Below are 187,310 nucleotides of genomic sequence, written 5' to 3' on the forward strand. Positions count from 1 at the left end.
GTTCCAGGCAGCCCAGGAGGTCCTGTTCAAGGACCTGCCCGCCATCCCGCTCTGGTACCAGAACGTGAGCGGTGGCTTCGGCGAGGGCGTCAAGAACGTCCAGTTCGGTTGGAACTCCGTGCCCCTCTACTACGAGATCACCAAGTAATCTTGTAGACGGCACAACTGGGTGGGTCCGGTTCTTCCGGGCCCACCCAGTTTTCACGAGTTCAGGAGTCCCGCTTTGGGCAATTACATCCTTCGACGCGTGCTGCAGGCGATCCCCGTCCTGCTCGGCACGACGTTCCTCATCTACTTCATGGTGTTCGCGCTCCCCGGCGACCCCATCCTCGCCCTGTTCGGCGACAAGACGCCGAGTCCGGCCGTCCTCGAACAGCTGCGCGCGGAGTACAACCTCGACAAGCCGTTCATCGTGCAGTACTTCCTGTACCTCGGCGGTATCTTCACAGGCGACCTCGGCACCTCGTTCTCCGGGCAGCCGGTCTCCGAGATCCTCGCGCAGACCTTCCCGGTCACGCTCCGACTCGCGGTCCTCGCGGTCTTCTTCGAGATGGTCGCCGGCATCACGATCGGCCTCGTCTCGGGCCTCCGCAAGGGCGGCATCTTCGACGCGTCCTTCCTCGTCGTGAGCCTCATCCTCATCTCGCTCCCCGTGTTCGTGGTGGCGTTCATCGCGCAGTTCGTCTTCGGCATCCAGCTCGGTTGGTTCAGGGTGACCGTCGGTCCAGGGGCGCCGATACAAGATCTGCTCCTTCCGGCGCTCGTCCTGGCGACCATCAGCTTCGCCCAGATCACGAGGCTCACCCGGAGTGCCGTCATCGAGACGCAGTCGCTCGACTTCGTGCGCACCGCGGCCTCGAAGGGCCTCAGCCGACGCCGCATCATCCCGGTGCACATCCTCCGAAACTCGCTCATCCCGGTGGTCACCTACCTGGCGGTCGACTTCGGTGTGCTCATCGTCGGTGCAACGGTCACGGAGGGCATCTTCAACGTGCCCGGCGTCGGCCGCACCCTCTACCAGGCGATCATCCGAGGTGAAGGCCCCACAGTCGTGTCCTTCGTCACCGTGATGGTGCTCGTCTACCTGCTCGTCAACCTGCTCGTCGACTTGCTGTACGCCGTGCTCGACCCGAGGATCCGCTATGTCAAGTCATGATGAAGAACCCACGATGAAGCGTTCGTCGAACCACTTCGTCGCACCACTGGAGGAGACACCGCTCGCGGTGATCGACGCCGTCAAGGTGGACGAGAAGCCCAGCAACCTCTGGACCGACGCCTGGGCGTACATGCGCCGTCAGCCGATGTTCTGGATCTCCGCGGTGCTGATTGTCCTCGTGGTCGCAGTGTCGCTGCTGCCCGGTCTGTTCTCGCACGTCGACCCGCGCAGCTGCAACCTCGACAACAGCCTCGGCGACCCGTCGCTCGCACACCCGCTCGGCTTCACGAAGCAGGGTTGCGACATCTACGCGCGCATCATCTTCGGCGCGCCGACGTCGCTCGCGGTCGGCCTCATCGTGACGGCCATCGTCTGCGTGCTCGGCATCAGCTTCGGTGCGCTGTCGGGCTTCTACGGTGGATGGGTCGACTCCGTGCTCTCGCGCGTCGGCGACATCTTCTTCTCGATCCCCTACATCCTCGCCGCCGTGGTCGTCATGTCGGCTCTGGCTGCGTACCGCAGCGTATGGACCATCTCGCTCGCGGTCGGACTCTTCGTCTGGCCGAGCGTCGCGAGGATCCTGCGGGCGGAGATCCTGCGCGTGAAGAACGCGGACTATGTCCAGGCGTCCATCGCGCTCGGGGTCTCACGGTTCCGGATCCTGCTGCGTCACGTCCTGCCGAACTCGATCGCCCCGGTGATCGTCGTCATCACGCTGTCGCTGGCCTCGGCCATCGTCGCGGAGGCGACGCTGTCCTTCCTCGGCGTCGGACTCGGTTCCGAGTCGATCTCGTGGGGTGCCGACATCTCGCAGGCGCAGCGCGACCTGCGGACCGCTCCGCAGGTGCTCATCTACCCGTCCATCGCGCTCTCGCTCACCGTGCTCAGCTTCATCATGCTCGGCGAGGTCCTGCGCGACGCACTCGACCCGAAGGCGAGGGCCCTCCGTTGAGCAACCTCTCATCCCCGTCAGCCGCACGCGCCGGGCAGCCGCTGCTCGAGATCAAGGATCTCGAGGTCGGTTTCCGCACGCAGAGCGGAACGGTCCAGGCCATCCGCAAGACGAGCTTCACCATGATGCCTGGGGAGACCGTGGCGATCGTCGGTGAGTCGGGTTCCGGCAAGTCGACGACCGCGCACGCGATCATCAACCTGCTCCCGGGTACCGGCAAGATCACGGGCGGCGAGATCCTCTTCGAGGGTCGCGACCTCTCGAAGCTCCCGACCAAGGAGATCGAGGACGTCCGTGGGCGCCTCATCGGTTTCGTGCCGCAGGACCCGATGTCGAACCTCAACCCGGTCTGGAACATCGGTTTCCAGGTCGAGGAGGCGATCCGTGCGAACGGCATCGCCGAGGGGAAGAAGGCCGTCCGTGCGAAGGCGATCGAGGTCCTCCAGCAGGCCGGTCTCTCCGACGCCGACCGTCGTCTGAAGCAGTTCCCGCACCAGTTCTCGGGCGGCATGCGTCAGCGGGTGCTCATCGGCATCGGTCTCTCGTCGAGCCCGAAGCTGCTGATCGCCGACGAGCCGACGTCCGCGCTCGACGTCACCGTCCAGCGGAAGATCCTCGACCACCTCGAGACCCTCACCCGCGACAGCGGCACGGCGCTGCTCTTCATCACGCACGACCTCGGCCTCGCCGCGGAGCGCGCTGAGAAGCTCATCGTCATGTACAAGGGGCAGATCGTCGAGGCGGGTCCGTCGGTCGAGATCCTGCAGAACCCGGTGCACCCGTACACGCAGCGCCTCGTCGCGGCGGCGCCGAGCCTGGCGTCGCGTCGGATCCAATCGGCCACCGGCCCCCTCGAGACGCTCGAGCACGAGGCGCCCGCTGGTGCTGAGGGCCTCGACCTGATCGTCGCCGCCGAGCAGCGGGCAGCGGCTCACGCCGAGCTCGCGACGGAGGAGTCGGCCATCGTCGTGGAAGACCTCAACAAGGTCTACAAGATCCGCGGCCAGAAGGGGGAGGCCTCGGAGCTCAAGGCCGTCGACGGCGTGTCCTTCCAGATCCCGAAGGGCACCACCATGGCGCTCGTCGGCGAGTCCGGTTCGGGCAAGTCCACGGTCGCGAAGCTGCTCCTGCAGCTCGAGACGCCCACCTCCGGCACGATCCGCATCGGCGGGAAGACGATGGAGGGCCTCGATCGCAAGGGTCTGCTCGCCCTCCGTCGGAAGATGCAGCCCGTCTTCCAGGACCCGTACGGTTCGCTCGATCCGCTGCGGAACATCGGCAACACCATCGCTGAGCCGCTCCTCACGCACAAGGTGGGCGACAAAGCCAGCCGCCGTGCGCGGGTGCTCGAACTCCTCGACCAGGTCTCGTTGCCGCAGTCCGTGGCGACGCGCTACCCGAACGAGCTCTCCGGCGGGCAGCGGCAGCGCATCGCGATCGCCCGTGCGCTCGCCCTGAAGCCCGAGATCGTCGTCCTCGACGAGGCGGTGTCGGCCCTCGACGTGCTCGTCCAGGCGCAGATCCTGCAGCTGCTCGCCGACCTCCAGTCGGAGCTGCAGCTCACGTACCTCTTCATCACGCACGACCTCGCGGTCGTCCGGGTGATCGCCGACAACGTCGCGGTCATGCAGAAGGGGAAGATCGTCGAGGCGTCGACGACCGACTCGGTCTTCGAGAACCCGCAGCAGCAGTACACGCGTGAGCTCCTCGACGCCATCCCCGGCGCCGGGATCGAGCTCGCGCTGTAGTCACCGCTCGCCAGAACGCCGAAGGGCGGTGCCACGGAGTGATCCGCGGCACCGCCCTTCGGCGTTGGACGTTCAGCCGAGCAGCGCGGAGGCGAGGCCCCAGACGACGAGACCGCCGGTGACCGCGACCGCCACGACGTCCCACCGGGAGACGGCGAGGCGGGTGTCGTTCGAGTCCATCCGGCCCCAGCGCTCGTGGGACCTCTCGATGAGCTGGACCGCCGTCGGACCCTCGTTCCCGGCGCGTCCGGGTCGCCGCACGCCGGCAGCGCGTTCCTGGTGGTCGGCACCCTGGCGCCCGGCACGACCACCGAGCATCGAGGGACGGTCGAGGCCTGCCGTCGGAGCGCCCCAACTGGTGATCCTGCGGCCGTCTCGCAGCAGCACGGTGAGTTGGTAGCGACTCGTCGCCTCCTCCATCCGTGGCCAGGGGATGTCGTGCACCCGAGCGACGTTCACGATCGTCAGTTGTTCGGGTTCGACGATGATGCAGGGGCGTACGAGGATCAGGTAGACCACCCACACGACGAGCAGCTCCCAGGGGAGCGCCTGCAGGGCGAAGGTCCACGCGCCGCGGCTGATCGCGTCCACCACGAAGAAGATCATGAGCGCCGCCGTCACCCCGAGGATCCAGTAGCCGCTCGTGCTGCGGAGGGTCGTTCGGTTGGGCGTCTTCGCGTCGTTCACCCCTCCATGATCTCAGGCCGAGGCATGGATGGCGTCCGCCGCCCGGATCACGCGGGGACGAGCCGGTCGCTCTCCGCGTGGTGGCAGGCGACGAGGCGCCCGTCGAGGGGACGCTCGCGCGGGTCCTCCTGCTCGCAGACGGCCTGCCGGTCGGCCGGCAGCAGCTGGAACAGCGGGCACCGACTGCGGAAGCTGCAGCCGACGCGCTCGTCGCTCGGAGACGGCAGGTCCCCGTCGAGGAGGATGCGGCGTCGGTTCCGTTCGATCTCGGGGTCGGGGACGGGGACGGCCGACAGCAGCGCCTGCGTGTACGGGTGCTTCGGGTGGGCGAAGATCTCCGCACTCGGACCGTACTCGACGATCCGCCCGAGGTACATGACGGCGACGTCGTCGGCGATGTGTCGGACGACCGCGAGGTCGTGGGCGACGAACAGGTAGGAGAGGCCGAGCCTGCGCTTGAGGTCTTCGAGCAGGTTGATCACGCCGGCCTGCACCGAGACGTCGAGGGCCGACACCGGCTCGTCGAGGACGAGGATCTTCGGTTCGACGACGAGCGCGCGGGCGATGCCGATGCGTTGGCGTTGGCCGCCGGAGAACTCGTGCGGGTAGCGTCCGGCGAACGAGGGTTCGAGTCCGACGAGTTCGAGCATCTCGGCGACGCGTTCACGGATCTCCGCGGGGGAGACGTGGTGCACGGTGAGCGGCTCGCCGATGATGTCCTCGATCGTCATACGAGGGTCGAGCGAGGCCATCGGGTCCTGGAAGACGACCTGGATGTCGCTCCTCAGGCGCCGTCGATCGGACTTCGAGAGGGAGGCCGTGTCCACGCCGTTCACATGGATGCTGCCGGCCTGGGTCTTCGCGAGTTCGAGGATCTCCATGATCGTCGTCGTCTTCCCGCAACCGGACTCCCCGACGAGACCGAGGGTGCGCCCTCGCTGCACGCTGAACGACACGCCGTCGACCGCGCGCACCGTGCCGATGGTCCGGCGGAACACGACGCCCTTGGTGAGCGGGAACGCCCGCTTGAGGTCCTGGACGTCGAGCACCGTGTCGGTGTCGACCTCGGCCACGAGTTCGTCCGGAAGCTCCTCGGGACGGGGGAAGATGTCCGGGCGCCGGAGCGAGCCGTCGGCGATCTCCTCAGCACGGAGGCAGGCTGCCGTGTGCTGCACGGAGTCGCCGTCGAGCACCGGCAGCAGAGCCGGTTCCCCGTCGAGGCAGGCGTCGACGGCGATGGGGCAGCGGGCGGCGAACGGGCATCCGGTCGGTACCTGGGTGAGCAGCGGTGGTCGTCCCTCCAACGGGACGAGACGTTCCTGCTGCTCGGCGGCCATGTTCGGCATCGAGCGCAGCAGGCCGATCGTGTACGGCATGAGCGGCTGGCGGAAGAGGGGGAGGACCGGCGCGGTCTCGACGATGCGTCCGGCGTACATGACGGCGACGCGGTCGGCATTGCCGGCGACGACGCCGAGGTCGTGCGTGATGAGGACGACGGCGGCTCCCGTGATGTCCTTCGCCTTCTGGAGCACCTCGAGGATCTGTGCCTGGATGGTGACGTCGAGGGCGGTGGTGGGCTCGTCCGCGATGATGAGCTGCGGGTCGTTGGCGATCGCGATCGCGATCATGGCCCGCTGGCGCATCCCGCCGGAGAACTCGTGGGGGAAGGACTTGGCTCGCCGCTCGGCGTTCGGGATGCCGACGATCTTGAGCAGCTCCACGGCCCTCGCCTCCGCCGCCCGCTGCGTCAGTGCGCTGTCGTGCAGGCGCAGTCCCTCGGCGATCTGCTGTCCGATCGTGTAGACCGGCGTGAGGGCCGACAGTGGGTCCTGGAAGATCATCGCGATGTCGCGGCCTCGGATCTTCGAGAGGTCGCGGTCGGACTGACCGAGGAGCTCGGTGCCGTCGTAGCGGATGCTCCCCGTCACCTGCGCGTTCGTCGGCAAGAGGCCCATGACGGCCATCGACGAGACGCTCTTGCCGGAGCCGGATTCGCCGACGATGCCGAGGAACTCGCCTCGGCGAACCTCGTAGGAGACGCCCCGGACCGCGTGGACGGGCGTTCCGGCGTTCGGGAAGGTCACGCTCAGATCCTGCACCTGGAGGATCGGTGCGGCCGTGGAGTGATCAGTCACGGTTGGCTCCTGAGGTCGGGTCGATGGCGTCGCGCAGGGCGTCGCCGAGAAGGCTGGAGGCGAGCACCGTGATCACGAGGATGCCGGCCGGGAAGACGAACAACCAGGGCCTCGTCACGGCGGCGCTCGCACCTGCGGCGAGCAGGGTGCCGAGTGAGACGTCTGGTGCCTGGACGCCGAAACCGAAGAAGCTCAGTGTCGTCTCCGAGAGGATCGCCGCCCCGATCCCGAGGGTGGCGTCGATGATGAGCAGGGAGGCGACGTTCGGGATGATGTGGCGCCGGACGATCGTGAACCCGGGCACCCCCATGAACCTGGCGGCCTTCACATACTCGCGTTCCCGCAGCGACATCGTCTGACCGCGGATCACGCGCGCCAGGACCATCCAGCCGAACAGGGCGAGGAACACGACGAGCGCGAGCCACGAGAGCGACTTGAAGACGGGGCTGAGGAGCACGAGGAGGAAGAACCCGGGGATGACGAGGAGCAGGTCGATGACCCAGACGATCGCCTTGTCCCAGACCCCGCCGACATATCCGGCGACTGCTCCGACGACACCGGCGATGATCGCTGCGGCCGGTCCGACGATGAGGCCGATGACGAGGGACTTCTGCAGGCCGACGAGCGTCTGCACGTAGAGGTCCTGGCCGATGTTGTTGGTGCCGAACCAGTGCGACGGCGACGGCGGCTGGCTGAAGGCGAGGCCGTCCTGGTCGGTGAACGACCACGGGTACAGCAGCGGGCCGACGAACGCCCAGAGGATGATCACGGCGAGCACGCCGCCGCCGATCCTCGCGCGCTTCGTGGCGAGCACCTTGCGGAGGATCGTGCGTCCGCGGGACTGCGGGCGCTTCGGGGCGTCGCGCATCGTCTCGGGTTCGCCGACGGTGAGGGTGGTGGGATCGGTCAGTGCCATGGCGGTTACACCCGGACTCTCGGGTCGAGGGCTGCGTAGATCACGTCGGACAGGGTGCCGGCGATAAGCACGAGGATCGCGGTGAACAGGATGGTGCCGCTCGCCGCGTTGATGTCGGAGTTGGAGACACTCGTGAGCAGGTATTCACCCATCCCGTGCCAGCTGAACACGTTCTCGGTGACGCTCGCTCCGGTCAGGATCAGTCCGAAGGAGTAGGCGAAGAACGTCGACATCGGGATGAGCGCGACACGGACGCCGTGACGGATGATCGCCGAGCCGCGCGTGCGCCCCTTCGACCGGGCGGTACGGATGTAGTCCGCGCTCATGACGTCGAGCATGGCGCTGCGCTGGTAGCGGGAGTACGACGCGACGGCTCCGACGGTGAGGGTGATGGTCGGGAGCAGCAGATGCATCGCGCGGTCGCCGAACTGTGTCCAGAACCCGCCCTGGAGGCCTGCGGTGTACTCGCCGGTGAAGTTGATGACGTTCGTGCCCATCGCCTGGTTGAACGAGGTGGCGAGGATCATCAGGACGACGCCGATGACGAACACGGGCATGGCCAGGATGGTGAACGAGGCGTAGGTGATGATCTGGTCACTCGCCCGGTACTGACGGACCGCACCCCACACGCCGAGGGCGACGCCGATCACGGCTCCGAGGATCGTGCCGATGATGAGGAGGCGGAGACTCGTGCCGGAGCGTTCGATGATGTCGGCGGTGACCTGGGTGCCGCGGGTGCTGACGCCGAGCGATCCGGTGGTCACGAGCTGCGTCACCCAGTCCCAGAGTCGCTCGAGGAGCGGGACGTTCGGGTTCACGCCCATCTTGTCGAGCGCCGCGTCGATCGACGCCTGGGGGACCGGTGGGTTCTTGCCGAGGAACCGTGCCGCGGGTTGGAGCGTCATGCTGACGAGCACGTAGCCCAGCATCGTGGCGATGGCGGAGAGGAACAGATAGTTGACCAACCGCCGTGCAATGAACCCGATCATGTACCAGCCTTGCGATGTCGTGTGCGAGGACGTCGTCGTCCGTGCAGCTGCCACCCCTCGTGGGGGTGGAGACACTGTAACCCCCAAGAGTCGGGAAACGGAAAACGACGCGTGTCAACAGGTAACGCAACGTATGTTTCGGGCACGTGCCCAAGACAAATCGAAACGGTAACAATTCGTGCCCTGTTGGAGGGGATCGTGGTGCCGGGTGCAAGATGGTGCACATTGGCCTGCGCGGTTTCCGCTCCGGATCGGAGCGGGCTGCGGCAGGAACACGTCACGAAAGGTGGATCTCGATGAGTTCCAGAACACAGGGACCGAAGCGCCGAAGCGGGTTGATCCTCGCCGGCGTCTCGATCGTCGCCCTCGCATTGACCGCGTGCACCGGCGGGACCTCGGGGGGTGGCACGACATCGTCGCCGGCCACCCTGTCGGGTACGGGCTGGGAGCGTGCGGACGGCGACGCGATCGCCCAGGGCGGCACGCTCAACCTCGCGGTCGACGCGATCCCGGCGAACTGGAACCTCTACAACCTCGACGGCGGCACCGTCGACGACCAGTTCCTGACGAACCTCTACACGGCCGCCTACGTGAACATCAAGGAGGACGGCACCTGGGAGGCCAACCCGGACTTCGCCACCTCGGTCGAGCTGAAGAGCGAGGACCCCCAGGTCGTCGAGATCAAGATCAACCCGGACGCCGTGTGGTCCGACGGCACGGCCATGAGCGTCGAGGACTTCGCCGCCACGTGGAAGTCGCTGAACGGCGTCGACCCGGCCTACGCACCGACCGCGACGAACGTCTGGAAGGACATCGAGTCCGTCACGGCCGGCGACAGCCCGCAGGACGTCCTCATCACCTTCGCCAACAAGAACGCCGACTGGCCGTCGATCCTCGGCAACATCTGGCCGAAGTGGCTCGGCGCGACACCCGAGTCGTTCAACACGCTCTGGGCGACCGGTCCGTACGCGGCCGACGGCACCACCTACGTCTCGGGTGGCCCGTACATCGTCAGCAAGATCGACCAGACCGGAGCGGTCGTCACCTTCGAGCCGAACCCGAAGTGGTGGGGCGACAAGCCGAAGCTCGACAACATCATCTTCAAGCAGGTCTCGCGCGCCGGGTTGGCGCAGGCCTTCTCGAACAGCGAGATCGACGTCTTCAGCATCGGCTCGAACGCCGACAACTACGAGACGGCGAAGAAGCGCAGCGACGCTGAGATCCAGCGATCGCGCGGCACGACGTACAACCACATCACGCTGAACGGCACGTCCGAGGTCCTGAGCGACCCCGAGGTCCGCCAGGCCTTCGCGAAGTCGATCAACCGCCAGACCATCGCCGAGGCCCGCCTCGCCGCGATCGACGCGCCGACCGACCTGCTGAACAACCTCATCTTCCTCCCCGGCCAGGACGGCTACGAGGACGACGCGTCGAAGGTGCTCGGCTACGACATCGACGCCGCCAAGCAGCAGCTCGAGGACGCCGGTTGGACCGAGGGCAGCGACGGCATCCGCGAGAAGGACGGCGAGAAGCTGACCGTGCGCTACGTGATCGACTCCGACAACCCGGTCTCGGCCGAGACCTCGCAGCAGGTGCAGGCCATGGTCAAGGAGTCCGGCTTCGACCTCAAGATCGACACCGTCCCGTCCGACGACTTCTTCACGAAGTACGTCACCACCGAGACCCGCGACTTCGACGCCGTGAGCTTCGCCTGGCAGGGCACCGCGTTCCCGATCTCGAGCACCGAGTCGATCTTCTACCCGGCGGACTCCGGGCAGAACTTCCCGGGCGTGACGGACGACTCGCTGGGCGAGCTGTGGGCGAGCGCGAACGCCGAGCTCGACCCGGAGAAGCGCCTCGAGATCGCGAAGGAGATCGACAAGAAGATCGTCGCCCTCGCGACCACGCTGCCCCTGTTCCCGGTGCCGTACACCTACGGCGTCAAGACGGGCCTCGTGAACTACGGTCCGACCCAGTTCGAGACCATCGACTGGAAGAACGTGGGCTGGAAGAAGTAAGCACCGGTAGGCGTTCGAGCTGAACGCTGCTCCGACGGGCATCGGCGGAATTCCGCCGATGCCCGTCGTCGTTCCATCCCCGTTCAGCGGGGAACGAGGTCGCCTGCGGTATGATGGTCCGTCGGCACCATCGTGCCCGAATCCCATCCACTTGAAGGAAGCCACCCTTTTATGGCGCTCGCCACTCGTTCCGATCTGCGCAATGTCGCGATCGTGGCCCACGTTGACCACGGCAAGACGACCCTCGTCGACGCCATGCTGCGACAGACCAACTCTTTCGCCGAACACGCCCACCTCGAAGAACGCGCCATGGACTCGAATGAGCTCGAGCGCGAAAAGGGCATCACGATCCTCGCCAAGAACACGGCGATCTCTTACAAGGGCGAGCACGCCACCGACGGTCCGATCACGATCAACGTGATCGACACCCCGGGCCACGCCGACTTCGGTGGTGAGGTCGAGCGCGGCCTCTCCATGGTCGACGGCGTCGTGCTCCTCGTCGACGCCTCCGAGGGTCCCCTCCCGCAGACCCGCTTCGTGCTCCGCAAGGCACTCGAGGCGCAGCTGCCCGTCATCCTGTTGGTCAACAAGACCGACCGTCCCGACGCACGCATCGACGAGGTCGTTGTCGAGAGCCAGGACCTCCTCATCGGTCTCGCCAGCGACATGGCGGACGACTTCCCCGACATCGACCTCGACGCCGTCCTCGACGTGCCCGTCGTCTACGCGTCCGGCAAGGCCGGCCGTGCCTCGTCGAACAAGCCCGCCAACGGTGAGCTGCCCGACAGCGAGAACCTCGAGCCGCTGTTCGCTGCGATCCTCGAGCACATCCCCGCTCCGAAGTACGACGACGAGCACCCTCTCCAGGCGCACGTCACGAACCTCGACGCGTCGCCGTTCCTCGGTCGTCTCGCGCTGCTGCGCATCTTCAACGGCACGCTGAAGAAGGGCCAGACGGTCGCTTGGGTCCGCCACGACGGCGACGTCCACAACGTCCGTGTGACCGAGCTCATGATCACGAAGGCCCTCGACCGCTACCCGGCCGAGAGCGCCGGCCCCGGTGACATCGTCGCCGTCGCCGGTTTCGCCGACATCATGATCGGTGACACGCTCGCCGACCCCGAGGACATCCGTCCCCTCCCGGCGATCTCCGTCGACGACCCGGCCATCTCCATGACGATCGGCACGAACACCTCGCCGCTCATGGGCAAGGTCAAGGGTCACAAGCTCACCGCACGTATGGTCAAGGACCGCCTCGACCGCGAGCTGATCGGTAACGTCTCCCTCAAGGTCCTCGACATCGGTCGCCCCGATGCGTGGGAGGTTCAGGGTCGTGGAGAGCTCGCGCTCGCCATCCTCGTCGAGCAGATGCGTCGCGAGGGCTACGAGCTCACCGTCGGCAAGCCGCAGGTGGTCACGAAGCGCATCGACGGCAAGGTCCACGAGCCGTACGAGCACCTCACCATCGACGCCCCTGAAGAGCACCTCGGCGCGATCACGCAGCTCCTCGCCGCTCGCAAGGGCCGCATGGAGAACATGTCGAACCACGGCACCGGCTGGGTCCGCATGGAGTTCATCGTCCCGTCGCGCGGCCTCATCGGCTTCCGCTCCGAGTTCCTCACCGCCACGCGCGGTACGGGTATCGCCAATGCGCTCGCGCACGGCTACGGCGAGTGGGCCGGTTCGATCGTGACCCGCAACAACGGCTCGATCGTCGCGGACCGCTCCGGTGTGGTCACCCCGTTCGCCATCATCGCCCTCCAGGAGCGCATGTCCTTCTTCGTGCAGCCCACGGAAGAGGTATACGAGGGCATGGTCATCGGCGAGAACTCGCGCGCCGACGACATGGACGTCAACATCACCAAGGAGAAGAAGCTGACCAACATGCGTCAGTCCTCCGCCGACAACTTCGAGTCGATGACGCCGCCCCGCGTCCTCACGCTCGAGGAGAGCCTCGAGTTCGCCCGCGAGGACGAGTGTGTCGAGGTCACGCCGGACAACGTGCGCATCCGCAAGGTCGAGCTCGACGCTCAGGCCCGCCAGCGCAACTACTCGCGTCTCAAGAAGCAGTCCGAGTAGTCACCGCTCCACACGACGATGCCCGATCTTCCCAGGAAGGTCGGGCATCGTCGCGTTAAGCTGGGCATCATGCGCCGACCTGCCACCCTCGCCCTGCTGGCCGCCCTCATCCTCGCCCCCACCCTCGCCGGGTGCAGCGCGATCGAATCCACGGTCAAGGACTCGATCGAACAGGGGATCCGCGACGCGACCGGCGGAGAGTTCGACGTCAACCTCGACGAGGGCCTCCCGGACGGCTACCCGGTCGACGAGGTGCCCGTGGTCGACGGTACGGTCAACGGTGGACGTGGCACGGTCGACGGCAAGGACACCTTCGTCGTCACGGTGCAGGCGGTCGACGCGGCCACCGCAGCCAAGGATGCGCTCGTCGCGGCAGGCTTCACGATCGACGGGGAGATCGCGAACGGCGACGGTTCGATCGTCACGCTGTCGACGACGGCCTACGACGTGAAGCTCGTCGCCTCGGCGGACAGCATCCTCTACACGGTGACGGTCAAGTAGCACGTCAACAGGCTCAGGGACCGGACGGGTCCTACGCGAAGAGCGTCTCGCCGACCCAACCGCCTGAGGAGGCTCCCGGCGGCACAGCGAAGATCGCGGAGCCCACGTGCTTGATGTACTCGTTCAGCGCGTCGGTCGCCAGGGCCCGCTGCACGTCGATGAACTGCTGCGGCGAACGCTGGTAGGACATGAAGAACAGTCCGGCGTTCAACCGACCGAGGTCGTCGTTGCCGTCGACGAAGTTGTAGCCGCGACGGAGCAGCTTCGTGCCCTTGAGCTGGGTCGGGTGTGCCAAGCGCACGTGTGCATTCGTGTCGATCAGCGGCTGGTCTGCAGCCCCGACGGCGTCGAAAACGGGTTCGGTGAACTCCTTGCCGCCCGAGAGCGGGGCACCCTCGCCCTTGCTGCGCCCGATGACGCGCTCCTGCTCCTCGAGGCGGGTGCGGTCCCATGTCTCGATGATCATGCGGATCTTGCGCACGACGAGGTAGGAGCCGCCGGCGAGCCAATCGGCCGTATCGCCGGACTGCACCCACACCTGCTCGTCGACGTCCTTCGTCTCCTCGGACTTGATGTTCGCGGTGCCGTCCTTGAAACCGAAGAGGTTTCGCGGGGTCACCTGGCTCGTCGAGGTCGAGGAGGTGCGCCCGAAGCCGAGCTGCGACCAGCGGATCGACGCGCGACCGAATGCGATACGGCTGAGGTTGCGGATGGCATGGACCGCCACCTGCGGGTCGTCAGCGCAGGCCTGGATGCACAGGTCGCCTCCGGTGAGGCCGGCCTGCAGGTTGTCGCCCGAGAACCGGGGCAGTTTCTCGAGCTCGGCCGGCTTGCGGTCGGCGATGCCGAAGCGGTCGGTGCCGTCCTCACTGGTGAAGAGCGTCGGGCCGAAGCCGAAGGTGATGGTGAGGCCACTGGCAGGTAGCCCGAGGGCCTCTCCCGTGTCGGACGGGGGAGCGAGCGGTGAACCGTCGATGGCTCCGCCCTCGGTGACCTCGAGGCCCTGCGTCATCCGGTCGGCGGCCACGCTCCAGTCCTTCAGGAGTTCGATGAGGTCCGCTCGATCGGCGCGGGCGGAGAGGTCGTACGCGGCGAAGTGCAACCGGTCCTGCGCGGGGGTCGTGATCCCCGCCTGGTGCTCACCCGCGAACGGGTACACCGTGCTCACGCCCGTCGGGTTCGCCGACGATGCTGCGGCGGCGATCGCGGCGGTCGCGCCGGCGCCCACTGCGAGCCCGGCGGCACCGGCGCCGGCCAGCCCGAACAGCGCGCGCCTGGAGAGGCGGCGAGGTGGGGTCAGCTCGTCGTCAGACTCGGGGGAGGGGTGCGCGGACGGCTCGGGGGTGGCGTCTGGCGTGTGCTCGGTCATCGGCTCTCATGCTAGTCAGTGCGTCTGGATGGCAGCAGGGCCGACACCTGGCGGAGCGATCCGCGCGGTGCCGGCCCTGGACGGTGCCGGGAGGTGCGTGATGTGGCGTGCGGTTACTCGGCGACGCCGAGGACCGTGTGCGTGAGCTGCGAGAGCGGCTCGGACAGGGCGTTGACCTGGTCGGAGAGTTCCTTGCGCTGCTCCTCGGTGACGGTGTCGTAGCCGACGAACCCGCTGTCGAGGCTGCCGTACTTCGCGAGGAGATCCTGCAGTGCCGTGAACTCGGTCTCGATCTCGCCGACGAGCTTCGTACCGGCGTCGCCCTTGCTGGCGGCGATGTCCTTGACGTTGCCGAAGGCGACCTCGGCGCCCTGCACGTTCGCGGCGAAGTCGTAGAGGTCGGTGTGGGACCACCAGTCCTCCTCACCGGAGATCTTGCCGACCGCGACCTCGTCGAGGAGGCCGATCGCGCCGTTCGAGATGTCGCCGAGGCTGACGGTGAAGTCCTTCTTCGACACGAGGTCGAACAGGGTCTGCACGTCGTCGACGAGGCCCGTCGCGAACTGCTGGCGCTGCTCCGGCGTTGACGCGGTCCAGTCGAGCAGGGCGCTCGTGCCGTCGGAGTTCAGCGCGTCGGCTGCCGGCGGCCAGAGGTCCTTCTCGATGCGGTGGAAGCCGGTCCAATCAAGGCCCTCGGCCACCGCGTCGACCTCGCGGTAGTCGATCTTCGGGTCGAGGTCGCCGAACGCCTCCGCCGTCGGCTCGATGCGCTCGTAGGAGACGCGCGTGGTCGCGTACAGCTCGCGCGCGGTCGCGTCGTCACCGGCCGCGTACGCCGAGGTGAACGCGGCCACCTGGGGGACGAGTTCCGCGACCTGCGACTTGATGTACGCGACGTAGTTCGTGACGGCGAGGTCCGTGAGCGCCTGCTCGTCGTCAGACACCGCCGCGTTCTCCCCGGTGACGGTGAACTCGGCCAGGCCGATCGGCGCACCGACGAGCTGGAACTTGCACGCCGTGTAGTACGTGCCCGGGTTCAGCTGCGCGACGTAGGACACGGTCTGCCCGGGCGTCACGTTCTCCTTCTCGCCGACGATGCGGAGCTTGTCGTCCGCGAGGATCTCGAACTCGTTCACGTCGGTGCCGTTGTTCGTGATCGAGAACGTCACGGCGCCCGCGGTCGTCGTCGAGGCGGAGACGGTGCAGGAATCGTCCGCGACGTCGACGGTGAGCGCCTCTGCGCCGGTGTTGTTGGGGACGCAGCCGGTCAGCGCGAGGGCGAGGACGCCTGCGCCGGCGAGGCCGGTGATGATGCGGTGCTGCATGGATGCTCCTGTCGGAATGTGCTGGTGCGTGAGATACGGGTTCGTCACCGGATCAGGCGTCGGCCGTGACCCGGGGCGGGACTGCCGCAGGACGGCGTCGGAGGCCGGCCACGCGGATGAAGCAGACGAGCGTGACGACGAGGTACGCGAGCCACGCGATGAACTGCGCCCAGGTGGGTGCAGGGGTGAAGTTGAACAGCCCGCCGAGGACCGAGCCGTACCAACTCGTCGGTGAGACGATCGCGCTCAGGTCGAAGGCCGCGTGGCCCCAGCCGGGGATGACGCCGGCCTCCTGGAGGTCGCCGATGCCGTAGGCGAGGACGCCGGCCGCGACGAGGATGAGGAAGAGTCCCGTCCATGTGAAGAAGGTGCCGAGGTTGATGCGCACGAAGCCGCGGTAGATCAGGTAGGAGACGACGACCGAGGTGAGGATGCCGAGCAGGGCGCCGATCGACCCGATGACGGCGTTCTCGCCCGAGTTGACGCTCGCCCAGATGAACAGGGCGGTCTCGATGCCCTCACGGCCGACACTGATGAAGCCGAGGATGACGATGCCGATCGCCGACCCGGCCACCGCGGCGTCGAGACGCGACTGCAGGTCGTGCTTCAGCTCGCGGGCGTTGCGGCCCATCCAGAGGATCATCCAGGTCACGAGTCCGACGGCGAGGATCGAGAGACCGCCCCCGAGGATCTCCTGCGCCTGGAAGCTCAGGCCGTACGGCCCCCAGGTGAGGATCGCGCCGACGCCGAGCGATACCACGATGGCGAGGCCGACGCCGATCCAGAGGCGCAGGAGCACGTCACGTCGACCGAGCTTGTTCAGGTATGCGACGAGGATGCCGACGATGAGGCCGGCTTCGAGACCTTCGCGGAGGCCGATGAGGTAGTTCGCGAGCACGTGACCGGACTTTCAGGCGTCGAGCTGGCGGTCGCCGTGAGGTGGCCGTCGTCTGCTGGGGGTGGGAAGCATCCGAGGGCGCGCCGGCGGGGACCGTGGTCCGGGCGGGGCGCTGCGACATCGGAACGCGGTTGGTAAGGCTAACCTTATCGTGTCCGACGATAGCGGCTGGTGCTGAGCCTGTCCAGTTACAATCGGCGGATGACCGATCCGGCCCAGAGCAGCAGCCCCGCCGCCAGCATCCCCGCGCGGGACGAGGGCTGGCTGCCACCGTCCCTGCCGCACGACGAAGCGCCCCAGGAGCAGACGCTCGCTTCGCGAATCGTCGGACTCGTGCTCGCGTTCCTCGTCGGCCTCGCCTACGGGGCGATCGGGACGGTCGCCCACGCCTGGGCGCCGTCGATCCTGGGTGTCGCGATCCCCGTCGGCCTCCTGCTGTCGATCCTGGGCATCGCGATGCTGCTCCTCGGCCTCCGGATCGTGCTCGGTTCGCGCCTGGCCGCGACCGCTGCAGCGGTCGGCATCATGCTCATGCTCGTCCTCCTCCTCACCGAGAGCGCGGGTGGCTCGGTGCTGATCCCGCAGAGTGTGGCGGGGCTCGTGTGGACATTCTCCCCGGGCCTCATCGCCGTGCTCGTCATCGCGTGGCCGAAGCTGCCCGAGCCGCGTCGCGCCGTGTCGGCCACCAGCGTCGCCACTCCGGCGCCCGCGGAAGTCGACCCGACCTCGCAGGCGTAGACTGGAGGATCAGTGCTCGTGAAGGGAGCCACCCGCCCGTGACCTACGTGATCGCCCTGCCGTGCGTCGATGTGAAGGACCGTGCCTGCATCGACGAATGCCCCGTCGACTGCATCTACGAGGGTGAACGCTCGCTCTACATCCACCCGGACGAATGCGTCGACTGCGGTGCCTGTGAGCCCGTCTGTCCGGTCGAGGCGATCTACTACGAAGACGACCTCCCGGAGGAGTGGGCCGACTACTACAAGGCGAACGTCGAGTTCTTCGACGAGGTCGGCTCGCCTGGTGGCGCCGCGAAGGTCGGCGTGATCCCGAGCGACCACCCACTCATCGCCGCGCTGCCTCCGCAGACGCACGAGTAGTCCGGTGGCGCTGCAGCAGCTCCCCGACTACCCGTGGGACCTCATGGCCCCCTATGCAGAGCAGGCCAGTCGTCACGCTGGCGGCATCGTCGACCTCTCCATCGGTTCGCCGGTGGACGCGACGCCGGAGCTCATCCGTGACGCCCTGCGCGACGCCACGGACGCGCATGCGTACCCGACCACCGTCGGGACCCCTGCGCTGCGCCAGGCGATCGTCGACTGGTTCGCACGGCGACGCGGTGTCGACGGGCTGACGCTCGATGCCGTCCTCCCCACGATCGGTTCCAAAGAACTCGTGGCGCTGCTCGCGTTCCTCCTCGGCCTCGGCGAAGGGGATGCGGTGGTCCATCCGGTCGCCGCCTACCCGACGTACGCCGTCGGTGCGGCGATCGCCGGCGCGACGGCGGTCGCGTCCGACGACCCCGCGGAGTGGCCCGCGAACACGAAGCTCGTGTGGCTCAACTCTCCCGGCAACCCCGACGGCCGGGTGCTCTCGGTCGACGAGATCCGTGCGGCGCTCGCACGGGCGCGCGAGCTCGGAGCCGTCCTCGTCGGCGACGAGTGCTACGCCGAGCTCGGCTGGGAGGGCGAGTGGTCCGACACCCCCACGCCGTCGGTCCTCGACCCTCGAGTGACTGACGGCGACACCGCCGGCGTCCTCGCGATCTACTCGCTCAGCAAGCAGTCGAACCTCGCCGGATACCGGGCCGCCTTCCTGGCCGGCGACGCGTCTCTCGTCGGTCGGCTCGTCACCGTGCGCAAGCACGCCGGGCTGATGCTGCCGGCACCGTTGCAGGCTGCGATGATCGCTGCGCTCGGCGACGATGCGCATGTCGCCGCACAGAAGGAGCGGTACCGGGCCAGGCGTGAGGTGCTGCTGCCGGCGATACGGGCCGCGGGATTCCGGGTCGACCACAGCGAGGCCGGCCTCTACCTCTGGATCACCGAGGGTCGGGATGCCTGGACGACGATCGAGCGGCTCGCCTCGGTCGGGATCCTCGCCGGCCCGGGGGTCTTCTACGGTGACGGCGCTCCCCAGCACGTCCGGTTGTCGCTGACGGCCACGGACGAGCGTGTCGCCGCCGCAGCCGAGCGTCTGAGCGCGCTCCCAGAGCTTCAGGGTTAGCTCCAAGCAAGTCGTCGTATTGCTGTGGGAAACGTCAGTAGGGGCGGAAGCCGATTAGGCTGTATGTGACACGCCGTCGTATCGGAGGGTGCTGTCCAGTCCCTATCGCACAAAGATATGAGGAGGCGCCGTGGGCGACGTCGAGAAACAGGCTTCCACCGATCCGCAACAGGTCACCCTGAACTACCCCGGCGGGACAGCCGCTTTCCCGATCCACCAGTCGGCCCAGGGCGCGTCGAGCATCGACATCTCGTCACTCACGCGCCAGACCGGTCTCACCACCCTCGACTACGGGTTCGTCAACACGGCGGCCACGAAGTCCGCGATCACCTACATCGACGGCGATCAGGGCATCCTGCGCTACCGCGGCTTCCCGATCGAGCAGCTCGCGAAGCAGTCGACCTTCCTCGAGGTCGCCTGGCTCTTGATCCACGGTGAGCTGCCGACGGCCGATGAACTCGGAGGCTTCGACGAGAAGATCCGTCGTCACACGCTCCTCCACGAGGACCTCAAGCGCTTCTTCTCGGCACTTCCGCACACGGCGCACCCGATGGCCGTGCTGTCCAGCGCGTTGCAGGCCATGTCGACCTACTACGAGTCGGACACCGACCCACACGACCCCGACCACGTCGAGCTCACCACGGTGCGCATGCTCGCGAAGCTCCCGGTGATCGCCGCCTATGCGCACAAGAAGTCGGTCGGCCAGGCCTTCCTGTACCCCGACAACTCGCTGAGCTTCGTCGACAACTTCCTGAAGCTCAACTTCGGCAACCTCGCCGAGCCGTACGAGATCAACCCGGTGCTGTCGAAGGCCCTCGACCTCCTGCTCATCCTCCACGAGGACCACGAGCAGAACGCGTCGACCTCCACCGTCCGTCTCGTCGGATCGACGGGCGCGAACCTGTACGCGTCGGTGTCCGCCGGCATCAACGCGCTCTCGGGTCCGCTGCACGGCGGCGCCAACGAGGCCGTGCTGCAGATGCTCGGCCGTATCCAGGAGTCCGGCGAGGGCGTGCAGCGCTTCGTCGACCGCGTGAAGAACAAGGAAGACGGTGTGAAGCTCATGGGCTTCGGGCACCGCGTCTACAAGAACTACGATCCGCGCGCGAAGCTCGTCAAGGAGAGCGCGGGCGAGGTCCTCGCCGCGCTCGGCATCAACGACCCGCTGCTCGACCTCGCGCAGGAACTCGAGCAGATCGCGCTCGAGGACGACTACTTCAAGGAGCGGAAGCTCTACCCGAACGTCGACTTCTACACGGGCGTCATCTACAAGGCGATGGGCTTCCCCACGCGCATGTTCACGGTGCTGTTCGCGATCGGTCGTCTGCCGGGCTGGATCGCGCACTGGCGTGAGATGAACCTCGACCCGCAGACCAAGATCGGTCGGCCGCAGCAGTTGTACACGGGTTCGCCCGAACGCGACTTCCCGATCCGCTAGTCGGTTCCCGGGTCACGAGAACGGCCCCGCATCCTCTCGGATGCGGGGCCGTTCCGGTTCAGGCGCGAGGCCGCCGGTCAGGCGTGCAGTGCTGCGTTCAGCTCGACACCGGAGCCGCTGCGGGGGAGGACCTCCACCGCGCCGGTGAGCGAGTTGCGTCGGAACAGGAGGTTCGGGACGCCGGAGAGCTCGACGGCTTTCACAGTGCGCGGTGCGCCCTCGGCGGTGGCCGCCGCGCCAGCCAGCACGACCTTCGTGCCGGCCGTCACGTAGAGTCCAGCCTCGACGACGGTGTCGTCGCCGATGGAGATGCCGATACCGGAGTTCGCGCCGAGGAGGGCGCGCTGGCCGATGGCGACGCGCTGCGTCCCGCCGCCGGAGAGCGTGCCCATGATCGAAGCGCCACCGCCGATGTCGCTCCCGTCGCCGACCACGACGCCCTGCGAGATACGGCCTTCGACCATCGACGCGCCGAGTGTTCCGGCGTTGAAGTTGACGAAGCCCTCGTGCATGACGGTGGTGCCGGGAGCGAGATGGGCGCCGAGCCGGACGCGCGAGGCGTCGGCGATGCGCACCTTGTCAGGGGTGACGTAGTCGAGGAGGCGCGGGAACTTGTCGATTCCCGTCGCGTGGATCCCAGCGCGCAGCAGTGCAGGGCGGAGGCGCTCGAAGTCGGCGGGGTGCACGGGGCCGGCGTTCGTCCAGACCACGATCGGCAGGTGGCCGAAGACGCCGTCGAGGGAGATGGAGTTCGGTGCGACGAGCAGGTGGCTGAGGAGGTGGAGTCGCAGGTAGGCGTCGGGCGTGCTGGCGGGGGCGGCCTGCAGCTCGATCTCGACGGTGACGATGTCGATGCGCACCGCACGACGCGGATCGTCGGTTGCGAGTGCTTCGAGTTCGGCGGGGGCGATCCAGCGGTCGCGACCCTCGGGGATGCGTCCGAGAGCGGGTTCCGGGTACCAGGTGTCCAGCACCGTGCCGTCGGCGGCGATCGTTGCGAGGCCGTAGCCCCAGGCGTGGGTCGGGAGGGAGGTCGAGGCAGGCGCAGCGGTCATGGCTCCAGGGTAGCGGCGAATACACTGGAGCCATGCAAGCCGATGTCCCCGTGCTCGACCTGTCCGTCTCGTCCGTGGAGCTCACGCAGCGCCTGTGCGACATCGCTTCGGTGTCGGGGGACGAGGCCCCGCTCGCGGACGCCATCGAGGCCGCCCTCGCCGATTTCCCGCACCTCTCCGTCGTGCGCGACGGCGACACGATCGTCGCATCCACGCGACTCGGACGGGCGCAGCGGGTGATCATCGCCGGCCACATCGACACCGTGCCGATCAACGGCAACGTGCCGAGTCGGTTCGAGGAGCACGACGGCGTCGCGACCCTGTGGGGCCGCGGCACGGTCGACATGAAGGGCGGGGTCGCCGTGCAGCTGAAGCTCGCCGCCGAACTCACCGAGCCCATCGTCGACCTCACCTGGATGTGGTACGACAACGAGGAGGTGGCGTCCGATCTCAACGGGCTCGGTCGACTGGCCCGCAACCGTCCCGAGCTGTTCGTCGGGGACTTCGCGATCCTGGGCGAGCCGAGCAACGCCGGCATCGAGGGCGGGTGCAACGGTACGCTCCGCGTCGAGGTCAGCACGACCGGCAAGCGGGCGCACTCGGCTCGGAGTTGGGTCGGCGAGAACGCCATCCACGGCATCGCACCGGTCCTCCAGACGCTCGCCGCGTACACGCCGCGCGAGGTCGAAGTCGACGGGCTCGTCTACCGTGAGGGCGTGAACGCGGTGGGGATCACCGGCGGCGTCGCCGGCAACGTCATCCCCGACCTCGCGACCGTGACGGTCAACTACCGCTTCGCCCCGAGTCGCAGCGGCGCCGAGGCGTTGGCTCATCTCGAGGAACTGTTCGCGGGCTTCACCGTCGTGCAGACCGATCTCGCCGAGGGCGCGCGCCCCGGCCTCGACGCGCCGGTCGCGCACGACTTCCTGCGTGCCGTCGGTGGCGACCCGAAGCCGAAATACGGCTGGACCGACGTTGCTCGCTTCTCAGCGCTCGGGGTCCCGGCGGTCAACTACGGCCCCGGTGACCCGCTCCTCGCGCATGCCGACGACGAGCGGGTTCCGCTCGCCCAGATCGAAGAATGCGAGCGCGGACTGCGTGCCTGGCTGAGTGGCGCGGGTGAGCACTGACGCCGCGCCGACGACGGAGGTCGGAGGAGCCCACTCGGCCCTGCGCCGCTGGGTGAGGCTGCCCTGGTGGGGCCGCGTCGCGATCGTCTACGGCCTCTCGCGGGTCATCACGACGCTCATGTACCTCATCGTGAGTGGGCTGCAGGCCAGCAACTCGCGCTTCGGCGCGTTCCCGTCGCTCGGCACGCTGTTCGCAGGCTGGGACGGGCAGTGGTACTGGTGGATCGCGAGCTACGGCTACCCGGCCGAGCTGCCGGTGGACACCGCCGGACGGGTCGCGGAGAACGCGTGGGCGTTCATGCCGGTCTACCCGGGCGTCGTGAAGGTCGTCTCGATCATCACCTTCCTGCCGTGGCCGGTCGCCGCGGTCGTCGTGTCGCTGCTCTGCGGGCTCGGGGCGGCGCTGCTGTTCTTCCGGCTCATGAGCCTGCGGCTGCCATCGGGGACCGCGATGTTCGCCGTCGTCCTGTTCTGCATCGCTCCGCTGAGCGCGCTGTTCCAGTTGGCGTACGCCGAGTCGATGTTCCTGATGCTCCTGGCGCTCGCCCTCCTGCTGCTCGTCACGCGGCGCTACGGGTGGCTCCTCGCCGTCATCCCCGTCATGGCGTTCACGCGCCCGGGGGTCCTCGCGTTCGCGCTGCTCCTCGGCCTGCACCTCATCGTGCGCATCGTCACGAGACGCACCGACCCGCTCGCGCGACGCGAGGTCTGGTTGATCCTCGCCGGTGGCGCGCTTGCGACCGCCGCCGGCTTCGCCTGGATGGTCATCGCCGGGATCGCGACCGGCGTGCCGGACGCGTACCTCGAGACGGAGCTCGCCTGGCGGGCCGCGTTCATCGGCGACGGCCCGCTCGTGCCGTTCTCCGCGTGGGTGCAGGGCGGTGTCTTCTGGTTCGGCCAGCCCCTCGGGATCGTCGTCGTCGCGTTGGTGTTCGCGGGTTCGGCGGCGATGCTCTTCCTTCCGGCCGTCCGACGTCTCGGTGTCGACCTGCGGCTGTGGGTCGGGTCCTACCTGCTGTACCTCTTCGCGGTGTTCTTCCCGCAGACGAGCGTCTTCCGGCTGCTCGTGCCGGTGTTCCCGATGCTCGGCGCCGTGGCCACCCCGCGGAACCGGTGGTATCGCGGCGGGGTCGTCATCGTCTCCCTGGCGCTCCAATGGTGCTGGATCTACCTCATGTACGGGCTTGCGAACGCCTATTGGACCATTCCCTGAGACGGTATGGCGGCGTCATCCCGCGCCTCGCCGCGCTGAGGATTATCACGACCCCGCCGGATACGCGATAATAGGGGTCAGTCGAACAACGAGAGGGGACTCGCATGGCCGCAATGAAGCCACGCACCGGAGACGGGCCAATGGAGGCCGTGAAGGAGGGTCGCCTCATCATCGTGCGAGTGCCTCTTGAAGGTGGAGGGCGTCTCGTCGTGTCGGTCAACGACGCGGAAGCTCAAGAACTTCACGATGCACTCGCTGGTGTGGTGAGCGCGGGCTGAGCCCCGCTGCCGACGCAGCATGAGCTGAAGAACCGACCGTCGTCCCTGCTTTCGCAGTCGGACGGCGGTCGGTTCGTCGTTGGGCGCTCGCACCGGCTCCTCCCGGAGCTCGGATGGTCTCAGACGCCGAGCTTGGTGATCTGCAGGAGGCCGTCGCCCACGGGCGAGAGAGCGCTGACCACCGCGTCGGACGCGGAGATCTCCTGGACGAGTGACCGGAACAGGCCGGTCGTCTCGTCGCGCTGCGCTGGATCGGCGACGCGACCGCGCCACAGGGCGTGCGGCACGAGCACGGTGCCGCCCGGCCGGACGAGTCGGAGGCCGTGCTCGACGTACTCGATGACGGAACCGGGGTCGCCGTCGACGAGCACGATGTCGTACGAGTTCTCGTTCATGCGGGGGAGGACGTCGAGCGCGCTGCCCGTGATGAGGCGGATGCGGTTCTGCGCGATGCCGGCCTCGCTGAACACGGCGCGTGCCTGCTGTTGGTGGACGATCTCGGTGTCGATCGACGTGAGTACCGCGTTCGTCGCTCCACGGAGGAGCCAGAGGCCCGAGACGCCCGTGCCGGTGCCGACCTCGACGATCGACTCGGCCCGGGTCGCTGCTGCGATCACCGCGAGTTGCGCCCCGACCGCCGGGGCGACCGCCTCGACGCCCAGTTCGTGGGCGTGCGCGCGAGCGCTGAGCACCGCCGAGCTCTCGACGACGACATCACCGGCGTACTTCCAGTTGAGATTGTGTTCTGACACCTTGCCTCCGGATCACAGCGTATGGCCTGTGAGTGCTCCGTCAGCCGAGGCTCGCGCGGTAGTCTGATCTCGTGTTCGGTCTGACCTTCGACAAACTCCTCATCATCGGGGTCATCGCCGTCTTCCTGCTCGGGCCCGAACGGTTGCCGTACTACGCCTCGCAGCTCGCCAGGCTCGTCCGCACCCTGCGCGACCTCGCCTCCGGGGCGAAGGACCGCATGCGCGAGGAGATGGGCCCCGAGTTCGACGAGGTCGACTGGAAGAAGCTCGATCCGCGCCAGTACGACCCTCGTCGCATCATCCGTGAAGCGCTGCTCGACGATGAGCCCCCAGCCGCCGCGACCAAGACGGTCACCCCGACGGCGCCGCTTGCAGCCGGCTCGCCGATCGCCGCGATCGCCGCCGCCGGTGCTGCGGCCGCAGGCACCACCCCGTCGGCCGCAGATGAGCGGCACCGGAAGCTGGCGGCCGGCGAGACCGCGCCACCTCCCTACGACCTCGAAGCGACCTGACGTCCGCCGCAGCTCAAGTGGTCGTGACGCCGAGTCGCCGCCCCGCGAGCCCTCGTGGGCGTGACGCGAGACGATCCGCGAGCTGCAGGATGGCCGCTGCTGCCGGGTCCTCGGGGTGGGTGAGGACGACCGGCGCGCCGTCGTCGCCTCCCTCGCGGAGCGCGACACTGAGCGGCACGGAGGCGAGCAGCGGCACCGGTTCGACGTCGCCGGCGGACAGACTCTCGGCGAGCGCCGCTCCGCCACCCTCGCCGAAGAGTGCGAGGATGCTTCCGTCGGCCTGGGTGAGCCCGGCCATGTTCTCGATCACGCCGTAAACCCGCTGGCCCGTCTGCCGGGCGACGACACCGCTTCGCTCGGCGACCTCGGCGGCAGCCGGCTGCGGTGTCGTGACGACGAGCACTTCGGCGTGGGGGAGCAGCTGGCCGATCGAGATGGCGACGTCGCCCGTGCCGGGCGGGAGGTCGAGGAGGAGCACGTCGAGGTCGCCGAAGAAGACGTCGGTGAGGAACTGCTGGATCGTGCGGTGCAGCATGGGGCCGCGCCAGGCGACCGCGACGGCGCGGGATCCGTCGGTCGGCGACTCGATGAACATGCCGATCGAGACGACCTTCACGTCATGGGCGACCGGTGGGAGGATCATGTCGCCGACCTGCGTGGGCTTGACCGCCTGGCCGTCGTGCACGAGTCCCAGCAATCCGGGGATGGAGAAGCCGTGGACGTCGGCGTCCACGAGCCCGACGCGGAGCCCGCGCGCCGCCAGGGCGACGGCGAGGTTCGCGGTGATCGTCGACTTGCCGACACCGCCTTTCCCGCTCGTGACGGCGTACACCCGGGTCAGTGAATCGGCTCCGAAAGGGATCCCGCGGGCGGCCTTGCCACCGCGCAGTTTCTCCGTGAGGGCCTGGCGTTCCGCGGTCGACATGATCTGGACGTCGACGGTCACCGCCGTGACGCCGGGTGTGTCGGCCGTCGTCTCCCGCACGTCGCGTTCGATGCTCGTCGCTGCGGGGCAGCCGACGATGGTGAGCTTGATCGTGACCTCGGCGGCTCCGTCTTCGTCGACGAGGATGTCGCCCACCATGTCGAGCTCGGTGATCGGCTTCCGGATCTCGGGATCGATCACCCTCGAGAGCGCGGTCCTGATGCGGTCGGCGACCGTCGTCTCACCCACGCCGGCGCTCGGAGCCGTCGCCGTCGGGCTGTTCGGCGCGATCACGGTCGAGTTCCTCGAGCAGCGAACGCAGCTCCGCGCGGATGAAGTCCTTCGATGCCATGTCCTTCAACGCCAGGCGCAGGGCGACGACCTCACGCGCCAGGTACTCGGTGTCGGCGAGGTTCCGCTCGGACCGCTGACGGTCTTGCTCGATCTGCACGCGGTCGCGGTCGTCCTGGCGGTTCTGCGCGAGCAGGATGAGGGGAGCGGCGTACGAGGCCTGCAGCGACAGGACGAGCGTCAGCGCGATGAAGCCGATGTCGACGGAGTCGAACCGCAGGGAGATCGGCCCGTAGGTGTTCCAGAGCATCCAGAGGATGACGAAGAGCGTGAGGCCGAGCAGGAACCACGGTGTGCCCATGGCACGCGCGATCCACTCGGTGAATCGTCCGAAGCGATCTCGCGATGCTGCCGGGCGGACGGAACGGACGGACCCTCGAAGCCCCTTCGGGGCGTCGAGGCGGACTTCATTGCGGGGAGCTCGTGCCACGACCTGCCCTCCTTCCGTTCGTTCCCGCCCGCTGTTCAGCTGCCGGGAGTTCGTCGTTCTCGTCGATGCTGCGCCAGTCGTCCGGGAGGAGATAATCGAGCACGTCGTCAATCGTCACCACCCCGAGGAGCCGATGCTGCTCGTCGACGACCGGCACCTGCACCAGGTTGTAGCTCGCCAGGATGCGGGAGACCTCCGCTGCCGAGGTGCGCACGCCCACCGGGTCGAGGCTCTGGTCCAGGAGCGTGCCGAGCCGCTCGTGCGGCGGGTAGCGCAGCATGCGTTGGAAGTGCACCATGCCGAGGAAGCGTCCGGTGGGGGACTCGTAGGGCGGGAGGGTGATGCAGACGCCGGCCGCCAGCGCCGGGGCGAGCTCCGAACGCCGGATCGAGGCGAGGGCTTCGGCGACGGTGGCGTCGGCGGACAGGATGATCGGCTCCGTCGTCATGAGCCCACCCGCGGTCTCCGGGTCGAAGCGCAGCAGCATGCGGACGTCTTCCGCCTCCTCGGGCTCCATGAGCTCGAGGAGGTGCTCGCCGCGGTCCTCCGGTAGTTGGGCGATGAGGTCTGCCGCGTCGTCCGGCTGCATCTGGTCCAGGACGTCCGCCGCGCGGTCGTCGTCGAGCTGGGCGAGGATGTGGACCTGATCGCTCTCGGGCATCTCCTCGAGCACATCGGCGAGGCGGTCGTCGGAGAGTTCCTCGGCGACCTCGATCATGCGTTCCTGGGGAAGGTCGAGCAGGGTGTTCGCGAGGTCGGCCGGCTTGAGGTCTGCGTAGGTCGCGATGAGCTGCTCGGCGGACTGGGCCTCACCGACCTCCTGCTCCTCGCGGATCTCGTTCCAGGTGGCGAAGGTCGTCGGACCCTTGACGAACGGCGAGGCCGTCGTCTTGGGCTTGCGGACGAAGAGCTGGGAGATCTGCCACTCGCCAGGTCCCTGCTCCTCGATCGCGACGTCCTCGATCGTCGCCTCGTCGCCGCCGTTGCGGAAGACGACCCGGCGGCCGAAGAGTTCTGCGATCACCCGGACCTCGCCCCCGCGCTGCTCGAAGCGGCGGACGTTGATGAGGCCGGTGGTGATGATCTGGCCGGCACCGATACTCGTCACCCGGCCGATCGAGACGAAGACGCGGCGTTTGCCCGGGATCTCGACGATCAATCCGACGACGCGGGGCGGTTTCCCGGTGCGGTACACGACCAGCACGTCCCTGACCTTGCCGACGCGGTCGCCCGCAGGGTCGAAGACGGTGCACCCGGCGAGCCTGGCGACGAACACTCTGGTGGCACTCACGGGTACCAATCTACCCGCCGTGACCCCCGCGGAGCGCCCGCTCAGGGGCGGGATGAGAAGATGGAGGCATGAGCGATCCCCGACAGTTCAGCCGGAAGGGCGCTGCGGCGCTCGGTACCATCCCTCGAGGCGAGACCGTCGCGAGCTACGAGAGCTACGAGTCCGCCCAGGCGGCGATCTCGTCGCTCGCCCACACCGACTTCCCGGTCAAGGAGATCTCCATCGTCGGCAGTGACCTGCGGAGCGTCGAGCGGGTCACCGGGCGGCTCAGCTATGGACGTGCAGCGGGCGCCGGTGCGGTGAGCGGAGCCTGGCTCGGGCTCTTCCTCGGGCTGGTGCTCGTCATCTTCAACCCGGAGACCAACCTCGTCCTGCTGGGGGCGGCCGTGCTCATGGGAGCCGCATTCGGCATGCTCTTCGGCATCGTCTCGTACTCGATCACGCGTCGCCGCCAGGAGTACACCTCGGCGACGCTCGTCGTCGCGGGTCGCTACGACCTCATCGTCGACGGCGAGCTCGCGAACCGTGCGCGCAACCTGCTGGACCGCGCGGCGGAGCCGGGCACGGAGTAGTCGCTCGCGCGGCAGTCCGTGGCCCGGCCCCAGGGACCCGGCTCAGCGGGCCAGCCAGGCCTCGACCTCGTCGGCCGTGCGCGGGATCCCGGCGGAGAGGTTCTCAGCGCCGTCAGCGGTGACGAGGATGTCGTCCTCGATGCGGACGCCGATACCGCGGTACTCCTCGGGCACGGTGAGGTCGTCCAGCTGGAAGTAGAGTCCGGGTTCGATCGTGAACACCATGCCGGGTTCGATCACGGCGTCGGCGTACATCTCGCGACGAGCCTGCGCGCAGTCGTGCACGTCTGTGCCGAGATGGTGGCTCGTCCCGTGCACCATGTAGCGGCGGTGCTGCTCGTTCTCCTTCTGGAGGGCTTCCTCCGCGGTGACCGGCAGCAGACCCCATTCGGCCGTCTTCCGCGCGATGACCGCCATGGCGGCCGCATGGACCTCGCGGAAGCGGATGCCGGGTCGCACGATCGAGAACGCTTCGTCGGCGGCCTCGCGCACGGCCTCGTAGACGCGGCGCTGGACCTCGGTGAAGGTGCCGGACACGGGGATGGTCCGCGTGATGTCGGCTGTGTAATAGCTGTCGAGCTCGACGCCGGCGTCGATGAGGATCAGGTCGCCCGGGACGACCCGTCCGTCGTTGCGGGTCCAGTGGAGGATGCAGGCGTGCGGGCCGGCGGCGGCGATGGTCTCGTACCCGACACCGTTGCCGTCGGCGCGCGCCCGCCCGGCGAAGACACCTTCGACGACGCGTTCGCCGCGTGCATGCGCGACGACTCTGGGCAGTTCGGCGATGACGTCGTCGAAACCGCGTGCGGTCGCCTCGACAGCCAGGCGCATCTGCTCGATCTCGTATGCGTCCTTCACGAGCCGCATCTCCGAGACGACACGGGTCAGGTCTTCGTCGACGTCGACCGTGAGGTCTTCGGCTCCGACCTCGAAGGCGTCGAGCGCGGCGGTCGCGACGCCGAGGTCGGCGGAGACCTGAGCCAGCGACGGCCGCGCGCCGATCCAGAACTCACCGATCGCGGCGTTCGTGTAGAACTCGTCCGTGTCGCGGCCTGCGCGCTCACGGAAGTGCAGGGTGGCCTCGTGGCCGGTCGCCGTGGGCTCGAGGACGAGCACGCTGTCCGGTTCGGAGTCTGCAGCCCAGCCCGTGTAGTAGGAGAACGCCGAGTGCGCACGGAACAGGTAGTCGGTGTCGTTCGAGCGTTGCTTCATGCCGCCGGCAGGGAGGACCAGACGCTTGCCGGGGAACGCAGCGGACAGACGCTCGCGTCGCGCGGCTGCGAGAGCCGCGGTCTCGCGCGGCTCCGGCAACACCTCCGGGCGTTCGGCCCAGCCGGTGCCGATGAAGGCACGGAAGCCTTCGGACCAGGCCGCCGCCCGGTTGGACGTGGCCGTGGACTGGACGGGGTTCGAACTGGAGGTGTCTGCGGAGGTAGCCATGCCTCCATTGTCGCACCGTGAGCTGGACGACGGCTCGCCGCTCAGGGCGCCGTGCGCGGGAGGAGCGTCGCGACGACGGGACGGTGATCACTCCCGCTGTCGTCGAACTCGGTGAGCACCCTCGCCGCGATCGTGACCCATCCCGAACCCGCCATCACATGGTCGATCGGTGCGCCGAGCACTGGCGGGAGCTGGACCGGCCAGGTGCCGAGTCCGGCGACGGCACTGTTCGCGCCAGCGTCGTGACAGCTTCCGAGATCGCCGGCGCCGCGGAGTGGCGACAGGTGATCGAGGGTCGCGTTGAAGTCGCCGGCGAGGATCACGTCGGCCCCGGGCCCGCAGATCGCGGCCAGCTCGGCCAGTTGCGCACGCCAGTCGCCGAGCCGTGAGGGCAGCGGCGCCGTCGTGTGGACCGCGACGATCGTCGGTCCGTCACCGAGAACCGGTTCGGCGACCACGGTCTCCGAGCCGTCGAGGGCACCTCCGGCGCCGGTCTCACGGACCGCGTACTCGCCGAGGCCGGTGCTCACGAGCAGACTCGTCGCGCTGACGCCGGTCCCCCCGGTGTGCGCGACCATGGGGCGCCCCGCCGCGGTCATCGCCGCAGCTGCCGTCCTCGCGGTCGCTGCAGACGTCTCGGGGAGGGACACGACGTCGGCACCCTCGCGGATCGCGACGGCAGCGATCGTCCCGGGCTCCAGGCCGTCCCGCAGGGTGTTCCAGGTGAGAACGGTGACCTGGCCGGGCAGATCGGTCGACTCGCCAGCCGTCGGTCGGTCGTCGATCCCTCGACCGGCGATGACGACCGCCCCGGTGACCGAGACGCCCGCGAGCACGACCGCGAGGATGGCGGGGAGGACTCGGCGGGATCCTCGGCGGACGAGCGCCGCGACGACGCACAGGATCGTCGCCACGGCGGCGGCGGTCACGATGAGGCCCCGGAATGCGCTGATCTGCGTGAAGCCCTGCGCCTGCGAGAGTCCGAACAGTTGGGGGAGTACGGCGATACCGATCACGATCGTGCCCGCGGTCGCGAGCACGATCACGATGACACCGCCGATCGTCTTGAGCATTCGCGCCAGCGTAGGCGGGACGCCTGGGAGTCGGCGGCACAGCGCCTGCGACTAGGGTGGACGAGTGGTGAACACGATGCACGGCCCCGCCGACCTGCACACGCATTCGAGTGTCTCGGACGGCACGGAGACGCCGACGCAGCTCATGCGCGCGGCCGGAGCCGCGGGGCTCGGCGTCATCGCGCTCACCGATCACGACTCCACCGCCGGCTGGGCCGAGGCCGCCGTCGAATCGCGTCGGCAGGGCATCACCCTGCTGCCGGGCATGGAGCTCAGCACCCGCTACGAGTGGCGCAGCGTCCATTTGCTGGCGTACCTGATCGACCCGTTGAACGGCGACCTTCTGCAGGAGACGGCGCGGATCCGTGAGTCCAGGTTGCGCCGAGCCGAGGGCATCGTCGCCCGTATCGGGGGTGACTACCCGCTGTCCTGGGACGACGTCCTCGCACAGACGAGCGAAGGGGCCACCGTCGGACGTCCGCACATCGCCGACGCCCTCGTCGCGCTCGGGATCGTCGCGGACCGCGGTGAGGCTTTCGACGGGATCCTGCACCCGCGCACGGGATACTACGCTCCACATTATGCGCCGGACCCGCTGACCGCGGTTCGGCTCGTGCGGGCGGCCGGTGGGGTGCCCGTGATCGCCCACCCCGTGCCCGCCGGGCGCGATCGCATGCTTCCGGAGCACTACTTCCGTGAACTCGCAGACGCTGGACTGTTCGGTCTCGAGATCGACCACCGCGAGAACACCGAGGAGGGCAAGGTCATCGTGCGACGGATCGCCGCCGAACTCGGTCTCGTCGCGACCGGGTCGAGCGACTACCACGGCACCGGCAAGCCCAACCGGCTGGGGGAGAACACCACCGCGATGGAGGTCGTCGAGCGCATCGTCGGCGAGGCCACCGGCTCGTCACCGGTCTTCGCCGACTAGCTCGGCCCAGGTTCGGCCACGCAGAACGCCCGCCCCCGAGGGAGCGGGCGTTCCGATGCCGCGATGCTACGCGGTCGGCGCGGGCGGAGCCGTGCGACGGGTGCGGCTGCGGCGGCGCGGAGCGCTGTTGCCGTCGCGGTGCTGCTGACCGTGCCCGTCGTGGGTGCCGGCAGCCGGTTCTGAACGCTCGACGGTGTCGCCGGAGCCCTGTGCACCACCGCGGGTGCGGGTTCGCGAACGGCTCGTCCGCGTGGTGCTGCGGACCTCGTTCGAACCGCCACGGCTCGGACCGCTCGAGCCGCTGTCGCGACGCGGCGCGGACTCAGCAGCCCTCGCGGGCTTCAAGCGCCCCTTCGTGCCCTCGGCGATGCCGAGGTCGGTGTACAGGTGAGGGCTCGACGAATAGGTCTCGGTCGGCTCGGGCTGGCCGAACTCGAGGGCGCGGTTGATGAGCGCCCACTTGTGCAGGTCGTCCCAGTCGACGAAGGTGACGGCGATGCCGGTCTTGCCAGCGCGGCCGGTCCGGCCGACGCGGTGCAGGTAGGTCTTCTCGTCCTCGGGGATCGTGTGGTTGATCACGTGCGTGACGTCGTCGACGTCGATACCACGGGCGGCGACGTCGGTCGCGATGAGGACGTCCCGCTTGCCGGCCTTGAAGGACGCCATCGCGCGCTCACGCTGCTCCTGGTTCAGGTCGCCGTGCACTGCCGCCGCGTTGAACCCGCGGTCGGTGAGCTCCTCGACGAGCTTCGCCGCAGCGCGCTTCGTGCGGGTGAAGATGACGGTCTTGCCGCGACCCTCGGCCTGCAGGATGCGCGAGATGACCTCGTCCTTGTCGAGCGAGTGCGCCCGGTAGATGAGGTGCTTGATGTTCGCCTGCGTGAGGCCCTCGTCGGGGTCCGTCGCGCGGATGTGGATCGGCTTGCTCATGAAGCGACGCGCGAGGGCGACGATCGGGCCGGGCATCGTCGCCGAGAACAGCATCGTGTGGCGGGCTGCCGGGGTCTTCGAGAACAGCTTCTCGATGTCGGCCAGGAAGCCGAGGTCGAGCATCTTGTCGGCCTCGTCGAGCACCATCTCGCTGACGCTCGACAGGTCGAGGAGGCGCTGGTTGTTCAGGTCGATGAGACGGCCCGGCGTTCCCACGACGATCTGGGCGCCGGCCTTCAGCTGCTCGATCTGACCTTCGTACGCCTTGCCGCCGTAGATGGAGACGAGTGTGGTGGAGCGGTTCGAGATCAGGATCTCGAGGTCTTCGGAGACCTGCACCGCGAGCTCGCGGGTCGGAACGACGACGAGCGTCTTGACGCCGGGCTCCGGGTCGAGGCCGAGGCGCTGGACGATCGGGATGCCGAACCCGAAGGTCTTGCCCGTTCCCGTCTTGGCCTGACCGATGATGTCCTGGCCGGCGATGCCGAGCGGGATGGTCTGTTCCTGGATGGGGAAGGGCTCGATGATGCCCTTGGCTGAGAGGGCGTCGACGATGTCCTGGTCGACGCCGAGATCACGAAAAGTCACGGAGATACCTGTCAGTGCAGTCATGGTCTACACCTTCGATTGCACACAGGTGTAGGGCCCCGATCCGACGCCGGGGCGTTGTCAGTCTACCTGGGAGGTGCCGGGAGGCCGCTGGACGCGCGGAACGCGATGAACGGCGCGCGGCGGCTAGGGTGGTGCCGTGGCATTTTGGTTTGGACGCCGCCGGCGTCGTCCCGGCACTGAGGCTCCTCGACTGCGCTCGCGCGAGGACGCCGTGCAGGCGACGCGCGTCGACCTCCACGAGCTCGCGCCGAGCACCGCCGACTACCTCGGTCAGGTGGCCCAGCTCCAGCTCGGCTTCTTCATGACGCTGTCGCTCGCCGTCGAGCACGCGCCGAACGACGCCGACCGCGAGGTCCTCGCTGAGGCGGCCGCCACCGCGCTGCGGAAGCACCAGGCCCTGCTCGCCTGGATCCGCCGCACGAACGACGACCCGCGGGCGGTCCTCGAACCCTTCGCGGCCTCCCGCGACGAGTTCCAGGCGATCCTCCGGACCGGCACCTGGGAGGAGCTGCTGCTCGGCGTCTTCGTCACGCGCGGCTTCCTCGACGAGTTCTTCGCAGAGCTGGCCCGTGGTCTCGACGGCGGCGACGGGCGCGATCTCGCGGCCCTCGTGGCGCCCGGTCCGGAGACGGACCCGCTCGTCGGAATTCTGCAGCGCGTGATCGCCGCGGACCCGGAGCGCGCCTCGACCCTGGCGATGTGGGGTCGTCGACTCCTCGGCGACACGATGCTCGTCGCTCGATCGGCGCTCGTGACGGAGAGTAAGGCGTTGCCCGACGACGCTCGTGTCGAGCCGATCTACACCGAGCTCATCGCGAACCACACGCGCCGGATGGACATCCTCGGCCTCACGGCGTGACCGCGGGCGCGGCTCGTGAACGACGAAGCCGCCGCCCCGAAGGAGCGACGGCTTCGTGTGACCGGAGGTCGACGGTTCAGGCGGCGACGCCGTGCTGCAGTCGTGCGAGCATCGCATCGTCGGACGCGGTGCGCACGCGGACGAGCACGAGGTCGGCGACGACGGCGACGACGGCCGATGCCGCGAACGCCGCCACCCAGATCCAGCCGCCGTCCCAGGCCATCCCGGCCCAGGTGAGCGCGACCCAGACCACTGCCGCGACGAGTGTCGCGATGGCCGGGACGAGGGCGGCGCCGTGCTGGTCACGGCCGGGCAGGCTGTACCGGACGGCGAGACCGAGGATCGCGCCGCCGAGGACGACGAACAGGAGTTCCATGCTCAGCCGACGAATCCGATGCGGCGGGACTCCTCGGTGCCGAGTTCCACATAGCCGATGCCGGCGGTGGGGATGAGGTAGCTGTTGCCCTTGTTGTCCTTCAGCGACAGCAGCTTGGCGTCAGACTCGAGCGCGGACGTGACCGCCTGCTCGATCTCGGCTGCGGGCTGTGAGGTCTCGAAGCCGATCTCGCGAGGGCTGTTGAGGATTCCGATGCGAATTTCCACCTTGAGTGCCTTTCGGTTGCGTAGGGCAAGACTACGGGAGTCGAGGCGGTCGGACCGGCGCGTGCCGCCTGCTGTCAGCGAACACGGCCCGCACGGTCGGTCGCGCGGGTGATGTCGGTCGCCTCGGGTAACGTGCGGAGCATGACCGCTTCCGAGGCCCAGGACACCGCAGCGGGCGCGCTGCGGGCCGGGCGCCCTCCGGCAGGAGGCATCCCCGGAACGCCGCTCGACGACTCGCAGTCCGCGGTCCTGGCACTCGACGACGCTCGATCGGCGGCCGTGCTCGGGGCGGCGGGGACCGGCAAGACCACGACGCTGGTCGAAGCGGTCGCCGACCGCATCCTCGTCCGTGGCTACGCCACCGATGAGGTGCTCGTCATCGCCTCCTCCCGGTCGTCGGCGCAGGTCCTCCGCGACCGCCTCGAGGTCAGGGTGGCCCGCGCGACCCCCGGTTCACTCGCCCGGACAGCGGTGTCCGTGGCGCTCGAGGTCATCGCGGCCTCTGGCGCGTTCGCGGGCGCGGGTCGGCCACGACTGCTGACGGGTGGTGAGCAGGACCAGACGATCGCGGAGCGGCTCCTCGGCGACGAACAGGACGCCACGGGTCCGGTGTGGCCGCCGGAGCTGGGTCCAGACGTGCGGCGTCTGCAGGGCTTCCGCACCGAGCTCCGCAACCTCATGGAGCGCAGCGTCGAGCACTCGGTGTCTCCCGAAGACCTCCGCCGGCTCGGTGGCGAACAGGGACGCGCTGAGTGGATCGCCTCGGCAGCGTTCATCGAGGGCTTCCTCGCCGACGACTGGCGAGGACATCTCACTCCGGCCGCGGCGCTCGCACGCGCCGTCACGCTCCTCGACGCCGAGGAACCCGGCACCGGTGTGCTCGGGCGCCTCCGCGTGATCTTCGTCGACGATGCGCAGGAGTCGACGCACGGTGTCCTCGAACTCCTCGCGGCGCTCGCACGACACGGCATCACGATCGTGGCCTTCGGCGACCCCGACCTCACGACGGGCGCCTTCCACGGTGCCCGTGCCGACGCCCTCGGTCGCTTCTCGGAGGTGCTCGGCCGCCCGGTGGAGACACTCGTCCTGGCGGAGGTGCACCGCGGTACACCGGCCATCAGATCGATCGTGAGCGGCATCACCGAGCGCATCGGAACAGCCGGGGCAGGCCTCCACCGTGGCGCCTCCGCACCCGAACCCGACCCACGAACCCCCGGCCAGACCGTGGTCTCCGTCGCCGCGGGGTCGCCGGCCGAACAGATCGCGGTGATCGCGAGATTCCTGCGCGAGCGACACGTCCTCCACGGTGTGCCGTGGGCGGAGATGGCCGTGGTGGTCCGCAGTGGTGGGCTCATCCCGGCGGTCGAGCGAGGTCTGTCCTCGCTCGAGGTGCCGACGCGTGCGAGTACCGGCGGGGCGCCGCTCCGGGAGCAGCCGTTCGTCCGTGCAGTCCTCCTCGGGGTCTCGGTCGCACTCGGCCGGACCCCGCTCGACGCCGACGTCGTGACCGAACTCCTGCACAGCGCGCTCGGAGGGCTCGACTCGATCGGAGTCAGACGACTGCGGGCAGCGCTCCGCCATGCCGACCTCGAACACGGCCTGGACCGCAGCGCCGACCGCCTCCTGGAGGAGGCCTTCGCCGTCCCCGGCGCGCTCATCGGCCTCGAGACCCCCTCAGCCGCTCGAGCCAGGACGCTCGCCGACAGTCTGGCCGAAGCGCGCGCGCAGGCCGCTGCCGGCGCCTCGGCCGAGGAACTCGTCTACGGACTCTGGTCACGCAGCGGCCTCGAACGCGGGTGGGTCGCCCTGTCGAAGGGCAACGGACAGGCGGCCGAAGACGCCAACCGGGATCTCGACGCGATCACGCAGCTCGCGGACGCCGCCCGCACCTTCGTCGAAGCGGAGCCGGACACCCCGGCCTCGGTGTTCCTCGACCGCCTCCTCGAACAGGCGGTCGGCGACGACTCGCTCGCACCCACGGGGCACCGGCAGGCGGTGACCATCGCGACGCCGGCAGCCCTCGTCGGGACCGCGTTCGACTCCGTCGTGGTGGCAGGGATGCAGGACGGCGTCTGGCCGAACCTCCGGGTGCGCGACTCCCTCCTCGGTGCATCGACGCTCGTCGAGGTCCTGGAGGGCACGGCGACGCCCACGGCCGATGCGCGCCGAGCTGTCCTGCACGACGAACTGCGGTTGTTCGCGCAGGCGACCTCCCGCGCCGAACGCTCCCTCCTCATCGTCGCCGTGGTCGACGACGACCACCAGGCCAGCCCCTTCCTGACCCTCGTCCCCGAGCCCGACCCGCACCGGGCAGGCCTCGCGCCGCTGTCCTTGCGCGGTCTCGTCGGTACCTTGCGCCGATCGCTCACCCGTCGCACCCGGCCGGCCGACCCGGCGGAGCGACGAGCGTCGGCGTCGGCACTCGCGATCCTCGCTGAAGCCGGGGTCCCGGGAGCACCCACGGAGGAGTGGTACGGCATCGTCCCGCCGAGTTCGACCGCCCCGCTGCACGATCCGGCCCTCGAAGAGCTGCCGATCTCGCCCTCTCGCATGGAAGCCTTCGAGGCCTGCCCGCTGCATTGGGCCATAGCCCGGCTCGGCGGCGGTGCCTCAGGCTTCGCCTCGGGGCTCGGCACCATCGTCCACGCCGCGCTCGAGCACGCCGAGTCCTCCGATGAGGCGGCGCTCTGGGCCGCGGTCGAGGCCAGATGGGGCGAACTGCGGTTCGAGGCGGACTGGGAGGGCGCTTCGACGAAGCGTCGAGCCGCTGAGCTGGTCCATCGCCTCTCCGCCTACCTGCACGACTCCGAGCGTGCCGGGGTGTCGACGATCGGCAGCGAGAGCCGCTTCAGCCTGCGGATCCCCATCGGCGAGCTGGGCGGGGCGGCAGTGCTCGGCGGGTCGATCGACCGCGTCGAACTCGTTCCGGAGCCCGACGGCACGAAGCGCGTCGTCATCGCCGATCTCAAGACGGGCGCCTCCGCGCCCCGTCAGGACCGCGAGGTCGAGGACATGGCCCAGCTCGGGGCGTATCAGCTCGCGCTCGCCGCAGGTTCGGTTGCCGGCACTGAAGGGCTCCTGCGTGGCGGGGCGAAGCTCATCGTCGTCTCCGCGGGGACACAGCGCAAGGAGTACTACGACCCGTCGCAGGAGGCCTTCGACGACGACGCCCTCGAGCGGTTCCGTGAGCGCGTCCTGGCCGACGCGGTCGGCATGGCCGGGGCGGTCTTCGAGGCCAGAATCGGGACCCACTGCCACGACCCCTTCGCCTTCGGTGAGTGCTCCATCCACATCGTCCCGGCGGTGAGCTCGTGAGCGAGACGGTCGTGCCGGAGCAGAACTCCTACTCGGCGGAGACGTTGGCGGCCCTGCTCGGTCTCCCTCAGCCGACGGCTCAGCAGGTCGAGGTGATCGAGGCGCCCATGGCGCCCGTCCTCGTCGTTGCGGGAGCGGGGAGTGGCAAGACCGAGACCATGGCGTCGCGGGTCGTCTGGCTGCTCGCGAATCGCCGTGTCGCGGTGGGGGAGATCCTCGGGCTCACCTTCACCCGGAAGGCGGCGGGGGAACTCGCTGCGCGCATCGGGAAGCGCATCCGGGCGCTCCAGGACCTCGGGATCATCGACCCCGGTGAGGACGCCCTGTTCGACCGACCTGAGGTGTCGACCTACAACGCCTACGCGAACGCCCTCTTCCGCGACAACGCCCTGCTCGTCGGGCGGGAGCCGGAGTCGGTGCTGCTGTCCGAGGCGTCAGCGTGGCGACTCGCACGTCGCATCGTCGTCCGGCATGGCGACGACCGGCTTGCGGCACTCGGCAAGTCGGTCGATCAGGTCGCTGACCTCGTCCTCTCGCTCAGCCACGAGCTGGCGGAGATCGAGGGGACGACCGAGGAACTCCTCGCGTTCGTGGAGCGATTCTCCAGCCTCACCGAACTCCCGAACGGTGGCCGTGGGGCCTACGCGCAGGTGGACGAGGCCGTTGCCGTGGTGGGCGCCCTCCCGGTGCTGCTGGACCTCGCCGGACGGTACGCAGACGAGAAACGACGCCAGGGGCTCGTCGAGTTCTCCGACCAGGTCGCGCTCGCCCTCGCGGCCTGCGAGCGTTCGCCGAAGGTCGCCGAGACGGCGAGGGAGCGGGCGGGGGTGGTGCTCCTCGACGAGTACCAGGACACCTCGGTCGTGCAGACCAGACTGCTGTCGACCCTGTTCGCGGACCACGCGGTGATGGCGGTCGGCGACCCGCACCAGTCGATCTACGGGTGGCGGGGCGCGAGCGCGGCGAACCTCGCCCGGTTCTCCCGCGATTTCGGCCGCGTCGGTGGGGCGACCCAGTTCAACCTCTCGACGAGCTGGCGCAACGACAGCGGCATCCTGGAAGCTGCGAACGTCCTCGTCCGCCCGCTGCAGCAGCAGGCGAAGGCCGCCGCGCGACTCCGGGTACTCGACCTCGAGGCGAAGCCGGGCGCCGGCGAGGGTTCGCTCGACGTCCGGTTCGTCGAGACGAGCGCCGACGAGGTGCGCACGGTCGCGGAGTGGTGCGCCGACCGGCTCCTGTCCGACCGCGGGGGAGACCCGGCCGGTTCGGCCGCGATCCTCTTCCGTGCGAGACGCCCGATGCAGGACTTCGCCGAGGGGCTCGCCGCGCTCGGCGTACCGCATCACATCCTCGGACTCGGCGGGCTGCTGTCCTCGCCGGAGATCGTCGACGTCACGGCGGCACTCCGCGTCATCCACGATCCGGCAGCCGGCTCCTCGCTGATCCGCCTGTTGAGCGGACCACGGTGGCGCATCGGCGTTCGCGACCTCGGCCACCTCGTCGAGGTCGCGAGATACTTGCAGGCCATCGACTGGAAGACCAAGCGGTACGACGCGGAGTTGGCCGCACGGCTCCGCGAGTCCGTCGCCGACGACGACGGGCGTTCGATCATCGATGCGCTCGACTTCGTCGCAGCTGATCGCGTGCCTGCGGGACTCGCGGCCGGATTCACCGAGTCCGGCCGAGCCCGCCTCCGTGAGGCCGGGCTCGTCTTCGCCGCCCTGCGCCGTCGCGCGGGAAGCGGCCTCCCCGACCTCGTGCGAGCTGTCGAGCGTGAGCTCAGGCTCGACATCGAGGTCGTGGCCAACGAGTCGACCGGGTCGGCCGCCCGCGCCCCCGCGAAGCTGCAGGCCTTCCAGGACGAGATCATCTCCTTCATCGCGGCCGAGGAGCAGGTGAGTCTCGGCAGTCTGCTCGCGTGGATCGACCGCTCACTCGCCCGCGACGACATGGGCCCAGCGAGTGACGCACCCGACCAGGGTGCCGTGCAACTCCTCACGATCCACGGGTCGAAGGGGCTCGAGTGGGACCACGTCGTGATCCCGCGCCTCGTCGTCGACGAGCTACCGGCGAAACCCAAGGACGGCAAAGGCTGGGTCACGCTCGGCACCCTGCCGTACGACTTCCGCGGCGACGCAGGTGAGCTCCCGGAGTTCGCTTGGACTGCAGCGGACACGCGGAAGGAGGTCGTCGAGGCGCAGACGCGGTTCTCGGAGGAGCTCCGTGAGCGTGCTCTCGACGAGGAACGGCGGCTCGCGTACGTGGCGGTCACGCGAGCCAAGCACGACCTCCTGTTGACCGGGTCGTTCTGGTCGGGCGATCGAAAGCGGCCCCGCGCCGCGAGCACCTACCTGATCGAGCTCGCCGAGGCGGGTCTCGTCGCCGAGCTTCCCCCGGCCTCGGTGTTCGAGGACAACCCGATCGACAGCGGGGCTGCGGTCCTCAACTGGCCGCTCGATCCGCTGGGAGCCCGACGCTCGACCGTGGAGCACGCCGCGGCGGAGGTGGATGCGCGCCGAGAGATCCCGGAGGCCGAGCTCCTCGCCACACTCGGTCCGCTCGAGAACGAGCTGACGCTCCTCCTGGAGGAACGGCGCCGTGATGAGAGCTCAACGGTGCGCGGCGAGCTGCCGGTGCGCATCCCCGCCTCGCGATTCAAGGAGTTCGTGACGGATCCGGAAGCTGCTCTCGAACGGTTGCGCCGCCCCGTCCCCCAACGGCCCTACCGGCAGACGAGGCTCGGGACGAGGTTCCACTCCTGGGTGGAGGCGCACTACGGGCGTTTCGGACTCCGCGAGCTCGTCGACGCCCTCCCGGAGGACCTCGACGTCGAGTCCTCCGCCGAACCGCCCTCGGATGACCTCAGCCTCGACGACCTCACAGAACGGTTCCTCGCATCGGAGTGGGCCGGTGTGCTCCCGATCGAGGTCGAGACCGAGATCCACGTCCCGCTCGGTGACACCGGTCGCCTCGTGGTGTGCAAGCTCGACGCCGTCTTCGAACGGGGTGACCGCTTCGAGATCGTCGATTGGAAGACCGGCGCCGTCCCGGTGACGCCCGAGGACGTGCGCAACGCCTCGTTCCAGCTCGCGCTCTACCGTCTCGCGTACGCGCACCACCGCGGGATCGAACCGGAGCGCATCGACGCGGTGCTGTACTACGTGAGTCACGACGTCGCGTTGCGACCCGAGCGGCTCTACTCCGAGGCGGAGCTCCTGTCGGAGTGGGAGCGGTCCTTCGGCGGTTCGGAGCTCCAGAGGTCGAACGACGACGTGTCGATCTGATCCGTCGCGTTCTGATCGGCCGCCTCGTCTGACGGTGCTCGGTGTGTGTCGTCGGAGCCGTCCTCGTCCTCCGCGTCGACGTCGCGTCCGAGCGCCCGCTCGAGCTCGGACCGGTCGTACGTGTCGGTCTGCATCGCGATGCCGGGGGACGAGGACCCGATGGGCGTGCGGTCGAGCATCGTCTCGACCTCGTCGACGGCGAGGACCGGCCCGGTGGTTGCGCCGAGAGGGTCGGTGACGTCGCCGAGGACGCGGTCCACGAGGCCGTCGAGCATGGCGACGGCATCCTCGACGACGGTCTCATCGTGCCTGTCGCGGCCGTGCAGGAGCCAGCGGGCGATCTCGAGCTCTGCGTAGAGGCGCGCACGCAGGGGGACGAAGCGGTCTGGGCCGCGCGTGCAGGAGGCCGCGTAGGCGGACAGTGCCTGCTCGCCGGTCGGACCCAGCGTCGCGACCCAGTGGAGGTCGAGCGCCGGGTCGCCGACGCGCAGCGAGCCCCACTCGAGCACGCCGTTGACGAGGCCGTGACCGTCTTGACGGATGACGAGCACGCGGTCGGCGGCGAGCGCACCGTGGATGACGGTGGGCTGGAACTGCCACAGCGAGTGGTCGTCGACCGCGGCCTGCCACCGTTCACGGACAGCGGTGGGCAGGAGTCGCGTCTCGGTGGCACGGGCGACGATGCGACGCGCATCGGCGCGGATCTGCTCGGTCGAGAGGAGGGGGAGACCAGCTTCGGCGATGAAGGCCGTCGGCAGGGAGTGGATGGCGGCGATCGCGGCACCGAGGGAGTCCGAGAGGACCTCGTCGGTGCGGAGGGCGGTGGGATCGAGCGGCGTACCGGGTACGAACTGCAGGACGACGGCTCGCGTGCCGTCCACGGGCAGCTGACCGACGGCGGTGGGTGCGTCGAACGGAAGACGACTGCGGATACCGGGGGTGAGCGCGCGCAGGGCGATGAGGTCGGCGGACTGCTCCGTCTCGGCCTGCTGCGAAGTGGGGACGCGGACGATCAACTCGTCACCGTCGCCGGTCAACAACCTGGCCGAATCGAAGTTCCCCTCGCCGCCCGCGGTGTGTGCGCCCGAGCCGCGGACCTGGAGGTCGGCCACGGCCGAGGTGGCCAACGCGGCTAGAGTGAGATGGGATCTGGCCATGACATCTAGGGTACGGGGCCGTCCCGGCGAGCCGTGCTCGCCACGCCCTCAGGAGAGGTTGTCCATGACGATTCAGGTTCGCGCGCTCGCCGGCCTTCCGCTTGCGAGAGGCGGGCTCGACCGTCACGGGGAGGTCCGTTCGCGTCCCGGTGTGCTCGATGAGCTCCGCAGCGACCCGACGGTGCGAGCGGTCGTGCTGCGCGGCCGCCGCGCGCTCGTGACGGGCGATGCGCTCGAGCTGATGATGCCGTCCGTCCTGCCGGAACCCGAGCTCCTGGTCTATCTCGGACGGACGACCGAGGAGGATCGGAACACCCCGGTGGGCACCGGGATCCTGCTCTGGAAGCTGGCGGACGACGACGCTGCGTCGATCACCGACGACGAATCACGCTGGCTCGACCTGCGTCGCAGTGGTCACCTCCTGTCCGATCAGGACGTCGGGGTCCTTGCGACATCGCTCGCGATCGCGGGCTGGCACGAGGCAGAGCCGTTCTGCGCGCACTGCGGCTCGCCGACGACCGTGCGGAACGCCGGTTGGGCGCGGTACTGCCCGGTCGACGGCACCGAGTTGTTCCCACGGATGGACCCGGCCGTGATCGTCGCGGTCGTCGACCCCGCCGGTCGGATCCTGCTCGGCTCGAACGCCATGTGGGAGCACAACCGGTACTCCCTGCTGGCGGGCTACGTGGACGCGGGCGAATCGCTGGAGCAGGCGGTCGTCCGCGAGATCTTCGAGGAGTCGGGCATGCGCCTCGGCACGCCGGTCTACCTCGGTTCGCAGCCGTGGCCGTTCCCACGCTCGCTCATGCTCGGCTTCGTCGCTCCGCTCGCCGACGACCAGGATCCGGAGGCCCTCGTGCCAGACGGTCAGGAGATCCTCGACCTGCGCTGGTTCACCCGTGAGGAACTCGAAGACCCCTCGACCGACGTGATCCTGCCGGGACCGTCCTCGATCGCGCGGGCAGTGATCGACGACTGGATGAGCGGCTCCTGGTCCCGATGACCGTGCATCGATCCGGAGACGGCAGCCGATGAACGGCCCGGCAGAACTCCTCGCCGGGCTCGATCCGGATCAGGCCGTCGCAGCCGAGGCGCTGCGCGGACCGGTCTGCATGCTCGCCGGCGCCGGGACGGGGAAGACTCGGGCGATCACCCACCGGATCGCCTACGGGGTGGCGACCGGCACCTACACCGCGTCCCGCGTCATGGCGCTCACCTTCACGAGTCGTGCCGCAGCCGAGCTGCGCGGTCGTCTGCGCGCGCTCGGTGCAGAAGGCGTGTCGGCGCGGACCTTCCACGCGTCGGCACTGTCCCAGCTCAACTTCTTCTGGCCGCAGGTCGTCGGCGGACAGGTGCCCGGGCTCGTCGAGAGCAAAGGGCGCGTGCTCGGACACGTCGCCGAGCGCATGCGGCTCCGCGTCGACACCGCCACCCTGCGCGACGTCGCCGCGGAGATCGAGTGGCGCAAGGTCTCCGGTCTGACGCTCGAGCAGTATGCGACCGCGGACCGACCGCTCGTGCAGAAGCTCTCGCTCGAACAGGTCATCGCGTTGCAGGAGGGCTACGAGCAGCTGAAGGATGAGCGCAAGCGCATCGACTTCGAGGACGTGCTGCTCGCCTGCGCGGGCATGATCGAGTCGGAGCCCTCGGTGGCGATGCAGGTCCACGAGCAGTACCGGTTCTTCGTCGTCGACGAGTACCAGGACGTCTCGCCGTTGCAGCACCGTCTGCTGGAACTCTGGCTCGGTGGACGTCGTGACGTGTGCGTCGTCGGCGACGCGAGCCAGACCATCTACTCCTTCGCTGGGGCGCGAGCCGACTACCTGCTCGACTTCCCGGCCCGCTACAGCGATGCCACGGTGGTGCGGCTCGAGCGGAACTACCGCTCGTCGGTGCCGGTCGTCGCTGCGGCGAACACGCTCATGCGCGGCCGGCCGGGCGCACTGCAGCTGTCTGCAGTACGGTCGGGCGAGGAGTCGGCATCCGAGCAGACGTCGTCGCCGGCTGTGGGACTCCGCGCGTACCCCAATGAGCTCTCGGAGGCGCGCGGTGTCGCCTCGGAGATCCTCGTACAGCTGCAGGACGGCGTGCCGGCTTCGGAGATCGCCGTGCTCTACCGCATCAACGTGCAGGCCGCCGCGCTCGAGACCGCCCTCGGTGAGGCGGGGATCCCGTTCGTGATGCACGGGTCCAAGCGGTTCTTCGAACTGCCCGAGGTCCGTCAGGCGCTGCTGCAGCTCCGTGCCGCCTCGGTCTCGATCATGGGCGAACCGCTCTTCAAATCCGTCAGTGACGTCCTGCGCTCGCTCGGCTGGAGTCAGGACCCACCGGACGGGGGAGGCGCAGTGCGCGACCGCTGGGAGTCGCTCAACGCGATCATGGGTCTCGTGGACCAGGCTCCTGAGGGCACGACCTTCCGCGGGTTCACGGACGAGCTGCTGACGAGGCAGGCCGCCCAGCACGAGCCGACCGTCGAGGCTGTCACGCTCGCCACGCTGCACTCGGCGAAGGGACTCGAGTGGGAGGCTGTTCACCTCATCGGCCTGTCCGAGGGATATCTGCCGATCACCTACGCGAAGCAGTTCGAGCAGGCGGACGAGGAACGCCGGCTGCTCTACGTCGGCATCACCCGCGCGAAGCGCCTCCTCAACCTGTCGTGGGCCGAGGCGCAGCAGCGCGGCGGCCGGCGGGAACCGTCGCGCTTCCTGGCAGAGCTCGGCATGCGCACTTCGAGTGTTCCCGGACGACGCGGCGCTTGATCCCTCCCGTCACCGCGTCGGTGACGAGCTGTGTGGCACTGAGGAGTGGACGACGCTCGTCCACTCGTCGGAGGAGGAGTCGAGCTGCGCGGGCGGCGACCTCCGAGCACAGCAACCCGGCGTCGAGGGGGGACGCGCGACCGAGGAGCTGTGCGGCCACGGTCGGCCAGGTCTCGTCCTGGTCTGTCCGCTGCAGGTCCACGCAGTACAAGCACGGACCGGCGCCCGGTGTGACGAACGGGCCGATGATGACGGAGCGGTCGCTGGACACGATCGGCAGGTGCGGGACGTCGTCACGCAGCCACCTCGCATAGCGGCTTGGCGGCACGACGAAGTCGGCGCACAGCACCGCGAAGTCGACCGGTCGTCCGTCTGATCCGTCCGGATCGGTCGACACGAGGGAAACCGCCGGCTGATCGGAGAGCAGCTCGGCGAGGCGGGTCGCGACGGGCCCGCTCCCGTCGATCGCGATCCTGGGAATGGGAACGGTCGTGTTGCGCAGTGTCGGGCTGAACGATTCGATGACGGGTTCGAGCACGCGGAGGAGTCGCTCGAACTGGGCGTCCGCGATGCCGAACGTCGTTGCGAGACGTGACTCGACTGCCGCCGGGTATCCGTTCCGGAGTGCCGCTACGAGGTGCTCGGCACTGCTGTCGAGGCGATCGAGCACGACCGGGTCGTCGACGCCGATCTGCAGGCTGTGCGGTGTCCGCCACAGGACAGGTCTGCTCGGATCGAGGCGTTTCGTCATGCGACGATGATGCCGCGTGGGGGCCCGACGCCGTCGGATCTCTCCACAGGGGTGAACCGCCGCCGGGGGCGCGTCAACCACCCCTGGCGACTGGAACGACGGACTCAGACGGGAGGGCCGTCGCTGCCGTTCGGGTCTGGGCGTTCGGTGCCGGAGTCGTCTGCATCGGGGCCACGCTGGTCTTCACCGCGGAGGAGGTCCTCGAGCGCCAGATCCATCTCGTCCTGCTCCGGTCGCTCACCACGGGCCTCGGCCTCGAGTCGGGCGATCAGCGCGAGCGGGGCGTCGATGTCGTCCGCGGTCGGCACGAGGTCCGGGTGCGTCCACAGGGCGTCCCGCTGTGCCGTCCCGACGGCATCGGTGACCTGCTGCCACATCGCTGCCGCCTCACGGAGTCGTCGGGGCCGGAGCTCCAGGCCGACGAGTGCGCCGAGCGCCTGCTCTGCGGGTCCGCCGGCCGCGCGGCGGCGGCGGACGGTCTCCGCGATCGCCGCCGAGCGGGGGAGTCGGGTCGTGGCCGCCGCCGTGACGACGTCCACCCATCCTTCGATGAGTGCGAGCGTGGTCTCGAGTCGGGCGAGACTCGCTTCCTGAGCCTCGGTGCGTGCAGGGATCAGGGCACCGCTCGTCATCGCTTCGCGCAGTTCCTCGGGGTTCGAGGGGTCGAAGCTCTCGGCCAGTTGCTCGAGACGGTCGGTGTCGATGCGGATGCCGCGCGCGAAGTCGGTGATCGAGGAGATCAGCTGCAGTCGCAGCCACCGTGCGTGCCGGAAGAGGCGGGCGTGGGCGAGCTCACGCACAGCCAAGTAGATCTGGATCTGGTCGGCCGAGATGTCGAGGCCGTCGCCGAAGTCCGCGACGTTCTGCGGGACGAGGGCCGCCTCGTTGTCGTCGAGGAGCGGGATGCCGATGTCGCCACCGGACACGACCTCCTTGGACAGTTGGCCGACCACCTGGCCGAGCTGCATGGCGAACAGCGTGCCGCCGATCCCGCGGACGAGCTGGCCTGCGCCGGCGATCATCCCTGACAGCTCCTCAGGAGCTCGTTCGGTGAGCACGCCGGTCAGGGCGTTCGCGATGTTCGTCGCGACCGGCTCGGCGAGCTGCGTCCAGAACGGCATCGTCTTCGTGACCCAGCGGGTGCGGGTGTACAGCGCGGGTTCCGCCGACAGTTCGGCGACATCGGTGACGTCGGCCAGCCACAGGGAGGCGATGTGGAATGCCTGCTCCAGTTCGGTGCGCTGGCCGGGCGTGGTGTCCACGGACCCGTCGCCGGCGATGGTCTTCGCCTGCTGCAGGGAGGTGTCCCAGTTGATGCCGTCGCTGTTGGACTGCAGAGCACCTTGCAGCTGGGACATGAGCGCCGCCAGGCTGGCAGGGTCGTTCGGCAGGCCGGCCGCTCCAGCGAGCTGGCTCGCGTCGAACGAACCGTTGCCGGAGAGCAGCTCGCGCAACATGTCGCGGAACTCGTCCTCCGGACTCTTGTCGGAATCCTCTGGCACGTCAGCCGCCTCTCAGATAGCTCGCTGCTGGGCCTTCTACGCTAGTCGCACCTCGCTGAAGAATCGCCGGGGTATGGTTGGTCGGGTTTCCGCCCACCGCGAACAGTCCGGAAGGCTTGCATGTCGCTCTTCGCCGATGAGGCTCCAACTGCTTCGGCGACGACCAGTCCGGCACGCCGACGTCGCGCCCGTTTCGGCTGGATCGTCCTCGTGTCGTCCCTCGTGCTCCTCGGCGTGCTGTCAGCGGTGCCCGCCCCGTACGTGATCGAGCAGCCGGGCCCCGTCTTCAACGTCCTTGGCACGACCGAGGGAGACGACGGCGACGTTCCCCTCATCGAGGTGCACGACGCCCAGACCTACGACACCGCTGGCACGCTGGACATGCTCACGGTCCAGTTGGTCGGCAACCCGCAGCGCAGTCCCGGCTGGCTCGACATCGTCTCCGCCTGGTTCGATCCGAGCCGAGCCGTCGTGCCGATGGACCTGTACTTCCCGCCGGGAGTCACGACCGAGCAGCGCGACGAGCAGAACGCCGCGCTCATGGTCGACTCGCAGCAGGACTCGGTCGCTGCGGCGTTGCGCGAACTCGGGTACACGGTGCCCGAGCACATCGAGGTGGCGCAGATCGCCGAGAGCGGTCCCGCGCAGGGCGTCCTCCGACTCGACGACGAGATCGTCGCGGTGAACGGCACGGCGGTCGTCGGCCTCGAGGGGCTCCGCGCGGCGATCGCCGCGAACGGCACGGGCACGGCCGCGTCCATCGACATCGTCCGGGGAGGGGTTGCGAGCACGGTGCAGATCACGCCGACCACCGCGACGGCGACAGACGGTTCGACGTCGACGGTCATCGGCATCGGCACGAAGATCAGCTACGACCTGCCTGTCGACATCACCATCCAGCTCGACAACGTCGGCGGTCCCAGCGCGGGCATGATGTTCGCCCTCGGGATGATCGACCTGCTGACGCCCGGGGAACTCAACGGTGGCAAGGACGTCGCCGGAACCGGCACCATCGACGCGGACGGCAATGTGGGAGCGATCGGCGGCATCCGCCAGAAGCTGTACGGCGCGAAGGACGCCGGTGCCGACTGGTTCCTGGCACCTGCGAGCAACTGCGACGAGGTCAGCGGCCATGTTCCGGACGGGCTGACGGTGTTCGCGGTCAAGACGCTCGACGACTCCCTCGCTGCGCTCGAGGCGATCGCGGACGGCGGCGACACGAGCGCGCTCCCCACCTGCTCCACCGGGTGACCCGCGGGCTCTCCACTGCGCTTCTCTTCGGCGCTCTCCCAGGCCCGCCGCTTTAGGATGGTCGGGACGACCCCTAACTGAAGAGGCCATACGTGACATCCGCAGCAGCAGAGAAGCCCCTGTCCACTCAGCGCAGACGCGCCCCGATCGCGATCACGGTGGCGATCATCGCCGCGCTCCTGATCGGATTCTTCGTGTTCTCGGGGTTCTACGCCGACTTGCTGTGGTTCCAGCAGCTCGGCTTCACCGAAGTCCTCACCACCCAGTGGATCGCGACCATCGCGATGTTCCTCGTCGGCTTCGTCGGCATGGCCCTCCCCGTGTGGCTCGCGATCGAGATCGCGTACCGTACCCGTCCGGTGTACGCGAAGCTCAGCTCGCAGGTCGACCGCTATCAGCAGGTCGTGGAGCCCCTCCGCCGCCTCGCGACGTACGGCATCCCCGCGCTCTTCGGGCTCTTCGGTGGTGTCGCCGCCGCCTCCCGCTGGCAGCTCGTCCTCCTGTGGATGAACGGCACCCCCTCCGGCACGACCGACCCGCAGTTCGGCCTCGACGTGTCGTTCTACCTCTTCGACCTGCCGTTCTTCCAGGCCGTCGTCGCCTTCTCCTCCGCCGTCGTGCTGATCGCGCTCATCGCGACCGCCGTCGTCACCTACTTGTACGGCGGCATCCGCGTCGTCAGCCGCGAGGTCTGGATCTCCATGGCCGCCCGCGTGCAGATCTCGGTCCTGGCCGCGCTCTACCTGATCCTGCAGGCGGTCAGCCTGTGGCTCGACCAGTACACGACCCTGAACGACACCGGAACGCTCATCACGGGTGCGTCGTACACGGACGTCGCCGCGACCATCCCCGGCCGGGTCATCCTCGCCGGCATCGCACTCATGGTCGCCGTCCTGTTCGTCGTGACGGCGTTCACCGGCCGATGGCGTCTGCCGCTCGTCGGCACGGCACTGCTCATCGTCGCGTCGCTCATCGTCGGCAGCCTCTACCCGTGGATCGTCCAGCGCTTCCAGGTCGAGCCCAACGCGAAGAGCCTCGAGACGCCGTACATCAAGCGCAACATCGACATGACCCGTGACGCCTACGGCATCGCCGGTGTCGAGGAGGAGGAGTACGCGGCGACCACCGACGCGACCCCCGGAGCACTCCGTCAGGATGCTGAGACGACCGCGAACATCCGCATCATCGACCCGTCGCTCGTGAGCGCGTCGGTGGCGCAGCTCGAGCAGTTCAAGCAGTTCTACTCCTTCGACAAGCAGCTCGACGTCGACCGGTACAACATCGACGGCAAGACGCAGGACGCCGTCGTCGCCGTCCGTGAGCTCAATGTCGCGGGCCTCGACAACTCGCAGTCCTGGATCAACAACACGGTCGTCTACACGCACGGCTACGGCCTGGTGGCGGCGTACGGCAACCAGCGGTCCGCGTCTGGTGAGCCGGTGTTCCTCGAATCGGGTATCCCGACCACCGGCGCCCTCGGCAAGTTCGAGCCCCGGGTGTACTTCGGCGAGCAGTCGCCCGACTACTCCATCGTCGGAGCGCCGAAGGGATCCGACCCGGTCGAGCTCGACTACCCGTCGGGAACCCAGGGCGAGTCCCAGACGTACACGACCTTCGACGGCGACGGCGGGCCCAAGCTCGACAACGTCTTCAAGAAGCTCGTCTACGCCTTGAAGTTCCAGTCCGAGCAGATCTTCCTGTCCGACTCCGTGAACAACCAATCGCAGATCCTCTACGACCGCGACCCGAAGACGCGAGTGCAGAAGGTCGCCCCGTACCTGACGCTGGACTCGGATCCGTACCCCTCGGTCGTGGACGGCAAGATCGTCTGGATCGTCGACGGCTACACCACGAGCGACAGCTATCCCTACTCGAAGACGGTCAGCCTTTCGGACACCATCTCCGACTCGGTCACGCCGGCGCAGAGCTACGCGCTCGACGACGTCAACTACATCCGGAACTCGGTGAAGGCGACGGTCGACGCCTACGACGGCAAGGTCACGCTCTACAGCTGGGACGACCAGGACCCGGTCCTCAAGACCTGGCAGAAGGTGTTCCCCTCGACGGTCAAGCCGATGTCGGAGATGTCCGGTGACCTCATGAGCCACGTGCGCTACCCGGCAGACCTCTTCAAGGTGCAGCGATCGGTGCTCGGCCAGTACCACGTCACGAACGCCGGTTCGTTCTACTCGAGTGAGGACGCCTGGGTCACCCCGAACGACCCGCAGTCGACCGAGACGAACAAGACCTACCAGCCGCCGTACTACCTCACGATGCAGCTGCCGGGCCAGAAGGCCCCGTCCTTCTCGCTCTACTCGACGTTCATCCCCCGACAGGGTGGGGAGCAGTCGCGGAACGTGCTCACCGGGTATCTGGCGGTGGACGCCAACGCGGGGGCAGAAGACGGCGAACGCAGTGCGGACTACGGCAAGATCCGCCTGCTGACGCTGCCGAAGGACGACACGGTCCCGGGCCCGGGTCAGGTGCAGAACACCTTCGACTCCGACCCGAGTGTCTCGAGTCAGATCAACATCCTGAAGCAGGGTCAGACGGAGGTGCTCAACGGCAACCTGCTGACCGTGCCCGTGGGTGGTGGTCTCCTGTACGTCCAGCCGGTGTACGTGAAGTCGACCGGTGACACGAGCTTCCCGCTCCTGCAGAAGGTGCTCGTCGCGTTCGGCGACAAGATCGCCTTCGAGGACACGCTGGACGAGGCGCTCGACGTCCTCTTCGGTGGCGACTCTGGTGCAGACGCCGGCGACACGAACGTGCCGGGCGACAGCACCACGCCGCCGACCGATGGCGGTGACACCGGTGGTGGAACCGACACGGGAACGACGCCGAGCACCGGTGACCCCACGGTCGACGCGCAGATCAAGACGCTGCTCGACCAGGCGAAGGCCGCGATGGTCGAGAAGGATGCCGCCATGGCGAGCGGTGACTGGGCTGCGTACGGTGTCGCGGACAAGAAGGTCTCCGATGCCCTGGCGCAGGCGCTGGCGCTGCTGAACGGCTGATCCGGCTTCCGCCCCTGCACGGACGGCGTCGCCCCTCACGGGACGGCGCCGTCTCGTGTTTCGTGGACGGATTCCGGTCTGAAACGGGATGTCCGGGGTCCTCGATTTGCGGGGTCTCAGAATGCATGCTAGGTTTATCTCTTGTGCCGCAGGGTGGAGCAGTTCGGTAGCTCGCTGGGCTCATAACCCAGAGGTCGTAGGTTCAAATCCTGCCCCTGCAACAGAAAAGATGAAATCCCGGTCTCCATGAGACCGGGATTTCGTCGTTCCGGGTGAAGTTCGCCGGTGCGCGGTCCTGCGGAGCGCGGCATCATGGAGTCCATGAACGCAGCCGTCCTGCCTGAAGCTGAACCCGTCTTCTGCGCCGACCTCGCCGCCTGGGAGGCGTGGCTCGAAGAACACGGTTCGTCCGAGGACAGCGTGTGGCTCGCGATCGGCAAGAAGGCCTTCGACGGTCCCTCGGTCACATACCTGGAAGCGGTCGATGCCGCCCTGTGTTTCGGATGGATCGACGGCATCAAGCGCCGATGGGACGAGTTCTTCTGGATCCAACGGTTCACGCCGCGCAGAGCCCGGAGTATCTGGTCCGAACGGAACCGCGATCGGGTGGCCGAACTGACCGAAGCGGGGCGCATGCGGCCCGCCGGCCTCGCTGAGGTCGAGCGGGCGCGCGCAGATGGGCGCCTGGACGCCGCGTACGCCCGTCAGAGCGAGGCGGAACCGCAGGGTGACCTCCTGGCCGCCCTGGCCGAGAGCCCGGCCGCAGCTGAGGCGTTCGCGGCCCTCGATCGTGTCAACCGCTTCGCGATCATCTTCCGCGTGGGCAACGTGAAGCGGGCCGACACGCGGGCGCGCAAGATCGCCGAGTTCGTCGACATGCTGGCGCGGGGGGGGATCGGTTGTATCCGGCCCGGGTGCGCACAGAGCGATCGGCCGCCCCCGAGGCGGCGGCCGATCGCTCTGATGATTCACACGAGAGCTGAGAGCGGCAGGCCGAAGGCGGCGGCGACTCCGGCGTTCGTGACCGATCCGGCATGGATGTTCACGCCGAGGGCGAGCGCCGGGTCGCCGGCGACCGCCGCGGCGGTTCCGAGGTCGGCGAGTGCGAGTGCGTAGGGGAGGGTGGCGTTGGTGAGGGCGCGGGTGGAGGTCTCCGGCACGGCTCCCGGCATGTTCGCGACGCAGTAGTACAGGCTGTCGTGCACACGGAACGTCGGGTCGTCGTGCGTCGTGGGGCGTGAGCCCTCGAAGCAGCCTCCCTGGTCGATGGCGATGTCCACGAGGACCGACCCGGGTTTCATCGACGCGACCATGGCGTCGGTCACGAGCTTCGGCGCCTGGGCTCCTGGGATGAGGACGGAGCCGATGACGAGGTCGGCATCGCGCAGTTGCTCGGCGATCTCGTAGGCTGACGACGGCCTCGTCTGGATCTGTCCGCCGAAACGGTTCTCGAGCTCGCGGAGGCGGGGGATCGAGATGTCGATGATGGTGACGTCCGCCTGCATGCCGAGTGCGTTGGCCGCCGCATGCTCGCCGGCCACGCCACCGCCGATGACGACGACTTTCGCCTTCGGAGTGCCGGGCACGCCACCGAGGAGGATGCCGCGTCCGCCGGTGGCCCGCATCAGGTGGTAGGCCCCGACCTGGGTGGACAGTCGGCCGGCGACCTCGCTCATCGGCTGGAGCAGCGGGAGGGACCGGTTCTGCAGCTGGACCGTCTCATAGGCGATGGCCGTCGTGCCGGAAGCGAGGAGCGCCTCAGTGAGCGGGCGGTCGGCGGCGAGGTGAAGGTAGGTGAACAGCGTCTGGTCGGCACGCAGGTGCTCGTACTCGGCCGCGATGGGTTCCTTCACTTTGAGGAGGAGGTCGCCGGCTGCCCACACGGCTGCAGCGTCGTCGACGACCGTGGCCCCGGCCTCGCGGTAGGCGTCGTCGCCGTTGCCTGAGCCGACGCCGGCGCCCGACTGGATGACGACGTTGTGGCCGTGGCGGACGAGCTCGTGGACGCCGCCGGGTGTGGCTGCGACGCGGTTCTCGTTGTTCTTGATCTCCGTGGGGATGCCGATTCGCATGGCTGGTTCCTTTCGCGGACACGATGACCGCTCGTCAGTGGACGGTGTGCGACTATTCTGGAGTTCCTGCGTTTCGGTGAGATGAACAGCGAAGAATCCTGCGCATGATTCATGCAGATCGCAGATTCTGCGTTGAAGAGATGAATGGAACGTATGATGACGAACAATCTTCGCTCGGCGGCGGACCTGGATGAGGTCGACCACGAGCTGCTGCGCCTCCTCCAGGGCAATGCCCGCATGACCAACGCGCGGATGGCGGAGCTCGTCGGGATCGCGCCGTCGACCTGCGTCTCTCGGGTGCGTTCGCTCGTGGACCGTGGTGTGATCACCGGTTTCTCGGCGAACATCGATCCGGTCACGATCGGCCTGGGGCTTGAAGCGCTCATCAGTGTGAACATCCGGGCGGGCGCACGCGCTCGGATCGCGGAGTTCAGTGCGGGGATCCGCCGCCTGCCGGAGGTCGTGCAGGTGTTCTTCCTCGGTGGCTCGGAGGATTTCGTGATCCACCTCGCGGCACGTGACAGTGCCCATGTGCGCGACTTCGTCGTCGAGCACCTGTCGGCTGATCCGACGGTCGCCTCCACGCGGACGAGTCTGGTGTTCGAGCATGACTTCATCGGCGTCTCGGTGGGGGATGAGCGCTGATCCGTGTCGATGTCGATCGACCGGAGGTAACGAACCGGTAACGAAGCCGGTGCGCGGAAACGCCCGGCCAGGAGGGTATTCACGGGAGGATATCTGACACGTGTCCTCTTTTTGGGGGATTCTCGATTCGTCAGCAGGCGTGGGGTTCGTTACCGTTGACGACGGCCCGAAAGGGCTGATCACCGTGTCCGCGCCCCGCACCCTGTCGCTCCGCGACGGCGTGCTGGACGTACGGTCGAACGCAGCGTGGTGGCCGTTTCCGCCCCACGTGATCCGAGCCCGCGCTCTGCAGCCCAGAGCGCCGACGGGGCGGATCCAGAGCCGTTCGACCCGGCCTGATTATCGACAGGAAGAGCGCCGCGTGACACTGCGTGCGCTTCCGGGAGAAGAATGACCGAACCGATCGCCGTCTCCGCACAGGGACTCTACAAAGTCTTCGGCCGAAAGCCGAAGGAAGCCGTGAAGCGGCTGCAAGGTGGCGCCTCGCGTGACCAGCTGGCGTCCACCGGGACCGCCGCCGTCATCGACGCCTCGTTCGAGGTGAAGCGCGGCGAGATCTTCGTCGTGATGGGACTGTCGGGGTCCGGCAAGTCGACGCTCATCCGCATGCTCAACGGCCTGCTGGAGCCGACCGCCGGGACCGTGACGATCGCTGGGAAGCCGATCACGGGCGTCTCGTCCAAGCAGCTCCGCACCATCCGCCAGGACGACATCTCGATGGTGTTCCAACACTTCGCGCTCCTGCCGCACCGCACCGTCCTCGAGAACGCCGCATACGGCCTCGAGGTCAAGGGCGTACCGGCGGACGAGCGTCGCGAGCGGGCTCAGCTCGTGGTCGAGCGCGTCGGGCTGTCCGGCTGGGAGGAGAAGCTCCCGGGTGAACTCTCCGGTGGCATGCAGCAGCGCGTCGGCCTCGCCAGGGCGCTGGCCTCGGACACCGACATCCTGCTCATGGACGAGGCCTTCTCTGCGCTCGACCCGCTGATCCGTCGCGAGATGCAGGAGCAGCTCGTCGAGTTGCAGGCCGAACTCGGCAAGACGATCATCTTCATCACCCACGACCTCAACGAGGCCATGTTCCTCGGCGACCGGATCGCGGTCATGCGCGACGGACGGATCGTCCAGGTCGGCACACCGAACGACATCCTCACAGACCCGGCGAACGACTACGTCGCCCAGTTCGTCCAGGACGTCGACCGTGCGCGCGTCCTCACCGCCGGTGGCGTGATGGAACCGGCGCGTTCGGTCGTCTCGGCTTCCGCCGGTCCGCGTGCGGCCTTGCGCATCATGCGCGACCTGCAGACGTCCGCTGCGTTCGTCGTCGGGCCGGGGCGTCAGCTCCTCGGTGTCGTGCGTGACAAGGACGTGCTGCGCCTCGTCCGCGCCGGTGACCACGAGCTCGGCAGCGTCATCACGGCGGACCTCGCGACCGTCACGCAGGAGACGGCGCTGGTCGATCTCTTCGAGTCCGCCGTCGAGAGTGCACTGCCCGTGGCCGTCGTCGATGAGCGGACTCGTCTGCTCGGTGTCGTGCCGCGTGTGACGTTGCTCGCCGCGGTCGGAAACGTGACCGCGAACACCGACGAGATCGGGCTCGTCGGACCGCCCGCGACGGTCCCCGTCGAGCTCATCACGGCGACGCTTCGCTCGACCGTCGAAGACCCGCAGAACCCCGACACGGTCGCCGCCTCGATCGAGACGGCCACCGCAGAACCGGCAGCGAGCCTGCAGGAAGGGAGCGTCCGATGAACGGGTTCCGCCTCCAGTCGTCCGACATCCTCGACGCCATCACGCGCCCCGAGATCGGTGCGTGGGTCGAAGCCTTCGTCGACTTCATCACCGATGTCTTCCGTCCCGTCTTCGACGTCATCCGCACGGTGTTCCAGGGGCTGTACGACGGCGTCGACCTGGTGTTGAGCGGCCCGCCGTTCTGGGTCGTCATCATCGTCGCCGCGCTCCTCGCGCTCGTCGCGCGCGGGCCGGTGTTCGCCATCGGTTCCGCGATCGGCCTGCTCATCATCGTGGGCGTCGATCAATGGGACAACGCGATGGACTCCCTCGCGCTCGTCCTCGTGGCCGGCCTCATCGCCGTCGTGATCGGCATTCCGCTCGGCATCCTGGCCGCACGGTCGAAGACCGCTTCGACGATCATCAGGCCGCTCCTCGACTTCATGCAGACGACGCCGGCGTTCGTCTACCTGATCCCGGCGCTCATCCTGTTCCGGATCGGCGTCGTGCCGGGCATCGTCGCGACGATCGTCTTCGCGCTCGCTCCGGCGGTCCGTCTGACCGAACTCGGCATCCGCAACGTCGACCGGGAGGTCGTCGAGGCGGGCAACGCCTTCGGTGCATCCTCCTGGCGCATCCTGCGGCAGATCCAGCTGCCACTCGCGATGCCGAGCATCATGGCCGGCGTCAACCAGGTCATCATGCTGTCGCTCTCGATGGTCGTGATCGCCGGCATGGTCGGCGCAGGCGGGCTCGGAGGGGACGTCGTCAAGAGTCTCTCCCGCATCGACATCCAGCTTGGATCGGAGGCGGGCCTGTCCGTGGTGATCCTCGCGATCTTCCTCGACCGTCTCACGGCCTCATTGGGCTCCGGCAGGAAGAAGCGTGGGCATCGCAAGACGTCCGCGCCCGCTGCGCCCGGTGGGATCCGGCCTGCCCCGGCCTCGTCGACCACGACGACCGACTCGACGGCCGTCGCTGCTCCCACCGAGCAGCAGACCGAGGCGCCCGCCGGCGTGCGGTAGCCCGACAAGACCTCCACCCGACGACACCAATCCCCGCTTCGCGGGACGAAAGGAATCATCGAACATGCAGTACCGCACCAAGATCGCAGCAACCATCGCAGCAGGAGCGGCGGCAGCGCTCGCCATCTCCGGCTGCTCAGCAGGCGCCTCGGAGGAGACGCTGGAGAACGGCGACAAGCAGGCCGTCACGATCGCCGTGTTCAGCGGTTGGGACGAGGGCATCGCGGCCTCCGAACTGTGGAAGGCCGTGCTCGAGGAGCAGGGCTACGACGTCACGCTCGAGGAGGCGGACCCGGCTCCCGTCTTCTCCGGTCTGAGCACGGGGGACTACGACCTCACGCTCGATGTCTGGCTCCCGACCACGCACGCCACGCTCATCGAGAAGTTCGGTGACGACCTCGTCGACCTCGGCGCCTGGAACAACGACGCCAAGCTCACCATCGCGGTGAACGAGGATGCCCCGGTCGACTCGCTGGAGGATCTCGCGGCGAACGCGGAGCTGTTCGACAGTCGCCTCGTCGGGATCGACCCGGGAGCCGGACTGACCGAAGCGACGCAGGACAAGGTCATCCCCGAGTACGGCCTCGACGACTGGGAGCTCCTGACGTCGGGAACGCCCGCAATGCTCTCGGAGCTGAAGGCCGCCACCGACGCCGGTGAGAACATCGCCGTCACCCTGTGGCGACCGCACTGGGCCTACGACGCGTTCCCCATCAAGGACCTCGAAGACCCGAAGGGCGCGCTCGGCGACGCCGAGGGCATCCACAGCTTCGGAAAGGCCGACTTCGCCGACGAGTACCCGACGCTCGCCGGTTGGCTGAAGGACTTCGATTTCGACTCCGAGCGCCTGTTCTCCCTCGAGAACGCGATGTTCAACGAGGGCGACGCGAAGGACTACGCGCCGATCGTCAAGCAGTGGATCAGCGAGAACCAGGATTACGTGGATTCGCTCACCAAGTAGACGCGCACTGAACGAGGCGGGCATCGGGGGAACCCGGTGCCCGCCTCGTTCGCGGGCGGGTCAGCTGCGAAGTCGACCGAGTCCGTCGACCGCGCGTTCGAGCACCTCGGTCCGCTTGCAGAATGCGAATCGGACGAGCGAGGCGTACTCGGGGTCGTGGCGATCGGTGCAGAACGCCGAGAGCGGTACTGCGACGACGCCTGCGAGCTCCGGGAGAGCTCGGCAGAACGCCGCTGCGTCGTCCCAGCCGAGTCCTGCCGCATCGGCGACGATGAAGTACGTACCGGCTGGGCGGAACGTGCTGAACCCCGCTGCGGACAGCCCGGCACCGAGGAGGTCGCGTTTGGAGCGGAGCCCGTCGGCGATCGCCCTGAAGGACGGGTCCGGAAGACGGAGACCGACCGCAGTAGCGGGCTGGAACGGCGAGCCGTTGACGTAGGTGAGGAACTGCTTCACGGTGGAGATCGCCGTGACGAGCTCGCGAGGCGCCGTCAGCCAGCCGATCTTCCAACCGGTCGTGCTGAAGGTCTTCCCGCCGGACGAGATGGTGATGGTGCGCTCCGCGGCTCCGGGGAGCGTCGCGATCGGGACGTGCGGCACGTCGAACGTCAGGTGCTCGTACACCTCGTCGGTCACGATCAGGGCGTCGTGACGCTCGGCCAGCTCGACGACGAGCTCGAGGGTGGCGCGGTCGAGCACGGTGCCGGTGGGATTGTGCGGAGTGTTGACGAGGATGATCCTCGTGCGATCGCTCACCGCTGAGCGCAGCTCCTCCGGATCCGGCTGAAAATCGGGCGCGCGCAGCTTGACGGTGCGGTGACGCCCCCCGGCGAGCGCGATGAGCCCTCCGTACGCGTCGTAGAAGGGCTCGAAGGTGAGCACCTCGTCGCCGCGCTCGACGAGGGCCAGCAGGGTCGCGGCGAGTGCCTCGGTCGCCCCCGCAGTCACGAGCACCTCGCCCTGCGGGTCGGGGCTGAGTCCGTAGAACCTCGCCTGGTGCTCGCTGATGGCGTGACGGAGGTCGAGGGTGCCGGGGCCAGGCGGGTACTGGTTCTCCCCGCGCTCGATGGCGGCCACCGCCTCCGCGAGGACCTCGGCGGGGCCGTCCTCGTCGGGGAAGCCCTGGCCGAGGTTGACGGCGCCCGTGCGGACGGCGAGGGCACTCATCTCGGCGAAGATCGTCGAGGAGACCTGGCCGCCGTCGTCGACGAGGCCTGCTCCGGCCGCGGTGCGTCGCCAGGGTCCGTCTGTCATCACGTCGGTCTCCGATCACTCGTCAACGGCCCTGAACGGGCCGTTCCCAATCTAGGACACCGGTCCACAGCTCCCTGAGGCGAAGCCCAAGCCTGCGCACAGCCTGCACGAATGAAACACTCAGCTCCGCACGGAAGGCTGACAGCGCTTGGAAGGAGCAGAATCACCATGACCGACACCGCAGACGGACAGCAGCCCGCCGACCACTCCGAGTCCACCCCGACCGAGGAGACGAACCAGCAGGCCATCCCCGCCGAGCAGGCGAGCGCTTCCGAGCCGTCCGCTGCTCCGGCCCCGCACGACGGCGCACAGCCGCCCGCCGCTCCGGAGCACCCGACGACGGAGGTTCCCGGTGCCGACCGCACCACCGAGGTGCTGGGCCAGGCTCCCCTTGCGGAGCGTCCGATCCACGGCGCATACTTCCCGCCGCCGACCGTGATGCCGGCCCCGACCCCGCTGGCCGGTCAGCAGCCGCAGCAGCCGTACGGTGCCTCGCAGCAGGGCTCGCCCTACCAGCAGCACGGCCAGCAGCAGCCCGGAGCAGCGTTCGCCCGGCCCCAGACGCACAATCCGTACGGGGCGTACCAGCAGGCTCCGCAGCAGTCAGGGCAGGCACCGTACGGTGCGACTCCCTACGGCCAGCAGCACCCGGGACAGACCCACGCCGGCCAGGCGCCGCAGCAGCTCGGTGTGCCGGCCTCTCCCAAGCCGAAGAAGACCAACCGTCCACTGGCCGGCATGGTCGCGATGCTCGCGGTCGGTGCGCTCATCGGCGGTGCCTCGGGCGCCGGCGCCACCCTGTGGGTGACGAACGCGACGAAGTCGAGCGTCGCCAGCAGTGAGGCGGGCTCCAAGGCCTACACGATCAACGACGCCGACAACGTGAACCTCACGACGGCGATCGCCGCCACCGCGGGTCCGAGCGTCGTCACCCTGTCCGTCGCAGGCGGTACGAGCGGCGGTACCGGCTCGGGCATCGTCCTCAGCAAGGACGGCTACGTCTTGACCAACACCCACGTCGTCACCCTCGACGGTCAGGTCGCCGACCCGACCATCCGGGTGACCGACTCGAACGGCAAGCTCTACAACGCGAAGATCGTCGGCACCGACCCGGTCTACGACCTCGCCGTCGTCAAGCTCGAGGACGCGTCCGGACTCACCCCGATGGAGTTCGCGAACTCCGACAAGCTCAACGTGGGGGAGACCGCGGTCGCGATCGGTGCCCCGCTCGGACTCGCGGGCACCGTCACGGACGGCATCGTGAGTGCGCTCAACCGGAGCATCACCGTCGCCTCGTCGGCCGTCCCCGATTCCAGCTCGCAGGATGACAGCGACTCGAACGGCAACCAGAGCCCCTGGAACTTCGACGTGCCCGGTCAGACGACGCCCACCCAGGCGACGTCGTCCATCTCGATCGCGGTCATCCAGACGGATGCCGCGATCAACCCCGGGAACTCCGGTGGCGCCCTCGTGGACGACACCGGCAAGCTGATCGGCGTGAACGTCGCCATCGCGAGTGCGGGGAGCGCGGACTCCTCCTCGCAGAGCGGCAGCATCGGCGTCGGGTTCGCGATCCCGGCGAACATCGCCAAGCGCGTCTCCGACGAGATCATCAAGACCGGCAAGGCCACCCACGGTCTGCTGGGCGCGACGGTGAAGGACGCGTCGAGCGACGCCAAGAGCACGGTCGCAGGTGCGCTCATCGACCAGGTCACCGACAACGGCGCGGCTCAGGCAGCCGGGCTCAAGGCCGGCGACATCGTGACCGAGTTCAACGGCGTGCCGATCTCGGGTGCGAACGACCTCACCGCTCAGGTGAGGGCGCTCGCCGCCGGTGCGACCGCGAAGTTCACCTTCACACGCGGCAACGATTCGCAGTCGGCCGAGGTGACCCTCGGCGAACTCGCGCTGTAGCCCACGGGGCCTCGGCCCAGGATGACGCCCGCACGGCCTCCGTGCGGGCGTCATCCGCGTTCCGGGCCATGAAGGACCCGACTGCTAGGCTCGATCGAACGAAACACGGAGTGAACCCCCATGTCGAACGACACAGGCCAGGCCGACGCACCGTCGTTGCCCGGAGTCTCCTACGTGATGCCGGTGTTGAACGACGTGCGCCACGTCCAAGCTGCCGTCGACAGCCTGCTCGCCCAGGACTACGCGGGCGACATCGAGGTCACGATCGCCGTCGGACCGAGTATCGACGGCACGACGGAGCTCGTCGCACGGCTGCAGGACGCCGACCCTCGCATCCACGTGCTCGAGAACCGTGTCGGTTCAACGCCCGCGGGGCTGAACCTCGCCATCTCCGCCTCCACGCATCCGATCGTCATCCGGGTCGACGCGCACTCCGAGCTTCCGACCGACTACGCGCGGCTCGCGGTCGAGACCATGCTGCGCACGGGAGCGCAGAACGTCGGCGGCATCATGGACGCCCGCGGACAGACGAGCTTCGAGACCGCGGTCGCCCGGGCCTACGGCTCGCGGGTCGGGCTCGGCGGCACACCGCATCACGTCGGCGGACGCGAAGGCCCGGCCGACACCGTGTACCTCGGGGTCTTCGACCGCGACATGCTCGTCCGGGTCGGCATGTTCGACGAGCGCGTGAAGCGCGGGCAGGACTGGGAACTCAACCGACGCATCAAGCAGGCCGGCGGCCTCGTCTGGTTCACACCCGAGCTGCGCGTCGTGTACCGGCCGCGCGCGAGCATCGGCGCGCTCGCGCGCCAGTTCTTCTCGACCGGCCTCTGGCGCGGCGAACTCAGTCGGAGCTTCCCCACACGCGGCACGCTCCGGTACTTCGCTCCGCCCGTGCTCGTGCTCGGTGTCGCACTCGGGACGCTGCTGGGCTTGGGCGGCCTGGTGCAGCTCGCCGCAGGTGCCACGCCATGGCTCCTCCTCGGCTTCGCCGCGCCGGTCGCCTACGCGCTCATCGTGCTGCTCGCGAGCGTCGTCGTCACGGGACGTGACGGGCTGCGCACCAGCCTCTGGATGCTCGTCGTCCTGCCGTGCATCCACTTCTGCTGGGGCACGGGGTTCGTGCTCGGCTACTTCTCGCTCGCGAAGGGCATCTCCGCTCTGCGCAACCCACCGAAGGCAGGCTGACATGTCCGAGCAGCACGCCGAGCAGTCGGGCCCACGGCTCACCCGGCCGCGCACCATCGCGGAACTCCGTGCGGTGGCGCAGCCCCCAGAGGTCAGGGCGAGGCGCAATGCCGAACACTGGACGGCAGACCTCTACCTGCGCGACCTCTCGCCGTACGTGACCTGGGTGCTGCTCCGCACGAGCATCAGCGCCAACGGGGTCACCGGACTCATGATCCTCACCGGCTGGGCGACCGCGGCAGCGCTCCTGATCCCCGGTTTCGGCGGGGCGGCGCTCGCGCTCATCCTCGGTCAGGCGCAGATGCTGGTCGACTGCTGCGACGGTGAGGTGGCCCGGTGGCGCAAGACCTCCAGCCCGGCCGGAGCGTTCCTCGACTCGGTGGGTCACTACTCGACGGAATCGCTCATCGCGATCGCCCTCGGCATCCGTGCCGCCGGCTGGCCGGTCGACACCCCCGTGGACCTCGCATGGATCACACTCGGCTTCGCGCTCGCGCTGTTCGTCGTGCTGAACAAGGCGCTCAACGACATGGTCCGGGTCGCCCGCGCGGGCTTCGGCGCACCGAAACTCACCTATTCGACGGCCGAGTCGACACCTCGCGGTGGCGCCCTGGCGATGGCACGTCGCCTCGCCCGCTTCCTGCCGTTCCACCGGCTCTTCCACTCCGTCGAACTCACGATGGTGATCTTCGCCGCCTCGGTCGTCGGTCTGTTCGTCGGTGATCTCGAAGCGATGCGGTGGACCCTCGCCCTGCTCGTCCCGCTCGCCCTCCTGACCCTGGTGGGCCACTTCGTCGCGATCGTGTCCTCGAAGCGGTTGCAGGCGTGATGCCGGCGCGCGAGGAGACCCGCTCGGTCGGTGTCGTCGTCCTCACGCAGGGCACTCGCCCGGCGGAGCTGACGGCCGGCATCACCAGCGTGCTCGTCCAGCGTGGCGTCGAGCTCGACGTGGTCGTGGTCGGCAACGGGTGGGAGCCCACAGGGTTGCCGACGGGTGTCCGAGCACTCGGACTGTCCGAGAACGTCGGCATCCCAGCCGGTCGCAACCGTGGTGCAGAGGCGGTCCAGGGGGAGTTCCTCTTCTTCCTGGACGACGATGCGACCGTCCCCTCCGAGACCTTCCTGCAGGACGCCGTCGCGCTCCTCGACGCCGATCCGTCGCTCGGTTTGGTACAGCCCCGCCTCGCCGACCCGACGGGCATCCCGACGCCGGCCCGCTGGGTCCCGCGCACGCGCGACAAGGACCCGTTCCATTCGAGTGCGGTGTTCTCCTGCCTGGAAGCCGCGATCGTGATGCCGCGAACCGTGTTCGACGCCGTCGGCGGTTGGGCGGAACCGTTCTTCTACGCTCACGAGGGCATCGAGCTGGCATGGCGGGTCTGGGACCAGGACCGACGTGCCTGGTACGAATCCGGACTCGAGGCGAACCATCCCGTCACCGAGCCGACGCGGCACACCGAGTACTACCGATTGAACGCACGGAACCGGGTCTGGCTCGCCCGACGCAACCTGCCGCTTCCACTCGTCCCGCTGTACGTCGGGTCGTGGACCGGGATCCAGATCCTCCGCTGGTGGCGGAAGCCCGAAGCGCTGCGTCCCTGGTTCGGCGGTTGGCGGGAAGGCTGGCGGACCGACCCGGGCGAACGGCGCCCCCTGCGCTGGCGCACGGTGTGGCGCATGACGCGTGCCGGTCGACCGCCGGTCATCTGATCGTCTCCGCCGTCGTGATCCGACTGTGATGTGGCGTCGTTACGCTTGACGAGTGCTGGAGCTGACATGGGACTGATCAAGGACGGCCGTCGCGCCATCACGCTCGCGAGGGAACTGCTCGCGAACCGCCGCGCGCGTGCCGTGCTCGCCGGCCGGATGCAGGCGGCACCGGTGATCGAGCCCGGTCGCTACAAGATCGCCGTGTACTTCGCCGACGGCGCCGTGAACATGTACCAGATCCGTCAGTGGTACAAGCCGCTCGAGGAGCTCTCGAAGCGGTGGCCGGTGCTCATCCTCAGTCGCGGTGCGACTGCCGCGGCGAAGCTCTTCGAGGAGTCGCCCATCCCGACTGCGTACGTGCGGACGGTCGTGGCGCTCGAACGGACGCTCGCCGAGCAGGACATCCGCATCGTGCTGTACGTCAATCAGAACGCCAAGAACTTCCAGATGTTCCGGTACGGCTCCAGATGGCACGTCTTCGTCAACCATGGCGAGAGCGACAAGATGTACATGACGACGAATCAGTTCAAGGCCTACGACTACAGCCTCATCGCCGGCCAGGCCGCGCGGACGAGACTCGAGCGGGTGCTCTGGGACTACGACTTCGACAAGCGCGCGATCCCGATCGGGCGCCCGCAGGCGGACCACTACTCGGGCACGCTCCCGTACACACCCGACGACCGGACGGTCGTGCTGTACGCCCCGACCTGGGAGGGCGACCGCGCCGCAGCGGCCTACGGATCGATCGCGAGCCACGGCGTCGCCCTCGTGGGCGCCCTCATCGCGACAGGGCGCCATCGCGTCATCTACCGGCCGCACCCGCGGAGCGGCGTGATCGACTCCGTCTACGCGACCGCGAACCGCGAGATCATGGCAGCACTGCAGGCGGCGAACCGGACCGACCCGTCTGCACAGCACGTCATCGACACGGGCGCCGAGCTCGGCTGGCAGCTCGCGGCCGCCGACGCAGCCATCGTCGACATCTCGGCGATGGTCTACGACCGGCTCGCCAGCGGCAAGCCGCTCATGATCACCAGGCCGGTGAACCCCGCGGCGGAGATCGACACCGGAGGCTATCTGTCCGCCTGCGAGTGGCTCGACGCCGATCGAGCAGCTGACGTCGTCGGCGACATCGACCGCCTGCTCGAAGATCCGGAGACCGTGGCGCGTCTCCGGCACTGGGTCGAGTACTACTTCGGCGACACCACTCCCGGCGTCACGACGGAGCGCTTCCACGCTGCGATCGAGCATCTCCTGGCGGAGTGGGACCGGTTCGCCGCGCTGCACGCCGACGACAGGCCAGAGCTCGATGCGCATGAGGACGACGCGGACGAGGTGCGCGACTGAGCGCAAGATACCATCTCGCGCTCCATGGAGACGCCACTCAGCCCAGTGGCGTAGCGTCGTCAGGATGAGTCCGCCGTCCAGTCGGCTGCCCTCCCTCGACGGGGTGCGCGGCGTCGCCAGCATCGTCGTCGTGCTTTACCACGTCTCCCTGCTCGCACGGCCGTTCGCGACCGGCAGCGTCTCGGAACCCGTCTGGGACATCGCGACGGAGACTCCGCTCAAGCTGCTGTTCGCCGGGACCGAGGCGGTGCAGGTCTTCTTCGTCCTGAGCGGTCTGGTCGTCGCACTGCCCTTGCTTCGCGGCGGGACGGGCTGGCCGGGGTTCTTCGTCGCGCGTTTCGTGCGGCTGTACCTCCCGGTCTGGGGAGCGCTGCTCTTCGCCTCGGCGCTCATCCTCCTCATTCCGCGGGATCCGGCGTCGGTGTCCTCCGGTGAGTGGATCGCCGATGCCAACGCCACGCAGGTCGACCCTGCGCATCTGCTCGCTGAGGCGAGCCTCACGCCGGCGAGCTACGACCTCGTCAACACACTGTGGTCGCTGCGGTGGGAGCTCATCTTCACCCTGCTGCTGCCGATCGCCGTCCTGCTCGCCGTCCTGCTGCGTCGGTGGGCGGTGCCGCTCGCCGTCCTCATGTCGATCACGATGGTGCTCGGACGCGTCGCCGGACTCGATGCCGCGGTGTACCTTCCGGCGTTCTTCATCGGGACCCTGATCGCCGTCCGACTCGACGAGCTCCGCGACTGGGCGGCGGCGCGTCCGCGTCGACTCACCTGGGCGCTGCTCACGACGGGATCGGCGCTCCTCCTCGTCGCGAGTTGGCTGTCGCGACCGATCGTGGCGCCGGGTTCGACCCTCGGGCAGGCGTTGTGGGGTGTGTCAGGGGTCGGCGCGGCGGGGCTCATCGTCGTCGCGATCTGCAGCCCGCTCGCCCGTCGGCTCCTCGAAGTCCGTCCCATCCTGTGGCTGGGGCGCGTGTCGTTCAGCCTGTACCTCGTCCACGCCCCGATCCTCGCGTCGCTGGCCTTCGCCGTCGGCGACGAACGCTGGTGGTTGGTCGGCGTGATCGGTGTCCCGCTCAGTCTCGTCGTCGCTGCCCTGTTCTACCGGGCTGTCGAGCACCCCTCCCACCGTCTCGCCCGCACATCCGGCCGCGCAGCGCAGCGCGGTGTCGATGCCGTTCGCGCACGGTGGGCGTCGCGGCCCGGCCGAAGCGTGTCGCGGGGGAGTGCTACTCCTTCCGCTGCGCAGCCGCGCGCAGCTCAGTCGCCCAGCGACGGGTGACGGCGTCGTCGTCGTACTGCTCGGCCGTCTCCCGTGCGTGCTGTCGCATGACCGCGATGTCGTCATCGGAGAGCGCGAGGAGGCGCTCGATCGCCTGCGCGACCGAGCCTGCGTCGCCGGTCGACACGAGGAACCCGTTCCAGCCGTCGCGAACGAGGTCCGCCGGTCCGTAGGGGACGTCGATGACGATCGGGAGACATCCAGCGGCCATCGCTTCGATGAGGACGAGCGGGAAACCCTCTGAGGTCGACGTCATCACCAGGAACGAGCCGGAACCGAGTCGTTCCCGGGCCGAGCGGTCATAGCCGTGCAGGGTGATGCGCCCCTCCGCGTCGGCGTCGGCGATGACCTCCTCCAGCTCCGGTCGGAGTTCTCCCGTGCCGTACACGTCGAGTGTCGGACGGGCATCGTCGTCGGACGCGGCGGCGAGCACTGCGCGGATCGCCATCTCAGGCCGCTTCCGAGCGGTGAGCGACCCGAGGAAGAGACCGCGTTCCCGTGGTCGGTCCCCCTCGGCGACAGCCCGATCCACGAGGTCTCGGGAGTTGGGGATGACGCAGAGGGATGGGTGGTCCCCCAGGAGGGTGACGACATCCTCGCGCTGCCGTTCGCTCAGGACGGCGACGAGGTCGAAGTCGTCGAGGGCTTCGAAGACGGCGCGCCGAGACTCGCGGAGGCGGCCCATCGGCCGCTCCGTGCCCTGCAGATGCGAAGCGTGGACGAGGTGTGCGGTCACGACGTGCTTGCGGCGGTAGGTGAGCATGAACGGCGCGACCGTCTTGCTGTCGACGATGATCCAGGACTGGACCTTCGCGGTCAGCGCGTCGAACCACGCGCGGTACAGCGCCCAGATGCTGCCCCAGGAGCGGACCGGCAGCCCCTGCCCGTCGCAGAGCACGACCGAGCGGCCTCCTCGGACACCGTGTTCGTGGGCATCGCGGCGGTCGGACGCGAGGAGCGTGCCGTCGGAGCGATAGACGTCGACCTGCAGGACCGAACCATCGGAGCCGAGCCGGTCACGACTGATGACGGTTCCAGCACGACGGCGCTCGACGAAGGGCTCATCCGCAGCTGCGGCCACCTCTGGCAACGGAGTGAAGACGTGACGGTCGAGGTCGAGGGTGCCTCTGGGCAGCCCGTGCTCGCGGAGCCAGTCCCACAGGTTCACCACCCGCATGCCCTGGACGAGGTCGCCGCGATTCCGCAACCGGGTCTCCAGTTCGGGGTAGTCCGGCCGGTGGTCGAGCGTGACGACGTCCACGTCGACACCGCCGAGGCGCACGAAGGCGCGCGACCGGTGCAGCATCGCCTCGGTCATCCCGCCGAAGTCATCGGCGAGTCCCCAGGTCACGGCGAAGTGCCGTCCCTGGGGGAAGACTTCAGTGATCGGGGGGAGCGACTCCGGAAGAGACCGGCGACGGAAGAGAGCAGGAAGGCGCACCGATGAACGCTACCGCGCTTGTCTGGACGTCGGCCGGGCCACGGCGGAGGGCCCGGACATCACTCGGCTCCTGGCGTCCGGTCGTCGGGTGCCTCGATGGCGGCCCGGGGTCGGCGACGGAACACCTGGTCACGCAGGCCGGTGAGGCTCGGGCGGTCCTTCACCACCTTCATCCTGGGTTCCAGGTCGAGGGGAACCACGAACGGTGCAGGCCCGAACGCCTGTCGTGCGGCCCTGACGACCTGGCGTCCGAGCACGTGGTTCCCGATCCCGCCGACGGCTGCGCCGACGCCGAAGGGGAGCGCCTTTCCGATGAACCCCGCGCCACCACTGGCGGCGAAGTGCTTCACGAACCGGACACGCAGTTGATCGGCGACGGGGCCCACGATCATCGACGGCAGGCCCTGCGTGATCGTCTGGCCCCAGAACGCCTGTCGGGGGAGGCCACCCTGGCCCGTGGCCTGGGACCCGAAATTCCGCAAGAGGTCGGTGCCGGCCTTGCCGAGCATCATGGTCATGACGAGTGCGCGCGAGCGCACCGGGTCGGCCAGGGCGATGCCGTGGACTTCCGTCACGGACTGCGCGAACAGGGCGGTCGCTTCCAGGAAGCCGGCCGTCTCGACGCCGGAGAGCGCCAAGGTCGTCGCCGTCCCGATGGCGGGCACCACCGCGGTCGCGCCGACGGCTGCGCCGGTCGTCGTGACGGTCGCGAGATAGCGTCGTTCGAGCACCCGGATGAGTTGGTCGGCGGTCGCATTCGGGTGCGCCCGACGGATCGAGCGGATGTGGGCGACGACGACCGGCCGCTGCACCCACAGCACACGGTCGAGGGCTCTGACCCATCCGGGCTCGGGCAATCGCGGCTGTTGCGCAGCAGTGGTGGGCAACGATGCCGGACCCGGTACGGGTCCCTGCTGCGGTCCGGTCATGACGACCTCCTCGTGGGCGGGGCGGCCAGTCTACGTCGTGCGCTCGGGAGGTTCCGAGGCTTGCCGCGCATGCTCAGCTGTTGTAGTCGGCGTTGTAGCGGTCGAGCACCTCGTCGATCGGTGCGTCGAGCACGAGCGCACCCTTGTCGAGGTACAGGCCTCGGGTGCAGAACCGTCGCAGGTCCTTCTCGTTGTGGGAGACGAAGAACAGCGTCCGCCCGCCCTCGAGGAGTTCCTCGATGCGGCGGTAGCACTTCTCTCGGAACGCCCGGTCACCGACCGCGAGCACCTCGTCGACGAGGATGATGGGCTCCTCGAGCTGCGCGATGACGGCGAACGCGATGCGCACCTTCATGCCACTCGACAGGTGCTTGTACGGGGTGTCGACGAAGTCCGCGATCTCCGCGAACCCGATGATCTCGTCGAACCGGCCGTCGATCTGCTTGCGGGACATGCCGTGCAGTCCAGCCGTGAGGTAGACGTTGTCTCGGACCGTCAGGTCGTTGACGAACCCGCCGGTGATCTCGATGAGCGGGGCCACACCCTCGTGCACACCGATCGTGCCCTCGTCTGGGAGCACGACGCCCGCGACCAGCTTGAGCAGCGTCGACTTCCCCTGACCGTTGCGCCCGACGACGCCGATCGCCTCACCGGGTGCGACGTCAAACGACACATGACGCAGGGGCCAGAACTCGCCGGGCTTCGACCGCCGGTCACGGCCGGCGAAGAGGTCCTTGAAGCTCCGCCGACCACCGCGGTTCCGGCGGAACCTGATACCCGCGTCGGTGACGGAGATCGCCGGCCGGTTCGGAGTGGAGGCACCAGTCGGCATCAGATCTCCTTCAGCACGGAGCGCTCGCAGCGCTTGAAGACGAGCAGGCCGATCGCGAGGATGACTGCCGACATGCCGGCTGACACGCTCAACAGGTACCAGTCGAGTTCTTGCGGGAAGAACGCGGACCGGTAGAGCGCGAAGATGCCGCTCAGCGGATTGAAGGCCGCGAACGGCTCGATCTTGTCGGGGAGCGCTGTCGTGCTGTAGATGATCGGCGTCGCGTAGAACATGAACCGCAGCACGAGCTTCACCGCTCGTTCGAGATCTCGGAAGAACACGACGAGCGGGGCGACGATGAGACAGAGTCCGATGGTCAGGACGCCCTGGATGACGATGGCGAGCGGGAACAGCACGATGTCCACGTTGACCTTGGCGCCGCTGAAGATCGCGAACGCGGCCAGGACGGGGAGTGCTGCGAGGAACTCGATGCCCTTCGACAGGACGATCCGGTTCACCCAGATGGTCCGGGGGATCGTCGTCGAACGGACGAGCTTGGCCTCACGCAGGAACGCGCGCGTACTGTCGGACACGGACCCGGTGAACCACATCCACGGCAGCAGCGCCGCGAGCAGGAAGACGATGTACGGCTCTTCTCCCACGTCACGTTTGAAGACCTGGGTGAAGACGAACCAGTAGATCGCGCTCATGACCAGGGGGTCGAGGATGGACCACACGTAGCCGAGCGCGCTCGTCGAGTAACGGACCCGAAGGTCGCGCACGGTCAGGATCCAGAGCGCGTGGCGGTACCGAGCCGAACGCGACATCCTTGGCCGCGTCTCAGCAGAAGAACTCACGTCACCCAGCTTATCGAGATCACGCACGAACGCCGCCCGCGACGCTCAGCGTCGGGACGGCGTTCGGACGATCCACAGTGAGTGGCGACGTCGATCAGACGAACAGGTTCGCCCGCTCGAGGTCCTCGGCGAAGTCGACCTCGACCGCGTACAGGTCCGAGATGTCGACGGGCTCGACGAGCATGCCCTCGTGCTCGATCGCGAGTTCGATCCCGCGCTCGAAGTAGTCCTGGTCGCCGACCTTGGTGAGGAAGCGGTGGAGCATCATCTTGTCCTGCGACGAGATGTAGTTGATGCCGACGGCTTCACCGAGTCCACCGACGACCGTCTTGGAGAGCTCCTTGATGTAGCCCTCGGCGCTCGTGGTGTACTTCACCTCTTCGTCGGAGACCTTCGAGGTGTTGACGGTCACGAAGGACCGGTCCTTGGCGATCATCGCGGCAGCGCGGTCGAGGACGGCCGGGTCGAAGACGACGTCTCCGTTCATCCAGAGCACACCGCCGGCCTGCGATGCTGCGAGCGCGCGCATGAGGCTCTTCGAGGTGTTGGTCTGGTCGTACTGCTCGTTGTAGACGAAGGACGCGTCGGGGAAGGCCTCGATGATGTGCTCGAGCTTGTAGCCGACGACGATCGTCACCTTGGCGCTCGCGCCGAAGGCGTGGTGGATGTTGTCGAACTGCTGCTGCATGATGGTGCGGCCGTCGTTCAGTTCTGTCAGGGGCTTGGGCAGGGAGCGGCCGAGACGGCTGCCCATGCCTGCGGCAAGGATCACTACCTGGGTGGTCACGATGTTCTCCTCAGATGTGGGTATGGAAACACGCGGTGCCACCATGCTGTGGACGTTTCACCGGTTGTTCACCAAGACGTGCATTGAAAGACACTCCGTTATGCCAAAATATAGGCTAGCCGGGGTGAACTCCGCCTGTCATGAGTTCTCAGCGTCCGTTGTCGTTTTGTGATCGACCACCCGGCGTTTACACAGCTTGGGGGAGATGTGTCAACCGTTCAGCCTGTGACTCCGCTGTCCGCCGAACCGTCGGCTCTTGGTAGGTTTGCTTGGTGACTTCCACGACTCCGCCAGATCCCGCTGAGCAGCCCGTACCTGCCGACGGCACGACGACGAGTCCGCGCGCCCCGCGATCGACCGCCGCCTCGCGTGCCACCGCTGCTGAACCCTCCGAATCCTCCGACGGAACCGCTGCGGCGACGCCCAAGCGTGCCCCGCGGACGACCGGACGGACCACGACGTCCGCGAAAGCACCCGCGAAACGCCCCGCAGCATCGCGCACCCCCTCGGACTCCGCGGGGGACGAGGCGACCGACGGGTCGGCGTCGACTCCGGCGGCGAAGAAGCCGGCCGCGCGCGCCACGCGCTCCACGACGACCCGCACGGCCGCCGCGAAGACCCCCGCCACGCGCACGACCGCTGCGAAGCGCACACCGGCCAAGACCGCTGCGTCGACTGCCGCGACGGACGAGGCGAACGCCGGGGAGGGCGCGTCCGCCGATGCGACGCCGAAGGCCCCGCGCGCCAGCACGCCGCGGTCCACCGCCGCGAAGTCCGGAACCCGGACCCCCGCGACGAAGACCACCGCGGGGCGCACCACGGCAGCGAAGTCGACGACCGCTCAGACACCGGCGAAGCGCACGCCGGCACGACCGAGCACCGCTCGGACCACTGCCGCCAAGAAGGCCGAGCAGACGGCCGCGGCCAGCGCCGGCGTACTCGACGAGGTGCGCGCTCCCGAATCAGCCGTTGCTCCCGAGACAAAGGCACCGACGGCGTCTGGGGCATCTGAGGCGACCACGCCCGAGCAGAGCACCGTCGCCCAGGCCGCCGTCGCTCCCGTCGAGGAGACGATCACCCCTCCCGGTGCACTCGAGGCCGCGCCCGCAGAGACGGCACCTCCCGAGTCCGCACCGTCGACGCCGGCAGTCGATTCGCCGGCAGTGGAGACCGCCGACTCGGTGGCGACGCAGACCACAGCGCCTGAAACACCGCCCAAGCGCCCGGTCCGTCGTCCGACGGGCAAGGGCACGAAGGTGCCAGCCACGGCGACGCCCGTTCGGCCTGCCGAGCAGGCGGCACCCGAGGAACACCCGGTCGTGCTGTCGATCAGCGGGCTCGTCAAACAGTTCGGAGACACGATCGCTGTCGACGGCGTCGACCTCGAGGTCCGCCGTGGTTCGTTCTACGGCATCGTCGGCCCCAACGGCGCCGGCAAGACCACGACGCTCTCCATGGTCACCGGGCTCCTGCGTCCCGATGCCGGTGTCATCACGGTGCAGGGCGTCGACGTCTGGCACGACCCCGAACAGGCGAAGCGCGCGATCGGTGTACTGCCCGACCGCCTGCGGCTCTTCGACCGCCTCACGGGAAGTCAGCTGCTGTACTACTCAGGCGTCCTCCGTGGCCTCGACCCGGCGACAGTGAAGTCCCGCACGGCGGACCTCGCTCGCGCCTTCGGACTCGACGACGCGCTCGGTCGTCTCGTGTCCGACTACTCGGCCGGCATGACGAAGAAGATCGCGCTCGCTGCGGCCCTCATCCACTCGCCGCGCGTGCTCATCCTCGACGAGCCGTTCGAATCGGTCGACCCGGTGTCGGCTGCGAACGTCATCGAGATCCTGCAGCGGTACGTCGCCAACGGCGGAACCGTGGTGCTGTCGAGCCATGGCATGGACTTCATCCAACGCGTGTGCGATCACGTGGCCATCATCGTCCAGGGCAAGGTCCTCGCGGCCGGGTCCGTCGACGAGGTGCGCGGGTCCGGGACGCTCGAGGAGCGTTTCGTCGAACTCGCCGGGGGCCGCAAGTCGGCAGAGGGAATGGAATGGTTGCACAGCTTCTCCGACTGAAACTGCAGCTGACGCTCAACGCGTTCCGCCGCAGCCCTTGGCGACTCGTCGGTCTCGTCATCGCGATCGCGATCGGCGTGTGGATCGTGGTGCTCGCAGGCACCGGGCTCGTCGCACTCCGCCTCGTCGACGCCGAGCTCACACGCAACCTGCTGGTCCTCGTCGGGTCGGCGGTGGTCCTCGGCTTCATCATCCTGCCGCTCGTCTTCGGCGTCGACGACCAACTCGATCCGCGGGCGTTCGCGCTCGTCGGACTCCCGAACCGGACGCTCGCCGGCGGGCTGGTCGCAGCGGCCCTCGTGTCGGTGCCGTCGCTGGTGCTCGCGGTGCTCGCGGTCTCGGCCGTGGTCACCTGGTCGAGGTCTCCGGTCCCGGCGATCCTCGCGGTCGTCTCGGCCGTGCTCGGGGTGCTGCTCTGCGCACTGCTCGCCCGGATCGCGACCTCGATCTCAGCGAGCCTGCTGTCGAGTCGTCGCGCCAAAGAGGTCATGGGTGTGCTGGGGCTCGTCCTCATCATCGCGGTGAGCCCGGCGATCATCGCCCTGACGACAGTCGACTGGCAGCGTGACGGCTTCGCCGTGCTGGGACGGGTCGCCGACATCCTCAGCTGGACACCGTTCGGCGCCGTCTGGTCCTTCCCCGGCGACGCCGCGATCGGCGGCATCGTCCCGGCGATCGTCAAGCTGCTCCTGACCGCGGCGACCATCGCGCTGCTCTGGTTGGCATGGCAAGCCTTCGTCGCGAGGCTCATCGTCGCCCCGGAACGTCTCGGCACCGGTCGGGACTCGACCGGGCTCGGCTGGTTCGACCTCCTGCCCGGGCGCCCCGCCGGCGCGATCGCTGCTCGGAGCATCACCTACTGGCTGCGTGACCCTCGGTATCTCGTCTCGCTGATCATCATCCCGATCGCGCCGTTCATCTTCTTCGTGCCGCTGCTCGTGGCCGGCGTCCCGATGAACGTGCTCGCACTGGTGCCACTGCCCGTGATGTGCCTGTTCCTCGGGTGGCTCCTGCACAACGACCTCGCCTTCGACTCCACTGCGGTCTGGCTACACGTCGCCTCCGGTGTCCGAGGTCGCGCCGACCGTCTCGGTCGACTGTTCCCGATGCTGCTCATCGGTGTGCCGCTCATCGCGGTGGGGTCCACGCTCAGCATCCTCTTCTACGGTGACTGGGACGCACTGCCGTCGATGATCGGTGTGAGCACGTGCCTGCTACTGAGCGGTGCGGGCATCGCGAGCTACGTCTCCGCCCGTTTCCCCTACCCGACCTCGTTGCCGGGTGACAGCCCGTTCCAGCAGCCGCAGGTGCCGGGGAGCAGCGGTCTCTCGACGCAGTTCATGAGCCTGCTGGGAGCTCTGGTGTTGACCGTCCCCGCCGGTTGGCTCGCGGTGCTCGGGCTCGTCGGAGAGCCGAACTGGAACTTCGCCGCCCTCGCGGTCGGCGTCGGGACGGGTGCGCTCGTCCTCGCCATCGGCATTCTTGCGGGTGGCCGAGTGTTCGATCGCCGGAGCCCGGAGATCGTCGGTTTCGCGACCTCGCACTGAGCCACGGCCGGTGTGATCCGGCAGGAGCTCCACCCGCGCTCCGGAGGTACCATGGAGCCATGGCGCAGCATGACAGCACGAGGCAGCAGATGAGTACGGTCGAGCCCGGGGGCATCCCCGACGGCGGTGGGACCGCGATCATGGATCGCGAGCTCGAGGAGCTCCTCGAGAGCGAGAACATCGAGCCGGGTGACCACGAGCGCTTCTCCCACTACGTGAAGAAGGAGAAGATCCTCGAGTCCGCACTGAGCGGCAAGCCGGTGAAGGCGCTATGCGGCAAGAAGTGGACGCCGGGACGCGACCCCGAGAAGTTCCCGATCTGCCCCGCCTGCAAGGACATCTACGAAAAACTCCTTCGCGACTGATCAGCCTTCGAGGTAGACCGTCGGCAGGACCGGGTCGCCCCGGGTGAGGCTGACAGCGCGGGGCGGAAGCTCTGCGACCGAGCGAGCACGGTGCTCCCGGGCGAGACGAGTGCCCGCCGCGCCGAGGTACTGCTCCGCGACGAGCCCGCCCTCAACGAGCGGAACCATCAACGGTCGCTCGGATGTGGCATCCCGCGCACCCTCGGGCGTGCCACCGGGACCGTCGCCGAGGTAGATCCGTTCTTCGCGCGCGACGCCGGAGCGATCGTACGCACGTGCGGCGGTCTTCCGACCGCCGACGGTCGCCTTCTCCGCGGACTTCTTCGCGACGCTGACCCATTCACCGTCGTCGCCCCGGTGCGCGACGAGCTTGTAGACCATGCCCATCGCAGGTGAGCCGGAACCGGTGACGACCGAGGTGCCGACCCCGTACGAGTCGACCGGGGACGCCGCGAGCGCGGCGACCGCGTGTTCGTCCAGGTCGTTGGTGACGGTGATGGTCGTCTTCGTCGCCCCCAGGTCGTCGAGGAGACGTCGTACCTGACCGACGACGATCGGCAGGTCTCCGGAGTCGATGCGGACGGCACCGAGCTCAGGACCCGCGAGCCGGACGCCGAGGCGGACCGCCTCCTCGATGTCGTAGGTGTCGACGAGGAGGGTGGTGCCTGCGCCCATCGCATCGATCTGTGCTCGGAAGGCGTCTTCCTCGGTGTCGTGGAGGAGCGTGAAGGAGTGCGCGGCGGTGCCCATGGTCGGGATGCCCCAGCTGCGTCCGGCCTCGAGGTTGGACGTCGCGCTGAAGCCGGCGATGTATGCAGCCCGTGCAGCGGCGATCGCCGAGCGCTCCCCGGTGCGGCGTGAGCCCATCTCTGCCAGCGGGCGGGTGCCAGCGGCGGAACTCATCCGCGCGGCAGCGGTGGCGACGGCGCTGTCGTAGTTGAAGACGCTCAGTGCGAGCGTCTCGAGGATGACGGCCTCCGCGAAGGTACCTTCGACGACGAGGACGGGGGAGCCGGGGAAGAAAACCTCGCCCTCCCGATAGCCCCAGATCGACCCGGAGAAGCGGTAGTCGGCGAGCCAGTCGAGGGCGGCGGCACTGACGACCTGCTCGTCGCGCAGCCACTCGAGCTCTGCTTCACCGAACCGGAACCGCTGCAGGAGGTCGAGGAAGCGCCCGGTGCCGGCGACGACCCCGTAGCGCCGCCCTCCCGACAACCGTCTGGCGAACAGCTCGAACAGGCACTCACGATCTGCGGTGCCGCGCTTGAGCGCGGCGTCCAGCATCGTGAGTTCGTAGCGGTCGGTGAGAAGAGCTGAGGACTCGTGCACCCGATCAGCCTAGCCGCGACCCCCGCCGGAGGACAGCGACGCTGCGCGTCTCAGGGAACGCGGCTGTCGGGACGGTAGGCTGGCTCATCGTGAACGACGCACCAATCGGCATCTTCGACTCCGGCGTCGGCGGGCTCACCGTGGCCAGGGCCATCAGCGATCAGCTGCCCGCCGAGTCCGTGATCTACATCGGCGACACCGCGCACTCCCCGTACGGCCCGAAGCCCATCGCCGATGTCCGCCGGTACTCGCTGGAAGTGCTCGACTCACTGGTCGACCAGGGCGTGAAGATGCTCGTGATCGCGTGCAACACGGCATCGGCGGCTATGCTCCGCGACGCCCGCGAACGCTACTCCGTGCCCGTCGTCGAGGTCATCCAGCCCGCCGTGCGGACGGCCGTCCGGAGCACCCGGAACGGCAGGATCGGTGTCATCGGGACCGAGGGCACCATCAACTCCCGGGCCTACCAGGACCTCTTCGACGTCAACCCCGAGCTCACGGTCTTCGGCCAGGCGTGCCCACGATTCGTCGAGTTCGTCGAAGCGGGCGTGACGACCGGGCCAGCTCTCCTCGACGCCGCCGAGGAGTACCTCGCACCGCTGCGTCACGCCGGCGTCGACACGCTCGTGCTCGGCTGCACGCACTACCCGTTCCTCAAGGGCGCCATCAGCTACGTCATGGGTCCGCAGGTGTCGCTCGTCTCGAGCGACACCGAGACGGCCAACGACGTCTACCGGGTCCTCGTCACCCGTGAGCTGCTCCGCGAGGACACCACGCCGGCCACCCACAGCTACGAAGCGACGGGCAGCAGCGCCGACGACTTCATCGCCTTGGCGAACCGCCTGATGGGTCGTGAGATCTCCGCGGTCTCCCTCGTCCAGACCGGCGTCATCGACCTTCCGTCCCACCGATCCGAGGAGTACCCCCATGAGTGACACCCTGCGCGCCGACGGCCGCACCAACGACCAACTTCGTGAGATCACCATCGAACGCGGTTGGAGCGAGCAGGCGGAGGGGTCGGCGCTCATCAGCTTCGGCCGCACGAAGGTGCTGTGCACGGCGTCCTTCACGAACGGTGTCCCACGCTGGCTCAAAGGCAAGGGCACCGGCTGGGTCACCGCCGAGTACTCGATGCTCCCGCGCTCGACGAACGAACGGATGGACCGGGAAGCGGTCAAGGGCAGGATCGGCGGACGGACGCACGAGATCTCGCGTCTCATCGGGCGGAGCCTGCGTGCGGTCATCGACACGAAGGCGCTGGGCGAGAACACGATCGTCATCGACTGCGACGTCCTGCAGGCCGACGGCGGTACCCGGACCGCAGCGATCACGGGTGCCTACGTCGCCCTCGCGGACGCCGTGGAGTGGGCGAAGGGCAAGAAGTTCATCGCGCAGAAGGCCACCCCGCTGACCGACAGCGTGTCGGCGGTGTCCGTGGGCATCATCGACGGCGTGCCCATGCTCGATCTGGCATACGTGGAGGACGTCCGCGCTGAGACCGACATGAACGTCGTCGTGACGGGTGGGGGCGACTTCGTCGAGGTGCAGGGGACGGCCGAGGGGGCGCCGTTCAAGCGCAGCGAACTCGACTCACTGCTCGACCTCGCGGTGGGCGGGGCGGCGTCGCTCAAGACGGTGCAGTTCGCGGCACTCGGCCGCTGATGGCGATCGAGATCGTCCTTGCGACGCACAACCAGCACAAGGTCGAGGAGTTCCAACGCCTGCTCTCGCGGGACGTCCCGGGCATCACGGTCGTCGCCTACGACGGCCCCGAGCCGGTCGAGGACGGCACGAGTTTCAGCGAGAACGCGCTGATCAAGGCACGGGTCGCGGCTGAGCACACCGGATCGATCGCCCTGGCGGACGACTCCGGCATCGGCGTCGAGATCCTCGGCGGCGCACCCGGCATCTTCTCGGCGCGCTGGGCGGGTTCGCAGCACGACTCGGCGGCGAACCTCGCTCTGCTGCTGGATCAGCTCCGCGACGTCCGCGAGCAGCACCGCGCGGCCTGGTTCGCCTGCCATCTCGCCCTCGTCGTACCCGCAGGCGTCAGCGGCATCGAGCCGTTCGAGCATGTTTCAGTCGGAACCTGGCATGGGGCGTTGGCGACGGAGTCCCGAGGCGAGCACGGTTTCGGCTACGACCCCGCGTTCGTGCCCGACGGCGACACGCGCAGCGCGGCAGAGCTCTCGCCCGCGGAGAAGAACGAATCGAGCCACCGCGCGCTCGCGTTCCGCGACCTCGTCCCCGTCCTGCAGGGTCTGCTGGGCTGAGCGCCTCGAGCGCGGCGCCGGTCGATCAGCGTCGAGCATCCTCGATCAGGAGCGATCGCGGTACCGCGAGCAGCGGAGCGGGCAACTGCAGGGGTCCATCGCCCGGGGTGAAGGAGCCGAGGATCCTCCGCGCGCGTGCTCCGGTGCCCGCGACGGTGGTCGCTGGCAGCCCGTTCACTGAGCACCACCCGATGAGCGCGAACAGGATCGCCTCCTTGTCGTCGGCCGGTGCGCCGAGGGCGTCGGAGAGGTCCACATCGACGTCGGGGCATGCGGCGCGGATGCCGGAGACGAGGACCGGATTGCGGCAGCCGCCTCCCGACAGGACGAGCCGGGTGATCCCGGCTCGGCGCACCTCGTCGGCGATCACGCGCACGGTGAACTCGGTGAGGGTCGCGACGAGGTCGACGACCGAGGGAGCGGTCCCGGCCCGAGCGACGCTTCGACGGACGTAGTCTCCGTTGAAGTGTTCCTTGCCCGTGCTCTTCGGCGACGGAAGCGCGAAGTACGGGTCGGCGAGCAGGACGGCGAGCAGGGCATCGTCGATCGTGCCTGCGGCGGCGAGTCGACCGTCCTCGTCATAGCCGAGGTCGTTCGCTCCGGTCTCGGTGATGACGGCGTCGATGAGCGCGTTGGCTGGCCCGAGGTCGTAGGCGGTGAGCGGTGCGTCCTCGGGGACGACCGTGATGTTGGCGATCCCTCCGAGATTGAGCGCGGCGGGCGTGCCGGGAAGGCCGGCCAGGAGCAACTCGTCCATGAACGCGATGAGCGGCGCGCCGTGTCCGCCGGCCGTGATGTCGCGGATGCGCACGTCGGACAGGACGGGGACGCCGGTGCGTTCGGCGATCCAGGCGGGCTGTCCGATCTGCAGGGTGCCGAGTGCGTGGGCGCCGTCCACCCAGTGGAAGACGGTCTGGCCGTGGGTCACGATGAGATCGATCGGTCCCTCGACGGCGTGTACAGCGGCCTCGGCGCTGTCGGCGAACGACTGCCCGATCAGCGTGTCGAGTTCGCACATCTCGGAGAACGTCGTCGCTGCGGGTGGCAGCGCGGCGACGAGCCGCGCGCGGAGGGTTGCCGGATAGGGCGTGGTGTCCGCGTGCTGGAGGACGCCGGTGAGCCGGTCTCCCACGAGCGTGAAGTCCACCACCGCCGCATCGATGCCGTCGTGCGAGGTGCCGGAGAGCAGGCCGAGAACGCGCATGCGTCCCTCCATCCGTGAAGAGGTTTGTGAGTTCGGGTTACATACTCATCCTGCCCGATCGGACCCGGCGACGCGAACGACTCGAGATGACGGCGTCGCCGTGGTGCAGATGATCATGATGCTCAGCATCATTCCTATCTCGGCATAGACCCTTCCAGAGGCGTCCGGAAGCTCGTACGGTTGAGACATCATGGGTCACGATCACTCGCACGCCGGCACCGCAAACCGCTCCAGACTCGCCATCGCGATCGCCATCATCGCGACGGTGCTGGTGGTCGAGCTCGTCGGCGCGTGGATCAGCGGCTCGCTCTCCCTGCTCGCCGACGCCGGGCACATGCTGTCCGATCTGACGGGACTGATCATCGCCCTCGTCGCCACGATCGTCGCGGCACGCCCGGCGACCGATCGGCAGACCTTCGGCTACCAGCGGGCCGAAGTGTTCGGGGCGCTCATCAACGGCCTCATCCTCGTCGCTGTCGCCGTCTCGGTCCTCATCGAGGGCGTCTCGCGGCTCCTCGACCCGGCTGAGGCGGAGGTGCAGAGCCTGCCGATGCTCATCGTGGCGATCGTCGGACTCGTGGCGAACGTCTGCGCACTCCTCGTCCTCCGCGGCGGTAAGGAGTCGTCGATCAACATGCGGGGCGCCTACCTGGAGGTGCTCGGCGACATGCTCGGCTCGGTCGCCGTCATCGTGGCGGCCGTCGTGATCATGTCGACGGGATTCGCGCAGGCGGATGCGATCGCGTCGCTCGCCATCGCCGCGATGATCGTCCCGCGCGCGCTCTCGCTGCTGCGCGACGTCGTCCGGGTGCTCAGCGAGTCCGCGCCAGCGGACACCGATGTCCAGGAGATCCGTGACCACCTGCTCGGCACCGAGGGCGTGGTCGCCGTGCACGACGTCCACGTCTGGCAGATCACCTCAGGTCACCCGGTGTTCTCGGCTCACATCGTGGTCGCGCAGGAGGTGTTCGCGCACGGCGGGACGGGGGAGCTCCTCGACCGTCTGGGCTCCTGTCTGCACGACCACTTCGATGTGGAGCACTCGACGTTCCAGCTGGAACCCGAGGAGCACGCCTCCCATGAGGACTCGCACCACCGTTGATGTCCGGCGGTCGGCGGGAGACTACGGCTTCTCGGTACCGCGGTCGCGCTTGAAGACGTCCTCGTTGGCGAGTTTCGCCGCTGCAGCGCGACGCTCCTCGTCGGTGACGGTGCCCTCGAGGCGCTTGGCCTTCCGGGTCGACTGCACGTAGTGCCAGATGGTGGGGATGAGGGTGATGACGACGGCACCGATGAGGATGACGTCGATGTACTCCTGCACGAACCCGGCGACGGGCGGGATGTAACCGAGGACGAAGCCGAAGTAGGTGAGACCGGCGCCCCAGATGAGGGCTCCGATGAGGTTGTAGATCGAGTACTTGCGGTAGTTCATGTGTCCGATGCCGGCGGCGATCGGGGCGAAGGTGCGCACGATCGGCACGAAGCGGGCGAGGATGACCGCGAGGGCACCGAAACGCTCGAAGAACGCGTTCGTCCGCTCGACGTTCTTGATGCTGAACAGCCCGGACTCCTTGCGTTCGAACACCCTGGGGCCGAGTTTGTGACCGATGAGGTAGCCCACCTCACCGCCGAGGAAGGCCGCGAATCCGATCGCGAGGCACACCCACCAGATGTCGATCTGGATGACGCCGCTGAACGTCAGGATGCCCGTGATGACGAGCAGGGTGTCGCCCGGGAGGAGGAATCCGACGAGGAGACCGGTCTCGGCGAAGACGATCGCACACACGACGACGAGGGCCCAGGGGCCGACGGCGGTGATGATGCCTTCCGGGTCGAGCCAGGGGATGAGTGCGGTGTGGACCATGCGCGGAGCTCCTGCTGTCGTGGAGGTGAGGGGTGAGACGACGGTGAAACGTGCGGGAGAAGGGACTTGAACCCTCACGCTCGAAAGCACAGGATCCTAAATCCTGCGTGTCTGCCAATTCCACCACTCCCGCGGGTGCGTTCAGTCTAGAGGAGGGCAGTCGGGAACGGCCTGTGCCTTGCTGGGCGGCGACGCCTGCGCGGCGGCTGCCCGGCGTGTATGCTCGCACCATGCGAACGACGTGTGCAACGAGCTGGTGGCCCGCCTCCTAGGCGGACCGCGCACGTGCACACACGACGACTCGACCGCCTGACAGGGCGGTCGTTCTCGTTCGGCGGCCCTGTCTGATCGGTCCCAGCCTGAGGACACCACCATGACCACCCTGCTCCACCGCGTGCTGCATGCCGGCCCGGACTTCCCGTTCGCCGTGCTCCGTCGCCACGGCGGCGACACCGTCGACCTGTACACGGGCGACATCGTCGACGTCGATGCGCTCGCGGACATCCCACTCGGCACCCCGGGCTCCTCGGTGCAGCCTGAGGTCCTGACGCTCGTGCCGTATCGCCAGGTGCGCGAGCGCGGTTTCGCCGCGATGGACGACGGCGCACCGCTGCGCTGTCTCGTCGTGACGGAGCGTGAGACGGTGTCGCTCGACGAACTGCTCGAACGTCTTCCGCAAGACGCGGTGCCGCTCGTGGGCGGTGGCTTCGACGTCTCCGACGACGACTACGCGGACATCGTCCGTCGGGTCATCGAGGAGGAGATCGGCCGGGGCGAGGGCGCGAACTTCGTCATCCGCCGGGAGTTCACCGCGACCACCGAGGTCCCTGCCGAGCGCGCGGTGCTCGCCTGGCTGCATGCACTGCTCCTCGGCGAGACGGGCGCGTATTGGACGTTCGCCGTCCACACCCCCGGGATCTCGATGGCGGGTGCGACGCCAGAGCGGCATGTGGCCGTGAACCGCGACCCTGACTCAGGCGACCGCACCGTCACCATGAACCCGATCAGCGGCACGTTCCGTCACCCTCGCAGCGGGGCGACGGGCGAGGACTTCCGCGCGTTCCTCGGCGACGTGAAGGAGACCGAGGAACTCTTCATGGTGGTGGATGAGGAGATGAAGATGATGAGCCGGGTGTGCGCCTCCGGTGGACGCATCCTCGGCCCGTACGTGAAGCAGATGTCCCGGCTCACGCACACGGAGTACCTGCTCGCGGGGACCAGCGACCTCGACGTCCGCGAGGTCCTGCGGCTGACGATGTTCGCACCGACGGTGACCGGTTCGCCCATGCAGAATGCATGCTCGGTGATCGCCCGCCACGAACGGAACGCCCGCGGGTACTACTCGGGTGTCCTCGCCCTCTTCACCCCTCTCGGCGACGGCGAGTACGAGCTCGACGCACCGATCCTGATCCGCACGGCCTACATCGACGATGCGGGGCTGGTTCGGGTGCCGGCCGGCGCGACGCTCGTGCGTCACTCCGATCCGACCTCTGAGGTGGCGGAGACGGCGGCGAAGGCGGCCGGAGTCCTCACCGCTCTCGGGGTCATGGCGCCCGCCGAACTCGGGCCGACCGTCGATCTCGCGGCGGAGCCCGGTGTCGAGGCGGCGCTCCGTGCCCGGAACGAGCGCCTGGCACCCTTCTGGTTGCAGCCGCAGCATCCGGCACCGGTCGGATCGCTCTCGGGTCGCACAGCACTCATCGTCGACGCCGAGGACGAGTTCACCGCGATGCTCGCCCACCAGCTCCGCCACTTCGGCATGACCGTCGTGGTCGAGCACTGGTCGAACGTGCACGACCCCCGGGTCGACGTCGACCTCCTCGTCGCCGGGCCCGGCCCCGGGGACCCGCTCGACCTCACCGAACCGCGTGTCCGGCGGCTCCACGAGCTCGTCTCGGCTCGTCTCGCCGCAGGTGCACCGTTGCTGGCCGTGTGCCTCAGCCATCAGGTGCTCGCGATCCAGCTCGGTCTCCCGATCGAGCGGCTCGACTCGCCGCGCCAGGGCCTGCAGCTCGACCTGGACCTCTTCGGCGAGCAGTCGCTCATCGGTTTCTACAACACCTTCACGGCGCGCGCCGGGACGGATGCGGCTCCGACCTCCGGGGTCGAGCTCGCGACGGATCCGCAGAGCGGTGACGTGTTCGCGATGCGGGGACGCGGGTTCGCCTCGGTGCAGGGCCACCTCGAATCCGTGCTGTCGCGTGACGGGCTCCGGACACTGGGTTCGCTCGCCGCTCACGCTCTGGCGGGTGTGGCCGCGCCCGCACCCGCAGCGGCGTCGGTGTCCAGCCGGAGCTGACCGCGTCCGGACGGCCGGGGGTCGTCGCTCAGGCCTCGGCCTGGTCGACACTGATGAACGGCACGATGCCCTCCAACTGCGGTCCCAAACCGATGTCGATCAGCCGCACATCGCCCGCGAACGCCGAACCCGGCGGGATCAGGAGCCCGGCCTTCACCGCTCCGAAGGTCACGGTGACCTCAGCAGGCAGCACGGCGCCCTCGGGCACCGTGCCCTCGTCGGGATCGATTCCGCTGGGAAGGTCGACCGCGATGACGGTCGGCCCGCCCGCGGATCGGACGATGGGAAGGACCGCCTCGACGATGTCCTTCGGGGCGCCGCGAAGGCTGGGGTTGCGACTCGCGCCGATACCGAAGATCCCGTCGACGACGAGCGACGCCTCCCGAGCGGCCGCAGCTGCGTCGGCGGGGTCCGCAGGGGAGCTCTCCAAGAACCGCACGCCGGCCTCGACCGCGGCGGCGTAGCCCGCCTCGTGGGCGTGGTCGCCGGTGCGGGCGGCGACGAGTTGCAGGGGCCGCCCATCGGGGCCGGTCGACGAGGCCAGTTCGGCTGCGGCGAACAGGGCGTCACCACCGTTGTCGCCGGACCCGACGAGGAAGAGTACGTTCCACGTCTCCGGCAGTGCGTCGTCCTGTGCCGTGCGGGCGTCGGCTCGCGCGGCGAGCACGTCTTGGATCGCGAGGGCGAGACCGCGCGCGGCTCTGGCCATGAGCGGCTCACCGGCGTCCATGAGCGGTGCTTCTGCGAGCCGGACCTGGTCTGCCGTATAGCCGTTGATCATGGGGCCACTCTTCCGCCTCGCGCCGTCTGCTGCAAGCGCGTCGAGACAACCACCGGTCCGGACCCCTGGATCGGTGGGCCGGGCGGGGTTAGCATGCCTGCATGTGCCGGAACATCCACACCCTCCACAACTTCGAACCAGCCGCCACTGACGACGAGGTCGCAGCTGCCGCCCTGCAGTACGTGCGGAAGATCAGCGGATCGACCAAGCCGTCGCAGGCCAACCAGGAGGCGTTCGATCACGCGGTCGCCGAGATCGCGCACATCACACGCCACCTCCTGGAGGACCTGGTGACCACTGCGCCGCCGAAGGACCGCGAGGTCGAGGCGCGGAAGGCGAAGGAGCGCTCGGCGAAACGGTTCGCGACCGCCTGATCCTGGCGGCTCAGCGGCCTTCGGGGCTCGGGCGGGCTGCAGCCCGTTCGCCCTGCTCCTGCGCCGCCACCCAGGCGTCGTGGGCACTCGTGTGCACCGCTTCGTCGTAGGCCGCCATCGCCGCCGCCATCGCGCGGCCGGCCACGCCGCGACGACGGGCGCGTGTCGCGAGCAGCACCAGCACGGCGATGATCGCGACGACCGCCAGGGTCACCACGATCCCGAACAGCAGGTCGGTGTCCATGGCTCGACGGTACCTGAGCCGCGATCACGCCGACAGGGGTTGCGCTGCTCAGGCCAGGTCGAGGGCGATGGCGGGATGGCCGGCGAACACCTCGAGGACGAGCTCGAAGTACGTCTTCCCGCGTCCGGCTTCGAGGTCCCGGAGCTGACCGGTGAGCAACGCGACGTTGTACGGCGCGCCGTGGTCGATCTTCGCCTGCAGCCATGTTGTCGTCGTGTGCAGGCCGAGCGCGGCCCGACTGTGTTCCGCGTCGGCCCAGACGAACCGAGGGTCGATGGCCTCGTGGAGTGCTCCGAAGCCGCCGTACAGCGCGTCGTCGAGGGCGTCGAGGCTCTCGCCCAGCCGCCAGTCCTCGCCGGCCATGAGAACGTCGTTGAGGACCTCGTAGAGCGAGGTGATGTCGTGGATGCGGGAGCCGTCGATGTGCAGGGTCGTCGTCACGTCGTCGAGCCTAGCGAGCGGACTGTGGATAACTTCGGCGGGGTTGCGCCGGTTTTCGTCATGATGGCGGCATGGGGACAGCTGCGGAGATCATCACGGCGCGCGTTCGCGATCGGGTTCGAGAGGAGTTCGGCGAGACGCGGAGACGCGGGGGAGCCGGGCGGATCGCCCGTGAGGAGGTCCGGCGGTACAACGAGCACGCGCTGAGCGATGCGACGCCGCTGATCGACGACGAGTCGGGGATGACGAGCGAGGTGCTCGCTGCGGTCACGGGGTTCGGGGCGATCCAGCCGCTGCTGGACGATCCGAGTGTCGAGGAGATCTGGATCAACGAGCCGACCCGGGTGTTCGTCGCGCGGGGCGGCGTCTCGGAACTCACCGACGTCCTGCTCACGGAGAGCGACGTCCGCGACCTCGTCGAGCGGATGCTCCGGGCGACCGGACGCCGCGTCGACCTCGCGAACCCGTTCGTCGACGCCTCGCTGCCGGACGGCTCGCGGCTCCACGTCGTCATCCCCGACGTCACCCGACGGCACATGTCGGTGAACATCCGGAAGTTCTCGAGCCGGATCCGCGACCTCGGGCAGTTGGTCGCCGCCGGGTCGATGAGCTACCAGGCTGCGGAGTTCCTCCGGGCCAGCATGATCGCCGGCGCGAACATCCTCGTCTCCGGAGCCACGCAGGCGGGCAAGACCACGCTGCTCGGCGCCTTGATCGCGTCCCTCGACCCCGCGTTGCGCATCGTGACCGTGGAGGAGACCTTCGAACTCGCGCCAGGCAACCGCGACGTCGTCGCGATGCAGTGCAGGCAGTCGAGCCTGGAAGGAACCGGTGAGATCACCCTCCGGCGGCTCATCAAGGAGGCGCTGCGCATGCGACCGGATCGCATCGTCGTCGGCGAGGTCCGTGAAGCGGAGAGCCTCGACCTCCTGATCGCGCTCAACAGTGGGCTGCCCGGGCTCTGCAGCATCCACGCGAACTCCGCCCGCGACGCGATCGGGAAGCTCTGCACCCTCCCGCTCCTCGCCGGTCGCAACATCGACTCCGCGTTCGTGCGTCCTGCGGTCGCGTCCTGCATCGACCTCGTCGTGCACTGCGAGCTCGACCGCTCGGGAAAGCGACGGGTCGCCGAGATCATCGCTGTCGGCGGAAGCGGTGAGGCACACACGATCGAGGCGTCGACGTTGTTCGAGCAGCACGCGGGGGAGCTCCGCGCCACGGGCCGCTTCCCGCTCCACGACGACAAGTACCGCGCAGCCGGGATCTCCCTCGCATCGATCCTGTCCGTCGACGATCGATGAGCCTCGTCGCCGGTGCCGTGCTCGCGGCCGGACTCCTGTTGATCCTCGCGCCCTGGTGGTGGCCGGAGCCTGAACCGCTTGCGACGGTCCTCGAGCGATGGCGTCCGATCGCGGCGCTGCGGGAGCTGCTCGTCCTGGCGGGCCTGCCCGGTCGGTACTGGGCTGCGACGATCGTGCTGTCCCTGCTCTGCGGCCTGGTCACAGCCTCGCTCGTGCAGGTGGTGTGTCAGGTGCTCCCATTGAGCGCGGTCGTCGGTTCCGCAGGGCTCGTCGCCCCCGTGGTCGTGCTCCGCGCGCGGGCGACCGCGAGACGACGACTGCAACGGGGGCTGTGGCCCGACGTCGTCGACCACCTGCTCTCCGCCATCCGATCCGGCCTCGCGCTCCCGGACGCCGTCGCAGCGCTGGCGACCGTCGGTCCGGCACCGCTTCGCCCGGCGTTCGCGGCGTTCACGGCTGACTACCGGGCCGCCGGACGCTTCTCCGACGGCCTCGACGATCTGAAGACGGCACTCGCCGACCCCGTCGCTGACCGGATCCTGGAGACCGTGCGCATGGCCCGCGACGTCGGCGGTACGGAACTGCCCACCGTCCTGCGCGCACTGTCGGCGGGCCTCCGCGAGGAGTCGGCCGTCCGCGCGGAGGCCGAGGCACGACAGTCCTGGGTCGTGAACGCCGCCCGACTCGGTGTCGCGGCGCCGTGGCTCATCCTCCTGCTGCTGTCCTCACGGCCGGAGGCGGCGCTCGCCTACAACTCCCGCGAGGGTGCTGTGCTCATCATCGCCGGGGTGGTCGTCTCTGCCCTCGCGTACCAGGCGATGCTCCGGGTCGGGCGCCTCCAGGCCGAACGGCGGTGGTTCAGATGAGCGCCGACGCCGGCATCGCCGTCGCGCTCGGCAGCGTGCTCGGCCTCGGCCTCTGGGCGCTCGCCATGCTGTTGCCGCCGCTCCGGCGCCCACAGCTCGCAGACCGCATCGCGCCCTACGTCGCCGACATCTCTCCGGTGGCGCGGGAGCAGTCGGGGAGACGCTCGACCGACCCGCTGCCGGTCGTCGCTGCGCTGCTCGTCCCCGTGTTGCGAGCACTCCGCTGGATCCTCGGCCTCGTCGGCGCCGATCAAGGGCTCGTCCTCCGCCGCCTCGGGCAGTCCGGCGGCCCCGCCCTCGAGCAGTACCGTCTGTCGCAGTTGCTCTGGGCTCTCGGTGCGTTCGCGGCCTCGACTGCGCTCGCCGTCGTCGTCTACGCCACCGGACGACTGCCGCTTCCGGTCGCCGCACTGCTGCCGCTCTTCGGAGCGGTCTTCGGGATCGTCCTCCGCGATCAGGCGTTGGCCCGCGCGGCGCGACGACGCGTGGCCCGTATCGAGGAGGAGCTCCCGACCGTGCTCGAGTTCCTGAGTCTGAGCCTCGCTGCCGGTGAAGCCATCACCGATGCCCTCGACCGCGTCGCGCGGGTCTCGGCCGGTGGCGAACTCGGCGGGGAGTTCCGTCGCGTGATGGCCGAGGTCTCGACCGGCATCCCGTTCCCCGTGGCGCTCCGCGAGTTCGAACACCGGCTGTCGATGCCGGTGCTCGCCCGCTGCGTCGACCAGATCCTCGGCGCGCTCGAGCGCGGCACACCGGTCGCAGCAGTTCTCCTCGACCATGCTCACGACGGGCGGGACAGGGCGAAACGACGTCTGCTCGAATCCGCCGGCAAGAAGGAAGTCGCCATGCTCGTCCCGCTCGTGTTCCTGATCCTGCCCCTGTCCATCATCATCGCGGTGTTCCCCGGAGCGTTCGTGCTCCGCACCGGTTTCTAACGAAAGGTCGCAATGTCCGCCCCCTCCTTCCTCGATCGCACTCTCCGTCACGGCCGTGCCCTGCTCCACGACGAGCGCGGCGACGTCCCCGGCTGGGTCCTGATCACGTTGATGACTGCCGGACTCGTTCTCCTGATCTGGGGTGTCGCCGGTCCCGCGCTCACCCAGGTGTTCGAGCAGGCCATCGAGCGTGTCTCCGGCATCTGAGGTGGTGCAGTGCTCGGAGGCGCGCATCAGCGAGGAGGGGCACGTGAAACCGGGCGTTCCTGCGTGGCACCGGTTCCGATCCGAAGAGGGCTCGGCCGTGGCGGAGTTCGTCTTCGTCGCAGCGATGCTCACGCTCCTGACGATGTCGGTCGTGCAACTCGCGCTCGCCCTCCACGTGCGGAACACGCTGATCGACTCGGCAGCCGAGGGTGCGAGGTTCGCCGCCCTCGCCGACACCGAGCTCGCTGAAGGCGTCGACCGCACCCGTGCGCTCATCGGCGTTGCCGTCGGTCGTGCATACGCGGAGGCGATCGAGGTGAGCCTCGACGATCGCGCAGGGGCGAGGATCGTGACTGTGTCCGTCGTGGCACCGTTGCCCGTCCTCGGCCTCATCGGTGCGCCCGGGCTCCTGGAGGTGCGTGGACATGCCGTGCTCGAAGAACTCGCCTGACCCGCGCTCCGTCCGATCCCTGTGCATCCGTGACGAGAGCGGGTCCGCTTCGCTCGAGTTCATCACCATCGGTCTCGTCCTGCTCGTTCCGCTGGTGTACCTGATCGTCGCGCTCTCGGGCGTGCAGGGCGCGGTGCTCGCCGCAGACGGAGCCGCTGCGCAAGCGGCGAAACTCTACGCCCGTGCGGGCGACGACACCCTGGGCCGGCAGCGGGCGGAGGATGCCCTCGCGCTCAGCCTGCTGGACTTCGACCTGGACCGGGCACAAGCCTCCCTCCGACTCGACTGCGAGCCGAACGGACTCCCGTGCGGCACCCGTGGCGGAACTGTCACCGCTTCGGTTCGCATCCTCGTCGCCCTGCCGCTCGCGCCGGAGCTGATCTCCATCGGGGTGGCGCTGCCGGTCGTCGGGAGCGCGACCGCGCCGGTCTCGCGCTTCGGCGCTCAGACGGCTGACATCGGATGAGCGCGGGGCTCCGGCGCCGCTGCCGCGTCGACGCAGCGGCGGAGGACGGCTCCACCATCCTGCTCAGCATCGGGTTCGCCGCCGTCACTCTCGCGCTCGTGTTCGTCGGGACGGCCGCGACCTCCCTGTACGTCGAGCACAAGCGCCTCTTCTCGCTGGCGGACTCGTTGGCGGCGATCGCCGCGGAGTCCTTCTCCGTCTCCGACGTCGCGCGGCAGCCTGACGGGAGCTTCGCGCCGCTGCTCGACGACGACCGCGTCCGAGAGAGCGCTGCGCAGGCGCTCGCCGCCAATGGGGCGGGCACGCTGCACGGCGTCGCGATCGACGAGGCCTCCTCCGAGGACGGCCGCAGTGCCGAGGTGGCGCTGTCGGCCGACTGGCGCCCGCCGTTCGTGACGCTGTTCGTGCCGGACGGCGTGCGTATCGAGGTCACCGCGCGGGCTCGGAGCGTGTTCTGGTGAGATCCGGCCGGACGACGGATGTCGTCGGCGCAGCTCACGGGAACGGCCGGGTGCCCCGGTCGATGAACCTCGGGATGAAGCGGAAGAGCAGGAACGCGCCGAGCAGCCCCACTCCGCCGATGGTTCCGGCAGCGAGGGAGATCGACGCCACAGCGGTGATGCCCGACATCGCGAGCGGTGCAGCCGCAGTACCGGCGTCCCCGAGGAACCGGTAGGCGCCGAGGAACGGGGCGGGGCGGTCGGGAGGCGCGAGGTCAGATCCGATCGTCATGAGGATGCCGCTGCCGAGCCCGTTCGAGATCGCCAGCACGAGTGCGACGCCGATGAACCAGCCCTCCGCGCCGCCGAGGTCGTGCGTGAAGGACAGCACGATGAAGCCCGTCCCGAGCCCGATCATGGACGGGACGGCGGTCCAGATGCGCCCCCACTTGTCCATGATCTGTCCGCTCGCATAGAAGAGCGCGAACTCCACGGCACCGACCACGCCGATGATGAGCGCGGTATCGGCCTCCGAGACGCCGATGCTGACCGCCCACAGGGGGAGCAGGACGGCTCGGCACGAGCGCAGTGCTCCGACGAGCGCTGCGGTCGTGCCCATCCGCGTGAGCACGGCGGCGTGCGCGCGGATGGAGGCGATGAGCCCGCTGGACTCCTCAGCCGCGAGTTCCTCGCCCTCGGTGCGCGGTTCGCCGTCGGGGGAGCGCACAGCCGTCGGCCGGCCGAACATCTCGGCAGGATCCGGCAGCACGAGCAGCGTGACCGCGGAGCCAGCGCAGCAGACGACCATGACCCAGAACGCAGCCTGCGAGGTGCCCGTGAGGTGGATCACGCCGGCCGCGAGGAACGGCCCGATGAACGTGCCCGCACGGAAGACGCCGCCGAGCGAGGAGAGCGCCCTCGCCCGGTACTTGACCGGGACGTAGGTGGTCATGAAGGCGTGACGAGCGAGGCCGAAGACGGCAGTCGCGAGCCCGATGCAGAAGATGCCGACGGCGAGGACGAAGGGGTTCGGTGAGATCGCCGCCGTCGCGACGCCGATGACGGCCAGGAGCGCTGCCCACATCATTGCGAAACGTTCACCGATGCGGCTCACGATCCAGCCGGCCGGCACGTCGCCGATGAGCTCGCCGAGCATGATCAGCGACGAGATGACGCCTGCCACGGCGAGCGTCGCGCCGAGGTTGCCCGCGACGGCGGGGATGACCGGGATGATGGCGCCCTCGCCGATCGAGAACAACAGCGTGGGGAGGAAGACCGCGACCGCGACGGAGCGCAGGTCGAACGGGCGTTCTTCGGAAGACATTCCCTCGATCGTACGCCCGGGGTGTGACGGTAGGCTGATCCCAAATGTTTGACTTGGACCTCTCCACACAGATCAGTAACCTCCGCTCGACGTTCGCGGACATCCGTACGGTCGTCGACGTCGACCGTCTCGAAGCCGAGATCGCCGAGTTGAGCGAGCAGGCGGGCGCCCAGGATCTCTGGGACGACACGGCGAACGCGCAGAAGGTGACGAGCGCGCTCAGCCACCGGCAGTCGGAGCTCGCCCGGATCACGAGCATCGCGAACCGCCTCGACGACCTCGAGGTGCTCGTGGAGCTCGCGAGCGACGCCGAGGACGAGGAATCCGCCGAAGAGGCGCGGGCCGAGCTCGTGAGCCTGCAGAAGGTGCTCGGCGACCTCGAGGTCCAGACCCTGCTGAGCGGTGAGTACGACCCGCGGCCGGCGGTCGTCACGATCCGTGCCGGCGCCGGTGGCGTGGACGCCGCCGACTTCGCAGACATGCTGTTCCGGATGTACCTGCGTTGGGCCGAGCAGCACAAGTACCCCGTCACCGTCATGGACGTCAGCTATGCGGAGGAGGCCGGTATCAAGTCGGCGACCTTCGAAGTGGACGCGCCGTACGCGTTCGGCACACTCAGTGTGGAGGCCGGGACCCACCGCCTCGTGCGCATGAGTCCGTTCGGCGCGGCCGGCAAACGCCAGACGAGCTTCGCCGCCGTCGAGGTCATCCCGCTCATGGAGGAGACGGAGATCGTCGAGATCCCCGAGTCCGACATCCGCGTCGACGTCTTCCGATCGAGCGGCCCCGGCGGTCAGTCGGTCAACACGACCGACTCCGCGGTGCGCATCACCCACCTCCCGACGGGCACGGTGGTCTCGATGCAGAACGAGAAGAGCCAGATCCAGAACCGCGCGGCCGCCATGCGCGTGCTGCAGTCGCGCCTCCTCCTCATCCAGAAGGAGCAGGAGGCAGCGACGAAGAAGGAGCTCGCCGGCAACATCACCGCGAGCTGGGGCGACCAGATGCGCTCCTACGTGCTCGCGCCGTACCAGATGGTCAAGGACCTCCGCACAGAGCACGAGCAGGGTAACCCGGCTGCGGTGTTCGACGGCGACCTCGACGGCTTCATCGCGGCGGGCATCCGCTGGCGTTCGATGGCGAAGGCCGAGTAGCGACACCGGCGTCAAAGGATTCGCCCAGCCCCCGTACAGGGTGCAGAACTCGGGCGTGTCCTGCCCGCATTCGTCGGGTGGCTCCTTAAGCTCAAGGAGCCATGATTCGGTTTGATCACATCTCCAAGAAGTATCCGGGAACCTCGCGTCCCGCGCTGAACGACGTCGACTTCGAGATCCTGCGTGGAGAGTTCATCTTCCTCGTGGGGGCCTCAGGGTCCGGCAAGTCGAGCTGCCTCCGCCTGATGCTCAAGGAGGACAAGCCGAGCAAGGGCAAGATCCATGTGCTCGGCCACGACCTCGGTTCGATCTCGAACCGCAAGGTCCCTTACTTCCGCCGCAGTCTGGGGGTGGTGTTCCAGGACTTCCGTCTGCTCCCGAGCAAGACGGTCTACCAGAACGTCGCGTTCACGCTGCAGGTGATCGGCAAGTCCCGAGGCTTCGTCCAGGAGGCCGTCCCAGACGTCCTCAAGATGGTCGGGCTCGAGGGCAAGGCGCAGCGTCTGCCGCACGAGCTCTCCGGTGGTGAGCAGCAGCGCGTCGCGATCGCCCGGGCGATCGTGAACAAGCCGCAGATCCTGCTCGCCGACGAACCGACGGGTAACCTCGACCCCGCGACCAGCGCCGGCATCATGCAGCTCCTGGAGCGCATCAACGCCGGCGGCACGACCGTCGTCATGGCCACCCACGAGGCCGGCTTCGTCGACCAGATGCAGCGCCGCGTGATCGAGCTCCAGGACGGACGCATCGTCCGTGACGAGCGACACGGCGGATACGGCACGACCGCGGCCATCCCGGGGCTCGTCCGCGGGTCCTCGTCCGCTGGTGTCCCGACATCCGCCGAGTCCGAGCCGACCACGAGCGCGGTGGCGGCTGCTGCTGTCGCCGCGCCCGTCGTCACCCCGGTTGCCACGCAGGCTCCGGCCGAGCCGGTCGTCACGACGCCGGTCGTGAGCGAACCGGCGCCGACGCCGGTCACCACTGCCGTGCCCGTCGCCGCGCCGACGCCCGAACCCGAGCGAGAGGTCGCCCCGGCAGCTGCTGCGGCGACCCCGGCCGCGCCACCGGAGACCCCGGTTGCGCCTGAGTCGACGGCGTCCGAGCCCGTGACGCAGCCCGATGTCCCGGCCCAGCCAGCCCAGCCGGCACCGCTGGCTCCCGCTGCGGCCGCTCCGGAGGTCGCGCCGCCACAACGACTGAGCAACGCCACCGGCCCCATCGGGCTGCCGGCACGCAACGAGATCGACCCCATCGAGGTCGAACACCTGTCGCTCGCTGAGCGACTCGGCCTGCGCGCTGCGGCGCGAGGCTCGGAAGACGGAGAGCAGAACGTGGGGCCGACCAAGTGAGACTCGCACTGATCTGGTCCGAGGTCTGGAACGGCCTGCGTCGCAACGTGTCGATGGTCGTGTCCGTCGTGCTCGTGACGTTCATCTCCCTGACCTTCGTCGGCACGGCCGTGCTCCTGCAGATGCAGATCGGCCAGATGAAGAACTACTGGTACGACCGCGCCCAGGTGGCGATCTACCTCTGCACCGCCGACAGCGCGGGGGACACCTGTGCCGCCGGTGCCGCGACCGAGGAGCAACGCGCCGCCGTGCAGAGCGCCTTAGAGTCCTCGACGCTCGCCCCGTTCGTCGACAAGTTCTACTTCGAGGACCAGGCGCAGGCGTTCACGAACTTCCAGGAGCAGTTCAAGGGCAACGACATCGCGCAGTTCGTGACCGCGGACCAGCTGCCCGAGACGTTCTGGGTGAACATGAAGGACGCCTCGCAGTCCGACGTGCTCGTCGAGGCGTTCTCCGGCGTCGCGGGCGTTGAGCAGGTGACGGATCAACGCCAGTATCTCGACCAGATCTTCTCGGTCCTGAACATCGCCAGTTACACGGCGATCGGGATCGCGGCGCTCATGCTCGTCGCCGCGGCGCTGCTGATCGCGACGACGATCCGATTGTCGGCGTACTCGAGACGCCGGGAGCTCGGCATCATGCGACTGGTGGGTGCGTCGAACCGGTTCATCCAGACGCCGTTCATCCTGGAGGGCGTGTTCGCCGCGCTCATCGGATCGATCCTCGCGGCCGGGGCGGTGATCACCATCGTGCAGGTGTTCGTCCAGGGCTACCTCGCGGATCGGATGAGATACGTGAACTTCGTCGATCTCGGGGACGCGTTCGTCGTCCTGCCGATCCTGTTGCTCGTGGGGGTGCTGCTCGCAGCCGTGTCCGCGAACTTCGCGATCTCCCGATATCTCAAGGTCTGATGCTCCGAGCGCGTCCTCGGCTGCGTTAGACTGACAGGCTGCCGCGTTCGCGGCCGGTCCGCGCGAGTGGATCCCATCTTCACCGTCAGGAGTACACCGTGCCGAGGGAACGGGGCGAGAACGTCGTAGCCACGAACCGGAAGGCCCGCCACGACTACACGATCGAGGACACCTACGAGGCCGGAATGGTCCTGTCGGGAACCGAGGTCAAGTCGTTGCGAGCCGGGCGGGCGTCGCTCGTCGACGGCTACGCCTACATCGATCGTCGCGAGGCGTGGCTCGATGCGGTGCACATCCCGGAATACGGGCAGGGCACGTGGACGAACCACCCGCCGAGGCGGAAGCGCAAGCTCCTCCTGCATCGTGAGCAGATCGACAAGATTGCCCACAAGATCGCGCCGGGTGGCTTCACGCTCGTGCCGCTGAAGATCTACTTCAAGGACGGCAAGGCCAAGGTCGAGATCGCGGTTGCGAAGGGGAAGAAGGAGTACGACAAGCGCCACGCCCTGCGGGAGAAGCAGGACACGCGTGAGGCAGCTCGTGCCATGGCGACCCGGAACCGCCTGGGCGAGTAGTCCGCTCTCGGCCGGTTGGCGTCACTCGGCTGCGAACCGGGCGTGGACGACGACCTCGATCTCCAGGTCGCTCGGTTCCAGGACGATCCCCTCACCGGTGGTCGACGCCGAGGCCGACTTCATCAGCCGGGGTGCAGCAGCGTCCGCGGCCATCGCCGGGATGGCATTCCCGCTCGGGAGGAGGCCCGGGTCGCTGATCGCGACCGGGTGGACCGATGGGAAGCCGAGCGCGGCGCCGATCGTCTCCGCGCGTCGTCGGGCGTCGGCGACCGCATCGGTGAGCGCCGTCGTCTCGGCGGCGATCCGACTCGCCTCCGTCAAGCTCCAGTCGAGCTGCTGCACCGTGACGCCCTCGGTCTCGATGATCGTCGAGAGCCACGCGCTGAGGCGTTCCCGGTCGTCGAAGACCGCGGTGAGTGTCGCCGCGGCATGGTGAACGAGCGCGAGCTGCTCGCCCTGCTGGTTCCACGGGCGGGCCTCCCAAGCGCGCAGCTGCGGAGCACTCCACCTGACGACGCCCGCCACCGGGGCGGCCCGCTCGCCGAGCGTGGCAGCGACCGCCGTGTGGACCTCCGTCGTGCGGGTGAGCACCTCGCTGCGGACCGGACCGTCGAACTCGACCGTGATGAGTGCGGTCGCGAGTTCAGGGGAGTGCCGCACGGTGGCGGCTCCCTGCACGGAGATGGTCGTCCGCTCCTGCGCGGTTCCGTTCGCTCGTGGTTCCATGCAGCGAGCGTACCGTTCGAGGTGGCATCCGAGCAGGATGCGAGCTATACTTGAGGGCTGCACCGAAAGGTGCCTGGCGCCGGTTCGCCGGTGGTTTGACAATTCGACAGCGTATGACAACGACCCTCTTCACCTCGGTCTCCGGGGCGTCGAGCGCATGGGGATGATCGGTTTCGACATTGCCTGCGAAACTGCGAGAAGCGGGTCGAGGATGCAGGGTTATCTCGTTAACGATCTCTGCAAAACAACAAGTGCCAACTCTAAGCGCACTGACTTCGCCCTCGCTGCTTAAGCGAGCCCGTTAGTCCGTCAGACCGAGCGTGTCCCCGTCTCGGATCCTGGCGTCATCTAGGGGACTTGCTGGATGACGGAGCCGCGACGTCATTCGGGACTTTTCCTCGGCTGGGCCCGTCGACCAAGATGCCCGTGTCAATGGTCGGGGCCGAGTAGAACGTTTCATGGGATACGCCCGTAGAAGGCGCAGAATCACAGCAGTGGACGGGGGTTCAATTCCCCCCATCTCCACACCTGGTCGTTGTCATACGCTGCCGGATCGACGAAAGGCCTCCACTTCGGTGGGGGCCTTTCGTCGTCGGAGGTGGCATACCCCTCCCGGGAATCCTGATAACCTGGCAGTCCAGAGGCCGCCACCACCCGGGAGACCTGCATGGCGACAATCCTGCTTGTTTTTGCTGTGATCGCCGTCGTCACGCCGTCGTTCACCCGACTGCTGTCCACGAAGATCTTCTACCTCCTCGCCTGCATTCCCGCAGCGGCATTCGTCTGGACGCTGTTCCAGACGGCCACCGTCACCGCTGGCGGAACCGTCGTCGAGACGATCCAGTGGATCCCCGAACTCAGCATCGAGCTGTCGTTCCGGATGGACACACTCGCGTGGCTCCTGTCCCTCGTGGTCACGGGCGTCGGAGCCCTCGTCCTCTTGTACTGCGCGCGGTACTTCTCATCGACCGAGCCTGGGCTCGGTCGATTCGCCGCGCTGCTGTTCGCGTTCGCCGGCACGATGTTCGGCCTCGTCACGGCAGACGACATCATCGTGATGTTCATGTTCTGGGAGATCACGAGCGTCCTCTCCTACCTGCTCATCGGCCACTACACCGACCGCAAGGAGAGCCGGGGTGCCGCGCTCCAAGCGCTCCTCGTGACGACCTTCGGTGGCCTCGTCATGCTCGTCGGCGTCATCATGATCTCCGTGCAGGCACAGAGCACCTCGCTCGCCTCCATCGTCGAGCAGGGGCTGACCGGCCCCGCGACCACGGTCGCGATCCTGCTGATCCTGGTCGGGGCGATCTCGAAGTCGGCCCTCGTGCCCTTCCACTTCTGGCTGCCGGCGGCCATGGCGGCACCCACGCCGGTGAGCGCCTACCTCCACGCAGCGGCGATGGTGAAGGCCGGCATCTACCTCGTCGCGCGGCTCGCGCCCGGCTACGCCGACATCCCGGGCTGGGACGCCATGCTCGTCGGCCTCGGCGTGTTCACGATGCTGGTCGGCGCGTGGCGTTCGCTGCGCCAGTACGACCTGAAGCTGATCCTCGCCTACGGTACGGTCAGCCAGCTCGGTTTCCTGATGGTCATCTCCGGGTACGGTTCGCGCGACGCTGCGCTGGCGGCGGTCGCATTGCTGTTGGCGCATGCGATCTACAAGGCGACCCTGTTCCTCGTGGTCGGCATCATCGACCACCGGGCGGGTACGCGTGACTGGCGGCACCTCTCGGGCGTGGGTCGGCAAGCGCCCGCCCTGGCCGTCATCGCGGCGATCGCCGTGGCCTCGATGGCGGGCCTGCCACCGCTCTTCGGCTTCGTCGCCAAAGAGGCCGTCTTCACCTCGTTGCTCGAGGGTGCGCTGGAAGGCGACGTGTGGGGCTGGGTCGCGATCATCGGGACGGCGCTGGGCTCGGTGCTCACCGTCGCGTACAGTGCGCGATTCCTGTGGGGTGCCTTCGGCAATCGTCGCGCTGCCGCACCGACCGAACTCCACGCGGAGTCGGGCGCGATCCTCGTCGCACCCGGCGTGCTCGCCGCGGCGACCGTCGTCCTCGGCTTCGCGACCGCCCCGATCGACACGGTCCTCGCACCCTACGCGGACACGGCGGGGGAGGGGAGCTACCACCTCGGCCTCTGGCACGGGTTCGAACCGGCGCTCGGCATCTCCGTGGTCGTCGTCCTGCTCGGGCTCCTGCTCTTCCGTTGGCGGCTGCCGGTCGCGCGGTTCCAGGACCGTGTGCCGCCCGTCGTCGACTCGTCGAAGGGGTACTGGGCGGCGACGCAGACGATCGACCGGGTGTCGGCGAAGGTCACCCTCTTCGCCCAGCGCGGCGGTCTCGTGCAGTATCTCTCGACGATCCTCGTCGTCTTCGTCCTCACCCTCGGCACGATCACGCTGCTCGGTCGCGCCTGGCCGACCCAGATCAGGCTGTGGGATTACCCGGCGCAGGTCGGCATCGCGTTCATCATGGCGACCGCGGCGATCGCCGCCGCACGGGCCAAGCAGCGCATGGCTGCAGTGCTGCTCGTGGGCGTCACGGGCTTCGGGCTCGTCGCACTGTTCGCCCTGCACGGCGCTCCGGACCTCGCGCTCACCCAGGCACTCGTCGAGACGATCACCGTCGTGGTGTTCGTCCTCGTCCTCCGGCGTCTTCCCGCGAAGATCGCTCAGCGGAATGCGCCGATCCACCGCGTGCGGCGAATCGTCATCGGCGCGCTCACCGGTCTCGTGATGGGGACGATCGGCGTCATCGCCCTGGCCGCTCGCCAGGCCGAGAGTATCGCCACGGAGCTGCCGAGGCTCGCGGTCGAGGAGGGTCACGGCAAGAACATCGTCAACGTCATGCTCGTCGACATCCGTGCCTGGGACACGATGGGAGAGATCTCGGTCCTCGTCGTCGTGGCGACCGGCATCGCGAGCCTGTTGTTCGTCTCGCAACGCGGGGCTGCAGTTCCGCGTTTGAGCGGCGCCCGTCAGCGTCGAGCACCGAGCTTCCGCTCGCAGGTCGTCGCCGACCCGCAGCTCGCCGACCGGGAGATGGAGGCGCCGCGCGACGCCGTCGGCCGTCACTCCTGGCTGATCGGTGGGCGCGCCATCGCCGAGGCGAACCGTTCGATCCTGCTCGAGGTGCTCGTCCGGTTGCTCTTCCACCCGGCGATCATCGTCTCGATCTTCCTGCTCTTCGTCGGTCACAACGAACCCGGCGGCGGCTTCGCCGGCGGGCTCCTGGCCGGTCTCGCGCTCGTGCTCCGCTATCTCGCGGGAGGCCGCTACGAGCTGGGCGAGGCGGTTCCGATCGACGCCGGCAAGGTGCTCGGGGTCGGCCTGCTGCTCGCGGTCGGAACGGCGACCGCCTCGCTGTTCCTCGGCGCTGAAGCCCTCACCTCGGCGTACTTCTCCGTCGAGGTTCCGATCCTCGGGTACCTGTCCTTCGGAACGTCCAGCATCTTCGACATCGGCGTGTACCTCGTGGTCGTCGGGCTCGCCCTCGACATCCTCCGGAGTCTCGGCGCGGAGGTCGACCGCCAACAGGAGGAAGCAGACATCGACGAGGAGAGCACGGACGAGTTCACGGCGAGCGAGGTGGAGCGATGAGCGCCTCCCTCACCCTCGTCGTGCTGATGGCGATCATGTACGGGACGGGCGTCTACGTGATGCTCGAGCGGAGCCTGACCCGCTTCCTCATCGGCTTCGTGCTCGTCGGGAACGCGACGAACCTCCTGATCCTGCTGATGAGCGGTCCGAGCGGCACCGCACCGCTGGTGACCGGCACCGCGTCGGACGACCGCATGGTCGATCCCGTGCCGCAGGTGCTGATGCTCACGGCGATCGTCATCAACTTCGGCGTGACCGCCTTCATCCTCGCGCTGATCTACCGCACCTGGTGGTTGGCGCAGCTGGGTGACGAGGGCGACACACTGAGCAACGAGCACGAGCACGACACGGAGGAGGCCACCGACGCGGTCTTCCATCAGGTCGACGTCGACGACGAGGCTGTGCAACGCGCGCTCGACGAGAGCAACGAACACAGCGACGACGAACACACCACGACCAGGAAGGGAGCGAGCGAATGAACGCCCTCGTCCCACTCGTGGTCATGATCCCGCTGCTCGGTTCCGCCGTGGCACTCATGTTCCGCCACCGCCGCCGCACCCAGGTGGGGATCAGTGTCGTCGCGCTCACCGCGGTGACCGTGATCAGCGCCGTCCTGCTCGCCGCCGTCGACCAGAGCGGGACCATCGTCGTCGAGCTCGGTGGCTGGTCTCCGCCGTGGGGCATCGTCCTCGTGGTCGACCGGCTCTCGGCGATCATGCTCCTGATCGCCGCGCTCATGCTCCTCGGGGTGCTGATCTTCGCCATCGGCCAGGGCATCGTCGACGGCGACCGCGAGACGCCGGTCTCGATCTTCCACCCGACGTACCTCGTCCTGGCGGCCGGTCTGTTCGACGCCTTCGTCGCCGGCGACCTCTTCAACATGTACGTCGGGTTCGAGATGCTGCTCGCCTCGAGCTACGTGCTCCTGACCCTCGGCGGGACGGGTGCGCGCATCCGGGCCGGCGTGACGTACATCGTCATCAGCCTGATGTCGTCGCTCCTGTTCGTCGCCGCGATCGCGCTCATCTACGGTGCGACAGGCACGGTGACGATCGCCCTGGTCGCCGACCGTGTGCGCGACCTCCCCATGGAGGTGCAGGCGATCCTCTGTGCGGCGCTCCTCCTCGGCTTCGCCGTGAAAGCCGCGGTCTTCCCCCTGTCGTTCTGGCTGCCGGACTCCTACCCGACAGCACCGGCGCCGGTCACCGCGGTCTTCGCCGGGTTGCTGACGAAAGTCGGTGTCTACGCGATCATCCGCACCGACACCCTGATCTTCAAGGACGTCCCGCTCGCGACTCCGCTGATGGTGATCGCGTTCCTGACCCTGCTCATCGGCATCTTCGGCGCGGTCGCGCAGGCGGACATCAAGCGTCTGCTGTCGTTCACCCTCGTCAGCCACATCGGCTACATGATCTTCGGGATCGCCGTGGGCGGGATCGCCGGGACGGCCGCGACGATCTATTACATCGTCCACCACATCGTGGTGCAGACGACGCTGTTCCTCACGACGGGGCTCGTCGAGCGCGTCGGCGGCACGACGTCGATCTCGCGGCTCGGCGGTATCCTCAGGGCCTCACCGATCGTCGCCGTGCTGTTCTTCCTCGGCGCCATGAACCTCGGTGGCATCCCGCCGTTCTCCGGCTTCCTCGGCAAGATCGGCCTCTTCCAGGCCGGTGTGGCGTCCGGTGACCCGTTGTCGTACATCCTCATCGCCGCGGGTGCGGCGACGTCGCTGCTCACGCTCTACGCCCTCGCGAGGGTGTGGAACATGGGGTTCTGGCGCGGGAAGGACGAGGTCGCCGGCTACTCCTCGCCGCTGCTCGATCAGCTCGCGGAGAGTCCTGAGGACTCCGGGTCCGTGGCGACCAAGACCATCTCCCGCCCGATGATCGGGGCCACGACGGGCATGGTCGCACTGACGCTCTGCCTGACGGTGTTCGCCGGCCCGATCTTCGGCCTGGCCACGCGCGCCGCGGTCAACATCGAGAACCCCGACAACTACATCGACGCGGTCTTCCCCGACGGAACGGAGCACCTGCGCTAATGCAACCCTCTCGTCGTCGTGCCCTCGTGAGCCAGGTCCTGCTGCTCGCGGGGCTCGTGCTGCTGTGGTGCCTCCTGTGGGGCATGTTCGACCTCCTGACCGTCCTGACCGGCATCGGGGCCGCGCTCCTCGTGTCCTTCCTGTTCTACCTGCCGGCAGTCGAGCTGAGCGGCCGGATCAACCTCTGGCGCACGGCGCTGTTCTTCCTCCGCTTGCTCGTCGACATCGTGCGGGCGAGTGCCGAGATCGCCTGGCTCGTCGTCCGGCCGACGTTCCGCTCGAGCAACGCGGTGATCGCCGTCCGTCTCCGGACGAGCTCCGATCTCATCATGAGTTGGACGGCCGAGGCGGTCTCGATCGTCCCCGGCTCCATCGTCGTCGACCTCGACCGATCGGCGTCCACGCTCTACCTGCACGCGCTCGACGTTCATGACGACGCCGACATCGACCGGGTCGTCGCCGAGGTGCTGGGCACCGAGCGGCGGCTCATCCTCGCGATCGGTTCGCGCACCGAGGCCGATGAACTCCGCCACGCACAAGCCCACACCTCGACCGGAAGGAGGGCGTGATGACCGTCGTCATCGTCATCGCCGCCGCACTCTTCGGGGCCGCAGCCCTCGCGGCGGTCTACCGCATCGTGCGCGGGCCGAGCCTGCTCGACCGGGTCATCGCCTCCGACGTCCTCGTCGCCACCGTGATGTGCGCGATCGGTGCCGAGATGGCGATCAACCGCCACACCGACGGCCTGCCCGTCCTGCTCGCGCTCGCGATGTTCGCGATCGTCGGTTCGGTGAGCGTCGCCCGGTTCATGTCGAAGCAGGACGACGCATGACCGGGGAACTCATCCGCGACATCGTGACGGGCGCCCTCGTCCTCGTCGGTGCGGTCATGTGTTTCGCCGCGGGTATCGGACTCCTGCGGTTCCCCGACGTGCTGTCCCGACTCCACGCGGCGACCAAGCCGCAGATCCTCGGCCTCATCGCGATCGTCGCCGACGTGGCCGTGTCGAGCCCGACGGTCGGCACGATCACGCTCGCGATCGCGATCATCGTGTTCCAGAGTCTGACGGCGCCGATCTCCGCGCACATGGTCGCACGGGCTGCGTACCGCAGCGGCAACTTCGATGGAGCGGTCCTCATCCGCGATGAACTGGCCGGGCGCGACGAACTCGGCCGGGAGCGTCATCCTGGTCACACGCCCGAGTAGCGGCAGAATGTCCCCATGGGAATGCTCATCTACGGATCCGGCGACGAGTACGAGATCGAAGACCGCGCGCTCGCGCACTTGAAGGCGGTCATCGGGTCGAAGCTCCGCCGTCAGGAGAGCTTCTTCCTGAGCTGGGTGAGCGACGGTGAGCACGGCTCTGGTCGCAGATCCGTGTGGCTGTCGCCGAGCATCCCATTGCAGTTCCGCTTCTTCGGGAGCCGTGCTCCAGAGCTCAACCGCGCCTGGATCGAGGTGCTGTCGGATTCGGCGCACACTCCGCGTGGACTGCAGTTGATCCCGGAGTCCGACGTCGAGGGGTACCTCGCCGAGACGGGCGCGCTTCGAGACAACACCGAGCACCACGAGCACGACTGAGTCCCGTTCAGGACCGCCCAGCGTCGTCCTCGCCGACGAGGAGTACACGGAGGGCGGTCTCGGGGGAGCCCCGGCCCTCGGACGGAATCGTCTCACCGTGGACGTAACGGTCGACGACCCGCGGGTCGACGTAGCTCGACTTCGCGATCGCGGGAGTGTTCCCGAGGACCTCTGCCGCGTCGCGCATCGCCTGGGCGATCACCTTGCTCCGCGCGGTCTTCGTCCTGGCCGGTTCGGCCTTGGCGAGGCTCGAGGCTGCGGCGACGGTGCCGTGGAGCGTCCGGAAGTCCTTCGCGGTGAAGGCACCGCCGGTCTGGGCCCGCACGTAGTCGTTGATCTGCTCGGCCTGGAGCGGCTTCCACCGGGTGTCGTCCTTCCACGCCAGGAGTCGTGCGCGCGGGCCCCGGCGCTTCAGGGAGCGGATGAGTGATGCCAGGTCGGCGTCGACGATGTCCGACTCCCACGGTTGGCCGCTCTTCGCGGGGAACCGGAGCGACACGGTGTCGCCGCTGACGCGCGCGTGAGCGCCTTCGAGCGTCGAGAGGCCGCGACTGCCGTTCGCCTCCGCGTACTGTTCCCCGCCGACGCGCAGTGAGCCGGTGTCGAGCATGCGGAACGCACCCGCCGAGACCCGGGCGAGCGGGAATCCGTCGAGGTGGAGGTCGCGGGTCACACGGCCTCGCGCCGTCGGCAGGGCTTCCGCGAGGGCGAGCGCGCGGTCGAACTTGCTGCGGTCCTGTCGTTCGCGCCAGGACGGGTGGTACAGGTATTGCCGCCGCCCGGCGGCGTCGATCCCGGTGGCCTGGATGTGGCCGTTGGCGAAGGGGGTGATCCACACCTCGTTCCAGGCGGGTGGGATCACCAGGCCGTCGATGCGGGCGCGGATCTCCTGATCGTCGAGCAGTGAGCCGTCGGGGAGGCGGTAGCTGAAGCCACGGCCTGACCGCACGCGGCGGATGCCCTCGGTGTTCGGGTCGCTTCGGCGCAGTCGTACCATCCGCTCAGCGTACGACGGGGCCCGTGGTGCGCTCGGAGGGCTTGCGGCCGGGCGGGTCCGCGTGTCAGGCGATCGGCGGGAGTTCGGCGAGGAAGACGTCGTGCAGGTGCCCGTTGGTCGCGAGCGAGCTGCGTGTGGAGATGGTCTCGATGCCGTCGATGTCGGTGAAGCGTCCGCCGGCCTCGATCACGATCGGCACGTGGGCGCCGAGGTCGTACTCCTGCACGCCGAATTCGGCCACAGCGTCCAGGGAGCCCTCTGCGAGCAGCATGTAGGGCCACATGTCTCCGATGGCACGATCGCGCCACAGCGAGCCGCACAGCGCCAGCAGCTGGGGCACGCGGCCGACGGACGCCCACTGGGCGATGCTCTGGAAGCTGAAGGAGGCGTCTGCCAGGGCGGTCACCCCGGAGACGGCGAGTCGTCGGGGCTCGGTCTCGCCGAAGCGCAGGCCCCAGGCGCCGTGTCCGATGGCACCCCACCAGCGCGCGTGCATGGCGGGTGCGCTCACGACGCCGACGACCGGTACGCCGTCGACGGCGAGCGAGATGAGCGTGGCCCAGTTCGGAACGCCGCGGAGGAAGTTGGCCGTGCCGTCGATCGGGTCGACGATCCACTGGCGGTCGGTCGGGCCTTGGGCACCGTACTCCTCGCCGAACACGCCGTCGTCCGGTCGCTCCGTCTCGATGATGGCGCGGATGGCGCGCTCGACGGCGAGGTCGGCGTCGGTGACGTGCGACCGGTCCGGTTTCGTGGAGATCTGGAGGTCGCGTGCCTCGAAGCGGGCCATGGCGATGGCGTCTGCGGCGTCGGCGAGGCGGAGGGCGAGATCGAGGTCGGCTGGAGAGACGGGAGTCAGGTCGGTCACCCCTTCAGAATAGGGTCGACGGCACTCCTCGCGCAGGCTCGAGGGGCTCCGATCGGAGCCCCTCGCGACACGCCGCGCGACTCGATTTCACACCCGGGCCATTTCCCTGGTAGTGTCATCTCTCGGTTCGGAACACTCCGAAACCACGCACCTCTAGCTCAATCGGCAGAGCAACTGACTCTTAATCAGTGGGTTCTCGGTTCAAGTCCGAGGGGGTGCACCACCTCAACGGCTCCCGCTTCGGCGGGGGCCGTTCTTGCGTTAACGCCCTCGGCCAGCCATTCGAGCGGAACGTCGGTCAGCTGAGCCCACCGGACGAACATGGACGCGATCGGCTCTGACTTGCCCGTCTCGTAGTTACTGACACTCCCGCGCGAGATGCCGAGCATCTCGGCGAGCTCGGCCTGTTCGAGGTTCGCGAGGATGCGCGACTTGCGCAGCCGAACCGCCAGCGTGTACGTCCTGTTGTCCATGATCGTCATGAGGACAGATTAGCCACCTCGTGCGCAAAATTTCGACACGCCGCGCTCAATCCACAGACTTACTCACAATGTGCAGAACTGTCGTGTCATGCACAAAATCTCCACACGACGCTCACGACCACCACCATGCCCGGCCTCCGAGATAACTCGATAGGCCGGAAGCAGGGCCACCAAACCGCCACCCATGAGGGCGAGACCCGCGGAGCTAGACCGCGTAACAACAAGTTCCCCGCGTGGTCGGGGCGCTGGTAAAGGCAGGTCCGGGCAGCACCCTCATTCGTCCCCCCGATCACACATACCGACACTGTCAGCGCTCAACGGCGCTGAGTCCTGTATCCGACCGGCTGGCTCCGATCACGCAGCACGCAGGACCTCTCTCGCGATCGCCAATCGCTCGCGGGGGGGTCCACACCTCTCAACTTCACCAATCCCGCAGGGCGAAATCGCATGACCTCCACCACCGAACGTTGCCGCCTCTACCGGCCCCTCGACGCACCGCACGACTTCGATCCGGACTCCGGCTGGTGCATCCACGGGTGCGGGCACAAGAGCGACGGACGACTGATCAACATGACGACCGGCCGAACGATCCGAGCAGCCCGCCCCGACTACCAACCCGCGCCGGCACCACTACCCGAACAGCCGCAGCTTGCTATCGAGGAGACCCCCGAATGACCCGCACGACCACCGACGCTATCCGCGAGGCGCTCTGCCGCCCGAAGTGGACCGTCCGACGCGCAGGCAGCGCACGACCGGGCAAGTTTGGACGCGGCTGGTTCGCCGAGTACATCGCACCCGGACGGCTCGCCTACACCGCCTCCACGTCCGCATGGTTTCCTACCTGGGCCGAGGCGATTCGGTTCGTCGACGGACAGACGAGGATCGAGCCGACATGCTGAGCCCGGACTCCATCCCGTGGCAGCTCGCCCTACTGGTTGCCGCTGGCCTGTGGCTGATCGTCTGGCTCGGCGATCGCCCGGTGCGCCGCGATGACCGCGTGCTTGATCACGAAGTACAGCCCGCCGAGCAGCACGACCAGCCCGAGCACGACGGCTCCGAAGTAGCTGACGAAGTCCCCACCATCAATGTCCATGCCGGGATCGTATCGTGCCAGTGCCTCAACTGGGCCGAGCTCCGAGCAGGCTTCACGTGCGAGCACACTCGATGAGCACACACCACCAGCGCAAGGGCGTCGCGGGGAAGCTGTCGAAGTGGCGACCCTCGATCGCCGCCACACTGCCCGCACCCTGCGTCCAGCCCTCGTGCAAGCTCGGCGGCATCGTCCACCCTGAGCAGCAGTGGGACGTCGGCCACCTGCCCGGGCTCGACGCCTACCTCGACCACGGCCCGCTCACCCGTGACCAGGTCGGCCCGGCGCACCGGCACTGCAACCGCAGCGACGGCGGCAAGATCGGCGCAGCCATGACGAACGCGAAGCACCGAGCCAAGAAGCAGATGCGCGCATGGTGACGCCCCGCAAGTCCGACGCGATCCCGACCCAAACCGCGAGCCTGTTCGACCTCGAAGCATCGTCTTTTGACAGTCGAGAACAACCCCCGCTAGCCGTCTCGAAAACTTTCTTTCACGATGGGGCACCGACGAAGCCCGCGCCGTCGTACATGCGAGCCGCGACGGATGCGGACGGAACGTTCCGCACGAAGCGCCGCGAGGGCGTCCCGGCGCTGCACATTTCGGCGTTCGATCGGGCCGAGGATTGGGAACGCGAATTTCTTGCGGGGTGTGAGCTCCTTGGATTCGGGCCGACCCCGCAGCAGTGGAAAATCGCCGACGCGGTCAACGCCCATCGTGAGGACTTCCGACCGCTCTTCACGACGATGGGCGTCTGTGTCCCTCGTCGCGCTGGCAAGACCACGGCTCTCCTCGCACTCGCGCTCGGCCGGTGCAAGATGCGCGAGAACTACGTCGTGCTCTTCACAGCGCAGTCCGGCACGAAGGCCCGCGACCGGTTCCTGGACATGGCACGCATCCTGGAGCGGAAGTGGCCGAACGAGTACGAACGCGGATTCCGCATCCTCAAGGGTGCCGGGCACCAGGTCGTCGAGTTCGCGAACGGCAGCTTCTTCCAGGTCGTGCCGCCGAAGCAGGACAGCTTCCGAGGTGATGCCGGTGACCTCATCATCCTCGACGAGGCGCAGGAGCACGACGCCGAAGTCTCCGGCGAGCTCCTCGGCGCGATCCTGCCCGTCATGGACACCCGCCCCGGCGCACAGCTGATCGTCGCCGGGACCGCTGGCCTCCACCGCTCCGGCCTGTTCTGGGACACGCTCGAGGAGGGCCGCAACCAGATCGCCGGGACCGGCATCGTCGAGTTCGCCGCACCGACGAACATCGCAGCAGCCGACCTCATGGACGGTCGCGGGGAGAAGTCGTGGACGCTCGCACGCCCCATCGTGCTCGCCGCGCACCCCGGCATCGGCACGCTGACGACGGAGGAGACCATCTCCGTCCGGTTCGCCAAGCTCCCGCTACCGCAGTTCATGCGCGAGTACCTCGGCATCTGGCCCGAGGACTACTCACGCGGCGCGATCGACCTCGCCCTGTGGCGCGCCTCGGCGCTGGCCGACTGGCCCGTCCGCCCGCAGCACGTCGCGTTCGGCATCGACGTCGACCCGGGCGGCAGCTCAGCCGCGATCGTCGCCGCGTGGCGCGCCGACGGCATGGCGTTCGTAGAGGTCGTCGACCACCGCCCCGGCACCGACTGGCTCGTCGGCCGGTGCGTCGAGCTCTCCGGCAAGTACCGAGGCGTCATCGGACACGACACCGTCGGCGCAGTCCTCGCCGAGGCCGAGGCCATGGCGAAGCGTCGACCGGCCCCTCGCCGCAAGCCGATCGCGTACAAGGACGTCGGGGCCATGTGCGCCACGTTCATGAAAGAGCTCGACGGCAAACGGCTCCGACACTCCGACCAGTCCGGCCTCAACGCCGCCGCCGAGGGCGTCGTGAAGCGCCCCCTTGGGGACAGCTCATGGGCGTGGGGACGGCGTCAGTCCGGCGCGGTCGATATCACGCCGCTCGTCGCCGCGACGATCGCCCTCCGCACCTTCGACACCACCGAGCAGCGCGGCTCCCGCCGCCTGCGATCCACCGCCAACCTCGCACAGAAAGCACGCTCATGACCCTCAAGCACGACCGCTCAGCTTCGGAAACCGTCGTTGTCACCTGCACCGACTGCCCGCACTGGTCCGCGATCCGGTTCGGCGACGCCGAGGCGTATCGGTGCGCGTCGAACCACGAGCGCGAGAACCACCCGAAGGACAAGGAGGCCCGCAAGAATGAGGCCGCTTGGAAGCGCCGACGGGACCGAGAAGCCGCCGAGCTCGCGCGCCGACACGCCGCCGATTCGTCTCCTGTCGCCCCTGTGTCCGCATAGTTCTCGCGTGGGAATGAAAGAGACTCTGCGTCGCATCTGGGGAGCACAACCGTCGTCGGGCGACCGTCCGCGCGGACGTCGCCGGATGCGCACGCAGTGGTCCTCCGGCCAGCTCTCCAGCATCTTCGCCGCCGAGATCATCGGCAGCACCGGAGCGTTCATGACCCGCGAGCAGGCCATGACCCTGCCGCCCGTCGTCAAGGGCCGCGCGATCATCGCGGGACAGATCGCCCCCGCCCCGCTCCGCGTCCTCACCGAGGAGGGCGTGACCGACACCCAGCCGCGCTGGCTCTACCGGACCGACGGCAACCTGACCCCGCACCACCGCATGCTGTGGACGGTCGATGACCTGATCTTCAACGGCTGGTCGCTCTGGGGCACACCCCGCGACGCGGCCGGCCAGATCGAGACCGCCGAGCGCATCCCGACCGAATGGTGGCACTTCGACGCAGAGGGCCAGATCGTCGTGAATGACGAGGTTGTGTCGGCGGAAGAGGTCGTCTTGATCCCCGGCCCGTCCGAGGGGTTCCTGGAGTACGCCACCCGCAGCATGCGCGGTGCCATGGCGCTCGAAGAGGCGTACGTGAAGCGGGCCAACAACCCCGTTCCGCTCGTCGAGCTCCACGAGACCACCGACAACGCGTACACCGACGATGAAATCGACGGCCTGATCGAGGACTACTGGGAGGCCCGGAACGACCCGAAGGGCACCGTCACGTTCACGCCGTTCAACCTGGAGCTCAAGACGCACGGCGACCAGGCCCCGCAGCTCGCGATCGAGGGCCGCAACTTCGCCAAGGTCGACACGGCCAACTTCCTCAACCTGCCCGCCGCCGCGCTGGACGGCTCCCTGTCGACGGCGTCGCTGACGTACTCGACGCAGGAGGGCACCCGGAACGAGCTCCTCGACTACTCGCTGTCCTACTGGGCCGACCCGATCGCCGCCCGGTTCTCGCAGGACGACTGCGTTGCCGAGGGCTCGCGGGTCCGCTTCGACTTCTCCGAGCTCCGATCCAACCAACCGAGCCCCACCGGCCCCGTCACGAAGGACTGACCATGACAGACGTTCACATCTACGCGGGCACGCTGATCGCGAGCCACAGCGACCGCACCGCGACCGGCCTTCTCGTGCCCTACGGCGAGGAGTGCAGCTCCAACCTCGGCCGGTTCGCCGTCGAGCCCGGCGCGATCACGATCCCGTCCGACGTCACCGGCCTGGCGCTCAACACCGACCACGAACGCGAGAGCGTCGTCGGCGGTGTCACTCGCCTCGAGGAGACCCCGACGGGCATCGTCGGACACTTCGCGTTCGCCGCAACGCCCGAGGGCGATCGCGCCCTCGCTGACGCCCGCGCCGGTCGCCGAGCCAAGCTCTCGGTCGAGGCCAAGAACATGGTGATCCGCGCGGGCAAGGCCGTCGGCGGACGCATCTTCGGTGCCGCCCTCGTGAAGGCCGGGGCGTTCCCGTCGGCCACGCTCCTCGCCGCAGCGGTCGACCTCGACGAACAGCCGGCCGATGACACCACCGACGACGAGGCCGTGACCACGACCGAGCACAACGAGTCCGAGTACACCGACGCACAGGGCATCACCTGGCGTCGCGTCGAGGACGTCGAGACCACCACCGAGCAGGACAAGACCACCACGACGACGACCGTCGTCGAGGAAACCGAAGACCCGGAAGCTCCGGAAACCGAGGAAGAGGAAGAGCCCGTGACCACTGCAACGGCACCCGCCACCCTGACCGCCCGCCGCAGCAAGGCCGCAGCTCCCGCCGCGCCCTCGTTCGGCCAGATCATGCGAGCAATCAACGAGGTGAAGTCGGGGCGCGGCAACGACACGCTCCTCGCCATGCTCCGCACCAACGCCGGACCCGGCTCCGAGACCCTGTTCGCCGCGCTGAACAGCATCCCCTACACCTCGGCCGGTGGCGCGAACGGCGCAGCCCCGACCGTCGGCGAGGTCATCAACCCGTTCCCGCAGTGGATCGGCCAGCTCTGGGACGGCCTCGCGTACACCCGCGACATCATCGACCTCCTCGGCACCGCGGAGCTCACCGCGGCGACCATCGCCGGGTGGAAGTGGGAGACCAAGCCCGAAGGTGGCGACTGGTCGGGCAACAAGACCAACGTGCCCTCCAACACGCCGAAGGCCGTACCGTTCTCGGCCGGGACGCACTACTGGGCCGGTGCGCACGACCACGCGAACGAGTACCGCCACTTCTCCAACCCGGAGTACTGGGAGTCGTACTACAACGCCATGCGCGAGTCGTACGCCCGCTGGTCGAACGAGTACGCGCTGACCGAGGTCGTGCAGTCCGCGACCGCCGTCGCTGCCGACGCCGTCCCGGCCGGTCTCACCGCTGGCCTGTCGTACCTCATCGACGGCATCGTCGAGGTCATCGACGGCGACGCGCTCCCGAACTTCGCGATCGTCGAGAAGGATCTGTACAAGGCCATGCTCAAGACCACGAACAACAACGTCCTCGGCTACCTCGACGCCTCGCTCGGTTTCGACAACGGCACCCTCGCGGGCTCCGGCTTCACCATCCGCGCCAAGTCCCGGTACACCGCCCGCGACGAGGAGACCAACGCAGCGACGGTCACCCCGTTCGAGGGCGTCATCGTCGGCGCGAAGGAGGCCGTGACGGTCTACGAGCTCCCCGGCGTCCCGATCCGCATCGAGGCCGAAGACCTCGTGAAGGGTGGCCTGGACACCGGCCTGTTCGGCTACACCGGGCACGTCACCCACAAGGCCGAAGCGCTGGTGCACGTCACCGGCGCATAGCCGACCCGCTGGCCCGGCCGACCGCACGGCCGGGCCAGCGACCCACCCACTCACCACCGCACCGGAAGGCACATCGTGGCACTCTCACCCGTCGCCGAGAACATCGGGCCGTACTGGGTCGGCGACAAGCCCCAGCGACCCGTCCCCGTCGAGTTCCTCGACGACTACGACGAGGCCACCGACGCGCCCGACGACACCCTGACCGCGATCCTCCGCAACCCGCAACGCGCGCCCGCAGCGGGTGCCCTCGTCGTCACCCGCACGCCCGGCACGAACGGCGACCCGGAGCAGATCGCGATCGCGTTTGGCGACGACGTCCCGGCGTTCCCGACTCCCGGCGTCTGGTCGATCCTCATGCGCGCCGGGGGAGACCGGCTCCGCGCCCTCCGGTTCGTCGTCGAGTCTGACGACGGTTGGGTGTCGATCGAGCAGGCCCGCGAGGACTGGGCCGACGCCCCCGCGAGCGACGCCTCGCTCTGGGGTGTCCTCGAATCAGCGAAGCTCTCGTGCATCCCGTACGCGGCAGCGCTCCCCGAGGGCACACCGCCCCCGGCGAACTACGTGCAGGCGCAACTCATGCAGGCACGCAACATCTGGAACAGCACGAAGAGCGACCCCGGCGACCAGCTCGGCGCGGACGGATTCACGATCCGCACCTACGAGCTCGACCGGCCCGTGAAGGGGCTCCTCCGACCCAAGATCGGCAGGCCGCGCATCCGATGAACGCACGCAAGCTCATCGCCGAGGCGCTCCGCGAGAACCTCGACCGCAAGTACAAGATCGTCGACAGCCCGCGCAACCTCGACCAGATCGAGGCCAACAAGCCCGTCGTCCAGATCATCCAGACCAAGCTCCGTCCGGCCCCCAACAAGCTCGGCGCGTACCTCGCCGACGTCGCCGTGTGGGTCATCGAGCCCAAGACGATCGCCGCCGAAGACGACCTCGACGACGCCATGCTCGACGTCGCCGTCGCCCTCGACAAGCTCGACTCGCTCGCTTGGACCGAGGCCGAGCGATCGACCTACGGCGAGGACCAGCCCGCCTACCGCTTCCAGACCACCGTCGTCATCATCATCGAATCCAAGGAGTAACTCACATGGCTCAGATCGCGCACACCCCTCTGGTGCTCAAGGACTACGTCCTGAGCCTCGCTGACAACAGCTACGAAAAGGCACTCAGCGCCGTCACCTTCACCCCGACCGCCCCGACGATCACGTGGCAGGGCGGCACGCCTGACGCATCGTTCACGGACACCGGTCGAGCGACGTGGGTCGCCGGTCTCACATTCGCGCAGGACTGGGACACGGTCGGCTCCCTCAGCCGATACCTGTTCGAGAACGAGGGCGCTGTCGTCCCGGTCGTGTTCCGCCCCCGCAACGGCACCGGCCCGAGCTTCTCCGCAACGCTCGTCATCACGCCCGGCGCGATCGGCGGCGCGGTCAACGTGGTCGCAGAGGCCACGGTCTCGCTCGGGTTGCAGGGCAAGCCCGTCCTGATCCTCGGCGCGGCCGCCGTCCCGACGGCCTCCAGCGCGACCCCGTCCACCGGCCCCATCGCAGGCGGCACCCTCGTCAAGGTCGTCGGCTCCGGCTTCACTGGTGCGACGGCCGTCGCGTTCGGCGCGATCAACGCCCCGACGTTCCGTGTCGAATCCGACGCGGTCCTGTACGTCCTCTCGCCCGCGACGGCGGCAGGCTCCAAGCCGATCAAGGTGACGAACGCCGTGGGTCCGGCGACCGTCCTCGCCGCGTACACCTACGCCTGATCGGTCGAGGAGGACGTCGACATGCTGAGCGTGTACGGGAGCCGCGAGCTCCAAGACGTCCTCCTCGCCCTCAAGGACATGGATCGCACGCTCCGGCGCACGATCTTCAAAGCCACCCGCTCCGCGATCGTCCCTGAGTGGCAACAGGAGCTCCGAGCGGACGCGACCACCCATCTCGAAGAGCGCGTGATCGCACAGGGCGCACGGGCCGACGTCACCGCCGACCGGGTCACCCTGAAAGCCGCGCAGTCGACCCGGAAGCTCTCGGGCGGACGGTCACCGCGTGAGCTGGGCCACGCGATCGAGTTCGGCGGGAACTGGCGACGCGGCGAGGTGCAGGCAACGTCATCGGCGGGCAAGCGCTACCGGTACACCCGCGTCCTGAACAAGCAGCTCAAGCCGCGCCGCTCGGCCGGTTGGGTCGCCTGGCCCGCTGCGATCCGGCTCGCACCCCGGTTCGCGTCCCTGTGGGTCCAGACCACCGTCCGAGCAACATACGAAGCATTCGAGGGGAAGCGGCAGTAATGGCCGGAATCAGCATCTCCCTCCTCGCCGACGTCCGCGATTGGCTCCGAGGGGCCAAACAGGCGTCCCAGGGCGTCGAGGATATCTCGGACAGCCTCGACGACCTCGCCCGCGACGCGAAGAGCAGCGCCCGCAAGATGGGCGACGAGCTCGGCGACGAGACCAAGGACGGAGCTCGCGACGCGACGAACAGTCTCGACCGGGTCGAAGATAGCTTCCGCGACCTCGCCGTGTCGGCCCGTCGCGAGACCGGCGAGGCGTCCGACGCACTCGCCCGCAACACGAAGGAGGGCACCTCCCGAGCCAAGCGTGATCTTGAGGAGCTCGGCAACGAGGCGAAGCAGAACGCCGCCGAGACCTTCTCCTCGTTCGACGGTTCGGCGGAGTCCTTCGCCGACGGTCTCCAGGGCACCCTCGGCGGTGTCGTGTCCGGCCTCGGCCCGATCGGTGCAGCGCTCGGCGCGGCCGGTGCGCTCGGAATCGGTCTCATCATGGCCGAGCTCGATCGAGGTACCGAGCGCAGTGAGGAGTTCCGCGCCTCGGTCTCCGAGCTCGCAGCCGAGTACATCGAGACTGGCAAGGTCGGGGCCGCATCACTCGACTTCATCCTCGACCGGATGAAAGCACTCGCGACCGAGACCGGCGAGGGCAAGACGAACCTCTCCGACCTGTACGACGTCGCCAAGAAGTCCGGCTCCTCGTTCGAGGACCTCGCCGACGCCTACGCCGGGAACACCGAGCAGATCGACGAGATGCTCGACGCTGGCAAGGAGTACCTCAAGCAGCTCGAAGAGCAGGACAACAAGAACGTCTCGCGCACGCGCTCCGGCAAGCAGGTCAACAAGACCATGGAGGAGCAGACCGAGGCGCAGCGCGACTACAACGCGTACCTCGAGGAAGCGAAGACGAAGGCCGACGAGGCCGCAGCAGCGCAGGAGCACTACGCGCAGGCTGGCGGTCCCGAGATGGAGGCCAAGGCCGAAGCGATCGGCTCGATCCAGGACGCCGTCGACGACGCCGCCGGGTCGTGGGAGGACTACCAGGACAAGGAGACCGGCGCTGTCGATCCGTCCGCCTACCTCGCCGGCCTGCAAGCCCGTATCTCTGCGGCGAACGAGTACGCGGGAAACCTGGAGGCCGCGCAAGCTCGCCTGTCCCCGGAGGCGTACCAGTACCTCGTCGACCAGGGCATCGATTTCGCGCCCATGCTCGCCGCGATCCTGGCCGGCGGTGACGAGATGATCAACAACTTCAACTCCACGTTCACGACCGCGGCCGAGGCCGGCAAGAGCGCCGTGGAGAACACCCTCCCCGACGAGTTCGACGTGACGGCAAAGGTCGACGCCGACACCACCGAGGCCGAGACGAAGACCACTGCGACGGAGAAGAAAGACCGGTCCACCACCGTCAAGGCGAAGGCCGACACGAAGGACGCCGAGGCGAAGCTCGATGAGGTAGTCGCGAAGACCCGGGTCGCCACGATCGGCACCGCGGCCGACACCACCGGCGCATCCAACACGCTCTACAACTTCATGAACCAGAGCCGCACGGTCACCGTCACGGCGGTTGTCGTCGACCGCAACGGAAAGAAGATCGACTGATGCCCGCCACCATCACGCACGCCGGCGTCACGCTCACCCCTGAGCTGGTGCTGGGACTTGCAGACGCCGCCGAGTCCGGCAACGTGTTCCACAAGCTCCTGAGCGGCACCGAAGACCTGACGACCCGCCCCGCCGGCCCCCGGAACGGCACGCTCGGCTTCCTGTTCCTCGACGAGGCGTCGGTTGACCAGGCGTTCCAGCTTCACCGCGAGGCCGGCACGTTCACGCTGGTCTACCCAGAGCGCCCGACCTGGAACATCACCTACGCGCCGGATGGCCGTATCAGCCGCGAGCTCGACCCTGAGACCTCTCGCATCTGGACGCTCACCGTCGGCTTCCGTGAGGTGACCCCGTGACCGTCAGCGCGCACACGCTCACGTGCTCGATCGACGGCAACCCGCTCGACGTGAAGCAGGCCCGTGTGACGCTCGATGAGGGATGGTCGCCCTACGCCCAGGTGCAGCTCACGTGCTCGATCCCGTCGCCGGCCGTGCTCGAAGCCCTCGACCCCCGTAAGGACCTCCGGGCGACGCTGCACCTCCAGCAGGACTTCGGCGACAGCGACTCGCTCGCGACCCTCTCAGCGCTTTGGGGCGAAGGGACGTTGCAGGACGTGAGTGCCCTGTACCCCGATGACGCACTCGAAGACGTGACACGGACCCACTACCGCCCGTTCAACGACTTCGGTGTCCGGCTCCCGTCGATCATCGACCTTGACCTGACGTTCCGTGAGCGCGACGCCGACCACGATGCCGGCGAGTTCCGGGTATCCGTCGCCTCCGACGAGGCCCTGCTGGAAGGGCACAAGCTCGTCTCGCGATATCAGGAAGCGCCGGCAACCCCAACCGTGAAAGCCGCCGTCGCGCTCGCCCTCGCCCACATCGGCGTCGGCCTGGACGAGGACTCCACCGATGCCCCCGTGTCCGTCGACAACGCCGACTCACTCATCTGGAATCCCGGCGTGTCCGGCTGGGACTACGTGTACCCGCTCGTGCAGAAGGCCGGCCTTCGGCTCTACTGCGACGAGGCCCGTCGTTGGAAGCTCGTGCGAGCCACCCGCAACACCGAGGACCTGATGGTCCTGACCGCCGACCACAATGTCACCTCCGGCCGCGACAAGATCAGCCTGGACGATGACTGGTACGACGCCGTGGTGATCACCTACAAGTGGCGCGACCCAGCGACCGCGACGACGATGATCGCCTACGACATCGCCGGCGACTACCGCGCCAAGAACGTCTTTGCAGAGACCCGTGACGTGCCGTTCCCCGGCCCCGGTGCCGCCGACGCACTCCTGGGCCGCAAGCAGGGCCGCGGGCGCGTCCTCGACGTGTCTGCCGTCTCCGACTACAGCGCCGCCCCTGGCCGCGCTCTGGCGATCACTCTGCCCGGCACGCCCGTGCAGACCGGCTACACCTCGTCCGTCACGTGGAGCTTCCCAGACGACGAAATGCGCATCGCCTCGCGAGCGCTCATCGACACGCCGGAGTCGGCGTGGATGTTCCTGCCCGTGGGCGAGAAGTGGACCGACAGCCCGACCGGTGCGTCGTGGCTCAATGAGGAAGTGGGCACCTAATGGCCGCAGGAGACAAGGCAGCAGCGAAGGGCTGGAAGACCTACTCGGGGAACCAGGACCGCCGCGAGGGGTTCGTGAACGACAACGAGACCCTGGACCGCCTCGCGGACGAGGAGGACGCTCGCAAGGCCGCGGACGCCGCCAAGCTCGACGCCTCGAAGATCCGCGTTCAGAAGGCCGACCCGGGAAACGTCCCCGACGGCACCGTGTGGATCAGCTGGGTTGACTGATGCCGATCCGCGTAATCAACGGGGTCAACGCGCCGACGAACACCTCAGCCTTCACGAGTGGCAACCCCGTCTACGTGCTCGACACCGTTCCGACCGCCCGCACGGCTGCGAACGGGCTGCGACCGATCCGCATGTCCGGCGTGCACCTGGACGTCGGCGGAGGCGTCACGCTCTACTTCGGCGTGTGGAACGACAACGGCACGGACGGTGCAGGCTCGGCAGCGATCGGCACCGCCGCCGGCGTCGGGCGCTACTCGGCCACCGTGAGCAAGTACCTGCCGGATGCCAACCTCCAGGACATCCGCGTTGGCTGGTTCGGTGCGACCGGCTCCGTCAACTTCGGCCGCGCCGGCGTCGCTGGCCGCACCATCGTGGACGGGTTCGGCAACTACCCCAACGCCTCACTAACCGGTCTCTGGACGTACGAGCAGGTGCCATCTGAGCCGACCATGGCGGCAGCGATCGTCGGCCCCGCGGGCTCCGTCGTCGTGTCCTTCAACGGCTCCGCAGACAACGGCGACGCCCCCATTACCGGGTGGCGGCTGCAACGAGCCGACAACCCCAGTTTCACCAACGCCGTGACCGTCGACAGCAGCGGCAGCACCGCCTTCACCGGCCTCGTGCCGGGACGCACCTACTGGTTCCGAGCCGCCGGCCGCAACAACGTGTCCGACGCCTACGGCACCACCGGCCCGTGGTCGTCCGCAATCGCGGCCACCATGCGAGCCGGCGGCAAGGTCAAGGTCGCCGGCGTCATGAAGTCGGCCCTACCCAAGGTCAAGGTCGCCGGCGTCATGAAGGACGCACTGATCAAAGTCCGCTCCGGCGGCACATGGAAGGACGCACTCTAATGGGCGCACCCAACGCGCAGGGCATCTACGTCTACGACGAGACCGACAAGGCCGCACCGGTATCGACCCTGCTCAACAAGCTCGGCACCAGCATCACAACGGTGGTCACCGCGCTGAAGTCCCGACTGACCGCCCTCGAAACCGCGCAGCCCGTCGCCGTCATCAACGGCCGATACACCGCCTCCGTGGTCAACGCCGCCTCGAGCACCGTCGTTCCGGTGGGAGCGATCAGCTACGTGACCGCCGGCAGCTCGACGCCGGCCGGCACGCTCTGGGTGCGGATCAACAACGGCTGGACCTTCAAGAAGCGCGGCACGTACATCATCAACGTCGCGTTCACCACCAACATCGTCCTGAGCGGCCGCGTGTTCGTGAACGTCAACGTCGGCACGGAGTCCTTCCGCATCCCCTTCACCGCGACGGGGGAGGACGGGTACTCGGGCGCCGCCTCGATCGTCGTGCCGTCCGACGACACGATCGTCACCCTCGCCGTCTTCCACGCGACCGGCGCAGCCCGAACCTTCACCATCCGCGCGGACATCGTGCGCCTCGGCACCCTCACCTGATCGGAGACACACTATGGACCTTGCAGAGTTCTACGCGAACTACGACCACGCCGACGGCTTCGGCTCGCTCGCCGGCGGTCGGCTCAACCCGCACCGAGGCGGTGACGTTCCCCACGACGCGGGCACACCCATCCCGACGTACGAGCCCATCACGATCACCCTGAATCGTTGGCACGACGGGCTCGGCTGGATCGCGGAGGGCGTGACGCCGGCGGGCCGATACATCGGGTTCCGACACATGCTCGGGCAGTCCCCTCACCCGATCGGCACTGAGCTCCCCAAGGCCGGCATCGTCGGCCCGGTCGGAGCCTCCGGCACCCTCGCCAACGGCGACCACCTGTGCACCACGAACGCCTCCGGTCCCGGCGGCGTGCTCGGCGACCCCAACCTCGTGTCCGACCCCTGGCCCTACATCGAGGCAGCAATCTCCGGCACCGCAGCAGCGGGCCGGCCCACCCCGGCCGAAGAGGCCAGAAAGCGAGAAGAACACATGCGCACCATCATCATCAACGGGAAAGAGTTCGGCGGCACCGGTGCCGGCTACGTCCTCAACACCGACGACCTGACGGCCAAGCCCATCGCCAACCTGGGGGAGCTGCTGGCGCTCGAAGCGCAGGGGTGGAAGCGCGCCGTCCTCAACCCCAAGGACTTCAACGAGGTGCTGGCGACCTACCGAATCCACAAGGTCTGAGCCGGTGGGCGAGTCCGTTCTCGTCGCGCTCATCGGCGGGTGCGCACTCGTCCTCACCGCCCCGACCGGCCTGCTGGCCCTCGTGCTCAATCGCAAGGTGAACGCGATCCGGCACCAGGTGACGAATCACCACACCGTCAACCTTCGCGAAGACCTCGACGCCAAGCACGATGACAACCGCGACTTGCTCCAGACGATCGCTCGCGACGTGGGCGGCATGAAGGAGGACCTGCGACTCGTCCGCAGCACGCAGGCCAGATACGACGAGCGACTGTACAACCTCGAAACGAAAGGTAAGAGACCATGGAGAAGATCAACCCGAAGGTGACCGCAGCGGCCGCAGCGGCCGCAGCGACCACCGTCCTGTGCTGGGGCGTAGGCCTGGCCGGCCTCGACGTGCCGGGGGAGGTGCAGGGTGCCGTCACGGTCCTGCTCGTCTTCGGTGCCGGCTGGATCACCCCGGCCGGCCGTCACGCGGCCTGAGCGGCGACGTGAAGCGCCGGATGGTCAGAAGTTGACCGCCCGGCGCTTCACGTCGTTGTCCATCAGCGTGTAGATCTGCGTCGTCGCGACGGAGGCGTGCCCGAGGAGGTCACGGACGGCGAGGATGTCCTTCGACGCCCGATATGTTTTCGTCGCGAACCAGTGGCGCAGCATGTGCGCGGTGACGCCCTCGGGCAGCGCGTTGCTGATCAGCTTGGACACGTACGACGCCGAGATGTGGCCGTTGATCTGACCGGGGAAAAGATACCCCGGGGGCAGCTGGCGGAGCATGTGGGCGAGTTCGTCGCGCAGCTCGACGACGCGTTCCTTGTTGCCCTTCCCGTGGATCAGGATCGACCAGCCGAGCAGGTCTTCGAAGATGTCCTCGCGCGCGGCCACGGCTATCTCCCCGCACCGCATGCCCGCGTGCGCGGCCAGTTGGACCATCAGGCGGGTCCGAATGTCATGGGTGCGTTTCGCGGCCTCCACGGAGGCGTCTGGGGCCGGACGCGGCTTGCCCGGGTTGACCTTGATCTTGGGGAGGTGTGCCGCTGGGTCAGCGGCGATCCGTTCCGTGATGAACGCCCACCGGTAGAACGCCCGCAAGCTCGACCGCATCGAGGCCCGCGAGGACGCCGACAGCTGCGCATGCCCGCCGAGGTATCCCGCGAGGAAGTCGAGGGACATAGGAAACGGCGGCACCTTCGTCTCCGAAGCGAACCGCCGCAGGTGATACGACCGCAGGTAGGCGGTCGTGTCTGGCGACGTATTCCGAATCCAGGATAGGTACGCTTCGAGGTGCTCGCGCCACGGCTCGGGCGTCGCTATCTGGTGTTTCATCGTGATCTCATCGAACCGCAAAGCCGGACGTCCGATTGACCGTTTCGGCTTGGCGCGCGGCGTCGTCTCCGAATCGTTACCCCCGGATGAGGGATAACCCTTACTCGTCATCGACGGGACAGTCGTGCCCGGCCGGACCTTCGGCGCACTCGGCGCACGTGCCCGTCATGAATCGCTCGGTTTCGGGGAGTGCTCTGGGCACAGGTCTTCGTCCTCGGTGAACGTCCACCCGTAGCGTGCTGCCGAGTCCCGTGCAGTGCCCGTGAAATCCTGCGGTTCCGGAGCGGTCGCGCCGCACTCGTAGTCGTCCCCGTCGCAGACGATGACGACCATGCGCTGCACGCTCACGACTGACCACCTGTCGGTTGCGGGGTGAACTCGTGGGTGCCGTCTTCGTTGTGCACGAGCAGCGTCCCCACGAACCCAACGCCGCCCGTGGTGCAGCCAGGGAAGGCACAGTGCTGGGCCGGGCCGTACGCGCGCGGTTCCGGGTCCAGCTCGAATCCACCGGCGCACCAACTCTTGTGCGGTCCGCCCTCGCCTGCGCAGGCGTTGCACCAGCTGTCCACCGGTAGCCCGAGTCCGTAGACGGCCGTGGCGATTGCTCCGAACGCCTCATCGCCAGCGTCCAGGTTCTCTGGTGTCGGCTGCACCATGATGCGCCGCGTCAGCTTGCCGTACTCGGACACGAGCGCCAGCAGTTCCTCAGCGGTCATGCGCGCACCGCCCGCAGTGCGACGATGAGGAGGAGCGCGAGCCCGGCGGTCCCGTCGATTAAACAGTGGGTTCTCGGTTCAAGTCCGAGGGGGTGCACCACACGGAAAACGGCCTCGTCATTCGACGGGGCCGTTTCCTGTTGGACAGGCCGGCATCCGGCGGTCCACTGGCCCTGGGCGAGGAACGCTCCGCGAGCGTTTCGCGACACGCTCTCGTCCGAATCGCGTCAACAGCGCTCGTGTGGTCCCGAGCCGTGAGACGCTGGACGAGTCAGTGGCGTTCGCAGGATCGGGTCCTGCCTGCCACTGGTGAAGCCTTCGAGGTGGTCACCCCGCCGCCTTGGAGCAGAGCGTCGGCTGGGCGTTCACCGCCCGCCAGCGCCGTGGCGCCTCATCGATTCGGGTTCGATGAGGCGTCATGCACTCCACGAGGTGCAGCACGCGAAACGGCCGCCCACCGAAGTGGACGGCCGTTCGGACGTGGTCTGCTGTTCAGCTCACCGCGCTGCGGCGAGCGGGAACGGGGTTCACGAGGCTCGCGTCGATGAACTCAGGCTCGGCCCAGACCGTGATCGGGTAGTGCTGCGGCTCGAGCAGGGTCCGCTCCACGAAGGTGGGTTCCGTGAACGCCTCGCCCGCAGGGTCCTCGTCCGCGACCGCTTCACCGGCGGTCGCCTCGGTCTCCTCGACATCGGTTTCGGCCTCGGCCTCCGGTGCGGCAGGCACTTCGGAGGATTCGTCGATGACGGCTTCAGCGGGAACCTCGACGGTCGTGTCCTCGAGAGCCTCGGCTTCATCGGTCTGGCGGCCCCACAGGCGCCAGCCGCGGCTGGGCGCCTCGGTGGCGCGCACGGTGACGGCGGCCTGTTCGAGGTCGATGTCCGTCGCGATCTCATGGGCGAGCTGCTGGGCGTACACCTCGTGGAAGATCTCGTCTCCCGACGTGGGCGTCCGGCGCGAGAGGACCCATGCACCGTTCGCCCCGAGCTCGCTCGCCAATCTGGCGTGCACCAGGTCGAACAGCTGCTTCTCGGTCAGCTTCGATGCGGAAACAGGAGCGGCGTGGCGTCGGCGACCGAACATGGCGGGCCCTTCATCGAAAGCGGAGCGTCCCTGAGCTGGACTGCCCTTATTCTCGGTGACGAACCGCGGAAACATGCGGAGACACGCGGGCGGTCACCCGAGTTCGCGGGAATCCCGCCCAGCCGTGGTATCGCTGTACGGCGACCTCAGCGGTCGATCTCGGCCTGCTTGCTGTCGTCGAGCACCGTGCTGATCGCCAGCGCGAGGGAAATGCCCCAGCTCACCCAGAGCAGGAGGAGTTTCCAGTCGCGCGGACCCTGGCGGGTGGCCTGGATCGCTGAGATCCCACCGAAGATCGTCGAGATCATGCTGCCGTTGAACAGAAATTTGCGCATGGCTTCACGCTAGCCGGTAGGGCCGGTCTCCCGCATCCGGGCTTTCCTTCGACGGCTCGCTCGTGGTATCGAGGGCACGCTTCGCGAAAGCGAGCGACGCCCGCAGCTGGGCGAGACGGAGCGTGTCGCCGCCTGATGAGGGGAGGTGGACCTCGGCGACGATGCTGCCGGACCACTCCGCGGCCCGTAGGAGTTCGAGCACCTCCGTCACCGGCTGTTCGCCGGCCCCCGGCAGGAGGTGCTCGTCGAGGAACGCTCCGCGCGGCGACGGGGCGGTGCCGTCGCACAGGTGCACGTGACGCAGTCGGTCGCCGTAGCGGGTGGCGATCTCCAGCGAGTCCTCGCCGGCGAGGGCCGCATGGGAGAAGTCGAGCGTGAGCGCCGCGCAGTCGAGCGGGCCGGGGTCGTATCCGAATGCGAACGGTTGGACGCGGATCCCGCGGCTGCTGAAGCAGGCCATGTTCTCGACCGCGATCTCCAGGCCGTGGCGTTCGGTGAGCTCTGCGACGAGGTCGACGAACGCCTTCGCGTAGCGGCGTTGCCAGCGGAACGGCGGGTGGACCACCACGGTGCTCGCCCCGACGGTCGCCGCGAGTTCCACGGAACGACGCAGCTTCTCGCGGTGGTCTCGGCCCCAGACGAAGGCGGTGCGGGTGAGGACCGGTGCGTGGATCGACAGGATGTCGAGACCGGTTTCCGCGGCGAGCGCGAGGAGCGCCTCGGGGTCCTGGGTGACGCGGTCCTGCGTCACCATGACTTCGACGCCGTCGTAGCCGGCCTCAGCGGCCAGCTCGAACGCCCGTCTCGTGTCGAGCGGATAGACGCAGGAGGTGCTCATGCCGTGGCGGATCATCAGCGCAAGCATAAGCGTGCCGCCTGAACAGGCGGTTTCGCCATGCGGAACGCTGCTAGCCTGAAGGGCGAACCCGAGCACCCCGGGAGGGTCATCATCACCAGATACTCCGCGCCCGACGGCGGATCAGCTTCGACCTTCGACTTCATCGTCGTCTCCAACCGACTGCCCGTCGACCGCGTCATCGACGCGGACGGCGAAGAGAGCTGGCGGACCTCGCCCGGTGGCTTGGTCACCGCGCTCGAGCCCGTCATGCGCGGCGCAGACGGCGCGTGGATCGGCTGGGCCGGCTCGGCCGACCTCGAGATCGAGCCATTCCACAACGACGACATGTGGATCATTCCCGTGCCGTTGTCGGAGGAGGAGATCGCCCGCTACTACGAGGGGTTCTCGAACGACACGATCTGGCCGCTGTACCACGACGTCATCGCGCCGCCGAGCTACCACCGCGAGTGGTGGGACTCGTATCTCGTCGTCAACCGGCGATTCGCCGAGCAGGCGGCGGCTTCCGCAGCCGAGGGTGCGACCGTCTGGGTGCAGGACTACCAGCTGCAGCTCGTCCCGAAGATGCTCCGGGAGCTCCGTCCCGACCTCACCATCGGATTCTTCAACCACATTCCGTTCCCGGCATACGGCATCTACTCGCAGCTGCCCTGGCGGCGGCAGATCATCGAGGGCCTGCTCGGGGCCGACGTGATCGGTTTCCAGCGGGTCGCCGACGCCGGCAACTTCTCCCGCGCCGTCCGACGTCTGTTCGGCTATGAGACGAAGGGTGCGGCGATCCAGGTGCCGCTCGACGCAGCCCTGGTGCCCACGCTCACCGACGCCGCCCCGGTTGCTTCGAAGACCGGAGCGCCCTACCGCACCGTCATCGCGAGGCACTTCCCGATCTCGATCGACAGCAAGGGCTACGAGGCCCTCGCGAAGCGGCCGGACGTCATCGCCCGAGCGAAGCAGATCCGTGAGGAGCTCGGGAACCCCGAGACGATCATGCTCGGTGTCGACCGGCTCGACTACACGAAGGGCATCGGTCACCGACTCAAGGCCTTCGGCGAGCTGCTGCGCCAGGGCAAGCTCTCCGTCGAGGACGTCACGCTCGTCCAGGTGGCGAGCCCGAGCCGGGAACGGGTCGAGACCTATCGCCAGTTGCGCGACGACATCGAGCAGACGGTGGGCCGCATCAACGGCGACTTCGGCACCATCGGCCACACCGCGATCCAGTACCTGCACCACGGCTACCCCCGCGAGGAGATGGCGGCGCTGTATCTGGCGGCCGACGTCATGCTCGTGACGGCGTTGCGCGACGGCATGAACCTCGTCGCGAAGGAGTACGTGGCGGCCCGTTACGACCTGGACGGCGTGCTCGTGCTCAGCGAGTTCGCCGGTGCCTCCGACGAACTCAAGCAGGCGCTCAAGATCAACCCGCACGACATCGAGGGCATGAAGTCCGCGATCCTGCAGGCTGTCCACATGACGAAGGCCGAGCGCGCGCGTCGGATGCGAGCGCTGCGGAAGCGCGTGATGGAGTACGACGTCGCACGCTGGTCGGCGTCCTTCCTCGATGAACTCCACCGTGTCCGCGACGCGCAGCCGATCTCGAAGCAGGGGAGCACCACCCAGTCATGAGCACCTCCGACGAGCCCACCGACACCCTCGGCGGGCTTCCCCTGGGCCTGCGCGCCGAACTCCGCCGCCTCGCCGACGTCCCGAACCTCCTCGTCGCCCTCGACTTCGACGGCACGCTGGCGCCGGAAGTCGACGATCCCGAGCAGGCGCGTGCGCTGCCCGCCGCTCGCTCGGCCGTCCTCCGGCTGATGGAGCTGCCCGGCACGAGGGTCGCCCTCGTCTCCGGTCGCGCGATCGACAGTCTCGTCGCGGTGGCCGACCTCCCCGACCACGCACTGTTCGCGGGTTCGCACGGCGTCGAGATCCGACTCGACAGCCCCGACGACGCCCTCGCCCTCGACGACGAGGAGCGCGAGCAGCGCGAAACCCTCCAACGGATCCTCCAGGACGTCGCGGAGGGTTACGATAATGTCTGGATCGAGCGGAAGCCGGCAGGGTTCGCCCTGCACACCAGGCTCGCCAGTGAAGAAGACTCCAGGATCGCCCACCTCGAAGCACTCGCCCACACGAAGGACGAGTTCGGCGCCCTGACGGTTCGAGAGGGCAAGAACGTCCTCGAGTTCTCGCTCAGGAGCGCGACCAAGGGCGAAGCCGTCGAACACCTCCGGCGGTACACCAGAGCAGATGCCGTGTTCTACGCGGGCGATGACGTCACCGACGAGGACGCCTTCGGCGCTCTCGGTCCGGGGGACCTCGGAGTGAAGAGCGGCCAGGGCGTGACCGCCGCCGACTTCAGGGTCGAAGGACCCTCCGAGATCGCCCGTGTACTCGGCATGCTCGCGGAATATCGAAGCAACAAGGAAGCCGTAGACTCTTAAAATGCCAGAGATCGACATCAAACCACGCAGTCGTGCCGTCACCGACGGCATCGAGGCGACCACCTCACGCGGCATGCTCCGCGCCGTCGGCATGGGCGACGAGGACTGGGACAAGCCCCAGATCGGCATCGCGAGCTCGTGGAACGAGATCACGCCCTGCAACCTCTCGCTCGACCGCCTCGCCCAGGGGGCGAAGGAGGGCGTCCACTCCGGTGGCGGCTACCCGCTGCAGTTCGGCACCATCTCGGTGTCCGACGGCATCTCGATGGGCCACGAGGGCATGCACTTCTCGCTCGTCTCCCGCGAGGTCATCGCCGACAGCGTCGAGACCGTCGTCATGGCGGAGCGCCTCGACGGCACCGTCCTGCTCGCCGGCTGCGACAAGTCGCTCCCGGGCATGCTCATGGCCGCCGCCCGCCTCGACCTCTCCTCGGTCTTCCTCTACGCCGGATCCATCGCGCCGGGCTGGGTCAAGCTGTCCGACGGTACCGAGAAGGAAGTCACGATCATCGACTCCTTCGAGGCCGTTGGCGCCTGCAAGGCCGGCAACATGAGCGAAGAGGACCTGAAGCGCATCGAATGCGCCATCGCTCCAGGCGAGGGTGCTTGCGGCGGTATGTACACCGCGAACACGATGGCATCGGTCGCCGAAGCGCTCGGGATGAGCCTGCCGGGCTCCGCCTCGCCGCCCTCGGCGGACCGTCGCCGCGACTACTTCGCCCACCGTTCTGGCGAGGCCGTCGTCAACATGCTGCGCCTCGGGATCACCGCGCGCGACATCCTCACCAAGGAGGCGTTCGAGAACGCGATCGCCGTGGCCATGGCCTTCGGTGGTTCCACGAACGTCGTGCTGCACCTCCTCGCCATCGCCCGCGAGGCGGAGGTCGACATCACCCTCGACGACTTCAACCGCATCGGGGACAAGGTGCCGCACATCGGCGACCTCAAGCCTTTCGGTCAGTACGTCATGAACGACGTCGACCGCCACGGCGGTGTGCCCGTCGTCATGAAGGCGCTGCTCGATGCCGGCCTCATCCACGGCGACTGCCTCACGGTGACCGGCAAGACGGTGGCGGAGAACCTCGCGGAGATCAACCCCGACCCGATCGACGGCAAGGTCATCCGCACGCTCGACAACCCGATCCACGCGACCGGTGGCATCACCGTGCTGAAGGGTTCCTTCGCACCGGAGGGCGCCGTCGTGAAGACCGCCGGCTTCGACGCCGAGGTGTTCGAGGGCCCCGCGCGGGTGTTCGAACGCGAGCGTGCCGCAATGGACGCCCTCACCGAAGGCAAGATCAACAAGGGCGACGTCGTCGTCATCCGCTACGAGGGTCCGAAGGGCGGACCCGGTATGCGTGAGATGCTCGCGATCACCGCGGCCATCAAGGGCGCGGGACTCGGTAAAGATGTACTACTGTTGACGGACGGTCGATTCTCAGGCGGCACAACCGGACTGTGCATCGGCCACATAGCACCCGAAGCGGTGGACGCAGGTCCAATCGCCTTCGTGCGCGATGGTGATCTGATACGGGTCGATATCGCTGGCCGCTCGCTCGACCTACTCGTCGACGATGCAGAGCTGGAAGCCCGCCGTGACGGCTGGGCGCCTCTCCCTCCGCGCTATACCCGTGGCGTTCTCGCAAAGTACTCTCGTCTCGTGCACTCCGCAGCGGAGGGCGCGATCACGGGATAACCGAGCATCTCGTTCGTGCATCTCATCGCTTAAGGAATCATCATGCCCACGGAGTCTCAACCCGTGCCTCATCCCAGAACACCGGCGGCTCCGGCTGCCCCGGAGATCCTGACGGGAGCTGCCGCGATCGTCCGATCGCTCGAGCTCCTCGGTGTCACGGACATCTTCGGTCTGCCCGGCGGGGCGATCCTGCCGACGTACGACCCGCTGATGGACTCGACGAAGCTCCGGCACATCCTCGTCCGGCACGAGCAGGGCGCCGGCCACGCGGCCGAGGGCTACGCGGCCGCCGGCGGCGGGATCGGCGTCTGCATCGCGACCTCCGGTCCAGGTGCGACGAACCTCGTGACCGCCATCGCCGACGCCTATATGGACTCGGTGCCGATGGTCGCGATCACCGGACAGGTGTTCTCGACACTCATGGGCACCGACGCCTTCCAGGAGGCGGACATCGTCGGCATCACGATGCCGATCACGAAGCACTCCTTCCTTGTGAAGACACCTGAGGAGGTGCCGGCCGCCATCGCCGCCGCCTACGAGATCGCCGGAACGGGTCGTCCGGGCCCCGTGCTCGTCGACATCACGAAGGACGCGCAGCAGGCCGAGGCGCCGTTCATCTGGCCGCCGAAGATCGACCTGCCGGGGTACCGTCCGGTGACGAAGGCGCACGGCAAGCAGATCCACGCCGCTGCTCAGCTGCTCGTCAACGCGAAGAAGCCCGTGCTGTACGTGGGCGGTGGCGTCATCCGCTCGAAGGCGTCGGCGGAACTCCTCGCTCTCGCCGAGGCGACCGGTGCCCCGGTCGTCACGACGCTCATGGCGCGTGGAGCCTTTCCCGACTCCCACCAGCAGCACCTCGGCATGCCCGGCATGCACGGCACGGTCCCGGCCGTCCTCGCGCTGCAGGAGGCAGACCTCCTCATTTCGCTCGGAGCACGCTTCGACGACCGCGTCACGGGCAAGGCATCGCTCTTCGCCCCGAACGCCAAGGTCGTGCACGTCGACGTCGACCCCGCGGAGATCTCGAAGATCCGCATCGCGGACGTCCCGATCGTGGGAGACGCGAAGGACGTCATCGTCGACCTGCAGTCGGCGTTCGAGGCGGCTTCCCGCGAGGTCACGCCCGACCTCACCGAGTGGTGGTCGTACCTCGACGGGCTTCGTGAGGAGTTCCCGCTCGGGTACGCACCGCCCACCGACGGCCTGCTCTCCCCGCAGCACGTGATCTCCCGCATCGGTGAGCTCACGGGTCCCGAAGGTATCTTCGCCGCCGGTGTCGGCCAGCACCAGATGTGGGCTGCGCAGTTCATCAAGTACGAGCGTCCGAACGCGTGGCTGAACTCCGGCGGCGCCGGGACGATGGGCTATTCGGTTCCGGCGGCCATGGGCGCGAAGGTCGCCCAGCCCGATCGCCACGTGTGGGCGATCGACGGCGACGGCTGTTTCCAGATGACGAACCAGGAACTCGCGACCTGCACGATCAACAACATCCCGATCAAGGTCGCGATCATCAACAACTCCTCGCTCGGCATGGTGCGCCAGTGGCAGACGCTGTTCTACGACGGCCGCTACTCGAACACCGACCTCAACACGGGTCACGACACGATCCGCATCCCCGACTTCGTGAAGCTCGCGGAGGCCTACGGGTGCCTCGCGATCCGCGTGGATAAGGAAGACGAGGTCGATGCGGCGATCAAGCTCGCCCTGGAGACGAACGACCGTCCGGTCGTCATCGACTTCGTGGTGAGCGCCGACGCGATGGTGTGGCCGATGGTGCCGCAGGGCGTCAGCAACAGCTACGTCCAGTACGCCAAGGACCACAGCCCGTCGTTCGATGAGGAGGCCTGAGCATGAGCACGCACGTCCTGAGTCTCCTCGTCGAGGACAAGCCCGGTCTGCTGACCCGTGTGGCCGGCCTGTTCGCCCGCCGCGGGTTCAACATCGAGAGCCTCGCGGTCGGCCACAGCGAGATCGAGGGGCTGTCCCGGATCACGGTCGTCGTCGACGTCGAGGAGCTGCCGCTCGAGCAGGTGACGAAGCAGCTGAACAAGCTCATCAACGTCATCAAGATCGTCGAACTCGATCCGGCGCAGTCCGTCCAGCGGGAGCACCTGCTCATCAAGGTCCGTGTCGACAACTCGACCCGTTCCCAGGTGCTCGAGGCCGTCAACCTGTTCCGTGCCCGCGTCGTCGACGTCGCGCAGGACGCTCTCGTGATCGAGGTCACGGGCGACTCCGGCAAGACGACCGCCCTGCTCAAGGTGCTCGAGCCCTACGGCATCAAGGAGATCGCCCAGTCGGGCCTGCTCGCCATCGGGCGCGGCTCGAAGTCGATCACCGAACGCGTCTTCAAGAACTAGGTCGCGCTTCAGCGACCCATTGCGAAACCACAACCAAGGAGAGAACCACCAGTGACTGAGATTTTCTACGACCAGGACGCAGACCTGTCGCTCATCCAGGGCAAGAAGGTTGCCGTTATCGGCTACGGCTCGCAGGGCCACGCCCACGCGCTGAACCTCCGCGACTCGGGTGTCGAGGTCGTCATCGGCCTGAAGGACGGCTCGAAGTCGATCGCCAAGGCTGAGGAACAGGGCTTCACCGTCAAGAACGTCGCCGACGCCTCCGCCTGGGCCGACGTCATCGTGATCCTCGCTCCGGACCAGTTCCAGCGCACGATCTTCGCCGAGTCCATCAAGGACCAGCTCGCACCGGGCAAGGCCCTCGTCTTCGGCCACGGCTTCAACATCCGCTTCGGCTACATCGAGGCCCCCGAGGGCGTCGACATCTTCATGGTCGCCCCCAAGGGACCGGGCCACACGGTCCGTCGCGAGTACGAGGCCGGCCGCGGCGTGCCCGTCATCGTGGCTGTCGAGAAGGACGAGACCGGCAGCGCCTGGGCTCTCGCCTGGTCGTACGCGAAGGCGATCGGCGGCCTCCGCGCCGGCGGTATCAAGACCACCTTCACCGAGGAGACCGAGACCGACCTCTTCGGCGAGCAGGCTGTCCTCTGCGGTGGTGTCTCCCAGCTGATCCAGTACGGCTTCGAGACCCTGACCGAGGCCGGCTACCAGCCGCAGATCGCCTACTTCGAGGTGCTCCACGAGCTGAAGCTCATCGTCGACCTCATCTGGGAGGGTGGCATCGCCAAGCAGCGTTGGAGCGTCTCCGACACCGCTGAGTACGGCGACTACGTGTCGGGCCCGCGCGTCATCGACCCGAGCGTCAAGACGAACATGCAGGCTGTCCTCAAGGACATCCAGGACGGCACCTTCGCCAAGCGCTTCATCGAGGACCAGGACGCCGGCGCGCCCGAGTTCCTCGCGCTGCGCAAGAAGGGTGAGGACCACCCCATCGAGGCGACCGGTCGTGAGCTGCGCAAGCTGTTCGCATGGAACGCGTCGAACGACGACGACTACGTCGACGGCAGCGTCGCCCGCTAGTCGTCACCGCCTCGTCGCACTGCGACCGCGCTGAACGAGAACGCCCGTCCCGGGAGACCGGGGCGGGCGTTCCGTCGTCCGGCGTGCCCGGTGCAGAGCGTGGCGCCCGCTCGTTCAGAGGTGGACGGCTCGCCCGGTCGCGAGGGAGCGTTCGGCCGCGAGGACGACCGCGAGTGCCTGGAGGGCGGACTGCGGCGGGCACCGCGTGGGTCGGGCGCCGGTCGACACGCACTCGAGGAAGTACTCGGCCTGCAGCCGGTAGGGGTCGGCGTCGTCGATCGCAGTGGCGGCATGGGCAACGGCGGCCGGCCCGGCTGCGTCGAGGTGGAGCGGGACCGGGGTGCCGTCGAGTGATCCGGTGAAACGGTGCCCGAGCACACCGGCATCGCCGACGACTTCGATCGCCGAGGAGAAGCCGAAGCCGTCTGGCATCCCCATGGAGCTCGTGATGCGCCCGAGGCCGCCGTCGCGGTACTCCACCGTGGTCTCGATCGGTCCGTCGAACCGACGACGCCTGGCGTCGACCCGCACCGGCGTGCCGAGATGCAGGTTGAGCTGGTCGGCGTCGTGGATGGCGACGTCGACGAGGATTCCGCCGGAACGTCGTTCGTCGTGCCACCAGGCCGAGGGCCCGGGTGGGGCGCTGAGTCGCCCGGTCGTCACGAACTCCGGGACGCCGACGACGCCGTCCCGCACGCCGTCGGCGATCGCGGCGTATCCGCCGAAGAACCGGACGACGTGCGCGACCATGAGCGTCGACCCGCTGTGTTCAGCGGCGCTCAGGATCCGCTCGGCGTCCTGGAGCGTCCGGGCGATCGGCTTCTCGAGGAGGACGTGCTTCCCGCGCTCGAGAGCGCGGATCGCGATGTCGGCGTGCGTGTCGGTCGGGGTGCACACCGACACGATGCCGACGCTGTCGTCGGCGAGGATCGCTTCGACACCGGCGACGCTCTGCGCTCGTGGAGCCGCCGGGTCGGGCTGCGGCGGACGGCTGCCCGATCGATACGCGATGTGCTCGGCAAGCCCTGCTGCGGCCCACGCCCGGAGGTGCGCGCGGCCCATGGCCCCGGAGCCGATGATGGCGATGGATCCCAGGTCGTTCACGGCGTCTCCATCCGGGTCGGGGGCGTGAGCGCTCGACACAGTCGCTCGAACACCGCGTCGTCGATCTCGATGCCGAGCCGACGGAGGCCGAGGCAGGCGGCACCGACCAGCCCGTCGCGCACGGTGACGAGGTCCGCACCACGGCTCGCCTCGTGCAACCGTTCGCGGGTCGTCGGCTCGTGCACCAGCAGGCCGTCGACGAGGACGCTCCCACCGAGCACCAGGGTCCCTGGTGCGACACCGGGCGGGTGGACCGCACGCACGAGCGAGCTCAGCCGACTGATGGCCTCGCGCAGGATGGTCGCTGCGACAGGGTCACCGACCGCTGCGAAGGCGAGCGGTGCGACACGGGCGATCGAAACCGGTCGATCCTCGTGGACGACATGGATCAACCGGTCCAGGGTCGAGGATCTCCGGCCGGGCCCGTCGCCCGGCGCCGGAAGTCCGAGCGCCTCGACGAGGAGCGGGGTGAGCGCCGTCGCAGGGCCGAGGCCGTCGAGGTCCGCCGCAACGGCACGGACGATCCGTCGAGCGATCCAGAATCCGGAGCCGCCGTCGCCGAGCAGCCAGCCGGCACCACCGACCTCCTGCACGAGCGCCCCGTCCTCGATGCGTCCGGCGACACTCCCGGTCCCGGCGATGAGCACGGCTCCCGTCTGCTCGGGCGTTCCCGAGCCGTACATGCCGAGCAGGTCCGGCTCGACGACGACCTCGTCGAAGCCCAGCGTCCCGAAGTGCGTGTCGAGCGCCGCGCGGTAGGCGGGGGAGGCCTGTCCCGCCTGCGTGACCACCACGATCGATCCGGGACCGACGGTCGTCGACGCCTCGTCGAGTGCCGTGCTCGCCGCGTCGGCGAGCTGCGCGGCGGCGCGCTCCACGCCTGACGCGGTCGGGTTCCCGCTTGCGGCGCGGCCGAACCCGAGCACGCCACCCGTGTCGTCCACGAGTGCGGCGCGGGTGGATGTGCCGCCCGCATCGATCGCCAACGTTCTTCTCATCATCGTCATCATCTCGAAACATGTTGCCGTGAGCCACAACGTACTGTAAGAATCAGTTTCGCGTCACTCCAACGAAGGAGAAAAGGAATTTCCATGACTGTTCCCATCCGCACCGTCCCACCGGTCGAGCACGCCACAGGCGTGACCAACCGGATCCGGTCGCGGATGCCCGAGATGTCGGGAGTCATGACACGCATCGCCGAGTACCTGCTCGAGAGTCCTGACGCACCGCTCACCCTGACCATCGGGGAGCTCGCAGCCGACTCCGGGGTGTCCCCGGCGACCATCACGCGCTTCTGTCGGATCATCGGCTACACGGGGTACGCGCCATTCCGGGTGGACCTCGCGAAGGACTTCGGTCGCAGCACGGCGCACGACTCCTGGCGGACCGACATCGGGCGGGCGTTCGGTCCAGACGACGCGTCCGCAGACGTCCTGAGCACGCTGTTGAACGCGCACACCCGCACACTGCGGGAGACCGCGGACGCGATCGACCTGGCCGTGGTCCAACGGATCGCCGAAGCGATCGCCGCCAGCCGCAACGTCGACATCTACGGCATCGGTGGAAGCGCGATGCTCGCGGGGGAGATGCAGGCGCGGCTCTACCGCATCGGGATCAGCACGCACACCTGGTCGGAGGTCCACGCGGGGCTCACGAGCGCGGCCATCCAGGACACCGACTCCGTCGCGCTCGGGATCTCGAACACCGGCCGCACCGAGGAGACCATCCAGATGCTCCGGCAGGCCGGTCGAGCCGGAGCCCTCACCGTCGCCATCAGCAACAACCCCGATTCGCCGCTCGTCGCCGAGGCGGACCTCGCGATCATCACCTCGGCGCACGAGCGCTTCCTGCAGCCCGACGACCTCTCGGCCAAGCACGGTCAGCTGTTCGTGCTCGACCTCCTGTACCTCCTCGTGGCCCAGAAGAACTTCGAGCGGACGACGCGGCGCCTCGCCGCGTCAGCGCTCGCGGTCGCCTCGCACCGCCGACCGACCAGGGCGCAGGCCCTACCAGACCCGGTATCCGCAACGGACGCCATGAGAGGATCAGCATGACCGTCGCTCCGAGCAGCACCTGGACCGATCACCTCGAACGGTACGACGAGGAGGTCACGCGCCGCCTCGCGGACATCACCGCGGCCGCCCGCGCCGGCGAGTTGGACGCGGCGATCGCGCTGCTCGCGGGGGCGATCGAGCGCGGCGCGGTGATCCAGGCGTTCGGGACGGGGCATTCGGAGGCGTTCGCGATGGAGATCGCAGGCCGTGCCGGCGGCCTCATCCCGACCAACAAGATCGCCCTGCGCGACGTGGTGCTCCGCGGCGGACGCGCGGTCGACGATCTCGGCGGTGCGGCACTCGAGCGCAGTGGGGACGTGGCGGCCGAGCTCTTCGCGATCTCACCGATCGGTGAGGGCGACGTGTTCCTCATCGCCTCGAACTCCGGGGTCAACGGCTCCATCGTCGGGCTCGCGCTCCTGGCGAAGGAACACGGACACCCCGTGATCGCGGTCACCTCGCTCGAACACACGAGCCGCGTCGAACCCAAGCACGCGAGTGGGCTCAGGCTCTCCGAGGTCGCCGACGTCGTGCTCGACAACCGGGCTCCCTTCGGCGACGCCACGATCGAGGTACAGGAAGGGGTGCCCGTCGGTGCCGTGTCCTCGATCACCGCCGCATACCTCGCCCAGCTCCTCACGATCGGCGTCGCCGACACACTTGCGCGCGGTGGCGACACCCCGCCCCTCTACATCTCCGCCAACATCCCCGGCGGAGATGAGCACAACCGGGTGCTCGAAGACCGGTATCGAGGCCGCATCCGCCGAGATGCCTGACACCGACCCCGGCACACCCGCCACCCCCGACAGCACCAACCTCCGAACACCACGAATCACTGGAAGGTAGACCGATGGAAAAGCAGCCAGCAACTCTCCAACGACGCGACTTCTTGCGAGGAGCGCTCGCAACGGCGATCCTGCTTCCGCTCGGCGGGACGCTCGCGTCCTGTGTGGGCGGTGGTGGCGGTGCCACCACGACGGGAGGCCCGGTCTCCGCTGGGAACCCCTTCGGCATGGCCGCGAACTCGACCGTCGACGCCGTCATCTTCAAAGGTGGCTACGGCATCGAGTACACCGAGTTCGCCGGCAAGCTCGTCGAGAAGCAGCAGGCGGGTTCCACGGTCAAGGTGACCGCCGCGACGAACATCGCGCAGACCCTGCAGCCGCGCTTCGTGGCAGGCAACCCGCCGGACGTCATCGACAACAGCGGCGCCGGCCTCATCGGCATCAACACGATCCGCGAGCAGCTCGCCGACCTCACCGACGTGATCGAAGCCGAGAACTACGAGGGCAAGGTCATCAAGGACACGCTCTACGCGGGCGTCGTCGAACCGGGCACCTTCGACGGCAAGTTCGTCCAGCTCAACTACGTGTTGACCGTCTACGCGGTCTGGTATTCGGCGGCCCTGTTCGAAGCGAACGGCTGGACCCCGCCGAAGACCTGGGCAGAGGCGCTCGATCTCGGGGCGAAGGCCAAGGAACAGGGCAAGTACCTGTTCGGCTGGGGCACCGAGGCTGCGACGTACTACCAGACGATGGCGATCGCCTCCGCGATCAAGGAGGGTGGCGATGAGGTGCGTCTCGCCCTCGAGAACCTCGAGGAGGGGTGCTGGTCGAAGCCCGCCATCCAGGACGTCTTCACAGCCATGAAGCAGATCATCGACGCAGGGTATGTGAAGCCCGGCGGCGCCGGGACCCAGTTCACAGCGGCGCAGGCACAGTGGAGCAACGCCGAGGACTTCATCCTCTACCCCTCCGGTGGCTGGATCGAGAACGAGATGAAGACGCAGACCAAGGACGGCTTCAAGATGACGGGCGCGCCGGAGCCGACCGTCAGTGCGAACTCCGCACTGCCCTACACGGCACTGCACAGCACCGCGGGAGAGGGCTTCATCGTCCCGTCCCAGGGCAAGAACGTCGCCGGTGGCAAGGAGTTCCTGCGGGCGATGCTGTCGAACGACGCGGCGGTCAACTTCGCGAAGACGACGTTCTCCTCGACCATCGTCAAGGACACGATCCCCGCGGACGGCTTCGGCTCCACGGCGCTCGTGTCGCAGGTGAAGATGCTCGAGGGTGCAGGCACCGACGTGTTCTCCTGGAACTTCGTCGACCTGTACGGTCTCAACACCGACATGCTCGTGTTGTGGAACACGTTCCTCCAGGGCGGGTCGGATGTCGCGACACTGACGAAGGGTCTCCAGGACATCTCCGACAAGGTCCGGAACGACGACTCGGTGGACAAGGTCACGGTCAAATGACGGCTGTCGTCGGCACCCCCATCGGACGCGCGGGCGGCGGGAAGCCGCCCGCCGCCCGGCGGTTGCGCCGCCGCGACTTCACTTTCGACCGGGTCACCTTCTTCCTGGTGTTCCTCGTCGTCCCCGTGGTGGGGTACGTCGTGTTCGTCGTCTCCCCGTTCGCCCAGGCGGCGTACTACTCGCTCACCAACTGGTCCGGGTTCTCCCCGGCGATGGACTTCGTCGGTGTCCAGAACTACGTCAAGCTCTTCCAGGACGCGACGTTCCTGAAATCGATGGGCAACAGCGTGGCCCTCGCCATCGTGTTGCCGATCGTGACGCTCGGCATCGCGTTCCTCTTCGCCTCGCTCATCACGATCGGTGGGCCGAGCAACGGGCCGATCCGCGGGCTGCGCAACTCCAGCGTGTACCGGGTCATCACCTTCTTCCCGTATGTGGTGCCGGCGATCGTGATCGGTCTCATCTGGAAGCAGATCTACGACCCGTCGTCAGGACTGCTGAATGGATTCCTGACCGGCATCGGCCTCACGAACTTCGAGTCGTTCGCGTGGCTGGGGTCGCCTGACACGGCGATGGTCGCAACGATGTTCGTCATCGTGTGGGGCCTCATCGGCTTCTACACGGTGCTCTTCATCGCGGCGATCAAGGGTGTCCCGGCGGAGATCTACGAGGCGGCGCGCATCGACGGCGCAGGCCGGTTCCGCACCGCGCTCACCATCACGATCCCGCTCATCCGCGACAACATCCAGACCGCGTACATCTACATGGGCATCCTCGCACTCGACGCCTTCGTGTACATGGCGGCGTTGAACCCGGGCGGTGGTCCGTCGAATTCGACGCTCGTGATGAGCCAGCAGCTCTTCACCACGGCCTTCACCAAGGGGCAGTTCGGCTACGCCTGTGCGATGGGTGTCGTGCTGGCACTCGTCACCCTGCTGTTCGCCGGCGTCGTGTTCCTCGTCAGCCGCCTCACCGGCGGCAGCGATGAGGTGGCTGAATGAGCGCCGGGACGACCGCGACGACCGTGAACCCCACGGTGGTCGGCGACGGGGCGCGTGCCCCGATCAGTCGGAAGCCGACCGCCGGCGACCGTGCGGTCGGGACGGCGTCGCATACGGTACTGATCATCTGGTCGATCGTCGTGGTCGTGCCGCTCCTCTGGACGGTCATGTCCTCGTTCAAGACGAGTTCGGAGATCTTCGCCTCGCCGTTCGCACTCCCCGCGAACTGGAACTTCGACAACTACGTGAACGCGTGGACGACGGCCGGGATCGGGAGTTTCTTCCTCAACTCGATCGTCGTGGTCTTCGGAGCGCTCGTCGTGACGATGCTCTTCGGATCGATGTGCGCTTATGTGCTCGCGCGCTTCCGCTTCTTCGGCAGTCGGGCGATCTACTACCTGATGCTCGCCGGGCTCACGTTCCCGATCTTCCTCGCGATCGTGCCCTTGTTCTTCGTGCTGCGCAGTCTCGGTCTGCTGAACACCCTGCCGGGTCTCATCCTCACCTATGCGGCGTTCGCATTCCCCTTCACGGTGTTCTTCCTGTTCTCCTTCTTCAAGTCGCTCTCGGGTTCCATCGCCGAGGCGGCGGCGCTCGACGGCGCAGGGGAGTGGCGGACGTTCTTCCAGGTGATGCTGCCGATGGCGAGGCCAGGCCTCGCGACCGTCGCGATCCTGAACTTCGTCGGGCTCTGGAACCAGTTCCTGCTCCCGGTGGCGCTCAACACGGATCCGCAGAACTACGTGCTCACCCAGGGCATGGCGTCCTTCGCGTCGCAGGCCGGGTACTCGGTGGACTTCGGTGCGTTGTTCGCCGCCTCGGTGATCACCGTCGTCCCGGTACTCATCGTGTACTTGATCTTCCAGCGCCAGCTGCAGGGTTCGGTCTCGCAGGGCACGGACAAGTAGGTCGTCGGCGTGCGCGTCCTCCGGCAGGCACGAGGCCTGGAACAATGGTCCGAATGAGCCCGTCGCAGTCACCCGTCGCCGTCGAGATCGCCGTCCAGGATCTGGAGGGCGTGCGGATCGCCATCCGAGAGGGCGCCGAACGCATCGAGCTCTGCCAGGCTCTCGGCTCAGGTGGGCTGACACCGTCCATCGGCCTCGTCATGTCGGCCGTGCGGGCTGCCGACGAAGCAGGACTCAGCGACTTCGTGCACGTGCTCGTCCGTCCTCGTGAGGGTGGGTTCGTGTACTCGGCGGCCGAGGTGGAGGTCATGTCCGGTGACATCCTCGCGCTGGAGGCCGCGGGCGCCGCAGGCATCGTGGTGGGCGCCCTCCGGGCCGATCGGTCGATCGACCTGGAGGCGCTCGCCCAGTTGCGCCAAGCGGCGGGCTCGCTCACGGTGACCTTCCATCGCGCGATCGACGCGACGGTCGACCCGGTGCGATCGGCGGACGAGCTGCGCGATGCAGGCGTCGACCGCGTGCTCACCTCGGGCGGAGCTCGCGCCAGCGTCGACGGCGCCGAGAAGCTCGCCGTCATGGCCTCCCGGGCCGCCGGCTCGATGGAGATCATGGCCGGAGGAGGGGTCACCGTCGACGCGATCCCCACGCTGATCCGCACGGGGGTCGACGCCCTGCACCTCTCGGCCCGGCGTCGTGCCGGCCGGGTCACGGAGACCGGCCCCGGTGGTGGTTCCCCGAGTTACGACATCACCGATGCGACCACGGTCGCGCGGGCCGTGGCGGCCGTGCGACGCGCTGCCGTCTCCGTCTGACGCGAAGGCTCAGAGGAGGACGGCGACTCAGAGCAGGACGACGGCTCAGAGCAGGACGACGACGAGCGCGACGATCAGCACGAGCTGACCCAGCAACCTCGGCACGAACGGCACCGCGAGCTTCCCGAACCGCTCGGGCTGGCGGGCCGCACTCGCGTTCGCCGGGAACACCGCGATCAGGAACACGATGAGTGAGACGGCCGCCGCAGGCCGGGTGCCCGGCAGCAGGAGTCCGATGCCGCCGGCGATCTCGCACACGCCGGTGAACACGACCAGCATCCGCGGGGTGATCGTCGCGCTCCGCAGTGGTGCGGGGATCATCGCCGCCATCGTCCGGGCGGGACCGGGCACGAAGTGCAGCGTCCCCATCGCCACGAACATGAGGGCGAGCACGACGGTGAGCGCGAGCTGGAGGACGGCGAAGAGGCTCATCGGGCCATTGTGCTCCGTGCCGCCGTGCGTGCCGTGAAGGCGGTCGGCCCGTCGGCGATAGGCTGGTGACATGACTGACCAGCGGGACGACGACGCGCTGAGCTGGGCCGGCGACGACGACCCGACGCTCGCCCCCTCCGGCACGACCGACGCCGCAGCGCGGGCTGAGGAGGCCTCCGAGGAGGAGCCCTCCGAAGTGCGGCCGGTGCCGTCGTCGGTCGACGTCGAGCTTCCTGTCGCGATGGCGCCGGAGACGGCGGCGGAGCGAGAAGTGACCGAGACCGCACCGCCGACCCGCGCCACTGTCACGAATGACGATGAAGCCGGTGTCCGTGAGCAGATGAGTTCGACGATGCTGATCACCCTCGGCATCTTCGGTGGTGTCTTCCTCCTGTACAGCGTCGGTTGGCTCATCTCGGCGTTCCGTCCGGACGCAGCCGTCCCGAGTGACACCGTCGGTGAGTTCATGTTCAACCTGGGCCAGGGACTCGCCGTCGCAGCAGGTCCCGTGTGGATGGCGGCGACGATCTGGCTCACCCGTGACAGCAAGCCCTCCGTCCGCATCGCGATGCTCGCGCTCGGTGTCGTCCTGGTGCTGCCCTGGCCGTTCCTCCGAGGAGTGTGACCCGATGACCTCGACCACCGCAGCCGACGCCCCTCGATCCCCGCTCGCCAGTGCTGGCTGGGCCAGCTGGTGCATCGCCGTCCTGTTCGGCCTCTTCTTCGCCTACGACGTCTTCGAAGCCGTCGGGAACCTGGTTGGAGTCGTTTCGCAGGCCAACGCGCTCGGCGGGAACGTCGTGCCGCTGGGCTGGGCTGTGCTCATCGGTGGGTTGCTGCTCCCGGTCATCGCCTTCGGCATCGCCTACTGGACCGGGCGCGGACGCCGGCTGGGGGAGCAGACAGTGCGCTTCCTCGTCGCACTGTGTGTCGTAGCCGCGATCTCGCAGTCGGTGCTCGCCTTGTTCGGGGCGTCACAGCTCACCGATCTGCTGGCCTGAGCACCAGTCCACTTGCGTTCCGCTGGACGTCACACGACGTCTGCCGGTTTGTGCCTCCGATAGGCTTGCCCTGGCCGCCGGACACCGACGTGCTGCCCACCCCACTGCTACGCGAAGGAACCGTTCCGTGTCGAAACCGGTCGTACTGATCGCCGAAGAACTCTCACCAGCCACCGTCGACGCCCTCGGGCCCGACTTCGAGGTGCGCTCCGTCGACGGGACGGACCGACCGGCACTGCTCTCGGCCATCGCCGACGCCGACGCCATCCTCGTGCGCTCCGCGACGAAGGTCGACGAAGAGGCCATCCGCGCCGCCAGCCGCCTCAAGGTCATCGCCCGTGCGGGTGTCGGCCTCGACAACGTGGACATCAAGGCGGCCACCACCGCCGGCGTCATGGTCGTGAACGCCCCGACCTCGAACATCATCTCGGCAGCCGAGCTGACCGTCGGCCACATCCTGAGCCTCGCCCGCCACATCCCCGCGGCGCACGCAGCACTGGCGCAAGGGCAGTGGAAGCGTTCGAAGTACACGGGCACCGAGCTCTACGAGAAGACCATCGGCATCATCGGCCTCGGCCGCATCGGCGCGCTCATCACCGCACGACTGCAGGCGTTCGGCACCAACGTCATCGCCTACGACCCCTACGTCACCTCGGCTCGGGCGCAGCAGCTCGGCGTGCAGCTCGTCACCCTCGACGAGCTCCTCGCGCAGGCGGACTTCATCAGCATCCACATGCCGAAGACCCCTGAGACGACCGGCATGATCGCAGGCCCGCAGTTCGCACTCATGAAGCCGACCGCGTACATCGTGAACGTCGCGCGCGGTGGCCTCATCGACGAGGACGCGCTCTACGAGGCGCTGTCGAACAACGTCATCGCCGGTGCAGGCCTCGACGTCTTCGTCAGTGAGCCGCCCACCGACACGAAGCTCCTCGGCCTCGAGAACGTCATCGTCACGCCGCACCTCGGAGCGTCGACCGACGAAGCCCAGGAGAAGGCCGGCGTCTCGGTCGCGAAGTCCGTGCGTCTGGCGCTCGGCGGCGAGCTCGTACCGGACGCCGTCAACGTCGCCGGTGGCGTCATCGACCCCTACGTCCGCCCGGGCATCCCGCTCGTCGAGAAGCTCGGTCAGGTCTTCTCATCGCTCTCGACCTCGCCGCTCACGAGCGTCGACGTCGAGGTGCACGGCGAACTGAGTGCCTACGACGTCAGCGTGCTCAAGCTCGCAGCGCTCAAGGGCATCTTCACGAACATCGTCAGCGAGACGGTCTCCTACGTCAACGCGCCATTGCTCGCCGAGCAGCGCGGTGTCGTCGTCCGCCTCATCACCGACGAGGTCAGTGAGGAGTACCGCAACGTCATCACGCTGCGAGGCGCGCTCAGCGACGGCTCGCAGATCTCCGTCTCCGGCACGCTCACCGGCACCAAGCAGATCGAGAAGATCGTCGAGATCAACGGCTATGACGTCGAGGTGCCCTTCGCGAAGCACCACATCGTGATGGTCTACACCGACCGCCCGGGCATCGTCGCCGTCTACGGCCAGCGTTTCGGCGAGGCCGGCATCAACATCGCCGGCATGCAGATCGCCCGCCACGAGGCAGGCGGCCCGGCACTCAGCGTGCTCACGGTCGACTCGCCTGTCGCGGACGACGTCCTCGAGGGTGTGCGCGAGACGATTGACGCCTCGCTGCTGCGCGAGATCGACATCACCGAGCAGTAGTCGCCAGGAACGACGCCCCGTATCGACCGAGTGTCGATGCGGGGCGTCGTCGGGGCGCTCAGTTCCCCGGCGCGGGGAGGAGTCGCGCGATGACGGCGAGCAGACGTTCGATGGATTCGTCGCTGCCCTCTTCCGGGTCCGAGACCCCCATACCGAGTTGGGCGGTGTTCGCGTACAAGCCGTCTGAGAGCAGCACGATCGCGCGTGCCGTGTCGGCATCCCCGACCGCCTCCTCGACCGTCTTCAGCCAGCCTCGCCGGATGGCCGCCATGGCGTCGCTCGCCTGCGCATGCTGCCCCTGAGCGAGGCGTGCGACGGCGATGATCGTGCGGTCGAACGGCGACCCGCAGTCGACCGAGGTGCGGACGAAGTACTCGACGACACCCTCGGGGGCCGAGCGCATCCGTGCGGTGTCCGCCTCGTTCATCTCTGCGAGGCGGGAGATGAGGCCGTCGACGAGGGCTTCCTTGCTGCCGAAGTGGTACAGCAGGCCGCCCTTGGACACACCGGCGGACGCTGCGACGGCGTCGAGGGTGGCAGCGCGTTCGCCCTGTTCGATGAGCAGTTCGGCGAAGGCGTCGAGGATTCGTTCGCGGGCTGCGGTCGGCTTGGCCATGGCTCCATCGTATTCGGGTCGTCTCGGTCGCTTGCTACTGTACCGGCTGGACGGTATAGTTTTCGAGCGGCGCCCGACCGGCACCGTTCTCCGTGCTCCGAAAGAGGTCATCGTGTCCACCGTCACCGAACCCATCGCCGTCGACGCCCCGCGTGCCGGCCGTCGTGCCTGGTTCGCGCTCGCCGTCCTCATGCTGCCCGTCCTGCTGGTCTCGGTCGACAACACGGTCCTGAACTTCGCGCTGCCCGCGATCTCGAGCGCGCTGACCCCCACGGGGACGCAGCTGCTCTGGATCGTCGACGTCTACCCGCTCGTCCTCGCCGGGTTGCTCGTGTCGATGGGGAGCCTGGGTGACCGGATCGGCCGCCGCAAGCTGTTGCTGATCGGTTCGATCGGCTTCGGCGTCGTCTCGGTCGCCGCAGCGTTCGCGCCGAGCGCAGAGGCGCTCATCGCGGCCCGCGCCGCACTCGGATTCTTCGGTGCGATGCTCATGCCGTCGACACTCTCGCTCCTGCGGAACATCTTCCTCGACCGCGACCAGCGACGGTTCGCCATCGCGGTCTGGGCGAGTGGCTTCGCTGCCGGGAGTGCGCTCGGCCCGATCGTGGGCGGGATCATCCTCGAGCACTTCGCCTGGGGAGCGGTGTTCCTGCTCGCCGTGCCGGTACTGCTCCCGCTCGTGATCCTCGCGCCGTTCCTGATCCCGGAATCGAAGGACCCGAACCCCGGACGCATCGACGTCCCGAGCATCCTGCTCATCCTGCTCACCATGACGCCGCTCGTCTTCAGCATCAAGCACCTCGCGGAGGCCGGTTTCGACGCCGTGACCGCCGTGACGCTGGTGGTCGGCGTCGTGAGCGGGATCCTGTTCATCCGCCGTCAGCTGCGACTCGAGCATCCACTCCTCGACCTGGAGCTCTTCCGCAAGGCGTCGTTCAGCGGCGCCGTGCTGATCAACCTCCTGAGCGTCACGGCGCTCGTGGGTGGTCTGTTCTTCGTGTCGCAGCACCTGCAGCTCGTCCTCGGGCTCGAACCGCTCGAAGCCGGACTCGTCCTGCTGCCGGGCCTCATCGTCATGATCGTCGCAGGCCTCGTGATCGTCCCGATCTCCAAGCGCGTCCGCCCAGGCATCGTGGTGCCGATCGCGCTCGTGGTGTCCGCCGTCGGCTACGCCTCGATCGCGATCACCGGGGGAGACGTGTCGGCGTTCGGGATCGGTCTCGCGTTCGTGGCGCTGGGGCTCGGTATCGGTTCAGCGGAGACGGTCTCGAACGAGCTGGTCATCGCGAGCGCACCGCCGGCGAAAGCGGGGGCAGCGTCAGGCGTGTCAGAGACGGCGTACGAACTCGGTGCGGTCCTCGGTACGGCCACACTCGGAACCGTCCTCACCGCCTCCTACCGTTCGGCAGTCGTCCTGCCGGACGGACTGAACGAGGCTCAGCAGCAGGCCGCGGGGGAGACCCTCGGTGGTGCGGCGACCGTCGCGTCTGAGCTCCCGGGGGATCTCGCGAACGCGCTGATGGACTCCGCTCGGCACGCCTTCGACAGTGGCGTCGGCGTCGCCGCGTGGATCGGCGTCGGCCTCATCGTGACCGCGATGCTCGTCGCGGCGATCGGGCTCCGTCGCGTCCGGTGATCGACTTCGACCGTGCCACCGGTGAAGCGGTGGCACGGTCGCGGCGCGTGTGCAGGCGTTAAGCTGGGCGCACACCGTCGTCGCACCCACAGGAGTCCCATGTCCCGCACCGTCAAGCTCGCAGTCATCCCCGGCGATGGGATCGGTCCGGAGGTCGTGGGCGAGGCGCTCAAAGTCCTGGAAGCCGCGACCGCCGGTGGCGAGGTGCGGTTCGACCAGACGCCGTTCTCCCTGGGCGCCGCGCGCTTCCTCGAGACGGGCGACGTCCTCACGGACGACGACCTCGCGGCGATCGCCTCCCACGACGCGATCCTGCTCGGTGCTGTCGGTGGCGTCCCCGGAGACCCGCGCCTCGCGAACGCCAACATCGAACGTGGGCTGTTGCTCAAGCTCCGCTTCTCCCTCGACCACTACGTGAACCTCCGTCCGACCGTGGTGTACCCCGGGGTGCCCAGCCCGCTGAGCGAGCCCGGTGAGGTCGACTTCGTCGTCGTGCGCGAGGGCACGGAGGGTCCGTACGTCGGCAACGGTGGCGCCATCCGTCAGGGCACGCCGCACGAGATCGCCAACGAGGTCTCGGTCAACACCGCCTACGGCGTGGAGCGGGTCGTCCGCTACGCGTTCGCCGCTGCTGCGGCGCGTCGCGGCAAGCTCACGCTCGTGCACAAGACCAACGTGCTGGTGTTCTCCGGCTCGCTCTGGAAGCGGACGGTCGACGCGGTCGCTGCGGAGTTCCCCGACGTCGTCGTCGACTACCTGCACGTCGATGCCGCGACGATCTTCCTGGTCACGGATCCTGCTAGATTTGACGTCATCGTCACAGACAACCTCTTCGGCGACATCCTCACCGATCTGGCCGGCGCGATCAGCGGCGGCATCGGACTCGCGGCCTCGGGAAACATCAACCCGGACGGCACGTACCCGAGCATGTTCGAGCCCGTCCACGGATCGGCGCCCGACATCGCCGGGAAGCAGCTGGCCGACCCGACGGCCGCCATCCTCTCCGTGTCCCTGATGCTGTCGCACCTGGGGCTCGAGGTCGAGGCGGCCCGAGTCGCCGCCGCCGTCACCGCCGACATCGCCGCACGGACCGGCGAAGCTCGCACGACCGCCCAGGTCGGCGACGCGATCGCCGCCCTCGCGACGGCCCGCTAGACGGCGCACAATAGACACGTAGATCCCGACGGAAGACACACGATGACGATCAACCTCCCCATGGCGCAGCGCGAGCTCGCCTTCGCTGTGACCCCCAACGAGCAGCCCGTCTCCGACGCCGATCGCGACGCGATCCTCGCCGACCCGGGCTTCGGCCAGTACTTCACCGACCACATGGTCGACATCTGCTGGTCCGAGCGCGGGGGGTGGCACCGGCCCCGCGTCCAGGCGTACGGGCCGATCTCGCTCGATCCGGCCGCGGCCGTCCTGCACTACGCGCAGGAGATCTTCGAGGGCTTGAAGGCCTACCGCCACGCCGACGGCTCCATCTGGTCGTTCCGACCCGACGCCAACGGTCGGCGCCTGCAGCGTTCTGCGCGGCGTCTCGCCCTGCCCGAGCTGCCGGTCGAGTACTTCGTCGAGTCGATCAAGCAGCTGATCGCGGTCGACGCCTCGTGGGTCCCCTCGGCTCCGGAGACGAGCCTGTACCTGCGACCGTTCATGTTCGCGAAGGAGGCGTTCCTCGGGGTGCGTCCCGCCAAGAAGGTCAACTACTACGTGATCGCGAGCCCGGCCGGTGCGTACTTCACCGGTGGAGTGACGCCGGTGTCGATCTGGCTGTCGACCGACTACAGCCGTGCAGGCAAGGGCGGTACGGGTGCTGCGAAGACGGGTGGGAACTACGCCTCGTCGCTGCTCCCGCAGGCCGAGGCTGCTGCGCAGGGCTGCGCCCAGGTCCTCTTCCTGGATGCCCAGGAGGCCAGGTACATCGAGGAACTCGGTGGAATGAACGTCGTCCTCGTCAAGAAGGACGGCACGCTCGTCACGCCCGACTCCGACTCGATCCTCGAGGGCATCACGCGCGACAGCATCCTGCAGCTCGCTGAGGACCGCGGTCATGCCGTGGAGCGCCGCAAGGTCACGATCGATGAGTGGCGCGAGGGTGTCGAGAACGGCGACATCGTCGAGGTGTTCGCCTGCGGCACCGCGGCCGTGGTCACCCCGATCGCGCAGCTCAAGGCGAAGGACTTCACGGTCGGCGACGCCGATGCACCCGCCGGTGAACTGACGATGTCGCTCCGTCAGGAGCTGACCGACATCCAGTACGGTCGCCTGCCCGACCGCCACGGCTGGATGACGCGACTCGACGCCGAGTGACCCTCGGGGCCCTCGGCTCCGAACCGGCTGGGAAGCCCCGCGCCTCGGTGCGGGGCTTCCGTTCTTCTCCGACGGGTGGGGATAGGCTGGGATGGTGAAAATCGCACGTTTCAGCCATGATCAGGCCATCCGGTACGGCATCATCGACGACGGCGACCTCGTCGTCCTCGACGGCGATCCCCTCTACTCCGGTTTCGAGCCGACGGGGGAGCGCGTCCCGCTCGCAGACGCAACGCTGCTCGCCCCGGTCATCCCTCGGTCGAAGGTCGTCGCCGTCGGCAAGAACTACCACGATCACGCGGCTGAGATGGGTGGTGAGGCCCCGACGGAACCGCTCCTGTTCCTGAAGCCGAACACCTCCGTGGTCGGCCCCGGCGACTCGGTGATCTTCCCGAAGCAGTCGAACCGGATCGATTTCGAGGGTGAACTCGCGATCGTCATCGGCGGTGTCGCGAAGAACGTGAGCGCTGAGCGTGCCGACGAGGTCATCTTCGGCTACACGATCGCGAACGACGTCACAGCCCGCGACCTCCAGGAGTCAGACGGCCAGTGGGCCCGGGCGAAGGGGTTCGACACCTTCTGCCCGCTCGGCCCCTTCATCGAGACGGAGTTCTCCTTCGACGGCGCGACCATCGAGACGCGGGTCGACGGTGAGGTGCGCCAGCGGGCGCCCCTGTCCGACATGGTGCACTCCATCGGTGCGATCGTCGAGTACGCGTCGTCGGTCTGGACCCTGCTGCCGGGTGACGTGATCCTCACCGGGACTCCCGCGGGTGTCGGCGAATTCACCGACGGTCAGGTCGTCGAGGTCGAGATCTCCGGCATCGGCATCCTCCGGAACACCGGTCGTCGCCCCTAGCCTGCCTGCCGGCCGAGCGCGGCGAGGGCCGACGACACGTCCTCATCGGCGTTCCAGAGGTGGAAACCCACCCTCGCTCGGCCAGCGCGGCCGGAAGCGGTGATCCCAGCGGCCCGCAGTGCTCTGAGGTCGCGCCCGTCGGTGTCCGGCCACGTGACGATCGCGGAACGAAGCACCTCGTTCGTCGGTGAAGGGAGTCCGAGGCCGGCCATCATCCGCGCAGCGAGCCCTGTCGTGTGCGCGTGGACGGCTCGACCGTCCACGCGCGCGAACAGGTCGATGGCCGGTTCGGCTCCCACCCAGGCCTGCCAAGCCGGTGACACGTCGAAGCGGCTCGCGTCCTCTGCGAGGTGCAACGCCGGCCCGTAGCAGGACGACCACACGTCGCCGCCCGAGTACCACCCTGCCTGCACGGGGCGCAGGCGGTCGATGACGCCGTCGCGGGCGGTGAGGAATGCGACCCCCCGTGGAGCGCACAACCATTTGTACGCGTGACATACCGTGATGTCGTCGCGGGCGGCGTCGACCGGCAGCCAGCCGGCGGCCTGCGTCAGGTCGCACAGGGTGAGGGCTCCGTTCGCGCTCGCCGCCGCTCGGATCGCGTCGGCATCGGCGACCGCTCCCGTCGCTGACTGCACGACCGAGTACGCCACCAGCCAGGTCGACCGGTCGATGTGCTCGGCGAGTTCCTCGAGCGGAGCGTGGCGGACCCGGACACCGCGATGCGCCTGGAGGAGGAACGGTGCCACGAGCGAGCTGAAGTCTCCCTCGACGCAGAGGATCTCCGCCCCGTCGGGCGCCGAAGCGGCGACGATCGACACCATTGCGGAGGTCTGCGAACCGATTGCGACGTTCCGGCTCGGCATCCGGGCGAGCCTGCTGTAAGACTCCCGCACCCGTTCGACGAGCGTGCCGTACTCCGCTGCGTCGACGCCGGCGGACGACCAAGCGTCGAGATCTGCACGAAGTGCGTTGCTCGTGTCCGTGGTGGGGAGGCCGAGCGTGCAGGCGGCGAGGTAACCGCGACCGGCGGGGAAGGCCGCCTGTGCCTCTGCGAGCGGGATCAGGGTCATGGACCCAGTGTCCAGAACAGAAATACATACAACAAGGACCGCTTTCCGATGGAAAAGATAAGCATTGCTTATAGTTGTGCCATGGAATCATCGACGAGCGGGGCGCTCACCCCGGGCCCACCGGCGACCGAGCTCGACTCCGGTGCGCTGCGCCTCATGGGTGCCATCGCGGACACCGGTTCGATCACTGCGGCAGCACAGCGGCTCGGGCTGAGTCAGCCCGCTGCCAGCCAGCAGCTCAAGCGACTGGAGCGGCGCCTCGGCATGCCCGCGGTGGAACGTGTGGGGCGCGGCGTGCGGCTCACCGAGGCGGGGCTGATCCTCGCCCGGCATGCGAAGACGGTCGATCGCGCGCTCCACGCAGCCGTCGACGAGGTCGCGGCCCTCGCCGGACTCCGCAGCGGCCGCGTCAGGCTGGCGGCCTTCCCGTCCGCGTCCTCGACGCTCGTGCCGGAGCTCCTCGCCCGCTTGGCCGCTGAGTATCCCGGCATCGGCGTGACGTACCTCGAAGCCGAGCCACCTGAGGCGGTGGCCGCAGTCCGGGCCGGCGAGGCAGACGTCGCGATCACCTTCAGCTATCCGGGTGATCCGGAGGACCCGCACCGGGAGAGCGCCGTCGGGCTCAGCGTGCACGAACTCGGGCCGGATCCGATGCGCGTCATCCTCCCGGCAGGCCACAGGGTCGCCGGCGCGGGGTCGGTACCACTGCATGAACTGCGCGACGAACAGTGGATCGCCGGGTGCCCCCGGTGCCGAGGGCACCTGCTCGGTCTCTGTCGGGGGAGCGGCTTCGAACCGACGATCACCCACGAGACCGACAACGTCATCGCAGTCACCGCGCTCGTGGGTGCCGGACTCGGGGTCGCGCTCCTGCCGTCGCTCGCCCTCGCGGCGGCGCCGCTCCCCGACGGTGTGGTCGCCCGCCCCACCGACAACGCCGACGACCGGGCGCTCCACCTCGTGAGCACGTCCCATGCACAACACGTCCCGGCCGTCGCGGCACTCTTGCGGATCGCCGCCCACCTGCCCTCGACGGCTAGAATGACAGACGATGTCTGACACGATTACGCACCCCTTCACCACTGCCACCGGCGCCGACGTCCGCGTCCGGTTCTGCCCGTCGCCCACCGGCACGCCGCACGTCGGGCTGGTCCGCACGGCGCTCTTCAACTGGGCCTACGCACGGCACACCGGCGGCAAGCTCGTCTTCCGGATCGAGGACACGGATGCGGCTCGCGACAGCGAGGAGAGCTTCGAGCAGCTCGTGGACGCACTCACCTGGTTGAAGCTCGACTGGGACGAGGGCGTCGGCGTCGGTGGACCGCACGCGCCCTATCGGCAGTCGGAGCGGAGCGACATCTACACCGACGTGATCGAGCGTCTGACGGCGGCCGGGCACCTGTACGAGAGCTTCTCCACGGCTGAGGAGATCGATGCACGCAACGAGGCCGCTGGTCGCCCGAAGCAGTTCGGCTACGACAACTTCGACCGCGACCTCACTGACGAGCAGCGCGCCGCCTACCGGGCAGAGGGCCGATCGCCCGCACTGCGTCTCCGCGTCCCGGACGCCGACCTGAGCTTCGACGACCTCGTCCGTGGCGAGATCACCTTCCCCGCCGGGTCGTTCACCGACTTCGTCCTCGTGCGCCCGAACGGCAAGCCGCTGTACACGCTCGTGAACCCCGTCGACGACGCACTCATGCAGATCACGCATGTGCTCCGCGGCGAGGACATCCTCCCCTCCACGCCGCGACAGATCGCGCTGTACCACGCGCTCATCGACATCGGCGTGACCACGTTCGTCCCCCGGTTCGGCCACCTGCCCTACGTCATGGGCGAGGGCAACAAGAAGCTCTCGAAGCGAGACCCCGAGGCGAACCTCTTCCACCACCGTGACCGCGGGTTCGTGCCGGAGGGACTCATCAACTACCTGTCGCTGCTGGGCTGGTCGCTCAGCGCCGACCGTGACGTCTTCTCGATCGATGAGATGGTCGCGGCGTTCGACGTCGTCGACGTCAACCCCAACCCCGCGCGGTTCGACCTGAAGAAGGCCGAGTCCATCAACGGCGACCACATCCGTCTGCTCGAGCCTGCGGACTTCCTCAGACGGATCGTGCCGTACCTCGTTGAAGCCGGCGTGCTGACGGAACCGCTCGACGCGGCGCAGCAGTCGATCCTCGAGCAGGGTGCGCCGCTCATCCAGGAGCGCATCGGCTTGCTCGGCGAGGCTCCCGCCATGCTCGGCTTCCTGTTCGTCGGGAGCGATGCGCTCGACTACCAGGAGGATGCGTTGAAGAGCCTCCCCGCAGGCGCGCCCGAAGTCCTCGTCGCGTCGATCGGTGCGCTCGAGCTCGTCCCGGAAGCGGACTGGAATGCTTCGACACTCCAGGAGACGCTGGCTGGCGCGCTCATCGAGGGGCTCGGGCTGAAGCCGCGGATCGCATACGGCCCGCTCCGCGTCGCAGCCTCGGGGCGTCGGATCTCGCCGCCGCTGTTCGAATCCCTTGAGATCCTCGGCAAGGCGGAGTCGATCGCCCGTCTCGATCGGCTCTCGGCGTACCTCGCGTCATGAGTGAGGCGTACGACGTCGTCGTCATCGGCGGGGGGCCTGCAGGCCTCTCCGCCGCGCTGAATCTGGCGCGGGCGCGTCGTCGGGTGCTCGTCCTCGACGGCAACCGGCCGCGTCATGCGGCCACGCTGCTGTCGCATGGCTTCCTCACACGAGACGGTATCCCGCCGCTGGATCTGCGCCGACTCGGGCGCGAAGAGGTCGCGGCGTACGACAATGCCGAGGTCCAGTTCGCGCTGGTGCACTCGGTGGACGCGGTGGCGGAGGGGTTCCGGATCGTCGCCCAGGGCGTCCGAGGCGAACCCGATCGGGACGTCCTCACGCGCACGGTCGTCGTCGCGACCGGATTGACCGAGACCTTGCCGAAGGTCGCCAACATGCGCGCCTTCTACGGCACGGCCATCCACAGCTGTGTGGAGTGCGACGGCTTCGAGAAGGCCGATGCTCCGCTCGCCCTCATCGGGGAGTCGGCCGACCTCGCGGAGTGGGCGTTGCTCATTGCACAGTGGTCCGCAGACCTCATCGTCTTCACGAACGGCTCGAGCGTCGTCTCCGAGCCGGAGGAAGACGCTCTGGCAGCCTCGGGCATCCGCGTCGAGCGCCAGGCGATCGCCGAACTGAGCGGCGGCCGGGAGGGCCTGACGGGGGTCGTGCTCGAGGACGGCGCGGTGGTTCCACGGACCGCGGGATTCGTCCGTCCGGCGTGGTCGACGTCGTTGGCGTTTTTCGAGTCGCTCGCGCCGGAGCGCGACGCCGATGGCTACGTCGTGATCGACTCTTGGGGTCGGACGACCGTTCCCGGAGTCTACGCAGCGGGCGACATCACGCCGCCCGGACCGCAGCAGCTCATCGTTGCGGCGGGCAACGGTGCGAGGGTCGCCCGGGCCCTGAACCGCGACATCGCCGGGGTTCCGAGCTGAGCCGTGGGCGACGACGCGCCCGGGACGCACCGATTTGAGACGACCGGCTTCGTAGGCTAGAGTTGTTCTTCGGTCGGGGCTTCGGTTCAGACAGTGGGGTATGGTGTAATTGGCAACACGACTGATTCTGGTTCAGTTGTTCTTGGTTCGAGTCCAGGTACCCCAGCAAGACAGCAACACGACATGAAGGCCCGCGAACATCGCGGGCCTTCGTCGTTGGTGCGTGCGACCGTGTCAAGCCGGCGCAGTGTCCGCGCTGACCGCGGGGTCGAGGTCGCGTGGATCCCAGCTGGCCCGGATGGCGGCGCGGATACCGTCGATCTGCACGACGGCGGCCCGGGTGGTCCGGTCGGGGTCCCGCAGCGAGAGGGTGGCGGTCAAGGCCGTGATCGGTGGTGTGCCGCCGGCAGCGGCGAGGACTCCCGGTCGCTGTCGGACATAGCGGATCAGTCTCGTCAGCGTGGTCTCGGTGATGGCAGGAATGAGCTCCAGATCGCTGAGCTGCTGCTGCGCGAACCGCAGGAGGAGACCCATCGCGCCCACGGCATCGTCAGATTCGAGCCGTTCGATGCGCCGCGCCAGATATTCGGCCTCGAGGAGCGCGTCTTCATCAAGGCGTTCGACGAGGAGGATGCTGAGCAACGGTGCGAGTGCTTCCAAGACGTCGAGCGCCTCGAAGATCGCCTCGGTGGCGAGTGGGGCGACACGGGTGAAGCGGTTCGGAGCCGTGTGCACGAGCCCGAGCTCCTCGAGACGCGCGACCGCCTCGCGGAGCGGCGTCCGTGACACGCCGAAGAGTGAGGTGAGCTCGTTGTCTCGCAGGCGACGGCCGGGCTCGAGGCTGCCGTCGATGATGTCCGCGTGCAGGCGCTCGAAGACGTTCTGCCGGAGCAGTCGTCGATCGGGAACCGTGTGCTGTCGTGACTGATCAACGGACATGGTGTCCCCCTGGCATCGTGGTCGTGGTCGTGGCGTGCACGGAACGCAGTGCGAACGCGGTGATTCGTTCCAGCGCAGGATCGATCTCCTGCGCCATCTGTCGAAACGCATCGGGACCGAGGCGGTACGGGTCGATCACGTCGTCGTCGGCCGGCTGGTTGAGGCGGGCGCCCGTGCGATTCGCGGCGAGGAGCGGGAGGGCGGACAACCATCGAGCACGGTCCTCCAGGGGGAGGGCGCCGACATCGATCGTGTCGAGCAGTCGGGCGAACTCTCGAAGGGTGAAGGTCCGTCTGAGTGCATCCGGCCGGAGCTGCAGCACCTGGCTACGCTGTTCGCGGGTCATGGTGAGGATCACATCGCTCGCGCCGATGTCGTCGATGTGGAGCTGGGAGGCGGTGAATGCTCCGCTCTCCGCCGCGATCGGTCCGAGGAGGGCTGCGCTCGAACCGTCGATGGCGTGCCCGCGCATGGCTCGGGTCCCTGCACTGCGCACGATGAAGGCGTCGGCGTCGATCTCGCGCAGACGGCTCGCGAGTACGAACTCGGCGTACGGCGACCGGCAGATGTTCCCCGTGCAGACGATCAGGATCCGGATGGGTCCCGTCGAGGTGGTGTGCGGTCTCATGCTGCCGACCTCCGTGCGCGACGGGTGCCCTGCTCGGGCGGGACTGCCGCGCCGTCTGCGCGCTGAGCCTGTTGCTGTTCGGGTGCGGACTGCAACGGCTGTGCGCTCGTGCGCAGGCGCGGCGCGACCGGCTTCGCCTCCGTGCGCTTCCTGCGCTTGGCGCGTTCGGCGTCCTTGGCCTCGGCACGCAGGCGAGGCGTGACCTGCTTCCCGTCCGTGCGTCTGCCGCGCTTGCGGGGCTCGACGTCCTTCGCGTCGGCACTGTCGTAGTAGGAGTACGAGTACGACTGTTCGCTGCGCGCGAGTTCGACGCGGTTGAGGACGATGCCGAGCAGTTTCGCCTTCACGAAGTTCAGGTTCTCGAGCGACTGCTGGAGCTGGTCGCGGTGGAGGCGGCCGTCGGCCGCGGCCACCAGGAGGACGCCGCTGGCGAGCGTCGAGACCGCGGTCGGGTCGGAGACGTTGACGAGCGGCGGGGTGTCGATGATCACGATGTCGAAGGTGCGTTCCATCTCGTTGAGGGCACGTTCCATGGCGGCCGAGCCGAGCAGCTCACTCGGGTTCGGGGGGAGTTCGCCGGAGGTGAGCACCGCGAGACTGCCGGCGCCGTTCACCGTCTGTGCGGCGTCTTCAAGGCTGATCCGACCCGTGAGGACGGTCGTGAGACCGACGGCGCCTTCGAGTCCGAACATCTCGTGCTGGCGGGGACGGCGGAGGTCCGCGTCGACCAGGAGAACCGAGTTGCCGGCTTCCGCCAGGACGAGGGCGAGGTTCGCCGCCGTGGTGCTCTTGCCCTCGCCCGGAACCGATGAGGTGACCATGAGACTGCGGAGACCGCCGTCGATCGTGGCGAACTGGAGGTGGGTCCTGAGCTGACGGTAGCTCTCGGATCGTCTGCTGTAGCTCTCCGTGGAGCCGAGGATGAGCTGGTTCGTCTCCGCGGGTTCAGCGTGGAAGGTGCCGAGGATGCTGACAGCGGACAATTTCTCGATCGCGGTGCGTCCACGGAGCCTCGTGTCGAGGACCTCGATGAGGAGCGCCGTCCCGACGCCGAGTGCGAGGCCGATCAGGATGCCGACGGCGAGGTTCTGAAGCGTGTTCGGAGCGATCGGCGCGCCGGGGACCGCCGCTTCTTGGACGACGGCGAGTCCGACGGGTGATGTCTCGGTGGAGGCGGACGCTGCGGCGTCGTTCCGCTCGACATCGCCGACGAGGTCGACGAGGGCCTGTGAGGCGGTGTTGGCGATGCGTGCGGCCGCGACGGGATCCGTGTCGATAGCGGAGATGTTGATGAGAACGGACTTCGCCGGGTTGGTCGCCACGATCTTCCCTGAGAGCGCGGCGGGTTCCAGGTCGAGTCGCTCGGCGACCATGTCGCGCACCATCGATCCGGTGGCGAGGATCACGTAGGATGCGACGCGGCTCTGGGCGAATGCGTTGCCCTGGTTGAGGTCGCCGACCGAGTCGCCGCTCTTGACGGCGACGAAGAGCTGACCGGTCGCTTGGAACGTCGGCTTGGTGATGAGCGTGTAGCCGTGGGCCAGAGCGGCCACGCCCGCCGTGATGGCGACGATGATGAGCCATCTCTGGCGGAAGATACGCACGTAGTCTTTGAGGTCCATACTGGTATACTAGCATGCGAGAACCTGAAATTGTGCTGAGACTGTCCGGAACGACCGAGGGCCCGTACTGCGTGCAGTACGGGCCCTCGGTGTGCGATGGGGTGTCAGGCGGCCTTGCCGAAACGGTCTGAGCCGCTCGGCCGTGGCCGCCGCGGGGCGCGGTTCGTCTGGCGGACGGTCGGCTCCGTCATGACGGGGCGCTCGCCGCCGACGACCTCATGATCCGGAATACGTGCGTCGCGATCGATGCTCGCGCCGTGAGCCACCTGGACACCGGCGCCGAGGCGTGCGTCGCTTCCGACGCGTGCACCGCGCCCGATGACCGAGCGCTCGCCGATGTGCACGTTGGCGCCGATGAACGCCCCTTCACCGATGACGGCTGAACGGTCGATCCACGTTCCGGCGCCGATCCAGGCGTTCGCCCGGATGTCGGCGTCCGCCTCGACGAACGTCGTGCGTTCGATGAAAGCCGTCGGATCGATCAGTGCACGAGCTGCGACCATGCCTTTGCCGTTCGGGTGGTGGCGGTACCGCTCCACCTCGCCGGTGCGGCCTTCGATCTCTTCGTACACTCTCGCCATGGGTGACCCCCTTCTGGTCTGCGGAACACTGGGATCAACGCCGAGAGGCTCCCGGTCATTCCTTGCCCGGCCGGATCTGGGAATCCGGTGAGTGTCGTGTCCGCTTGTGGTCCGTCTGTACCAGGAGTTCGGAGGCTCGGGTGTCCGTGGTTTGGTGCCTTCGGCTACTGGAAGTCTCGCGAGCGGGTGTTCGCACCGATCCGCAGCGGCTCCAGTCGGTCCGCCACGAGGTTGACGATCCCTTCCGGTGAACGTTCGAGCATGCCACGGACGATCATCGCCGGTGCCTCTCTGGCGACACGACGGTACCGGTTCCACACCCCGACACTGCAGATCACGTTGACGAGCCCTGCTTCGTCCTCGAGGTTCATGAAGGTGATCCCGCTCGCCGTCGCCGGTCGCTGCCGGTGGGTCACGACACCGCCGACCTCCACACGGCGATCGGACTCCGCCTGCAGGAGCTCATCCGACCTGAGCGCCCCGCGTCGTCGGAGCGCCGCACGGACATGACTGATCGGATGGTCGTCGGTGGACAGGCCGGTCGCCCAGATGTCCGAGATCAGCTGTTCCGCCGCTGTCGGGATCGGCAACAGCGGCGGTTGCACGGTTGTGAACGTGCCCTCGAGCTGGTCGGGACGGTGTCGACTCGCTTGTGCTGCGCCCCACATCGCCTCCCGCCTGGTCAGCCCGAAGCCGTCGAACGCTCCGGCTGCGGAGAGCGCCTCCAGCTGCGCGGAGTTGAGACCGATCCTTCTGGCGAGATCCGCCTGGCTGGTGAACCGCCCAGCGCTCTCCCGTTCGGCGACGATCCGTTCGGCGAGCGGTGTACCGATGCCCTGGACGGAGTCGAGCCCGAGACGGACGGCCAATGCGCCGTCCCGTCGGTGCTCCGCGGAGTCGTCGGGGAGAGCCGGGTCGAAGTCACCGGTCGGGCCCTGATCCTCGTCGAGGCAGTGGGGCAGGCCGCTCGGAGTGACCGGGGTGCCTGGTCGGGCTCCGGGGTCGAGCGTCTCGAGACCGGCTTCGGCGGCGGAACGGTGCAGATCCGGTCGGAGGACAGACACGCCATGCCGGCGGGCATCGGCGACGAGCGTCATCGGGGAGTAGAACCCCATGGGTTGGGCTTTCAGGAGGGCGGCGAGGAAAGCGGCAGGATAGTGCAGGCGCAACCACGCGCTCACATAGACGAGCAGGGCGAAGCTCAGTGAGTGGCTCTCCGCGAAGCCGAAGTTCGCGAACGCCTGGATCTTGGCGTACACGGCGTCGGCGTCCGCTCCGGTGATCCCGTTGCCGGCCATCCCGAGGTACAGCTTCTCTTTGAGCGTCTCGATCCGCTCCTCGCCGCGCTTCGACCCCATCGCGCGTCGCAGCAGGTCGGCATCCTCGGCCGAGCAGCCCCCGACCGCCATCGCCATCTGCATGAGCTGTTCCTGGAACAACGGGATGCCGAGCGTGCGTTCGAGCACGGGTTCCAGGCTCGGATGCAGGTAGGTGACGGGCTCCTGGCCGGTCTTCCTCCGAAGGTAGGGGTGCACGGCACCGCCCTGGATGGGGCCGGGACGGATCATCGCCACCTCGATCACGAGATCGTAGAACCTCCGAGGGCGAAGCCTCGGCAGCATGCCCATCTGCGCACGGCTCTCGACCTGGAAGACCCCGATGGAGTCGGCGCGGCAGAGCTGGTCGTAGACGCCGGCCTCGTCCTTCGGGATCGTCTCGAGCGCCCACCGCTCGCCGGTGTGCTCGGCGACGAGGTCGAAGCAGTACTGGATGGCCGAGAGCATCCCGAGGCCCAGCAGGTCGAACTTGACGAGCCCCATCCAAGCGCAGTCGTCCTTGTCCCACTGCAGGACCGTCCGGCCGTCCATCCTGGCGTGTTCGATCGGGCAGACCTCGCCGACGGGGCGATCGGTCAAGACCATTCCGCCGGAGTGGATGCCGAGGTGTCGGGGCAGGGTGAGGAACTGCTGGGCGAGGCCGACGACCCGTTCGGGGATGTCGTGGTCGGCGCTCGAGGTGAGAGCACCCCAGCGCTCGACCTGTTTCGACCAGGCGTCCTGTTGTCCGGGACTGTAGCCGAGCGCCTTCGCGGTGTCGCGGACGGCGAACTTCGGGCGGTAGCTGATGACGTTGGCGACCTGGGCGGCGTTCCGACGACCGTAGGTCTCGTAGACGTACTGGATGGCCTCCTCGCGGCGGTTCGAGTCGAAGTCGACGTCGATGTCCGGCTCCTCCTCGCGCATGCTGGAGAGGAACCGCTCGAACGGCAGCTGGTAGAAGATCGAGTCGACCGCCGTGATGCCGAGCAGGTAGCAGACCGCTGAGTTCGCCGCGGAGCCTCGACCCTGACAGAGGATGCCACGCCCTCGCGCGAAGCTCACGATGTCGTGGACGATGAGGAAGTACCCCGGGAAGTCCTTCTGCTCGATGACCTCGAGTTCGCGTTCGATGCGCTGCAGATCTGACGGCGAGGCCTTCGGGTACTTCACGGGAACGGCTTCCATCACGAGGTGCCGTAGCCAACTCATCGGCGTGTGGCCCTCCGGGACTCGCTGCCGGGGCAGCTTCGGACGGACGGCTCGCAGGCTGAAGGCGAGCTCGTCGGCGATCTCGACACTCCGTGCGACCGCGCCGGGATAGCGTTCGAATCGTCTCGCCATCTCCTCGCCGCTGCGGAGATGGGCGCCGTCGGACGCGGGCAGCCAACCGTCGAGTTCCTCCAGGCTGCGCCTCGCACGGACGGCGGCGAGGGCCGTTCCGAGACGGTGCTGCTCCGGGGTGGCGTAGTGCACGTTGCCGGTGGCAACCACGGTGAGGTCGAGGAGGGCGGCGATCTCGGCCAGGGCGTCGTTCTCGCCGGTGTCCTCCGGGTGGCCGTGGTCGCTCAGCTCGACGACCACGTTCTCCGGGCCGAACAGTGCGACGAGGCGGTCGACCGCTGCAGCGGCAGCGCCCGGTCCCTGCTCGCGCAGTGCTGTGCGGACGAGACCCTTCCGGCATCCGGTGAGCACCATCACCTGTCCGTCGACCGATGCTGCGAGCTGTTCGAGGTCGTAGACGGGCCGCCCCTTCTCGGCTCCCGGCGCGAGCTGGGCGTCGGTGATGGCGCCGGCCAGCCGGTGGTAGCCCTCCGCCCGGCGGGCGAGCAGCAGCAGGTGATGGCCGACCGGGTCGGCGACACCGTTCTGCGGGCGGTCGAGCCCGACTGAGAGCTCAGCGCCGTAGACCGTCCGCAGCTCGGGGAAGCGTTCGGCTGCCTCGGCCATCCGGACGACACCGTAGAAACCGTCGTGGTCGGTGATGGCGATCCCGTGCAGTCCGAGCGCCGCAGCCTCCTCGACGAGGCGCTCGGGCGGGCTCGCGCCGTCGAGGAAACTGAAGCTCGAGTGCGCGTGCAGTTCGGCGTAGGGGGTGGCGGCTGGGTGTGCAGCCGTTGCATGAGGTTGCGGTCTGTACGGTTGCCGCTTCCGTGACCAAGCCGGGCTGTCGCCGCCGTCGGCGCCCAACGGTGGGGTGCCTGGGCGGCTGGCGTCCGAGAGGCGTCGTTCGAACTCGGACCACGAGACCGGTGGATTGTGCCATCCCATGTTGATGCTCCTTCGACAGTGGACGAGTGGTGTTCGGGTGGTCAGTCGTATCTGGCCTCGGCTCGCCAGCGCTGCTCCTCCAGGATGAGCAGCCAGGCGTCGCCGGTGTCGTCGACCAGTTGGAAGCGATGGACCCGTCGATGGCGTTCCTCGTCCCACCATCGTTCGTCGATGGTCCAGGGCCCTGCCCAACCGTCGACCCGGTGCCACGCGGCGGCTGCCGAGAACCGGGCGGGCGGTGCGCTGACCGAGCTGCGGTCGTCGACTTCGACGGCTCGACCGAAGGCGTCGAGGACGTCGACCGGGAGCGGATCCTCGAAGACGGTGGCGGGTGCGGCTCCCGGGATCGTGCCGGGCCAGGGCCTGGCGCGTCGCTCGAGGATCGCCGCCTCCCCACCGGGTGGCACACTGCCCCAGGGGACGAGCAAGCGGCGGTCGAGGAGGAGCCTGCCGCCGGAGGGGATCGCCGTGAGCACACCGTCATGCCCGAGCATGCTCTGGACCCGGGCGAGTCCGTTGTGGATGCGTTCATCCGGTCCGCCGCCCCAGAGCCCTTCCTCGTGATCGGCGGCGTCGTCGAGGGTCTCCGGGACCACTCGGACGAGTTCGACGGGGGAGGCGAGGCCGTGGTCGATGTCCGAAGACCCCTGCAGCTGCCAGCGCACGCGGTCGAGGACGTCCCCGGCGGTGAACCACCGTGGATGCAGCCAGGTCCTGGTGGAGCGTTCTCCTCGCTCGCTCTGCAGGGTGATGGTGATCGCCGTCGTGACCAGCCCGGCCTCGGTGAGACCCTCGATGAACCGTTCGGCCGACTGGCGGAAGCCGAACGCGAGCTGGTCGATGCGGTCGAGCGGCGGCTCGAACGACACCGAGACGGCCAGTTCGATCGGCGCGACGCGCGGAACGACGCTCCTGGCATCGAGGCCGCTCGCGAGGCGATGAGCGAAGGCGCCGTCTGAGCCGAAACGATCGCGGACTTCCGGGGCCGGGAGCGCTCCGAAGTCGCCGAGGGCCGTGATGCCGAGCCGGTGGAGGAGGGTGCTGAGCTGTGGGCGGGCGAGGACGGAGAGCGGGAGCGGTGCGAGGAACGCCGGCGAGGCGCCGACCGGGATGATGAGGATCCGTGGGGCGCTCGCCTGGGACGACGACATCCTGGCGGCCTGCTCGGCGGCGAACGGACCGTCGGCGATGCCGATCCTGGCGTCCGGGACGCCGAGCTCCTCGAGTCGGGCGAGGAGGACCGTGGCAGCCTCCAGTTCCCCGCCGTAGTATCTGCTCGGACCGCGTGAACGGATCGCGCAGAGGCCGGCACGGTAGGGCTGGACCCCCGGCATGAGGTGTTCGACGCCGAGGAGCACCGGTTCGAATGCCCTGGCGTCGATGACCGGGTCGTAGTCCACGGTCACGAGGTCGGGACACCGTGCTTCTGCCTCGCGTACGCGCAGTCCGCGTTTGACACCCGCTGCGCGGGCACGTGCATCGCAGGCGAGGATCTCGCCGTGCTCCACGAGTGCAAGTGGGCGCCCTGCCGCATCCTCCGGGAGGGTTCCGGAGAGCCGCGCGGCGAGGACGGGCCAGTCCGGACACCAGAGCACCAGAGTGCGCTCGACCGGAGCATCGGATGCCGTCTGGTTCATCGGTTCACGACCAGCGGGAGTGGCGTCGGGTCGGCGGCAGGAGCGACGCGCTCCGGGCCGACGGATGCAGTCGAGGCGGGGGAGAGCGGCAGCGTCAGGTGTGCTGTCCGGGGGCGCCCCGCCGAGCCCTGACCGAGGAGCGAGCTCACGACGATCCGCCGTTGCCTGAGGTGCCCGTGGCCGGTGCCGAGGCCACTCCAGGAGCTCTCGGTCACGCGGAGGGTGGCGTCGCTCTGCGGCCAGGCGCCGAGCACGATGAGTGCCGCCTCGCGTTGCCGGAGGCGTGCCGCCAGTCGCGCCGCATCGCTCGGGGTGATGCGGTCGGGGGCCGCCGTGATGAGCACTCCGGCGACGTCGGCCATCGCAGCGGTGACCGTGAGCCAGTGCTCTCCGGGTCTTGGGACGAGCACGAGGCGTTCGAGGTCGATGCCGGCCGCCGCGGCCGCTTCGATGCCGAACGAGGGGAGCCCGATGACGGCGCACCATGTGCCGGCGGCGGACGGGCCGGCCATCAGCGACATGGCGAGCGAGGTGGAGCCGAGGACCGAGTAGCTGCCGCCGGCTTGCAGAGCGCCACCGGGCAGGAGCCTGGAGAGGGCGGGATCCGTGGGGAGGGACCGGGTATCGAGCCGCGTGCCCTGCATCCGCGCGATCCGCCCCTGGAGTTCGTGCAGCTCGGATGTCGTCCCCGCACGAGCGGGGGAGTCGACGAGAGCGTGCAGGGCCATGGCTCAATATTCGAACATATCTTCGAACAAGTCAACCGGAGGAGTTGCCTTGTGCGACGTCTGTCGGCTCGCACGGACAGTCTGCGTCAGCCCTCCGACACGGCGCGTCCGAGTGTCGGAGGTGACGGGTACGCTGGGGCTCATGTGCGGACGTTTCGTCGTGACCGAATCCACCGAGGAGCTCATCGAGCTCTTCGACATCGACCAGGCCGCGGGGGAGCTGCCGGGTCCCTCGTACAACGTGCGGCCCACCGAGCAGATCCCCGTCATCCTGGAGTCGGTGAAGACCGGACCGGTGGTCAGGCGGCTCGAATCCGCCCGGTGGTCGCTCGTGCCGTCGTTCGCGACCGAGCTGAAGAGTCAGTACCCCACGTTCAACGCGCGGTCCGAAGACGTCACCACGAAGCCCACCTTCGCGCCGTCCGTGCGGCAGAAGCGGGCGCTCATCCCGGCAGCCGGCTACTACGAGTGGCACACCGAGGGGGCGACCAAGACGCCGTACTTCGTGCACACCGCCGGCGGTGAGCCGATCGTGTTCGCCGGTCTCTACTCCTGGTGGCGCGATCGCTCGCTCGCCGACGACGATCCGCAACGCTGGGTGCTGAGCGCCACCATCCTCACGCGTCCTGCGGTGGGAGGCCTGCTCGAGCTTCATCCACGCACCCCGGTGACACTGCCGCCCGAGTGCTGGGACGAGTGGCTCGACCCGCACCATGAAGCCGACCAGGACGAGGTCGACGAGATGGTCGCTGCAGCGACCGACGTCGCCGAACAGCTCGTGTTCCATCGTGTGGCCCCGCTGCAAGGCGATGGACCGGAGCTCATCGAGCCCGTCGCGTAGGCGCACCCGGACAGACAGAACCGCCCCCGACACGAATGTCGGGGGCGGTTCTCGGTGTCTCAGACGCGAGGGCTGGAATGACCGGCCGCTCGGATCGTCAGCTCCGACTGATCAGAGAATCAGAGGGGGCGGATGTTCTCAGCCTGCAGGCCCTTGGGGCCCTGGTTGGTCTCGAACTCGACCTTCTGGTTCTCCTCGAGCGAGCGGTAGCCGCTCGTCGCGATGGCGGAGAAGTGTGCGAAGACGTCGGCGCTGCCGTCGTCAGGGGTGATGAAGCCGAAGCCCTTTTCGGCGTTGAACCACTTCACAGTTCCAGTTGACATGTACTTCCTCTTTCATGAGTGACCGTTCCCGACTTTCGGGACCGTTCGTCGCGGTGTTCTTTGCTCGCTCCTCAGAAAAGCGGCGTCTCCATCGGTGGGGACGCAACTTGAAATACCTGCGCAACACAACAACTCCGGTCCACGTTAGCCCATGGCGGCTGAAAACAAGACTCGAAAGGGTAACGGATTGGCCAATTCTGCGACTTTTCGCCCGTTCAGACGCCCCCACGCCGCCGTGACGCCCCACATTCTCGAATGTGCGGTCATTCCCCAGGCAGTCACCCTAGGCTGTGGACATCTACAGAGCTTCCGCTCTCCGAGCACCTGCTCATCTACACCGGCTGGGAAGTCGACACCGATCCCCCGGAGAGCCCATGTCCACTGAAGCCATCCTCGGCCCAGTCCGTGCCACGAGCCCCCGCAAGCCCGGCCAGCCCGGCGTCACGAGCTCCTACTCCGCGCTGCTGAAGACCGTGCGCGAAGCCGGACTGCTGCGCAGGCACCGGACCTTCTACATCCTGACCTTCTCGTTCCTCGTCGTGGCACTCCTCGGCTGTGCGACGGGGTTCATCCTGTTGCGCGAGTCGTGGTTCCAGCTGCTCATCGCCGGAGCGCTCGGCGTCGTCCTCACCCAGTTCGCCTTCCTCGCCCACGAGGCCTCGCACCGACAGGTGTTCGAGTCAGGACGCGCGAACGACCGCGCAGGACGGTTCCTGGCTGCGGGCATCGTCGGCATCAGCTACTCCTGGTGGATGACGAAGCACACGCGTCACCACGCGAACCCGAACCAGGTGACGAAGGACCCCGACATCGAGATCGACACGATCTCGTTCATCGAGGAGGACGCGGCGAAGGCCAAGGGCCTCATCGCGCTCATCACCCGGAAGCAGGGGTACCTCTTCTTCCCGTTGCTCATGCTCGAGGGCATCAACCTCCACGCGCTGTCGTTCCGCACCCTCTTCGGTCGCGGCAAGGTCGACGGCCGCGTGGCGGAGATCAGCATGATCGTCGCCCGCATCGGTCTCTACCTGGCTGCGATCTTCCTGTTCCTGCCGGTCGGCATGGCCTTCGCCTTCATCGGCGTCCAGCTGGCCGTCTTCGGCGTGTACATGGGTGCGTCGTTCGCCCCGAACCACAAGGGCATGCCGATCATCCCGGCTGACGTGAAGCTCGACTTCCTCCGCAAGCAGGTGCTCACCTCCCGCAACGTCCGAGGCTTCGGCATGGCGACCTTCATGGGCGGCCTCAACTACCAGATCGAGCACCACCTGTTCCCGAGCATGCCCCGCCCCGCCCTCGCGCGCGCCCGGGTCATCGTACGGGAGCACTGCGAGACGCAGCAGGTGCCGTACACCGAGACCACACTGCTGCAGTCCTACGGGATCGTCATCCAGTACTTGAACCGGGTCGGCCTCTCGGCACGTGACCCGTTCGACTGCCCGGCGGCGGCGCAGTTCCGCCGCCGGTAGCCGGCCGGTCTCACACCTCGAGGGTGTCGAACGGGGCGAGCGGCGAGTACGTGCCGCCGCCCTGTTCCGTCGCCCACTGCAGTCGGCCGTGCGACATGGCCTGCCCGGCTGCGGACAGCACCATCTCGTGTGTGCCGAAGGCTCGCTTCGGCGCGACGGCGAGCACGAAGTCGATGCCTTCCGCGATCTTCATCCACGGTGCACCAGCGGGTGCTGCGAGCACGTCGACCTCGACGCCGTCCGGCACGGTGAAGGAATCGCCCGGGTAATAGACCTGCTCGTTGACGAGCACTCCGACGTTGTCGATCACGGGGATGGACGAGTGGATCACCGCGTGGGTACCGCCGAAGAAACGGAGCGTGAACGGCCCGTTCTCGATCGTGTCGCCCGGAGCGACGATGGTGATCTCATACCCGTCCGCAGCAGCTGCGACGCCGGCCGGCCCGTAGACCACGGCGTCGGGACTGGCCGCGAGGATGCGGTCGAGGTGCTCGGGCGTCCAATGATCGGGGTGCAGGTGCGTGATCACGACCGCGGTGGTGTTGCTCACGTCGGCGATGGGGCTCGTGAACGAACCCGGATCGACGATCAGCTTGGTGCCGTCCTGTTCGAGGAGGAAGGCGGCGTGCTCGAACTTCGTCAGTCTCATGGTTCGAGTGAATACCGTGCGCGGCGCAAGGGCAAGCCGGTCGATCGTCGCTGCGTGCGTGGACGGCCTGCCAGAATCGGCACGTGACCACGCAACCACGCCGTATCGGCGTCGCCATCAACCCCACTGCCTCCTTCGGTGCCACGAAGGCCGTCGGCCCGTTGGTCCTCGACGCCCTGCGGGTGGCCGGGTTCGCCGTGGTGGGATTGCAGGAGGACAACGTCGAACTCCTCAGGAGCGCCGTGCTCCGGGAGATCGAGGCGGGGCTCGACGGGCTGGTCGTCGTCGGGGGAGACGGGATGGTGAGTCTCGCGGTCGAAGCCGTCCAGGACTCCGGGCTGCCGTTCGGCGTCGTGCCGTCGGGCACCGGGAACGACATCGCTCGGGGCCTCGGCCTGCCGCTCGACGATCCCGAGGCGGCCATCGAACGCGTCCTCGCCGCCCTCGAGTCCGGTCCGCGCACGATCGACGCCGGGCGCGTGCGGCACGGCGTGCACACGACGTGGTTCGCTGGAGCCGTCTCGGCCGGCTTCGACGCCCTGGTGAACGAGCGTGCGAACCTCATGCGCCGGCCTCGGGGTCGCAGTCGCTACACGATCGCGATCCTGCGCGAGCTCCTGTCCCTCCGGGCCCGCAGCTACGACCTCGTCGTCGACGGCGAGACGGAACGCGTCGAAGCCGTGCTGCTCGCCGTCGCGAACAACACCTCCATCGGTGGTGGAATGCTGATCGTGCCGGAGGCCGAGCTCGCCGACGGCGCCTTCGACCTCTTCGTCGTCGCCCCGGTCTCGCGGTGGCGTTTCCTCCGGCTGTTCCCGAAGGTGTTCTCCGGAACCCACACCGGACTCGACATCGTGCGTATCTCACGGGTTCGCTCGGTGTCGATCGCGGCCGCGGGGATCACCGCCTACGCGGATGGCGAGCGGATCGGCCCGTTGCCGATCTCCATCGAAGTCGTTCCGGGGGTGCTCCGGGTACTCTGCTGACGCTCCGGGAGCGCGCTCAGCGGGCTCGACACGCCCATCCGACACGCTCCGGCCGCTCGATTTGTACGCGTTCGAAAGCTATGGCATACTCATATCCGTTGCTTACGGCCCCATCGTTTAGCGGCCTAGGACACCGCCCTCTCACGGCGGCAGCACGGGTTCAAATCCCGTTGGGGTCACAACACCGAAAGAAGCCTCGTTTTCCTGAGTCATCAGGGAGCGAGGCTTCTTTCATTTTCTGGTCGGGCGGGTGTTTCGTCGCTCGAGTCGGCGGTCGGCGGTCGTCGTCGACGCAGGGTTCCCACCGATCCGCATCGCGTGACCGCGTGCTAGCTTGGCCGGGTGACCGTGAAGCAGAACCGCCGCATCCCGGCGACCGCCGCAGTCCTCATCCTCGCCGCCCTGCTGACCGGGTGTTCGATCCCGGTGACGGGCGAGGCCGTTGCTGGGAACGCCGGACCCATCGTCGACGTCACTGGTGGAACGGACGACACCCTCCGCAAAGACTTCGATGCGAGTCCGCAGGAGGTGAACGACTACTGGACCGACGACAAGTTCGGAGGTGCGAAGGCGCCGACGTTGCAGCCGGGCCAGGACACGCTCACCGGAGACCAGGCGACCGGTGTCGTCGTCCACCCGAGCACCGGTGTGGGTCCCGATGTCGATGTGAAGGCGATCGCCCCGACGGCCGCGGGGGACCCGTACCCGGCCACCGGTTTGGCGGCCGCGACGCAGGGGCGCCTGTACTTCTCCATCGGCGGCGCGACCTACGTCTGCTCAGGCAGTGTCGTGAACGCCCCGACGATGGACCTCGTCATCACCGCCGGGCACTGCGTCTGGGACACCTACGGGAAGCAGCTGGCCGAGAACATCATCTTCATCCCGGCCGACGCGGGGAACGGCCAGACCCAGCCGTACGGGCAGTGGGCCGGTGTCAGCACCTACGTGCCGGAGGAGTTCACCGATGAGGCGACGTCCGATGCCAGTGGTGCGACGAGCGGCAACGGTTGGGCCTACGACTTCGCCTTCATCCGACTGGCCCCGAACTCGGCCGGCCAGAAGATCCAGGAGGTCACGGGCGGTCAGGGTATCTCCTTCGGAACACCGCCGGAGGGCATCACGGTCATCGGATACCCGAGTGCTGCACCGTTCGACGGTCAGTCGCAACGGTACTGCGCGAGCCAGGCCGCGACGAAGGGGTACGCGGGCTATCGCATCGACTGCGTCATGACGCCAGGCTGCTCGGGCGGTGGATGGCTGACGCGACTCGACCCGGCATCCGGTGCAGGCTACGTCACCTCGGTGACCTCCCGTGGCGACGGCTCCTGGCTCGAAGGCCCCGTCCTCGGGCAACGCGCATTGAACCTCTACAACGACGCGCTGGCGGAGGGCTCGTGATGCACCGGCCTCGGTCCTATGCCGTCCTCGCCGTCGCCGGTGCGGCCACGCTCGCGCTGAGCGCGTGCACCACGACGGGTGAGGCCTTCCCCGATGCGGCCGCCCAACAGTCGTACATGCAGGATCTCGCCGACGCACGCTTCGAACTGCTCGCGGCGCAGATCGGCCAAGCTCCGGATGTGACGGGTTCGGCGTATGTGCACGCGGTCTCCGGCGACCTCGAATCGCACGAGAACGACTCCGTCGTCCTGTTCGGAGACCCGACGAGCTCCTTCAGCCAGGACAAGGGCTCGGCGGACGGCGACACGGTCGACGTCTACCATCAGGCCGGCAACGGGTTCGACCTCCTGCTGCTCGGCGGCGAACTCCAGGAGCTCGCGCCGACCGAGTGGGTGGCGGTGCAGACGAGGTACGTCACCCCTGAGGACGAAGAGGGGTCCCTCGGGCCGGCCTGCGTGTTCCCCGGGATCTCGATCGCCTGCGACATCTACACGGCAGTGGAGGCCACTCGCGCATCCGACGACGGATCCCTCAACAACGTCGTCGTGTCGATGCGCAACGACGGATCGTCGCAGATCTCGACGAGCGCGAGCCTCGAGAGTGTCCTGGCGGTCGGAACCCTCTTCGACCTGCCGGAGGACCTCGTCGCGTCGTTCACGGAGGACGACCTCGCGACGATGCTTCCCGTGACGATCTTCCAGAACGCCGACGGTGGACTCGTGAAGGCGGAGCTCAGTGGCACCGTCGACAGCGAGACGCCGTTGCAGTTGCAGGCGGGGTTCGAGGTGTCGGGCACCTCGACGATCGAAGACCTGCCGACACCCCCATCAGGATTCGATGTGACCGTGATCCCGGCTGCCGATCAGGCGGCGTTCTGGGAGAAGATCGAGGAGTTGAGGAAATGACCGACGATCAGACGCCGGCGCAGCCAGGCAAGCCTCCCATCGGCGGGCCGCTCCGACCCGAGCAGGTGCCGCCCGGTTTCCCCGATCCGAACGCCCCGAAACTCGTGTTCAGTCCGGGGAGCCCGCAGACGGGCGGTCCGCCGCCGCAGCCCGGACAGCCGCAACAGAACGGCCAGCAACCTCCGAACGACCGGCAGCAGGGCAGCCAGCACCCGGGTGACCGGTCGCCGCGGAGCGAGCCGCCACAGCAGCAGCAGCGGTCGACGCCGCCGACGGACGCCCCGGCTCCCGCGGGCGCTCCGAACCAGCCCTGGCAGCAGAACGCCAGGCCGACCGTGCAGCAGCCCTTCGGGCAGCAGCAGCCAGGGCAGCAGCAGCCTGTCCAGCAGACGCACCCCCAGCCGCCGTTCCGTCCGGCGCCGCCGTTCGGCGCGCCACAGCAGTTCGGGCCCGGACAACCGCAGCAGCCGGGTCGACCCGGCCAAGCCGGTCAGGTCCAGCCTGGGCAGCCGTACCAGGGGCAGGTGCAGCCTGGTCGGCCTGGTCAGCCACACCCTGGTCAGCCACACCCTGGTCAGCCACACCCGGGTCAGCCGCACCCGGGTCAGCCGCACCCGGGTCAGGCTCAGGTTCCGTTCCGCCCAGGTCTCGAGTACGGCAACACGACCGGACAGCACCCCTTCACGCCGGCTCCAGCCCCGAAACCGAAGCGGAAGCCACTCGGACGGAAACTCTGGACCGGCGTTGTGATCGGTGCGGTCGCCGCTTCGCTCATCGCGGTCCCGCTTACCCTCCTGTCGGTCGGGCGTCTGTTCACGCCGATGCTCGACACCGGTTCGGTGCAGGCGGGCGTCGCGAAGGTGCTCAAGGACGACTTCGGGCTGGCCGACGTCGAGAAGGTGGAGTGCCCGAGCGACCAGCCCGCCGTCGCCGGCACGCAGTTCGAATGCACGTTCTCGTACAACACGAAGAGCTATCCCGTCGCGGTCGAGGTGATCAACGACCAGGGCCAGTACCGCGTCGGGATCGACGCCCCGAAGTAGCGCACACCGACGGGCCGCCCCGGTGCTGTGGCATCCGCGCACAGGGGTAAGCTCGTTGCAGCGAAGGGGAGTATCCCGATTCGCCGTGTCCGTCAGGACGGATCGCGATGACGGGATTCCGGGCACGGTGGCGACCACTGGTCGCGGGAGAGACGTTCGATCCATCGTCGTCCCCTCATGAAAGGTTCCCATGGAACTCGAGCTCCCCGTCTGGTTCGAAGTCGGATCGCTGGTCGTCCTGGTCCTGGTCCTCGTCGCCGACCTCCTCATCGTCTACAAGCGACCGCACATCCCGTCTACCCGTGAATCGACGCTCTGGGTCGTCTTCTACGTCGGTTTGGCACTCGTCTTCGCGCTGGTGCTGCTGCTCGTGGCCGGTGGTGAGTGGTCGGGCCAGTTCCTCGCCGGTTGGCTGACCGAGTACAGCCTGAGCATCGACAACCTGTTCGTGTTCGTCATCATCATGAGCCGCTTCGCCGTGCCGCGGAAGTACCAGCAGGAAGTGCTGATGGTGGGCATCATCATCGCGCTCGTGCTCCGGGCGATCTTCATCGTCGCGGGAGCCGCGTTCATCGAAGCGTTTTCCGCGATCTTCTACCTGTTCGGTCTCTTCCTCCTCTACACGGCCTGGAAGCAGGCGTTCGGTCACAACGACGACGCTGAAGACGGCGAGACGAAGCTCGTGACACTCCTGCGCAAGAGGATCCCGCTCACCCCCGACTTCCATGGATCGAAGATCCGGGTCACGGTCGACGGCAAGCGGTTCTGGACCCCGATGATCGTCGTCTTCATCGCGATCGGTACGACCGACCTCATCTTCGCGATCGACTCCATCCCCGCCATCTTCGGCATCACGCAGAGCGCCTTCATCGTCTTCACCGCGAACCTCTTCGCGCTCATGGGTCTCCGCCAGCTGTACTTCCTGCTCGGTGGCCTGCTCGATCGCCTCGAATACCTGAAGTACGGCATCGCGTTCATCCTCGGGTTCATCGGCGTGAAGCTCTTCCTCCATGCGATGCACGTCAACGAGCTGCCCTTCATCAACGGCGGTCACCCGATCGAGTGGGCTCCGGAGATCAACACCTGGACCTCGCTCGGAGTGATCATCGGTTCGATGGTGGTCGCGACCGTCGCGAGCCTGGTGAAGGCGTCCCGCGACGGCAAGCGCGAGCAGGTGTCGGCGGGGGAGTGATCCTCCCGGGGTGGTACGCTGGGCGGGTGTCCGGGCTGCTCCTCCTTCCCTGCCGCGACGAGGCCTAGTTTCCAGGCTCCCTCGTCGCGGAGGTCGCTGACGCCTGACCCCTCATCGCTTGAAGGAATTTCACGACATGTCGCAGCTGAACGCCGATCCGTCCACCCCGAGCAGTCTTCCCGAGCATCCTCGGACGCTCGCTGAGAAGGTCTGGGACGACCACCTCGTCGTCAAGGGCGAGGACGGTACCCCCGACCTCATCTACATCGACCTGCACCTCGTGCACGAGGTGACGAGCCCGCAGGCGTTCGACGGTCTGCGGATGGCGGATCGACCGCTGCGTCGTCTCGACCTCACGATCGCCACGGAAGACCACAACACCCCGACGCTCGCGATCGACAAGCCGATCGCCGACCTCACGAGCCGCACGCAGATCGAGACCCTTCGGCGGAACGCCGCGGAGTTCGGCGTGCGCATCCACTCTCTGGGCGACCTCGACCAGGGCATCGTGCACGTCGTCGGGCCGCAGCTCGGCCTGACCATGCCGGGCATCACCGTCGTCTGCGGCGACTCGCACACCTCGACCCACGGTGCGTTCGGCGCGATGGCGTTCGGTATCGGTACGAGCGAGGTCGAGCACGTCATGGCGACTCAGACCCTGCCGCTCAAGCCCTTCAAGACCATGGCGATCACCGTCGAGGGCACGCTGCGCCCGGGGGTCACGGCGAAGGACATCATCCTCGCGGTCATCGCGAAGATCGGCACGGGTGGCGGGCAGGGGTACGTGCTCGAATACCGTGGTTCCGCGATCCGCGCACTCTCCATGGAGGGGCGCATGACGATCTGCAACATGTCGATCGAGGCCGGCGCACGTGCTGGCATGGTCGCCCCCGACCAGACCACCTACGACTACCTCGAGGGTCGTCCGCACGCACCGACCGGCGCCGACTGGGACGAGGCCGTGGCCTACTGGGACACCCTGGCGACCGATGAGGGTGCCGTCTTCGACGCCGAGGTCTTCCTCGACGCCGACACGCTCGAACCGTTCGTCACCTGGGGCACGAACCCCGGCCAGGGTGTCTCGCTGAGCGAGAACGTGCCGAACCCGGCCGAGATCGCCGACCCGAACGAGCGCTCGGCCGCAGAGCGCGCGCTCGAATACATGGACCTCGCCGCTGGGACGCCGATGAAGGAGATCCCGGTCGACGCGGTCTTCATGGGGTCCTGCACGAACAGCCGCATCGAGGACCTGCGCGCGTTCGCCTCCGTCATCGAAGGCCGTCAGAAGGCGGACGGCGTCCGGGTCATGGTCGTCCCCGGATCCGCACGGGTGCGCATCGAGGCCGAGGCCGAGGGCCTGGACAAGATCATCACCGACTTCGGCGCGGAGTGGCGTTTCGCGGGCTGCTCGATGTGCCTCGGCATGAACCCCGACCAGCTCGCCCCGGGGGAGCGCTGCGCGTCCACCTCGAACCGCAACTTCGAGGGCCGGCAGGGTAAGGGTGGTCGCACCCACCTGGTCTCGCCGCTCGTCGCTGCAGCAACCGCCATCCGCGGCACGCTCTCGAGCCCGGCCGACCTGGAGGCCGATGCGAGCGACCGTGCCACCACCGAGCAGGAAGGCGTGCACGCCTGATGGACAAGTTCACCACCGTCACCGGCATCGCCGCACCGCTGCGCCGCTCGAACGTCGACACCGACCAGATCATCCCGGCCGTCTACTTGAAGCGCGTCACCAAGACCGGTTTCGACGACGCCCTGTTCGCCGGCTGGCGCCAGGACCCGGAGTTCGTCCTCAACCAGGAGTCGTACCTGGGAGCGAGCATCCTCGTCGCCGGGCACGATTTCGGGACCGGTTCCTCTCGTGAGCACGCCGTCTGGGCGCTGCGCGACTTCGGTTTCAAGGTCGTCGTCTCCTCCCGCTTCGGCGACATCTTCCGCGGAAACTCCGGCAAGCAGGGGCTGCTCGCCGCACAGGTCACCGAGGAGGAGCTCGAACAGCTCTGGCTCGCGATCGAGGCGGCACCCGGGTCGGACTCCGTCGTGAACCTGATCGAACGCACCATCACGGTCGGCGATCTCACGGTTTCGTTCCAGGTGGACGATTACACTCGGTGGCGGCTCATCGAAGGTCTCGACGACATCGGACTCACGCTCCGCAGCGAAGAGCAGATCACCGCGTTCGAGGCGAAGCGCCCGAATTGGCTTCCCCGCACCATCCCCGTCAAGTAGCAAGGCAGTAGGTACCGGTTTGAATTCACTCGTCCAGGCGTCACAGGCGGCAGGCTCGTCGGTCGGACTCGACGTCGACCGCATCACGATCAACGGCGGTATCCCGCTCACCGGCCGCATCGAGGTCAAGGGTGCCAAGAACCTCGTGACCAAGGCGATGGTCGCCTCGCTCCTCGGCGAGAACGTGAGCGTGTTGCGCAACGTCCCGAACATCAGCGACGTCCGTGTGGTGCGCTCGCTGCTCGAGATCCACGGCGTCGATGTGAGCGAGGGTGACAACCCGAACGAGCTCCGCCTCGACCCGACGAACGTCGAGTCGGCGCACATGGAGGAGATCGACGCGCACGCCGGATTCTCCCGCATCCCGATCCTGTTCTGCGGACCGCTGCTGCACCGTCTCGGCGCTGCGTTCATCCCCGACCTCGGGGGCTGCCGCATCGGCGACCGACCGATCGACTTCCACCTCGATGCGCTCCGGAAGTTCGGTGCCGTCGTGGAGAAGCTCCCACAGGGCATCCGACTCTCCGCACCGAACGGCCTCCACGGCACGACGGTCCACCTGCCGTACCCGAGCGTCGGCGCGACGGAGCAGGTGCTGCTCACCGCTGTCCGTGCCAAGGGCACCACGGAGCTCAAGGGTGCCGCGATCGAGCCCGAGATCATGGATCTCATCGCCGTGCTGCAGAAGATGGGCGCGATCATCTCGTACGAGCCCAACCGCGTCATCCTGATCGAGGGCGTCGACAAGCTCGACGGCTACGACCACACCGCGATCGGCGACCGCAACGAGGCCGCGAGTTGGGCCTCAGCAGCCCTCGCGACCGACGGCGACATCTTCGTCGGCGGGGCCAAGCAGCAGGACATGATGACCTTCCTGAACATCTTCCGGAAGGCCGGCGGTGGCTTCGACATCACCGACGACGGCATCCGTTTCTACCGCAAGGAGGAACTGAAGCCCGTCGTCATCGAAACCGACGTCCACCCAGGGTTCATGACCGATTGGCAGCAGCCGCTGATCGTCGCGCTCACGCAGGCGAAGGGCGAGTCGATCGTCCACGAGACGGTGTACGAGAACCGCTTCGGCTTCACCGATGCGCTGAACACCATGGGCGCGAACATCGTCGTGCACCCGAACGGCCTGTCGGGCACGCCTCGGCGCGTGCCGCGTCGGAATCTCGAGCAGGCGGCGGTCATCACGGGCCCGACGCCGCTCCACGGAGCCGACATCGAGGTGCCGGACCTCCGTGGCGGCTTCAGCCACCTCATCGCGGCACTGACCGCCGAAGGCAAGTCCACGGTCAGCAACGTCGGGATCATCAGCCGCGGGTACGAGAACTTCATCGTCAAGTTGCAGCAGCTCGGCGCTGACTTCGTCCTCGAAACCGAGTAGTCCGGGTGGGCGCTGAACGGTCGAAGCCGTCGATCTACTGGCTGCTGTCCGCGATCGCCGTTCCGCCGTTCAGTGCGCTCGTCAAGCTGCGGATCCGTCACGGTGAGCGTCTGCCGCAGGAGGGTGCGTTCATCCTGTCGCCGAACCACGACAGCGAGTTCGATCCGCTGATCATGGGCGTCGCCGTCTGGCGGCTCGGTCGACAGCCGCGGTTCATGGCCAAGGGCAGTCTGTTCCGGATCCCGGTCGTCGGCTGGTTGTTGACGAAGGCCGGACAGATCCCGGTGGAGCGCGAGGGGTCAGCCAGAGGCAACGACCCCGTGACGGCTGCCGCCCAACTCGCCGAGCGTGGGCAGGGTGTCATCGTCTACCCGGAGGGTTCCCTGACGCGCGACCCGGCGCTGTGGCCGATGCGCGGGCGAACGGGCGCAGTGCGCATCGCACTGACGCACGGTCTGCCCATCATCCCCGCCGCCCACTGGGGCACGCAGGCGGTTATGCCGCGCTACGGCAAGCTCTCCCTCCTTCCCCTGCGGAAGCGCGTCGACGTGACGATCGGGGAGCCGGTCGACCTCTCGGCGTTCGCGGGTCGGCCGCTAGACTCGAAGACGCTGAACGAGGCGACCGAGGTCGTCATGCAGGCCATCACCGCCCTGTGCGAGGAACTCCGGGGCGCGAAAGCCCCTGCCGAGCGCTGGGACCCCACGAAACACCAGCAGAAGGAGACGGGCCGTTTTGAGTCCTAGGAACGCTCCGGTCACCCCGGCAGCTGCGAGGGTCGCCGTGCTCGGAGCGGGTAGCTGGGGCACGACGTTCGGCAAGATCCTCGCCGATGGCGGCTCCGACGTGGTCATGTGGGCGCGGCGCCCCGAGCTCGCGCGCGAGATCACCGAGGCGAAGCGCAACAGCGACTACCTGCCGGGCATCAACCTGCCGATGCGGATGACGGCGACGGCCAGCATGGTCGATGCCGTCCGTGGTGCCTCGGTGGTCTTCCTCTCCGTGCCGAGCCAGTCCTTGCGCGACAACCTGGTCGCCCTCCGCCCACATCTCGAGGACGGGACCATCGTCGTCTCGCTCATGAAGGGCGTCGAGCGACGCAGCGGTTCCCGCATGAGTGAGGTGATCCGCGAGACGCTCGACATCGATCCGTCGCGCATCGCGGTCGCCTCCGGACCGAACCTCGCCCTCGAGATCGCGCGGGAACAGCCGACCGCGGCCGTCATCTCCTCGGAGAGTCTCGAGACCGCGCAGTCGGTCGCTCTCCTCGCCCGCAACCGGTACTTCCGCAGCTTCGTCAACACCGACGTCATCGGCACGGAGTTCGGTGGTGTGCTCAAGAACCTCATCGCTGTCGCCATCGGCATCGTCGACGGCGTCGGCTACGGCGAGAACACCAAGGCCTCCATCATCACCAGAGGCCTTGTGGAGATGACCGACTTCGCCGTCGCGCACGGCGCCCATCCCGAGACCCTCTCCGGGCTCGCGGGCCTCGGCGACCTCATCGCGACGTGTCAGTCGCCACTGTCACGCAACAACACGGCCGGGCGTCTGCTCGGCCAGGGGTATCAGTTCGACGATGTCGTCAAACAGATGCAGCAGACTGCGGAGGGGTTGGCCTCCGTGGCGCCCGTGCTCGAACTCGCGCGCGCCAAGGGCGTCGCGATGCCGATCGTCGAACAGGTCAAACAGGTGCTCGACGGCACCCTGGACCCGAAGGACATCGCACCGCACCTCACGACCGACGATGACGAACCCCAGGGGGAGAGAAGCAACGATGACGCACAAGACCGGAGTGGTGGTGCTCTTTGGGGGCCGCTCAAGCGAGCATTCCATCAGCTGCGCAACGGCGGGCGGCGTCCTCGCGGCGATTGACCGCGAGCGCTACGACGTCTATCCCGTCGGCATCGCGCATGACGGCTCCTACGTCCTCGAAGTCGACGACCCGAGCCGCTACGCCCTCGACCCGGAGCACCTGCCTGAGGTCGACGCCTCGAGGCCGAAGGTGCGTTGGCCCGAGCGTGTCGGCTCGCCCCACTTGACCGTCGTCGATGCCGACGGCACGGAGTCCGTGATCGGTCCGATCGACATCGTGTTCCCGATCCTGCACGGACGGTTCGGTGAGGACGGCACCGTTCAGGGCATGCTCGAACTCGTCGACCTGCCCTACGTCGGCTCCGGCGTGCTCGCATCCTCGCTCGGGATGGACAAGCACTACACGAAGACGGTGCTCGAAGCCGCCGGCATCGCCGTCGCGCCGTGGGTACGATTCACTGCCCACGAGTGGGCTTCGTCACCGGAGACTGTCCTCGACTCGCTCGGGTCGCTCGGCCTGCCCGCGTTCGTGAAGCCGGCGCGTGCAGGCTCCAGCGTCGGCGTCTCGAAGGTGTCGACACCGGAGGCCTTCGCCGAGGCGATCGCCGTCGCTCTCGCCGAGGACACCACGGTGCTGGTCGAGACGGGCCTCGTCGGCCGGGAGGTCGAGTGTGCCGTCCTCGAGTCGCTACCGGGCTCGCCGCCACGGGTGTCGGTCGCCGGCGAGGTGGTCGTCACCGGCCGCGACTTCTACGACTTTGCGGCGAAGTACCTCGATGCCCCTGGTATCGAGCTCGTCTGCCCCGCAGATCTGACGGACGCCGAGCTGTCCGAGATGCAGGACCTCGCACGTCGATCGTTCGAGGCGCTCGGTGCGGCCGGTCTCTCGCGCGTGGACTTCTTCCTGACGGACGACGGATTCGTCGTCAACGAGGTCAACACGATGCCCGGCTTCACCCCCATCTCGATGTTCCCGAGTTGCTGGCTCGCCTCCGGCCTGAGCTACCCGGAGCTCATCACCGAGCTGATCGAGGTGGCCCGAGCCCGAGCCTGAGCGTCGGTGCCCTCAGCGTCAGCCGTCCGTCGGGATCGGAAGCTCGGCGTCGCCGAGGGCGGTGCACGCTCCGGTGACCGGGAGCACCGACACCGAGGGGGCGAGGTCTGCCAGGACGGTGCTGCTGGCGACCGCGTCGCCGTCGAGGACGACCTCGACGGCCGGGGTGCGGCCGAAGGTCGTGAAGCGGTAGGTCGGTGCGTCGGTGTCGTCGATGATCCAGTCGACACCGTTCACCGACTGGCACTGCTCGGTCGTCGGGCCGGGGACGGCCACACCGCAGTGCAGGAGCACGGACGCAGGGTCTCCCCAGGCTCCGGTGGCCTGGGCGTCGGTCGTCCGTTCTGGCAGTTCCGCCACGACGTCGGGAAGTCGGACCGTGACCTCGGCGCACTCCGGGTTGTTGGCGTCGTCAGCTGCTTCGAGAGCGACGCCGGAAGAGCATCCGGCAAGGGTGAAGGTCGCTGCGACGGCGAGGGTGGCGGCGAGGAGGGCGCGAATCGGGGACATCGTCCACCAGGCTACCGTTGATCCCATGAACGAGTCTGTGAACACCCCCGCCGACGGCGCCGCAGGACGCTGCGTCGGCGAGCTCTCCGAGGGTGAGCTGCTCGCCATGATCTTCCCGCGTCTGCCGCACGCCGATGCTGAGCTGCTCGGCCCCGGGGACGACGCCGCGGTGGTCGCTGCGCCGGACGGCCGGTTCGTCGTGACGACGGACACGATGATCCACGGACCCGACTTCCGTCTTGCCTGGTCGACTGCCCACGACCTCGGGTGGAAGGCGGCTGCGAGCAACCTCGCCGACGTCGCTGCGATGGGTGCGAGGCCGACGGCACTGGTCGTCGCCCTCGCGATGCCGAAGCAGTTGCCGCTGGCCGTGCTGGAAGGTTTCGCCGACGGGCTGCGGGAGGCATGCGCAGAACTCGCGCCGGGCTGCGGCGTCGTCGGGGGAGACCTCGCGGTCTCGGAGGTCTTCATGATCGCGGTCACGGCGTTCGGCGACCTCGAAGGGCGGGAGCCGGTGCGGCGCGACGGTGCACGGGAAGGCGACGTCGTCGCGGTCGCCGGGGCGTTGGGAGCGGCGGCGACGGGCTTGCGGATGCTGTTCGACCACGGCGTCGACGCCACGGCGGTCCCGTCGGTCGAGGCCGCGACGATCCTTCGCCGCGAGCATCCGGAACCGATCGCCGCGCAGCTGGCCCCACGTCCGCCGATCATGGCCGGGGTCCTCGCCGCTGATGCCGGTGCGACGTCGATGCTCGACCTCTCCGACGGCCTCGCCCTTGACGCCGGACGCGTGGCTTCGGCCAGCGGCGTCGCCATCGACCTCGTCTCCGCTTCCCTCGGACCTGATCCGGCCGTCGCGTTGTCGGGCGGTGAAGACCACTCGTTGCTCGCGACGTTCCCGCCTGACATCGTCCTGCCGACACCGTTCCGAGCGATCGGTGCGGTCAGGGCTGGTTCCGGGGTGCTCGTCGACGGTGTGGCCTATGACGGGCGTGCCGGCTGGGACCCGTATCGCGACTGGGACGACGCCGCGGGCTGAGACGCGCTCAGGCCGGGACGATCCACCACACGACGGTCTCGCCGTAGGTGCTCTTGCGCAACGGTTCGAGTTCGGCCGGCAGCGTCGGTTCCGGAGACCGCGAGCTGCGTTCGACGAGCACCAGACCGTCGTCGGTGACGAGGCCCACGAGTGCTGCCAGGTTCGCCGTGAGCTCGTCTTCCGGAAGGTCGTAGGGCGGATCGATGAAGACGAGGTCGGACTGCACGCTCGTCCCGGCGAGGTATGCGCCGACGGATTTCGCGTGGACGGCGACGCGGGGTGCGTGACCCCGCGGTGCCGCTGCCGTCACGATCTTCGCGTTGCCGCGGCACACTCTGGCGGCCTCGGCGCCTCGGTCGACGAGCGTCACCGCGGCCGCACCTCGACTCGCGCATTCGAGTCCGAGCGATCCCGACCCTGCGTACAGGTCGAGCACTTCGGCTCCCTCGATGACGTCGCGCGCCTCGAGTGCGGAGAAGAGCGCCTCGCGCACCCGGTCGCTCGTCGGCCGTGTGCCGCTGCCGGGGACGCGGATCGTGAGAGATCCGGCGAAGCCCGAGATGATCCTGATACCGGCCATGCCTCCATCCTCGCAGCCGCGACCGTGCTGGGCGAACCGCCGGTGTCGTCTGCCGCGAATAGACTCGGAGCATGACGGGGATCGATCTGGGCACGAAGCTCGGTGGTGTCCTCGGCGGGCGCACGGCGACCGCCCTCCACCGCGCATTCGGGATCGACACCGTCGGCGACCTGCTCGAGCACTACCCCCGTCGCTATGCGCGCCGTGGGGAACTCACGGTGCTCGGCCAGCTCCCGCTCGGCGAGGACGTCACGATCGTGGCGGACGTGCTGGAGGTCCGCGAACGCAGCATGAAGCAGCGTCGCGGCTCTATCCTCGAAGTCGTCATCTCCGACGGCCAGGGGAGGCTCAACCTCACCTTCTTCAACCAGCCCTGGCGCGCGAACGAACTGAAGCCCGGCCTCCGCGGCATCTTCGCAGGCAAGGTCGGCGACTACCGGGGCAGCTATCAGCTCGCGCACCCCGCCTACGAACTCTTCCCGGACCATGCCGACGCCCCCGAGCTCGCCGACGCCGAGGCGAAACGCTGGTCCGAGGCGCCAATCCCCATCTATCCTGCGACGAGCACCATCGCGAGCTGGCAACTGCAGCAGTCCGTCGACCTGGTGCTCGACGCCCTCCCTCCGCTCGACGACCCGGTGCCGTTCGCCGTCCGATCGGCGCGTGGTGAGCTCGGCTTCGACGCCGCGCTCCGAGCCGTCCATCGCCCGGAGGTCGACCGCGACTGGCAACGCGGCCGGCGGAGCCTCCGGTACCAGGAGGCCTACCTCCTGCAGACGGCGCTCCTGCAACAACGCGCATCATCCCGCTCGCTGCCAGCTGAGCCACGCGTTCCGAAGCCCGGCGGGTTCCTCGACCGCCTCGACGCGGCACTGCCGTTCGAACTGACCGGCGACCAACAGCTCGTCGGCGCCGAGATCGCTGCAGACATCGCCGAACCGACGCCCATGAACCGGCTGGTGCAGGGGGAGGTCGGTTCCGGCAAGACGCTCGTCGCGTTGCGGGCCATGGCGGCCGTCGCAGACAGCGGCGGGCAGTCCGCGTTGCTCGCGCCGACCGAGGTGCTCGCCGCCCAGCACCTGCGGTCGATCGTGAAGTCCCTGGGCCCCGACCTGTCGGCGAGCCTCATGCCGACCCTGCTCACCGGCCAGCTCCCGGCGGCGGATCGCAAGCGCGCGCTGCTTCGGATCGTCGCCGGTCAGGCGCGGATCGTCATCGGCACCCACGCACTGCTCGGAGACGCGGTGACGTTCGCCGATCTCGGACTCGTCGTCGTCGACGAACAGCACCGCTTCGGCGTGGAGCAGCGAGACCAGTTGCGGCAGAAGGGGCACACGCCTCCGCACGTCCTGGTGCTGACTGCCACGCCGATTCCCCGAACGGTCGCGATGACGGTCTTTGGCGACCTCGACGTGAGCACGATCAAGGAACTCCCGCGAGGCCGTCAGGGGATCGAGAGCTTCGTCGTCCCCCTCGTCGACCACCCCGGCTGGATCTCGCGAGTGTGGGAACGTCTTGCGGAGGAACTCGCACAGGGACGCCAGGGCTTCGTCGTCTGCCCGGCGATCGACGCCAAGGAGGTCGAACCAGGCGAGGAGCTCGAGGAGGGCGAGGACACCGCACGGCCGATCGCCTCCGTCTTGACGACCGTGGAGCAGCTCCGGTCGCACCCGCTGCTGGCCGAGCGTCGGATCGAGGTGCTGCACGGTCGCATGAGCGCTGACGAGAAGGACCAGACGATGCGTGCCTTCGCCGCCGGGGAGATCGACGTCCTCGTCGCGACGACGGTGATCGAGGTCGGTGTCGACGTCCCGAACGCCTCGACCATGGTGGTCCTCGACGCCGATCGGTTCGGGGTGTCGCAGCTGCACCAGCTTCGTGGTCGCGTCGGTCGTGGCGGCGTCCCCGGTCTCTGCCTGCTCGTGACGTCGTCGGAGGCCGAGAGCACCGCACGGGAGCGGGTGGACGCGGTCGCGGCCACGCTGGACGGCTTCGACCTCGCCCAGGTCGACCTCGAACTCCGTCGCGAGGGGGACGTCCTCGGGAGCCTGCAGTCCGGCGGTCGTTCCTCGCTCAAGCTCCTCCGCGTCGCCCACGACGGCGAGATCATCACGGAAGCGCGGGCGGACGCCGCCCGGTTGCTCGCGACCGACCCCGACCTCACCGACCACCCGGTGCTCGCCGAAGCCCTGCAGCGCAGACTCGACGAATCCGATCGCGCCGCCCTCGCCAAGAACTGAGCACGGGTAGGCTGGCGGCATGAAGCGGATCGCCGTCGTCCCCGGGTCGTTCGACCCTGTCACCCTCGGGCATCTCGATGTCATCGAGCGAGCAGCGCGCATCTTCGACGAACTCCACGTCCTCGTCGTGCACAACCCCGACAAGTCGGCGCTGCTGCCGATGCCGCAGCGGGTGGCGCTCCTCGAGCACTCGATCGCAGATGCGGGTCTCCCGGACAACGTCGTCGTCGCGCAGTGGAACGTCGGCCTGCTCGTCGACTACTGCACGGACGTCGGTGCGAGTGTGCTGGTGAAGGGGATCCGCTCACAGGTGGACGTCGCCTACGAGACGCCGATGGCGATCATGAACCGGAGTCTCGCGAGCGTCGAGACCGTCTTCCTGCTGCCGGATCCCGCCCACGCACACGTGTCGAGCTCGCTCGTCCGGCAGGTCGCAGCGCTCGGCGGCGACGTCAGCCCGTACGTCCCTCCGGTGGTCGCGACCTACCTGCAGGCGGGCTAGGGCGACCTCCCAGCCACGGTCGGCGTAGAATCGTCGATCGTGACTAAGAAGAGAACCCCCAACTCCCCGTTCAGCGTCAACGTGCGCGATCTGGTGAACCGTCCCGGGGAGATGCGCGAACACGACCTCGAGGTGGTCCTCTCCGAGCACTGGGGCGAGGGTCTCGTCGCCGTCCAGGAGGGCGCCACGCTCTCCGAGCACATCCGCCTCGAGTCCGTTCACGAGGGGATCCTCGTCACGGCGGAGGTCGATGGCGTCGCCACCGGAGAGTGCGGACGGTGCCTCCGCGACATCGAACTGCCTGTCGAAGTCGAGATTCAGGAACTTTTCGCGTATCCTGGTTCGGAAGCGTCTGACTTCGAGGTTCACGACGACCACGTGGATCTTGAACCTCTGGTCAGAGATGCGGTAGTTCTCGCATTGCCGTTTCAGCCGGTGTGCCAGCCGGATTGCCCCGGACTCGATCCCGAGACCGGTGAGCGGTTGGCCACGATTCCGGCACGACACCCTCACGAAACCACAGATCCTCGTTGGTCTGCGCTCGCGAGCTTGTCCTCAGACTCCGAACTTGGCACAGACACCAGCAGCGACCACGTCGCGGCTGCAGACACAGAAGAGAGATAGATCATGGCTGGAAACCCCCCGAAGCGGAAGGTCTCGCGCTCGAACACCCGCTCGCGTCGCTCGCAGTGGAAGGCCGCCGTGCCGACGCTCGTGAAGACGGTGGAGAACGGCCGCGTCACGTACAGCCTCCCGCACCGCGCGAAGGTCGTCGAGGACTCGCAAGGTACCGCTCTGTACCTCGAGTACAAGGGCCGTAAGGTCGCAGACGTCTGATCCATCTGGATCTGAACGTCCGCGTTCGAACAGCGTGAACACGAATCATTCCGACCGCACCGGGGTCGGCTCCGTCTCGGAGCCCGACCCCGGTGTCGTCGCTTGTGCAGCGCAGCTCGGCGTCGACGTCTCGTACGAGCTGCTCGACCTGGCGTTGACGCACCGCTCCTACGCCTACGAGAACGGCGGCCTGCCGCACAACGAGCGCCTCGAGTTCCTCGGCGACTCGATCCTCGGCCAGGCGGTCACGGTGATGCTCTATCGCGACTTCCCGCATCTCGATGAAGGGCAGCTCGCCAAGCGGCGCGCGAGCCTCGTGTCGACGATCGCGCTCGCCGAGGTCGCCCGGTCGATCGGGCTCGGTGAGCGCATCAAGCTCGGCAAGGGCGAGGACCAGACCGGCGGGCGAGACAAGGCGTCGATCCTGGCCGACACCATGGAGGCCGTCATCGGCGCGACCTACCTGTCGGCCGGTCCCGACGCGGCGACGGGCCTCGTGCTGCGTCTCGTCACCCCGCTCCTCGAGAACCCCGAGCGCTTCGGCGCCGCGATGGATCCGAAGACGAGCCTTCAGGAGGCTGCCGCGTCGATCGGTGCGCCGGCTCCGGTCTACGAGATCGCGAGTTCGGGTCCCGACCACAACCGTCGCTTCGTCGCGACGGTGACCGTCGGTACCGCGGTCACCGCGACGGGCACCGGGACGAGCAAGAAGCACGCCGAGATGGCCGCTGCGCTCGAAGCCTGGGCGAGGATCAGTGCCGGAACTCCCTGAGGTCGAGGTCGTCCGCGCTGGTCTCGAACCGGCGGTGACGGGCGCGACGATCTCGGGTGTCGAGGTGTTCGACGACCGTTCCCTGCGCCGTCATCTCGGCGGGGCCGCGGACTTCGCCGGTCGGCTCACCGGCCGCACCATCCGATCGTCCGTGCGGCGGGGAAAGTTCCTCTGGTTCCCGCTCGACGCCGGTGAGGCCGTCGTGAGTCACCTGGGGATGAGCGGTCAGATGCTCCTGCGGGCGCCGGGCGACGACGCCGACCGCCTGCTTCGGATCCGGCTGCAGCTCGAGCACCCGGAGCACGGTGAGCTCTGGTTGCATTTCGTCGATCAGCGGATCTTCGGGTCGATGGCGATCACGCCTCTGGTCCCGACGATGGACGGAGCGCCCGGCGGGTTCGGCGACTCGGCGGCGTCCGTGCCGGACCAGGTCGCCCACATCGCCCGGGATCCGATCGATCCGGCGTTCGACGACGAGCGCTTCCTCCACGCGCTGCGTGCGAAGCGGACCGGGGTGAAGCGTGCGCTGCTCGATCAGACGCTCGTGAGCGGTATCGGCAACATCTATGCCGACGAGTCCCTGTGGGCGGCGCAGATCCATCCGGAGCAGCCGACCGAACGCTTGAGCCGGAGCCGCGCGGAGCGTCTGCTCGCCGAAGTCCGCGTCGTACTCGCGAAGGCGTTGGTCGAGGGCGGCACGAGTTTCGATGCGCAGTACGTCAACGTCAACGGCCAGGCGGGGTACTTCGCCCACAGTCTGAACGCCTACGGACGCCAGGGGAAACCGTGCCCGCGTTGCGGGACGCTCATCGTGCGGGAGCAGTTCATGAACCGCGGCTCGCACCGTTGTCCGGTCTGTCAGCGGAGGCGCTGAACCGCATTCACTCGACCCACGCTGGTGAGGGCCGACGATCGATCGCAGCTGGTGCACGGATGGCGGCGAGATGTCATGATCCCGAACCGTGCGTTCGAGCAGAGCCGGTCGCTCCGTGGGCGGGTGTCACGACGATCCCGCCCATGTGCGCTTCGGCCGCGTGGCAGAGCGTCCCACGGACGACGCAGTTCGCCGCCGCGTCGATCGGTGATCCGCCGGGGCGGTCGTCAGAGTGTCGTCGGGGATGAGCACTCCCGTCGAGCGGAGTCGCAAGCCGGCACCGGACCGGAAGGCGTGGGACTGGACGATCTCGGCCGGCTGACCGTCGATCGTCGTGGCCGTTTCGATGCAGGCCCGGCAGACGTAGGTGGGATACCGC

General features: G+C 68.3%; 183 protein-coding genes, 5 tRNA genes, 1 other RNA gene and 1 pseudogene (1 of these 190 cut by a window edge). 128 read left to right on the forward strand and 62 right to left on the reverse strand.

Features of this window, described 5'->3' with window-relative positions; genetic code table 11:
- The 4 genes from KXS11_RS02880 to KXS11_RS02895 form a co-directional block, all read left to right on the forward strand.
- A protein-coding gene (locus KXS11_RS02880) for a peptide ABC transporter substrate-binding protein (protein WP_437383939.1) crosses the window boundary here: on the forward strand, nucleotides 1–148 show its end. Its footprint begins 1,472 nt before the window's first position; 148 of the gene's 1,620 nt are visible here — the last part of the coding sequence; its start codon lies off the left edge, out of view; it ends in the stop codon at nucleotides 146–148.
- 75 nt (nucleotides 149–223) lie between these two features.
- On the forward strand, nucleotides 224–1,156 hold the full coding sequence (locus KXS11_RS02885; RefSeq protein WP_437383940.1) for an ABC transporter permease: 933 nt from the start codon (nucleotides 224–226) through the stop codon (nucleotides 1,154–1,156).
- Nucleotides 1,143–2,108, forward strand: a complete 966-nt coding sequence (locus KXS11_RS02890; protein ID WP_437383941.1) for an ABC transporter permease — start codon at nucleotides 1,143–1,145, stop codon at nucleotides 2,106–2,108. Before KXS11_RS02885 ends, KXS11_RS02890 begins: the two co-directional genes overlap by 14 nt.
- Nucleotides 2,105–3,856: a dipeptide ABC transporter ATP-binding protein gene (locus KXS11_RS02895; protein ID WP_437383942.1), complete on the forward strand. Its 1,752-nt coding sequence runs from the start codon at nucleotides 2,105–2,107 to the stop codon at nucleotides 3,854–3,856. The genes KXS11_RS02890 and KXS11_RS02895 overlap by 4 nt, the downstream gene beginning before the upstream one ends.
- Before the next feature lie 72 nt (nucleotides 3,857–3,928).
- Here the strand turns inward: KXS11_RS02895 and KXS11_RS02900 are convergent, their stop codons facing one another.
- The 4 genes from KXS11_RS02900 to KXS11_RS02915 are packed head-to-tail and all read right to left on the reverse strand — an operon-like array spanning nucleotide 3,929 to nucleotide 8,583.
- Nucleotides 3,929–4,543: a hypothetical protein gene (locus KXS11_RS02900; protein ID WP_437383943.1), complete on the reverse strand. Its 615-nt coding sequence runs from the start codon at nucleotides 4,541–4,543 to the stop codon at nucleotides 3,929–3,931.
- 47 nt (nucleotides 4,544–4,590) lie between these two features.
- Nucleotides 4,591–6,678 (reverse strand): ABC transporter ATP-binding protein, encoded by a 2,088-nt coding sequence (locus KXS11_RS02905; protein ID WP_437383944.1) that lies wholly within the window; start codon nucleotides 6,676–6,678, stop codon nucleotides 4,591–4,593.
- On the reverse strand, nucleotides 6,671–7,594 hold the full coding sequence (locus KXS11_RS02910; protein WP_437383945.1) for an ABC transporter permease: 924 nt from the start codon (nucleotides 7,592–7,594) through the stop codon (nucleotides 6,671–6,673). Before KXS11_RS02910 ends, KXS11_RS02905 begins: the two co-directional genes overlap by 8 nt.
- A 5-nt stretch (nucleotides 7,595–7,599) precedes the next feature.
- Entirely contained in the window at nucleotides 7,600–8,583 is a 984-nt protein-coding gene (locus KXS11_RS02915) for an ABC transporter permease (protein WP_437383946.1), read from the reverse strand.
- A gap of 296 nt (nucleotides 8,584–8,879) precedes the next feature.
- On the opposite strand from KXS11_RS02915, the gene KXS11_RS02920 reads away from it, so the two are divergent.
- The 3 genes from KXS11_RS02920 (at nucleotide 8,880) to KXS11_RS02930 (ending at nucleotide 13,181) form a co-directional block, all read left to right on the forward strand.
- The gene (locus KXS11_RS02920) at nucleotides 8,880–10,601 is read left to right on the forward strand and encodes an ABC transporter family substrate-binding protein (RefSeq protein WP_437383947.1); all 1,722 of its coding nucleotides are present in this window, start codon (nucleotides 8,880–8,882) and stop codon (nucleotides 10,599–10,601) included.
- 171 nt (nucleotides 10,602–10,772) lie between these two features.
- Nucleotides 10,773–12,680, forward strand: a complete 1,908-nt coding sequence (gene typA, locus KXS11_RS02925; RefSeq protein ID WP_437383948.1) for a translational GTPase TypA — start codon at nucleotides 10,773–10,775, stop codon at nucleotides 12,678–12,680.
- A gap of 69 nt (nucleotides 12,681–12,749) precedes the next feature.
- Nucleotides 12,750–13,181 carry a hypothetical protein gene (locus tag KXS11_RS02930; RefSeq protein WP_437383949.1) on the forward strand — a complete coding sequence of 144 codons (432 nt, stop codon included), beginning with the start codon at nucleotides 12,750–12,752 and terminating at the stop codon, nucleotides 13,179–13,181.
- A gap of 31 nt (nucleotides 13,182–13,212) precedes the next feature.
- Here the strand turns inward: KXS11_RS02930 and efeB are convergent, their stop codons facing one another.
- From efeB to efeU, 3 genes are all read right to left on the reverse strand, one after another.
- Nucleotides 13,213–14,550: an iron uptake transporter deferrochelatase/peroxidase subunit gene (gene efeB, locus KXS11_RS02935; RefSeq protein ID WP_437383950.1), complete on the reverse strand. Its 1,338-nt coding sequence runs from the start codon at nucleotides 14,548–14,550 to the stop codon at nucleotides 13,213–13,215.
- A gap of 113 nt (nucleotides 14,551–14,663) precedes the next feature.
- Entirely contained in the window at nucleotides 14,664–15,875 is a 1,212-nt protein-coding gene (gene efeO, locus KXS11_RS02940; protein WP_437383951.1) for an iron uptake system protein EfeO, read from the reverse strand.
- 52 nt (nucleotides 15,876–15,927) lie between these two features.
- Nucleotides 15,928–16,773: an iron uptake transporter permease EfeU gene (gene efeU, locus KXS11_RS02945; protein ID WP_437383952.1), complete on the reverse strand. Its 846-nt coding sequence runs from the start codon at nucleotides 16,771–16,773 to the stop codon at nucleotides 15,928–15,930.
- A 201-nt stretch (nucleotides 16,774–16,974) separates the two neighbouring features.
- On the opposite strand from efeU, the gene KXS11_RS02950 reads away from it, so the two are divergent.
- From KXS11_RS02950 to KXS11_RS02965, 4 genes are all read left to right on the forward strand, one after another.
- Complete coding sequence (locus tag KXS11_RS02950) at nucleotides 16,975–17,511, forward strand: DUF6113 family protein (RefSeq protein ID WP_437383953.1); 537 nt, start codon at nucleotides 16,975–16,977, stop codon at nucleotides 17,509–17,511.
- A 38-nt stretch (nucleotides 17,512–17,549) separates the two neighbouring features.
- On the forward strand, nucleotides 17,550–17,873 hold the full coding sequence (gene fdxA, locus KXS11_RS02955; protein WP_437383954.1) for a ferredoxin: 324 nt from the start codon (nucleotides 17,550–17,552) through the stop codon (nucleotides 17,871–17,873).
- A gap of 4 nt (nucleotides 17,874–17,877) precedes the next feature.
- The gene (gene dapC, locus KXS11_RS02960) at nucleotides 17,878–18,999 is read left to right on the forward strand and encodes a succinyldiaminopimelate transaminase (protein WP_437383955.1); all 1,122 of its coding nucleotides are present in this window, start codon (nucleotides 17,878–17,880) and stop codon (nucleotides 18,997–18,999) included.
- Nucleotides 19,000–19,129: 130 nt separating this feature from the next.
- Nucleotides 19,130–20,437: a citrate synthase gene (locus KXS11_RS02965; RefSeq protein ID WP_437383956.1), complete on the forward strand. Its 1,308-nt coding sequence runs from the start codon at nucleotides 19,130–19,132 to the stop codon at nucleotides 20,435–20,437.
- 77 nt (nucleotides 20,438–20,514) lie between these two features.
- Here the strand turns inward: KXS11_RS02965 and dapD are convergent, their stop codons facing one another.
- On the reverse strand, nucleotides 20,515–21,492 hold the full coding sequence (dapD, locus tag KXS11_RS02970; RefSeq protein ID WP_437383957.1) for a 2,3,4,5-tetrahydropyridine-2,6-dicarboxylate N-succinyltransferase: 978 nt from the start codon (nucleotides 21,490–21,492) through the stop codon (nucleotides 20,515–20,517).
- Nucleotides 21,493–21,524: 32 nt separating this feature from the next.
- Here dapD and dapE point away from each other — a divergent pair, with 32 nt between their 5' ends.
- The 3 genes from dapE (at nucleotide 21,525) to KXS11_RS02985 (ending at nucleotide 24,113) form a co-directional block, all read left to right on the forward strand.
- Nucleotides 21,525–22,622 (forward strand): succinyl-diaminopimelate desuccinylase, encoded by a 1,098-nt coding sequence (gene dapE / locus KXS11_RS02975; protein ID WP_437383958.1) that lies wholly within the window; start codon nucleotides 21,525–21,527, stop codon nucleotides 22,620–22,622.
- Nucleotides 22,612–23,835: a hypothetical protein gene (locus KXS11_RS02980; protein WP_437383959.1), complete on the forward strand. Its 1,224-nt coding sequence runs from the start codon at nucleotides 22,612–22,614 to the stop codon at nucleotides 23,833–23,835. Before dapE ends, KXS11_RS02980 begins: the two co-directional genes overlap by 11 nt.
- A 104-nt stretch (nucleotides 23,836–23,939) precedes the next feature.
- A complete protein-coding gene (locus KXS11_RS02985) occupies nucleotides 23,940–24,113 on the forward strand; it encodes a DUF3117 domain-containing protein (RefSeq protein WP_079002123.1) in 174 nt (57 codons plus the stop codon).
- Nucleotides 24,114–24,232: 119 nt separating this feature from the next.
- On the opposite strand, the gene KXS11_RS02990 is transcribed toward KXS11_RS02985, so the two are convergent.
- On the reverse strand, nucleotides 24,233–24,865 hold the full coding sequence (locus tag KXS11_RS02990) for an O-methyltransferase (protein ID WP_437383960.1): 633 nt from the start codon (nucleotides 24,863–24,865) through the stop codon (nucleotides 24,233–24,235).
- A gap of 71 nt (nucleotides 24,866–24,936) precedes the next feature.
- Between KXS11_RS02990 and KXS11_RS02995 the strand changes: the two genes are divergently transcribed.
- Nucleotides 24,937–25,377, forward strand: coding sequence for a Sec-independent protein translocase TatB (locus KXS11_RS02995; RefSeq protein WP_437383961.1), 441 nt, complete (start codon nucleotides 24,937–24,939; stop codon nucleotides 25,375–25,377).
- A gap of 13 nt (nucleotides 25,378–25,390) precedes the next feature.
- Here the strand turns inward: KXS11_RS02995 and KXS11_RS03000 are convergent, their stop codons facing one another.
- Genes KXS11_RS03000 through KXS11_RS03010 form a run of 3 tightly spaced genes read right to left on the reverse strand, consistent with a single transcriptional unit; the run spans nucleotide 25,391 to nucleotide 28,374 of the window.
- Nucleotides 25,391–26,551: an Mrp/NBP35 family ATP-binding protein gene (locus KXS11_RS03000; RefSeq protein ID WP_437384131.1), complete on the reverse strand. Its 1,161-nt coding sequence runs from the start codon at nucleotides 26,549–26,551 to the stop codon at nucleotides 25,391–25,393.
- Nucleotides 26,544–27,083, reverse strand: a complete 540-nt coding sequence (locus KXS11_RS03005) for a DUF1003 domain-containing protein (RefSeq protein WP_437383962.1) — start codon at nucleotides 27,081–27,083, stop codon at nucleotides 26,544–26,546. Before KXS11_RS03005 ends, KXS11_RS03000 begins: the two co-directional genes overlap by 8 nt.
- Nucleotides 27,061–28,374, reverse strand: a complete 1,314-nt coding sequence (locus tag KXS11_RS03010) for a magnesium transporter MgtE N-terminal domain-containing protein (protein ID WP_437383963.1) — start codon at nucleotides 28,372–28,374, stop codon at nucleotides 27,061–27,063. The genes KXS11_RS03005 and KXS11_RS03010 overlap by 23 nt, the downstream gene beginning before the upstream one ends.
- Nucleotides 28,375–28,442: 68 nt before the next feature.
- On the opposite strand from KXS11_RS03010, the gene KXS11_RS03015 reads away from it, so the two are divergent.
- Complete coding sequence (locus tag KXS11_RS03015) at nucleotides 28,443–28,946, forward strand: general stress protein (protein WP_437383964.1); 504 nt, start codon at nucleotides 28,443–28,445, stop codon at nucleotides 28,944–28,946.
- Nucleotides 28,947–28,988: 42 nt separating this feature from the next.
- Here KXS11_RS03015 and KXS11_RS03020 read toward each other — a convergent pair whose 3' ends face one another.
- Nucleotides 28,989–30,386 carry an aminopeptidase P family protein gene (locus tag KXS11_RS03020; protein WP_437383965.1) on the reverse strand — a complete coding sequence of 466 codons (1,398 nt, stop codon included), beginning with the start codon at nucleotides 30,384–30,386 and terminating at the stop codon, nucleotides 28,989–28,991.
- 41 nt (nucleotides 30,387–30,427) lie between these two features.
- On the reverse strand, nucleotides 30,428–31,459 hold the full coding sequence (locus tag KXS11_RS03025; protein WP_437383966.1) for an endonuclease/exonuclease/phosphatase family protein: 1,032 nt from the start codon (nucleotides 31,457–31,459) through the stop codon (nucleotides 30,428–30,430).
- Between the two features lie 76 nt (nucleotides 31,460–31,535).
- Here KXS11_RS03025 and KXS11_RS03030 point away from each other — a divergent pair, with 76 nt between their 5' ends.
- The gene (locus KXS11_RS03030; RefSeq protein ID WP_437384132.1) at nucleotides 31,536–32,390 is read left to right on the forward strand and encodes a PHP domain-containing protein; all 855 of its coding nucleotides are present in this window, start codon (nucleotides 31,536–31,538) and stop codon (nucleotides 32,388–32,390) included.
- A gap of 66 nt (nucleotides 32,391–32,456) precedes the next feature.
- Here the strand turns inward: KXS11_RS03030 and KXS11_RS03035 are convergent, their stop codons facing one another.
- Entirely contained in the window at nucleotides 32,457–33,932 is a 1,476-nt protein-coding gene (locus KXS11_RS03035; protein ID WP_437383967.1) for a DEAD/DEAH box helicase, read from the reverse strand.
- A gap of 136 nt (nucleotides 33,933–34,068) precedes the next feature.
- On the opposite strand from KXS11_RS03035, the gene KXS11_RS03040 reads away from it, so the two are divergent.
- Nucleotides 34,069–34,791, forward strand: a complete 723-nt coding sequence (locus KXS11_RS03040; RefSeq protein WP_437383968.1) for a ferritin-like fold-containing protein — start codon at nucleotides 34,069–34,071, stop codon at nucleotides 34,789–34,791.
- Nucleotides 34,792–34,867: 76 nt separating this feature from the next.
- On the opposite strand, the gene KXS11_RS03045 is transcribed toward KXS11_RS03040, so the two are convergent.
- Both KXS11_RS03045 and KXS11_RS03050 read right to left on the reverse strand, forming a co-directional pair.
- The gene (locus KXS11_RS03045; RefSeq protein ID WP_437383969.1) at nucleotides 34,868–35,167 is read right to left on the reverse strand and encodes a hypothetical protein; all 300 of its coding nucleotides are present in this window, start codon (nucleotides 35,165–35,167) and stop codon (nucleotides 34,868–34,870) included.
- Between the two features lie 2 nt (nucleotides 35,168–35,169).
- Complete coding sequence (locus tag KXS11_RS03050; protein ID WP_437383970.1) at nucleotides 35,170–35,394, reverse strand: DUF3107 domain-containing protein; 225 nt, start codon at nucleotides 35,392–35,394, stop codon at nucleotides 35,170–35,172.
- A 141-nt stretch (nucleotides 35,395–35,535) separates the two neighbouring features.
- Between KXS11_RS03050 and KXS11_RS03055 the strand changes: the two genes are divergently transcribed.
- Complete coding sequence (locus tag KXS11_RS03055; RefSeq protein ID WP_437383971.1) at nucleotides 35,536–38,709, forward strand: PD-(D/E)XK nuclease family protein; 3,174 nt, start codon at nucleotides 35,536–35,538, stop codon at nucleotides 38,707–38,709.
- The gene (locus KXS11_RS03060) at nucleotides 38,706–41,993 is read left to right on the forward strand and encodes a UvrD-helicase domain-containing protein (protein ID WP_437383972.1); all 3,288 of its coding nucleotides are present in this window, start codon (nucleotides 38,706–38,708) and stop codon (nucleotides 41,991–41,993) included. The genes KXS11_RS03055 and KXS11_RS03060 overlap by 4 nt, the downstream gene beginning before the upstream one ends.
- Here the strand turns inward: KXS11_RS03060 and KXS11_RS03065 are convergent.
- Complete coding sequence (locus KXS11_RS03065) at nucleotides 41,906–43,150, reverse strand: phosphotransferase (protein ID WP_437383973.1); 1,245 nt, start codon at nucleotides 43,148–43,150, stop codon at nucleotides 41,906–41,908. The two genes, KXS11_RS03060 and KXS11_RS03065, sit on opposite strands and share 88 nt — an antisense overlap.
- A gap of 64 nt (nucleotides 43,151–43,214) precedes the next feature.
- On the opposite strand from KXS11_RS03065, the gene nudC reads away from it, so the two are divergent.
- On the forward strand, nucleotides 43,215–44,153 hold the full coding sequence (gene nudC, locus KXS11_RS03070; RefSeq protein WP_437383974.1) for an NAD(+) diphosphatase: 939 nt from the start codon (nucleotides 43,215–43,217) through the stop codon (nucleotides 44,151–44,153).
- 28 nt (nucleotides 44,154–44,181) lie between these two features.
- On the forward strand, nucleotides 44,182–45,909 hold the full coding sequence (locus KXS11_RS03075; RefSeq protein WP_437383975.1) for an ATP-dependent helicase: 1,728 nt from the start codon (nucleotides 44,182–44,184) through the stop codon (nucleotides 45,907–45,909).
- Here KXS11_RS03075 and KXS11_RS03080 read toward each other — a convergent pair.
- On the reverse strand, nucleotides 45,797–46,660 hold the full coding sequence (locus tag KXS11_RS03080) for a TOMM precursor leader peptide-binding protein (RefSeq protein ID WP_437383976.1): 864 nt from the start codon (nucleotides 46,658–46,660) through the stop codon (nucleotides 45,797–45,799). The genes KXS11_RS03075 and KXS11_RS03080 overlap by 113 nt on opposite strands.
- A 104-nt stretch (nucleotides 46,661–46,764) precedes the next feature.
- Nucleotides 46,765–48,162, reverse strand: coding sequence for a zinc-dependent metalloprotease (locus KXS11_RS03085; RefSeq protein WP_437383977.1), 1,398 nt, complete (start codon nucleotides 48,160–48,162; stop codon nucleotides 46,765–46,767).
- A 120-nt stretch (nucleotides 48,163–48,282) separates the two neighbouring features.
- Between KXS11_RS03085 and KXS11_RS03090 the strand changes: the two genes are divergently transcribed.
- From KXS11_RS03090 to KXS11_RS03105, 4 genes and pseudogenes are all read left to right on the forward strand, one after another.
- Nucleotides 48,283–49,413 carry a YlbL family protein gene (locus tag KXS11_RS03090; RefSeq protein WP_437383978.1) on the forward strand — a complete coding sequence of 377 codons (1,131 nt, stop codon included), beginning with the start codon at nucleotides 48,283–48,285 and terminating at the stop codon, nucleotides 49,411–49,413.
- A 92-nt stretch (nucleotides 49,414–49,505) separates the two neighbouring features.
- A complete protein-coding gene (locus KXS11_RS03095; RefSeq protein WP_437383979.1) occupies nucleotides 49,506–52,430 on the forward strand; it encodes a UPF0182 family membrane protein in 2,925 nt (974 codons plus the stop codon).
- Between the two features lie 147 nt (nucleotides 52,431–52,577).
- Nucleotides 52,578–52,651 (forward strand) — tRNA-Met (locus KXS11_RS03100).
- A 412-nt stretch (nucleotides 52,652–53,063) separates the two neighbouring features.
- Nucleotides 53,064–53,309 (forward strand): annotated as a pseudogene (locus tag KXS11_RS03105) (YdeI/OmpD-associated family protein); the annotation flags it as partial.
- An 89-nt stretch (nucleotides 53,310–53,398) separates the two neighbouring features.
- On the opposite strand, the gene ald reads toward KXS11_RS03105, so the two are convergent.
- Complete coding sequence (gene ald / locus KXS11_RS03110) at nucleotides 53,399–54,502, reverse strand: alanine dehydrogenase (RefSeq protein WP_437383980.1); 1,104 nt, start codon at nucleotides 54,500–54,502, stop codon at nucleotides 53,399–53,401.
- A 156-nt stretch (nucleotides 54,503–54,658) separates the two neighbouring features.
- Here ald and KXS11_RS03115 point away from each other — a divergent pair, with 156 nt between their 5' ends.
- The 4 genes from KXS11_RS03115 (at nucleotide 54,659) to KXS11_RS03130 (ending at nucleotide 58,861) form a co-directional block, all read left to right on the forward strand.
- The gene (locus KXS11_RS03115) at nucleotides 54,659–55,147 is read left to right on the forward strand and encodes an Lrp/AsnC family transcriptional regulator (RefSeq protein WP_437383981.1); all 489 of its coding nucleotides are present in this window, start codon (nucleotides 54,659–54,661) and stop codon (nucleotides 55,145–55,147) included.
- A gap of 390 nt (nucleotides 55,148–55,537) precedes the next feature.
- Entirely contained in the window at nucleotides 55,538–56,896 is a 1,359-nt protein-coding gene (locus tag KXS11_RS03120) for a quaternary amine ABC transporter ATP-binding protein (protein ID WP_437383982.1), read from the forward strand.
- The gene (locus tag KXS11_RS03125; RefSeq protein WP_437383983.1) at nucleotides 56,893–57,900 is read left to right on the forward strand and encodes an ABC transporter permease; all 1,008 of its coding nucleotides are present in this window, start codon (nucleotides 56,893–56,895) and stop codon (nucleotides 57,898–57,900) included. The genes KXS11_RS03120 and KXS11_RS03125 overlap by 4 nt, the downstream gene beginning before the upstream one ends.
- Nucleotides 57,901–57,964: 64 nt before the next feature.
- Nucleotides 57,965–58,861: a glycine betaine ABC transporter substrate-binding protein gene (locus KXS11_RS03130; protein WP_437383984.1), complete on the forward strand. Its 897-nt coding sequence runs from the start codon at nucleotides 57,965–57,967 to the stop codon at nucleotides 58,859–58,861.
- A 60-nt stretch (nucleotides 58,862–58,921) separates the two neighbouring features.
- On the opposite strand, the gene KXS11_RS03135 is transcribed toward KXS11_RS03130, so the two are convergent.
- Nucleotides 58,922–60,115: an aminotransferase class I/II-fold pyridoxal phosphate-dependent enzyme gene (locus KXS11_RS03135; RefSeq protein WP_437383985.1), complete on the reverse strand. Its 1,194-nt coding sequence runs from the start codon at nucleotides 60,113–60,115 to the stop codon at nucleotides 58,922–58,924.
- 168 nt (nucleotides 60,116–60,283) lie between these two features.
- On the opposite strand from KXS11_RS03135, the gene KXS11_RS03140 reads away from it, so the two are divergent.
- The 6 genes from KXS11_RS03140 (at nucleotide 60,284) to KXS11_RS03165 (ending at nucleotide 67,556) form a co-directional block, all read left to right on the forward strand.
- Nucleotides 60,284–62,029: a trypsin-like peptidase domain-containing protein gene (locus KXS11_RS03140; RefSeq protein ID WP_437383986.1), complete on the forward strand. Its 1,746-nt coding sequence runs from the start codon at nucleotides 60,284–60,286 to the stop codon at nucleotides 62,027–62,029.
- Nucleotides 62,030–62,149: 120 nt separating this feature from the next.
- A complete protein-coding gene (locus tag KXS11_RS03145) occupies nucleotides 62,150–63,217 on the forward strand; it encodes a glycosyltransferase family 2 protein (RefSeq protein WP_437383987.1) in 1,068 nt (355 codons plus the stop codon).
- A gap of 1 nt (nucleotide 63,218) precedes the next feature.
- Nucleotides 63,219–64,046 (forward strand): CDP-alcohol phosphatidyltransferase family protein, encoded by an 828-nt coding sequence (locus KXS11_RS03150; protein WP_437383988.1) that lies wholly within the window; start codon nucleotides 63,219–63,221, stop codon nucleotides 64,044–64,046.
- Entirely contained in the window at nucleotides 64,046–64,927 is an 882-nt protein-coding gene (locus KXS11_RS03155) for a glycosyltransferase family 2 protein (protein WP_437383989.1), read from the forward strand. Before KXS11_RS03150 ends, KXS11_RS03155 begins: the two co-directional genes overlap by 1 nt.
- A gap of 66 nt (nucleotides 64,928–64,993) precedes the next feature.
- Nucleotides 64,994–66,274 (forward strand): hypothetical protein, encoded by a 1,281-nt coding sequence (locus tag KXS11_RS03160; protein ID WP_437383990.1) that lies wholly within the window; start codon nucleotides 64,994–64,996, stop codon nucleotides 66,272–66,274.
- Between the two features lie 64 nt (nucleotides 66,275–66,338).
- Nucleotides 66,339–67,556: an acyltransferase family protein gene (locus KXS11_RS03165; protein WP_437383991.1), complete on the forward strand. Its 1,218-nt coding sequence runs from the start codon at nucleotides 66,339–66,341 to the stop codon at nucleotides 67,554–67,556.
- On the opposite strand, the gene KXS11_RS03170 is transcribed toward KXS11_RS03165, so the two are convergent.
- The 5 genes from KXS11_RS03170 to KXS11_RS03190 form a co-directional block, all read right to left on the reverse strand.
- Entirely contained in the window at nucleotides 67,504–68,907 is a 1,404-nt protein-coding gene (locus KXS11_RS03170) for a glycosyltransferase (RefSeq protein WP_437383992.1), read from the reverse strand. The two genes, KXS11_RS03165 and KXS11_RS03170, sit on opposite strands and share 53 nt — an antisense overlap.
- Before the next feature lie 149 nt (nucleotides 68,908–69,056).
- The gene (locus KXS11_RS03175) at nucleotides 69,057–69,926 is read right to left on the reverse strand and encodes a hypothetical protein (RefSeq protein WP_437383993.1); all 870 of its coding nucleotides are present in this window, start codon (nucleotides 69,924–69,926) and stop codon (nucleotides 69,057–69,059) included.
- A gap of 73 nt (nucleotides 69,927–69,999) precedes the next feature.
- Nucleotides 70,000–70,758 carry an ABC transporter ATP-binding protein gene (locus KXS11_RS03180; RefSeq protein WP_437383994.1) on the reverse strand — a complete coding sequence of 253 codons (759 nt, stop codon included), beginning with the start codon at nucleotides 70,756–70,758 and terminating at the stop codon, nucleotides 70,000–70,002.
- Nucleotides 70,758–71,525 carry an ABC transporter permease gene (locus KXS11_RS03185; RefSeq protein WP_437383995.1) on the reverse strand — a complete coding sequence of 256 codons (768 nt, stop codon included), beginning with the start codon at nucleotides 71,523–71,525 and terminating at the stop codon, nucleotides 70,758–70,760. The genes KXS11_RS03180 and KXS11_RS03185 overlap by 1 nt, the downstream gene beginning before the upstream one ends.
- A 124-nt stretch (nucleotides 71,526–71,649) precedes the next feature.
- The gene (locus KXS11_RS03190; protein ID WP_437383996.1) at nucleotides 71,650–72,342 is read right to left on the reverse strand and encodes an NTP transferase domain-containing protein; all 693 of its coding nucleotides are present in this window, start codon (nucleotides 72,340–72,342) and stop codon (nucleotides 71,650–71,652) included.
- Nucleotides 72,343–72,614: 272 nt separating this feature from the next.
- Between KXS11_RS03190 and KXS11_RS03195 the strand changes: the two genes are divergently transcribed.
- The 3 genes from KXS11_RS03195 to KXS11_RS03205 all read left to right on the forward strand — a co-directional run bounded on the left by KXS11_RS03195 (nucleotide 72,615) and on the right by KXS11_RS03205 (nucleotide 76,326).
- Entirely contained in the window at nucleotides 72,615–74,414 is a 1,800-nt protein-coding gene (locus KXS11_RS03195) for an ATP-binding cassette domain-containing protein (protein WP_437383997.1), read from the forward strand.
- Nucleotides 74,390–75,961, forward strand: a complete 1,572-nt coding sequence (locus KXS11_RS03200) for a hypothetical protein (RefSeq protein WP_437383998.1) — start codon at nucleotides 74,390–74,392, stop codon at nucleotides 75,959–75,961. The genes KXS11_RS03195 and KXS11_RS03200 overlap by 25 nt, the downstream gene beginning before the upstream one ends.
- 89 nt (nucleotides 75,962–76,050) lie before the next feature.
- Entirely contained in the window at nucleotides 76,051–76,326 is a 276-nt protein-coding gene (locus KXS11_RS03205; protein WP_437384133.1) for a DUF3039 domain-containing protein, read from the forward strand.
- Here KXS11_RS03205 and KXS11_RS03210 read toward each other — a convergent pair whose 3' ends face one another.
- Nucleotides 76,327–77,655: a nicotinate phosphoribosyltransferase gene (locus tag KXS11_RS03210; RefSeq protein WP_437383999.1), complete on the reverse strand. Its 1,329-nt coding sequence runs from the start codon at nucleotides 77,653–77,655 to the stop codon at nucleotides 76,327–76,329. It abuts the gene before it with no gap.
- An 89-nt stretch (nucleotides 77,656–77,744) separates the two neighbouring features.
- Between KXS11_RS03210 and murI the strand changes: the two genes are divergently transcribed.
- Genes murI through rdgB form a run of 3 tightly spaced genes read left to right on the forward strand, consistent with a single transcriptional unit; the run spans nucleotide 77,745 to nucleotide 79,928 of the window.
- Nucleotides 77,745–78,590, forward strand: a complete 846-nt coding sequence (gene murI / locus KXS11_RS03215; RefSeq protein ID WP_437384000.1) for a glutamate racemase — start codon at nucleotides 77,745–77,747, stop codon at nucleotides 78,588–78,590.
- On the forward strand, nucleotides 78,583–79,317 hold the full coding sequence (gene rph / locus KXS11_RS03220; protein ID WP_437384001.1) for a ribonuclease PH: 735 nt from the start codon (nucleotides 78,583–78,585) through the stop codon (nucleotides 79,315–79,317). The genes murI and rph overlap by 8 nt, the downstream gene beginning before the upstream one ends.
- Complete coding sequence (gene rdgB, locus KXS11_RS03225) at nucleotides 79,317–79,928, forward strand: RdgB/HAM1 family non-canonical purine NTP pyrophosphatase (protein WP_437384002.1); 612 nt, start codon at nucleotides 79,317–79,319, stop codon at nucleotides 79,926–79,928. The genes rph and rdgB overlap by 1 nt, the downstream gene beginning before the upstream one ends.
- A 25-nt stretch (nucleotides 79,929–79,953) precedes the next feature.
- Here rdgB and KXS11_RS03230 read toward each other — a convergent pair whose 3' ends face one another.
- The gene (locus tag KXS11_RS03230) at nucleotides 79,954–81,132 is read right to left on the reverse strand and encodes an anhydro-N-acetylmuramic acid kinase (RefSeq protein WP_437384003.1); all 1,179 of its coding nucleotides are present in this window, start codon (nucleotides 81,130–81,132) and stop codon (nucleotides 79,954–79,956) included.
- Nucleotides 81,133–81,322: 190 nt separating this feature from the next.
- On the opposite strand from KXS11_RS03230, the gene KXS11_RS03235 reads away from it, so the two are divergent.
- Nucleotides 81,323–82,234: a cation diffusion facilitator family transporter gene (locus tag KXS11_RS03235; protein ID WP_437384004.1), complete on the forward strand. Its 912-nt coding sequence runs from the start codon at nucleotides 81,323–81,325 to the stop codon at nucleotides 82,232–82,234.
- Nucleotides 82,235–82,255: 21 nt separating this feature from the next.
- On the opposite strand, the gene KXS11_RS03240 is transcribed toward KXS11_RS03235, so the two are convergent.
- Both KXS11_RS03240 and KXS11_RS03245 read right to left on the reverse strand, forming a co-directional pair.
- Nucleotides 82,256–82,996: a DedA family protein gene (locus KXS11_RS03240; RefSeq protein WP_437384005.1), complete on the reverse strand. Its 741-nt coding sequence runs from the start codon at nucleotides 82,994–82,996 to the stop codon at nucleotides 82,256–82,258.
- Between the two features lie 51 nt (nucleotides 82,997–83,047).
- Nucleotides 83,048–83,129: transfer RNA gene (locus KXS11_RS03245), tRNA-Leu, on the reverse strand.
- 240 nt (nucleotides 83,130–83,369) lie between these two features.
- Between KXS11_RS03245 and KXS11_RS03250 the strand changes: the two genes are divergently transcribed.
- Nucleotides 83,370–85,295, forward strand: a complete 1,926-nt coding sequence (locus KXS11_RS03250) for an anthranilate synthase family protein (protein WP_437384006.1) — start codon at nucleotides 83,370–83,372, stop codon at nucleotides 85,293–85,295.
- Nucleotides 85,296–85,323: 28 nt separating this feature from the next.
- On the opposite strand, the gene KXS11_RS03255 is transcribed toward KXS11_RS03250, so the two are convergent.
- The gene (locus KXS11_RS03255; RefSeq protein ID WP_437384007.1) at nucleotides 85,324–86,076 is read right to left on the reverse strand and encodes an NAD(P)H-hydrate epimerase; all 753 of its coding nucleotides are present in this window, start codon (nucleotides 86,074–86,076) and stop codon (nucleotides 85,324–85,326) included.
- Nucleotides 86,077–86,177: 101 nt separating this feature from the next.
- On the opposite strand from KXS11_RS03255, the gene KXS11_RS03260 reads away from it, so the two are divergent.
- Complete coding sequence (locus KXS11_RS03260) at nucleotides 86,178–86,450, forward strand: DUF2277 domain-containing protein (protein WP_437384008.1); 273 nt, start codon at nucleotides 86,178–86,180, stop codon at nucleotides 86,448–86,450.
- 10 nt (nucleotides 86,451–86,460) lie between these two features.
- Here KXS11_RS03260 and KXS11_RS03265 read toward each other — a convergent pair whose 3' ends face one another.
- Nucleotides 86,461–86,694: a hypothetical protein gene (locus KXS11_RS03265; protein ID WP_437384009.1), complete on the reverse strand. Its 234-nt coding sequence runs from the start codon at nucleotides 86,692–86,694 to the stop codon at nucleotides 86,461–86,463.
- A 48-nt stretch (nucleotides 86,695–86,742) separates the two neighbouring features.
- Nucleotides 86,743–87,135 carry a ribonuclease inhibitor gene (locus KXS11_RS03270; protein ID WP_437384010.1) on the reverse strand — a complete coding sequence of 131 codons (393 nt, stop codon included), beginning with the start codon at nucleotides 87,133–87,135 and terminating at the stop codon, nucleotides 86,743–86,745.
- 71 nt (nucleotides 87,136–87,206) lie between these two features.
- On the opposite strand from KXS11_RS03270, the gene KXS11_RS03275 reads away from it, so the two are divergent.
- Genes KXS11_RS03275 through KXS11_RS03305 form a run of 7 tightly spaced genes read left to right on the forward strand, consistent with a single transcriptional unit; the run spans nucleotide 87,207 to nucleotide 91,822 of the window.
- On the forward strand, nucleotides 87,207–88,436 hold the full coding sequence (locus KXS11_RS03275) for a CpaF family protein (RefSeq protein WP_437384011.1): 1,230 nt from the start codon (nucleotides 87,207–87,209) through the stop codon (nucleotides 88,434–88,436).
- Complete coding sequence (locus KXS11_RS03280) at nucleotides 88,433–89,302, forward strand: type II secretion system F family protein (RefSeq protein ID WP_437384012.1); 870 nt, start codon at nucleotides 88,433–88,435, stop codon at nucleotides 89,300–89,302. Before KXS11_RS03275 ends, KXS11_RS03280 begins: the two co-directional genes overlap by 4 nt.
- Nucleotides 89,299–90,237: a type II secretion system F family protein gene (locus tag KXS11_RS03285; RefSeq protein ID WP_437384013.1), complete on the forward strand. Its 939-nt coding sequence runs from the start codon at nucleotides 89,299–89,301 to the stop codon at nucleotides 90,235–90,237. Before KXS11_RS03280 ends, KXS11_RS03285 begins: the two co-directional genes overlap by 4 nt.
- A 12-nt stretch (nucleotides 90,238–90,249) precedes the next feature.
- Nucleotides 90,250–90,444 (forward strand): hypothetical protein, encoded by a 195-nt coding sequence (locus KXS11_RS03290; RefSeq protein WP_437384014.1) that lies wholly within the window; start codon nucleotides 90,250–90,252, stop codon nucleotides 90,442–90,444.
- Nucleotides 90,445–90,487: 43 nt separating this feature from the next.
- The gene (locus KXS11_RS03295; protein WP_437384015.1) at nucleotides 90,488–90,895 is read left to right on the forward strand and encodes a TadE/TadG family type IV pilus assembly protein; all 408 of its coding nucleotides are present in this window, start codon (nucleotides 90,488–90,490) and stop codon (nucleotides 90,893–90,895) included.
- Nucleotides 90,870–91,361: a hypothetical protein gene (locus KXS11_RS03300; protein ID WP_437384016.1), complete on the forward strand. Its 492-nt coding sequence runs from the start codon at nucleotides 90,870–90,872 to the stop codon at nucleotides 91,359–91,361. Before KXS11_RS03295 ends, KXS11_RS03300 begins: the two co-directional genes overlap by 26 nt.
- Nucleotides 91,358–91,822, forward strand: a complete 465-nt coding sequence (locus tag KXS11_RS03305) for a Tad domain-containing protein (protein WP_437384017.1) — start codon at nucleotides 91,358–91,360, stop codon at nucleotides 91,820–91,822. The genes KXS11_RS03300 and KXS11_RS03305 overlap by 4 nt, the downstream gene beginning before the upstream one ends.
- Nucleotides 91,823–91,856: 34 nt before the next feature.
- On the opposite strand, the gene KXS11_RS03310 is transcribed toward KXS11_RS03305, so the two are convergent.
- Entirely contained in the window at nucleotides 91,857–93,125 is a 1,269-nt protein-coding gene (locus KXS11_RS03310; RefSeq protein WP_437384018.1) for an MFS transporter, read from the reverse strand.
- A gap of 44 nt (nucleotides 93,126–93,169) precedes the next feature.
- Between KXS11_RS03310 and prfB the strand changes: the two genes are divergently transcribed.
- From prfB to smpB, 4 genes are all read left to right on the forward strand, one after another.
- The gene (gene prfB / locus KXS11_RS03315; protein WP_437384019.1) at nucleotides 93,170–94,279 is read left to right on the forward strand and encodes a peptide chain release factor 2; all 1,110 of its coding nucleotides are present in this window, start codon (nucleotides 93,170–93,172) and stop codon (nucleotides 94,277–94,279) included.
- 101 nt (nucleotides 94,280–94,380) lie between these two features.
- The gene (gene ftsE, locus KXS11_RS03320) at nucleotides 94,381–95,628 is read left to right on the forward strand and encodes a cell division ATP-binding protein FtsE (protein ID WP_437384020.1); all 1,248 of its coding nucleotides are present in this window, start codon (nucleotides 94,381–94,383) and stop codon (nucleotides 95,626–95,628) included.
- Nucleotides 95,625–96,539: a permease-like cell division protein FtsX gene (ftsX, locus tag KXS11_RS03325; protein WP_437384021.1), complete on the forward strand. Its 915-nt coding sequence runs from the start codon at nucleotides 95,625–95,627 to the stop codon at nucleotides 96,537–96,539. The genes ftsE and ftsX overlap by 4 nt, the downstream gene beginning before the upstream one ends.
- Before the next feature lie 98 nt (nucleotides 96,540–96,637).
- A complete protein-coding gene (gene smpB, locus KXS11_RS03330; RefSeq protein WP_437384022.1) occupies nucleotides 96,638–97,114 on the forward strand; it encodes an SsrA-binding protein SmpB in 477 nt (158 codons plus the stop codon).
- Nucleotides 97,115–97,135: 21 nt separating this feature from the next.
- Here the strand turns inward: smpB and KXS11_RS03335 are convergent, their stop codons facing one another.
- A complete protein-coding gene (locus KXS11_RS03335) occupies nucleotides 97,136–97,840 on the reverse strand; it encodes an SIMPL domain-containing protein (RefSeq protein WP_437384023.1) in 705 nt (234 codons plus the stop codon).
- Nucleotides 97,841–97,999: 159 nt separating this feature from the next.
- Here KXS11_RS03335 and ssrA point away from each other — a divergent pair.
- The 8 genes from ssrA to KXS11_RS03375 all read left to right on the forward strand — a co-directional run bounded on the left by ssrA (nucleotide 98,000) and on the right by KXS11_RS03375 (nucleotide 105,063).
- Nucleotides 98,000–98,368, forward strand: a transfer-messenger RNA (tmRNA) gene (gene ssrA, locus KXS11_RS03340).
- Nucleotides 98,369–98,507: 139 nt separating this feature from the next.
- Nucleotides 98,508–101,438, forward strand: a complete 2,931-nt coding sequence (locus KXS11_RS03345; RefSeq protein WP_437384024.1) for a Na+/H+ antiporter subunit A — start codon at nucleotides 98,508–98,510, stop codon at nucleotides 101,436–101,438.
- Nucleotides 101,435–101,917 carry a sodium:proton antiporter gene (locus KXS11_RS03350; RefSeq protein ID WP_437384025.1) on the forward strand — a complete coding sequence of 161 codons (483 nt, stop codon included), beginning with the start codon at nucleotides 101,435–101,437 and terminating at the stop codon, nucleotides 101,915–101,917. Before KXS11_RS03345 ends, KXS11_RS03350 begins: the two co-directional genes overlap by 4 nt.
- Entirely contained in the window at nucleotides 101,914–103,482 is a 1,569-nt protein-coding gene (locus KXS11_RS03355) for a Na+/H+ antiporter subunit D (protein WP_437384026.1), read from the forward strand. The genes KXS11_RS03350 and KXS11_RS03355 overlap by 4 nt, the downstream gene beginning before the upstream one ends.
- The gene (locus KXS11_RS03360; RefSeq protein WP_437384027.1) at nucleotides 103,482–104,051 is read left to right on the forward strand and encodes a Na+/H+ antiporter subunit E; all 570 of its coding nucleotides are present in this window, start codon (nucleotides 103,482–103,484) and stop codon (nucleotides 104,049–104,051) included. Before KXS11_RS03355 ends, KXS11_RS03360 begins: the two co-directional genes overlap by 1 nt.
- Nucleotides 104,051–104,314 (forward strand): monovalent cation/H+ antiporter complex subunit F, encoded by a 264-nt coding sequence (locus KXS11_RS03365; protein WP_437384028.1) that lies wholly within the window; start codon nucleotides 104,051–104,053, stop codon nucleotides 104,312–104,314. The genes KXS11_RS03360 and KXS11_RS03365 overlap by 1 nt, the downstream gene beginning before the upstream one ends.
- A complete protein-coding gene (gene mnhG / locus KXS11_RS03370) occupies nucleotides 104,311–104,688 on the forward strand; it encodes a monovalent cation/H(+) antiporter subunit G (protein ID WP_437384029.1) in 378 nt (125 codons plus the stop codon). Before KXS11_RS03365 ends, mnhG begins: the two co-directional genes overlap by 4 nt.
- A gap of 15 nt (nucleotides 104,689–104,703) precedes the next feature.
- Nucleotides 104,704–105,063, forward strand: a complete 360-nt coding sequence (locus KXS11_RS03375) for a DUF7882 family protein (RefSeq protein ID WP_437384030.1) — start codon at nucleotides 104,704–104,706, stop codon at nucleotides 105,061–105,063.
- 7 nt (nucleotides 105,064–105,070) lie between these two features.
- Here KXS11_RS03375 and KXS11_RS03380 read toward each other — a convergent pair whose 3' ends face one another.
- Together KXS11_RS03380 and KXS11_RS03385 are read right to left on the reverse strand one after the other, a co-directional pair.
- Nucleotides 105,071–106,060: a DNA topoisomerase IB gene (locus KXS11_RS03380; RefSeq protein WP_437384031.1), complete on the reverse strand. Its 990-nt coding sequence runs from the start codon at nucleotides 106,058–106,060 to the stop codon at nucleotides 105,071–105,073.
- A gap of 64 nt (nucleotides 106,061–106,124) precedes the next feature.
- A complete protein-coding gene (locus KXS11_RS03385) occupies nucleotides 106,125–106,928 on the reverse strand; it encodes an inositol monophosphatase family protein (protein WP_437384032.1) in 804 nt (267 codons plus the stop codon).
- 147 nt (nucleotides 106,929–107,075) lie between these two features.
- On the opposite strand from KXS11_RS03385, the gene KXS11_RS03390 reads away from it, so the two are divergent.
- A tRNA-Lys gene (locus KXS11_RS03390) sits at nucleotides 107,076–107,151 on the forward strand.
- On the opposite strand, the gene KXS11_RS03395 is transcribed toward KXS11_RS03390, so the two are convergent.
- Entirely contained in the window at nucleotides 107,114–107,410 is a 297-nt protein-coding gene (locus KXS11_RS03395) for a helix-turn-helix domain-containing protein (RefSeq protein ID WP_437384134.1), read from the reverse strand. The two genes, KXS11_RS03390 and KXS11_RS03395, sit on opposite strands and share 38 nt — an antisense overlap.
- Before the next feature lie 447 nt (nucleotides 107,411–107,857).
- Between KXS11_RS03395 and KXS11_RS03400 the strand changes: the two genes are divergently transcribed.
- On the forward strand, nucleotides 107,858–108,085 hold the full coding sequence (locus KXS11_RS03400; protein ID WP_437384033.1) for a hypothetical protein: 228 nt from the start codon (nucleotides 107,858–107,860) through the stop codon (nucleotides 108,083–108,085).
- Entirely contained in the window at nucleotides 108,082–108,309 is a 228-nt protein-coding gene (locus KXS11_RS03405; protein ID WP_437384034.1) for a hypothetical protein, read from the forward strand. Before KXS11_RS03400 ends, KXS11_RS03405 begins: the two co-directional genes overlap by 4 nt.
- 29 nt (nucleotides 108,310–108,338) lie before the next feature.
- Here the strand turns inward: KXS11_RS03405 and KXS11_RS03410 are convergent, their stop codons facing one another.
- Nucleotides 108,339–108,503, reverse strand: a complete 165-nt coding sequence (locus tag KXS11_RS03410) for a hypothetical protein (protein ID WP_437384035.1) — start codon at nucleotides 108,501–108,503, stop codon at nucleotides 108,339–108,341.
- A gap of 71 nt (nucleotides 108,504–108,574) precedes the next feature.
- Between KXS11_RS03410 and KXS11_RS03415 the strand changes: the two genes are divergently transcribed.
- From KXS11_RS03415 to KXS11_RS03495, 17 genes are all read left to right on the forward strand, one after another.
- A complete protein-coding gene (locus tag KXS11_RS03415; protein ID WP_437384036.1) occupies nucleotides 108,575–108,880 on the forward strand; it encodes a hypothetical protein in 306 nt (101 codons plus the stop codon).
- Nucleotides 108,881–109,029: 149 nt separating this feature from the next.
- Nucleotides 109,030–110,547, forward strand: coding sequence for a terminase large subunit domain-containing protein (locus KXS11_RS03420; RefSeq protein ID WP_437384037.1), 1,518 nt, complete (start codon nucleotides 109,030–109,032; stop codon nucleotides 110,545–110,547).
- A 267-nt stretch (nucleotides 110,548–110,814) separates the two neighbouring features.
- Entirely contained in the window at nucleotides 110,815–111,855 is a 1,041-nt protein-coding gene (locus KXS11_RS03425) for a phage portal protein (protein WP_437384135.1), read from the forward strand.
- Between the two features lie 2 nt (nucleotides 111,856–111,857).
- The gene (locus KXS11_RS03430; RefSeq protein WP_437384038.1) at nucleotides 111,858–113,588 is read left to right on the forward strand and encodes a hypothetical protein; all 1,731 of its coding nucleotides are present in this window, start codon (nucleotides 111,858–111,860) and stop codon (nucleotides 113,586–113,588) included.
- A gap of 75 nt (nucleotides 113,589–113,663) precedes the next feature.
- Complete coding sequence (locus tag KXS11_RS03435; protein ID WP_437384039.1) at nucleotides 113,664–114,311, forward strand: hypothetical protein; 648 nt, start codon at nucleotides 113,664–113,666, stop codon at nucleotides 114,309–114,311.
- Nucleotides 114,308–114,679 (forward strand): hypothetical protein, encoded by a 372-nt coding sequence (locus tag KXS11_RS03440; RefSeq protein WP_437384040.1) that lies wholly within the window; start codon nucleotides 114,308–114,310, stop codon nucleotides 114,677–114,679. Before KXS11_RS03435 ends, KXS11_RS03440 begins: the two co-directional genes overlap by 4 nt.
- A gap of 5 nt (nucleotides 114,680–114,684) precedes the next feature.
- Entirely contained in the window at nucleotides 114,685–115,353 is a 669-nt protein-coding gene (locus KXS11_RS03445; RefSeq protein WP_437384041.1) for an IPT/TIG domain-containing protein, read from the forward strand.
- A 21-nt stretch (nucleotides 115,354–115,374) separates the two neighbouring features.
- Nucleotides 115,375–115,878, forward strand: coding sequence for a hypothetical protein (locus KXS11_RS03450; protein WP_437384042.1), 504 nt, complete (start codon nucleotides 115,375–115,377; stop codon nucleotides 115,876–115,878).
- Nucleotides 115,878–117,479, forward strand: a complete 1,602-nt coding sequence (locus KXS11_RS03455) for a hypothetical protein (protein ID WP_437384043.1) — start codon at nucleotides 115,878–115,880, stop codon at nucleotides 117,477–117,479. Before KXS11_RS03450 ends, KXS11_RS03455 begins: the two co-directional genes overlap by 1 nt.
- The gene (locus KXS11_RS03460; RefSeq protein ID WP_437384044.1) at nucleotides 117,479–117,835 is read left to right on the forward strand and encodes a hypothetical protein; all 357 of its coding nucleotides are present in this window, start codon (nucleotides 117,479–117,481) and stop codon (nucleotides 117,833–117,835) included. Before KXS11_RS03455 ends, KXS11_RS03460 begins: the two co-directional genes overlap by 1 nt.
- The gene (locus KXS11_RS03465) at nucleotides 117,832–119,055 is read left to right on the forward strand and encodes a hypothetical protein (protein ID WP_437384045.1); all 1,224 of its coding nucleotides are present in this window, start codon (nucleotides 117,832–117,834) and stop codon (nucleotides 119,053–119,055) included. The genes KXS11_RS03460 and KXS11_RS03465 overlap by 4 nt, the downstream gene beginning before the upstream one ends.
- Nucleotides 119,055–119,285 carry a hypothetical protein gene (locus KXS11_RS03470; RefSeq protein WP_437384046.1) on the forward strand — a complete coding sequence of 77 codons (231 nt, stop codon included), beginning with the start codon at nucleotides 119,055–119,057 and terminating at the stop codon, nucleotides 119,283–119,285. Before KXS11_RS03465 ends, KXS11_RS03470 begins: the two co-directional genes overlap by 1 nt.
- Nucleotides 119,285–120,136, forward strand: a complete 852-nt coding sequence (locus KXS11_RS03475; RefSeq protein ID WP_437384047.1) for a fibronectin type III domain-containing protein — start codon at nucleotides 119,285–119,287, stop codon at nucleotides 120,134–120,136. The genes KXS11_RS03470 and KXS11_RS03475 overlap by 1 nt, the downstream gene beginning before the upstream one ends.
- A complete protein-coding gene (locus KXS11_RS03480) occupies nucleotides 120,136–120,702 on the forward strand; it encodes a hypothetical protein (RefSeq protein ID WP_437384048.1) in 567 nt (188 codons plus the stop codon). Before KXS11_RS03475 ends, KXS11_RS03480 begins: the two co-directional genes overlap by 1 nt.
- A 13-nt stretch (nucleotides 120,703–120,715) precedes the next feature.
- Nucleotides 120,716–121,393, forward strand: a complete 678-nt coding sequence (locus tag KXS11_RS03485; RefSeq protein ID WP_437384049.1) for a hypothetical protein — start codon at nucleotides 120,716–120,718, stop codon at nucleotides 121,391–121,393.
- Between the two features lie 4 nt (nucleotides 121,394–121,397).
- Nucleotides 121,398–121,721, forward strand: a complete 324-nt coding sequence (locus tag KXS11_RS03490) for a DUF2746 domain-containing protein (protein WP_437384050.1) — start codon at nucleotides 121,398–121,400, stop codon at nucleotides 121,719–121,721.
- Nucleotides 121,697–121,876 (forward strand): hypothetical protein, encoded by a 180-nt coding sequence (locus KXS11_RS03495; protein WP_437384051.1) that lies wholly within the window; start codon nucleotides 121,697–121,699, stop codon nucleotides 121,874–121,876. Before KXS11_RS03490 ends, KXS11_RS03495 begins: the two co-directional genes overlap by 25 nt.
- Nucleotides 121,877–121,900: 24 nt before the next feature.
- Here KXS11_RS03495 and KXS11_RS03500 read toward each other — a convergent pair whose 3' ends face one another.
- From KXS11_RS03500 to KXS11_RS03525, 6 genes are all read right to left on the reverse strand, one after another.
- Complete coding sequence (locus tag KXS11_RS03500; protein ID WP_437384052.1) at nucleotides 121,901–122,578, reverse strand: tyrosine-type recombinase/integrase; 678 nt, start codon at nucleotides 122,576–122,578, stop codon at nucleotides 121,901–121,903.
- A gap of 303 nt (nucleotides 122,579–122,881) precedes the next feature.
- A complete protein-coding gene (locus KXS11_RS03505) occupies nucleotides 122,882–123,064 on the reverse strand; it encodes a hypothetical protein (RefSeq protein ID WP_437384053.1) in 183 nt (60 codons plus the stop codon).
- Entirely contained in the window at nucleotides 123,061–123,432 is a 372-nt protein-coding gene (locus KXS11_RS03510) for a hypothetical protein (RefSeq protein WP_437384054.1), read from the reverse strand. Before KXS11_RS03510 ends, KXS11_RS03505 begins: the two co-directional genes overlap by 4 nt.
- Nucleotides 123,433–123,924: 492 nt before the next feature.
- A complete protein-coding gene (locus KXS11_RS03515) occupies nucleotides 123,925–124,515 on the reverse strand; it encodes a hypothetical protein (RefSeq protein WP_437384055.1) in 591 nt (196 codons plus the stop codon).
- A gap of 146 nt (nucleotides 124,516–124,661) precedes the next feature.
- Nucleotides 124,662–124,850, reverse strand: coding sequence for a hypothetical protein (locus KXS11_RS03520; RefSeq protein ID WP_437384056.1), 189 nt, complete (start codon nucleotides 124,848–124,850; stop codon nucleotides 124,662–124,664).
- A gap of 4 nt (nucleotides 124,851–124,854) precedes the next feature.
- On the reverse strand, nucleotides 124,855–125,688 hold the full coding sequence (locus KXS11_RS03525; RefSeq protein ID WP_437384057.1) for a sugar phosphate isomerase/epimerase family protein: 834 nt from the start codon (nucleotides 125,686–125,688) through the stop codon (nucleotides 124,855–124,857).
- Nucleotides 125,689–125,745: 57 nt separating this feature from the next.
- Here KXS11_RS03525 and otsA point away from each other — a divergent pair, with 57 nt between their 5' ends.
- Genes otsA through ilvC form a run of 6 tightly spaced genes read left to right on the forward strand, consistent with a single transcriptional unit; the run spans nucleotide 125,746 to nucleotide 133,283 of the window.
- The gene (otsA, locus tag KXS11_RS03530) at nucleotides 125,746–127,329 is read left to right on the forward strand and encodes an alpha,alpha-trehalose-phosphate synthase (UDP-forming) (RefSeq protein ID WP_437384058.1); all 1,584 of its coding nucleotides are present in this window, start codon (nucleotides 125,746–125,748) and stop codon (nucleotides 127,327–127,329) included.
- On the forward strand, nucleotides 127,326–128,147 hold the full coding sequence (gene otsB / locus KXS11_RS03535; protein WP_437384059.1) for a trehalose-phosphatase: 822 nt from the start codon (nucleotides 127,326–127,328) through the stop codon (nucleotides 128,145–128,147). The genes otsA and otsB overlap by 4 nt, the downstream gene beginning before the upstream one ends.
- Nucleotide 128,148: 1 nt before the next feature.
- Nucleotides 128,149–129,843 carry a dihydroxy-acid dehydratase gene (gene ilvD / locus KXS11_RS03540; RefSeq protein ID WP_437384060.1) on the forward strand — a complete coding sequence of 565 codons (1,695 nt, stop codon included), beginning with the start codon at nucleotides 128,149–128,151 and terminating at the stop codon, nucleotides 129,841–129,843.
- A 42-nt stretch (nucleotides 129,844–129,885) separates the two neighbouring features.
- Nucleotides 129,886–131,691 carry an acetolactate synthase large subunit gene (locus KXS11_RS03545; protein ID WP_437384061.1) on the forward strand — a complete coding sequence of 602 codons (1,806 nt, stop codon included), beginning with the start codon at nucleotides 129,886–129,888 and terminating at the stop codon, nucleotides 131,689–131,691.
- A 2-nt stretch (nucleotides 131,692–131,693) separates the two neighbouring features.
- Nucleotides 131,694–132,203 (forward strand): acetolactate synthase small subunit, encoded by a 510-nt coding sequence (gene ilvN, locus KXS11_RS03550; RefSeq protein WP_437384062.1) that lies wholly within the window; start codon nucleotides 131,694–131,696, stop codon nucleotides 132,201–132,203.
- A gap of 51 nt (nucleotides 132,204–132,254) precedes the next feature.
- Nucleotides 132,255–133,283, forward strand: a complete 1,029-nt coding sequence (gene ilvC / locus KXS11_RS03555; RefSeq protein WP_437384063.1) for a ketol-acid reductoisomerase — start codon at nucleotides 132,255–132,257, stop codon at nucleotides 133,281–133,283.
- A 114-nt stretch (nucleotides 133,284–133,397) separates the two neighbouring features.
- Here the strand turns inward: ilvC and KXS11_RS03560 are convergent, their stop codons facing one another.
- Both KXS11_RS03560 and KXS11_RS03565 read right to left on the reverse strand, forming a co-directional pair.
- Nucleotides 133,398–134,387: a Gfo/Idh/MocA family protein gene (locus KXS11_RS03560; RefSeq protein ID WP_437384064.1), complete on the reverse strand. Its 990-nt coding sequence runs from the start codon at nucleotides 134,385–134,387 to the stop codon at nucleotides 133,398–133,400.
- The gene (locus tag KXS11_RS03565) at nucleotides 134,384–135,385 is read right to left on the reverse strand and encodes an N-acetylglucosamine kinase (RefSeq protein ID WP_437384065.1); all 1,002 of its coding nucleotides are present in this window, start codon (nucleotides 135,383–135,385) and stop codon (nucleotides 134,384–134,386) included. Before KXS11_RS03565 ends, KXS11_RS03560 begins: the two co-directional genes overlap by 4 nt.
- A 93-nt stretch (nucleotides 135,386–135,478) precedes the next feature.
- Here KXS11_RS03565 and KXS11_RS03570 point away from each other — a divergent pair, with 93 nt between their 5' ends.
- The 6 genes from KXS11_RS03570 (at nucleotide 135,479) to KXS11_RS03595 (ending at nucleotide 141,419) form a co-directional block, all read left to right on the forward strand.
- The gene (locus tag KXS11_RS03570; protein WP_437384066.1) at nucleotides 135,479–136,441 is read left to right on the forward strand and encodes a MurR/RpiR family transcriptional regulator; all 963 of its coding nucleotides are present in this window, start codon (nucleotides 135,479–135,481) and stop codon (nucleotides 136,439–136,441) included.
- The gene (locus tag KXS11_RS03575; protein WP_437384067.1) at nucleotides 136,438–137,217 is read left to right on the forward strand and encodes a sugar isomerase domain-containing protein; all 780 of its coding nucleotides are present in this window, start codon (nucleotides 136,438–136,440) and stop codon (nucleotides 137,215–137,217) included. Before KXS11_RS03570 ends, KXS11_RS03575 begins: the two co-directional genes overlap by 4 nt.
- 74 nt (nucleotides 137,218–137,291) lie before the next feature.
- Nucleotides 137,292–138,698 carry an N-acetylglucosamine/diacetylchitobiose ABC transporter substrate-binding protein gene (ngcE, locus tag KXS11_RS03580; RefSeq protein ID WP_437384068.1) on the forward strand — a complete coding sequence of 469 codons (1,407 nt, stop codon included), beginning with the start codon at nucleotides 137,292–137,294 and terminating at the stop codon, nucleotides 138,696–138,698.
- The gene (locus KXS11_RS03585) at nucleotides 138,695–139,699 is read left to right on the forward strand and encodes a carbohydrate ABC transporter permease (RefSeq protein WP_437384069.1); all 1,005 of its coding nucleotides are present in this window, start codon (nucleotides 138,695–138,697) and stop codon (nucleotides 139,697–139,699) included. The genes ngcE and KXS11_RS03585 overlap by 4 nt, the downstream gene beginning before the upstream one ends.
- A complete protein-coding gene (locus tag KXS11_RS03590) occupies nucleotides 139,696–140,607 on the forward strand; it encodes a carbohydrate ABC transporter permease (RefSeq protein WP_437384070.1) in 912 nt (303 codons plus the stop codon). Before KXS11_RS03585 ends, KXS11_RS03590 begins: the two co-directional genes overlap by 4 nt.
- 53 nt (nucleotides 140,608–140,660) lie before the next feature.
- A complete protein-coding gene (locus KXS11_RS03595; RefSeq protein ID WP_437384071.1) occupies nucleotides 140,661–141,419 on the forward strand; it encodes a copper homeostasis protein CutC in 759 nt (252 codons plus the stop codon).
- Nucleotides 141,420–141,464: 45 nt separating this feature from the next.
- On the opposite strand, the gene KXS11_RS03600 is transcribed toward KXS11_RS03595, so the two are convergent.
- Entirely contained in the window at nucleotides 141,465–141,851 is a 387-nt protein-coding gene (locus tag KXS11_RS03600; RefSeq protein WP_437384072.1) for a DoxX family protein, read from the reverse strand.
- Between the two features lie 70 nt (nucleotides 141,852–141,921).
- On the opposite strand from KXS11_RS03600, the gene KXS11_RS03605 reads away from it, so the two are divergent.
- The 3 genes from KXS11_RS03605 to serA all read left to right on the forward strand — a co-directional run bounded on the left by KXS11_RS03605 (nucleotide 141,922) and on the right by serA (nucleotide 144,572).
- Nucleotides 141,922–142,476 (forward strand): DNA polymerase III subunit gamma/tau, encoded by a 555-nt coding sequence (locus tag KXS11_RS03605; protein WP_437384073.1) that lies wholly within the window; start codon nucleotides 141,922–141,924, stop codon nucleotides 142,474–142,476.
- 4 nt (nucleotides 142,477–142,480) lie between these two features.
- Nucleotides 142,481–142,852, forward strand: coding sequence for a hypothetical protein (locus tag KXS11_RS03610; RefSeq protein WP_437384074.1), 372 nt, complete (start codon nucleotides 142,481–142,483; stop codon nucleotides 142,850–142,852).
- Between the two features lie 127 nt (nucleotides 142,853–142,979).
- Nucleotides 142,980–144,572 carry a phosphoglycerate dehydrogenase gene (serA, locus tag KXS11_RS03615; protein ID WP_437384075.1) on the forward strand — a complete coding sequence of 531 codons (1,593 nt, stop codon included), beginning with the start codon at nucleotides 142,980–142,982 and terminating at the stop codon, nucleotides 144,570–144,572.
- A gap of 58 nt (nucleotides 144,573–144,630) precedes the next feature.
- Here serA and KXS11_RS03620 read toward each other — a convergent pair whose 3' ends face one another.
- Entirely contained in the window at nucleotides 144,631–145,188 is a 558-nt protein-coding gene (locus tag KXS11_RS03620) for a TetR/AcrR family transcriptional regulator (RefSeq protein ID WP_437384076.1), read from the reverse strand.
- 112 nt (nucleotides 145,189–145,300) lie between these two features.
- Here KXS11_RS03620 and KXS11_RS03625 point away from each other — a divergent pair, with 112 nt between their 5' ends.
- The 4 genes from KXS11_RS03625 to KXS11_RS03640 all read left to right on the forward strand — a co-directional run bounded on the left by KXS11_RS03625 (nucleotide 145,301) and on the right by KXS11_RS03640 (nucleotide 149,996).
- Complete coding sequence (locus KXS11_RS03625) at nucleotides 145,301–146,824, forward strand: MFS transporter (protein ID WP_437384077.1); 1,524 nt, start codon at nucleotides 145,301–145,303, stop codon at nucleotides 146,822–146,824.
- A gap of 99 nt (nucleotides 146,825–146,923) precedes the next feature.
- Entirely contained in the window at nucleotides 146,924–147,979 is a 1,056-nt protein-coding gene (locus KXS11_RS03630; protein WP_437384078.1) for a 3-isopropylmalate dehydrogenase, read from the forward strand.
- Between the two features lie 42 nt (nucleotides 147,980–148,021).
- The gene (locus KXS11_RS03635) at nucleotides 148,022–149,137 is read left to right on the forward strand and encodes a branched-chain amino acid aminotransferase (RefSeq protein ID WP_437384079.1); all 1,116 of its coding nucleotides are present in this window, start codon (nucleotides 148,022–148,024) and stop codon (nucleotides 149,135–149,137) included.
- Nucleotides 149,138–149,231: 94 nt separating this feature from the next.
- On the forward strand, nucleotides 149,232–149,996 hold the full coding sequence (locus KXS11_RS03640) for a fumarylacetoacetate hydrolase family protein (protein WP_437384080.1): 765 nt from the start codon (nucleotides 149,232–149,234) through the stop codon (nucleotides 149,994–149,996).
- On the opposite strand, the gene KXS11_RS03645 is transcribed toward KXS11_RS03640, so the two are convergent.
- Nucleotides 149,993–151,069, reverse strand: coding sequence for an aminotransferase class V-fold PLP-dependent enzyme (locus tag KXS11_RS03645; protein WP_437384081.1), 1,077 nt, complete (start codon nucleotides 151,067–151,069; stop codon nucleotides 149,993–149,995). The two genes, KXS11_RS03640 and KXS11_RS03645, sit on opposite strands and share 4 nt — an antisense overlap.
- 81 nt (nucleotides 151,070–151,150) lie before the next feature.
- Here KXS11_RS03645 and KXS11_RS03650 point away from each other — a divergent pair, with 81 nt between their 5' ends.
- The 4 genes from KXS11_RS03650 (at nucleotide 151,151) to KXS11_RS03665 (ending at nucleotide 154,724) form a co-directional block, all read left to right on the forward strand.
- Complete coding sequence (locus KXS11_RS03650) at nucleotides 151,151–152,128, forward strand: LysR family transcriptional regulator (RefSeq protein ID WP_437384082.1); 978 nt, start codon at nucleotides 151,151–151,153, stop codon at nucleotides 152,126–152,128.
- Nucleotides 152,121–153,641, forward strand: a complete 1,521-nt coding sequence (gene gltX, locus KXS11_RS03655) for a glutamate--tRNA ligase (RefSeq protein ID WP_437384083.1) — start codon at nucleotides 152,121–152,123, stop codon at nucleotides 153,639–153,641. Before KXS11_RS03650 ends, gltX begins: the two co-directional genes overlap by 8 nt.
- Nucleotides 153,638–154,558: an NAD(P)/FAD-dependent oxidoreductase gene (locus tag KXS11_RS03660; RefSeq protein ID WP_437384084.1), complete on the forward strand. Its 921-nt coding sequence runs from the start codon at nucleotides 153,638–153,640 to the stop codon at nucleotides 154,556–154,558. Before gltX ends, KXS11_RS03660 begins: the two co-directional genes overlap by 4 nt.
- Before the next feature lie 94 nt (nucleotides 154,559–154,652).
- Nucleotides 154,653–154,724, forward strand: a tRNA-Gln gene (locus tag KXS11_RS03665).
- 68 nt (nucleotides 154,725–154,792) lie between these two features.
- Here the strand turns inward: KXS11_RS03665 and KXS11_RS03670 are convergent.
- From KXS11_RS03670 to KXS11_RS03700, 7 genes are all read right to left on the reverse strand, one after another.
- Nucleotides 154,793–155,497, reverse strand: coding sequence for a GntR family transcriptional regulator (locus tag KXS11_RS03670; RefSeq protein WP_437384085.1), 705 nt, complete (start codon nucleotides 155,495–155,497; stop codon nucleotides 154,793–154,795).
- Nucleotides 155,487–156,125 (reverse strand): low molecular weight phosphatase family protein, encoded by a 639-nt coding sequence (locus tag KXS11_RS03675; protein WP_437384086.1) that lies wholly within the window; start codon nucleotides 156,123–156,125, stop codon nucleotides 155,487–155,489. The genes KXS11_RS03670 and KXS11_RS03675 overlap by 11 nt, the downstream gene beginning before the upstream one ends.
- A complete protein-coding gene (locus KXS11_RS03680; RefSeq protein ID WP_437384087.1) occupies nucleotides 156,122–157,747 on the reverse strand; it encodes a polysaccharide biosynthesis tyrosine autokinase in 1,626 nt (541 codons plus the stop codon). The genes KXS11_RS03675 and KXS11_RS03680 overlap by 4 nt, the downstream gene beginning before the upstream one ends.
- Nucleotides 157,748–157,851: 104 nt before the next feature.
- Nucleotides 157,852–158,328, reverse strand: a complete 477-nt coding sequence (locus KXS11_RS03685; RefSeq protein ID WP_437384088.1) for a DapH/DapD/GlmU-related protein — start codon at nucleotides 158,326–158,328, stop codon at nucleotides 157,852–157,854.
- A gap of 164 nt (nucleotides 158,329–158,492) precedes the next feature.
- Nucleotides 158,493–161,915: an error-prone DNA polymerase gene (locus KXS11_RS03690; protein WP_437384089.1), complete on the reverse strand. Its 3,423-nt coding sequence runs from the start codon at nucleotides 161,913–161,915 to the stop codon at nucleotides 158,493–158,495.
- A 41-nt stretch (nucleotides 161,916–161,956) separates the two neighbouring features.
- Nucleotides 161,957–163,552 (reverse strand): DNA polymerase Y family protein, encoded by a 1,596-nt coding sequence (locus KXS11_RS03695; RefSeq protein WP_437384090.1) that lies wholly within the window; start codon nucleotides 163,550–163,552, stop codon nucleotides 161,957–161,959.
- Entirely contained in the window at nucleotides 163,549–164,280 is a 732-nt protein-coding gene (locus KXS11_RS03700) for a hypothetical protein (protein ID WP_437384091.1), read from the reverse strand. Before KXS11_RS03700 ends, KXS11_RS03695 begins: the two co-directional genes overlap by 4 nt.
- A gap of 142 nt (nucleotides 164,281–164,422) precedes the next feature.
- Here KXS11_RS03700 and KXS11_RS03705 point away from each other — a divergent pair, with 142 nt between their 5' ends.
- Nucleotides 164,423–165,121 carry an SOS response-associated peptidase gene (locus tag KXS11_RS03705; protein ID WP_437384092.1) on the forward strand — a complete coding sequence of 233 codons (699 nt, stop codon included), beginning with the start codon at nucleotides 164,423–164,425 and terminating at the stop codon, nucleotides 165,119–165,121.
- Nucleotides 165,122–165,240: 119 nt separating this feature from the next.
- Here the strand turns inward: KXS11_RS03705 and KXS11_RS03710 are convergent, their stop codons facing one another.
- Nucleotides 165,241–165,444 (reverse strand): cold-shock protein, encoded by a 204-nt coding sequence (locus tag KXS11_RS03710; protein ID WP_056006986.1) that lies wholly within the window; start codon nucleotides 165,442–165,444, stop codon nucleotides 165,241–165,243.
- 374 nt (nucleotides 165,445–165,818) lie between these two features.
- Between KXS11_RS03710 and KXS11_RS03715 the strand changes: the two genes are divergently transcribed.
- The gene (locus tag KXS11_RS03715; RefSeq protein WP_437384093.1) at nucleotides 165,819–166,913 is read left to right on the forward strand and encodes a fatty acid desaturase family protein; all 1,095 of its coding nucleotides are present in this window, start codon (nucleotides 165,819–165,821) and stop codon (nucleotides 166,911–166,913) included.
- A 10-nt stretch (nucleotides 166,914–166,923) separates the two neighbouring features.
- Here the strand turns inward: KXS11_RS03715 and KXS11_RS03720 are convergent, their stop codons facing one another.
- A complete protein-coding gene (locus tag KXS11_RS03720) occupies nucleotides 166,924–167,562 on the reverse strand; it encodes an MBL fold metallo-hydrolase (RefSeq protein WP_437384094.1) in 639 nt (212 codons plus the stop codon).
- An 83-nt stretch (nucleotides 167,563–167,645) separates the two neighbouring features.
- Here KXS11_RS03720 and KXS11_RS03725 point away from each other — a divergent pair, with 83 nt between their 5' ends.
- The 12 genes from KXS11_RS03725 (at nucleotide 167,646) to KXS11_RS03780 (ending at nucleotide 179,577) form a co-directional block, all read left to right on the forward strand.
- A complete protein-coding gene (locus tag KXS11_RS03725; protein ID WP_437384095.1) occupies nucleotides 167,646–168,548 on the forward strand; it encodes a diacylglycerol kinase family protein in 903 nt (300 codons plus the stop codon).
- A gap of 106 nt (nucleotides 168,549–168,654) precedes the next feature.
- Nucleotides 168,655–168,727, forward strand: a tRNA-Glu gene (locus KXS11_RS03730).
- 163 nt (nucleotides 168,728–168,890) lie between these two features.
- Nucleotides 168,891–169,946, forward strand: coding sequence for a trypsin-like serine peptidase (locus tag KXS11_RS03735; protein ID WP_437384096.1), 1,056 nt, complete (start codon nucleotides 168,891–168,893; stop codon nucleotides 169,944–169,946).
- A complete protein-coding gene (locus KXS11_RS03740; protein WP_437384097.1) occupies nucleotides 169,946–170,851 on the forward strand; it encodes a hypothetical protein in 906 nt (301 codons plus the stop codon). Before KXS11_RS03735 ends, KXS11_RS03740 begins: the two co-directional genes overlap by 1 nt.
- Nucleotides 170,848–171,894 (forward strand): DUF4333 domain-containing protein, encoded by a 1,047-nt coding sequence (locus KXS11_RS03745; protein WP_437384098.1) that lies wholly within the window; start codon nucleotides 170,848–170,850, stop codon nucleotides 171,892–171,894. The genes KXS11_RS03740 and KXS11_RS03745 overlap by 4 nt, the downstream gene beginning before the upstream one ends.
- Before the next feature lie 190 nt (nucleotides 171,895–172,084).
- Entirely contained in the window at nucleotides 172,085–173,086 is a 1,002-nt protein-coding gene (locus KXS11_RS03750; RefSeq protein ID WP_437384099.1) for a TerC family protein, read from the forward strand.
- Between the two features lie 136 nt (nucleotides 173,087–173,222).
- Complete coding sequence (gene leuC / locus KXS11_RS03755) at nucleotides 173,223–174,722, forward strand: 3-isopropylmalate dehydratase large subunit (RefSeq protein ID WP_437384100.1); 1,500 nt, start codon at nucleotides 173,223–173,225, stop codon at nucleotides 174,720–174,722.
- Nucleotides 174,722–175,318 (forward strand): 3-isopropylmalate dehydratase small subunit, encoded by a 597-nt coding sequence (leuD, locus tag KXS11_RS03760; RefSeq protein WP_437384101.1) that lies wholly within the window; start codon nucleotides 174,722–174,724, stop codon nucleotides 175,316–175,318. Before leuC ends, leuD begins: the two co-directional genes overlap by 1 nt.
- 19 nt (nucleotides 175,319–175,337) lie before the next feature.
- Nucleotides 175,338–176,708: a UDP-N-acetylglucosamine 1-carboxyvinyltransferase gene (gene murA, locus KXS11_RS03765; RefSeq protein ID WP_437384102.1), complete on the forward strand. Its 1,371-nt coding sequence runs from the start codon at nucleotides 175,338–175,340 to the stop codon at nucleotides 176,706–176,708.
- A 5-nt stretch (nucleotides 176,709–176,713) separates the two neighbouring features.
- Nucleotides 176,714–177,454 carry a lysophospholipid acyltransferase family protein gene (locus KXS11_RS03770; RefSeq protein ID WP_437384103.1) on the forward strand — a complete coding sequence of 247 codons (741 nt, stop codon included), beginning with the start codon at nucleotides 176,714–176,716 and terminating at the stop codon, nucleotides 177,452–177,454.
- Complete coding sequence (locus KXS11_RS03775; protein WP_437384104.1) at nucleotides 177,444–178,583, forward strand: NAD(P)H-dependent glycerol-3-phosphate dehydrogenase; 1,140 nt, start codon at nucleotides 177,444–177,446, stop codon at nucleotides 178,581–178,583. Before KXS11_RS03770 ends, KXS11_RS03775 begins: the two co-directional genes overlap by 11 nt.
- Nucleotides 178,486–179,577: a D-alanine--D-alanine ligase family protein gene (locus KXS11_RS03780; RefSeq protein WP_437384105.1), complete on the forward strand. Its 1,092-nt coding sequence runs from the start codon at nucleotides 178,486–178,488 to the stop codon at nucleotides 179,575–179,577. Before KXS11_RS03775 ends, KXS11_RS03780 begins: the two co-directional genes overlap by 98 nt.
- Nucleotides 179,578–179,595: 18 nt before the next feature.
- Here KXS11_RS03780 and KXS11_RS03785 read toward each other — a convergent pair whose 3' ends face one another.
- Nucleotides 179,596–180,087, reverse strand: coding sequence for a DUF3515 family protein (locus KXS11_RS03785; RefSeq protein ID WP_437384106.1), 492 nt, complete (start codon nucleotides 180,085–180,087; stop codon nucleotides 179,596–179,598).
- Between the two features lie 25 nt (nucleotides 180,088–180,112).
- Between KXS11_RS03785 and thiL the strand changes: the two genes are divergently transcribed.
- Nucleotides 180,113–181,126 carry a thiamine-phosphate kinase gene (gene thiL / locus KXS11_RS03790; protein WP_437384107.1) on the forward strand — a complete coding sequence of 338 codons (1,014 nt, stop codon included), beginning with the start codon at nucleotides 180,113–180,115 and terminating at the stop codon, nucleotides 181,124–181,126.
- Between the two features lie 7 nt (nucleotides 181,127–181,133).
- Here the strand turns inward: thiL and KXS11_RS03795 are convergent, their stop codons facing one another.
- Nucleotides 181,134–181,706 carry an RsmD family RNA methyltransferase gene (locus KXS11_RS03795; RefSeq protein ID WP_437384108.1) on the reverse strand — a complete coding sequence of 191 codons (573 nt, stop codon included), beginning with the start codon at nucleotides 181,704–181,706 and terminating at the stop codon, nucleotides 181,134–181,136.
- Nucleotides 181,707–181,777: 71 nt separating this feature from the next.
- On the opposite strand from KXS11_RS03795, the gene KXS11_RS03800 reads away from it, so the two are divergent.
- The 6 genes from KXS11_RS03800 to mutM all read left to right on the forward strand — a co-directional run bounded on the left by KXS11_RS03800 (nucleotide 181,778) and on the right by mutM (nucleotide 186,931).
- Nucleotides 181,778–183,946 (forward strand): ATP-dependent DNA helicase RecG, encoded by a 2,169-nt coding sequence (locus KXS11_RS03800; RefSeq protein WP_437384109.1) that lies wholly within the window; start codon nucleotides 181,778–181,780, stop codon nucleotides 183,944–183,946.
- Nucleotides 183,947–183,965: 19 nt separating this feature from the next.
- On the forward strand, nucleotides 183,966–184,448 hold the full coding sequence (coaD, locus tag KXS11_RS03805) for a pantetheine-phosphate adenylyltransferase (protein ID WP_437384110.1): 483 nt from the start codon (nucleotides 183,966–183,968) through the stop codon (nucleotides 184,446–184,448).
- 111 nt (nucleotides 184,449–184,559) lie between these two features.
- A complete protein-coding gene (locus KXS11_RS03810; protein WP_437384136.1) occupies nucleotides 184,560–185,072 on the forward strand; it encodes a YceD family protein in 513 nt (170 codons plus the stop codon).
- 3 nt (nucleotides 185,073–185,075) lie between these two features.
- Nucleotides 185,076–185,285 carry a 50S ribosomal protein L32 gene (gene rpmF / locus KXS11_RS03815; protein ID WP_056006932.1) on the forward strand — a complete coding sequence of 70 codons (210 nt, stop codon included), beginning with the start codon at nucleotides 185,076–185,078 and terminating at the stop codon, nucleotides 185,283–185,285.
- Nucleotides 185,286–185,424: 139 nt separating this feature from the next.
- Complete coding sequence (gene rnc / locus KXS11_RS03820) at nucleotides 185,425–186,057, forward strand: ribonuclease III (protein ID WP_437384137.1); 633 nt, start codon at nucleotides 185,425–185,427, stop codon at nucleotides 186,055–186,057.
- Complete coding sequence (gene mutM / locus KXS11_RS03825; RefSeq protein WP_437384111.1) at nucleotides 186,041–186,931, forward strand: bifunctional DNA-formamidopyrimidine glycosylase/DNA-(apurinic or apyrimidinic site) lyase; 891 nt, start codon at nucleotides 186,041–186,043, stop codon at nucleotides 186,929–186,931. The genes rnc and mutM overlap by 17 nt, the downstream gene beginning before the upstream one ends.
- Nucleotides 186,932–187,310 lie beyond the last annotated feature (379 nt).

The sequence above is a fragment of the Plantibacter flavus genome (assembly GCF_051487245.1).
Classification (GTDB): Bacteria; Actinomycetota; Actinomycetes; order Actinomycetales; family Microbacteriaceae; genus Plantibacter; species Plantibacter flavus_B.

Excerpts from the sequence above, each read along its gene's own strand:
- KXS11_RS02890 (WP_437383941.1), top strand. The coding sequence starts at position 1,143 with ATGTCAAGTCATGATGAAGAACCCACGATGAAGCGTTCGTCGAACCAC.
- KXS11_RS02910 (WP_437383945.1), bottom strand. The coding sequence starts at position 7,594 with ATGGCACTGACCGATCCCACCACCCTCACCGTCGGCGAACCCGAGACG.
- KXS11_RS02915 (WP_437383946.1), bottom strand. The coding sequence starts at position 8,583 with ATGATCGGGTTCATTGCACGGCGGTTGGTCAACTATCTGTTCCTCTCC.
- KXS11_RS02920 (WP_437383947.1), top strand. The coding sequence starts at position 8,880 with ATGAGTTCCAGAACACAGGGACCGAAGCGCCGAAGCGGGTTGATCCTC.
- typA (WP_437383948.1), top strand. The coding sequence starts at position 10,773 with ATGGCGCTCGCCACTCGTTCCGATCTGCGCAATGTCGCGATCGTGGCC.
- KXS11_RS02930 (WP_437383949.1), top strand. The coding sequence starts at position 12,750 with ATGCGCCGACCTGCCACCCTCGCCCTGCTGGCCGCCCTCATCCTCGCC.
- efeB (WP_437383950.1), bottom strand. The coding sequence starts at position 14,550 with ATGACCGAGCACACGCCAGACGCCACCCCCGAGCCGTCCGCGCACCCC.
- efeO (WP_437383951.1), bottom strand. The coding sequence starts at position 15,875 with ATGCAGCACCGCATCATCACCGGCCTCGCCGGCGCAGGCGTCCTCGCC.
- KXS11_RS02950 (WP_437383953.1), top strand. The coding sequence starts at position 16,975 with ATGACCGATCCGGCCCAGAGCAGCAGCCCCGCCGCCAGCATCCCCGCG.
- dapD (WP_437383957.1), bottom strand. The coding sequence starts at position 21,492 with ATGACCGCTGCGCCTGCCTCGACCTCCCTCCCGACCCACGCCTGGGGC.
- dapE (WP_437383958.1), top strand. The coding sequence starts at position 21,525 with ATGCAAGCCGATGTCCCCGTGCTCGACCTGTCCGTCTCGTCCGTGGAG.
- KXS11_RS02985 (WP_079002123.1), top strand. The coding sequence starts at position 23,940 with ATGGCCGCAATGAAGCCACGCACCGGAGACGGGCCAATGGAGGCCGTG.
- KXS11_RS03015 (WP_437383964.1), top strand. The coding sequence starts at position 28,443 with ATGAGCGATCCCCGACAGTTCAGCCGGAAGGGCGCTGCGGCGCTCGGT.
- KXS11_RS03020 (WP_437383965.1), bottom strand. The coding sequence starts at position 30,386 with ATGGCTACCTCCGCAGACACCTCCAGTTCGAACCCCGTCCAGTCCACG.
- KXS11_RS03025 (WP_437383966.1), bottom strand. The coding sequence starts at position 31,459 with ATGCTCAAGACGATCGGCGGTGTCATCGTGATCGTGCTCGCGACCGCG.
- KXS11_RS03030 (WP_437384132.1), top strand. The coding sequence starts at position 31,536 with ATGCACGGCCCCGCCGACCTGCACACGCATTCGAGTGTCTCGGACGGC.
- KXS11_RS03035 (WP_437383967.1), bottom strand. The coding sequence starts at position 33,932 with ATGACTGCACTGACAGGTATCTCCGTGACTTTTCGTGATCTCGGCGTC.
- KXS11_RS03045 (WP_437383969.1), bottom strand. The coding sequence starts at position 35,167 with ATGGAACTCCTGTTCGTCGTCCTCGGCGGCGCGATCCTCGGTCTCGCC.
- KXS11_RS03055 (WP_437383971.1), top strand. The coding sequence starts at position 35,536 with ATGACCGCTTCCGAGGCCCAGGACACCGCAGCGGGCGCGCTGCGGGCC.
- KXS11_RS03065 (WP_437383973.1), bottom strand. The coding sequence starts at position 43,150 with ATGGCCAGATCCCATCTCACTCTAGCCGCGTTGGCCACCTCGGCCGTG.
- nudC (WP_437383974.1), top strand. The coding sequence starts at position 43,215 with ATGACGATTCAGGTTCGCGCGCTCGCCGGCCTTCCGCTTGCGAGAGGC.
- KXS11_RS03075 (WP_437383975.1), top strand. The coding sequence starts at position 44,182 with ATGAACGGCCCGGCAGAACTCCTCGCCGGGCTCGATCCGGATCAGGCC.
- KXS11_RS03080 (WP_437383976.1), bottom strand. The coding sequence starts at position 46,660 with ATGACGAAACGCCTCGATCCGAGCAGACCTGTCCTGTGGCGGACACCG.
- KXS11_RS03090 (WP_437383978.1), top strand. The coding sequence starts at position 48,283 with ATGTCGCTCTTCGCCGATGAGGCTCCAACTGCTTCGGCGACGACCAGT.
- ald (WP_437383980.1), bottom strand. The coding sequence starts at position 54,502 with ATGCGAATCGGCATCCCCACGGAGATCAAGAACAACGAGAACCGCGTC.
- KXS11_RS03115 (WP_437383981.1), top strand. The coding sequence starts at position 54,659 with ATGACGAACAATCTTCGCTCGGCGGCGGACCTGGATGAGGTCGACCAC.
- KXS11_RS03120 (WP_437383982.1), top strand. The coding sequence starts at position 55,538 with ATGACCGAACCGATCGCCGTCTCCGCACAGGGACTCTACAAAGTCTTC.
- KXS11_RS03125 (WP_437383983.1), top strand. The coding sequence starts at position 56,893 with ATGAACGGGTTCCGCCTCCAGTCGTCCGACATCCTCGACGCCATCACG.
- KXS11_RS03130 (WP_437383984.1), top strand. The coding sequence starts at position 57,965 with ATGCAGTACCGCACCAAGATCGCAGCAACCATCGCAGCAGGAGCGGCG.
- KXS11_RS03135 (WP_437383985.1), bottom strand. The coding sequence starts at position 60,115 with ATGACAGACGGACCCTGGCGACGCACCGCGGCCGGAGCAGGCCTCGTC.
- KXS11_RS03140 (WP_437383986.1), top strand. The coding sequence starts at position 60,284 with ATGACCGACACCGCAGACGGACAGCAGCCCGCCGACCACTCCGAGTCC.
- KXS11_RS03145 (WP_437383987.1), top strand. The coding sequence starts at position 62,150 with ATGTCGAACGACACAGGCCAGGCCGACGCACCGTCGTTGCCCGGAGTC.
- KXS11_RS03150 (WP_437383988.1), top strand. The coding sequence starts at position 63,219 with ATGTCCGAGCAGCACGCCGAGCAGTCGGGCCCACGGCTCACCCGGCCG.
- KXS11_RS03155 (WP_437383989.1), top strand. The coding sequence starts at position 64,046 with ATGCCGGCGCGCGAGGAGACCCGCTCGGTCGGTGTCGTCGTCCTCACG.
- KXS11_RS03160 (WP_437383990.1), top strand. The coding sequence starts at position 64,994 with ATGGGACTGATCAAGGACGGCCGTCGCGCCATCACGCTCGCGAGGGAA.
- KXS11_RS03165 (WP_437383991.1), top strand. The coding sequence starts at position 66,339 with ATGAGTCCGCCGTCCAGTCGGCTGCCCTCCCTCGACGGGGTGCGCGGC.
- KXS11_RS03175 (WP_437383993.1), bottom strand. The coding sequence starts at position 69,926 with ATGACCGGACCGCAGCAGGGACCCGTACCGGGTCCGGCATCGTTGCCC.
- KXS11_RS03180 (WP_437383994.1), bottom strand. The coding sequence starts at position 70,758 with ATGCCGACTGGTGCCTCCACTCCGAACCGGCCGGCGATCTCCGTCACC.
- KXS11_RS03185 (WP_437383995.1), bottom strand. The coding sequence starts at position 71,525 with ATGTCGCGTTCGGCTCGGTACCGCCACGCGCTCTGGATCCTGACCGTG.
- KXS11_RS03200 (WP_437383998.1), top strand. The coding sequence starts at position 74,390 with ATGGTTGCACAGCTTCTCCGACTGAAACTGCAGCTGACGCTCAACGCG.
- KXS11_RS03205 (WP_437384133.1), top strand. The coding sequence starts at position 76,051 with ATGAGTACGGTCGAGCCCGGGGGCATCCCCGACGGCGGTGGGACCGCG.
- rph (WP_437384001.1), top strand. The coding sequence starts at position 78,583 with ATGAGTGACACCCTGCGCGCCGACGGCCGCACCAACGACCAACTTCGT.
- rdgB (WP_437384002.1), top strand. The coding sequence starts at position 79,317 with ATGGCGATCGAGATCGTCCTTGCGACGCACAACCAGCACAAGGTCGAG.
- KXS11_RS03230 (WP_437384003.1), bottom strand. The coding sequence starts at position 81,132 with ATGCGCGTTCTCGGCCTGCTCTCCGGCACCTCGCACGACGGCATCGAT.
- KXS11_RS03235 (WP_437384004.1), top strand. The coding sequence starts at position 81,323 with ATGGGTCACGATCACTCGCACGCCGGCACCGCAAACCGCTCCAGACTC.
- KXS11_RS03240 (WP_437384005.1), bottom strand. The coding sequence starts at position 82,996 with ATGGTCCACACCGCACTCATCCCCTGGCTCGACCCGGAAGGCATCATC.
- KXS11_RS03250 (WP_437384006.1), top strand. The coding sequence starts at position 83,370 with ATGACCACCCTGCTCCACCGCGTGCTGCATGCCGGCCCGGACTTCCCG.
- KXS11_RS03255 (WP_437384007.1), bottom strand. The coding sequence starts at position 86,076 with ATGATCAACGGCTATACGGCAGACCAGGTCCGGCTCGCAGAAGCACCG.
- KXS11_RS03260 (WP_437384008.1), top strand. The coding sequence starts at position 86,178 with ATGTGCCGGAACATCCACACCCTCCACAACTTCGAACCAGCCGCCACT.
- KXS11_RS03265 (WP_437384009.1), bottom strand. The coding sequence starts at position 86,694 with ATGGACACCGACCTGCTGTTCGGGATCGTGGTGACCCTGGCGGTCGTC.
- KXS11_RS03275 (WP_437384011.1), top strand. The coding sequence starts at position 87,207 with ATGGGGACAGCTGCGGAGATCATCACGGCGCGCGTTCGCGATCGGGTT.
- KXS11_RS03280 (WP_437384012.1), top strand. The coding sequence starts at position 88,433 with ATGAGCCTCGTCGCCGGTGCCGTGCTCGCGGCCGGACTCCTGTTGATC.
- KXS11_RS03285 (WP_437384013.1), top strand. The coding sequence starts at position 89,299 with ATGAGCGCCGACGCCGGCATCGCCGTCGCGCTCGGCAGCGTGCTCGGC.
- KXS11_RS03290 (WP_437384014.1), top strand. The coding sequence starts at position 90,250 with ATGTCCGCCCCCTCCTTCCTCGATCGCACTCTCCGTCACGGCCGTGCC.
- KXS11_RS03300 (WP_437384016.1), top strand. The coding sequence starts at position 90,870 with ATGCCGTGCTCGAAGAACTCGCCTGACCCGCGCTCCGTCCGATCCCTG.
- KXS11_RS03305 (WP_437384017.1), top strand. The coding sequence starts at position 91,358 with ATGAGCGCGGGGCTCCGGCGCCGCTGCCGCGTCGACGCAGCGGCGGAG.
- KXS11_RS03310 (WP_437384018.1), bottom strand. The coding sequence starts at position 93,125 with ATGTCTTCCGAAGAACGCCCGTTCGACCTGCGCTCCGTCGCGGTCGCG.
- prfB (WP_437384019.1), top strand. The coding sequence starts at position 93,170 with ATGTTTGACTTGGACCTCTCCACACAGATCAGTAACCTCCGCTCGACG.
- ftsE (WP_437384020.1), top strand. The coding sequence starts at position 94,381 with ATGATTCGGTTTGATCACATCTCCAAGAAGTATCCGGGAACCTCGCGT.
- KXS11_RS03335 (WP_437384023.1), bottom strand. The coding sequence starts at position 97,840 with ATGGAACCACGAGCGAACGGAACCGCGCAGGAGCGGACGACCATCTCC.
- KXS11_RS03345 (WP_437384024.1), top strand. The coding sequence starts at position 98,508 with ATGGCGACAATCCTGCTTGTTTTTGCTGTGATCGCCGTCGTCACGCCG.
- KXS11_RS03350 (WP_437384025.1), top strand. The coding sequence starts at position 101,435 with ATGAGCGCCTCCCTCACCCTCGTCGTGCTGATGGCGATCATGTACGGG.
- KXS11_RS03355 (WP_437384026.1), top strand. The coding sequence starts at position 101,914 with ATGAACGCCCTCGTCCCACTCGTGGTCATGATCCCGCTGCTCGGTTCC.
- KXS11_RS03360 (WP_437384027.1), top strand. The coding sequence starts at position 103,482 with ATGCAACCCTCTCGTCGTCGTGCCCTCGTGAGCCAGGTCCTGCTGCTC.
- KXS11_RS03365 (WP_437384028.1), top strand. The coding sequence starts at position 104,051 with ATGACCGTCGTCATCGTCATCGCCGCCGCACTCTTCGGGGCCGCAGCC.
- mnhG (WP_437384029.1), top strand. The coding sequence starts at position 104,311 with ATGACCGGGGAACTCATCCGCGACATCGTGACGGGCGCCCTCGTCCTC.
- KXS11_RS03375 (WP_437384030.1), top strand. The coding sequence starts at position 104,704 with ATGGGAATGCTCATCTACGGATCCGGCGACGAGTACGAGATCGAAGAC.
- KXS11_RS03380 (WP_437384031.1), bottom strand. The coding sequence starts at position 106,060 with ATGGTACGACTGCGCCGAAGCGACCCGAACACCGAGGGCATCCGCCGC.
- KXS11_RS03395 (WP_437384134.1), bottom strand. The coding sequence starts at position 107,410 with ATGACGATCATGGACAACAGGACGTACACGCTGGCGGTTCGGCTGCGC.
- KXS11_RS03400 (WP_437384033.1), top strand. The coding sequence starts at position 107,858 with ATGACCTCCACCACCGAACGTTGCCGCCTCTACCGGCCCCTCGACGCA.
- KXS11_RS03405 (WP_437384034.1), top strand. The coding sequence starts at position 108,082 with ATGACCCGCACGACCACCGACGCTATCCGCGAGGCGCTCTGCCGCCCG.
- KXS11_RS03410 (WP_437384035.1), bottom strand. The coding sequence starts at position 108,503 with ATGGACATTGATGGTGGGGACTTCGTCAGCTACTTCGGAGCCGTCGTG.
- KXS11_RS03415 (WP_437384036.1), top strand. The coding sequence starts at position 108,575 with ATGAGCACACACCACCAGCGCAAGGGCGTCGCGGGGAAGCTGTCGAAG.
- KXS11_RS03420 (WP_437384037.1), top strand. The coding sequence starts at position 109,030 with ATGCGAGCCGCGACGGATGCGGACGGAACGTTCCGCACGAAGCGCCGC.
- KXS11_RS03425 (WP_437384135.1), top strand. The coding sequence starts at position 110,815 with ATGAAAGAGACTCTGCGTCGCATCTGGGGAGCACAACCGTCGTCGGGC.
- KXS11_RS03430 (WP_437384038.1), top strand. The coding sequence starts at position 111,858 with ATGACAGACGTTCACATCTACGCGGGCACGCTGATCGCGAGCCACAGC.
- KXS11_RS03440 (WP_437384040.1), top strand. The coding sequence starts at position 114,308 with ATGAACGCACGCAAGCTCATCGCCGAGGCGCTCCGCGAGAACCTCGAC.
- KXS11_RS03445 (WP_437384041.1), top strand. The coding sequence starts at position 114,685 with ATGGCTCAGATCGCGCACACCCCTCTGGTGCTCAAGGACTACGTCCTG.
- KXS11_RS03450 (WP_437384042.1), top strand. The coding sequence starts at position 115,375 with ATGCTGAGCGTGTACGGGAGCCGCGAGCTCCAAGACGTCCTCCTCGCC.
- KXS11_RS03455 (WP_437384043.1), top strand. The coding sequence starts at position 115,878 with ATGGCCGGAATCAGCATCTCCCTCCTCGCCGACGTCCGCGATTGGCTC.
- KXS11_RS03460 (WP_437384044.1), top strand. The coding sequence starts at position 117,479 with ATGCCCGCCACCATCACGCACGCCGGCGTCACGCTCACCCCTGAGCTG.
- KXS11_RS03470 (WP_437384046.1), top strand. The coding sequence starts at position 119,055 with ATGGCCGCAGGAGACAAGGCAGCAGCGAAGGGCTGGAAGACCTACTCG.
- KXS11_RS03475 (WP_437384047.1), top strand. The coding sequence starts at position 119,285 with ATGCCGATCCGCGTAATCAACGGGGTCAACGCGCCGACGAACACCTCA.
- KXS11_RS03480 (WP_437384048.1), top strand. The coding sequence starts at position 120,136 with ATGGGCGCACCCAACGCGCAGGGCATCTACGTCTACGACGAGACCGAC.
- KXS11_RS03485 (WP_437384049.1), top strand. The coding sequence starts at position 120,716 with ATGGACCTTGCAGAGTTCTACGCGAACTACGACCACGCCGACGGCTTC.
- KXS11_RS03495 (WP_437384051.1), top strand. The coding sequence starts at position 121,697 with ATGGAGAAGATCAACCCGAAGGTGACCGCAGCGGCCGCAGCGGCCGCA.
- KXS11_RS03510 (WP_437384054.1), bottom strand. The coding sequence starts at position 123,432 with ATGACCGCTGAGGAACTGCTGGCGCTCGTGTCCGAGTACGGCAAGCTG.
- KXS11_RS03515 (WP_437384055.1), bottom strand. The coding sequence starts at position 124,515 with ATGTTCGGTCGCCGACGCCACGCCGCTCCTGTTTCCGCATCGAAGCTG.
- KXS11_RS03520 (WP_437384056.1), bottom strand. The coding sequence starts at position 124,850 with ATGCGCAAATTTCTGTTCAACGGCAGCATGATCTCGACGATCTTCGGT.
- KXS11_RS03525 (WP_437384057.1), bottom strand. The coding sequence starts at position 125,688 with ATGAGCACCTCCTGCGTCTATCCGCTCGACACGAGACGGGCGTTCGAG.
- otsA (WP_437384058.1), top strand. The coding sequence starts at position 125,746 with ATGCGGAACGCTGCTAGCCTGAAGGGCGAACCCGAGCACCCCGGGAGG.
- otsB (WP_437384059.1), top strand. The coding sequence starts at position 127,326 with ATGAGCACCTCCGACGAGCCCACCGACACCCTCGGCGGGCTTCCCCTG.
- ilvD (WP_437384060.1), top strand. The coding sequence starts at position 128,149 with ATGCCAGAGATCGACATCAAACCACGCAGTCGTGCCGTCACCGACGGC.
- KXS11_RS03545 (WP_437384061.1), top strand. The coding sequence starts at position 129,886 with ATGCCCACGGAGTCTCAACCCGTGCCTCATCCCAGAACACCGGCGGCT.
- ilvN (WP_437384062.1), top strand. The coding sequence starts at position 131,694 with ATGAGCACGCACGTCCTGAGTCTCCTCGTCGAGGACAAGCCCGGTCTG.
- KXS11_RS03565 (WP_437384065.1), bottom strand. The coding sequence starts at position 135,385 with ATGAGAAGAACGTTGGCGATCGATGCGGGCGGCACATCCACCCGCGCC.
- KXS11_RS03570 (WP_437384066.1), top strand. The coding sequence starts at position 135,479 with ATGACTGTTCCCATCCGCACCGTCCCACCGGTCGAGCACGCCACAGGC.
- KXS11_RS03575 (WP_437384067.1), top strand. The coding sequence starts at position 136,438 with ATGACCGTCGCTCCGAGCAGCACCTGGACCGATCACCTCGAACGGTAC.
- ngcE (WP_437384068.1), top strand. The coding sequence starts at position 137,292 with ATGGAAAAGCAGCCAGCAACTCTCCAACGACGCGACTTCTTGCGAGGA.
- KXS11_RS03585 (WP_437384069.1), top strand. The coding sequence starts at position 138,695 with ATGACGGCTGTCGTCGGCACCCCCATCGGACGCGCGGGCGGCGGGAAG.
- KXS11_RS03590 (WP_437384070.1), top strand. The coding sequence starts at position 139,696 with ATGAGCGCCGGGACGACCGCGACGACCGTGAACCCCACGGTGGTCGGC.
- KXS11_RS03595 (WP_437384071.1), top strand. The coding sequence starts at position 140,661 with ATGAGCCCGTCGCAGTCACCCGTCGCCGTCGAGATCGCCGTCCAGGAT.
- KXS11_RS03600 (WP_437384072.1), bottom strand. The coding sequence starts at position 141,851 with ATGAGCCTCTTCGCCGTCCTCCAGCTCGCGCTCACCGTCGTGCTCGCC.
- KXS11_RS03605 (WP_437384073.1), top strand. The coding sequence starts at position 141,922 with ATGACTGACCAGCGGGACGACGACGCGCTGAGCTGGGCCGGCGACGAC.
- KXS11_RS03610 (WP_437384074.1), top strand. The coding sequence starts at position 142,481 with ATGACCTCGACCACCGCAGCCGACGCCCCTCGATCCCCGCTCGCCAGT.
- KXS11_RS03620 (WP_437384076.1), bottom strand. The coding sequence starts at position 145,188 with ATGGCCAAGCCGACCGCAGCCCGCGAACGAATCCTCGACGCCTTCGCC.
- KXS11_RS03630 (WP_437384078.1), top strand. The coding sequence starts at position 146,924 with ATGTCCCGCACCGTCAAGCTCGCAGTCATCCCCGGCGATGGGATCGGT.
- KXS11_RS03635 (WP_437384079.1), top strand. The coding sequence starts at position 148,022 with ATGACGATCAACCTCCCCATGGCGCAGCGCGAGCTCGCCTTCGCTGTG.
- KXS11_RS03645 (WP_437384081.1), bottom strand. The coding sequence starts at position 151,069 with ATGACCCTGATCCCGCTCGCAGAGGCACAGGCGGCCTTCCCCGCCGGT.
- KXS11_RS03650 (WP_437384082.1), top strand. The coding sequence starts at position 151,151 with ATGGAATCATCGACGAGCGGGGCGCTCACCCCGGGCCCACCGGCGACC.
- gltX (WP_437384083.1), top strand. The coding sequence starts at position 152,121 with ATGTCTGACACGATTACGCACCCCTTCACCACTGCCACCGGCGCCGAC.
- KXS11_RS03660 (WP_437384084.1), top strand. The coding sequence starts at position 153,638 with ATGAGTGAGGCGTACGACGTCGTCGTCATCGGCGGGGGGCCTGCAGGC.
- KXS11_RS03670 (WP_437384085.1), bottom strand. The coding sequence starts at position 155,497 with ATGTCCGTTGATCAGTCACGACAGCACACGGTTCCCGATCGACGACTG.
- KXS11_RS03675 (WP_437384086.1), bottom strand. The coding sequence starts at position 156,125 with ATGAGACCGCACACCACCTCGACGGGACCCATCCGGATCCTGATCGTC.
- KXS11_RS03680 (WP_437384087.1), bottom strand. The coding sequence starts at position 157,747 with ATGGACCTCAAAGACTACGTGCGTATCTTCCGCCAGAGATGGCTCATC.
- KXS11_RS03685 (WP_437384088.1), bottom strand. The coding sequence starts at position 158,328 with ATGGCGAGAGTGTACGAAGAGATCGAAGGCCGCACCGGCGAGGTGGAG.
- KXS11_RS03690 (WP_437384089.1), bottom strand. The coding sequence starts at position 161,915 with ATGGGATGGCACAATCCACCGGTCTCGTGGTCCGAGTTCGAACGACGC.
- KXS11_RS03695 (WP_437384090.1), bottom strand. The coding sequence starts at position 163,552 with ATGAACCAGACGGCATCCGATGCTCCGGTCGAGCGCACTCTGGTGCTC.
- KXS11_RS03700 (WP_437384091.1), bottom strand. The coding sequence starts at position 164,280 with ATGGCCCTGCACGCTCTCGTCGACTCCCCCGCTCGTGCGGGGACGACA.
- KXS11_RS03705 (WP_437384092.1), top strand. The coding sequence starts at position 164,423 with ATGTGCGGACGTTTCGTCGTGACCGAATCCACCGAGGAGCTCATCGAG.
- KXS11_RS03710 (WP_056006986.1), bottom strand. The coding sequence starts at position 165,444 with ATGTCAACTGGAACTGTGAAGTGGTTCAACGCCGAAAAGGGCTTCGGC.
- KXS11_RS03715 (WP_437384093.1), top strand. The coding sequence starts at position 165,819 with ATGTCCACTGAAGCCATCCTCGGCCCAGTCCGTGCCACGAGCCCCCGC.
- KXS11_RS03720 (WP_437384094.1), bottom strand. The coding sequence starts at position 167,562 with ATGAGACTGACGAAGTTCGAGCACGCCGCCTTCCTCCTCGAACAGGAC.
- KXS11_RS03740 (WP_437384097.1), top strand. The coding sequence starts at position 169,946 with ATGCACCGGCCTCGGTCCTATGCCGTCCTCGCCGTCGCCGGTGCGGCC.
- KXS11_RS03745 (WP_437384098.1), top strand. The coding sequence starts at position 170,848 with ATGACCGACGATCAGACGCCGGCGCAGCCAGGCAAGCCTCCCATCGGC.
- KXS11_RS03750 (WP_437384099.1), top strand. The coding sequence starts at position 172,085 with ATGGAACTCGAGCTCCCCGTCTGGTTCGAAGTCGGATCGCTGGTCGTC.
- leuC (WP_437384100.1), top strand. The coding sequence starts at position 173,223 with ATGTCGCAGCTGAACGCCGATCCGTCCACCCCGAGCAGTCTTCCCGAG.
- leuD (WP_437384101.1), top strand. The coding sequence starts at position 174,722 with ATGGACAAGTTCACCACCGTCACCGGCATCGCCGCACCGCTGCGCCGC.
- KXS11_RS03780 (WP_437384105.1), top strand. The coding sequence starts at position 178,486 with ATGACGCACAAGACCGGAGTGGTGGTGCTCTTTGGGGGCCGCTCAAGC.
- KXS11_RS03785 (WP_437384106.1), bottom strand. The coding sequence starts at position 180,087 with ATGTCCCCGATTCGCGCCCTCCTCGCCGCCACCCTCGCCGTCGCAGCG.
- thiL (WP_437384107.1), top strand. The coding sequence starts at position 180,113 with ATGAACGAGTCTGTGAACACCCCCGCCGACGGCGCCGCAGGACGCTGC.
- KXS11_RS03795 (WP_437384108.1), bottom strand. The coding sequence starts at position 181,706 with ATGGCCGGTATCAGGATCATCTCGGGCTTCGCCGGATCTCTCACGATC.
- KXS11_RS03800 (WP_437384109.1), top strand. The coding sequence starts at position 181,778 with ATGACGGGGATCGATCTGGGCACGAAGCTCGGTGGTGTCCTCGGCGGG.
- coaD (WP_437384110.1), top strand. The coding sequence starts at position 183,966 with ATGAAGCGGATCGCCGTCGTCCCCGGGTCGTTCGACCCTGTCACCCTC.
- KXS11_RS03810 (WP_437384136.1), top strand. The coding sequence starts at position 184,560 with ATGCGCGAACACGACCTCGAGGTGGTCCTCTCCGAGCACTGGGGCGAG.
- rpmF (WP_056006932.1), top strand. The coding sequence starts at position 185,076 with ATGGCTGGAAACCCCCCGAAGCGGAAGGTCTCGCGCTCGAACACCCGC.